Source organism: Serratia proteamaculans (assembly GCF_013337185.1).
In the GTDB taxonomy this organism is placed as follows: Bacteria; Pseudomonadota; Gammaproteobacteria; order Enterobacterales; family Enterobacteriaceae; genus Serratia; species Serratia proteamaculans_D.
Window position 1 is genome coordinate 344,098 of the sequence record NZ_SWDE01000002.1, and the last position, 230,686, is coordinate 574,783.

General features: G+C 55.2%; 200 protein-coding genes, 4 tRNA genes, 2 other RNA genes and 1 pseudogene (2 of these 207 running past the window's edge). 79 read left to right on the top strand and 128 right to left on the bottom strand.

Annotated features, from left to right (window positions below; translation table 11 throughout):
- Together FCL49_RS11880 and FCL49_RS11885 are read left to right on the top strand one after the other, a co-directional pair.
- Nucleotides 1-650, top strand: the 3' portion of a protein-coding gene (locus tag FCL49_RS11880) for a DUF1852 domain-containing protein (RefSeq protein ID WP_174353762.1). The gene continues 328 nt to the left of window position 1, outside the view; 650 of the gene's 978 nt are visible here — the last part of the coding sequence; its start codon lies off the left edge, out of view; the stop codon is at nucleotides 648-650.
- Between the two features lie 26 nt (nucleotides 651-676).
- Nucleotides 677-1,708 (top strand): methionine synthase, encoded by a 1,032-nt coding sequence (locus tag FCL49_RS11885; protein WP_174353763.1) that lies wholly within the window; start codon nucleotides 677-679, stop codon nucleotides 1,706-1,708.
- Between the two features lie 68 nt (nucleotides 1,709-1,776).
- On the opposite strand, the gene FCL49_RS11890 is transcribed toward FCL49_RS11885, so the two are convergent.
- Complete coding sequence (locus FCL49_RS11890) at nucleotides 1,777-2,388, bottom strand: NAD(P)H oxidoreductase (protein ID WP_135317219.1); 612 nt, start codon at nucleotides 2,386-2,388, stop codon at nucleotides 1,777-1,779.
- 101 nt (nucleotides 2,389-2,489) lie between these two features.
- Here FCL49_RS11890 and FCL49_RS11895 point away from each other — a divergent pair, with 101 nt between their 5' ends.
- The 3 genes from FCL49_RS11895 to FCL49_RS11905 all read left to right on the top strand — a co-directional run bounded on the left by FCL49_RS11895 (nucleotide 2,490) and on the right by FCL49_RS11905 (nucleotide 5,836).
- Nucleotides 2,490-3,413: a LysR family transcriptional regulator gene (locus FCL49_RS11895; protein ID WP_174353764.1), complete on the top strand. Its 924-nt coding sequence runs from the start codon at nucleotides 2,490-2,492 to the stop codon at nucleotides 3,411-3,413.
- Nucleotides 3,414-3,718: 305 nt separating this feature from the next.
- On the top strand, nucleotides 3,719-5,014 hold the full coding sequence (locus FCL49_RS11900) for an MFS transporter (RefSeq protein ID WP_174353765.1): 1,296 nt from the start codon (nucleotides 3,719-3,721) through the stop codon (nucleotides 5,012-5,014).
- 15 nt (nucleotides 5,015-5,029) lie between these two features.
- Nucleotides 5,030-5,836, top strand: a complete 807-nt coding sequence (locus FCL49_RS11905; protein WP_174353766.1) for a substrate-binding domain-containing protein — start codon at nucleotides 5,030-5,032, stop codon at nucleotides 5,834-5,836.
- On the opposite strand, the gene FCL49_RS11910 is transcribed toward FCL49_RS11905, so the two are convergent.
- The 3 genes from FCL49_RS11910 to FCL49_RS11920 all read right to left on the bottom strand — a co-directional run bounded on the left by FCL49_RS11910 (nucleotide 5,811) and on the right by FCL49_RS11920 (nucleotide 8,668).
- Entirely contained in the window at nucleotides 5,811-6,710 is a 900-nt protein-coding gene (locus tag FCL49_RS11910) for a LysR family transcriptional regulator (RefSeq protein ID WP_174353767.1), read from the bottom strand. The two genes, FCL49_RS11905 and FCL49_RS11910, sit on opposite strands and share 26 nt — an antisense overlap.
- A gap of 95 nt (nucleotides 6,711-6,805) precedes the next feature.
- Entirely contained in the window at nucleotides 6,806-7,825 is a 1,020-nt protein-coding gene (locus FCL49_RS11915) for an NADP-dependent oxidoreductase (RefSeq protein ID WP_174353768.1), read from the bottom strand.
- 60 nt (nucleotides 7,826-7,885) lie between these two features.
- The gene (locus FCL49_RS11920) at nucleotides 7,886-8,668 is read right to left on the bottom strand and encodes an SDR family NAD(P)-dependent oxidoreductase (RefSeq protein WP_174353769.1); all 783 of its coding nucleotides are present in this window, start codon (nucleotides 8,666-8,668) and stop codon (nucleotides 7,886-7,888) included.
- Between the two features lie 185 nt (nucleotides 8,669-8,853).
- Here FCL49_RS11920 and FCL49_RS11925 point away from each other — a divergent pair, with 185 nt between their 5' ends.
- Nucleotides 8,854-9,414, top strand: a complete 561-nt coding sequence (locus FCL49_RS11925; protein WP_174353770.1) for a TetR/AcrR family transcriptional regulator — start codon at nucleotides 8,854-8,856, stop codon at nucleotides 9,412-9,414.
- Nucleotides 9,415-9,422: 8 nt separating this feature from the next.
- Here FCL49_RS11925 and FCL49_RS11930 read toward each other — a convergent pair whose 3' ends face one another.
- The 6 genes from FCL49_RS11930 to FCL49_RS11955 form a co-directional block, all read right to left on the bottom strand.
- Nucleotides 9,423-10,874, bottom strand: coding sequence for a sodium:solute symporter (locus FCL49_RS11930; RefSeq protein WP_254611069.1), 1,452 nt, complete (start codon nucleotides 10,872-10,874; stop codon nucleotides 9,423-9,425).
- A gap of 28 nt (nucleotides 10,875-10,902) precedes the next feature.
- Entirely contained in the window at nucleotides 10,903-11,829 is a 927-nt protein-coding gene (gene arcC / locus FCL49_RS11935; RefSeq protein WP_174353771.1) for a carbamate kinase, read from the bottom strand.
- Nucleotides 11,830-11,901: 72 nt separating this feature from the next.
- Nucleotides 11,902-12,753 (bottom strand): dimethylarginine dimethylaminohydrolase family protein, encoded by an 852-nt coding sequence (locus FCL49_RS11940; protein WP_174353772.1) that lies wholly within the window; start codon nucleotides 12,751-12,753, stop codon nucleotides 11,902-11,904.
- A gap of 69 nt (nucleotides 12,754-12,822) precedes the next feature.
- On the bottom strand, nucleotides 12,823-14,298 hold the full coding sequence (locus tag FCL49_RS11945) for an APC family permease (RefSeq protein ID WP_174353773.1): 1,476 nt from the start codon (nucleotides 14,296-14,298) through the stop codon (nucleotides 12,823-12,825).
- Nucleotides 14,299-14,405: 107 nt separating this feature from the next.
- On the bottom strand, nucleotides 14,406-15,344 hold the full coding sequence (gene argF, locus FCL49_RS11950) for an ornithine carbamoyltransferase (RefSeq protein WP_135317230.1): 939 nt from the start codon (nucleotides 15,342-15,344) through the stop codon (nucleotides 14,406-14,408).
- 198 nt (nucleotides 15,345-15,542) lie between these two features.
- Nucleotides 15,543-16,448, bottom strand: a complete 906-nt coding sequence (locus tag FCL49_RS11955) for a LysR family transcriptional regulator (protein ID WP_174353774.1) — start codon at nucleotides 16,446-16,448, stop codon at nucleotides 15,543-15,545.
- Nucleotides 16,449-17,069: 621 nt separating this feature from the next.
- Here FCL49_RS11955 and katG point away from each other — a divergent pair.
- The gene (katG, locus tag FCL49_RS11960) at nucleotides 17,070-19,268 is read left to right on the top strand and encodes a catalase/peroxidase HPI (protein WP_174353775.1); all 2,199 of its coding nucleotides are present in this window, start codon (nucleotides 17,070-17,072) and stop codon (nucleotides 19,266-19,268) included.
- Nucleotides 19,269-19,326: 58 nt separating this feature from the next.
- Here katG and FCL49_RS11965 read toward each other — a convergent pair whose 3' ends face one another.
- The 6 genes from FCL49_RS11965 to FCL49_RS11990 all read right to left on the bottom strand — a co-directional run bounded on the left by FCL49_RS11965 (nucleotide 19,327) and on the right by FCL49_RS11990 (nucleotide 26,662).
- A complete protein-coding gene (locus FCL49_RS11965; protein ID WP_174353776.1) occupies nucleotides 19,327-20,949 on the bottom strand; it encodes an MFS transporter in 1,623 nt (540 codons plus the stop codon).
- The gene (locus FCL49_RS11970; RefSeq protein WP_174353777.1) at nucleotides 20,942-21,367 is read right to left on the bottom strand and encodes a DoxX family protein; all 426 of its coding nucleotides are present in this window, start codon (nucleotides 21,365-21,367) and stop codon (nucleotides 20,942-20,944) included. Before FCL49_RS11970 ends, FCL49_RS11965 begins: the two co-directional genes overlap by 8 nt.
- A 54-nt stretch (nucleotides 21,368-21,421) precedes the next feature.
- Nucleotides 21,422-22,243 (bottom strand): alpha/beta fold hydrolase, encoded by an 822-nt coding sequence (locus FCL49_RS11975; protein ID WP_174353778.1) that lies wholly within the window; start codon nucleotides 22,241-22,243, stop codon nucleotides 21,422-21,424.
- 152 nt (nucleotides 22,244-22,395) lie between these two features.
- Nucleotides 22,396-23,817: an MFS transporter gene (locus FCL49_RS11980; RefSeq protein ID WP_254611070.1), complete on the bottom strand. Its 1,422-nt coding sequence runs from the start codon at nucleotides 23,815-23,817 to the stop codon at nucleotides 22,396-22,398.
- 190 nt (nucleotides 23,818-24,007) lie between these two features.
- Nucleotides 24,008-25,198: a sugar transporter gene (locus FCL49_RS11985; protein WP_174353780.1), complete on the bottom strand. Its 1,191-nt coding sequence runs from the start codon at nucleotides 25,196-25,198 to the stop codon at nucleotides 24,008-24,010.
- Between the two features lie 285 nt (nucleotides 25,199-25,483).
- Nucleotides 25,484-26,662, bottom strand: a complete 1,179-nt coding sequence (locus FCL49_RS11990; protein WP_174353781.1) for a Gfo/Idh/MocA family protein — start codon at nucleotides 26,660-26,662, stop codon at nucleotides 25,484-25,486.
- 464 nt (nucleotides 26,663-27,126) lie between these two features.
- On the opposite strand from FCL49_RS11990, the gene FCL49_RS11995 reads away from it, so the two are divergent.
- Both FCL49_RS11995 and FCL49_RS12000 read left to right on the top strand, forming a co-directional pair.
- Nucleotides 27,127-28,158 (top strand): LacI family DNA-binding transcriptional regulator, encoded by a 1,032-nt coding sequence (locus FCL49_RS11995; protein ID WP_174353782.1) that lies wholly within the window; start codon nucleotides 27,127-27,129, stop codon nucleotides 28,156-28,158.
- 47 nt (nucleotides 28,159-28,205) lie between these two features.
- Nucleotides 28,206-28,892 carry an aspartyl/asparaginyl beta-hydroxylase domain-containing protein gene (locus tag FCL49_RS12000; RefSeq protein WP_174353783.1) on the top strand — a complete coding sequence of 229 codons (687 nt, stop codon included), beginning with the start codon at nucleotides 28,206-28,208 and terminating at the stop codon, nucleotides 28,890-28,892.
- Here the strand turns inward: FCL49_RS12000 and FCL49_RS12005 are convergent.
- The 5 genes from FCL49_RS12005 to FCL49_RS12025 all read right to left on the bottom strand — a co-directional run bounded on the left by FCL49_RS12005 (nucleotide 28,889) and on the right by FCL49_RS12025 (nucleotide 33,953).
- The gene (locus FCL49_RS12005) at nucleotides 28,889-29,605 is read right to left on the bottom strand and encodes an ABC transporter ATP-binding protein (RefSeq protein ID WP_135317242.1); all 717 of its coding nucleotides are present in this window, start codon (nucleotides 29,603-29,605) and stop codon (nucleotides 28,889-28,891) included. The genes FCL49_RS12000 and FCL49_RS12005 overlap by 4 nt on opposite strands.
- Nucleotides 29,602-30,477, bottom strand: coding sequence for an ABC transporter ATP-binding protein (locus FCL49_RS12010; RefSeq protein WP_174353784.1), 876 nt, complete (start codon nucleotides 30,475-30,477; stop codon nucleotides 29,602-29,604). The genes FCL49_RS12005 and FCL49_RS12010 overlap by 4 nt, the downstream gene beginning before the upstream one ends.
- The gene (gene livM, locus FCL49_RS12015; protein ID WP_174353785.1) at nucleotides 30,474-31,760 is read right to left on the bottom strand and encodes a high-affinity branched-chain amino acid ABC transporter permease LivM; all 1,287 of its coding nucleotides are present in this window, start codon (nucleotides 31,758-31,760) and stop codon (nucleotides 30,474-30,476) included. Before livM ends, FCL49_RS12010 begins: the two co-directional genes overlap by 4 nt.
- Nucleotides 31,761-31,770: 10 nt before the next feature.
- On the bottom strand, nucleotides 31,771-32,685 hold the full coding sequence (locus FCL49_RS12020) for an ABC transporter permease subunit (protein WP_017893418.1): 915 nt from the start codon (nucleotides 32,683-32,685) through the stop codon (nucleotides 31,771-31,773).
- Between the two features lie 149 nt (nucleotides 32,686-32,834).
- Nucleotides 32,835-33,953: a branched-chain amino acid ABC transporter substrate-binding protein gene (locus FCL49_RS12025; protein WP_135317245.1), complete on the bottom strand. Its 1,119-nt coding sequence runs from the start codon at nucleotides 33,951-33,953 to the stop codon at nucleotides 32,835-32,837.
- 479 nt (nucleotides 33,954-34,432) lie between these two features.
- Between FCL49_RS12025 and FCL49_RS12030 the strand changes: the two genes are divergently transcribed.
- Both FCL49_RS12030 and FCL49_RS12035 read left to right on the top strand, forming a co-directional pair.
- Nucleotides 34,433-34,508, top strand: a tRNA-Asn gene (locus tag FCL49_RS12030).
- Nucleotides 34,509-34,728: 220 nt separating this feature from the next.
- A complete protein-coding gene (locus FCL49_RS12035; protein WP_174353786.1) occupies nucleotides 34,729-35,271 on the top strand; it encodes a DUF3916 domain-containing protein in 543 nt (180 codons plus the stop codon).
- Between the two features lie 150 nt (nucleotides 35,272-35,421).
- Here FCL49_RS12035 and FCL49_RS12040 read toward each other — a convergent pair whose 3' ends face one another.
- From FCL49_RS12040 to FCL49_RS12065, 6 genes are all read right to left on the bottom strand, one after another.
- Nucleotides 35,422-35,991, bottom strand: coding sequence for a hypothetical protein (locus tag FCL49_RS12040; RefSeq protein ID WP_174353787.1), 570 nt, complete (start codon nucleotides 35,989-35,991; stop codon nucleotides 35,422-35,424).
- Nucleotides 35,992-36,139: 148 nt separating this feature from the next.
- Nucleotides 36,140-36,751, bottom strand: a complete 612-nt coding sequence (locus FCL49_RS12045; RefSeq protein WP_174353788.1) for a dTMP kinase — start codon at nucleotides 36,749-36,751, stop codon at nucleotides 36,140-36,142.
- A gap of 78 nt (nucleotides 36,752-36,829) precedes the next feature.
- A complete protein-coding gene (gene fos / locus FCL49_RS12050; protein ID WP_174353789.1) occupies nucleotides 36,830-37,228 on the bottom strand; it encodes a fosfomycin resistance glutathione transferase in 399 nt (132 codons plus the stop codon).
- Nucleotides 37,229-37,272: 44 nt separating this feature from the next.
- Entirely contained in the window at nucleotides 37,273-37,728 is a 456-nt protein-coding gene (locus tag FCL49_RS12055; RefSeq protein WP_174353790.1) for a GNAT family N-acetyltransferase, read from the bottom strand.
- A gap of 18 nt (nucleotides 37,729-37,746) precedes the next feature.
- Complete coding sequence (locus FCL49_RS12060) at nucleotides 37,747-38,253, bottom strand: GrpB family protein (RefSeq protein ID WP_174353791.1); 507 nt, start codon at nucleotides 38,251-38,253, stop codon at nucleotides 37,747-37,749.
- Between the two features lie 166 nt (nucleotides 38,254-38,419).
- Nucleotides 38,420-39,373, bottom strand: coding sequence for a LysR family transcriptional regulator (locus tag FCL49_RS12065; protein WP_174353792.1), 954 nt, complete (start codon nucleotides 39,371-39,373; stop codon nucleotides 38,420-38,422).
- Between the two features lie 139 nt (nucleotides 39,374-39,512).
- On the opposite strand from FCL49_RS12065, the gene FCL49_RS12070 reads away from it, so the two are divergent.
- Nucleotides 39,513-40,682, top strand: coding sequence for a M20 aminoacylase family protein (locus FCL49_RS12070; RefSeq protein ID WP_174353793.1), 1,170 nt, complete (start codon nucleotides 39,513-39,515; stop codon nucleotides 40,680-40,682).
- A 36-nt stretch (nucleotides 40,683-40,718) separates the two neighbouring features.
- Nucleotides 40,719-41,507 (top strand): ABC transporter substrate-binding protein, encoded by a 789-nt coding sequence (locus FCL49_RS12075; protein ID WP_174353794.1) that lies wholly within the window; start codon nucleotides 40,719-40,721, stop codon nucleotides 41,505-41,507.
- Nucleotides 41,508-41,558: 51 nt separating this feature from the next.
- Here FCL49_RS12075 and tmaR read toward each other — a convergent pair whose 3' ends face one another.
- The 3 genes from tmaR to FCL49_RS12090 all read right to left on the bottom strand — a co-directional run bounded on the left by tmaR (nucleotide 41,559) and on the right by FCL49_RS12090 (nucleotide 43,972).
- The gene (gene tmaR, locus FCL49_RS12080; protein ID WP_012145924.1) at nucleotides 41,559-41,876 is read right to left on the bottom strand and encodes a PTS system regulator TmaR; all 318 of its coding nucleotides are present in this window, start codon (nucleotides 41,874-41,876) and stop codon (nucleotides 41,559-41,561) included.
- Between the two features lie 161 nt (nucleotides 41,877-42,037).
- Nucleotides 42,038-43,105, bottom strand: coding sequence for an FUSC family protein (locus FCL49_RS12085; protein WP_135317257.1), 1,068 nt, complete (start codon nucleotides 43,103-43,105; stop codon nucleotides 42,038-42,040).
- Nucleotides 43,106-43,204: 99 nt separating this feature from the next.
- Nucleotides 43,205-43,972, bottom strand: coding sequence for an N-acetylmuramoyl-L-alanine amidase (locus FCL49_RS12090; RefSeq protein WP_174353795.1), 768 nt, complete (start codon nucleotides 43,970-43,972; stop codon nucleotides 43,205-43,207).
- A gap of 204 nt (nucleotides 43,973-44,176) precedes the next feature.
- Here FCL49_RS12090 and FCL49_RS12095 point away from each other — a divergent pair, with 204 nt between their 5' ends.
- Nucleotides 44,177-44,923 carry a S24 family peptidase gene (locus FCL49_RS12095; RefSeq protein ID WP_174353796.1) on the top strand — a complete coding sequence of 249 codons (747 nt, stop codon included), beginning with the start codon at nucleotides 44,177-44,179 and terminating at the stop codon, nucleotides 44,921-44,923.
- 32 nt (nucleotides 44,924-44,955) lie between these two features.
- Here the strand turns inward: FCL49_RS12095 and FCL49_RS12100 are convergent, their stop codons facing one another.
- The gene (locus tag FCL49_RS12100; protein WP_174353797.1) at nucleotides 44,956-46,065 is read right to left on the bottom strand and encodes an SDR family oxidoreductase; all 1,110 of its coding nucleotides are present in this window, start codon (nucleotides 46,063-46,065) and stop codon (nucleotides 44,956-44,958) included.
- 258 nt (nucleotides 46,066-46,323) lie between these two features.
- Between FCL49_RS12100 and FCL49_RS12105 the strand changes: the two genes are divergently transcribed.
- From FCL49_RS12105 to sbcB, 3 genes are all read left to right on the top strand, one after another.
- Complete coding sequence (locus tag FCL49_RS12105) at nucleotides 46,324-46,533, top strand: hypothetical protein (RefSeq protein WP_174353798.1); 210 nt, start codon at nucleotides 46,324-46,326, stop codon at nucleotides 46,531-46,533.
- 76 nt (nucleotides 46,534-46,609) lie between these two features.
- Entirely contained in the window at nucleotides 46,610-46,801 is a 192-nt protein-coding gene (locus FCL49_RS12110; RefSeq protein ID WP_174353799.1) for a DNA polymerase III subunit theta, read from the top strand.
- 99 nt (nucleotides 46,802-46,900) lie between these two features.
- Entirely contained in the window at nucleotides 46,901-48,328 is a 1,428-nt protein-coding gene (sbcB, locus tag FCL49_RS12115) for an exodeoxyribonuclease I (RefSeq protein WP_174353800.1), read from the top strand.
- A gap of 55 nt (nucleotides 48,329-48,383) precedes the next feature.
- On the opposite strand, the gene FCL49_RS12120 is transcribed toward sbcB, so the two are convergent.
- Both FCL49_RS12120 and FCL49_RS12125 read right to left on the bottom strand, forming a co-directional pair.
- Nucleotides 48,384-49,751, bottom strand: a complete 1,368-nt coding sequence (locus FCL49_RS12120) for an APC family permease (protein ID WP_012145931.1) — start codon at nucleotides 49,749-49,751, stop codon at nucleotides 48,384-48,386.
- Nucleotides 49,752-50,284: 533 nt separating this feature from the next.
- A complete protein-coding gene (locus tag FCL49_RS12125) occupies nucleotides 50,285-51,703 on the bottom strand; it encodes a glutamine synthetase family protein (RefSeq protein ID WP_174353801.1) in 1,419 nt (472 codons plus the stop codon).
- 394 nt (nucleotides 51,704-52,097) lie between these two features.
- Between FCL49_RS12125 and puuR the strand changes: the two genes are divergently transcribed.
- The 4 genes from puuR (at nucleotide 52,098) to FCL49_RS12145 (ending at nucleotide 57,614) form a co-directional block, all read left to right on the top strand.
- Entirely contained in the window at nucleotides 52,098-52,655 is a 558-nt protein-coding gene (gene puuR / locus FCL49_RS12130; protein WP_012145933.1) for an HTH-type transcriptional regulator PuuR, read from the top strand.
- Nucleotides 52,656-52,862: 207 nt separating this feature from the next.
- A complete protein-coding gene (locus FCL49_RS12135; protein ID WP_174353802.1) occupies nucleotides 52,863-54,374 on the top strand; it encodes a sugar ABC transporter ATP-binding protein in 1,512 nt (503 codons plus the stop codon).
- Entirely contained in the window at nucleotides 54,371-55,366 is a 996-nt protein-coding gene (locus tag FCL49_RS12140) for an ABC transporter permease (protein WP_174353803.1), read from the top strand. The genes FCL49_RS12135 and FCL49_RS12140 overlap by 4 nt, the downstream gene beginning before the upstream one ends.
- Before the next feature lie 253 nt (nucleotides 55,367-55,619).
- On the top strand, nucleotides 55,620-57,614 hold the full coding sequence (locus FCL49_RS12145; RefSeq protein WP_174353804.1) for a ligand-gated channel protein: 1,995 nt from the start codon (nucleotides 55,620-55,622) through the stop codon (nucleotides 57,612-57,614).
- Nucleotides 57,615-57,704: 90 nt separating this feature from the next.
- Here the strand turns inward: FCL49_RS12145 and FCL49_RS12150 are convergent, their stop codons facing one another.
- A complete protein-coding gene (locus tag FCL49_RS12150) occupies nucleotides 57,705-58,493 on the bottom strand; it encodes an ABC transporter ATP-binding protein (protein ID WP_174353805.1) in 789 nt (262 codons plus the stop codon).
- Nucleotides 58,490-59,572, bottom strand: a complete 1,083-nt coding sequence (locus tag FCL49_RS12155; RefSeq protein ID WP_135317271.1) for a FecCD family ABC transporter permease — start codon at nucleotides 59,570-59,572, stop codon at nucleotides 58,490-58,492. The genes FCL49_RS12150 and FCL49_RS12155 overlap by 4 nt, the downstream gene beginning before the upstream one ends.
- A gap of 358 nt (nucleotides 59,573-59,930) precedes the next feature.
- Here FCL49_RS12155 and FCL49_RS12160 point away from each other — a divergent pair, with 358 nt between their 5' ends.
- Entirely contained in the window at nucleotides 59,931-61,028 is a 1,098-nt protein-coding gene (locus FCL49_RS12160; protein ID WP_174353806.1) for a GGDEF domain-containing protein, read from the top strand.
- A gap of 66 nt (nucleotides 61,029-61,094) precedes the next feature.
- Here the strand turns inward: FCL49_RS12160 and FCL49_RS12165 are convergent, their stop codons facing one another.
- Nucleotides 61,095-62,576: an amino acid permease gene (locus tag FCL49_RS12165; RefSeq protein ID WP_174353807.1), complete on the bottom strand. Its 1,482-nt coding sequence runs from the start codon at nucleotides 62,574-62,576 to the stop codon at nucleotides 61,095-61,097.
- 197 nt (nucleotides 62,577-62,773) lie between these two features.
- On the bottom strand, nucleotides 62,774-63,649 hold the full coding sequence (gene yieE, locus FCL49_RS12170) for a DNA-binding transcriptional regulator YeiE (RefSeq protein ID WP_174353808.1): 876 nt from the start codon (nucleotides 63,647-63,649) through the stop codon (nucleotides 62,774-62,776).
- A 249-nt stretch (nucleotides 63,650-63,898) separates the two neighbouring features.
- Between yieE and FCL49_RS12175 the strand changes: the two genes are divergently transcribed.
- Nucleotides 63,899-64,987 carry a YeiH family putative sulfate export transporter gene (locus tag FCL49_RS12175; RefSeq protein ID WP_174353809.1) on the top strand — a complete coding sequence of 363 codons (1,089 nt, stop codon included), beginning with the start codon at nucleotides 63,899-63,901 and terminating at the stop codon, nucleotides 64,985-64,987.
- Between the two features lie 117 nt (nucleotides 64,988-65,104).
- Complete coding sequence (nfo, locus tag FCL49_RS12180; protein ID WP_174353810.1) at nucleotides 65,105-65,944, top strand: deoxyribonuclease IV; 840 nt, start codon at nucleotides 65,105-65,107, stop codon at nucleotides 65,942-65,944.
- A 79-nt stretch (nucleotides 65,945-66,023) separates the two neighbouring features.
- Here the strand turns inward: nfo and FCL49_RS12185 are convergent, their stop codons facing one another.
- From FCL49_RS12185 to fruB, 5 genes are all read right to left on the bottom strand, one after another.
- Nucleotides 66,024-66,377, bottom strand: a complete 354-nt coding sequence (locus FCL49_RS12185) for a type II toxin-antitoxin system YafQ family toxin (RefSeq protein WP_254611071.1) — start codon at nucleotides 66,375-66,377, stop codon at nucleotides 66,024-66,026.
- Nucleotides 66,304-66,639, bottom strand: a complete 336-nt coding sequence (locus FCL49_RS12190; protein WP_174353811.1) for a type II toxin-antitoxin system RelB/DinJ family antitoxin — start codon at nucleotides 66,637-66,639, stop codon at nucleotides 66,304-66,306. Before FCL49_RS12190 ends, FCL49_RS12185 begins: the two co-directional genes overlap by 74 nt.
- Before the next feature lie 125 nt (nucleotides 66,640-66,764).
- Entirely contained in the window at nucleotides 66,765-68,456 is a 1,692-nt protein-coding gene (fruA, locus tag FCL49_RS12195) for a PTS fructose transporter subunit IIBC (protein ID WP_174353812.1), read from the bottom strand.
- 11 nt (nucleotides 68,457-68,467) lie between these two features.
- Nucleotides 68,468-69,409: a 1-phosphofructokinase gene (gene fruK / locus FCL49_RS12200; RefSeq protein WP_135317278.1), complete on the bottom strand. Its 942-nt coding sequence runs from the start codon at nucleotides 69,407-69,409 to the stop codon at nucleotides 68,468-68,470.
- The gene (gene fruB, locus FCL49_RS12205; protein WP_174353813.1) at nucleotides 69,406-70,539 is read right to left on the bottom strand and encodes a fused PTS fructose transporter subunit IIA/HPr protein; all 1,134 of its coding nucleotides are present in this window, start codon (nucleotides 70,537-70,539) and stop codon (nucleotides 69,406-69,408) included. Before fruB ends, fruK begins: the two co-directional genes overlap by 4 nt.
- Nucleotides 70,540-70,786: 247 nt before the next feature.
- Between fruB and FCL49_RS12210 the strand changes: the two genes are divergently transcribed.
- From FCL49_RS12210 to setB, 4 genes are all read left to right on the top strand, one after another.
- Nucleotides 70,787-71,209, top strand: a complete 423-nt coding sequence (locus FCL49_RS12210; RefSeq protein ID WP_174353814.1) for a nucleotide triphosphate diphosphatase NUDT15 — start codon at nucleotides 70,787-70,789, stop codon at nucleotides 71,207-71,209.
- 258 nt (nucleotides 71,210-71,467) lie between these two features.
- A complete protein-coding gene (locus FCL49_RS12215; protein WP_174353815.1) occupies nucleotides 71,468-72,628 on the top strand; it encodes a NapC/NirT family cytochrome c in 1,161 nt (386 codons plus the stop codon).
- A 12-nt stretch (nucleotides 72,629-72,640) separates the two neighbouring features.
- Nucleotides 72,641-75,121 carry a trimethylamine-N-oxide reductase TorA gene (torA, locus tag FCL49_RS12220; protein ID WP_174353816.1) on the top strand — a complete coding sequence of 827 codons (2,481 nt, stop codon included), beginning with the start codon at nucleotides 72,641-72,643 and terminating at the stop codon, nucleotides 75,119-75,121.
- A gap of 177 nt (nucleotides 75,122-75,298) precedes the next feature.
- Nucleotides 75,299-76,477, top strand: a complete 1,179-nt coding sequence (gene setB / locus FCL49_RS12225; RefSeq protein WP_174353817.1) for a sugar efflux transporter SetB — start codon at nucleotides 75,299-75,301, stop codon at nucleotides 76,475-76,477.
- Here setB and FCL49_RS12230 read toward each other — a convergent pair.
- Nucleotides 76,474-76,728, bottom strand: coding sequence for a YkgJ family cysteine cluster protein (locus tag FCL49_RS12230; RefSeq protein ID WP_012145951.1), 255 nt, complete (start codon nucleotides 76,726-76,728; stop codon nucleotides 76,474-76,476). The genes setB and FCL49_RS12230 overlap by 4 nt on opposite strands.
- Nucleotides 76,729-77,011: 283 nt before the next feature.
- On the opposite strand from FCL49_RS12230, the gene mtr reads away from it, so the two are divergent.
- Together mtr and yeiP are read left to right on the top strand one after the other, a co-directional pair.
- Entirely contained in the window at nucleotides 77,012-78,256 is a 1,245-nt protein-coding gene (gene mtr / locus FCL49_RS12235) for a tryptophan permease (RefSeq protein ID WP_174353818.1), read from the top strand.
- 129 nt (nucleotides 78,257-78,385) lie between these two features.
- Nucleotides 78,386-78,958, top strand: coding sequence for an elongation factor P-like protein YeiP (gene yeiP / locus FCL49_RS12240; RefSeq protein WP_174353819.1), 573 nt, complete (start codon nucleotides 78,386-78,388; stop codon nucleotides 78,956-78,958).
- A gap of 40 nt (nucleotides 78,959-78,998) precedes the next feature.
- Here the strand turns inward: yeiP and uxuA are convergent, their stop codons facing one another.
- The gene (gene uxuA, locus FCL49_RS12245; RefSeq protein ID WP_174353820.1) at nucleotides 78,999-80,189 is read right to left on the bottom strand and encodes a mannonate dehydratase; all 1,191 of its coding nucleotides are present in this window, start codon (nucleotides 80,187-80,189) and stop codon (nucleotides 78,999-79,001) included.
- Between the two features lie 337 nt (nucleotides 80,190-80,526).
- On the opposite strand from uxuA, the gene FCL49_RS12250 reads away from it, so the two are divergent.
- Complete coding sequence (locus FCL49_RS12250; RefSeq protein WP_174353821.1) at nucleotides 80,527-82,008, top strand: mannitol dehydrogenase family protein; 1,482 nt, start codon at nucleotides 80,527-80,529, stop codon at nucleotides 82,006-82,008.
- A gap of 78 nt (nucleotides 82,009-82,086) precedes the next feature.
- On the opposite strand, the gene FCL49_RS12255 is transcribed toward FCL49_RS12250, so the two are convergent.
- On the bottom strand, nucleotides 82,087-82,395 hold the full coding sequence (locus tag FCL49_RS12255) for a type 1 fimbrial protein (RefSeq protein WP_174353822.1): 309 nt from the start codon (nucleotides 82,393-82,395) through the stop codon (nucleotides 82,087-82,089).
- Nucleotides 82,396-82,690: 295 nt separating this feature from the next.
- Here FCL49_RS12255 and FCL49_RS12260 point away from each other — a divergent pair, with 295 nt between their 5' ends.
- The 8 genes from FCL49_RS12260 (at nucleotide 82,691) to yejF (ending at nucleotide 92,960) form a co-directional block, all read left to right on the top strand.
- Complete coding sequence (locus FCL49_RS12260) at nucleotides 82,691-83,665, top strand: CobW family GTP-binding protein (protein ID WP_174353823.1); 975 nt, start codon at nucleotides 82,691-82,693, stop codon at nucleotides 83,663-83,665.
- Nucleotides 83,666-83,716: 51 nt separating this feature from the next.
- Nucleotides 83,717-84,421, top strand: a complete 705-nt coding sequence (locus FCL49_RS12265) for a phosphatase PAP2 family protein (RefSeq protein WP_135317291.1) — start codon at nucleotides 83,717-83,719, stop codon at nucleotides 84,419-84,421.
- 414 nt (nucleotides 84,422-84,835) lie between these two features.
- Nucleotides 84,836-85,411 (top strand): bifunctional murein DD-endopeptidase/murein LD-carboxypeptidase, encoded by a 576-nt coding sequence (mepS, locus tag FCL49_RS12270; protein WP_135317292.1) that lies wholly within the window; start codon nucleotides 84,836-84,838, stop codon nucleotides 85,409-85,411.
- Between the two features lie 343 nt (nucleotides 85,412-85,754).
- Nucleotides 85,755-87,341: a cyclic di-GMP phosphodiesterase gene (locus FCL49_RS12275; RefSeq protein WP_174353824.1), complete on the top strand. Its 1,587-nt coding sequence runs from the start codon at nucleotides 85,755-85,757 to the stop codon at nucleotides 87,339-87,341.
- A gap of 89 nt (nucleotides 87,342-87,430) precedes the next feature.
- Nucleotides 87,431-89,239 carry an extracellular solute-binding protein gene (locus tag FCL49_RS12280; RefSeq protein ID WP_174353825.1) on the top strand — a complete coding sequence of 603 codons (1,809 nt, stop codon included), beginning with the start codon at nucleotides 87,431-87,433 and terminating at the stop codon, nucleotides 89,237-89,239.
- Nucleotides 89,240-89,249: 10 nt separating this feature from the next.
- Entirely contained in the window at nucleotides 89,250-90,344 is a 1,095-nt protein-coding gene (locus FCL49_RS12285; RefSeq protein ID WP_174353826.1) for a microcin C ABC transporter permease YejB, read from the top strand.
- Entirely contained in the window at nucleotides 90,341-91,366 is a 1,026-nt protein-coding gene (locus FCL49_RS12290; protein ID WP_174353827.1) for an ABC transporter permease, read from the top strand. The genes FCL49_RS12285 and FCL49_RS12290 overlap by 4 nt, the downstream gene beginning before the upstream one ends.
- 1 nt (nucleotide 91,367) lies before the next feature.
- The gene (gene yejF / locus FCL49_RS12295; RefSeq protein WP_174353828.1) at nucleotides 91,368-92,960 is read left to right on the top strand and encodes a microcin C ABC transporter ATP-binding protein YejF; all 1,593 of its coding nucleotides are present in this window, start codon (nucleotides 91,368-91,370) and stop codon (nucleotides 92,958-92,960) included.
- A gap of 9 nt (nucleotides 92,961-92,969) precedes the next feature.
- Here yejF and FCL49_RS12300 read toward each other — a convergent pair whose 3' ends face one another.
- The 3 genes from FCL49_RS12300 to rsuA form a co-directional block, all read right to left on the bottom strand.
- Nucleotides 92,970-93,314: a YejG family protein gene (locus FCL49_RS12300; protein ID WP_135317298.1), complete on the bottom strand. Its 345-nt coding sequence runs from the start codon at nucleotides 93,312-93,314 to the stop codon at nucleotides 92,970-92,972.
- Between the two features lie 605 nt (nucleotides 93,315-93,919).
- Nucleotides 93,920-95,128 carry a Bcr/CflA family multidrug efflux MFS transporter gene (locus FCL49_RS12305; protein WP_129939562.1) on the bottom strand — a complete coding sequence of 403 codons (1,209 nt, stop codon included), beginning with the start codon at nucleotides 95,126-95,128 and terminating at the stop codon, nucleotides 93,920-93,922.
- 39 nt (nucleotides 95,129-95,167) lie between these two features.
- Nucleotides 95,168-95,881, bottom strand: coding sequence for a 16S rRNA pseudouridine(516) synthase RsuA (gene rsuA / locus FCL49_RS12310; protein ID WP_174353830.1), 714 nt, complete (start codon nucleotides 95,879-95,881; stop codon nucleotides 95,168-95,170).
- Between the two features lie 309 nt (nucleotides 95,882-96,190).
- On the opposite strand from rsuA, the gene FCL49_RS12315 reads away from it, so the two are divergent.
- Together FCL49_RS12315 and rplY are read left to right on the top strand one after the other, a co-directional pair.
- Nucleotides 96,191-97,948, top strand: a complete 1,758-nt coding sequence (locus FCL49_RS12315) for a DEAD/DEAH box helicase (RefSeq protein WP_174353831.1) — start codon at nucleotides 96,191-96,193, stop codon at nucleotides 97,946-97,948.
- 206 nt (nucleotides 97,949-98,154) lie between these two features.
- Nucleotides 98,155-98,439: a 50S ribosomal protein L25 gene (rplY, locus tag FCL49_RS12320; RefSeq protein WP_085117681.1), complete on the top strand. Its 285-nt coding sequence runs from the start codon at nucleotides 98,155-98,157 to the stop codon at nucleotides 98,437-98,439.
- A gap of 84 nt (nucleotides 98,440-98,523) precedes the next feature.
- Here the strand turns inward: rplY and yejK are convergent, their stop codons facing one another.
- A complete protein-coding gene (gene yejK / locus FCL49_RS12325; RefSeq protein WP_130381454.1) occupies nucleotides 98,524-99,534 on the bottom strand; it encodes a nucleoid-associated protein YejK in 1,011 nt (336 codons plus the stop codon).
- Nucleotides 99,535-99,814: 280 nt separating this feature from the next.
- Between yejK and FCL49_RS12330 the strand changes: the two genes are divergently transcribed.
- The 5 genes from FCL49_RS12330 to FCL49_RS12350 all read left to right on the top strand — a co-directional run bounded on the left by FCL49_RS12330 (nucleotide 99,815) and on the right by FCL49_RS12350 (nucleotide 102,256).
- Entirely contained in the window at nucleotides 99,815-100,042 is a 228-nt protein-coding gene (locus FCL49_RS12330) for a YejL family protein (protein ID WP_017893455.1), read from the top strand.
- 9 nt (nucleotides 100,043-100,051) lie between these two features.
- On the top strand, nucleotides 100,052-101,833 hold the full coding sequence (yejM, locus tag FCL49_RS12335; RefSeq protein WP_174353832.1) for an LPS biosynthesis-modulating metalloenzyme YejM: 1,782 nt from the start codon (nucleotides 100,052-100,054) through the stop codon (nucleotides 101,831-101,833).
- 78 nt (nucleotides 101,834-101,911) lie between these two features.
- Nucleotides 101,912-101,988, top strand: a tRNA-Pro gene (locus FCL49_RS12340).
- A 4-nt stretch (nucleotides 101,989-101,992) separates the two neighbouring features.
- Nucleotides 101,993-102,122, top strand: a non-coding RNA gene (locus FCL49_RS12345) — RtT sRNA.
- Nucleotides 102,123-102,126: 4 nt separating this feature from the next.
- A non-coding RNA gene (locus tag FCL49_RS12350) (RtT sRNA) lies at nucleotides 102,127-102,256 on the top strand.
- 298 nt (nucleotides 102,257-102,554) lie between these two features.
- Here FCL49_RS12350 and FCL49_RS12355 read toward each other — a convergent pair.
- From FCL49_RS12355 to FCL49_RS12375, 5 genes are all read right to left on the bottom strand, one after another.
- Nucleotides 102,555-102,761, bottom strand: a complete 207-nt coding sequence (locus FCL49_RS12355; RefSeq protein ID WP_153859701.1) for a DUF2767 family protein — start codon at nucleotides 102,759-102,761, stop codon at nucleotides 102,555-102,557.
- 154 nt (nucleotides 102,762-102,915) lie between these two features.
- A tRNA-Thr gene (locus tag FCL49_RS12360) sits at nucleotides 102,916-102,991 on the bottom strand.
- A 6-nt stretch (nucleotides 102,992-102,997) separates the two neighbouring features.
- Nucleotides 102,998-103,085: transfer RNA gene (locus FCL49_RS12365), tRNA-Ser, on the bottom strand.
- A 156-nt stretch (nucleotides 103,086-103,241) separates the two neighbouring features.
- On the bottom strand, nucleotides 103,242-103,571 hold the full coding sequence (gene osmE, locus FCL49_RS12370; RefSeq protein WP_017893458.1) for an osmotically-inducible lipoprotein OsmE: 330 nt from the start codon (nucleotides 103,569-103,571) through the stop codon (nucleotides 103,242-103,244).
- A gap of 67 nt (nucleotides 103,572-103,638) precedes the next feature.
- Nucleotides 103,639-105,051, bottom strand: coding sequence for a PepSY-associated TM helix domain-containing protein (locus tag FCL49_RS12375; RefSeq protein ID WP_174353833.1), 1,413 nt, complete (start codon nucleotides 105,049-105,051; stop codon nucleotides 103,639-103,641).
- Nucleotides 105,052-105,220: 169 nt separating this feature from the next.
- Between FCL49_RS12375 and FCL49_RS12380 the strand changes: the two genes are divergently transcribed.
- Nucleotides 105,221-105,661: a DUF2946 domain-containing protein gene (locus FCL49_RS12380; RefSeq protein ID WP_261419206.1), complete on the top strand. Its 441-nt coding sequence runs from the start codon at nucleotides 105,221-105,223 to the stop codon at nucleotides 105,659-105,661.
- Nucleotides 105,662-105,723: 62 nt separating this feature from the next.
- Here FCL49_RS12380 and blaSPR read toward each other — a convergent pair whose 3' ends face one another.
- Nucleotides 105,724-106,614 (bottom strand): SPR family subclass B3 metallo-beta-lactamase, encoded by an 891-nt coding sequence (gene blaSPR, locus FCL49_RS12385; protein ID WP_174353834.1) that lies wholly within the window; start codon nucleotides 106,612-106,614, stop codon nucleotides 105,724-105,726.
- A 79-nt stretch (nucleotides 106,615-106,693) separates the two neighbouring features.
- Between blaSPR and FCL49_RS12390 the strand changes: the two genes are divergently transcribed.
- Nucleotides 106,694-107,596 carry a LysR family transcriptional regulator gene (locus FCL49_RS12390; protein WP_174353835.1) on the top strand — a complete coding sequence of 301 codons (903 nt, stop codon included), beginning with the start codon at nucleotides 106,694-106,696 and terminating at the stop codon, nucleotides 107,594-107,596.
- 6 nt (nucleotides 107,597-107,602) lie between these two features.
- Here the strand turns inward: FCL49_RS12390 and FCL49_RS12395 are convergent, their stop codons facing one another.
- Nucleotides 107,603-108,070 carry a DUF1348 family protein gene (locus FCL49_RS12395; RefSeq protein WP_174353836.1) on the bottom strand — a complete coding sequence of 156 codons (468 nt, stop codon included), beginning with the start codon at nucleotides 108,068-108,070 and terminating at the stop codon, nucleotides 107,603-107,605.
- Between the two features lie 115 nt (nucleotides 108,071-108,185).
- Here FCL49_RS12395 and FCL49_RS12400 point away from each other — a divergent pair, with 115 nt between their 5' ends.
- The gene (locus FCL49_RS12400) at nucleotides 108,186-108,764 is read left to right on the top strand and encodes a TetR/AcrR family transcriptional regulator (protein WP_174353999.1); all 579 of its coding nucleotides are present in this window, start codon (nucleotides 108,186-108,188) and stop codon (nucleotides 108,762-108,764) included.
- Here the strand turns inward: FCL49_RS12400 and FCL49_RS12405 are convergent.
- Nucleotides 108,758-109,174, bottom strand: a complete 417-nt coding sequence (locus tag FCL49_RS12405; protein WP_174353837.1) for a VOC family protein — start codon at nucleotides 109,172-109,174, stop codon at nucleotides 108,758-108,760. The genes FCL49_RS12400 and FCL49_RS12405 overlap by 7 nt on opposite strands.
- Nucleotides 109,175-109,327: 153 nt before the next feature.
- On the bottom strand, nucleotides 109,328-110,440 hold the full coding sequence (locus FCL49_RS12410; RefSeq protein ID WP_174353838.1) for a porin OmpC: 1,113 nt from the start codon (nucleotides 110,438-110,440) through the stop codon (nucleotides 109,328-109,330).
- A gap of 831 nt (nucleotides 110,441-111,271) precedes the next feature.
- On the opposite strand from FCL49_RS12410, the gene FCL49_RS12415 reads away from it, so the two are divergent.
- The 3 genes from FCL49_RS12415 to rcsB are packed head-to-tail and all read left to right on the top strand — an operon-like array spanning nucleotide 111,272 to nucleotide 115,793.
- Nucleotides 111,272-112,426 (top strand): MFS transporter, encoded by a 1,155-nt coding sequence (locus FCL49_RS12415; protein ID WP_174353839.1) that lies wholly within the window; start codon nucleotides 111,272-111,274, stop codon nucleotides 112,424-112,426.
- A 21-nt stretch (nucleotides 112,427-112,447) separates the two neighbouring features.
- The gene (rcsD, locus tag FCL49_RS12420) at nucleotides 112,448-115,150 is read left to right on the top strand and encodes a phosphotransferase RcsD (RefSeq protein WP_174353840.1); all 2,703 of its coding nucleotides are present in this window, start codon (nucleotides 112,448-112,450) and stop codon (nucleotides 115,148-115,150) included.
- Entirely contained in the window at nucleotides 115,143-115,793 is a 651-nt protein-coding gene (rcsB, locus tag FCL49_RS12425; protein ID WP_004947156.1) for a response regulator transcription factor RcsB, read from the top strand. Before rcsD ends, rcsB begins: the two co-directional genes overlap by 8 nt.
- Before the next feature lie 51 nt (nucleotides 115,794-115,844).
- On the opposite strand, the gene rcsC is transcribed toward rcsB, so the two are convergent.
- Nucleotides 115,845-118,718, bottom strand: coding sequence for a two-component system sensor histidine kinase RcsC (gene rcsC / locus FCL49_RS12430; RefSeq protein WP_174353841.1), 2,874 nt, complete (start codon nucleotides 118,716-118,718; stop codon nucleotides 115,845-115,847).
- Between the two features lie 163 nt (nucleotides 118,719-118,881).
- The gene (gyrA, locus tag FCL49_RS12435; RefSeq protein ID WP_115184171.1) at nucleotides 118,882-121,530 is read right to left on the bottom strand and encodes a DNA topoisomerase (ATP-hydrolyzing) subunit A; all 2,649 of its coding nucleotides are present in this window, start codon (nucleotides 121,528-121,530) and stop codon (nucleotides 118,882-118,884) included.
- A gap of 212 nt (nucleotides 121,531-121,742) precedes the next feature.
- On the opposite strand from gyrA, the gene ubiG reads away from it, so the two are divergent.
- From ubiG to yfaE, 4 genes are all read left to right on the top strand, one after another.
- Nucleotides 121,743-122,468, top strand: coding sequence for a bifunctional 2-polyprenyl-6-hydroxyphenol methylase/3-demethylubiquinol 3-O-methyltransferase UbiG (ubiG, locus tag FCL49_RS12440; RefSeq protein WP_174353842.1), 726 nt, complete (start codon nucleotides 121,743-121,745; stop codon nucleotides 122,466-122,468).
- 437 nt (nucleotides 122,469-122,905) lie between these two features.
- Complete coding sequence (nrdA, locus tag FCL49_RS12445; RefSeq protein WP_174353843.1) at nucleotides 122,906-125,194, top strand: class 1a ribonucleoside-diphosphate reductase subunit alpha; 2,289 nt, start codon at nucleotides 122,906-122,908, stop codon at nucleotides 125,192-125,194.
- A 68-nt stretch (nucleotides 125,195-125,262) separates the two neighbouring features.
- Complete coding sequence (gene nrdB, locus FCL49_RS12450; RefSeq protein ID WP_099061579.1) at nucleotides 125,263-126,393, top strand: class Ia ribonucleoside-diphosphate reductase subunit beta; 1,131 nt, start codon at nucleotides 125,263-125,265, stop codon at nucleotides 126,391-126,393.
- Nucleotides 126,394-126,396: 3 nt separating this feature from the next.
- Nucleotides 126,397-126,657 (top strand): class I ribonucleotide reductase maintenance protein YfaE, encoded by a 261-nt coding sequence (yfaE, locus tag FCL49_RS12455; protein WP_174353844.1) that lies wholly within the window; start codon nucleotides 126,397-126,399, stop codon nucleotides 126,655-126,657.
- 69 nt (nucleotides 126,658-126,726) lie between these two features.
- Here yfaE and FCL49_RS24805 read toward each other — a convergent pair whose 3' ends face one another.
- From FCL49_RS24805 to FCL49_RS12470, 3 genes are all read right to left on the bottom strand, one after another.
- The gene (locus FCL49_RS24805) at nucleotides 126,727-127,095 is read right to left on the bottom strand and encodes a Hok/Gef family protein (protein WP_368040113.1); all 369 of its coding nucleotides are present in this window, start codon (nucleotides 127,093-127,095) and stop codon (nucleotides 126,727-126,729) included.
- A 139-nt stretch (nucleotides 127,096-127,234) separates the two neighbouring features.
- Nucleotides 127,235-127,387: a Hok/Gef family protein gene (locus tag FCL49_RS24775; RefSeq protein ID WP_135317318.1), complete on the bottom strand. Its 153-nt coding sequence runs from the start codon at nucleotides 127,385-127,387 to the stop codon at nucleotides 127,235-127,237.
- A gap of 228 nt (nucleotides 127,388-127,615) precedes the next feature.
- Complete coding sequence (locus FCL49_RS12470) at nucleotides 127,616-128,812, bottom strand: nicotinamide mononucleotide deamidase-related protein YfaY (protein WP_174353845.1); 1,197 nt, start codon at nucleotides 128,810-128,812, stop codon at nucleotides 127,616-127,618.
- A gap of 244 nt (nucleotides 128,813-129,056) precedes the next feature.
- Between FCL49_RS12470 and tyrP the strand changes: the two genes are divergently transcribed.
- A complete protein-coding gene (tyrP, locus tag FCL49_RS12475) occupies nucleotides 129,057-130,265 on the top strand; it encodes a tyrosine transporter TyrP (protein ID WP_174353846.1) in 1,209 nt (402 codons plus the stop codon).
- 50 nt (nucleotides 130,266-130,315) lie between these two features.
- On the opposite strand, the gene FCL49_RS12480 is transcribed toward tyrP, so the two are convergent.
- Nucleotides 130,316-130,858, bottom strand: coding sequence for a YfaZ family outer membrane protein (locus FCL49_RS12480; RefSeq protein ID WP_153860944.1), 543 nt, complete (start codon nucleotides 130,856-130,858; stop codon nucleotides 130,316-130,318).
- Nucleotides 130,859-131,185: 327 nt separating this feature from the next.
- Between FCL49_RS12480 and katA the strand changes: the two genes are divergently transcribed.
- A complete protein-coding gene (gene katA, locus FCL49_RS12485; protein ID WP_167796666.1) occupies nucleotides 131,186-132,622 on the top strand; it encodes a catalase KatA in 1,437 nt (478 codons plus the stop codon).
- Between the two features lie 40 nt (nucleotides 132,623-132,662).
- Here the strand turns inward: katA and menE are convergent, their stop codons facing one another.
- From menE to menF, 6 genes are all read right to left on the bottom strand, one after another.
- Complete coding sequence (gene menE / locus FCL49_RS12490) at nucleotides 132,663-134,048, bottom strand: o-succinylbenzoate--CoA ligase (RefSeq protein WP_174353847.1); 1,386 nt, start codon at nucleotides 134,046-134,048, stop codon at nucleotides 132,663-132,665.
- A complete protein-coding gene (gene menC / locus FCL49_RS12495; RefSeq protein WP_174353848.1) occupies nucleotides 134,036-135,019 on the bottom strand; it encodes an o-succinylbenzoate synthase in 984 nt (327 codons plus the stop codon). Before menC ends, menE begins: the two co-directional genes overlap by 13 nt.
- Nucleotides 135,019-135,876, bottom strand: a complete 858-nt coding sequence (menB, locus tag FCL49_RS12500) for a 1,4-dihydroxy-2-naphthoyl-CoA synthase (RefSeq protein WP_174353849.1) — start codon at nucleotides 135,874-135,876, stop codon at nucleotides 135,019-135,021. Before menB ends, menC begins: the two co-directional genes overlap by 1 nt.
- 11 nt (nucleotides 135,877-135,887) lie before the next feature.
- Entirely contained in the window at nucleotides 135,888-136,658 is a 771-nt protein-coding gene (gene menH / locus FCL49_RS12505) for a 2-succinyl-6-hydroxy-2,4-cyclohexadiene-1-carboxylate synthase (protein WP_174353850.1), read from the bottom strand.
- Nucleotides 136,655-138,328, bottom strand: a complete 1,674-nt coding sequence (gene menD / locus FCL49_RS12510; protein WP_174353851.1) for a 2-succinyl-5-enolpyruvyl-6-hydroxy-3-cyclohexene-1-carboxylic-acid synthase — start codon at nucleotides 138,326-138,328, stop codon at nucleotides 136,655-136,657. Before menD ends, menH begins: the two co-directional genes overlap by 4 nt.
- 252 nt (nucleotides 138,329-138,580) lie before the next feature.
- Nucleotides 138,581-139,873 carry an isochorismate synthase MenF gene (gene menF / locus FCL49_RS12515; protein WP_174353852.1) on the bottom strand — a complete coding sequence of 431 codons (1,293 nt, stop codon included), beginning with the start codon at nucleotides 139,871-139,873 and terminating at the stop codon, nucleotides 138,581-138,583.
- Nucleotides 139,874-140,159: 286 nt separating this feature from the next.
- On the opposite strand from menF, the gene FCL49_RS12520 reads away from it, so the two are divergent.
- Nucleotides 140,160-148,802, top strand: coding sequence for a GH36-type glycosyl hydrolase domain-containing protein (locus FCL49_RS12520; RefSeq protein ID WP_174353853.1), 8,643 nt, complete (start codon nucleotides 140,160-140,162; stop codon nucleotides 148,800-148,802).
- A gap of 42 nt (nucleotides 148,803-148,844) precedes the next feature.
- Here the strand turns inward: FCL49_RS12520 and elaB are convergent, their stop codons facing one another.
- The 3 genes from elaB to idnO all read right to left on the bottom strand — a co-directional run bounded on the left by elaB (nucleotide 148,845) and on the right by idnO (nucleotide 151,062).
- Nucleotides 148,845-149,156 carry a stress response protein ElaB gene (elaB, locus tag FCL49_RS12525; RefSeq protein ID WP_012146001.1) on the bottom strand — a complete coding sequence of 104 codons (312 nt, stop codon included), beginning with the start codon at nucleotides 149,154-149,156 and terminating at the stop codon, nucleotides 148,845-148,847.
- Nucleotides 149,157-149,241: 85 nt separating this feature from the next.
- Nucleotides 149,242-150,273, bottom strand: coding sequence for an L-idonate 5-dehydrogenase (gene idnD, locus FCL49_RS12530; protein WP_174354000.1), 1,032 nt, complete (start codon nucleotides 150,271-150,273; stop codon nucleotides 149,242-149,244).
- Nucleotides 150,274-150,297: 24 nt separating this feature from the next.
- Nucleotides 150,298-151,062, bottom strand: a complete 765-nt coding sequence (gene idnO / locus FCL49_RS12535; RefSeq protein ID WP_174353854.1) for a gluconate 5-dehydrogenase — start codon at nucleotides 151,060-151,062, stop codon at nucleotides 150,298-150,300.
- A gap of 268 nt (nucleotides 151,063-151,330) precedes the next feature.
- Here idnO and FCL49_RS12540 point away from each other — a divergent pair, with 268 nt between their 5' ends.
- The gene (locus FCL49_RS12540) at nucleotides 151,331-152,314 is read left to right on the top strand and encodes a LacI family DNA-binding transcriptional regulator (protein ID WP_135317329.1); all 984 of its coding nucleotides are present in this window, start codon (nucleotides 151,331-151,333) and stop codon (nucleotides 152,312-152,314) included.
- 1 nt (nucleotide 152,315) lies between these two features.
- Here the strand turns inward: FCL49_RS12540 and FCL49_RS12545 are convergent, their stop codons facing one another.
- The 5 genes from FCL49_RS12545 to FCL49_RS12565 all read right to left on the bottom strand — a co-directional run bounded on the left by FCL49_RS12545 (nucleotide 152,316) and on the right by FCL49_RS12565 (nucleotide 157,785).
- Entirely contained in the window at nucleotides 152,316-152,810 is a 495-nt protein-coding gene (locus FCL49_RS12545) for a DUF1097 domain-containing protein (RefSeq protein ID WP_135317330.1), read from the bottom strand.
- Nucleotides 152,811-153,070: 260 nt separating this feature from the next.
- Nucleotides 153,071-154,315, bottom strand: coding sequence for an MFS transporter (locus tag FCL49_RS12550; protein ID WP_174353855.1), 1,245 nt, complete (start codon nucleotides 154,313-154,315; stop codon nucleotides 153,071-153,073).
- Nucleotides 154,316-154,463: 148 nt separating this feature from the next.
- A complete protein-coding gene (locus FCL49_RS12555) occupies nucleotides 154,464-155,327 on the bottom strand; it encodes a DMT family transporter (RefSeq protein ID WP_174353856.1) in 864 nt (287 codons plus the stop codon).
- A gap of 112 nt (nucleotides 155,328-155,439) precedes the next feature.
- Nucleotides 155,440-155,865: a cupin domain-containing protein gene (locus FCL49_RS12560; RefSeq protein ID WP_174353857.1), complete on the bottom strand. Its 426-nt coding sequence runs from the start codon at nucleotides 155,863-155,865 to the stop codon at nucleotides 155,440-155,442.
- 90 nt (nucleotides 155,866-155,955) lie between these two features.
- The gene (locus FCL49_RS12565; protein ID WP_174353858.1) at nucleotides 155,956-157,785 is read right to left on the bottom strand and encodes a thiamine pyrophosphate-binding protein; all 1,830 of its coding nucleotides are present in this window, start codon (nucleotides 157,783-157,785) and stop codon (nucleotides 155,956-155,958) included.
- A gap of 336 nt (nucleotides 157,786-158,121) precedes the next feature.
- On the opposite strand from FCL49_RS12565, the gene FCL49_RS12570 reads away from it, so the two are divergent.
- From FCL49_RS12570 to FCL49_RS12580, 3 genes are all read left to right on the top strand, one after another.
- The gene (locus FCL49_RS12570; protein WP_174353859.1) at nucleotides 158,122-158,997 is read left to right on the top strand and encodes a LysR family transcriptional regulator; all 876 of its coding nucleotides are present in this window, start codon (nucleotides 158,122-158,124) and stop codon (nucleotides 158,995-158,997) included.
- A gap of 134 nt (nucleotides 158,998-159,131) precedes the next feature.
- Entirely contained in the window at nucleotides 159,132-159,392 is a 261-nt protein-coding gene (locus tag FCL49_RS12575) for a type II toxin-antitoxin system RelE family toxin (RefSeq protein WP_153860943.1), read from the top strand.
- Between the two features lie 39 nt (nucleotides 159,393-159,431).
- On the top strand, nucleotides 159,432-159,797 hold the full coding sequence (locus tag FCL49_RS12580) for a helix-turn-helix domain-containing protein (RefSeq protein WP_174353860.1): 366 nt from the start codon (nucleotides 159,432-159,434) through the stop codon (nucleotides 159,795-159,797).
- Nucleotides 159,798-159,858: 61 nt separating this feature from the next.
- On the opposite strand, the gene nuoN is transcribed toward FCL49_RS12580, so the two are convergent.
- From nuoN to lrhA, 14 genes are all read right to left on the bottom strand, one after another.
- Nucleotides 159,859-161,316 (bottom strand): NADH-quinone oxidoreductase subunit NuoN, encoded by a 1,458-nt coding sequence (gene nuoN, locus FCL49_RS12585; protein ID WP_044552632.1) that lies wholly within the window; start codon nucleotides 161,314-161,316, stop codon nucleotides 159,859-159,861.
- Between the two features lie 6 nt (nucleotides 161,317-161,322).
- Nucleotides 161,323-162,852, bottom strand: a complete 1,530-nt coding sequence (nuoM, locus tag FCL49_RS12590) for an NADH-quinone oxidoreductase subunit M (protein WP_174353861.1) — start codon at nucleotides 162,850-162,852, stop codon at nucleotides 161,323-161,325.
- 100 nt (nucleotides 162,853-162,952) lie between these two features.
- A complete protein-coding gene (nuoL, locus tag FCL49_RS12595) occupies nucleotides 162,953-164,800 on the bottom strand; it encodes an NADH-quinone oxidoreductase subunit L (RefSeq protein ID WP_135317337.1) in 1,848 nt (615 codons plus the stop codon).
- Nucleotides 164,797-165,099 (bottom strand): NADH-quinone oxidoreductase subunit NuoK, encoded by a 303-nt coding sequence (gene nuoK, locus FCL49_RS12600; RefSeq protein WP_012146014.1) that lies wholly within the window; start codon nucleotides 165,097-165,099, stop codon nucleotides 164,797-164,799. The genes nuoL and nuoK overlap by 4 nt, the downstream gene beginning before the upstream one ends.
- Entirely contained in the window at nucleotides 165,096-165,656 is a 561-nt protein-coding gene (gene nuoJ / locus FCL49_RS12605) for an NADH-quinone oxidoreductase subunit J (RefSeq protein WP_174353862.1), read from the bottom strand. The genes nuoK and nuoJ overlap by 4 nt, the downstream gene beginning before the upstream one ends.
- Nucleotides 165,657-165,669: 13 nt before the next feature.
- Nucleotides 165,670-166,212 carry an NADH-quinone oxidoreductase subunit NuoI gene (nuoI, locus tag FCL49_RS12610; protein ID WP_004947256.1) on the bottom strand — a complete coding sequence of 181 codons (543 nt, stop codon included), beginning with the start codon at nucleotides 166,210-166,212 and terminating at the stop codon, nucleotides 165,670-165,672.
- Nucleotides 166,213-166,226: 14 nt separating this feature from the next.
- The gene (nuoH, locus tag FCL49_RS12615; protein WP_135317339.1) at nucleotides 166,227-167,204 is read right to left on the bottom strand and encodes an NADH-quinone oxidoreductase subunit NuoH; all 978 of its coding nucleotides are present in this window, start codon (nucleotides 167,202-167,204) and stop codon (nucleotides 166,227-166,229) included.
- The gene (nuoG, locus tag FCL49_RS12620; protein ID WP_174353863.1) at nucleotides 167,201-169,939 is read right to left on the bottom strand and encodes an NADH-quinone oxidoreductase subunit NuoG; all 2,739 of its coding nucleotides are present in this window, start codon (nucleotides 169,937-169,939) and stop codon (nucleotides 167,201-167,203) included. The genes nuoH and nuoG overlap by 4 nt, the downstream gene beginning before the upstream one ends.
- Before the next feature lie 79 nt (nucleotides 169,940-170,018).
- Complete coding sequence (gene nuoF / locus FCL49_RS12625; RefSeq protein ID WP_174353864.1) at nucleotides 170,019-171,371, bottom strand: NADH-quinone oxidoreductase subunit NuoF; 1,353 nt, start codon at nucleotides 171,369-171,371, stop codon at nucleotides 170,019-170,021.
- Nucleotides 171,368-171,919, bottom strand: coding sequence for an NADH-quinone oxidoreductase subunit NuoE (gene nuoE / locus FCL49_RS12630; protein WP_012146019.1), 552 nt, complete (start codon nucleotides 171,917-171,919; stop codon nucleotides 171,368-171,370). The genes nuoF and nuoE overlap by 4 nt, the downstream gene beginning before the upstream one ends.
- Nucleotides 171,920-171,921: 2 nt before the next feature.
- Entirely contained in the window at nucleotides 171,922-173,718 is a 1,797-nt protein-coding gene (nuoC, locus tag FCL49_RS12635) for an NADH-quinone oxidoreductase subunit C/D (RefSeq protein WP_012146020.1), read from the bottom strand.
- A gap of 95 nt (nucleotides 173,719-173,813) precedes the next feature.
- On the bottom strand, nucleotides 173,814-174,488 hold the full coding sequence (locus FCL49_RS12640; RefSeq protein ID WP_012146021.1) for a NuoB/complex I 20 kDa subunit family protein: 675 nt from the start codon (nucleotides 174,486-174,488) through the stop codon (nucleotides 173,814-173,816).
- Nucleotides 174,489-174,511: 23 nt separating this feature from the next.
- Nucleotides 174,512-174,952: an NADH-quinone oxidoreductase subunit A gene (locus FCL49_RS12645; RefSeq protein ID WP_012146022.1), complete on the bottom strand. Its 441-nt coding sequence runs from the start codon at nucleotides 174,950-174,952 to the stop codon at nucleotides 174,512-174,514.
- 711 nt (nucleotides 174,953-175,663) lie between these two features.
- On the bottom strand, nucleotides 175,664-176,599 hold the full coding sequence (gene lrhA / locus FCL49_RS12650) for a transcriptional regulator LrhA (RefSeq protein WP_174353865.1): 936 nt from the start codon (nucleotides 176,597-176,599) through the stop codon (nucleotides 175,664-175,666).
- A gap of 864 nt (nucleotides 176,600-177,463) precedes the next feature.
- On the opposite strand from lrhA, the gene FCL49_RS12655 reads away from it, so the two are divergent.
- A complete protein-coding gene (locus FCL49_RS12655; protein ID WP_135317343.1) occupies nucleotides 177,464-178,678 on the top strand; it encodes a pyridoxal phosphate-dependent aminotransferase in 1,215 nt (404 codons plus the stop codon).
- A gap of 124 nt (nucleotides 178,679-178,802) precedes the next feature.
- Nucleotides 178,803-179,402, top strand: a complete 600-nt coding sequence (gene yfbR / locus FCL49_RS12660; RefSeq protein WP_017893493.1) for a 5'-deoxynucleotidase — start codon at nucleotides 178,803-178,805, stop codon at nucleotides 179,400-179,402.
- Nucleotides 179,403-179,432: 30 nt separating this feature from the next.
- Here yfbR and FCL49_RS12665 read toward each other — a convergent pair whose 3' ends face one another.
- The 4 genes from FCL49_RS12665 to yfbV all read right to left on the bottom strand — a co-directional run bounded on the left by FCL49_RS12665 (nucleotide 179,433) and on the right by yfbV (nucleotide 183,134).
- Nucleotides 179,433-181,265 carry an SLC13 family permease gene (locus tag FCL49_RS12665; protein WP_174353866.1) on the bottom strand — a complete coding sequence of 611 codons (1,833 nt, stop codon included), beginning with the start codon at nucleotides 181,263-181,265 and terminating at the stop codon, nucleotides 179,433-179,435.
- Between the two features lie 98 nt (nucleotides 181,266-181,363).
- Nucleotides 181,364-182,020 carry a sugar phosphatase gene (locus FCL49_RS12670; RefSeq protein ID WP_174353867.1) on the bottom strand — a complete coding sequence of 219 codons (657 nt, stop codon included), beginning with the start codon at nucleotides 182,018-182,020 and terminating at the stop codon, nucleotides 181,364-181,366.
- Between the two features lie 16 nt (nucleotides 182,021-182,036).
- Nucleotides 182,037-182,531, bottom strand: coding sequence for a YfbU family protein (locus FCL49_RS12675; RefSeq protein WP_153859661.1), 495 nt, complete (start codon nucleotides 182,529-182,531; stop codon nucleotides 182,037-182,039).
- Between the two features lie 147 nt (nucleotides 182,532-182,678).
- Nucleotides 182,679-183,134, bottom strand: coding sequence for a terminus macrodomain insulation protein YfbV (gene yfbV / locus FCL49_RS12680; RefSeq protein ID WP_017893496.1), 456 nt, complete (start codon nucleotides 183,132-183,134; stop codon nucleotides 182,679-182,681).
- Nucleotides 183,135-183,488: 354 nt separating this feature from the next.
- On the opposite strand from yfbV, the gene ackA reads away from it, so the two are divergent.
- The 3 genes from ackA (at nucleotide 183,489) to FCL49_RS12695 (ending at nucleotide 187,802) form a co-directional block, all read left to right on the top strand.
- Nucleotides 183,489-184,691: an acetate kinase gene (gene ackA, locus FCL49_RS12685; RefSeq protein WP_129936559.1), complete on the top strand. Its 1,203-nt coding sequence runs from the start codon at nucleotides 183,489-183,491 to the stop codon at nucleotides 184,689-184,691.
- Nucleotides 184,692-184,765: 74 nt separating this feature from the next.
- A complete protein-coding gene (gene pta / locus FCL49_RS12690) occupies nucleotides 184,766-186,919 on the top strand; it encodes a phosphate acetyltransferase (RefSeq protein WP_174353868.1) in 2,154 nt (717 codons plus the stop codon).
- Nucleotides 186,920-187,283: 364 nt separating this feature from the next.
- Complete coding sequence (locus FCL49_RS12695) at nucleotides 187,284-187,802, top strand: hypothetical protein (protein WP_174353869.1); 519 nt, start codon at nucleotides 187,284-187,286, stop codon at nucleotides 187,800-187,802.
- A gap of 90 nt (nucleotides 187,803-187,892) precedes the next feature.
- Here FCL49_RS12695 and yfcD read toward each other — a convergent pair whose 3' ends face one another.
- Nucleotides 187,893-188,450: an NUDIX hydrolase YfcD gene (yfcD, locus tag FCL49_RS12700; RefSeq protein ID WP_012146032.1), complete on the bottom strand. Its 558-nt coding sequence runs from the start codon at nucleotides 188,448-188,450 to the stop codon at nucleotides 187,893-187,895.
- A gap of 90 nt (nucleotides 188,451-188,540) precedes the next feature.
- Nucleotides 188,541-189,092, bottom strand: coding sequence for a phosphodiesterase (gene yfcE, locus FCL49_RS12705; protein WP_174353870.1), 552 nt, complete (start codon nucleotides 189,090-189,092; stop codon nucleotides 188,541-188,543).
- Nucleotides 189,093-189,339: 247 nt separating this feature from the next.
- Between yfcE and yfcG the strand changes: the two genes are divergently transcribed.
- From yfcG to FCL49_RS12720, 3 genes are all read left to right on the top strand, one after another.
- Nucleotides 189,340-189,969, top strand: a complete 630-nt coding sequence (gene yfcG, locus FCL49_RS12710) for a GSH-dependent disulfide bond oxidoreductase (RefSeq protein WP_012146034.1) — start codon at nucleotides 189,340-189,342, stop codon at nucleotides 189,967-189,969.
- A gap of 104 nt (nucleotides 189,970-190,073) precedes the next feature.
- The gene (gene folX, locus FCL49_RS12715; protein ID WP_012146035.1) at nucleotides 190,074-190,445 is read left to right on the top strand and encodes a dihydroneopterin triphosphate 2'-epimerase; all 372 of its coding nucleotides are present in this window, start codon (nucleotides 190,074-190,076) and stop codon (nucleotides 190,443-190,445) included.
- 27 nt (nucleotides 190,446-190,472) lie between these two features.
- Nucleotides 190,473-191,387: a TIGR01777 family oxidoreductase gene (locus FCL49_RS12720; protein ID WP_174353871.1), complete on the top strand. Its 915-nt coding sequence runs from the start codon at nucleotides 190,473-190,475 to the stop codon at nucleotides 191,385-191,387.
- 40 nt (nucleotides 191,388-191,427) lie between these two features.
- Here the strand turns inward: FCL49_RS12720 and hisP are convergent, their stop codons facing one another.
- The 15 genes from hisP to FCL49_RS12795 form a co-directional block, all read right to left on the bottom strand.
- Entirely contained in the window at nucleotides 191,428-192,201 is a 774-nt protein-coding gene (gene hisP, locus FCL49_RS12725; protein WP_012146037.1) for a histidine ABC transporter ATP-binding protein HisP, read from the bottom strand.
- Between the two features lie 18 nt (nucleotides 192,202-192,219).
- Nucleotides 192,220-192,924 (bottom strand): ABC transporter permease, encoded by a 705-nt coding sequence (locus tag FCL49_RS12730; RefSeq protein ID WP_012146038.1) that lies wholly within the window; start codon nucleotides 192,922-192,924, stop codon nucleotides 192,220-192,222.
- Nucleotides 192,921-193,607 (bottom strand): histidine ABC transporter permease HisQ, encoded by a 687-nt coding sequence (locus FCL49_RS12735; RefSeq protein WP_174353872.1) that lies wholly within the window; start codon nucleotides 193,605-193,607, stop codon nucleotides 192,921-192,923. The genes FCL49_RS12730 and FCL49_RS12735 overlap by 4 nt, the downstream gene beginning before the upstream one ends.
- 85 nt (nucleotides 193,608-193,692) lie before the next feature.
- Nucleotides 193,693-194,475, bottom strand: a complete 783-nt coding sequence (gene hisJ / locus FCL49_RS12740; RefSeq protein ID WP_135317366.1) for a histidine ABC transporter substrate-binding protein HisJ — start codon at nucleotides 194,473-194,475, stop codon at nucleotides 193,693-193,695.
- A 301-nt stretch (nucleotides 194,476-194,776) separates the two neighbouring features.
- Complete coding sequence (locus tag FCL49_RS12745; RefSeq protein ID WP_017893500.1) at nucleotides 194,777-195,349, bottom strand: UbiX family flavin prenyltransferase; 573 nt, start codon at nucleotides 195,347-195,349, stop codon at nucleotides 194,777-194,779.
- Nucleotides 195,350-195,479: 130 nt separating this feature from the next.
- The gene (purF, locus tag FCL49_RS12750) at nucleotides 195,480-196,997 is read right to left on the bottom strand and encodes an amidophosphoribosyltransferase (RefSeq protein WP_174353873.1); all 1,518 of its coding nucleotides are present in this window, start codon (nucleotides 196,995-196,997) and stop codon (nucleotides 195,480-195,482) included.
- Between the two features lie 21 nt (nucleotides 196,998-197,018).
- Entirely contained in the window at nucleotides 197,019-197,519 is a 501-nt protein-coding gene (cvpA, locus tag FCL49_RS12755; protein ID WP_012146043.1) for a colicin V production protein, read from the bottom strand.
- A 232-nt stretch (nucleotides 197,520-197,751) separates the two neighbouring features.
- On the bottom strand, nucleotides 197,752-198,507 hold the full coding sequence (dedD, locus tag FCL49_RS12760) for a cell division protein DedD (RefSeq protein ID WP_174353874.1): 756 nt from the start codon (nucleotides 198,505-198,507) through the stop codon (nucleotides 197,752-197,754).
- The gene (folC, locus tag FCL49_RS12765; RefSeq protein ID WP_174353875.1) at nucleotides 198,508-199,770 is read right to left on the bottom strand and encodes a bifunctional tetrahydrofolate synthase/dihydrofolate synthase; all 1,263 of its coding nucleotides are present in this window, start codon (nucleotides 199,768-199,770) and stop codon (nucleotides 198,508-198,510) included.
- Between the two features lie 152 nt (nucleotides 199,771-199,922).
- On the bottom strand, nucleotides 199,923-200,831 hold the full coding sequence (accD, locus tag FCL49_RS12770; RefSeq protein ID WP_135317370.1) for an acetyl-CoA carboxylase, carboxyltransferase subunit beta: 909 nt from the start codon (nucleotides 200,829-200,831) through the stop codon (nucleotides 199,923-199,925).
- A 230-nt stretch (nucleotides 200,832-201,061) separates the two neighbouring features.
- Nucleotides 201,062-201,724 carry a DedA family protein gene (locus FCL49_RS12775; RefSeq protein ID WP_135317371.1) on the bottom strand — a complete coding sequence of 221 codons (663 nt, stop codon included), beginning with the start codon at nucleotides 201,722-201,724 and terminating at the stop codon, nucleotides 201,062-201,064.
- Nucleotides 201,725-201,799: 75 nt separating this feature from the next.
- A complete protein-coding gene (gene truA / locus FCL49_RS12780) occupies nucleotides 201,800-202,621 on the bottom strand; it encodes a tRNA pseudouridine(38-40) synthase TruA (RefSeq protein WP_174353876.1) in 822 nt (273 codons plus the stop codon).
- A complete protein-coding gene (locus FCL49_RS12785; RefSeq protein WP_174353877.1) occupies nucleotides 202,621-203,631 on the bottom strand; it encodes an aspartate-semialdehyde dehydrogenase in 1,011 nt (336 codons plus the stop codon). Before FCL49_RS12785 ends, truA begins: the two co-directional genes overlap by 1 nt.
- 90 nt (nucleotides 203,632-203,721) lie before the next feature.
- Complete coding sequence (pdxB, locus tag FCL49_RS12790) at nucleotides 203,722-204,843, bottom strand: 4-phosphoerythronate dehydrogenase PdxB (RefSeq protein WP_174353878.1); 1,122 nt, start codon at nucleotides 204,841-204,843, stop codon at nucleotides 203,722-203,724.
- A 53-nt stretch (nucleotides 204,844-204,896) separates the two neighbouring features.
- The gene (locus FCL49_RS12795) at nucleotides 204,897-205,670 is read right to left on the bottom strand and encodes an AraC family transcriptional regulator (RefSeq protein ID WP_174353879.1); all 774 of its coding nucleotides are present in this window, start codon (nucleotides 205,668-205,670) and stop codon (nucleotides 204,897-204,899) included.
- 117 nt (nucleotides 205,671-205,787) lie between these two features.
- On the opposite strand from FCL49_RS12795, the gene FCL49_RS12800 reads away from it, so the two are divergent.
- Nucleotides 205,788-206,690, top strand: a complete 903-nt coding sequence (locus tag FCL49_RS12800) for a DMT family transporter (protein WP_174353880.1) — start codon at nucleotides 205,788-205,790, stop codon at nucleotides 206,688-206,690.
- On the opposite strand, the gene FCL49_RS12805 is transcribed toward FCL49_RS12800, so the two are convergent.
- The 3 genes from FCL49_RS12805 to FCL49_RS12815 form a co-directional block, all read right to left on the bottom strand.
- Nucleotides 206,687-208,105: a sensor histidine kinase gene (locus tag FCL49_RS12805; RefSeq protein ID WP_174353881.1), complete on the bottom strand. Its 1,419-nt coding sequence runs from the start codon at nucleotides 208,103-208,105 to the stop codon at nucleotides 206,687-206,689. The genes FCL49_RS12800 and FCL49_RS12805 overlap by 4 nt on opposite strands.
- Nucleotides 208,092-208,766 carry a transcriptional regulator TctD gene (gene tctD, locus FCL49_RS12810; RefSeq protein ID WP_017893510.1) on the bottom strand — a complete coding sequence of 225 codons (675 nt, stop codon included), beginning with the start codon at nucleotides 208,764-208,766 and terminating at the stop codon, nucleotides 208,092-208,094. Before tctD ends, FCL49_RS12805 begins: the two co-directional genes overlap by 14 nt.
- 223 nt (nucleotides 208,767-208,989) lie before the next feature.
- Complete coding sequence (locus FCL49_RS12815; protein WP_174353882.1) at nucleotides 208,990-209,307, bottom strand: hypothetical protein; 318 nt, start codon at nucleotides 209,305-209,307, stop codon at nucleotides 208,990-208,992.
- A gap of 299 nt (nucleotides 209,308-209,606) precedes the next feature.
- On the opposite strand from FCL49_RS12815, the gene FCL49_RS12820 reads away from it, so the two are divergent.
- Genes FCL49_RS12820 through FCL49_RS12830 form a run of 3 tightly spaced genes read left to right on the top strand, consistent with a single transcriptional unit; the run spans nucleotide 209,607 to nucleotide 212,560 of the window.
- A complete protein-coding gene (locus FCL49_RS12820) occupies nucleotides 209,607-210,587 on the top strand; it encodes a Bug family tripartite tricarboxylate transporter substrate binding protein (protein WP_174353883.1) in 981 nt (326 codons plus the stop codon).
- 12 nt (nucleotides 210,588-210,599) lie between these two features.
- A complete protein-coding gene (locus FCL49_RS12825; protein ID WP_135317380.1) occupies nucleotides 210,600-211,031 on the top strand; it encodes a tripartite tricarboxylate transporter TctB family protein in 432 nt (143 codons plus the stop codon).
- An 11-nt stretch (nucleotides 211,032-211,042) separates the two neighbouring features.
- Nucleotides 211,043-212,560: a tripartite tricarboxylate transporter permease gene (locus FCL49_RS12830; RefSeq protein WP_135317381.1), complete on the top strand. Its 1,518-nt coding sequence runs from the start codon at nucleotides 211,043-211,045 to the stop codon at nucleotides 212,558-212,560.
- 32 nt (nucleotides 212,561-212,592) lie between these two features.
- On the opposite strand, the gene FCL49_RS12835 is transcribed toward FCL49_RS12830, so the two are convergent.
- The gene (locus tag FCL49_RS12835) at nucleotides 212,593-213,222 is read right to left on the bottom strand and encodes a CatB-related O-acetyltransferase (RefSeq protein ID WP_174353884.1); all 630 of its coding nucleotides are present in this window, start codon (nucleotides 213,220-213,222) and stop codon (nucleotides 212,593-212,595) included.
- Between the two features lie 159 nt (nucleotides 213,223-213,381).
- Nucleotides 213,382-214,377: a DMT family transporter gene (locus FCL49_RS12840; protein WP_174353885.1), complete on the bottom strand. Its 996-nt coding sequence runs from the start codon at nucleotides 214,375-214,377 to the stop codon at nucleotides 213,382-213,384.
- Between the two features lie 171 nt (nucleotides 214,378-214,548).
- On the opposite strand from FCL49_RS12840, the gene FCL49_RS12845 reads away from it, so the two are divergent.
- Entirely contained in the window at nucleotides 214,549-216,006 is a 1,458-nt protein-coding gene (locus tag FCL49_RS12845; protein ID WP_174353886.1) for a PLP-dependent aminotransferase family protein, read from the top strand.
- 8 nt (nucleotides 216,007-216,014) lie between these two features.
- Here FCL49_RS12845 and FCL49_RS12850 read toward each other — a convergent pair whose 3' ends face one another.
- The 4 genes from FCL49_RS12850 to FCL49_RS12865 are packed head-to-tail and all read right to left on the bottom strand — an operon-like array spanning nucleotide 216,015 to nucleotide 219,673.
- Nucleotides 216,015-216,515, bottom strand: coding sequence for a protein disulfide oxidoreductase (locus FCL49_RS12850; protein ID WP_174353887.1), 501 nt, complete (start codon nucleotides 216,513-216,515; stop codon nucleotides 216,015-216,017).
- Nucleotides 216,508-217,224 carry a DsbA family protein gene (locus FCL49_RS12855; protein WP_174353888.1) on the bottom strand — a complete coding sequence of 239 codons (717 nt, stop codon included), beginning with the start codon at nucleotides 217,222-217,224 and terminating at the stop codon, nucleotides 216,508-216,510. The genes FCL49_RS12850 and FCL49_RS12855 overlap by 8 nt, the downstream gene beginning before the upstream one ends.
- Nucleotides 217,221-219,257, bottom strand: a complete 2,037-nt coding sequence (locus FCL49_RS12860; protein ID WP_174353889.1) for a protein-disulfide reductase DsbD family protein — start codon at nucleotides 219,255-219,257, stop codon at nucleotides 217,221-217,223. Before FCL49_RS12860 ends, FCL49_RS12855 begins: the two co-directional genes overlap by 4 nt.
- Nucleotides 219,258-219,307: 50 nt before the next feature.
- Nucleotides 219,308-219,673, bottom strand: a complete 366-nt coding sequence (locus FCL49_RS12865) for a copper resistance protein (protein WP_174353890.1) — start codon at nucleotides 219,671-219,673, stop codon at nucleotides 219,308-219,310.
- A 179-nt stretch (nucleotides 219,674-219,852) separates the two neighbouring features.
- On the opposite strand from FCL49_RS12865, the gene flk reads away from it, so the two are divergent.
- Nucleotides 219,853-220,884 carry a flagella biosynthesis regulator Flk gene (gene flk / locus FCL49_RS12870; RefSeq protein WP_174353891.1) on the top strand — a complete coding sequence of 344 codons (1,032 nt, stop codon included), beginning with the start codon at nucleotides 219,853-219,855 and terminating at the stop codon, nucleotides 220,882-220,884.
- A 4-nt stretch (nucleotides 220,885-220,888) separates the two neighbouring features.
- On the opposite strand, the pseudogene FCL49_RS12875 reads toward flk, so the two are convergent.
- Together FCL49_RS12875 and FCL49_RS12880 are read right to left on the bottom strand one after the other, a co-directional pair.
- Nucleotides 220,889-221,038: pseudogene (locus FCL49_RS12875) on the bottom strand (rhodanese-like domain-containing protein); the annotation flags it as partial.
- A gap of 51 nt (nucleotides 221,039-221,089) precedes the next feature.
- Nucleotides 221,090-221,986: an endonuclease/exonuclease/phosphatase family protein gene (locus FCL49_RS12880; RefSeq protein ID WP_174353892.1), complete on the bottom strand. Its 897-nt coding sequence runs from the start codon at nucleotides 221,984-221,986 to the stop codon at nucleotides 221,090-221,092.
- A gap of 214 nt (nucleotides 221,987-222,200) precedes the next feature.
- Between FCL49_RS12880 and pepT the strand changes: the two genes are divergently transcribed.
- Nucleotides 222,201-223,433, top strand: coding sequence for a peptidase T (gene pepT, locus FCL49_RS12885; RefSeq protein ID WP_174353893.1), 1,233 nt, complete (start codon nucleotides 222,201-222,203; stop codon nucleotides 223,431-223,433).
- A 45-nt stretch (nucleotides 223,434-223,478) separates the two neighbouring features.
- Here the strand turns inward: pepT and FCL49_RS12890 are convergent, their stop codons facing one another.
- Nucleotides 223,479-224,591: an SLC13 family permease gene (locus FCL49_RS12890; RefSeq protein WP_174353894.1), complete on the bottom strand. Its 1,113-nt coding sequence runs from the start codon at nucleotides 224,589-224,591 to the stop codon at nucleotides 223,479-223,481.
- A 157-nt stretch (nucleotides 224,592-224,748) separates the two neighbouring features.
- Here FCL49_RS12890 and apbE point away from each other — a divergent pair, with 157 nt between their 5' ends.
- Nucleotides 224,749-225,780 (top strand): FAD:protein FMN transferase ApbE, encoded by a 1,032-nt coding sequence (apbE, locus tag FCL49_RS12895; protein ID WP_174353895.1) that lies wholly within the window; start codon nucleotides 224,749-224,751, stop codon nucleotides 225,778-225,780.
- Between the two features lie 48 nt (nucleotides 225,781-225,828).
- On the opposite strand, the gene FCL49_RS12900 is transcribed toward apbE, so the two are convergent.
- The 3 genes in view from FCL49_RS12900 to FCL49_RS12910 are tightly spaced (each overlapping or abutting the next) and all read right to left on the bottom strand, a layout consistent with a single transcriptional unit that may run on beyond the window.
- Nucleotides 225,829-228,948: an efflux RND transporter permease subunit gene (locus FCL49_RS12900; protein WP_174353896.1), complete on the bottom strand. Its 3,120-nt coding sequence runs from the start codon at nucleotides 228,946-228,948 to the stop codon at nucleotides 225,829-225,831.
- Nucleotides 228,945-230,396, bottom strand: a complete 1,452-nt coding sequence (locus tag FCL49_RS12905) for an efflux RND transporter periplasmic adaptor subunit (protein WP_174353897.1) — start codon at nucleotides 230,394-230,396, stop codon at nucleotides 228,945-228,947. The genes FCL49_RS12900 and FCL49_RS12905 overlap by 4 nt, the downstream gene beginning before the upstream one ends.
- Nucleotides 230,393-230,686, bottom strand: partial view of a TolC family protein gene (locus tag FCL49_RS12910; protein ID WP_174353898.1) — the 3' end only. The gene runs 966 nt beyond the window's last position; only the last 294 of its 1,260 coding nucleotides appear in the window; the start codon falls outside the window, past its right edge; it ends in the stop codon at nucleotides 230,393-230,395. The genes FCL49_RS12905 and FCL49_RS12910 overlap by 4 nt, the downstream gene beginning before the upstream one ends.

Sequence of the window (230,686 nt, forward strand, 5' to 3'; positions counted from 1 at the left end):
TCGTAGGGAATAACTTCTCTTCTTACGTGCGAGATTATGACTTTAGTGTGTTGCTGTCAGAACACAACAATAACCAACCCGAATTTAGCATTCCAGATGACTTTGGCAACTTGCACGGGAATATTTTTAAATATTTTGTCAATTCAAATGAGTACAAAGATAATTTTAAAAAATTACCGGTTATATGCTTAAGCGTATCCAGTAAAGACACCTATTATCGCACTGGAAATGAGCATCCTGTCTTGGGTATTGAATATCAGCAAAACGATTCCTCTTTGACTGAACAATACTTCAGCAAAATGGGCCTGCAGGTTCGCTATTTTATGCCAAAAAATAGTGTTGCGCCTTTGGCCTTTTATTTTTCTGGTGATTTACTCGGTGATTACACCGATCTTGAACTTATCAGTACCATCAGCACGATGGAGACTTTTCAAAAGATTTACCGCCCTGAGATTTACAATGCAAACTCTGCAGCCGGACAATACTATCAGCCGGCCCTGAATCACCAGGATCATTCATTAACAAAAATTGTTTATGACCGTGAAGAGCGTAGCCAGTTGGCTATTGAGCAGGGGAAATTTACTGAAGAACACTTTATCAAACCCTATAAGACTATTTTTGAGCAATGGTCTGCTCACTGCGCGCTTTGATTAACCAAAATAAAAGGTCATCCATTATGAAAATATTATTACCTACTTCGACTGCCGGCAGCTTACCCAAGCCTTCCTGGCTGGCACAGCCTGAGACACTTTGGTCCCCCTGGAAATTGCAGGATGAGGAACTGATTGAGGGTAAACAAGATGCCCTGCGCTTGTCTCTGGAAGATCAACAACGAGCAGGCATTGATATCGTCAGTGATGGCGAGCAAACGCGCCAACACTTTGTCACTACCTTTATTGAGCACCTGAGCGGCGTTGATTTTGAAAAACGGCAGACGGTTAGAATTCGTAATCGCTATGATGCCAGTGTCCCGACAGTCGTCGGTGCGGTGACTCGTCAAAAGCCGGTGTTTGTGGAAGACGCCCGGTTTTTACGTCAGCTAACCAAGCAGCCGATTAAATGGGCCCTGCCAGGGCCGATGACGATGATAGATACGCTTTACGATAGCCACTATAAAAGCCGCGAAAAACTGGCCTGGGAATTCGCTAAAATTCTCAACCAGGAAGCCCGGGAGTTAGAAGCGGCCGGTGTCGATATTATCCAGTTTGATGAGCCGGCATTTAACGTTTTCTTTGATGAAGTGAATGATTGGGGCATCGCTGCTTTAGAAAGAGCCATCGAAGGGCTTAAATGTGAAACGGCGGTACATATCTGCTATGGATACGGCATCAAAGCCAATACCGATTGGAAAAAGACCTTGGGGTCAGAATGGCGGCAATATGAAGAAGCTTTCCCCAAACTGCAGACATCCAATATCGATATCATCTCACTGGAATGTCATAACTCGCATGTTCCAATGGACTTGCTTGAGCTGATTCGCGGTAAGAAAGTGATGGTAGGTGCCATTGACGTGGCAACCAACACCATAGAGACACCGGAGGAAGTCGCCAATACTTTGCGCAAGGCACTGCGGTTTGTTGATGCCGACAAGCTCTATCCTTCAACCAACTGCGGCATGGCCCCGTTGTCTCGTCGGGTAGCCACGGGCAAGCTCAATGCTTTAAGCGCAGGCGCTGAGATCATCCGCAGAGAGCTCGCCGCTAAATAACCTCGCCAAATTAGAAAAGCAGGCTTCCCCGGAAGTCTGCTTTTTGCATTTTAACCCGGCGTTAGTGCTCAGGCTTCACTGGTTTCTCTCAGAGAACTTATAACCTCACGCGCCTCGGCGAACAGTTTATGGTAGTGGGCCTCGCCGTCGGTAATCCCCTCCTCCACGCCAATCGTGTTATAGAGAAAATCGATCCTTGCATCCTCCACACCCAGATACGCCATGCTGCCATTAATGTAATCGGTCATGTTCTTTTCCCAGCCGTACTTGATGAATCCTGACTGTGAACCGCCCACCAAAGCCAGCCAGCGGATCTTTTTATCCTTCAGGCCACTCCCTTCACCGTAGGCCAGACCATAGTTCCAGACGCGTTCCAGGTAGCCTTTAAGCATTGCCGGAAAGGCATACCACCATACGGGGAACACCAGAACCAATGTGTCCTTATCCTCCAGCTCATTGAAAAGACGATGCACTTCCTCCGAATAGGTTTTCTGCGGATTATCCCAGTCCGGCTCATCTTCCACCCTGAGTAGCGGATCAAAATGGCTGCGATAGAGATCAAGACTGGAAACATTGTAGCCCTGACGCGCCGCCTCGCTCTGCATCTCACCCACCACCTGCGCGGTTAAAGAATCGGGACGCGGATGGGCCCAGACAAAGTAAATATTATTTAATTTCATATAATTATCCTAATTCTCCGTGAAGGAACTATTACTTTACGGCCGCAGGATAGTTGTGTAAAACGTAGTATTTGAGATGGGTTATTGAGGGAAATTCACTAATGCAGCCGAACTTTTCAGACTTTGCTTCGTTTATTGCCGTCGCACGCTACAAAAGTTTTCGGGAAGCGGGTGATGAACTGGGGCTATCCCCCTCCGCCATGAGTCACTCCATCAAGCAGCTGGAGCAGAGATTAAAGGTCCGTTTATTTAATCGCACCACTCGCAGCGTGGCGCTGACTGAAGCGGGGTTAACCCTTTTCGAACGACTGCGCCCGGTATTTGATGAAATCAATACCATACTCGACGAGATGAATTGCTTTCGCGATGCGCCGATGGGTACCCTCAAAATCAATACTTCACGCCTGGCCTCACGTCTCTTTCTGCTGCCGTTAATAGCGGGGTTTAGCCGTAAATATCCGGACATCAAAGTGGAGATCACCACCGATGACAAGCTGGTGGACATTGTCCAACAGGAGTTCGATGCTGGGATCCGCCTGAATAACCGGGTAGAAAAAGACATGATTACCGTCCCTATTGGGCCGAAAATCAAACTGGTGGTGGTCGCCACGCCTGAATACCTTAAGCATCATCCCGCGCCAAAACATCCGTGCGAGCTGATTCATCATCAAAGCGTCGTTTTTCGTTTCCAGAGCGGCCGCCCCTACCTCTGGGAATTTGAAAACCCTTCAGAGAAACTTGAAGTGGCTCCGGTGGGGAATATCATGCTCGACGATATGGATTCCGCGCTCGAGGCGGTTCTGTGCGGCGCCGGGCTGGGCTATCTCTATTACGAACAGGTGAAAGAACATCTGCAAAGCGGCAAGCTGGTCAAGGTGCTGGACGACTGGCTGCCCGAACGCCCATCCCTGCAACTCTATTATCCTAATCGCCAATATATGTCTGGCCCATTACGCGCCTTTATTGACTACATGAAAGAGACGCAGAGATCGGCTGAAAATAGTCATCAGGAGAATCAACTCTGATCGCGGCAGTGAGTTTGCCAACCCATAAACTCCCCCCGGCGTCCCCCTCTCAGCATTTTTCTGTCCTTTCCCCTGTATGAGGCTTGTCACAAAACGCGCATGAAGTTTTAGCGTCCAGCGAACAAGTCAGCGCAGGGGAATCATTGTTAATGACCCGTTACAGCTTATCGCACCCAATTGTTAACGTTGATTCATGCGGCAAACGCATCAGTTGATGAGTTTATTGCGCTTATTTACTTTATTGACCTGATCCAGTCTGCAGCAACAGGCGCAGTAAAAGCGCCAATGACAAACTGGAGATTAAGATGCATTCCTCTAACGCCCCCATGACCCACCGGGCCAGAATCAGCGCGATACTGCGAGTTACCTCCGGCAACTTTCTGGAGCAGTTTGATTTTTTCCTGTTCGGGTTTTATGCCACCTACATTGCCCATACCTTTTTTCCGGCCAGCAGTGAGTTTGCCTCGCTGATGATGACCTTCGCGGTCTTTGGCGCGGGCTTTTTGATGCGCCCTATCGGTGCAATCGTGTTGGGTGCGTATATTGATAAAGTCGGCAGACGTAAAGGGCTGATTGTTACCCTGTCGATCATGGCCGCCGGGACCTTTCTGATTGTTCTTATCCCGTCCTATCAGACGATCGGGATCTGGGCGCCGTTGCTGGTGCTGGGCGGTCGTTTATTGCAAGGCTTCTCAGCCGGTGCTGAACTGGGCGGCGTATCCGTTTACCTGGCCGAAATTGCCACCCCAGGCCGCAAAGGCTTTTACACCAGTTGGCAGTCTGGCAGCCAGCAAGTGGCCATTATGGTGGCCGCGGCGATGGGTTTCGCCCTGAATGCCGTTATGGAAGAAAGCGCCATTCGCGAATGGGGCTGGCGTTTGCCTTTCCTGTTCGGCTGCCTGATTGTCCCTTTCATCTTTTTATTGCGCCGTAAACTGGAAGAAACCCAGGAGTTTAACGCCCGTCGCAACCATCTGGCGATGCGCGAGGTGTTTAAAACCCTCTTGGCAAACTGGCAGGTGGTTATTGCCGGCATGCTGATGGTCGCCATGACCACCACCGCATTTTATTTGATCACCGTCTATGCACCGACGTTCGGTAAAAAAGTGCTGATGCTGAGCGCCTCTGACAGCCTGCTGGTGACCTTGCTGGTAGCGATATCCAACTTCCTCTGGCTGCCGGTAGGGGGCGCCCTGTCAGACCGTTTTGGTCGTAAACCAGTCCTGATCACCATGGCCCTGCTGGCACTGGTCACTGCGTATCCCGCACTTGGCATGCTTGCTGCGGCCCCCAGCTTCTCCATGATGCTCACGGTGCTGTTATGGCTCTCCTTCATCTATGGCCTCTACAACGGTGCCATGATCCCGGCGTTAACCGAGATCATGCCGACGGAGGTGCGGGTTGCCGGTTTCTCACTGGCCTACAGCCTGGCGACCGCGGTCTTTGGCGGATTTACACCGGTCATTTCTACCGCGCTGATTGAGTACACCGGCGATAAGGCATCCCCCGGCTACTGGATGAGTTTTGCTGCGCTATGCGCATTGCTGGCGACGTTCTATCTGTACCGTCGCAGCCCATTATCTTTACAAACAGCAGCCTAAATCAGGGATTACGTCATGCAAAAAATCTACCGTTCATTGCTCGCTACGTTGGTGATTTTCTCTGTCAGTACGGGAGTACACGCTAAAGAAGTGACCGTCATGATTTCAGGGGGCTTTAAAGCCGCACTGGAAAAACTGGCCCCACAGTTTGAAGCAACGAGTGGCGACAAAATCATTTTGGTTTCCGGCCCCTCGATGGGTAATACGCCCCAGGCGATCCCGGCACGCCTGGCTCGCGGCGAAAATGCCGACGTGGTGATCATGGTGGGTGATGCACTGAAAAAGCTGGAAAAGGATAACTGGATACAGCCGGGGTCGCGCGTGGAACTGGCCGACTCGCCGATTGGCATGGTGGTCAAACAAGGTGACCCCAAACCCAATATTAAAAATGATGCAGAGCTGCGCAATACCCTGCTGCAGGCTAAATCCATTGCCTATTCTGACAGTGCCAGCGGCAGATATGTCAGCAGCCAGCTGTTTCAAAAACTGGGTATTGAAGATAAGGTGAAGGAAAAGGCGCATAAGGTTGAACGCATTCCGGTGGCATCCGAGGTGGCGAAAGGGAAATATGCGGTAGGTTTCCAGCAGGTCAGTGAACTGCTCCCCGTCCCGGGCGTAACCTTTATTGGCGAACTGCCTGACAATGTCCAGTACATTACCCGCTTTGCCGGTGCGGTCACCGCCAAAGCCGAACACCGGCAGGAAGGCAAAGCGCTACTGGATTTCCTGTCTTCCCCGCAGGCGCAAAAAACCATTCACGCCACCGGGATGAGAGCCGTGAAGGCTGAACAACCGGCTAGGCAGAGTGATACTGTTCAGTAATCAGTTTTTCCAACTCGGCGGCAAGATAGGATTGCATACGTCCGCTGCGCCGGATCAGGCCGACGGTGCGCTTTACAACCGGGTCAGTCAGCGGCAGGTGAGTCAGCACCGAATGATCTGACCCCGGCATCGACATAGCGGGTACGGCAGCAATGCCGATACCCGCCTCAACCATGCCCAGCAGGGTCGTCACATGGCGGGTTTCGCAGAGGCTGGGACGCTCAGGGATGATGTGTACCAGCATCTGATCGAGCAAATTGCGGTTGCCGGAGGTCTTATCCAGCCCCACATAATCCTGCTGATAAAACTCGCGCCAGGTCAGGCTTTTTTTAGCGGCCAGAGGGTGATCGCGCCTGCAGGCAGCCACGTAAACATCCCCAATCAACGGCAAAAATTCGATATTGGGTTGCAGGTTTCTCGCAAAACAGATGCCGAAGTCGGCCTGGCCGCTGGTAACCGCTTCGATGACATTGCCGGCACTGCTATCGATAAGCTTAACGCGTACGCGTGGATAGCGAGCCTGAAAGCGGCGAATCACGTCGGGCATAAAGTAATAGGCCGCTGAAGGCACCGTGGCAACGGTGACCAGACCCGTTCTGTCCTGACTGACCTTATTGATATCGGCTAATACCAACTCAACGTTCATCAAGAGTTGATCTGAACGCTCGGCAAAGGTCTGTCCATACAGGGTTAGCGTGACGCGCCTGGTGGTTCTGTCGAACAGCTTAATCCCCAGCGCGGATTCCAGCTTCTCTATCCTGCGGCTCAATGCTGACTGCGAAAGGCAAATGGACTCTGCGGCAAGCCGAAAATTACCGTATTCAACCAACGCGCGGAAGGCGTAGAGATCGTTGAGGTCAAAATTTACGGGCATAGTGGCAGGCAATCCTTTCAGCAGCGGCAAGAGCTTAAAGAAAAGATGATAGCCACTTATCAGACAACGGCAACACGGCAGCATAGAAAAAGGAATTAATCCTGCATCTTGATAACCACTTTTCCCTTCGCATGCCCCTGGGCAAGGTAGCCAAGAGCCTCCTTTGTTTGAGCAAAGGGGAATACCTTGTCGATTATGGGTTTGATTTGTTCGGTTTCTACCAGTTTACCTATTTGGCTGAGTTGATCGCCATCTGGCCGAACGAAAAGAAAGGTATAGGTTAAGCCCCGCTTTTTTGAAAGACGCATAATATTGCGGCTCATAAGCCTGAAGATAAAAGTCAGAAAGAAATTTAACCCCCGAGCCCGCGCAAACCTGACATCCAGCGGCCCGGTGAGAGAAACAATATTGCCTCCAGGCTTTAGGATCTGGGTGGATTTCTCAATTGTATCGCCCCTGGTGGTGCCAAGTACCACATCATAGCCAACCAATACCTTTTCAAACTCTTCTTTTTTATAGTCAACGACTTCGTCTGCCCCCAGGCTCCTCACCCAGCCGATATTGCCCGTACTGGTTGTTGTCCCCACGGTGGCGCCCAGTTGCTTCGCCAGTTGGATGGCAAAGGAGCCTATCCCCCCAGAACCCGCCGGGATGAAAACCTTCTGACCAGGCCACAGCCTGACTCGCTCTGTCAGTGCTTGCCAGGACGTGAGGCTTACCATAGGGAGCGAAGCCGCCTGCACAAAATCCAGGTTTGCCGGTTTTATAGCTGCAGCGCTCTCAGGCACCACCGCAAATTCGGCAAGAGACCCCGTTCCCGTATCGAAGATGCTGGCGAAGATTTCATCACCAGGGGAAAAACGAGTCACGCGACTTCCCACGGCAATAACAACCCCAGACAGATCGCTACCCAAGGTTGCAGGTAGCTTAAAATGCAGAACCGGCTTAAATATTCCGGTTGGGATCATATTGTCGATTGGATTTAGGCCCGCAGCGTAAACTTTAACCAAGACTTCATTAGCCTTGAGCGAAGGAAAATCTACGTCATCGAACCCTAATTCAGGAGATTTACCGTAACGCTTAAACGTGAAGGCTTTCATGGTCTTATTATTCATTTGTTTTTCCCCTGCCGTGCAGGAAGCTGAACGTCGGTTCTGAGCCGGACCCTTTATTGTCTAAAGGGTTTTATATCGCTCTGCGGCTTCATCTTGTTTGATGTCCGCTAGCAGAGTCTGACGCGCAGCATCGAGGTTGTCCCAGCGTGCGGCGTTCTGCAAAGGTGGGATGGTAACGAGTTCACGCCGATCAAATCCAACCAGGGCTGCATCAACCAATTCGCCCACTTCCATCATTTGGGGCAAAGTGTTGGTGTCGATACCTGCACGTTGCCAAATATCCGTGTAAGTCCCGGCAGGGAGCACCGCCTGAACATAAATCCCCTTCTGCGACAGCTCAATATTCAGGCCCTGAGACAGGAACAGGACAAAGGCTTTGGTTGCGCCATAAACCGACATTGCAAATTCAGGGGCGAGTCCGACGACGGAACTGATGTTGACGATAGCGCCCTCGCCAGCCAGTACAAACCGAGGCGCCACGGCATTGGCCAGTCGGGTTAAAGCCGTCACATTAAGCGCGATAAGCTGCTCAATTGAATCAGACGTCTGCTCTGCAAAGCTGCCCGACTGCGCGATACCCGCGTTATTGATCAGAATGCCTATCCGCGAATCATCACGCAAATGAGCTTCAACAGCCGCTAAATCATCCGCTTGTGTGAGGTCAGCAGGCAGCACGTCGACGGCAATACCCCTTTCTTGTCTCAACCGCTCGGCAAGGCTATCAAGCTTAGTCTTGTCGCGGGCGACCAGAACCAGGTCATGGCCCCGACGTGCGAACCGTTCAGCGTATACGGCACCAATGCCTGTAGAAGCGCCTGTAATCAGAACTGTTGATTTGGTCATGAAATGCCCTTCTTTATCAATGAGTCAATGAAATTCGCAAACTGCGATGTCTGTAGAACCCTGATAGTGGTGGCTAACGGGATAAACGTAATGATGATGATCGTAATCTAAAAAGTCAATCCGTTTGATTACGATCATCATCAATGTATACTTACGACATCAGTTTTAGGAGAAGAGGCAGAGTAATGAGGGTTTCTAAAGAGCAGGTTCGTGCAAACCGAATACGTATTGTTGAAACAGCTTCAGAGTTGTTTCGTGAGCGGGGTTATGACGGCGTGGGCGTAGCAGAACTGATGTCAGCGGCAGGTTTAACTCATGGCGGGTTCTATAAGCACTTCGGTTCCAAGGCTGATTTGATGTCGGAAGCGATGAGCTGTGGTTTTACGCGATCCGCAGAAAGTACGGCGGATATGAGCCGGGAACAATTTGTTGAAAACTATCTTTCCCGCCAGCATCGCGATGATATGGGCAAGGGTTGTGTGATGTCGGCACTAGGCACCGATACGGCCCGCCAATCTGAATCAATTAAGGCAACGTTTGCGGCTGGCATTGAACGTCAGTTGGCCCTTTTAGCCAATGAAAATGGCGAAGGTGACATAACGCGTGCCGACCTGATCGATACCATTGCCCATCTCGTTGGTGCTCTGGTGCTGTCCCGTGCCTGCCCTGATGACTCCGCGCTGGCAGATGAGATTTTGGACGTTTGTCGCTCCCGTATTCTCAATAAGGAAGCCCATAAGGATTGAGTTTCCGACTAGTTCTGCGGAGTTGGTGTTCGAAAATCAGGCCATAACAGGCTTATTGTCACAAAGGTCACCAGATTCGCCAACAGCCCGTAATAGGTCACGCTGTTGGCCTGCAATCCGTATCTGGTCATAAAATAGATGATGATAATAGCGCTGGATACCATCGCTGATATCGCCCCGGTGGTTGAAGATCTTTGCCAACAAATGGCTCCAATCAGGGGGACCAACAGCACGCCAACCAGAATGTTATAAGCGACAGTCAGCGCAGTAATAACATCGCCAATCAAACTGGCGAGGATCAGTATGCTGATACCAAAGGCCAGGGTTGCACAGCGATCTGTTTTAATTGAACATTTTTCTTTCTTGAAAATAGCGGCATAAATATCATAAACAAACAGGGTTGAGGTGGCCATCATACAGGCGCTGGCTGTAGACATGAGTGCGGCCAGTGAAGCAGCAATGACAATCCCCCGAAGGCCTACAGGAAGCACTGTCTGTACGGCGCTCATGAATACGGTATCCGGGTTGCCAATATCGGGCAAAAATACCCGGCAACTCATGCCGATAATGGCCCCCATCACGCCCCAGACAATACAATAAACCCCGGCGACGAAGCCTCCCCAGCGGGCAACATTGGCACTGCGGGCGGTAAACATGCGTTGCCAGATGTCCTGCCCGATAAACATTCCCAGGCAGTAGATTAAAAAATAAGTAATGATATTCGGTAAGCCAATATGGGTCAGAGAGAAGAAACCCTCAGGTAAAATATGCCGCATATTTTGCCAACCACCGGCGTGAATAACACTGGCAGGCATTAAAATAAAAAGTAACCCCACCGTCATCATAATAAACTGAAAAATATCAGTCATGGTTAATGACCACATCCCCCCGAGAAAAACATAGACTACCACCACCCCGCCGCCGATCCAGATGGCATACAGAAAGGGGATGCCTAACAAAACCTCGATAATGCTGCCTATGGCGATAATGGAGGTGACCGCAACCATCAAGTCATAAACCATCATAATGGCCGCCCCCAGCAAGCGAACGCGGGGACGATAACGGAGTGCCAGTACCTGGGTAACGGTGTGCAGATTGAGCTTCAACAATGGGGTAACCAAAAACAAACTCAGTCCAATGAGCCCCATACCCAGGCTGGTTGCCAGCCATAAGCCAGAGATGCCATATTGATAACCGAGTCCCATGCTGCCCATGGTTGCAGCGCCGCCGAGCACCGTCGTGGCCATAGTGCCGGTGAACATCAACGGAGCGAGACGCCTGCCCGCCACGGCGTAATCATCTCGCGTTTTTGTCCGTTTCCAGCCCAGCCAACCCACGCCTAATACTAATAACAAGTAAAGCCCAATGAGGGAGAGATCAATAACCACAATTGACTCCTTTGCCGTGTCGCTTGGCGGATTGTCTGGGATAGCCACGGTGCCAATTTCTGGTGCGCCCATGTGTCATCAACGCGCTTTAACCCGCTCGTCAGTGAAACGCCACGCCCTCAATATCTTTATTGATCAAGGTTCCCGCCCGACCCTCGACCATATCAACAATGTCCTCCAGCGATCCGATCACTGCCGATCTGCCACTATTGATAGAAAACTCACAGGTAGCCTGGATCTTGGGCCACATTGAACCTGCCGGGAAATCCATTTCAAGCAATGCGTGTGGATTGGCGGCTTTAATTGCCTTGCTGTCCGCCGTGCCAAAATCAGTGAAAACTCTGCTGACGTCGGTCGCGATAATCAGTAAGTCCACATCCAGCTGCTGAGCCATTAGGCTGCAGCAGCGGTCTTTGTCGATAACGGCCTCCAGCCCATGGCTTTGCGAACTGAGGATGGTGACCGGGATACCGCCACCGCCGCCGGCAATAACAATCACATCATTTTTTACCAGCGTGCGTAATGTCTCAATTTCGACGATCGCCAATGGCTGTGGGCTGGGAACAACGCGGCGGTAATATTTACCATCCGGTTTTATTATCCAGCCTTTTTCTCGCATTAATTTGTTGGCCTGTTCTTCGTTATAAACTGGGCCAATAAATTTATTGGGTTGTTTGACTGCAGGATCGTTGATATCGACCTCTACCTGAGTCAGCAAACAGGCAACCTGCCTGCCGGGTATATGATTACGCAGTTCCTGCTCCAGCATGTAACCAATCATCCCCTGGCTTTCCGCACCCAAAACGTCAAAAGGATAGGGTTCAACCTTATCGGCGTAGGACTCAGACTGCAGTGCTAATAACCCCACCTGCGGCCCATTTCCGTGGCTGATAATGATCTGGTGTTTGCCATCCAGCCGGGAAATGGCTTCACAGGCTATAGCGATATTTCGCCGCTGGTTTTCTGCGGTCATGGCTTCGCCACGTTTTAATAGCGCATTGCCGCCTAATGCTATAAGTATTCTCATAGTTATCCTCTCCTGTTCCCTGGCAGATAAGAAAGGGGAAGCTATACCCTCCCCTTTAGATGGCTGACTATTTCATTCCCGTTCTAATGGGAAAGTCATGCAGTGAGGTCCACCCCCGCCTTTGAGAATTTCTTCCAATTCAATTTCAATGGTTTTAATGCCCAAGGCAGCAAGTTGCAGGTTGGTCTCTTTATTATTTTTAAAGGTCAGCACCCGGTCATCACCCAATGCCTGCAAATTGCAATGATGGCGGAATACCCCCTGTTGCGGAACATCAATCAGCGTGAATTTTCTTCTGGTGAGCAGATTTAAAAACTCATCGGGAAGAGCAGCTTTACAGACGACCGCGACTTTCTCGGCAACGATATTAAAGCACATGTCCAGGTGAAGATTTTCACGCTTACAGAAGATAGGGACCATGGTGTAACCCAGTTCCCACATTTGGCGTTCAATGTTCAGGTAGCCGTCATAGTCCGTCCTTGCCACGACGCCCTGAGCAATGGTGTGCTCATCAATCATCCAGAAATCACCGCCCTCAAATGCCCCACTGGTACAGCGTGCAATGCAGGGGATACCGAGCTGTTTCATCTTGGCCTCATAAGCCGCCGTTTCCCCCTCACGGCAAGGTTCGCGAAACCTCCCCATGATGAAACCTTCCGCCACGCAGGCACCGAAATCGCGCGCATAAACCTGATAAGGAAGCTCAGGATCAGGATCCATCAATACCACTTCAACGCCGTTTTCACGATAAGCCTGAACCAGCGCGTCATGCTCACGCCGAAATGCGTTAATATCGGCTGACTCGCCTTTTTCCAGCCAGTCTTCAGTAATGACATTAATAGGCTGGAATGAAAAATGTTTTGGTGGACATAATAAAACCTTCTTCAGTCTATTAGTGGCATTTTTTACATAGCTTCTTTCCATTTTTAACCTCTTAATTATCTTTATTTCATAAGATACAGTCAGGATAATTTCATCGATATGAGTACGGAATTAATCCGAATGACTATTTTGAGTGGTCAGTTTTGTTTTCACTATTTCGGTGGGAATGTTTTTCAGTATCAATTTGGCCTGCTCTTCTCCGGAAACAGATTTATCCCGCAACAAATATAGAACCATGCCAATAGCCAGCAGCACAGCCAATAGCAGATGCTCATAGGGCCATTTAAGCGCCGCCGGGCTGCCAGGAACCAACATGGCTGCAGCCATCAGCAGAGTCACAATGGCCCCAATAGCCAGGGTGAATTTTCCTCCCGGAGTTGGAAGCGGGCGTGGAAGCTCAGGGCGTAATTTCCTCAGTCGCATCACGGAAAACAGCGTTGATCCCCACAAGACGATGTAGGAAAAAGCGGCCACGGTGACCAGGGGGAGAAACACGGCTTTACCCAGCAGACAGGCCGAAGCAGCTATTAATGAAACGAAAAGGATGGCTACCGTTGGCGTATGGTAAACCGGGTGCAAGCGGGAAAAAGCCGCCGGGATTAATCCAACCTGGCTCATATACATCAGTAAACGAGTTGCGCCATAAAAGCAGGCGTTATAAACCCCCACGACTCCGCAACAAGCTGCTGCCGTGAGTAATACCCCCCAAACTGGCGTACCTGTCACTATTTCTGCTGCGTGAGCAAAGGGGATATCCATGGTCATCAGGCTTTGCCAGGGCACGATTGCCGAAGGAACCAGCAGGGTAATCAGGTACATAAAGGTGGCGATGACCAGCGAGATAATCAAAGCAAGAGCGGTTTTTTTACGGCTCAGGCTGGCAGAGGCTTCTTCCGCCCCCTTGGCGATGGTTTCCCAACCGGCTATAGAAAATGGCAGGAGCGCCAGCAGAGCCACCACGCCGGCAAAGGTCGGTTTGCTCTGTAACGGGCTGAGGTTTTCAAGATCGATATAGAATGAACAGGCAATCAGCGAGACGATAACCAGGGTTAACACCGTCACGGTAATAAACGTCTGTAACGTTGATGAAAGTTTTACCCCCCGGTGCTGCATCATGCCGATACCCGCGATAAGCAGCAGCCCGATAACCAATAATGGAGCACTGACCGCAAACCCGCCGACCTCATAGAGGATCGCCGCGCTCTTCATCGAGGGCAGCAGGTAGCCCAGCATGGTGGTAATTGCCAGTGCTTCCCAGGCGCATAAAATGATATTCACCAGCACGCCGAACCATCCGGCGATCATCGCGGCAAAACTGCCGAAGGCAAGATAGGAATACGCCGCCTCCCCACCCGCCAAAGGCACTGCGGATATGGCTTCCAGATAGGCCAGCGCAAGGGGAAGCTCAATGAGCAGGCAGAGTAAAATGGCCAGTGCCGCATTGGAGGGGCCACCGGCCGTGCTTAGCCAGGTGCCGGTGAGCACCAGCCAGGAAGCACCAAAAACGCAGCCAATACCCATCCCCAAAAATCCATTGAAGGTAATGGCTTTTTTTAGATGTGTTTTACTCTCCACAGATTGGCTCATAACAAACTCCTTAGTGAAGTACGGATGGCGACTAAAAGCAGAAGTGATGTCTGGCAGCATGACGCGAGGTGCCGGCGTTTTGGCTCCCTCGCCTTTGAGCCGGAATGCTAGACCGCCGTAGCCACCATAACGGCCTTCACGGTGTGCATACGGTTTTCACCCTGATCCCACACCACGGACTGCGGCCCTTCAATGACTTCATCTGTCATATCTTCGCCACGGTAACCCGGCAGGCAATGCATGAAGACCGCCGTCTTGCGTGCTTTCGCCATTGCCTGGGCGTTGATTTGGTACGGCATAAAGTCTTGAATGCGCTTTTCTTTCTGGGCTTCGTTTTCGCCCATGCTGTGCCAGGTGTTGCCATACACCACATCGGCTCCACGCAGCGCCTCGTCGAAATCCCGGGTCACGATGACTTTGGAGCCGCTTTTCGCCGCGTGCTGCTGTGCACAGGCCAGAATTTCCGGTACGGGTTCGTACCCTTCCGGGGCAGCAACGTAAATATCCATTCCCATCATGCCGCAGCCGATCATCAGGGAATGACAGACGTTATAGACATCGCCGGCATAACAGACTTTGACCCCTTTCCATTCACCAAATTTTTCTTTAATGGTCAGAAGGTCGGCCAGCCCCTGGCAAGGATGCTCCAGCGCCGTTAAAGCGTTAATCACCGGATTTTTCATGTATTGCGCAAACTCCTGAACAATTTCCTGCCCATAAGTTCGGATATATAAACCATCAAAATAGCGATCAATAATGCGTGCGGTATCTTTAATGGGTTCGCCGCGGCTGAGTTGCATTTCATCCGGGCGCAGATAGATAGACTGAGCTCCCAGCGCCGTTGCGGCGGCATGGAAAGAATTACGGGTGCGGGTGGATTTTTTTTCGAAAATCATGCCATAGGTACGCCCACGTAAATATTCATGTGGCTCACGCATGGTCCATTTGCGTTTTAAATCGGCTGCCAGCTCGACCAAATAACGGATCTCTTCCGCTGTATAATCCTGCATGGCAAGATAGTGCTTGCCGCGAAATTTATCTCTCATTTCATTTCCCTCGATGTGTGATAAAAACGCCCATTTACGGGTAGCAGTATTCCAGCCACTGTACCCATCTGAATATTCATTGATGTGCCGATGAGCGTAAGACTTAATTACATGGCTAACAATAGATATAAAATAAAGCTGACTTTACTATTTATGAATGTTTAACCAGAAAGGTGTGGGGCATATAAGAATGAAATATTATCGACCCGGATATCCATGTTCCATACGAATATCAGACACCAAGGCTTCGAGCGCTTCATTATGCGGGCGATTTCGGTTAAGAATAAGGCAGTGAGTCACCTCATAGCTTAATTCATCAGGTTCAAGCAGGTACATTTCCTGTTTATCGACCCACTGCTGAGCATAATGTTGCGGCAGATAACCCATGTGCGTCCCTGCCAGAATCAGTAGGGCGACAGCCTCCATCTGGTGGGCCGTGGCAGTGATTAGTGATGGCGTTACAGGCACCAAATCCGACGGCATCAGATAGCCACGCTTTACCCAGCTGAAGCGCTGTAAGTCCTCGGAAGTCACCTTTGATGACAAATACAGCGGATGGTGCCTTCCGCAATAGATTGAAATTTTTTCACTGAAGAGATCGATATACTCAAGATTCTCTAATCGGTGTCCGATATAAGATATCGCCGCATGTAATTCGCCGCTGATAATTTCCTGTTCAAGTTCCGTCGGTGATTTAATAAAAACCTGCAGACTTACCTCATGATTACGCTGATAAAAACGTCTTATTGCCTCAACTATTTTTGCTTCTGGTAAAGTCAATGTGCTGTCCAACAGGCCAATCAGCAACTCACCACGTAACCGCCCAGAAAGGTTATGAACCTGTAAAACAAAAGCATCCAATTTGGCGAACAGATGTTGTGTATAACACAGCACCTGTTCCCCTTCCGCTGTCAGACTGAATCCTTTTTTCCCTCGTTCACAGAGGCGAAAGCCCAGACGTGTCTCTAAGCTCGACATACAGGTACTGATGGCAGACTGGCTCATATTCAGCTGAGCCTGAGCGGCAGAGAATCCATTACACTGCACTATGGTCAAAAATATCTGCAACAATCGGATATCAACGTTATGAATATTACCAAGCATGATTCCTCCTTATATAATGAGTATAATTAACTCAATATTCAAACTCCTCTTTATTGGGCTACAGAATTGGCTGAAAGCAAAACACCTGGGTTCGATGTTTATTATCAATGCATAGTTTTAGTTAGCGATGGTGGTAGGCACTGACTAATAAATTATTTTCATCCTGTTTAATCGGCAAGTCAAAAGATACATATATCCAAGGCTGATAGTTTAGAGCCACGCAGCAATTATACGGGCAATAACCTATTGATAGAGGTGACTGCTCCCCCTTGGCCGGCAGGTAATAATGCTATTTATAGCTATTCGATAAATCCGCCCAGCCCTATCATCCTAAAACCCCTATCAATAAATAAACATTCAATAGTCACAGACTATTACAACATTCAACCATTCCTATTTTATCTATCTTCATCCACTGACTAAGCTTAGAGCTGAGTGTCAGTGCGAGCCCCATCAGCGGTTGGCGAAAACCTCATCTCTTATTATTGAAAATCAGTTGATTAGAAAAACCCTTAGCGCAACACCCGACGCGGGCAGTTACCCGCGATGTCAAGCTAACGGCTCCCCAGGTACCGGCAGACAGGGCCTGGGGAGCGAACCTACAGAAGCAGAGAGCGCATCATGACAACTGAAAGCAAATGCCCATTTTCGGGCGGCGGTAAACCGAACACGCCACGCCGTGGCCCCTCGAATCAGGACTGGTGGCCCAACCAACTTAGCCTGAAACCGCTGCACCAGCACTCTTCCCTTTCCGACCCGATGGACCCCGACTTCGATTACGCCAAAGCCTTTAACAGTCTGGATCTGGCCGCCGTTAAACAGGATCTGCACGCCCTGATGACCGACTCGCAGGACTGGTGGCCGGCAGACTTCGGCCACTACGGCGGCCTGTTTATCCGTATGGCCTGGCACAGCGCCGGGACTTACCGCATCGGCGATGGCCGTGGCGGCGCAGGTGAAGGTCAGCAGCGTTTTGCCCCGCTCAACAGCTGGCCCGACAACGTCAGCCTCGATAAGGCCCGTCGTCTGCTGTGGCCAATCAAACAAAAATACGGCCGCAAAATTTCCTGGGCAGACCTGATTATCCTGACTGGTAACGTCGCGCTCGAATCCATGGGCTTTAAAACCTTCGGCTATGCAGGCGGTCGCGCCGATACCTGGGAGCCGGATGACGTCTATTGGGGATCGGAAAAAATCTGGCTGGAGCTGAGCGGTGGTCAGAACAGCCGCTATTCGGGCGATCGCGATCTGGAAGATCCACTGGCAGCGGTGCAAATGGGTCTGATTTACGTTAACCCGGAAGGCCCGGACGGTAACCCGGATCCGGTCGCTGCCGCTCGTGACATTCGCGAAACCTTTGCCCGGATGGCGATGAATGATGAAGAAACCGTGGCGCTGATCGCCGGCGGCCATACCTTCGGCAAAACCCACGGCGCAGGCCCGGCCTCACATGTGGGTGACGATCCAGAAAGCGCAGGCCTTGAGCTGCAAGGCCTCGGCTGGCAGAGCAGTTTCGGTACCGGTAAAGGTAAGGACGCCATCACCAGCGGCCTGGAAGTGACCTGGACCACCACGCCGACCCAGTGGAACCACGACTTCTTCAAACACCTGTTCGAATACGAGTGGGAACTGACGCAGAGCCCGGCCGGTGCCCACCAGTGGGTAGCCAAAGACGTTGGCGAGACCATTCCCGATGCGTTCGACCCGGCGAAGAAACAGCGCCCAACCATGTTAACCACTGACCTGTCGCTGCGCTTCGATCCGGCATATGAGCAGATCTCTCGTCGCTTCTATGAACATCCTGAGCAGCTCGCCGATGCTTTTGCCCGTGCCTGGTACAAACTGACCCACCGTGATATGGGGCCACGCGCTCGCTATCTCGGCCCGGAAGTGCCGGCCGAAGAACTGATTTGGCAAGATCCGATCCCGGCTGTCGATCATCAGTTGATTAACGATCAGGATATCGCCGATCTCAAAACCAGCATCCTGGGTTCCGGCCTGCCGCTCTCGGTACTGGTTTCCACCGCCTGGGCTTCAGCCTCCACCTTCCGCGGGTCCGACAAGCGTGGCGGCGCCAACGGTGCGCGCATTCGTCTGGCACCGCAAAAGGACTGGGCAATCAACCAACCGGCGCAACTGGCGCAAACGCTGGCCAAGCTGGAAGGGATACAGCAGGCGTTCAACAATGCCCAGACGGGCAACAAGCGCGTCTCGCTGGCAGATTTAATCGTGCTGGCCGGTGCCGCAGCGGTCGAACAGGCCGCCGCCAACGCCGGGCATCCGGTGAGCGTGCCCTTCACGCCAGGCCGTATGGATGCCACGCAGGAACAGACCGACGTCGACTCTTTCGCAGCGATGGAGCCGGTTGCCGATGGTTTCCGTAACTACCTGAAGCGCCAGTTCAACATTCCGGCCGAAGCCCTGTTGGTCGACAAAGCGCAGTTGCTGACGCTGACGGCACCGGAAATGGCGGTACTGGTGGGCGGGCTGCGGGTGTTAAACGCCAACGTCGGCCAGAGCCAGCACGGCGTGCTGACCCAACGACCGCAGGCGCTGAGCAACGACTTCTTCGTCAATCTGCTTGATATGGGCACCACCTGGAAAGCGGTTGGCGATGATGGCGTGTTCGAAGGGCGCGACAGCCAAACCGGCGCGCTTAAGTGGACGGCGACCCGCGCCGATCTGATCTTCGGTTCACATTCCCAACTGCGCGCGCTGGCGGAAGTCTATGGCAGCTCGGACGCTCAGGCGAGTTTTGTCTACGACTTTGTCGCCGCCTGGAACAAGGTGATGAACCTCGATCGTTTTGACCTGGCCTAGGTTCAAACCGCAGTGAAACCGCCCGCCCAGGGAAACCTGGGCGGGCTTTTTATGTTTACTACCCAGTCGTCTGCCGTTCCACGTGCCGCAGATCAAGCGACAGAAAATGATGCACCAGAGGTTTTTCCGGGCCGATATGGAACTGCAGCGCCTCCTGCTGCAAGTCCGCATCGGCATGTGAAACCCGCTGATGCTGGCGCAGATGCTCGGCCCAGGACTCCACCATAAACCACTCCATCACGCACTGCGGATCGGCGGTATGTTCGGTCAGCCCCCAGGCGTAGGCACCGTCACGACGGCGCACCCGCGAAAGCCGTTGCAGCGTGCGCAGAAATTGCGGGCGATCTTCCAGCCGGACACGGTATTCCACCTGGATCATCACCGGTCCACGATCGTTCTCAACCGGGGTGTTGAGCAAGGGTTCCGGCCAGTGGTTGGAGGGTTGCAGGTCGGCCTCGCCTTCCGGCAGACGAATGCGATGAAACAGCAGCGAAATCACCAGCAAGCCGATACCGCCCGCCAACAGCGTGGCGGCCACGCCAATCTCCTGAGCAATCAGCCCCCACAGCAGGCTACCGGCAGCCATCGCGCCATTAAACACCATCAGGTAAATCGCCAGGCCGCGTCCGCGCACCCAGTTTGGCAAAACTCCCTGTGCTGCGCCGTTCAGTGAGGTCAGCGCGATAATCCAACCGGCCCCCAGCGCCAGCAAAAGCAACACCGCCAGCCACTGCGGCGGAGCCATCGACAGCAAGGCCATCACCACGGCGGTGATCACCGCCGCCAATAACACCAAACCATCGGCATTTAATCGCTGACGCAGTCTTGGCAACAGCACTGCACCGCCGATCGCTCCCGCTCCCACTGCGCCCAACAGGATGCCATAGAAACCGGCGGTACCACCCAGCATCTGGCGCGCGACGAGCGGCAGCAAAGCCCAGACCGAGCTGGAGAACACAAAGAAAACCGCCGCCCGCAGCAGCACCACATGCAGCTCACGGCTGGCGCGGGCATAGCGAATACCGGCACGAAAAGCGCCAAAGAAATGCTCGGAAAGCCCGTTGTCCTCCATCTTCGGCCTGCGCCACCACAGCAAGGCGGAAACCACGAACACATAGCTCAGTACATCGGCACCGTAGGCCGCACCGGCACCGAAGCTGGCCAACAGCAGCCCTCCCGCCGCCGGGCCGATGGCACGGGCGATGTTTATCCCCAGCGAGTTCAGCGCCACCGCATTTCTGAGATCGGCTCGCGGTACCAGCTCGGGCACGATAGATTGCCAGGTCGGCCCCATCAGCGCCCCACCGATGCCGCCGATAAAGGTCAGCGCCAGCAAATACTCGACGGTCAGCGCGCCGCTTTGCGACAGCAGCAGCAAGGTGCCGCTGACGCAGGCCAGTAAGATTTGGACAAAAATAAGAAAGCGGCGGCGGTCAAGAATGTCGGACAACACTCCCGCCGGGATCGCCAGCAGGAACACCGGCAGCGTGGCGGCGGTCTGCATCAGCGCCACCGCCGACGGATTGGAGGACAAATCCGTCACCAGCCAGGAACTGGCGACGTCACGCATAAAGCTGCCCACGTTGCCCAGCACCGTGGCTCCCCACAACACCGCGAATACCGGGATCTTCAGCGGTGCGAAACCGCCGGGTGCTGCCTTGCTCGGTGCCGATTCAGCCATCTTTATGCTCCTTGAGATCGTAAAGCGCCACCAGCAGCAACGCCCCCGCCAGTCCGATATGTTCAAAAAATCCGTTCATGCCGATAAAACGCTCCGGCGGGCTCATTTCCCAAAAACGGTTGGCCATTAGCGTGGCGGCCAGGGTGAATCCGGCCAGCGCCAATGCGCCGAGCCAGCGGTAAAAACCGGTCAGGATCAACGCCGAAGCCCCCAGTTCCAGCACCACCACCAGCCCGGCAAACAACGCCGCAGGCTGCAGGCCAAAATGGGTCATTTCCGCCATGGCACCGTTAAAGTCCAGCGCCTTGACCAAACCGCCCTGGATATAAGCGGCGCAAATCGCCGGTAGCATCAGCCAGCGAAGCAAGGGGGTATCTACAGCATGTCTGACTCGAGAAATAAAAGCGGTAGTGCTCATGGTCGGCTCCGGGTCACAGGCAAAAATCCCCATCCCTGGGAATGGAATGGGGGATCAAGACTGGATAAACGCCAGCAGATCGGCATTAAACCTGTCGGGATCGGTTTGCGCCAGCCCGTGCGAAGCGCCCGGATAGACATTCAATTCAACCTGCCTGATAAGCTTAGCGGCTTTCATAGCCGATGCCGCTATCGGCACAATCTGGTCGTCATCGCCGTGCACCAGCAGCGTCGGTTTGTCGATCGCCAGCAGGTCGGCGGTGTAGTCAACTTCGGAGAACTCACGCACGCAGTCATACAACCCCTTCACCCCGCCCTGCATGCCCATCAGCCAGAAGCTGTCCGTCAATCCGGCATTGGCCTTGGCACCCTTGCGGTTGAAGCCGTAAAAAGGCACCGCCAGATCCTTGAAGAACTGAGAGCGGTTTTCTGCCGTTCCGCTGCGAATGCCGTCGAAAGCCGACATCGGCAAGCCCTCTGGATTGGCCGGACTCTGGAGCATCAGCGGCGGCACCGCGCCCACCAGCACCACCTTCGCCACCCTTGCGCTGCCGTGACGGCCAATATAGTGCGCTACCTCACCGCCACCGGTTGAATGCCCTACCAGGATCAGATCCCGCAGATCCAACGCTTCGATCAACTCCGCCAAATCGTCCGCATAGCGGTCCATGGTGTTGCCGTCCCAGGTTTGGTCGGAGCGACCATGGCTGCGGCGATCGTGCGCGATAACGCGGTAACCGCTTTGGCCGAAGAACAGCATTTGGTTATCCCAGGCGTCGGCGGAAAGCGGCCAACCGTGAGAAAACAGGATGGGTTGTCCGCGGCCCCAATCTTTATAGAAAATGCGCGTGCCATCTTGGGTGGTCAGGATGCTCATAGGGTGTCTCCCGGTGGTGGTAAGGGTAGGTCTTCCGGGTTAACAGTAAGGCAGGAGAGGAAACGGTGATAACGGAATTATTTTCGGATGATCGCGAGTTTTTTTGCTGAAGATCCCGGCGTTGTCTCAATGCACAACGCCGGGTGGCTGGGTCAGATATTTTCCAGGTCAATACCGCGAGTTTTCGGGCCAAACACCCCGATCACCACCATCACAATCAGCATGCTGGCAACGATAAACGCAATCACGCCCACCGAACCACCGTATTGCAGGATCATGCCGATAATCAGGCTGCTGAATACCGTCGATAGCCGGCTGAACGAATAGCAGAATCCGACCGCACGGGCACGGATATAAGTCGGGAACACCTCAGACTGATAGGAGTGGTAACTGTAGGTCAGCCAGGCATTGGACCAGGTGATAAAGAAGCCGCACAGGATCAGCCACAGGGGATTATTCTGCATGGCAAACAGCGAGCCGAAAATCACCGTCACCAGGCAGGAAAGGACAATCTGCCACTTGTTTTCCATTTTGTCGGCATAGCGACTGCACAGCAATGATCCCAGCGGGTAAGCCAGGGTAATAAAGAAGGCGTACAGCAGGCTGTGGGTGATTGAGGCGCCCTTTCCGGCCAGCAAGGCCGGCAGCCAGTTACCGAAGCCGAAGAAGCCAATCGCCTGGAAGAAATTCATCACCACCAGCATCAGGGTGCGGCCCCGGTAACGCGGCGACCAGATATCTTTAAAGCTTCCCTGAGCGGGCGTTTCGCTCGCTGATTCGGCATCACGCAATGGAAATTCCTTCACCTGGGTAACGCCGCAACGGCGTTCCATCGCCAGCATCACCAGCCTGACCTCCGGGTAACGTCGCTGCTGCGCCAGCCAACGCGGAGACTCCGGCAAGCCTTTACGCACCAGCCAAATCACCAGTGAAGCCACGGCACCGGCGATCACCACATAACGCCAGCCACTCAGGCCCAGAATGGTCTGCGGTACCAGCCACCACGACATCAACGCGACCGTTGGCACCGACAGAAATTGAATGAAAAACGAAAAGGCGAAAGCACGGGTACGCAGATGTGCAGGCACCCACTCGGTCAGATAGGTATCAATGGTGACCAGTTCAATCCCCAACCCGACACCGACCAGAAAACGCAGGAAAATCACCCACTCTGCCTGATGCTGAAAAGCCAGACACAGCGAAAACACGCCATACCAGGCCAGCGCAAACATAAAGGTGGTGCGACGGCCAAAGCGGTCGGCATAGGGGCTGAGCAGGCTGGCACCGATAAACAGGCCAAGGAAGGTGGCAGAGGCAAACGCCGCCTGGTCGGAGACGCCGAACACGCCTTGCGCGCCGGTATGGAATATCCCCTCGGCGATTAAACCGGTGCTGATATAGCCGGTCTGGAACAGGTCATAAAGCTCAAAAAAACCGCCCAACGCCAGCAAAGCGATAAACTTCCACAGGCCGGCCGAGGTCGGCAATGCATCAATTCTTGCTGACAAATCCCTTTCATGGATCGGTGACTGGACCACCGCATCGCTTCCTGCAACTAAAGAGTCACTCACCATTAACCTCGCCATAACATAGTTATTATTTTTCTATGCTATAGGCTCGGCGTCGGAGTTAAATATTTAATTAGCAGGCTATGAAAGGTAATTAAGCATAAAAAACTGCAGCAATCTGTTTTGCTGAGAGAAAATTTAGCCTGTGGGCCGGTGCCTGATAGCAAGCCGCGGCTTGCTATCAGGACGAAGGGAGTTAGCGGCTGTGGTGGTGTTGCAGGCGTTCGCTGCGGTAAAAATTCAGCAGGCACCAGCCAAGGGCGATCAACGCCAGCGGGGCAGCGACAAAACCGATGTTGCCCATCCCCAGATACTGACTGACCTGGTTACCCAACAGTGCGCCAGCGCCGATGCCAAAGTTGTACAGCCCGGAATAGATCGACATTGCCACGTCGGTAGCGTCCGGGGCCAGGTTCAAGACCTTGGCCTGCATCGATAAGCCAATCGCCATAATCGCCATGCCCCATACCGCAAACAGCACCGTCAGGTGGTTTTCATCGCCGGAGGCCGGTAACAGCAGCAGCAGGCTCAGCATCAATAAGGCGATGGCGCCGATGAAAAAGCCTGACGGGAAACGTTCGCTGAAACGGCTGAACAACAGGCTACCGATAATCCCGGCGGCACCGAACAGCAACAGCATCAGGGTGGTGAAGTTTTCCGACAGCCCGGCCACGGTCTGAATAAAGGGTTCGATATAGCTGTAGGCGGTAAAATTGGCCGTCACCACAATGATGGTCAGCATATACAGGCTGACCAACGCCGGGCGTTTAAACAGCATTGGCACGCTGGCCAGCGAGCCGGAATGCTCGCTTTTCAGCACCGGCAACAAGCGCCACAGCAGCACCAACGCCAGCGTGGCACAGACGGCAATACCAATAAAGGTCATGCGCCAGCCGAGGATTTGCCCCACAATACGGCCCAGCGGCAGACCGAGCACCATCGCCAGCGCGGTTCCCCCCGCCAGCAGGCTCAACGCCTGCGCCTTTTTGCCCGCCGGTGCGACCCGGATCGCCAATGAGGCGGTGATCGACCAGAATACCGCATGGGCCAGCGCCACACCGGCACGGGAAATTACCAACGTGGTGAAGTTCCATGCCACGGCGGTCAGCACATGGCTGGCGATAAACAGGATAAATACCCCGATCAGCAGTTTGCGTCGTTCAATCCGACTGGTCAGCAGCATACACACCAGCGAACTGGCGGCGACGATCCAGGCATAAATAGTGATGATCAACCCCACCTGCTCGGTCTGCATCGAGAAGCTTTGGGCGATATCACTCAGCAACCCGACCGGAATAAACTCGGTGGTATTGAAGATAAAGGCCGAAACGGCAAGAATGACCACGCGCAACCAGGCGGTTGAGCGAGAGACCTGAATTTGTTCCATGTTAAACGGGATCCGGACGGGTGCGGGAAGTAGCGATATTTTAACCAACTGGCCGGATAAATGCGACATGCATCACACTTTTATTAGCCTGTTTTTTTCGCCAGCCTTTTGCCATCCACGGCCTGCGCAACGGCAGACCCTGGACAGCAGCGGGTACCCTTTACTGACTGATACAGTGCTTTAATGCCTCAACCGAAGTATTGATACCGGCATCGACCGACATGGCAGGTGGCCCAGACTATCGGTACAGAAAGAAAGCTTCATGTTATGTCTCCGCAAAAAGGTTTATTCAAAGGTCACCCAGCGAGCACCCTGATCGGCCGAACGCACGCAGTTCTCAATCCAGCGCACACCGTCGATCCCGGCGTCGATGTCTGGATAAACCAATTGCGCCAGCGCCTGCCGGTCGCCCCGGTTACAGGCATCAATCGCCAGGGCGAATTTCAGGTAGATGTTGGCCCAGGACTCGGTCAGCCCCTCGGTGTGCAGCGCCCCCAGCCGCTCCCAGGCGTTGCAGGTTTCGTCCAGATAAGGCATGCCGCGATACAGCGTCTGATTGGGTTGCCCCTGCACCTGGTAACTCAGCTCGCTGGGGTTGGTGTCGGTCCATTCCAGACTAGCCTTCGAGCCGACGATGCGAATACGCTGGCTGCTCATAGCACCGGCGTTTACTGATGAGGCCCACATGCGCCCCACCGCACCGTTGGCATAGCGCATCATCACCAGCGCGTTGTCTTCCAGCGGCGCACGTGAGCGAATAAAGCTCTGCCGATCGCAAAGCAGTTCGCGGATGTGCATTTGCGGCATCACCAATTGGGACAGGTAAAAGGTGTGGGTGGAAATATCGCCCAGCACAAAGCTCGGGCCGGAGATTTGGGGGTCAATGCGCCATTTCTGCGCATCACTGAGACGATCGACTTCGTCGGTGGCATTAAAACCGTGGGTGTATTGCAGATCTACCATGCGCACTTCACCAATCTGCCCGTTGGCAATCATGGCGCGCATCTGCAGCAGCAACGGGTGGCCGGAGAAACCATATGTCACGCCGACGATACGGTTTTTTTCCGCTGCCAGTGCCTTGATTTCATAGGCTTCCCGGCTGGTAAAAAACAGCGGCTTCTCGCAAATCACGTGCAGCCCGGCCAGCAGTGCCGCACGGGTAATTTCGTAATGGGTGCCGTTTGGCGTGGCCACTGAGACTACTTCTATGCCGTCCTCTCGCCCGGCCTCTTGAGCAAACAGCTCACAATAATCGTCATAGCAGCGCTCGACATCCACCCCCAGATTGACGCCGAATTCGCGGCCACGCTCCGGCACAATATCAAACGCCCCAGCCACCAGCGCAAAGGCGGTGTTATCCCGCAATGCGCCGCAACGGTGTTTATACCCCACCTGCCCCAACCGCCCGCCGCCGACCATCGCCCAGCGCAGAGGCCGTGGCGTTTTTCTTTCACCATTCAACATAGTTGCTCCCGAAGCTCAAAGTTTCTGATCTTTCCGCCGCATTGCACCCGGGTGCAAATTTAAAATGCACCCGGGTGCAAAATTGGGTGGCAACTTGACCGCGAAACAAATGCCACTTGCGATGGACTATTGGAGAGGGTTAAAAATAAGTCAAATACGCCATGATAAATCTGCCGCTCAGGATCACAATTTGCTGATAAAACGATCGACTGGCCTTAATGCCAGTCACCTAAGCAAAGTGATGAATACACTGCTCTGCGGGCGCCCCCTCTCCTGTGGGAGAGGGCCGGGGTGAGGGGCTTTCGCGTCTGCGCATCCCCCCTCACCCTAACCCTCTCCCACAGGAGAGGGAACAATATGCCCTGTATGTTCGGTGGATCCCGCCGCTGACGGCAGCAACTCCCGCATCCGGCAAGGCTGTGCTAATCTGTTGAACCCATACCGTTTTTTCATCACGAGCGAAGATGATGGCGAAGAAACCCGGCGCTCCCCCTGCGCCCACTGCACGCAAGGCGACCGCCAGTGATGTGGCTGCCCGCGCCGGCGTGTCCAAATGGACGGTATCGCGTGCCTTTACCGACGGTGCGTCGATCTCGCCCCATGCGATGTTGCGCGTTCAGACCGCGGCAAGAGAATTGGGTTATCGGCCTAATCTGCTGGCACGCAGCCTGTCGAAAAAAAGCACCCGCATCATCGGGCTGGTGGCGGACGAGCTAAAAAACCCGCATATTTTCACACTGCTGGACGAGGTCACCCGGCAGTTGCAAAGCCGCGGTTATATGGCATTGCTGCTGAATATCACCTCGGAACATGACTATGAATCGGTGCTGACGCTGGCCGATCAAATGCAGGTAGATGGCCTGCTGTTTCTTGGCACCCTGCTCAACGACCGGCTGATCACACTGGCGCAGGATATTCACCATATTCCACTGGTGGTGCTGTATCGCTATAGCGAAAGCCCCTATATCCAGGTGTTGGCCACCAACGGCTTTCAGGCCGGGCGTGAAATTGGCGAACTGTTGCTGACGCAAAATTATCAGCGCATGGGCTATCTGGCCGGGCCAGTGAGCGAATCCACCCAGTTACGCCGCCTTGACGGTTTCCGCGCCGCATTGGCGGAAAAACAACGCGACGTTAGCTTGGTGCTGCAGGCCCCGCATTACCAACGCCAGTGCGGCATGGAAGCCTTCTCTGCCTACCTGGCGACCACCCCGGCGGAACAGCGGGTCGAGGCGATTTTTTGTGAGAACGACATTCTGGCGGTGGGGGTGATCGACGCCATACGCGCCGCGCCGGACCGCGCACCGATTGCCGTGGTGGGGTTTGATGACATTGAACTGGCTGCCTCACCCAGCTATCAGTTGACCACCTATCGCCAGCCGATGCAGTCGCTGATTGCCGATGGCATTCATTGCCTGACGCAGGCTTTCGAGCCAGGTGGCCAACGTTTGTATAACGGTGAATTAATCGTCCGGCAGTCGCATATTAAACAATAATAATATCAACGGACGGCGAGAGCTTGGGTCACGCTAATTGAGGTCATATGTCAGCTATCTATGATTGGTCAGTGTTGGTATTCCGCCGTATTTACGATCGCCGCATCAACAGTGCGCCGGTGCTCGACAGTGCCCAACTGTTCCCTGACGCCCAGCGTTTTATCGCCCAGTGGCCGCAGATCCGTGATGAGGCTCTGACGCTGGCACAAGATCTGCAAAATATTCCGCGATTTCATGAGATCATGAGCGAACAGGCGTCGATCTCCGCCAATGACGCCCGTGACTGGCGGATGTTTATCATGCAGGCCTACGGCCAGCCGATAGCGCGTAACCTTGCACGTTGCCCATTATTGGCCAGCCTGATCGCTTCCTCTCCGGATGTGCTTTCCGCCTCACTGTCTTTCCTCGCTCCCGGTAAACAGGTGCCGGCGCACCGTGGCCCGTTCCGTGGCATTCTGCGCGGTTATCTGGTGCTGTCGATGCCCAAGGGCGCCGATGGTCTGCCCGCCGCCGTGTTGAAAGTCGACGGGCAAGAATACCGGCTCAATGATGGGGAATTTATGCTGTGGGACGATACCTTCGAACACGAGGTGTGGAACGACAGCGACCAGGTGCGCACCGTGTTGCTGCTGGATATCCGCCGCCGCGATTTACCCACCGGGCTGCGGATGTTGTCCAACGGCATTATTGCCCTGGTGCGGCTGAACGTGCGCTGGATCCAGCGCCAGTTCTAGGCCCCGCCCAGATAAGCTTTTCTCACCTCTTGATCGTTTAACAGCTCCGTGCCGCTGCCGGTCAGGCGGATCTGGCCGTTGACCATCACATAGCCGCGATCGGACAATTTGAGCGCGTGGTTGGCATTCTGTTCCACCAGAAACAACGTCATGCCGCCACGGGTCAGCTCCCGTAAAATACTGAAGATCTGTTTGACGATGATCGGCGCCAATCCCAGGCTCGGCTCGTCCAGCAACAGCAGTTTTGGCCTGCTCATCAGCGCCCGGGCAATCGCCAGCATCTGCTGTTCACCGCCGGACATGGTCATCGCCCGCTGGTTGCGGCGTTCCTTCAGGCGCGGGAACAGATCGAACATGCGTAATAAATCCTCCCCGACATAGCGATTGCCAATGGTAATGGTGCCCATCAACAGATTTTCCTCCACGCTCATATCCGGGAAAATACGCCGCCCCTCGGGAGCCTGAGCGATGCCGCTGCTGGCAACGTAATGGGTGGAACGCTGGCTGATATCTTCGCCACGAAACAGGATCTGCCCGCCGCTGATGCGCGGCTGGCCGAAGATGGACATCAGCAACGTCGACTTGCCCGCGCCGTTGGCGCCAATCAGCGCCACCGTCTCCCCTTCATTCACCTGTAGCGAGACCTGCTGCAACGCCTGGATCGGGCCGTAAAACACGTCTACGTTGCGAAACTCCAACATCACATTACTCATCCCGCCAGTTCCTCTTCGTCCGCGCCAAGGTAAGCGGCGATCACCGTATCGTTATGCTGAATTTCTTTCGGCGTGCCTTCGGCAATGACATCGCCGTGATCGAGCACAATCACCCGATCGGAGATCTCCATCACCATGCCCATATCGTGTTCGATCAACAACACCGTGATGCCGTGGTGCTGGCGCAGAAAACGAATAATGCGGCTCAGCGTCGCCGTCTCCACCGGGTTTAGCCCGGCGGCGGGTTCGTCGAGACAGATCATCTCCGGCGTGGTGCACATTGCCCGGGCAATCTCCAGCCGCCGCTGCTGACCGTAGGACATCTCCCCCGCCAGCCGGTTGGCGCAATCCACCAGCTCCACCACTTCCAGCCAGTAAAAGGCGCGATCCAGCGCCTGGCTTTCTGCCCGGCGGTAACCCGGCGTATTGAGCACGCCGGCGATCAGATTGCGGTTGCTCAGCATGTGCTGCGCCACCAGCAGGTTCTCCACCACCGACATTTCGCGGAACAAACGGATGTTCTGGAAGGTGCGCGCCAGCCCGGCACGATTGACCAGGTGGGTGCCGCCAAACATTTTGTAGTAAACGCGCGAGCCCAGACGTTTCGGGTTAACCCAGTCACCGGCGCGGAATTTCTGCCCCAACACCTGGATCACGTCGGTCGGCCGCTTATGGGTGTTGAGCAGGATCGCTCCGCCGGTCGCACGATAAAAACCGGTCAGACAGTTGAATACCGTGGTTTTCCCGGCACCGTTGGGGCCGATCAGCGCGGTGATGGAACCGCGCTCCACCGCCAGATTGACGTCATTGAGCGCCTTGATGCCGCCAAAATGCATCATCAGATGCTCAACCTTCAGGATAGCGTCGCTCATGGCTCTACCCCCTTGCGCGGAGCAAAGCTGGAACGACTGATGCGCACCAGCCCACGGGGCCGCCAGATCATCATCGCCACCATCAACACGCCGAACAGCAGTACCCGGTACTCGGCAAAGCTGCGCAACAGCTCAGGTGCCACCGTGAGTACAAACGCCGCCAGCACCACGCCGATGGTCGACCCCATGCCGCCCAGTACCACGATCGCCAGGATCAGCGCCGACTCAAAGAAGGTGAATGAGGTGGGGTTGACGAAGCCCTGATAAGTGGCGAAAAACACCCCGGCCAGCCCGGCGGTGGAGGCGCCCATCATAAAGGCCGACAGCTTCACCAGAACGTGGTTCAGCCCGAGGGAGCGACAGGCGATTTCATCCTCGCGCAGGGCCTCCCAGGCGCGACCGATCGGCATGCGCGTCAGCCGGTGCTTGATATACAGCACCAGCAGCACCACCAGAAACAGCACCGCATAGATAAAGATAAACTTCAGGTTGGGGTTATAGGCGATACCGAGGAATTCGTGGATCGGCATGCCGCCCTCCTTCGCCCGCCTGCCGAACTCCAGGCCAAAAATCGTCGGCGCAGGCACCGAGACGCCGTTGGGGCCACCGGTCAGCGACATCCAGTTATTGAGCACCAGGCGAATAATTTCCCCGAACCCCAGCGTGACGATCGCCAGATAGTCGCCGTGCATGCGCAGCACCGGGAACCCCAGCAGCGCACCGGCCAGCGCCGCCATCAGCGCCCCCAGCGGCAACATCGCCCAGAACCCCAGCCCAAGATACTGATAACCCAGCGCCAGGCCATAAGCGCCAATGGCATAAAACGCCACGTAACCGAGATCAAGCAGCCCGGCCAGCCCGACAACGATGTTCAGCCCCAGCCCGAGCAACACGTAAATCAGCCCCAGGATCGCCACCGTCAGCAGGTACTTGGTGGCGACAAACGGGAACAGCAGCGCAATCACGGCCATTAACGGAATGACCCAACGCAGGCTGGTTTTGGCCCCTATCGGCCGGACATACACCCCGTCATTACCGCCGTCAAAACGCGTCAACAGCTTGCGCCCCGGCGCGGTTTGCAGAAACAGGCTGAGCAACAGCCGCCCGGCCATTACCGCGGCGATAATCCACGCCAGGCGGCGCGGTTCAAAGTTAAAACTGTATCCGTTGAGAACAATACCGACGATCGGCCCGAAGACGATCAGGGCGATCAGCCCGGCCAGCACCGCATCCAGCAGGCTGCGTTTAACGTTCAGCCCTGGGTGAACCATAGATTGCGACATAGTTTTCCCCTCAAACCTTAGCGACCATTGGCCGACCGAGCAGGCCCTGAGGGCGGAAAATCAGGATCACCACCAGCAAACCGAAGGAGAATACGTCTTTGTAATCCGAGTTCACCATGCCGGCAAACTGCGCCTCCGCCACGCCCAGCAACAGCCCGCCCAGCATCGCGCCGGGTAACGAACCAATGCCCCCCAGCACCGCGGCGGTAAAGGCCTTGATGCCGATGATAAAGCCGACGTAGAAATCAAAGGTGCCGTAGTTCATGGTGATCAACACCCCCGCCAGCCCGGCCATGGCGGCACCAATCACGAACACCAGGGAGATCACCCGGTCGGTGTTGATACCCAGAATGGACGCCATCTTGCGATCCTGCTGGGTGGCGCGGCAGATGCGCCCCAGACGGGTGTGCTGGATGATGTAAGTGAGGATGGCCATGCCCAGCAGTGAGGCGACCAGGATAAACACCTTGGTGTAGGTGATTTGGATCACCCCACCGTCAAAGTTGAGGCGGAACACGCCGTCCAGCAGCGTCGGGATCCCTTGCTGGCGCGGCCCCTGGCTGATTTGCGCGTAGTTTTGCAAGATCAGCGACATGCCGATGGCGGAGATCAGCGGTGCCAGACGAGTAGAGTTGCGCAAGGGTTTGTAGGCGATACGCTCGATCACCCAGCCATACACGCCAGTAACGACGATGGTAAATACCAGCGTGCCGAGGATCAGCAGCGGGAAGGATTGCAGGCCGAAGAACGACAGCAGTGCCAACCCAATGGCGCAAAGGTAGGCGGAAATCATGTATACCTCGCCGTGGGCGAAGTTAATCATGCCGATAATGCCGTAAACCATGGTGTAGCCGATGGCGATCAGGCCGTAAACCGCGCCGAGCGTCAGGCCGTTGATCAACTGTTGCAGAAAGAAAACATCCATAATGAGCAGTCTCGCCTGGTGGGACCGCAAGCTGGTGCAGACGCGGCCCAAGAGAAGTATCGGCGCGGACCCGCCGAACACGCGGATCCGCTTATCAGTCATGTCAATCCAGCCCCTGCGGGCGGGAAAAACCTGAGCCTTCGGGCTGATTAGAGTTGGTGATATTTGCCTTTATCGTCCCATTGATAGACCACGTAATCCGATACCTTCAGGTCGCCTTTCTTGTCCCAGGCCTTTTTACCCATCACGGTATCCACATCATGCGATTTCAGCCATTCGCTGGCCTTGGCGCTGTCTTTGCCGCCGGTAGCGCTGAAGGCGGCGGCGATCGCCTGAATCGAAGCGTAGGAGTAGAGGGTGTAGCCTTCCGGCTCAAAACCGCTGGCGCGGAACTTGGCGATCACCGCTTTACCTTCCGGAATTTGGCGCGGATCGTTACCGAAGGTCATCAGCACGCCGTTGGTGTACTGCGGCCCACCGGCAGCGGTCACCAGCTCTTCGGTCACGATGCAGTCACCGGAGAAGAACTTGGCGGTCACACCCTGCTCACGCATCTGGCGCACCAATGGCCCGGCCTCTGGATGGCAGCCACCGAAATAAACCACGTCGGGTTTGACCGAGGCAATCTTGGTCACCAGCGCGTTGAAGTCTTTTTCACCGCGTGACAGCCCTTCATACAGCACTTCCTTCACGCCGCGCTTGTTCATCTCGGCCCTGGCGGCATCTGCCAGCCCCTGCCCGTAGGTGTCTTTGTCGTGGATCACCGCGATGCGTTTGGCTTTCAGGGTATTGAGCATGTAGTTGGTGGCGATCACCCCTTGCTGGTCATCTCGGCCGCACATGCGGAACATGTTGGCCATGTTGCGTTCGGTGATCTGCGGGTTGGTGGAACCGGGGGTGATGGCGATAATCCCGGCTTCGTCATACACCTCGGAGGCCGGCATGGTGGAGGAGGAGCAGAAATGCCCGACCACCGCCGCGACCTTGTCCTGATCCACTAACCGGTTGGCGACCGCGACCGCCTGTTTGGGTTCACAGGCGTCATCCCCCTGCACCAGTTTGATTTTTTCCCCTTTAATCCCACCGGCGGCGTTGATATCCGCTGCCGCCTGTGAGGCACCACGCCAGTACTGATCGCCATAGGTCGCATTCGGCCCGGAGAACGGCCCGGCGACGCCAATAACGATATCCGCCTGAGCATAAAAAGCAGAACCTAAACAACCGATAAGCAGAGCAGCGAGCGGACTTTTAATCAATTTCGATGACATTGTTGTATTCCTCAGCACTGTTTTAGCGAAACGCCCAGGGGCGTGGAGCAGTCACTTTATGTGTAGACGGGGAAAATAATTTGCGCGAGAGCGCAGTCGCATTACCCGAATTTAGGTAAGCAAAAATCCAGCCATTGTGACGGCCAATACATATTTTCTGTTCATTCATCCTACATATCAGAAGCAAAACGCGGAGGTTTGCTGCCGTCAGGAGGCGCTGCGGGGGGATCAAGTGGCAAACTCGCGGCAAAATTTTTCTGCGACTCGCCAGGTGCCTCTCCCCTTGCGCACCAGAAGTGTGCAATGGCAGGTGCAACCCTGAAGTCGGGTTTTTTGTGGTGATAAACAACAGGGATAAGCAGGATGAGTGCCGAAAAACAACGCAACATGCTCATTCCATCAGCAAACGCGCTTTTCTTGCAGTTTAGTGCTTTGACAAAGCCGCACCACCCCGCTATTATTCGCCCCGTTCACACGATTCCTCTGTAGTTCAGTCGGTAGAACGGCGGACTGTTAATCCGTATGTCACTGGTTCGAGTCCAGTCAGAGGAGCCATATTAGAGAAGCCCGCTCAGGGAAACCTGAGCGGGCTTTTTGCTTTTGGTTTGGTGGTTAGGAGACAAAGGTGGACATGTCAGCGTTCCAATCTGTGACGGTTGCCAAGTGACAACAATGGCATTACTGGTAATATTTAAGCTATCAATGAGGATCAGCGTAGTTCGAAATTTGTGATTTTAGTCAGGACTGTTTGAACAGATAGGGAAGTTTAAAATATATGAGTAGACGTCTAAACAGGGATTACCGTACTAAAATAAGAAACATCCCCCGCCGCTTAAAAGCGCTTAACCGTTGGGCGGAAACCTTCCATGATCCAATCCGCGCAGATTTTCCAGAAGACCAGCGCTACTGGAACTACAAAATTCCTGTAGATGTCAATCTTGTTGAAGGAAAACACAGTGCCCAGAAAACCAAGGCAGCCTGCGCGCAAGCGTTAATTGACGCATGTTCTAATTTAATACTTGCAACAGCCGACTCGAGTTACAGCCCGCGAATTACTTCTGTTATCTGCCTCCCGGATATGTTTACCAGCGAAGTCTGTCTTTACCATTCTGAAGAGTACTTTCAGGGGTTCATATGCGAAAGCACTTCTGAAAATGGAGCTTCATCGGTCATTAAGGGGCGTAGCCTTGCTGAAGAATGGGGATTAACTCTGCCAGAGAATATACAGGAGCTGGGGATCTCGCTTGAATACTATGGCGGTGACGATCCCGATGAATGGTTTACAGGCGAACGTTGGTACTATGGCCAAGTGTTATAGAAGAGTTTTTAATATCCGTTTCGCATAGTGCCGGTCTCACAGTGAAACTGTGTCAGCTATGAGCGAGGCGCGGACGTTGGTTATCATTCATTTTCACAGACACAAAAAAGTGGTGATCTAAGCGATTGTAATACATTCAGATTATTTCATTTACATATAAATAAATTCGTATTTCACGATGTAGGTTCCAATTTTATTAACACGAGCTGATACCCATACTCCTGTCATTCCCTGCTTACGGTGGCTGCGTAGAAATTCTTTATTTGTACAAAGCTGTATCCATCTGGTGGTGTTCTGATCCTTTAACCAGATACCTGCTTCACAATGCCCATGCTTACCCCTCGATGGCCCTGGGAAGACAACCTCATATTCAGATTCATAGCCAATTATTTTATCTGGGAAGAGATAAACATAGACATCGTAACAGTTTAAGCTCAATACAAATCCCACGCAAAAACCGCCAAAGAATGCATTACAAAGATACTTTATTGTTTTGTTAAAAGTGCGAAGATAAAAAGCACGAATAAAAGAGAAGCTTCCAATCAATACACCAAAAGAAATATACGTTATCCATTCAGGCACCGATTTTTGTAAAATGGTATTATGGGAGATACTTGATGCCCACAACATATACCAGAACCATCCGCCCATAATGATGCATACCACGGCTGTAATGGACCATTTTTTATATTTACTTTCAAAATAATAACTTTTATTCATAATTATATTTTTGTATCTATCAAAAGATGATAACAGCCTTACCATGCACGGCTATTTTAACTTATAAATCTGAGCATGCTAGCTGTATCTACGTAATTTTTTAACGTCTGCTCCTGGCACAAAACTGCCCATGGCAAGAACGTGGGCATCATTCAAGCACTCTGTAGATCTCGGAAATCACCTGCATCGTTGCGTCTTCAATCATTCCTTCATTACGGCATAAAACCCAGCCGTGATTGGCAATTTCTCGCTCGAACGCCTTGGTACAAGCGACATGCTCTTCCAGCTTATAAATCACCGTACTACTTAGCCCACGTGGACGGGCTGCGGCCCTCGCCCATGAAATCTCAGGCGCAGTAACCACCCCGACATGCAGGTCTGGCGTTCGCACCTTTCGTTCAATGTTAAGCTGTAAAATATCTGCAAATGGCACCATCCGGCGAAACGCGGCATCCGACGGGTACCAGCGATCCATCAGGATAATGCTGTCCGGTGGCTGTTTAGTCAGCACATGCTGGGAAATCCAGGCACGGCTATCAGCAAAGCGCTCACAAACCTCCAATTCCAAATCCAGGGTGGGATTTCTGGCGAGCTGGTTAACGAGGGCCATTGTTTCTCCCCTGTAGGGATCACTTTTTCTCTCGCAAAGTCGGACCACCTTCTTGTTGTCTGCCCTTAGTACTTTCGTAATGGCCTCCAACAGTGTGGTTTTACCGGCTCCTTTGGGCCCATCCAGAGAAACAAACAGCTGGCGACTCATTGTTGAAATGACGATTGGTATAGGTTTTTTGTATAGCTTGCATCTGGCAAAAGCATCTTTCTTCCTTCGTTTGAATATTCAGAAAAACTCCATTCCTTCGTATGGCTGAGTTCGGCAAGCACGGAGGCGGCTCTCAAGGTCTCCATCATGGATCTCGAGCCTGTGGCCATCGGGGTCTAAAAAGTAGACGGACTTTCCCTCGCTCTTGTTAGCTTTCCATTCTGTAACACCGGACGACCTCAACCGTTCAACGAACACATCGAATTCTTCGGTAGGAATACTGAATGCATAGTGCGTGTAGTCATTGCCAACAGATACTTTATCCACTGAAAGACACAGCCAGAGCTCACCCAGCGAAAGGTAAGCGCCATGAGCCCACTTGGCTTTAGGTGTGAACCCAAGCGTCTCAACATAAAAATTCAGGCTGTTTGCTAGGTTACTCACTGCAAGGGTGATGTGATTTAGTCCGGTCAACATGTAGAACTCTTTAGCAGGGCGCAGAAAGATTTAATTTATATGATTTATATTTCTTTGCACATAAAGACACTTAAGGGGTCTACAGCATAAGGAGGGAAAGCATCACAAATCTCATACCCACATCTGCGATACAGTGCTATGGCAGGTTGCTGGTAAATCCCTGTTTCGAGACGCAAAATGTGGCAGCTGTTTACTGAAGCAATGCTCTCAATTGCGCTAACAATCTGCTCACCTAGCTTTTGGCCCCGAAATTCCGGCCGAATATAAACCCGCTTAATCTCAGCTGAACCAACCTCCTGAAAGAGCAAAGCACCACATCCTGCAGGAATACCGTTCTCATCGCGTGCGATGACACACCGGAGCTGTTCATCACTGACAGTTGAAAGGTTAAGGCAGTGATTACTTTCTGCAGGATAAAGTTTGCTCTGAAATGCATCAAGTTCACCGATTAGGCCCCCTAACTCAAGGTCACCCTTATCAACTTCTGAAATGTGAAACATTAGCTATTTCTTCTATCGTTATGGTTCGATAAGCGCCAGGCGAAGATGATTTTCAATAAAGTCTGCCTTTAAGGCGCTATATCGATAAGTATCATTTTTACTTGCCAACGCCGCAGCATATTTTATCTTGGCGTACTGTCCTGCTGCATTCTTGCTTTTTATCAGATAATCGCGGAACGCCAAATGTTTTACGATTTGCATATCGCCCACGGCAAAAGCGTGCACCTGATGACTGCGTTGATCTCCACCCTTAGTGAAATACCTACGATTTGAGATCCCATTTTCGCCACGCACAGTATATTCGGCACATTCCATTTCAGCGTTTAAGCTGTCGAGTTCATTCAGACCAGTAACCTCCAACAATATATCTATGACTGGTTTTGCTGCTAAACCCGGTACCGACGTGCTTCCAATATGATGAATCCGCGAGATCACCTTGCCAAGTGTTACCTGCAACAGCGAGCTTTCAGCTTCAAATAGGACTGGCCACTGCTCATCATAAGCGACAATAGTCACGTTTCGCATATTCACTCCCCATTATTTCCTCTGCAGACTTACCATAGCATCAATTCAACTCGCAGCCTTTCTCACAGTCAGGCCACACGTCCGCTCTGGCACAACGCTGGCTGTCAGAATACCCCTGAATAACCAAAATGCTCCCAGTTCCAGCAACTCCATACTACCCCTCCCCCTAAATCAACAACCGAACCCGGTCATAAATCAGTCGATCCTCAAGCCGCGCGGAGCGGGCGTGCGAGCGCAGGGTGCGGATCAGGTTATCAATCAGCGCATGGGCGGCGGTGCTGAGGATGCTGTTGCGCCGGGTGACGATATTCAGCCGCGCCAAGTCGCAGCCTTCCTGTAGCGCCAGCGGTTGCAGCCGTCCGGCAAACTGCGGCAAACCTATCAGCGGTAGCGGGCACCAGGTACACATATCTGCCGACTCCACCATGGCCTGCAGCATGCCGAGGGAATGCGCATGAATAATGCGGTTCGGATCGAGTTGAGCGCCGTGTCGGCTGAACAGTTGCTGGATTAAATCGTCATAATTTTCTGGGGTGTAGTTCAGTACCCAGTCCTGCTCCAGCAACTGGTGGAGTGAGGTGCTTTTGGCCAATGGATGGCCGTGCCGCACCATCACCGCCGTTTCATAATCCAGCAACGGCTCGCAATGAAACTCCTGCGGTGCCATCGAAGCCGGAAGCGGTGTGATGGCAAAATCCATCGTGCCCTCTCGCAGTTGGGATTGGGCGTTGGCCATCAGGCTTTCAAACAGCTCCAGTTTTACCCTCGGCATCTTTTTGCGAAAGGCCACCACCGCCGCCGGTAACACCGTCAGCATCAGCCAGGGCGTGATCGCCACCTTCACCTGCTCCTGCGCCAGCCCACGCAGGCCCGCCATTTCATTATTGGCCTGTTCCAGTTGATTCAACACCAGCCGGGCGTGTGCCAACAGCGTTTTCCCGTAAGGCGTAAAACCCAGTCCGGCCGGGGTGCGGATCAGTAAGGGTAATTCCTGTTGCTGTTCCAGCTCTCGCAAGGCCCGCGTGACCGCCGCCTGTGAAAGCCCCAGTTGTCGTGCGGCGGCGCGGATGCTGCCACCGTCGGCACTGGCGACCAAGGCCTGTAACTGATGTAATTTCATCACGCCCCCTGACAATCATAAGTTGTCAGCATAACCGAACGACGGCTCCCCGGGCAAAAGGTTGTTTGTTAGTCTCCGAAGTACCTTGTTCCCGGTTATCGATCGCCTCGGGAATCGAAAATTCACTTTGGATACCGCGATGAACAATTCGCTTGTTTTACCCGAAATCGCCGCCGTTAAGCACGAAATGGTCGCCATTCGCCACCATATTCATGCGCATCCAGAACTGGGATTCAATGAGTTTGCCACCAGCGATCTGGTTGCAAAGCTGCTGACCGAGTGGGGTTATCAGGTCACGCGTCACATAGGACAAACCGGGGTTGTCGCCACCCTGCAACGCGGCGTGGGGAAATCTCTTGGCCTGCGGGCCGATATGGATGCATTGCCGATTGAGGAAACCAGCGGACGGCCTTATGCCAGCACTCACAGCGGCGTGATGCATGCCTGCGGTCATGATGGCCACACCACCATGCTGCTGGCGGCGGCGCGTTATCTGGCGCAGCACTCTGACTTTACCGGCACATTGCAGCTAATATTTCAGCCGGCGGAAGAAGGCGGCGGCGGTGCCAGAGTGATGATGGAAGACGGGTTGTTCGAGCGTTTTCCCTGCGACGCGGTGTTCGCCATGCACAACGTGCCCGGCTTCCCGGTCGGCCAACTGGGCTTTGCCAGCGGCCCTTTCATGTGTTCGGCCGATACGGTCAACATCATCCTGCATGGTCACGGCGGCCATGGCGCGGTGCCGCAGCACACTGTTGATCCGGTGGTGGTCTGCGCCGCCATCGTGATGAGCCTGCAGACCATCGTCTCCAGAAATATCGATCCGCAGGAAACGGCGATTATTACCGTAGGCGCGATCCAGGCCGGTCTTGCAAGCAATGTCATCCCTTCTACCGCTACCATGACGCTGAGCGTGCGCGCGCTGAGTGCCGATGTACGTCAACGACTGGAAAACCGCATTACCGCGTTGGTCGAGGCGCAAGCCGTCAGTTTTGGCGCCCGGGCAGAAATTGATTACCAGCATGGCTATCCGGTGCTGGTAAACCACGCGGCGGAAACCGAACTGGCACGTTCGGTGGCGTTGGACTGGGCGGGCGAACAACAGCTCATCCCGTCGCTGCGGCCGTTTACCGCCAGTGAGGACTTCGCTTTTATGCTGGAAAAATGCCCCGGTAGTTATATCTCGATTGGCAATGGTGAAAGCACCCCCGGCAACTCGCTGCATAACGCCGGTTACGATTTTAACGACGAGTGTCTGCCGATTGGCGCCACTTACTGGGTCAAGCTGGCGGAACGCTTTCTGGCTTAATCCCTTTTTGCACACCACTACGCTGAGGAAAACATAATGAAAACAAAAAGTAGCCTGGTTTTATTGCTGCCACTGGCGTTCAGTTTCGCCGCCTTTGGCGGGGAGTTCAGCGGCAAGGTGATTAAGCTGGGCATAGATCCCACCTTCCCACCGCTGGAATACAAAACGGCGCAAGGAACCCTGACCGGGTTCGGTGTGGATATCGCTCAGGCGCTGTGCAATGAGATGCAGGCAAAGTGCGTTTGGGTCGAAAGCAGTTGGGACGGGATGATCCCGGGGTTGCAGGCAAAAAAGTTTGACGCCATCGCCTCGTCAATGACCATTACGCCGCAGCGCGAAAAGCAGATTTCATTCTCGAACAAGGTGTCTAACGCCCCGGCACGCCTGGTGGCCCGCAAGGGCAGCGACCTGCAGCCCACGGCGGCTTCGCTGAAAGGCAAATCGATTGGCGTGCAGCAAGGCTCCAGCCAGGAAGCTTATGCCAACGCAATGTGGCGCCAGGCCGGCGTCAACGTTATTGCCTATCAGAGCCAACAGGAAGTGAATGAGGATTTGGCCAACGGCCGGTTGGACGCTTCGCTGCTGGCCAGCGTCAGCGCCAGCGAATTTTTCAAAACGCCCGGTGGCAAGGATTTTGCCTTTACCGGCGCGGAACTGAGCGACAGCAAATATTTTGGTATTGGCGATGGCATTGGCGTGCGTAAAGAGGACCGCGCCTTGCTTGATGCCTTCAACGCGGCGCTGAAAGCCATTATCGCCAACGGCACCTATAAGAAGGTGAACGATAAATACTTTGATTTTGATATGTACGGCAAAGGGGAATAACTGAGGGACTGATTAAAAGGGCCAGGCGAGCGCCTGGCCCGATAAAAACGGTTACTTCACTTCGCCCATAGCCTTCAGCTTTTTGGACAGTTCGCGACGCTCTTTAGACAGATCGGCATTTTTGATGATGTAGTCATCAACGCGATCTTCATAGTCGCTGCGCATGTTGGCAATGATGCCCTGAACATCTTCAATGCTCATGCCCGGCTTGATGTACTCACTCAGGTTATCGAGCAGCAGCACGCGCTTTTGGTTGTCGCGGACTTTCTTCTCGTTGTCGATAATTTCGCGTTGCAGCTTATTTTTACGTCGGAACATACGCACAAACTCCAGAACGTCCTGGAAACTCGGCTTATTTGCATTTTCCATCTTCATACCCTTGCTTTAGTAATACACAGATTCATTGGCTTACGGCCACAATGAGACCAAGATACAGGTTTGTGGCGCTCTGACACAACACTCATCGCCCTATCTTACCCACTTTACCGCCGCGACAAAAACCCGAAGCGCCTGCTTCATGATCTGGCCCCCTATTCGCGCTCACCGGCGGTACACACCTTGAGCAAGTCACCCAGTTCTTCCAACTGCTGCGTCAGTTCCATGCTCAACCAGACGTAGCCGTAGATGGGCGCTTCCCCATGCTGGCTGACGCTGGCTTCCTGCATCAGGGTTTTCAGCTCGGCAGCGATTTCACTCAGTTGCCCTGCCGCCACCGCCTGCTGCGCCTGCGGGCCGTTACGCATGGTTTCCGCCAACGCTTCCAATGAGCGTAGCGTCAACAGTTGCGCGCTGCGCAGGGTTTTGGCATTCAGCATAATAAAATGGGTTTCGCGCGAGGCCCAGTAGGCATCGGCCAACAGCTCCAGCGTACAGACCAGATTGCGGCTCAGCGTCTGCACCGCTTCGAATACCGCTTTGGGAATATGAGTTTCTTTGCTGCTGGGCACAATCAGGCCGCGCAATTTGACCACCTGATTGAGCAAGTCTTTCAGCTGCGGCTCCAGCCGTGGCCTTTCGATCATATTCGGGGACAGGTAAGCGCCGTAGATCTTGCCCGCGCTTTGCAGGCAATCGGCCATTTGCATGCGCCACAGAATGTAGGCTCGCTGCGGGTAAATGCTGGTAAATAGCAGCGCCAGTAATGAGCCAAAAATCACGTCGCCACTGCGCCACAGCGCGGTATGCATATCACCGGCACCGGCGCCACAAACCACCGCCAGCGTAATGCCCACCAGCAATGCCATATAAGGCCGTTTGCCCAGCGTCAGGTAGCCACAGAAAAACATCACTACGCCGCACCACGCCAGCATTAACGGTAGCGAGTAGAGTTCAAGATACAGGGCAATCAGACCAGAGGCGGCACCAAATACCGTACCGGCAATACGCTGCAGCGCCCTTTGCAACACGTTGCCCCAGAATGAAATCGGCCCCATCACCACCACCAGCGTAATCAACGGCCAGGTGCCTTCCGGCACTTCAAGCAGGCGAATGAGCAGGAAGGTCAGGATAAACGCCAGCCCGATGCGCACACCATGCACAATGCGGTAATGGCGGTAAGTCAGACGTTCAAACGGCGATATTTTTCTGTCGAGGCGCACAATGCATCCCGTTATCGGTGGCGAGAAAGGATATCAGTTTAGCGGAGGAAGGCAGGCAGAGAAAAGGCGGATAAGGCGTCCCCTATCCGCAGTCAGACGTTAAGCGGCATATTTATCCACCAGCGCACGTAAAATGGCGGCGGTTTCCACGTCCATCACTCCGTCATATTTTCGTTGACGGAAATGCAGCTGAAAGGCCCGCACCAGTTGGCGATAACCTTCGGCATTGGTCGCCGCCGAGGTGTCGTAACCGTATTTGGCGAACAGCGCCAGTAAATCAGGCTGTGCAGGCAGGCCCTGGCACTGATATTCATGCTGGTGACGATGCTTCACCGCTTCGTCATACCAGGCGCCGACGCCGGCCAGATAGAGTTGGTGCCATGGGAACTGCGGGCCAGGGTCACTTTTGCGGCCCGGTGCAATATCGGAATGCGCCACCACGTTGATCGGCGTGATATCCGGATAGCGTTGCAGAATGTTCTGCGCCAGTTGGCTGACCGCGGCAATCTGCTGCGGGTTAAACGGCGGGAAGCTAATGTCTTCGCCATCGCCGCTGGCCAGATTGACGATCTCAATACCAATCGACGTATCGTTGAGATTATTGCGAGTACCCCACTGACTGGCACCGGCATGCCAGGCGCGTTCCACTTCATCGACCAGGTTGAAAATGCGCACGCCGCTGAAACCGGCCGCCTGATAGCTTTGATCTTCAGGATCCGGCACCAGATAATGAGCGCTGACCGACTTGCCGGTCAGTGACTGCACCGAATCGGCAAAGTTTTGCGCCGTGTAATGCAGCACCAGAAAACGCACCCGGTGGCCAAAGCTGGCTACCGAACGGTAGCTGTTGTAATCCATACTGAACATAATAGATTCCTTGTTGGTTAAACTCACGTGCCACAGTCATTGCAGGATCCGTCCCGCTCAAGTGGCCGCAACATACAGCGACCCTACAATGCCTTTGCGGACCTTGTCCACCCGTTCATGTTTAGCTAATTGCTAAAGTTAAAGCAAGAAATATTTAGTGATAGCAATATTTACCTTTTTGCTAAAGAGTGCGATCATCCGACGATGGAAACCAAAGAAATAAGACGCAATAACTTGCGCGAGCTGATGGCCAGCTACGCCCGACAGGGTGTGAACCAGAGCGAGTTTGCGCTGCTGGTAGAGTCTTCTTCGCCGACGCTGAGCCAAATCAGCGGTGAAAAGTCTTCCCGCAATCTGGGTGACAACCTCGCCAGACGGATCGAGGCCAAACTGAACCTGCCCAAGGGCTGGTTTGACGTTTTCCATGAAAAACAGCTGGTGCAGCCATTTGATAACGTAGCGGCAGAGTCGGATTTTCAACCCGCCCGCCTCAAGCCGGTGGTATGGGAAGACACCGAACAGGACAAGGAAGAGTTTGTGGAAATTCCCCTGCTGGATATTAATTTCGCGGCCGGCGACGGCTGTTATGAGATTGTCGATCGCGAAGAGTTTTCGCTGATCTTCCGTCGTTACTATCTGCACAAGATGGGGGTGGCGGTGAATGCCGCACGCATCATCCGCATTTCCGGCTCCAGCATGGAACCGCGCCTGCAAGACGGTGATGTGGTGGGGATTAATACCGATGACATCCGTATTCGCGAAGGCAAAACCTACGCTATTCGTCATGGCAATCTGCTGCGGGTAAAAGTGTTGATCGAACAGCCCGACGGCGGCGTTATTATTCGCTCCCTGAATCGGGAAGAATACCAGGACGAACGCCTGAGTTACCCGCAGCGCAAAGACCAACTGGTGGTGCTGGGCCGCGTTTTCTGGTCGTCTTCGTCCTGGTAATAAGCCGGGCGCCGTGAGTCGGCGCCGTGCTGTTATTTGAAATCTACCACCATCTGCTGCTGGATCGATAAACCGCGGGTCGACTGTACGCAACAGTCGATGTAGTCGGTAAAACGCGGCGGTTTCGGCATGCCCAGCTTAAGAATTTTATCATTACTGAAACGCACGTTAAGCATGGCGAAGGATCCGTACAGGCGCATCGCCTTCAGCATCAGTCGTTCATTACAAGGCCCAAAAATATCCTTCAGTTGCTTACGCATCTTCAGCAGCGCTTCGTAACTGACCTGCGCGTAATGATCGCCAAGCGGTGGTTTTTCCAGCGCGGCAGCAATGGCGCGGTCGATATCCGCAAAGCTGACGCTGCTCTCTTCACCGGCCGAGATATGGTAAACGTCATTATCCAGCGTTTCGCTGTTGAGCAGCATCACCATCGCATCGGCACAGTAGTCGACCGGGATCACGTCGATGTTGTCCTGCAGTGAACACATAAACTTGCGCAGCATCAGCGCCATGCTGAACACCCAAAAAATACTGCTGGAAGGCTGACAACCCAGGCGAGTATGCCCCACCACAATGGAAGGACGGGCAATCACCAGCGGCAGTTGCGGGCAATGTTGGCGCATCAGTTGTTCGATGGTCGATTTGGAGCGGGTGTATTCCACCAAATGCTCGGCGGTTTCTTCAAATTCGCCACTTTCTGCCACCAACGAGCCCGGTTCCGGCGCACAGGACATTGCGGTACCTACGTGCAGGAAACGTTTTAATCCAGACACCTGCGCCATTCTCTCGGCAAAGGCCAGCGTGCCTTCAACGTTCACCTTCCAAATAAGTGGATTGTTGCCAAACGAGGCTACTGCGGCACAATTAATAACGTGCGTTACATTGTTAATTCGTGTGTCTGCCAAAAATTCAGCAGGCTCACTTAAATCGCCCAACAATATATTTTCTATCGTGATCTTTGAAAATAAATCAGCATCAATATTAAACTTTTCCATATTCAGTCGAATACGTTCCAGTCCCTGCTGTGCATTTTCAGCCCGCACTAACAGGAGATAGTTAATTGACTGATTTTCTTTAAGTAACTTCTCGAGCACTGCACCACCGAGAAAGCCGGTAGCACCGGTTAACAGCAGAGTTTTCATAATCCGTATCCACATTGGTATTGAATGTTGCTGATTGTATGTGGAGATAATTAAACGAATACTAAATAAAACTCAGTGCCACCTATTTATCTTTTCTTAATATTATCTTAAGGAATATCTTGAAACATTGTGATGGGGTTTGGTAACAACATTAATAGGATATATCTCAGGATAAACGAGTCCGTTGACATAGCATTGATATTAACTCTGATTTAATTTCCTGGTGAATGTTATTACCTTTTATCATCAGGAGTATTTATGAGCTATAACCAAAAAGTCTGGTTGGGCATCCTGGTCCTGTGCGGCGTTTTCTGGCTGGCGGTGATCGGCGGTATTTTCTCGGCACATCAAGCCTATGAACGTGCGGAGCTGCAGAATCAGCAGGAGTTTACGGCCAGATACTCTCAGCATGTTCAGGGGGCAGCGCCAGCAGCCCACAGCCTGCAGGCACAGTCGCACACCTACTGAGGCTCCCCCCTGAATGGGGTAGGGACAAGCGCGGCGAAGGATCCTATGATGCCCTTTGATTCACAGGGAGAATAATATGGGTCGAAAGCTGGATAGCTTACCGCAAGCAGAACGTGAAAAAATTGAAGTCGATTTACTGGCCCTCAGCGTGATTTATAACGAACGCTATGGCATTACCGTCAATGACGCCAGCAACGCCGAACAACAGGTGCCCGACCATTTACGCCCCTACTTTCATTTACGCCTGAACTACTACCGCGGTGCGTAATACAGCGCATTTCGGTGATTAACACTAACGACCGCTTGGCATCGTTCATCTCGCCGTTACAATAGGGGCATATTCCCTACGCACGCGAGAGATGCGATTTTGAGCAGCAAGGCACCGGCCACATTCTATTTTCACGACTACGAGACCTTCGGCATAAGCCCATCGATGGACCGCCCGGCGCAGTTTGCCGGCGTGCGTACCGATATGGATTTCAATATCATTGAAGAGCCGCTGGTCATCTATTGCACCCCGGCCGATGACTACCTGCCCGATCCCGAAGCGGTGATGATCACCGGTATTACTCCGCAACTGGCACTGGCCAAAGGCGTTAACGAAGCCGAGTTTACGCGGCAAATTCATCAGGCATTCAGCGTGCCCGGCACCTGCATTCTGGGTTACAACAATATCCGCTTTGATGACGAAGTCAGTCGCAATATTTTCTACCGTAACTTCTACGATCCCTACGCCTACAGTTGGCAGAATGGCAACTCACGCTGGGATCTGCTCGACGTTATGCGTGCCTGTTATGCACTGCGCCCGGACGGCATCGTCTGGCCGGAGAACGAAGATGGCTTCCCCAGCTTCCGTCTGGAGCACCTGACCCGCGCCAACGGCGTTGAACATGAGCATGCCCACGACGCCATGTCGGACGTTTACGCCACCATTGCCATGGCCAAACTGGTCAAGCAGGCGCAGCCACGGCTGTTTGATTTCCTGTTGCAGCACCGCAACAAACATAAGCTGAACGCGCTGATCGATATCGCAGAAATGACGCCGTTGGTTCACGTTTCCGGCATGTTCGGTGCAGCACGTGGCAACACCAGTTGGGTATCGCCACTGGCCTGGCACCCGGACAACAAGAACGCGGTGATCATGTGCGATTTGGCCGGTGATATGACGCCATTGCTGACGCTGAGCGCCGACGAGCTGCGTGAACGGTTGTATACCCGCCGTGAGGATCTGGCCCCCGGCCAAGCGCCAGTGCCGATCAAACTGGTCCATATCAATAAATGTCCGGTGCTGGCACCGGCGAAAACCCTGTTGCCGGAAAACGCCGAGCGGCTGGGGATCGATCGTCAGGCCTGCCTGCAAAACCTGCAACTGCTGCGCCAGCATCCGCAAGTGCGCGAAAAAGTGGTCGCCCTGTTCGCCGACGCCGAGCCTTTCAAGGGTTCTGATGATGTCGATGCACGGCTGTACGACGGTTTCTTCAGCGATGCCGACAAGGCAACGATGAAAATTATCCAGCAAACCAAGCCGCAGAACCTGCCGGCGCTGGATTTGACCTTCAGCGATAGCCGCCTGAAAGAGCTGCTGTTCCGCTTCCGCGCCCGCAACTACCCCAATACGCTCGATGACGCCGAGCAACGCCGCTGGTTACAGCATCGTCAGGAAGTATTGAGCGCCGAGCGGGTACAGAGTTATGTACTGCAACTGGAGTCGCTGTATAACCTGCATGAAGGCGATCAAGAAAAGACCGCGCTGTTGAAAGCGCTGTTTGAATACGGCAAAGAGTTGGTCGGCTGACAAAAACAACAAAGGGCGCCGAGGCGCCCTTTTTAATGCACAAAGCTGTTAAAACTTAGGCTACGTCTTCGCTGGCCTGTGGTACCGGCAGGCGGAAGCTGCGCGTGACAAAGGCCAGGTAAATCAGGCCAATTGCTGCCCACACCAGGCCCAGCGTCATTGAGCTGGCTTCCAGATTCAGCCACAGCGCACCCACGGTCAGCGCACCCATAATTGGCAGGATCAGGTAGTTAAAGGTGTCTTTAACGGTACGGTTCAGCTTGTCGCGGATATAGAACTGCGAGATCACCGACAGGTTCACAAAGGTAAACGCCACCAGCGCACCGAAGTTAATCAGCGCCGTTGCGGTAACCAGATCAAACGAAACCGCAGACAACGCAATCACGCCGACCAGCAGCACGTTCAGTGCCGGGGTACGCCATTTCGGATGCACATAACCGAAGAAACGCTCCGGGAATACGCCATCACGACCCATTACATACATCAGACGCGAAACACCGGCGTGCGATGCCATGCCTGAAGCCAGTACGGTCACGCAGGAGAACACCAGGATCACCGACTGGAAGAACTTGCCGGCCACGTACAGCATGATTTCCGGCTGGGACGCATCGGGATCTTTAAAGCGTGAAATGTCCGGGAAGTACAACTGTACAAAATAGGACACCACGATAAAAATGATACCGCCGATCAACGCCGTCAGGAAAATGGCTTTCGGGATCACGTTTTCCGCGTCTTTGGTTTCTTCAGACAGCGAGCTGATGCCATCAAAACCGAGGAACGAGAAGCACAGAATGGTCGCACCGGTAATCATCGGCACCACGTGCGCACCCTCAGACCAGAACGGACGGCTGCTGATCAGCGTACCGGCACCTTCACCATGTGAAATGCCGTTAACGACCAGGAACAGGAACACGATCATGATCGCCACCTGCACCACCACGATAATGGAGTTCAGGTTCGCCACCAGCTTGATGCCGCGCAGGTTGAACAGCGTCATCAGCGCAACCAGTGCCGCCACGAAGATCCACGAAGGTACGCCCGGGAAAATGGCTTCCAGGTAAATCTTGGCCAACAGGATGTTGATCATCGGCATGAACAGGTAGTCCAGCAGTGATGACCAACCCACCATAAAGCCGACGTGCGGGCTGATGGCTTTCTGGGCATAGGTATAGGCAGAACCGGCGGACGGGAATTTCCGTACCAGTTTGCCGTAGCTCAGCGCGGTAAACAGTACCGCCAGCAGAGCAAAGGCGTACGCAGTGGCGACGTGACCATCGGTCAGGCCGGATACGATGCCAAAGGTATCGAAGATGGTCATTGGCTGCAGGTAAGCCAGCCCCATCATCACTACCGGAACTAAAGTCAGGGTTTTACGCAGCTGCGCGCGTTCAGCCGGAGCGGCATTGATGATGTTATCGGACATGACGCAGCCCCCCCTTACCTTCGGTCTTGCGGAGCGTAGACACGCCAAGACTTAAGGTTGCGGGGAAACTTCGCAACTTGCGACTGAATTCAAAAAGAAGGGGATTGGAAGCTGGATAACGAGTCAAGGCGGCCTTGGCTGCTCCATAATCGCTGCGACCGCAGCGGAAACCGGCGGGCACCGGTGCTAAAGTGAAAAATTGCCCCATCTTTCTTATCCTCATGAGTCACGACCATAAAGTTTTATTTGATCGCGCACGAAACTATTTATCTATCCGGATCGGTGTCCGGCCTCGCTTGGTGTATGAAACGCACAGTTTGTAAAACACAAATGCAAAAAAAATAACCGACGCGTTAAAACGTCGGCTATCTGCATTAGGGATATTTTGCACCAGAAACCCTCCTGATGACAAGATCAGGAAGGCCTGTTAAACAAATTCTTTTTGCGATCGTTCGGAAAACCACCCTTACAGGTGAATTAATCCGCTATCGTTCTATCGCCTATCAAGTTAATGGCACACATTTTACGCCGCTTCAGGCATTTTTCAACATCCAGTCGATCTCGGTTTCCGTCACCATTCGCTCAAACTGCATCAGTTCGTCCAGCTTGCAGGAGTGGTAAACATGGGCAAAACGGTCGCCCAGATACTGCGTCAGTTCATGCTGGTGTTCAAACTCGTACAAGGCGTCGCTTTGACGGATCGGGAACGGTAGCCCTTCCTGCTCCAGCCCGTTGCCGGTCACCGGTTCAGGCAACGGCAGTTCGTTGTCCAGGCCGTAAAGAATGCCTGACAGTATCGCCGCCACCACCAGATAAGGGTTGGCATCGGCACCCGCAACGCGGTATTCCACCCGATGATTTTCCGGTTCGCCACACGGGATGCGCAGCGCAACAGTGCGGTTGTTGTGTCCCCAGGAAGCCTGGGTAGGCACATACATGCCCGGCTGGAAACGGCGGAAAGCATTCACATTGGGTGCCAACAGCGCCATGGAGGCCGGCATTAAGGTGATCATCCCGGCCAGCGCGCGATGCAGCAAGGGTGAATCTTCGCCGTCCGCTTGCGCGAACAGGTTGTTGCCGTTGCCGTCCAGCATGCTGATATGCACGTGCATGCCGCTACCGGCGTATTCTTCATAGGGTTTGGCCATAAAGGTGGCGTGCAAATGATGGTTTTCCGCCACCATGCGTACCAGGCGCTTTAACCCCAGCGCATGGTCACAGGCCAGCAATACGTTATCGGTATGCTGCAGATTCACCTCGAACTGGCCGGGTGACGCCTCCGCCACCGCACCGTCCGCCGGTAAGCCTTGCATCTGCGCCAGCGTGTCGATGTCGTTGAGCACTTCGGCAAAATGATTCAGATTATCCAGCGAGTAAACCTGGCTCTGCATGTTGCGCTCCTGGGTACCGGGCGCACAAGGGGGCTGTAAATACCCCTCGGAGTCTCGCTGTCGGTCTATCAGATAGAACTCCAACTCTACCGCTACCACCGGGAACATGCCGCGCTGGCGCAACGCCTGCCACACTCGATTCAGGACATTACGGGGTTCAACGTCAAAGGGAGTGCCATCTTCATCCAGCATGGTCAGTAATACCTGACCGATATTATCCGGGTCCGCCGCTGAGGGAGTCAGTGAACCGGGCACCGGCATGCAGACACGGTCCGGTTCCCCCAGTTCCTGGCCCAGGCCCGCCTCTTCCACTACATTGCCCAAAATATCCATAGCGAATACCGAGGCGGGGAAGTAACAGCCTTTTTCCAATTTTTTCAGTCCGGAGACAGGGATGCGTTTACCGCGGAAGGAACCATTCAGATCAGTGAGAAGGATATCGATATACTGCGTTGAGGGATGGCGTTCCAAATAATGAGCAACCTCAAGTTGGAACGCGCTACTTCGCCTCTCTTCATTATGCTGTGCAAAATTTTCAACTGCTGCGATATTGGTTTGCATACATCTCCCGCCATTATGCTCTGAGAACGCGTTCGCGTTCGCCTGCCGATAGGTTCAACACATGGTCTGATTTCTCTGTAGACTGCGCCAGAACTGGCGCTCAAAATAACATCCATAATATGAAACATAGCCTTAACACAAATGGTTTGCAAATGTTACAATCCTGTTTGATTATTCGCCACCTACTGCTAAATTGATAAAATATTGACCGAAAAGGCGTTACCTGCTTTTTTGTGTGCAGAATTTCTTCCGCCAGCACGGGGGTGGTGATGGGCAATATATTTTCCAAATTGGTCACAACTACCGATATCATGCCGCGTCGAACCCAATCAGACAGGCACCTGACACCGATATTCATTTCTGCCTGTTGTCCCTACCAGAAGGAAGCACCACTATGAGCGAAGTCAGCTTGGCGCCGGGTAAGCGCCTGTCACAGATCCGTCTGCAATTGGGTTTGTCGCAGCGCCGGGTCGCCGAACTGTCCGGGTTAACCCACAGCGCAATCAGCACCATCGAGCAGGACAAGGTCAGTCCGGCCATCAGTACGCTGCAAAAGTTGCTGAAGGTCTATGGGCTGTCGCTGTCTGCATTCTTTGCCGAACCAGAAGCCGCCAATGAACCCAAAGTGGTGATTGAGGCCGAAGACCTGATCGAAATCGGCAGCCAGGGTGTCTCAATGAAGCTGGTACACAACGGCAACCCAACCCGCAATCTGGCGATGATGCTGGAAACCTACCAACCCGGCACCACCACCGGCGAGAAAATCAAGCACCAGGGCGAGGAGATTGGCACCCTGCTGGAAGGCGAGATTATGCTGACCATCAACGGTCAGACACACTGCCTGACCGCCGGCCAGAGTTATGCCATCAACACCGGCATTCCCCACAGTTTCAGTAATACCTCGGCGCGCGTCTGCCGCATCGTCAGTGCTCACACCCCAACGACCTTCTGACAAGCCGGACAAGGGGATGGCGCTGGCAGCTATTCCCTTTCCGCGGCATCCCGTTCAGTTTTGCCATCACCTCTGAATGCGCGCTCTCATCGGCGAAAGACTATTTTCATCCTGGTTATGCCATTTAGTTTGTTGAGAAAAACATAATCTGTGTTACAAAAGGGTTACTTTAGCCATCTAAACACCTAAACGTCTTTTAATCACACTATGCCAACCACTACGCCCTCACGCTTAGAGATGCGCAATATCTCGATCGCTTTTGCCGGCTTCAACGCACTGCAAAACGTCGATTTCACCCTGCTGGGCGGCTCTACCCATGCACTGGTCGGCGCTAACGGCGCAGGCAAATCCACGCTGATGGCGATCCTCTCCGGCGCGCACCATCATTACCGTGGCGAGATTTTTATCGACGGGCAAAAAGTGGATATTCATTCGCCGCTGCAGGCTCGTCAGCACGGGATCCATGTGGTGCAGCAGGAAGTCGATGTGGCGTTGATCCCCACGCTGTCGGTGGCGGAAAATATCATGCTCGACTGGCTGAACGAGCCGGGGCATTTGCTGAACTGGGCGCAATTGTACCGCCAGGCGGCGCAGCTACTGGCCCAGTTGGATCTAACCATTAACCTGCGCCAACGTTTGGCCGAGTGCACGCTGGCAGAAAAACAGCAGGTGCTGCTGGCGCGTGCGTTATCCCACCGCTGCCGTTTCCTGGTGCTCGATGAACCTACCGCCCCGCTCGATCGCGCCGAAAGCGAACGTCTGTTCCGCGTGGTGCGCCGCCTTAAGTCCGAAGGCATCGGCGTGGTGTTTATTTCACACCGTATTCATGAACTGAGCGAAATTTGCGACCGCCTGACGGTGCTGCGCGATGGTCGCCACGTCAGCGAAGACGCCATGCAGGGGCTGAGCGGTGAGCAAATCGTCGAGAAAATGCTCGGTCATCAGTTGAATGATATCTTCCCGCCGCCGCGCCCGCCGCACGGTTCCCGCCCGCTGCTACAAGTGGAGGGCCTGAGCGATCGTCACAAACTGCGCGACGTCAGCCTGCGGCTGTATCAGGGGGAAATCCTCGGCATTGCCGGGCTGGCCGGGGCGGGCAAAACCGAACTGTGCAAGGCGCTGTTCGGCGCCACGCCGGCACGGGTTGAACAAGGCGAACTGCTGGGTCAACCCTGGGCCCCGCGTGCGCCGCACCTCAGCGTTGAACAAGGGCTGGCACTGGTGCCGGAAGAGCGTCGTAAAGAAGGCATTTTTATTGATGAAGCCATCCCGATGAACCTGAGCGTCAGCGCCGACGACAGCTTTTCACGCTGGAGCCTGTTCAGCCGTTGTCAGGAACTGCGCTGGGCGCGGGATATCATGCAGCGCCTGAATATTCGCGCCTCCGGCCCACAGCAGCGGCTGGCCCGGCTTTCTGGCGGCAACCAGCAAAAAGTGGCCATTGGCAAATGGCTGCGCGGTGACGCCAGGGTCCTGATTTTCGATGAGCCGACCAAGGGCGTGGATATCAAGGCCAAACAGGAATTGTTCACCCTGATCGACGGCCTGGCGCGCGACGGCAAAGGCATTATCTATGCTTCCGGCGAGTTTTCGGAGCTGGTCGGTTTGTGCGATCGCATCTGTGTGCTGTGGGATGGCCGGGTGGTAGCGGAACTTGACGCCGCCGATATTGATGAAGAAACCCTATTACTGTATTCCACCGGAGGAACCCCAGCGTGAGTAAAGAATTATCCCTGCAGAATGCGCAACCCTGGCGCCATCAGCTGTTTGAGTTTCTCTACAAATGGGGGATGTTACTCACGGTTGTTGCGCTGATCGCCCTGTTCGGACTGGCATCGGACAACTTTCTCGATCCCAACAACATCATCAATATCTTACGCTCGATAGCCATCGTCACGGTAATAGCCATCGGGGTCTCCATCTCACTGTCGGTCGGCGGCTTTGACCTTTCCGTCGGCTCTACCGCGTCACTGGCCAACGCCCTGGTGGTTTCGCTGTTTGTTTGGTACGGCTTCGGGACGACCGGCGCGATTGTACTGACCTTGCTGATTTGCACGCTGGTCGGTCTGTTCAACGCTTTCCTGATCGTGGTGCTGAAAATCCCCGATATGCTGGCGACCCTGGCCAGCCTGTTTGTGATCCAGGGCGTGGCGATGACCTACAGCTACGGCGGCTCCATCACCCAAAATATGCTGCTGCCGAGCGGCGACATGGCGGAAGGCCTGATCCCGGAGATTTTCTCGTCTCTGGGTCAGGTACCGGTGATCGTGCTGATTATGCTGGCGGTCACCCTTGTCGTGCAGTTGTTCTTGTCGCTGACCAAACATGGCCGCCGCATGTACGCCATCGGCGGTAATCCGGAAGCAGCACGTCTGTCGGGGATTCGCACCGTACGTTACAGGGTTGCGGCCTATGTCATTTCAGCCCTGCTGGCCTCGCTTGGCGGCATACTGCTGGCGTCACGTATTGGTTCCTCGCAGGTGAACGCCGGTGGCGGTTATCTGATGGATGCGGTCGCCGCCGCCTATATTGGTTTTTCACTGGCCGGCTCCGGCAAACCCAATGCGCTCGGCACGCTGGTCGGTGCGGTGATCCTCGGCGTACTGCAAAACGGCCTGGTGATGCTTTCCGTCCCCTACTACGCCATGGACATTATCAAAGGCCTGGTGTTGGCCCTGGCGCTGGCGATCACCTACATCCAGAAACGCTGACTCCCCCGGCGCGCGCCCTGCTGCGCCGGTTTCCCCTTTAATTCATGCGGTTATCCTTCCCTTCTTTTCTTAAGCATACAAATGATACGAATTATCATTTGCGTTTACATTTTTTTTGAAATCCTTACAATGGCCTGACGAAATACTGCCGAAACGACGAACCTCGCAACGACGAGGCTCCGTTTCTACTTATTATTCAAAACGTTAAAACGACATTTTGTCGATTTACATCAGACCAGGAAAGGTTTGCCTCATGGAAAAGCCACGTTATAACCAGCTCACCGCACTGATTATTGCTTCACTCGGCAGCGCCAGTGCGTTCGCCGCACCACAGAATGACGCACAGGACACCATGGTGGTTACCGCCTCGGGTTTCCAGCAAAAAATCCAGGACTCCGCCGCCTCTATCTCGGTGATCCCACGTCAGCAAATTGAAGACAAAGCCTACCGCGATATCACCGATGCATTGAAAGACGTGCCGGGCGTGGTGGTCACCGGCGGGGCCAGCAGCAGCGATATCAGCATCCGCGGCATGTCCTCCAAATACACCCTGATTCTGGTCGATGGCAAACGCGTGGACACCCGTGGCACCCGCCCGAACAGCGATAATTCAGGCATCGAACAGGGCTGGCTGCCACCGCTGGAAGCCATTGAGCGCATTGAAGTGGTGCGTGGGCCAATGTCTTCTCTGTATGGTTCTGACGCCATGGGCGGCGTGATCAACGTGATCACCCGCAAGACTTCCAGGACGGAATGGAAAGGCTCACTGCACGGTGACGCCACCTTCCAGGAGCGCAGCGCTTCCGGCGATATCTTCCAGACCAATGCCTACGCCTCCGGCCCACTGATTGACGGCCTGCTGGGCCTGCGGGTCAACGGCCTGCTGTCGCGCCGTGCCGAAGACAAAATCCTCAACGGCTATAACGAACAGCGCATGCGCAGCGGCACCGCGGTGTTTAGCCTGACACCGGATGATAAAAACGAATTCGACTTTGAAGTGGGTCGCTCATTGCAGGATCGTAACAGCACTCCGGGCGAGTCCATGGCGCTTGAGAACTGCCGCAATAACAAATGTACGCCAAACACCGCCAGTGACAGCCTCTACACTCGCACCAACTATGCCCTGACGCACAACGGTTACTACGACTTCGGCCATACCAACAGCTACATTCAGCGCGAAGAGACCAATAACCCGGGCCGCAACATGAAGATGTATAACACCATCTTCAATACCCAGAACCAGTTCGAGTTAGGCGCCCACATGCTAAACATCGGCGGCCAGTATCGTTATGAAAAACTGAGCGACCAGGGTAATCAGTTAGCGGCGGCTGACGGTTTGAACCAATTGACCCGCTGGAGTTGGGCGCTGTTTGCCGAAGACGAATGGGCGATGACCAATGATTTCAGCCTGACCAGCGGCATTCGTATGGATCAGGACCAAAACTACGGCAACCACTGGACACCACGCATGTACGGCGTCTGGCACCTGACCGAACAATTTACGCTGAAAGGCGGCGTTTCCGCCGGCTACCGTTCGCCGGACCTGCGCCAGTCCTCTGCCAACTGGGGACAAATTACCGGTGGCGGGCGTACTTCCATCATTATCGGTAACCCGGATCTGCAGCCAGAGAAAAGCCTGAGCGAAGAGATCGGCGTGATGTGGGATAACCAGCAAGGCCTGAATGCCGGCGTCACCCTGTTCAACACCGATTTCAAAGACAAGATCACCGAAGTCCGCCGCTGTGACAGCGGTGATGGCGACGCACAATGCATGATCGGCGACACCCCTTATTACTTTATCAGTGACCGCACTAACGTTGATAAAGCCAATATGCGCGGCGTAGAGGCCACCTTTGGCTGGGAAATCACCAAGGACTGGGAGTGGACCACCAACTACACCTATACCTCGTCCGAACAGAAAAGCGGGGATTTCCAGGGCAAACCGTTGAATCAGATGCCAAAACATATGGTTAACAGCGTGCTGGATTGGCAGGCCACTCACGACGTCAGCCTGTGGTCACGCGTGAACTTCCGCAGCAAGACTTCAGATTATTTAAGCCGGACGTCAATGGCTAAGAGCACGCCTTCTTACACCTTTGTCGATGCCGGTGTGAGCTATAAGGCCAATAAAAACCTGCAGGTTACCGGTGGGGTTTACAACATCCTCGACAAAACCGTGGATTACGACCACTACAACACCACGCTCGACGGCCGCCGTTACACCGTCGGCATGACCTATAACTTCTGATGCGATAAAAAAGGCCCCGCCGGGGTGAGGGGCTTTCGCGTTGGTGTCTATCCCCTCACCCTAACCCTCTCCCAAAGGAGAGGGAACCATTCAAACTACCGGCTGGTTCACCAAGCCGTCGATCAATACCTGTGGTGTCCCTTGCGAACAACGCTCAATGCGCCCGCGAACACCATACACCCGCGCCAGACTCTGCGGCGTGATCACCTCTTCCGGCGCACCGTCGGCAATCAATTCACCGTCCTGCAACATCAACACATGATCGCCATGGCGCAGGGCTATATTGATGTCATGCACCACCACCACAGTGATGATATTGCGTTTACGCGTCTCTTTGCGCACCAAATCCATCACGTGGAACTGGTAGTTGAGATCGAGCGCGCTCAGAGGTTCATCCAGCAACAACAGCGAAGGCTGACGGATCAACGATTGCGCCAGGCCAACCAGCTGTTTCTGGCCGCCGGAAAGTTGGTCGAGGTAGCTGAGCGCCAAATGTGCGATACCAAGCTGCTCCAGCAATGCCATCACCTCCGACTCGCTACCGGCGTTGCTGCGCCCTCCCGAGGCGCGTTGCGCCACGATGATCGACTCCAGCACGTGCAAATGTACTCCGGCTGGCAACGATTGCGGCAAATACACCACTTTCTCGGCCCGGCGGGCAAAAGGCATCTGCATCAGATCGATATCATCGAGCCACAGTTGCCCCTGTGCCGGGTTCAGCCCGGCCAGCGAGCGCAGCAGCGTTGACTTGCCGCTGCCGTTCGGCCCCAGCAGCACGGTGATTTCGCCACGTGACAACATTGGCACCGCCAAGTCGCTTATCACCTGACGCTTCGGATAACCGGCCGAGAAATGCTCGATTCGTAATCCCTGACTCATACATTCCCCCGATGACGCAGAATAATACTCAGGAAAAACGGCACGCCCACCAGCGAGGTGACGATGCCGACCGGAATGATGATCCCCGGGATCAGGTTTTTCGAGGCAACCGAGGCCATCGACAGCACCAGTGCGCCAATCAACGCACTGGCCGGCAGATAGAAACGATGATCTTCACCGAAAATCATGCGGGCAATATGTGGCGCTACCAGGCCAATAAAACCAATAGGGCCAACAAATGCCACCGCCAATGCGGAAAGAATACTGATACGCAGCAAGGTGGTCAGGCGCAGGCGGCGCACGTCGATGCCGAAGCTCACCGCCCGATCTTCACCCAGACGCAGCGCGGTCAACTTCCACGAGCTCATCATCGACAACGGCAGCAGCACGGCAAACACGCCGAGCAGGATACCCAGTTTGTCCCAGGAGGCGCGGGCCAGGCTACCCATGGTCCAGAACACCAGCCCCTGCAGCGTGTCTTCGCTGGCAATAAACTGCATCATGGAAACCAGCGCGTTAAAGGTGAACACCAGCGCAATCCCGAACAGCACCACCCCAGAGGTGGCAACCCTGGTCCAGCGTGTAATGCCGTCCAGCATCAGCGCGGCAAACAAGGCGAAAATAAATGCATTGGCGGAAATAAACCACTGGTCAGGAATGCCCGGTACGCCAATCCCCAGCACAATGGCCAGTGCCGCGCCGAAAGCGGCGGCAGAAGAAACGCCGAGGGTAAAGGGACTGGCAAGCGGGTTATTCAGGATGGTCTGCATTTCTGCCCCGGCCAGTCCAAGCGCAAAACCCACCACCACGGCCATCAAGGCGTAAGGCAGACGGATATCCCAGACAATCACTCGCGTACCGGCATCTGCCACCGCAGGGTCAATCAAGGTTTGCCACAGGGTGGACAGCGAAAGTCCGGATGGCCCCAGGGTAAAATCCAGCAGCAGCGAACCCAAAATCGCCAATGCCAACACCCCCATCATCAATAAACGGTGGCGGAGAATATGGTGATAACGCCCCATAACGTTGACGTCGGGTTGCCCCTTGGCGTCAGACAGAGGATCGGTGGATACGCTCATTATTTCGGATACCTGTTACGACGATGACCATAGCGGTGTGCCAGACGGCCGCCTGAAGCTGATTAAGCAGCCGATAACAATAAAGCAAACGATAATACTTATCAATCATACCAATAGCTATTACCTGCCATGTTAATATGTAACGCTTTATTTTATAAGGCTATTAACCACACAGGTCCGACAAGCTTCCGATGGTGTACAGGGTTAATAATTCCGAAAGTTTGGCCGCCCCGCGCCCGACTATGACAAATTGCAACAAAACCACATAGAATCCAAAGCCAGACCGGCAAAAGGCGTGCCAAGCACCCCGAGCCAGATATTCAGGGCCCGTTAGCGGGCCTTTACTAAAGAGGCCGCAATGCGAAGTCGCTCCCCAATGTTAACGCCTAAAAAACCTGCGCTACTGCATTGGCTGGTACAAAGTCCACAGCAAGCTGATGACGCCCAGTTTCAACGCCAAATGCGGCTTACTCTGGTGCCGTCCCCCGCCACTCCCTGGCTGAATGCCGCCGGGGTGGCGCTGCTGCTGCTGGCGTATGGCTGGCTGAGCAACATGGCGATCGCTGCCGCACTACTGGCGTTGCTGGCATTACTGACTGCCGGGCGCGGGTGGCTGGCGCGCGCCACTCGCCCTCACAAGCCAACAGCCATGCTGGTGACGGTACTGCTGTGGTGTTCACTGGTGGGCGCAACTGCTCTGCTGGCGATGCTTTCAGGCCGTATGCTACTGATCCTGTCCGCCGGCCTGTTGATTGCCGCGCTGGCTTTCTGGCTGATGCAGCGGCATGCTGCCGCTCCGCGCTTTGCCCTGCTGGAAGTAATGCTGCTGACGCTGCCCTACCTGCTGGCCGCGCCGTTGTCACGCGTGCAAAATCTGTTTTTACTGGCAGACATCATCCCGCTGTGGCTGCTGCTGGCTTATGGACTGATCGCGTTTTACCATCAACAGGTGGCGCAACAGGTCACTTTAACCGCAGAAAAACAACAAGCGGCTCATCAAGACCATTTAACCGGCTTTCTTAACCGCGCGGGCGGGGAAGCAGTTATGCAGGATATTTGCCGCCCTTCCCCGACGCAGCATCCCCTGTCACACCTGTTTATTATTGAATTTACGCCACTGGCGGCGCTGTACCAGAGCCACGGGGTGCTGATCGGCGATGACGTGTTACGTACCATCGGCGAACGCCTGAAAATGCTGGTGCGCCCGAGCGATTTTGTCTGCCGCTATACTGGTGGTCAGTTTCTGATCCTGGTGCACGGCCTGCCTTACGGTTCCGAAGGCGAATTTTTGGCGCGTATCGTCCCACCGTTGGAGGTGCCTTACGACTTTGGCGCATTCGGTGAAGTGACATTGCGGCTCAATAGCGGAGTACTGGCGTTAACTCAGGATTATAAAACGGTTGAAAGCCTGATGACGGCGGCGCAGCAAGCGCTGGGGATAAAAGGGAAGGACTAATACGACGTTTCAAGCTGCAGCCAAAGGGTCAGCTGCAGCTTGAAATTTAACGGCTATAGACAGGGATTACTTCACGTCCATTTTCGGGAATTCCATTTCGCTGTACTTCACGACACGGGTGCCGCGCGTCAGCTTGTAGCCGAACCAGATAATCAGGAACAGCGGAAGACCGATATAAGTAGCGGTCACGCCGTACCAGTCGATGCGGTCTTGCAGGAACGCCTGATAGTTCTGCCCCAGCGTAATAATCAGACACAGGACAAAGGCAAAGATCGGGCCCAGCGGGAAGAAACCGGAACGGTAAGGTAAATCGTTCAGATCGCGCCCCTGGATCATATAACCGCGACGGAAACGGTAATGACTGATGGCAATCCCCAACCAGGCGATAAAGCCGGTCATCCCCGAGGTGTTCAGCAGCCACAGATAAACCGACTGGTTGCCGAACATCGAGCTCAGGAAGCACAGACCCGCCACCACGGTAGTGGCGTACAGCGCGTTGCGTGGCACCCCACCCTTCGACAGTTTGGCGAAGATACGCGGCGCTTTACCTTCCGATGCCAGAGTAAACAGCATACGGGTAGACGCGTACATCCCTGAGTTACCGGCGGACAGCACCGCTGTCAGGATCACCGCATTCATCACCGCCGCCGCCGACAGCAGACCGGCGTGCTGGAAGACCAGCGTGAACGGGCTGACGCTGATGTCTTTCACATCGTTACGCAGCAGGCTCGGATCGGTATACGGAATGATCAGGCTTATAATCAGGATGGCAAAGATATAGAACAGCAGGATACGCCAGAACACCTGACGCACCGCGCGTGGGATGTTTTTACCCGGGTTTTCCGACTCACCGGCCGCGATGCCGATAAGCTCGGTACCCTGGAACGAGAAGCCGACTATCATCGCCACGCCTATCATCGCCGAGAACCCTCCGGCAAACGGCGCGTCGCCTATGGTCCAGTTCTGCCAGCCTGCGTGCTCCCCTCCTTTGAGGATGCCGAAGATCATCAGCACACCGATACCGATAAAGATAATGACGGTGGTCACTTTGATCAGCGAGAACCAGTATTCCGCTTCACCGAAGCCTTTAACCGAAATGTAGTTCAACAGGAACATCAGGCAGAGGAACAGTGCGCTCCAGATCCAGCCTGGCGTATCCGGGAACCAATAGGTCATCACCAACTGCGAAGCCACCAGGTCAACGGCGATGGTCACCGCCCAGTTGTACCAGTAGTTCCAGCCCAGCGCGAAGCCGAAGCCTTCTTCTACGTATTTGGCACCGTAAGTGGAGAAAGAGCCGGACACCGGCATAAAGGCTGCCAATTCGCCCAGGCTGGTCATCAGGAAGTAAACCATCAGTCCGATCAGCGCGTAAGACAGCAGTGCCCCGCCTGGACCGGCCTGAGAAACCGTAGCGCCAGAGGCGACAAACAGACCGGTGCCGATAGAGCCACCAATAGCAATCATGGTTAAGTGCCGAGCTTTCAGCTCGCGGCGCAATCCGGGTGCTGCTTGCCCCGATGTTGTTTTTATATCCTGCTGAGCCATTCTTACCCTATCTGCTGGTCAAAAAAAATGAGGGCGGATTGTAACAAATACCCGCCGGCGAACTAGTAACATTGCACTGATATAAGATAGCTTCATAATTCAGGGCTAATTATTAGCGACAGGCCAGAATACCTTACTTACTGTCATTAATGTGACAAGGCGCAGCTTTTTATGCTTTGTTTCTTGTTTCGGAGACGTTATTGAGGCTGAAACCCGCAGTAACCGAGAAAACGCTGCAGTGCGTTGGAGATATGTTTTTGCCGGTGATGGATCAGATAAAGGGTACGCATCAACGGTGGCAACGGGATATTCAGCTCTACCAGAACGCCGCTGGCCAACTGTTCGCCAATCACCCGCCGCGACAGGCAACTGATCCCCATACCGTGGCGAACCGCATGTTTGATCGCTTCCGAATTGCCCAGCTCCATCACCAGCTGGAAGTGCGGCAAGTGCGCCAGCAGCAGATGATGTAGCACCTCGCGCGTACCCGAGCCGCCCTCACGCAGGATCCAGGGAGCCGTAGCCAGCATCTCCAGGGTCAGCGGTTGTCCGGCCAACGGGTTGTCCGGTGCGGAAAATACCACCAACTCATCTTCCAGCCACGGCTGGGTGATCAGTTCCGGCATATGGCAGGGGCCTTCAATCAGCCCCAGATCGACCCGGAAGTCCGCCACCGCGCCGATCACGTCCTGGCTGTTGCCGACGTTCAGTTCCAACGGTGAATTGGGAAAGTCATGCCGATAATGAGCGATCATCTCCGGCAGCATATAGTTACCGATGGTGCTGCTGGCGCCAATGCGCAAGGCACCGCCGTCATGGCGGAACAGCTGTTCAATCTCCCCCGCCTGCTCCAGCAGCGCCAGCGCCTTCGGGTACAGCAACCTGCCATGTTCATTAATGACCAGACGCTTGCCCACGCGATCGAACAACTGCACGCCCAATTGCCCTTCCAGATCGGCCAGCGCTGCGCTGACCGCCGATTGTGATAACGCCAGAACTACCGAAGCCTGGGTGGTCGAACCGCTTTTAAGCACTTCGGTAAACACTTCCAATTGACGTAAGGTGATATGCATAGCGTCTCGGTTTTAATCAAAGGTGACATCGAAAAAAGTCACTGAAATTAATGCAAAATCTGCGCTGCTGACCGGCAGCAACGCACAGGGTGAATAATATTAATGGTACCACGTTTGCAGAAATCAGCATGAAAGCCGCCCATGCTGATTAACCACTTATTCAGATAGGTTATAACCATATAATCAATTTCTCTTTTATGCTGCCAGAACGTAGTCTGTACTCAAGAATTTGATTAAAAAGGCTGACTTATGGCGACTAATACCACTCATAACTTTCCATCGCGGCAATTTCCCCTGTTCGGTTTACCTCACTTGGTACCAGGTCTGCTACTGACCGGTGTTATCACCGCGTTGGCGGTGTGGGTCGGTGATATTCCGTGGGTGGCCGGATTGGGGCTGGGAGCGCTGACGCTGGCGATTTTACTCGGTATTGTGGTCGGCAATACGCTGTATCCCTGGTTACAACCGAGCTCTCACAGCGGCGTTCAGTTCGCCAAACAGCGCCTGCTGCGGTTGGGTATCATCCTTTACGGCTTTCGTCTGACGTTTCAGCAGATTGCCGACGTCGGCTTCACCGGCATCATCATCAATGCATTGACGTTAACCACCACTTTCCTGCTCGCCTGCTGGTTGGGCAAAAAAGTGTTTGGCCTCGACACTCATACCACCATGCTGATCGGTGCCGGCAGCAGTATCTGCGGCGCGGCGGCGGTAATGGCTACCGAACCGGTACTGAAAGCCGATGCCAATAAAGTGGCGGTCGCCGTGAGTACCGTGGTGGTGTTCGGCACGCTGGCGATCTTTGCCTATCCGTGGCTGTACCATCTGAACGAACAATTCCAGTGGCTGCCGTTTAACCAGGAAAGCTTCGGTATCTTCACCGGTTCGACTATCCACGAAGTGGCACAGGTCGTCGCCGCCGGACATGCCATCGGGCCAGATGCTGAAAACGCTGCGGTGATCTCCAAAATGATCCGCGTAATGATGCTGGCGCCCTTCCTGGTCGTACTCTCCGGGTTTATCAGCCGCAGCCGTAGCACTGGCGACGGCGGTGAGAAAGCAGAAAAATCTGCCATCACCATTCCCTGGTTTGCCGTGTTGTTTATCGCCGTCGCCGGGCTGAACTCTTTCAACCTGATCCCGGCTACGCTGGTAAAACACCTGATTACAGCCGATACCTGGATGCTGGCGATGGCCATGGCGGCACTGGGGTTGACTACCCACATCAGCGCAGTGCGCCAGGCGGGGGTAAAACCTATTCTGCTGGCCACCCTGCTATTCATCTGGCTGATTGTCGGCGGTACTGCGATTAACCTGTTGGTGCAATACTTCCTCTGATTCGCCCCGCAGCTATCCCACGACCTAAGGCCCGCCATCGCGGGCCTTAGTTTTTTCAGCCATTCAATCCTTCCGCTATCAATGCCATAATGACGCCGATTACACAGGAGAATGAAAATGAAGTTTGTCGGTGCACATGTCAGCGCGTCAGGCGGCGTGGATCAAGCGGTTATCCGCGCGCACGAATTAGAGGCGACCGCATTCGCCCTGTTCACTAAAAATCAGCGTCAATGGAAGGCCGCCCCGCTGCCTGCCGATGTGATTGATAAATTCAAGAGTGCCTGCGCGCAGTACGGTTACGGCCCAGGTCAGATCCTGCCGCACGACAGCTACCTGATTAATCTCGGCCACCCGGTGACCGAGGCATTGGAAAAATCCCGCGAAGCCTTTCTTGATGAAATGCAACGTTGCGAACAGCTGGGGCTGACGCTGCTGAACTTCCACCCTGGCAGCCATCTGATGCAAATTGACGAAGACAAATGCCTGGCACGCATCGCTGAATCCATCAATCTGGTGCTGGATAAAACCAGCGGTGTGACGGCAGTGATCGAAAATACCGCCGGTCAGGGCAGTAATCTGGGATTTAAATTTGAACATTTGGCAGCGATCATCGACGGCGTGGAAGACAAAAGCCGCGTCGGCGTTTGCATCGACACCTGTCACGCCTTTGCCGCCGGTTACGATCTGCGTACCGAGGAAACCTGCGAACAGACCTTTAAGGAACTCGGTGAGGTAGTAGGCTTTAACTATTTGCGCGGTATGCACCTGAACGACGCCAAGAGCGAGTTCGGCAGCCGCGTCGATCGCCACCACAGCCTGGGTGAGGGGAACATCGGTAAAACGGTGTTCAGCTACATCATGAGCGACTCGCGCTTCGACAATATCCCGCTGATCCTGGAAACGGTGAACCCGGATATCTGGGCGGAAGAGATCGCCTGGCTGAAAGCCCAGCAGTAATTGCCAGTGACTTCCTACCCGGTGAGCCTCAGGCTGACTGGGTGGGAGTGACTCAATGGCCACCTGCTAACGAGGGAATTCAATTGAATAATTCAGCATGTGTGCCCAAGGCTACCAGCATGACAAGATTCTTTTCCTCGTAAATTTTGTAGATCAGCAGAAAATCACCTCCCAGGTGCATTTCTCTGTTATCAGACCATTCTCCCGTCAAAGCATGATCAAGGTATTGTGCTGGTATCACTTGCCGCGCGACCAAGAGAGCACTGACGGTTTGAATGATCGACATGTCGTGGCGTCCGGCTTTATCGTAGCGCGTCCAATCCTTGTAAAAACCAGATGTGTAGTCCAGTTTTCGAGGCTTAATCCCCGGTGGACGCACCGCCCTTGCTGCTTTTGCCTTGGTCTTGGCTTTCGATAGTGGTTTTTTTACCAACTTTCAAGCTCTCCATCATGGATTCAACACTGTTAAAGTGCTCCGGCTTCCCTGCCGCTAAAGCATCAGCTTCTTCAATGGCCGCACGAAGGCGTGCGTTAGGCGTATGGGCCTTGATTTCTATCGGCATCGCCTTGGTTGCAACGACTTCACTCAGAAAGATTCTGAAAGCAGCACTGACAGTAAGACCGCAATCTTTCAAAACAGCGGTAGCGGCATCTTTAAGGTCAGTGTCGATGCGTGCACGTACATAAGTTTCCATAATCCCCCCTCGGGCTTGTAGTCACATTGTAGTCACACGAAGCTATTATCACAATCTAAAGATGCAGAAATGAACAAGGGACCCAATGGGTCCCTTGAAATGGTTTTTTATTGCCGGCGTTAGCGTTAAGCCACGCTGGCCGCCGGGACGTCAGCACGTTTCAGCAGCGCATAAGACACGCCCGCCAATAGCGTACCGGCGATAATCGCCACCAGATACAGCAGTACCGGGGTGATAGCGCCAGGGATCAGCAGCACGAACAGCCCGCCGTGCGGCGCCATCAGTTTGGCACCAAACGCCATGGACAGCGCACCGGTCAGCGCGCCACCCGCGATGCAGCATGGCAGCACGCGCATCGGGTCACGGGCGGCAAACGGGATCGCCCCTTCGGAGATAAAGCACAGGCCCAACACCAGCGCCGCTTTCCCGCCTTCCTGTTGTGACTTGTCGAACTTGCGACGCGCCAGCAGCGTTGCCAACCCCATCGCCAGCGGTGGCACCATACCGGCAGCCATAATCGCCGCCATCGGTGCATACACCGAAGAACTCAGCAACGCCACGCCAAAGGCATAGGCCGCCTTGTTGACCGGGCCGCCCATATCGGTACACATCATGGCACCGAGTATCGCGCCCAACAGCACCGCATTCGCGGTACCCAGCGACTGCAGCCAGTGGGTCAAACCTTCCATGATTTTCGCCACCGGCGTACCGACGATGAAGATCATGATCAGACCAACGATCAGGCTGGCAACCAGCGGAATAATCAGGATCGGTTTCAGCGCTTCCATACTCTGCGGCAAACGCAGTTTGGTGCTGATAAATTTGGCGACATAACCGGCCAGGAAACCGGCAATGATACCGCCGAGGAAACCGGCTCCGGTGCTCACGGCCAGCATGCCGCCGATCAGCCCTGGCGTCAGACCAGGACGGTCAGCAATAGAGAACGCGATAAAACCAGCCAGTACCGGCACCATCAATGCAAAGGCTGAACCCCCACCGATCTGCATCAGCGCAGCCGCCAGCGTGCCTTTGACTTCAAACGCCTTGATACCGAATACGAATGACAGTGCAATACACAGGCCGCCCGCCACTACCATCGGCAGCATATAAGACACACCGGTCAACAGGTGACGATAAGGCCCGGCACTCTCTTTTTTCTTGCCGCCTGCGGCCGGAGCACCGCTTTTTTGCGGCTGGTAAATCTCGGCTTCGGCCTGCGCCTTGTCCAGTTCCTGCGCAGTTTTCTTCAGCGCCAATCCGGTAGAGGTGCGATACATCGGCTTGCCGGCAAATTTCTCCAGATCCACTTCGATGTCGGCCGCCACGATCACCAGATCCGCCGCCGCTACTTCTTCAGGCGTAATGGCATTACCGGCACCGACGGACCCGCGAGTTTCAACCTTTACCCACCAGCCGCGTTTTTTGGCTTCGCTCTCAATCGCCTCTGCCGCCATAAAGGTGTGCGCCACACCGGTTGGGCAAGCGGTGATCGCCACAATGCGTTTTTGACCGGCGGCTTTAACCGCCGCGACCGTTGCCGCCGCAGGTGCCTGCCAGGTTTGTGCCTCGGCGATAGCCTGCGTCAGGAAGGCTTCAGGTTCACGCACCGCGTGTTCCACATCGCCCACATAAACCCGCTTGCCGTTCAGCTGGGCGTCAGCAGGCGCAGATTGCCCCGCCACTACCACCAGTTCAGCCTCATCCGGGGACTCTACCAGCGTCAGGCCGGCTTTCGCCGCAGCAGCGCCGAGCATGCGTTTCGCCAGGTGACCACGCGCCTGCCCCAGCGAACTGTCTATCATCAGCAGTGTTTTCATTCTGCCTCCCGCTATTGATTAAAAGGTTTCAGGTCGACGCGCGCCATCATCGCGGCCAACTGTGGACGGTCGGTCACGCCAACGTTGCTCTGGCTGACGGCCAGCGCAGCTACGGCGGTAGCCAAACGCAAAGTATGTTCACTGGATTCGCGCATCAGCAGGCCATAAATCAGGCCGCCGACCATCGAGTCGCCGGCACCGACGGTACTGACCACTTCACAGGCCGGTGGCTTGGCTATCCAGGCGCCGGAAGCATTAACCCACAGCGCCCCTTCGGCACCGAGGGAAATCACCACGTGAGCAATACCCTGATCGCGTAGCGCATGGGCGGCCTCAACCACGTCAGCCAACTGGGGCAATGGACGACCGGCCCAGATTTCCAGCTCGCGACGGTTGGGTTTCACCAACCATGGCGCGGCTTTCAAGCCGGCAACCAGGGCTTCACGGCTGCTGTCGAAAATGATGCACGGACACTGAGCGCGCAGACGGACCATCCAGTCGGTAAAGGCATCGGGATCAACCCCGGCCGGCAGACTGCCGCTCACGGCCACCATATCGAACTGGCCGAGCCAGCTCAGGGAGTCGGTCACGAAACGTTCCCAATCCTGACCGCTCACCTCAAAGCCGGAGAAGTTGAAATCTGTCACTTCACCGTCTTTTTCCGTCAGCTTGACGTTAATGCGGGTGCGGCCCGGTACCACCTGGAAGCGGTTGGCAATGCCCAGATCGCTGAACAGCAGCTGGAAGCCATCCTGATTATCCTTGCCCAGGAAACCGCCCACCGTCACATCAATGCCCAAATCTTTCAGCACCTTGGCGACGTTAATGCCTTTTCCGGCGGCGTGCAGACCGGCGGTTTTGACCAGATTAACTTCACCGCGCTCGATCTCCGGGCAGAAGCCCACCAGATCGTAAGCCGGATTCAGGGTAATTGTTGCTACTCTTCTGCTCATGCTGCGCCCTCGCCCAGTCCTTCGTTAATGGCCTCACCGATCGCCTTCAGCGCCGTTTCAGCATCTTCACCCTTGGCGGTAAAGCGCAGGTGATGTCCTTTCTTCACGCCCAACGCCACGACCTTCATCAGGCTGCGTCCGTTGGCCGGTTTGCCACTGCCATCCAGATTGGTGACGGTAATTTCGCAGTCGAACTTCTTGATTACGTTGACCAGCGCCGTACCCGGGCGGGCATGCAGGCCGTGTTCGTTGCGAATGACGTACTCGGCACTCAGGGTGGTGTTTTCTTCTTCGACTTCACTGGTCAACAAGGCCAGCACGGTAACGGCATCGGCGTTCAGCAAGCGTTCAGCTTTATTTGCCAGCAGCAGGTCACTCAGGTAGTTCAGCACCGCCAGCGGTTGCTGATCAGCCACCGACAACGTCAGCAGCAGGGCGACTTTCTCGCCGTCTTCGTCAAACGCCTGTACTGGACGGCTCAGGGTGGCCGCACTGGTCAGATTGCCTTCGGTACTGTCGCTCAGCCAAATGCCCTGCCCCAGATTCAGTGGCTTGCGGGTAATGACATCGCTGACAAACTGGGCGTTGACCGCGCCGATTTTCTGCAAACGACCGGCATTCAGCGCCTGCAACGTCATCAGGCTGTCGGCGGCCACATCGAGCGCGATCAGAGAAGCGTCAAATTTGAACTCTGCCGTCAGCTTTTCGCCCATCAGCAGGCTGCGCAGCTCTTCTGCCGAGGTGGTTTTCGCCAACTGTTCGGCTACGCTGTCGTCGCTCAGCACGTGGGTCAGCTGGCGTAACAGCGCCAGGTGTTCGTCGGAACGGGCGGCGATACCGATAACCACAAAGGCGGTTTGGCCTTCGCCCCACTCAATGCCCTGCGGGAACTGAAATACCTGCACGCCGGTGTTCAGCACCAGATCGCGGGTGTCGGTGGTGCCATGCGGGATGGCAATGCCGTTACCCAGGTAAGTGGAAGTTTGCAGCTCGCGCTGCAACATGCCGTCCACGTAAGCGGCGCTGACGCAGCCAGCTTCGGTCAGTGCGGCGGCAACCTGTTGGATGGCTTCCTGCTTGCTGCCGGCAGCCGCGCCCAGGTGAATATCTTGCGGTGACAACTGGAACATGATTCTCCTCTCCTGCTGAATTGAATCGTTTCAGCTTCATTGGGAAAAAGGAGCGTTATCGGCACGGAATCATCGCGCCCATAACGCTGAAACGTTTCAAGGAGTGTGTGAGCTGTACCGGCTGAAAGCAAGTTTTCTCAAAATTGATGTGATAGATTTTTGACCTTACGCACACTTTTCCCGAAGGGTTATCCGTTGCGGCACTAAAATGACATACTGTGCTGAAACTTGGCTGACGGAGAACAGCATGACTGTAGTGGCGGGCGTAGGGGTAATCATCGTAAATGCACAAGGGGAAATATTGCTGGGTAAACGCTGCGGTCAGCACGCTCCTTTCTGGTCGATTCCCGGCGGGCATCTGGATGCCGGTGAAACCTTTGAACAGTGCGCTCAGCGTGAAATCGCCGAAGAAACCGGGCTGATGATCGCCCCACCGAGTTTTATCGGTATCAGCAATAATCTGCAAACCTGGCGTGCCGAGGGGAAGCATACGGTATCCATATGCTTGCTGACGCAACATCCCGGCGGTACCCCCGAACTCAAAGAGCCGGAAAAATGTGCAGAATGGCGTTGGTGCTCACCGAATCAGTTGCCGGAACCGCACTTCGAAGCCAGCCGTAACGCCATTCATCTCTGGCAAACCGGCCAGACCTACCAGCCGACGAAATAGCCCTTTTCGTTCAGTATTTTTCCTACCTGTCCGTGATCTAAGTCATGGGCTGATAAAGACACATAAAAAATGCGTTATATAATCCAGAATATAACGCTGTAAAATCCCTCAAATGAGCATTTTCCTGCTAAAAATAACCCTATAGTATTAGATGTCATTGCTAATGTTACCTATACTTCCTCAGGTATGTCGGCACTCGGCCGGCAATTTTTTTGGCAAGGTTTTCCTTGGTATTTCATAATTATAAGCGGGTTCAATATGACCAATAAATTCACTGGCTTGATCAAAAAGCACCGCTGGGGATGGCTGTGGCTTTTGCTGTTGGGGATTATCCTCGGGGCAGCATTATTAGCGGGTACCGCCACCGTATTCCACAAAACCAGCGACACCGCTTTCTGCGTGTCCTGTCATACCATGCAACAACCGCTGGCCGAGTATCAGGGCAGCGTCCATTTCCAGAATACCAAGGGGATCCGCGCTGAATGCGCCGACTGCCACGTCCCACACGAACCGCTTGATTACCTGTGGACCAAGATCCGCGCGGTAAAAGATATTTATGGCGAGATGGTGGGCACTATCGATACGCCAGAAAAATATGAGGCGCATAAGCTGGCGATGGCCCAGTCGGTATGGAAAACGCTGAAAGAAAGCGATTCAGCCACCTGCCGTTCATGCCACAGCTTTGACGCCATGGATATCACCGCTCAACGGCCTGAAGCGCGTATTCAGCATCCGGTGGCTATCAAACAGGGTGAAACCTGTATCGATTGCCATAAAGGGGTGGCGCACATTCTGCCGGACATGAGCGGTGCTGCCCAGGCCGGTGCCGCCGAACTGGCGAAGGCCGCAGCTGAAACCTCACCGACTGCCACCACGCTGTACACCATTGCCACCGAGCCTTTCTTCCTGAAACCGGACGACAGCCACAACGCCGGCAACCTGATGCCATCTACCGAGGTTCAGGTGGTGAAACAGGAAGGCGACAAGGTGCTGGCCAACGTCACCGGCTGGCAGCAGGACGGCGTCAGTGAAGTGTTCTACGCCGCACAGGGCAAGCGTATCCTCAGCGTGCTGCTGGGTGAAGACGCTCGCAAACTGCTGAAAACCGGCACCACCATGACCGATGCCGAAACCGGCCTGGTGTGGCATCAGGTTTCTCTGCAGGTCTGGCTGCCGCGTAAGCAACTGATCGACGATCAGCAAAAAATCTGGCGCTACACCGCGGATATGATGTCGGCCAACTGCACCGGCTGTCACGGCCTGACCGCCCTAGATCGCTTCAACGCCAACCAGTGGATCGGCGTAATTAAAGGCATGGCTCCACGCACCTCGCTGACGCAGGAACAACTGCGCGTTCTGACACAATACGTGCAGAAACACGCCAGTGACATGCAGCCAGCCGCACCAGCCAAGCTTTAAGGGAGAAGCGAAATGAGCAAATATCAACAACAAGCGTTAAAAATGAGCCGCCGCCGCTTCCTGACCGGCGCCACCGCACTGGCCGCTGCCCCATTGCTGGCGGGCCTGTGGCCCAAGTCAGCGTTGGCGCAGGCCATCAGCCAGGCACTGCCGCAATTTGTGGTGCTGCGTCAGGCGCAAAAAGGCATTCTGACCAGCGCACACTGGGGCGCTTTCGAAGCCATAGTGCAGGACGGCAAAATGGTCAGCGTGCAACCGGTTAAAGACGATCCTTACCCGAACGAACTGATCACCATGGCGCCCTATCAGGTGCATGCCGAAAACCGCATCAAATATCCGATGGTGCGTAAAAGCTGGCTGGAAGGCGGCCCCGGCAGCCGTACCGAATTGCGCGGCCGCGACGAATGGGTGCGCGTAAGCTGGGACAAGGCGATTGAACTGGTTTGCGGCGAGATCACCCGTCTGCAAAAAGATCACGGTCCGCAGTCAATCTATGCCGGTTCCTATGGCTGGAAGAGCGTCGGCATGCTGCACAACAGCCGCACGCTGCTGCAACGCCTGATGAACCTGACCGGTGGCTTCCTCGGTTATGCCGGTGACTATTCCACCGGTGCCGCACAGGTGATCATGTCACACGTAGTCGGCTCCATGGAGGTTTACGAACAGCAAACCGCCTGGCCGAACGTGATCGAAAACAGCCAACTGGTGGTGTTGTGGGGCTGTAACCCGATGATCACACTGAAAAACAGTTGGAACGTGCCGGACCACTACGGCCAAACCGGCTTTGAGGCGCTGAAGAAGAAAGGCACCCGCGTGATCAGCATCGACCCGGTGCATAACGACAGCGCAAAATTTATCGATGCGCAGTGGATCGCCCCACGCCCTTATACCGATGGCGCCATGTTGATCGGTATCGCCCACACGCTGTTAACCGAGAAGTTGCATAACCCGGACTTCCTGAAAACCTACACCGCCGGCTTCGACAAGTTCCAGGCTTATCTGCTGGGCGAAACCGATGGCACGCCGAAAACCGCCGAATGGGCCGCCGATGTTTGCGGCGTCGATGCCGACGTATTGCGCCAACTGGCACGCGACATGGCAAAAAATCGCACCATGATCATGGGCGGTTGGGGCATTCAACGTCAGCATCATGGCGAACAGCAGCACTGGCTGTTGGTCACCGTGGCGGCGATGCTCGGCCAAATTGGCCTGCCGGGCGGGGGCTTCGGCTTCAGCTATCACTACTCTTCCGGCGGCAGCCCGACGGCGAAAGGCGGCATCATTTCCGGTATTTCAGCCGGGAACGCACCGAAAAACTCACCGGCACCGATCCCGGTGGCACGCATCGCCGAATGCCTGACCAACCCGGGCAAGACCATTAATTTCAACGGTACACAGGTCACCTACCCCGAGGTGAAAATGGTGTATGTGGCCGGTGGCAACACCTTCCACCAGCATCAGGACACCAACAATCTGGTCAAGGCCTGGCAACGGCCGGACACCATCGTGGTGAACGAACCATACTGGACCGCCACCGCCAAACACGCCGATATCGTGCTGCCGGCCACCACCAGTTATGAACGTAACGATCTGGAAATGGGCGGCGACTACTCGCAACTGTATGTGTTCCCGATGCATCAGTGCGTGGAGCCGCAGCATGAGTCGCGCAGCGATTTCGATATCTTCGCGGCCATGGCGGCCAAGCTGGGTGTGCAGGATGCCTTTACCGAAGGCAAAGATGAGACTCAGTGGCTCAAAGGCATGTACGACGACATGAAAACCCAGGCGCGCGCCGCCCGAGTAGCCCTGCCGCCGTTCGACATGTTCTGGGCATCCAATAACTATGTGCGTTTCCCGGTGCCAGAAGCCAATACCCAATGGGTACGTTTCGCCGACTATCGCGAAAACCCGCTGCTCAATCCGTTGGGGACGCCATCCGGTAAAATTGAGATCTACTCCGACGCCATTGCCAAAATGAAGTATCAGGATTGCCCGGGCATCCCGACCTGGATGCCGCCGCATGAATGGTATCGTGGGCCGGAAGCAGTGAAGTATCCGCTGTCGCTGAACACCGCGCACCCGATCAACCGTCTGCACTCGCAGCTCGACAATACGCCGCTACGTAAAAAGTACGCGGTAGCAGACCGGGAAGCGATTGTGATCCATCCGCAGGACGCCAAGTCACGCGGCATCGCCAGCGGTGACCTGGTGCGCGCCTTTAACGATCGCGGCCAGATCCTGGTCGGTGCGGTGGTCAGTGAAGACGTGCGTCCTGGCGTGGTCCGGATCAGCGAAGGGGCCTGGTTCGATCCGGCCGATCCTTCACAGCCGGGCTCGCTGTGCAAAAACGGCAACGTCAACTGCCTGACCTTCGACGTCGGCTCCTCCAGTCTTGCGCAGGGTAACTGTGGGCAGATGGCTCAGTTGCAGATCGAGAAGTATCAGGGTGAAGTGCTGAAAAACACCGCGCACGACGTGCCGGCCGGCGCGTAACCTTTCATAGCGTAATATCTGGGGCGATGGTGACATCGCCCTTTTTTATGTCCTTATAACGGAAAAAACTTTTACTATTAAACGGGATGAAACCGGTTTCGGTTCATTTCTTTTTTTTACAAATAAATGGGCGTATTATGCGCCGGATCCCTCATTGACGGCTATTTGCTGACCTCTATGTCTACATCAACTGCGGCAACGCGACGCTCGCCCGACCTCACTTCACTGGCCTTTTTAGTGGTGGCGTTCCTCACCGGTATTGCCGGGGCGCTACAGACCCCGACGTTGAGCCTGTTCCTGGCGACGGAAGTGAAGGTGCGCCCTTCGATGGTTGGGCTGTTTTTCACCGGCAGCGCGGTAATTGGCATTTTGGTCAGCCAGTTTCTCGCCCGCCGCTCGGATCAAAAAGGTGACCGTAAGACGCTGATTTTCCTCTGCTGCATGCTGGGTGCGCTAGGCTGCGTGCTGTTCGCCTGGAACCGCAACTATTACCTGTTGCTGGCGGTCGGCGTGATGTTGACCAGTTTCGGCTCTACCGCTAACCCACAGATGTTTGCCCTGGCGCGCGAACACGCCGATCGCACCGGTCGCGAAGCCGTGATGTTCAGTTCGATCCTGCGGGCGCAGGTTTCCCTCGCCTGGGTGATTGGGCCACCGATCGCCTTTGCACTGGCCCTGGGCTTCGGTTTTAAAGTGATGTATCTGGCCGCCGCAGCGGCGTTCATCCTGTGTGGCGTGCTGGTATGGAAAATGCTGCCCTCGATGCGCAAAACGCCGGTAGCCACCAGCACCACGCTGGAGGCCCCGCGACAAAACCGTCGCGATACGCTGCTGCTGTTTATGGCCTGCACCTTTATGTGGACCGCCAACAGCATGTATCTGATCAATATGCCGCTGTATATGGTGCATGAGCTGCAGTTGCCGGAAAGGCTGGCTGGGGTGTTGATGGGCACGGCCGCCGGGCTGGAGATACCAACCATGCTGATTGCCGGCATGGTGGCCAAACGCTTCGGCAAACGCTTCTTAATGCGCTGTGCGGTAGCGGCGGGCCTGCTGTTTTATGTTGGCCTATTGTTTATTACCGGCACCTGGCAACTGATCACCCTGCAACTGCTTAACGCGGCGTTTATCGGCGTACTGGCGGGGATCGGCATGCTCTATTTTCAGGATTTGATGCCTGGGCAGGCTGGCGCCGCAACCACCCTGTTTACCAACACCACTCGCGTGGGCTGGATTTTCGCCGGTTCCATTGCCGGCGTGGTAGCGGAGGTCTGGAATTATCACGCGGTATTTTATTCCGCGCTGGCGATGGTTGTCGGCGCAGTGCTGTGCCTGTGGAAACTGAAAGACGCTTAAGGCGCGGTATCCGCTTCCAGCTTGGCCAAATAGATTAGCGCCTGGTCACGGTGATCGTGGCACATCTCGCGGCTGGCCTGCAGGCTGCCACAAACTTTGGGCCGCAGCGGCGAGTGAAACAGGCCGCAACGCAGTTGCTCGCTGAGATGTATGCAGCGGGTATTGGCGGGCTTGCCGTTGGGCATGCCGGGGATCGGGCTGGATATTGAAGGCGCAATACAACAGGCGCCACAGTCGGCACGGCAGTCCATCAGCGAGTCTCTCGGTGGGCTGGCAGAATTGAAGCGCGACAATATCAGTAGCGCTCATCCACCGCCAGCAGAATCCGGGTTTGCCGCTCAATCTTTACATCGCCCCGTTTTAACCGCAAATGGGTTGCACTCATGCCGGGCAAACACAGGCTTCAAATCGCCCTTACCGCACCGATTAATGCATGAAACAAGCATATTCACGGCTTTACATGCGCCGACCGCACATGTACCATTGAGCTAGTACAAAAGAACTCACGGTCAGTAAGACCATTCAGGAGCAAAAATGTCCGCGGACACCATCCAGAAGCTTTCCCGCCCTTCGGTCCTTGGCGGCGCGATGATCATTGCAGGCACCGCCGTCGGCGCCGGCATGTTCTCCATTCCTATTGTAACTTCTGGCGTGTGGTTCAGCGGCTCTGTCGCGCTGCTGATTTATACCTGGGCCTGCATGCTGATCTCTGGCCTGATGATCCTCGAAGCCGCGTTGCACTACCCGAGCGGTGCCAGCTTCAACACCATCGTCAAGGATCTGCTGGGTAAAAGCTGGAACGCCATTAACGGCATTTCCATCGCCTTTGTGTTGTACATCCTGACTTATGCCTATATTTCCGCCGGTGGCTCAATTATCGCCCACACGCTGGAAGGGATTGTTGGCGTCGGGCAGACCACCGCCGGGCTGGTGTTTGCCATCGTGGTGGCGTTTATCGTCTGGTTGTCCACCCGCGCGGTCGATCGCCTGAGCACCATTCTGATCGGCGGTATGGTGATCACCTTTGTGATGTCGGTGGGCGATATGTTCACTCATGTGCAACCGGCCGTCTTGTTCAACCGCGACGACAGCCAGGCCAGCTATCTGCCTTACGCCCTGGCGGCGCTGCCTTATCTGTTGACCTCGTTCGGCTATCACGGCAATGTGCCGGGACTGGTGAAGTATTATCACAAGGATAGCGGTGCCGTGGTGCGTAGCCTGGTGTATGGCACGCTGCTGGCGCTGGCGATCTATATCCTGTGGCAGTATGTGATCCAGGGCAACATCGCCCGCGACGCCTTCCGGCAGGTGATTGCTGAAGGCGGCAATATCGGCAGCCTGCTGAAACAGATGGGCAACGTCTCCAGCAGCCAGACCGTGGGCCAACTGCTGAGCGCCTTCTCTTATATGGCTCTGGCCAGTTCGTTCCTTGGGGTCTCGCTGGGCCTGTTCGATTATCTGGCGGACTTCTTCAAATTCAGCGATGACACCGCCGGGCGCAGTAAAACCGCGTTGGTGACCTTCGCGCCACCGACCATAGCCGCCCTGCTGTTCCCGAACGGCTTCCTCTACGCCATCGGCTTCGCCGGGCTGGCGGCCACCATTTGGGCGGTGATCGTACCGGCCATGATGGCACGCGCCAGCCGTCGCCGCTTTGCCCAGGCGCAATATCGCGCTCCCGGCGGCCGGGGGATGATCCTGTTTATCATTCTGTTCGGGGTGGTCAACGCCGTCGCACACATACTGGCATTGCTCGGTCTGTTGCCGGTCTTCAAGTAATACCGCAGGGGATGGCGCTCGCCGTCCCCCTTTTCCGCCACTGTTTTTGCTTGATCTGCTTGCCTGAAATCATCGGCGCGAGTAACTTGTCGCAACTTCCCAAAAACTCTTTATTGCAGGTTATTTTATATGGCAAAGGCTAACGAAATTAAGCGTGGCATGGCGATCAGCTACAACGGCAAACTGCTGCTGGTGAGAGACATTGATGTGCAGAGTCCAAGCGCTCGCGGTGCCAGCACCTTATACAAAATGCGTTTCTCTGACGTCCGTACCGGGCTGAAGGTAGAAGAGCGTTTCAAGGGCGACGATATTCTGGACACCATTAGCCTGTCCCGCCGCAAGGTGAACTTCTCTTACATCGACGGCGAAGAATACGTGTTTATGGATGACGAAGATTACACTCCTTACATCTTCAAGAAAGACCAGATCGAAGACGAATTGCTGTTCATTCCTGAAGCCGGCCTGCCGGGCATGCAGGTGCTGACGCTGGACGGCCAGGTACTGGCGCTGGAACTGCCGCAAACCGTGGATATGGAAATTGTCGACACGGCGCCGGGCATCAAAGGTGCCTCTGCCAGTGCCCGCAACAAGCCGGCCACCATGGCGACCGGCCTGACCATTCAGGTGCCGGAATACCTCAGCCCCGGTGACAAAATCCGCATTCATATTGCCGAACGCCGCTATATGAGCCGCGCCGACTAGTTGAAATTCAGGGGCCGATTATGGCCCCTGTGTTTTATCGCTACGGTAATTCAGGGAAGAAACGGCGTTTGAGTGCCAGCTCGACACCGCGCAGTTCCGCCAACCCTTTCAGACGACCAATTGCCGAATAACCCGGATTGGTTTTTTTCTTCAAGTCATCCAGCATCTGATGCCCATGATCGGGACGCATCGGTATCGGCCGGGTATCACCCGCCTGATGACGACGCTGCTCCTCACTGAGGATCGCCTCAATCACCGCCACCATATCGACGTCGCCTTGCAGGTGCGCGCCCTCATGGAAACTTTTCGGGTTATCTTCACGGCAGGTTGCGCGCAGATGGGTGAAATGGATGCGATCGCCAAAGGTTTCAATCATCCGCACCAGATCGTTATCCTCACGCACTCCATAAGAGCCGGTACACATGGTGAAACCGTTATACAGGCTGTCGACCGTCTGCTTGAACCACTGCATATCTTCAAGGGTCGAGACAATGCGTGGCAGGCCCAGGATCGGCCGTGGCGGATCGTCCGGGTGTACCGCCAGCCGCACGCCGACCTCTTCTGCTACCGGCACAATGGCGCGCAGGAACACCGCCATATTCTCACGCAGCTGCGCCTTGTCGATGGCGTCATACTCGGCCAGACGGGCGCGGAACTGATCTAGCGTATACCCCTCTTCAGCCCCCGGCAGCCCGGCGATGATATTACCGGTCAATTTGGCGATATCCGCCTCGCTCATGGCAGCAAAGCGCTCGGCGGCCTGCTGTTGCTCTTCCTGCGTGTAATCCTGCTCTGCCCCCGCGCGTTGCAGAATATGCAAATCAAAAGCCGCAAAGGCAATTTGATCAAAGCGTAACGCTTTTGACCCGTCGGGCAGCAAATACTCCAGATCGGTACGTGTCCAGTCGAGGATCGGCATAAAGTTGTAGCACACGGTGTCGATGCCGCAGGCCGCCAGGTTACGCAACGATTGCTGGTAATGGGCGATGTGCTGTTGGTAGTTACCGCTGTGAGTTTTGATCTCTTCATGTACCGGGATGCTTTCTACCACCGACCACACCAATCCTTTCTCCGCCAACAACGCCTGACGGGCCTTGATCTCTTCGATCGGCCACACCTCGCCATTCGGGATATGGTGCAAGGCGGTGACTACGCCGGTGGCGCCGGCCTGGCGCACATCGTCAAGAGAGACAGGATCGTTCGGCCCATACCAACGCCATGTTTGTTCCATTATTTATCCTTGTAAAAATCGCCCAGTATTGTGGTGGTGATCGAGATTGCACCGTTTTGACAATCTTGTTATACCAAATTTAAATAGATATCGGTTATCTTTCACCTTACTCTTTCGCAACTGACTGTCAAAAGCGAAACCCTGATTGGTTGATCCACTTCACGGTTCTGGCTTATTTTGGGCTGAGCAATGTTATTAGCCCCCTTACAGCCTTACACTGGCGGCAGAGAACTCATGCGAAAAAGGTAAGCGCCGTGCCGTTTCCCCTTCGCAAAACTGGTCTGATAACTTTTCAAAAGTTCCCGGCCAGCACCTTTTACCCAGCTTGGAGCCATGCATGAAGACTATCGCCAACTCACCGCTTCCCGACGCCGTCCAGCAACCGCGCTATGACCGCAGCACATTACAGAGCCGCATGGTGCACATTGGATTCGGGGCCTTTCACCGCGCCCATCAGGCACTGCTGACCGACCGGGTATTGAACCGTCAGGGGGGAGATTGGGGGATTTGTGAAATCAGCCTGTTCGGTGGCGATACTCTGTTCCAGACGCTGCGTCAGCAAAACCATCTTTATAGCGTTCTGGAAAAAGGCGCTGCGGGAAATCAGGCGATAATCATCGGTGCAGTGCATGAAAGCGTGCACCGCAAACTGGAAGGGATCGGTGCCGTACTGGAAAAACTGGCGGAGCCGCAGGTCGCCATTGTCTCAATGACCATCACTGAAAAAGGCTACTGCATCGAACCGGGCAGTGGGAAACTGGATCTGCAACACCAGGGGATCCGCGCCGATCTTGCCAACCCCGCTCAACCCATCACGGTGCCCGGCATTCTGGTCGAAGCCCTGCGCCTGCGCCTGGAACGTGGCCTGCCCGCCTTTACCCTGCTCTCTTGCGATAATATTCCCGAAAACGGCCATGTGCTGCGCAACGCCATCATCGGCCTGGCGCAGGCGCGTGACGGTGCCCTGGCAGAGTGGATCACTCGCCAGGTCAGCTTCCCCAGTACCATGGTCGACCGCATTGTTCCCGCCGCCACCCCGGAAACGCTCGATGAAGTGGCTGCCGCACTGGGCGGCGTACGTGATGAATGCGCCATCGCCTGCGAACCCTTTATCCAATGGGTGGTGGAAGATAATTTTGTCGCGGGCCGTCCGGCCTGGGAACTGGCCGGTGCACAGTTGGTCGATGACGTACTGCCTTTTGAGCAAATGAAGCTGCGCATGCTGAACGGCAGCCATTCCTTCCTGGCCTACCTGGGTTATCTGGGGGGGTATCAGTATATAAACGACTGTATGGCCGACGAGTCTTATCGCCAAGCAGCGCACCACCTGATGCTGGCGGAGCAGGCACCGACGCTCAGCGTCAGCGGCATCGATCTGGCCGCCTATGCCACAGAGTTAATTGAACGCTACAGCAACCCGGCGCTGCAACATCGCACCTGGCAAATCGCCATGGACGGCACGCAAAAATTGCCGCAGCGGATGCTGGATTCGGTGCGTTGGCATCTGCAGCATGGCGGCAGCTATGCCGGTTTGGCGCTGGGCGTGGCGGCCTGGATGCGCTATGTCGGCGGCGTAGATGATGCCGGTCAGCCGATTGATATCCGCGATCCGCTGCTGACAACGCTGCAACAGAGGGTAGCCGCAACGCCGGATGATGAACAACGCGTGAAAGCCCTGTTAGGCTTGAAGGCTGTTTTTGGTGAACAACTGCCGGTTAACGAGGAGTTTGTGACGGCGGTGACCCGCGCCTATTTGTCCCTGCGTGACCGCGGGGCACGACAAACGGTGCAAAGCTGGGTGTCGACTCAGTTGGCTTAATACCCGGTTAACCCAGAGCCTGGCTTGGAAGGCGACGGGGAAAATGGCCATGCCGACTGTCCGGCATGGCCGAACGACTTAACGATAAACTACCGTCATTACTGCAAGTTTTTTCTGTTGATCCACCCACGTCATCTCGGTCGAACCTAAATTAAGTGGCAGTTCTTTGCGTGTAGCATCAAATTTTGACAGGGTTTGCTGGCCTTGATAGTACTGCCCATTGCGGTAACATTGTGTTTTGGCCGTTGAATCGGCGATGTTCACCGTGCAGGGACTTTCCACAATAGAACCAACAAAACGTATAACCCCGCCCGTGGTTCCTGCATAACTTGCTGCCGTCCATGAAAACAACATTCCTGCGATCAAAAATAACCGGAAGACATTCATGGCAACCTCATTTTTTGTTAAGCCATTTTAACCATAGAGGATCTTCTTAAGAATAATCGCAAGGTAAGGGGAATTATTTGGCGTTTAATCGGGCAATTAACAAAGAAAAAACAAGATACTAACAATCAGTATCCATGGCTAATTCATGGTTTTTACTAAGAATTTTCCGACAACTTATCGTGGATTTAGCCGGTTAAATATCGCATCTTAACCTGCCAAATTTGTGAGCTGGCGCAGGTTGAACAGCGCCGCTTAATTATTGATCAACCAATATTATTAACATCAGGAATAATTTATGACTAAAACTAACCTGATCACCGGTTTCCTCGGCAGCGGTAAAACCACCACCATTCGTCACTTATTGGCTAGCAAACCGGAACATGAACGTTGGGCAGTGCTGGTGAATGAGTTTGGTGAAATTGGTATCGATGGCGCATTGCTGGCAGACAGCGGTGCGGTGTTAAAGGAGATCCCTGGCGGTTGCATGTGTTGTGTGAACGGCTTGCCGATGCAGGTCGGGCTGAATATGCTGCTGCAACAGAGTAAACCTGACCGATTGTTGATCGAACCCACCGGCCTGGGTCACCCAAAACAGATCCTGTCCTTGCTGACGCAGGACAGCTATGCCGGTTGGATAGTTCTACAGGCTACCCTGTGCCTGTTGGACGCACGCCAGCTCAGCGAGCCGCGCTATCGGGAAAACGAAAATTTCCGCGATCAACTGGCGGCGGCCGACGTTATTCTGGCCAGCAAATGCGACACCTATCAGCCGCAGGATCTGCTGGCCCTGCAGCAATGGGCAGAGCAGGATCCCCAGCAGCGACCGCTTTATCACATTCAACAGGGCCAGGCGGATATCGCTTTGCTGGACCTGCCTCGCACGAATCGCACAGAATTACCGAATGCTCAGCAGCATCATAGCCATGCCAAAAAGCAGGGCCTGGCGGCATTGCGACTGCCAGAAAATTCACGCTGGCGGCGCGCGCTCAATCAAGGGCAGGGATTTACCAGCTGTGGCTGGATCTTTGACGCCGCCACGGTGTTCGATACCGTTGGCATTATGGAATGGATACGGCTGGCACCGGTTGAACGCGCCAAAGGCGTGGTACGCATTGCTGAAGGCACGCTGTTGATCAACCGCCAGGGGCAAGATCTCAACATCGAAACCCGTCCTGTCGCACCACTGGACAGCCGAATTGAGCTGATTCACAGCGATAACGCAGACTGGAACGCGCTGCAATCCAAGCTGTTTAACATTCGTTTAAGTTGACGTATTTACCGTTAGCACCCTTTTATTATTAGACTTACAACAGGTTATGCCATGACTCGCCGCAATTTACCCTTCATCATCTTCTTCAATTTACTGGGCATTGCGCTGTTTCTGTCCTGGTACCTGCCGGTTAACCACGGCTATTGGTTTACTCTGGACTCATCGATTTTCTTCTTCTTTAATCGTCATCTGGCGACGGATCCCGGTTTTCTGCATCTGGTGGCCATCACCAATAACCGGGCATTTGACGTAATTTCACTGGTCGCCATGGGGCTGCTGTACCTGTGCTTTTATCTGCAACAGGATGCTGCCGGTCGTCGTCGTTTGCTGGTAACCGGCGTTATCATGCTGCTGACCGGCGTGGTGCTGAACCAGCTTGGGCACCTGCTTCCGGTCAAGCACCCCAGCCCGTCGCTAAGTTTTGAGAATGTTAACCGCGTCAGTGAACTGACCGGCATTCCGACCAAAGACGCCTCCAGCGACAGCTTCCCTGGCGATCACGGCATGATGCTGATGATTTTCTCCTGCTTTATGCTGCGCTACTTTAACCGCCGCGCGTTTGCCGTCGCGCTGCTGATTACGGTGGTGTTTTCATTACCGCGGGTGATGATTGGCGCCCACTGGTTTACCGATATCGCCGTAGGTTCGCTGTCGGTGGTGCTGGTGGGGGCAAGTTGGTGCCTGATGACCCCACTCAGCGATGTGCTGATCCTGCGTCTTAACCGTATGCTGCCCGGCAAGCACCGCCCGGCCTAGCCATAACCCACAGTTATGACCGGTAGGAGGCCGTTGGCCTCCTGATAAATGCCTCGCCGCTTGCTGTTTATTTCCGCATTACCGCGTTAACGCTTCTGTCACCTAATTTCACGCAAAACCAACACAACGGACTATCAGCGTTTTTTATATGAAGATTTACATTATGTTACATCACAAATTCATATATAAAAGGGGGGAAAAAGGCTCGCAATCCCCAATCCGTTACGGTAATCTCGGATGCGTTTGTGCCTGGTTTAACTCGACTCAGCATCAAATCCTCTAAAAGTGTGCGTTCCAGCACATTTTCAGCGGTATCTGATTGTCGATAAAGCAGGTGCAGATTAGTCTCGTTCCGTTTGGCATTTTTCAGGTAGCGACTGACGTCGTTAAGGACTTCAAGGGAAAACAATAACAATGGTCAAATCTCAACCGTTTCTGAGATATTTTTTGCGGGTAGTACCTGCAATTGCCGCAGCGGTAATGCTCTCCGCATGTAGCACGACACACACTTCGAACTTGAATAACGCACAAACTGAGATGCGTGCAGTTAATGACAAAGATGGTCTTTTACTGCAAGCCTCTCAGGATGAATTCGAAGCAATGGTCCGTAACGTTGACGTTAAGTCAAAAATTATGGATCAGTATGCAGACTGGAAAGGCGTTCGCTACCGTTTAGGCGGTGAAACCAAGCGCGGCATCGATTGCTCAGCGTTTGTACAGCGCACCTTCCGTGAACAGTTTGGCATGGACTTACCTCGTTCTACCTACGAACAGGAAGACCTCGGCAAGAAAATCTTGCGCACCAAACTGCGTCCTGGCGATCTGGTGCTGTTCCGCGCCGGCTCTACCGGACGCCATGTCGGCATCTATTTAGGTAACGATCAATTCGTTCATGCCTCTACCAGCAGCGGCGTGATGATTTCGAAACTGAGCGATAACTACTGGAATAAACGTTATCGCGAAGCCCGCCGGGTGCTAACCAGCAGCTGATGGTGCAACCTTGATTGTCCTGAAGACCAAACGAGCGATAGAACGCTGCCTCCGGGCAGCGTTTTTTTTGCGCCGTAACCCTCCTCCCCTCTCCCCATTATCAATTCACGGTATTTTCAACATTGCCTCTTTTTATTTCACAAGATTATTGGAGTGAACTATGCCGACGATGAAAAATTCACCTATTATCGTCAAATGGGAAAACAGCGATAATGCCGGATTTAAACTATTATCAGCCATTAGATAAACGATGAATAATGACGACAACACCGTCATTGCGATATATTAGCCAGTCACTCTATAACAAAAACAAATTGATACGCCGTGCTCAGGGGGCAGATTTATGGGCTTGAAAAGGGCATTTGCACGCCACGTCTCGCATAGACGACGCAGCCTGGCGAAAAGCGGCATCGTGGCCCTGGTATTTTTTATCCTGTTTATGGCTATTACGCTTTCTTTGATTAGCCACCAGCGCACGCAATATCAAAGAGTGGTTGAGCAGCGCACCCAACAATTCACTAGCGACACTTTTAATGATCTAACGGAAGTCATGCGACAATTGATGCCGCTGACCGAACGTCCCTGTGCGACCAGCCAACCGGAGATTACCTATCAGGCCGCTTTTCATTCCGGTGTGCGCACCTTTATGCTGGTGAAAAATGGCTTTGCTTATTGCTCATCCGCCACCGGCGATATGATGCTGGCGCTGAAAAACATCTATCCGGAAATCGACCAAAATCAGCGACTGGATCTCAAGTTGCAGCAAGGCACCCCACTGGTACCGGGAAAACCGGCGTTCGCGGTCTGGCTGCGTCAGCCTGGCAAGGAAGATAGCGGGATACTGGCCACGCTGGATATCGGCCTGATGCCTCAACATATGTTCAATGCCAGCCCCGACAAAACCCAGGGTATTGCCATTATCCTTGGCGATCGCGCCCTGACCAGTTTTAGCCAGAATCTGATGCCGGTAAACCAGTTACCGGACGAGCAAGCCGATCGCATCTCCATCGCCGGCACCCCGATGACCATAGTGTTTTATAACCAAAAACTGACGCCCAACGATATCCGCCTGACTCTGCTGGGTAGTCTGGTGCTGTCATTAATGATCGGCGTGCTGTGCTATTACATGCTGCTGCTGCGCCAAAGCCCGGAACGCGCACTGATGCGCGGCATCAAACGCAATGAGTTCTTTATTGAGTATCAGCCGGTATTTCATACCCAATCCGGCTCCATTGGCGGGCTGGAAGCGTTGATCCGCTGGCAACACCCGATCGAAGGACGTATTCCGCCGGATCTGTTTATCCCCTATGCCGAAACCGAAGGCCTGATAGTCCCGCTGACGCGCCACCTGTTCCGCCTGATTGCCGAAGATGCCCCCAGGCTGGCAACGGCCTTGCCACAGGGCGCAAAACTTGGCCTGAATATCTCCCCTTCCCATCTTAGCGCGCCATCCTTCCATCACGACGTGTACGAACTACTGGCGCAGTTACCGGGCAACTACTTCACGCTGGTGTTTGAAATTACCGAGCGCGGGATGGTGGAAGAAGGCAGTGCGCTGGCCGAGTTCGACTGGCTGCATCAGCAAGGCATTGAAATTGCCATCGATGATTTCGGCACCGGCCACAGCGCACTGATCTATCTGGAACGCTTTAGCATGGATTATCTGAAAATCGACCGCGGCTTCGTCAACTCTATCGGCCGGGATACGGTCACCGCCCCGGTACTGGACGCCGTCATTTCACTGGCCAAGAAGCTGAAAATGCAAACCGTGGCAGAAGGCGTGGAAACCGCCGAACAGTTGCACTTCCTGCAGGAACAGGACGTTAACTTTATGCAGGGGTATTATTTCAGCAAGCCGCTGAGTATCGATAACTTTGTGGCCTTCTGCAACGCCCATAGTGTCATGGATTATCAAACGCTAACGACCTGAATCTTTTAACTTCTTTACCCTGCGCAGCGGCAGTAAATGCTATGCTGGCCCAGATTTAATCGACTTAACAGCAGGAGCTTACCGTCAAGATGTCCGTGCGCGTTTTTGCTGCCCTGGTGCTCTCAGCACTGAGTTTTGGCCTGCAGGCCGAAACCCTCAATGAAAGTTACGCTTTCGCCCAACTCGGTGAGCCGAAATACGCCACCGATTTCAGCCATTATGACTACGTCAACCCGGCAGCACCCAAAGGCGGCGACGTTAGACTGGCGGCGATTGGTACCTTTGACAACTTTAACCGCTATGCGCAACGTGGCGTACCCGGCGAGCGTACCGATGCGCTGTACGACAGCCTGTTCACTACCTCAGACGATGAAATCGGCAGCTACTACCCACTGATTGCCGAATCTGCCCGCTTCCCGGCCGATATGCGCTGGGTTGAAGTGGATATTAACGCTCGCGCCCGCTTCCACGATGGCACGCCCATCACCGCCGCCGACGTGGCCTTTACCTTCACCAAGTTTATGACCGAAGGCGTACCGCAGTTTCGCGTGGCGTATAAGGGCATATCGGTCAAGGCCATCTCACGCCTGACGGTGCGCATCGAATTTCCACAGCCGGATAAAGACAAGTTGCTCGGGCTGTTCAGCCTGCCCATTTTGCCGCAGAGCTTCTGGAAAGATCATAAGCTAAGCGAGCCACTGAGCACCCCGCCACTGAGCAGCGGCCCCTATAAAATCGCCAGTTATCGACTGGGCCAATACATTACCTATCAACGGGTACGCGACTACTGGGCCGCCAACCTGCCGGTCAACCGCGGCCGCTTTAACTTCGACAGTATCCGCTACGACTACTATCTGGATGACAAAGTCGCACTGGAGGCCTTCAAGGCCGGTGCCTATGACTTCCGCATCGAGGGGTCGCCAAAAAGCTGGGCGACCCAGTACCAGGGCGGCAATTTCGCCCGTAACTACATCATCAAACAGGATGAAACCAATCAGTCGGCGCAAAACACCCGCTGGATGGCCTTCAATATGCGGCGCCCTCTGTTCGCCGATCCTCGGGTGCGCGAAGCGCTCACGCTGGCTTTCGATTTCGACTGGATGAATAAGGCGCTGTATTACAACGCCTACCAACGAACCAATAGCTATTTCCAAAACACCCCCTACGCGGCCAGCGGCTATCCGGATGCGGCCGAACTGGCGCTGTTGGGCCCGCTGAAGGGCAAGGTGCCGGCGGAGGTCTTCACCAGTATCTACCAACCGCCGTCCTCTGACGGCAGCGGCAACGATCGGCAAAACCTGCTGAAAGCGACTCAGTTGTTGAAACAGGCCGGTTGGGAAGTCAAAAACCAGCAACTGGTGAACAGCAAAACCGGCCAGCCATTCAGCTTCGAACTGATGTTGCTGAGCGGCAGCAACTTCCAGTACGTCTTGCCGTTTCAGCACAACCTGAAACGACTGGGCATTGATATGCAGATCCGTGAAATCGACATATCCCAATTCACCAAGCGCATGCGCGACGGTGATTTCGATATGATGCCGACGGTTTATATGGCAATGCCGTTCCCTGGTTCAAGTCTTGAGACGCTCTGGGACTCCAAATACATTAACTCCAGCTGGAATATTCCCGGCGTCACCGATCCAGCCGTCGATAGCCTGGTCAGGCAGATCGCCGCGCATCAGGGCGACGAAAAAGCCCTGCTGCCACTGGGCCGCGCACTGGATCGGGTACTTACCTGGAACAGGTATATGTTGCCGATGTGGTATTCCAACCACGACCGCTATGCCTACTGGGACAAATTCTCTACGCCGTCGATCCGTCCGGCCTACGTGATTGGTTTCGATAACTGGTGGTTCGACGTTAACAAGGCGGCGCGTTTGCCGGCTCAACAACAATAAGGAGTCTGCGATGGCGGCTTATCTGATTCGCAGACTGTTGCTGATTATCCCGACCCTGTGGGCGATCATCACCATTAACTTTTTTATCGTGCAGATCGCTCCCGGTGGCCCGGTCGACCAGGCGATTGCCACTATCGAAATGGGCCAGAGCAGCGGCTTCGGCGGTGGCGGTTCAGGTGAAGGCCTGGGGCACGCACGTATTGGTGTCGGCAGTGCGACAGATAGCCAATACCGTGGCTCACGCGGGCTGGATCCCGAGGTGATCGCCGAGATCACCAAACGCTATGGCTTCGACAAACCGTTGCATGAGCGCTATTTCACCATGTTATGGAACTACATGCGCCTGGACTTCGGGGACAGTCTGTTCCGCGGCGCATCGGTGATGCAACTGGTGGGTCATAGTCTGCCGGTATCCGTCACGCTGGGGCTGTGGAGCACGCTGATTATCTACCTGGTGTCGATCCCGCTGGGGATCCGTAAAGCCGTTCATAACGGCAGCGCCTTCGATACCTGGAGCAGCACCCTGATTATCATCGGCTATGCCATCCCGGCCTTCCTGTTCGCGATTTTGATGATCGTGCTGTTCGCCGGTGGCAGCTACCTCGACTGGTTCCCGTTGCGCGGTCTGGTTTCCAGCAATTTCGATACCCTGCCGTGGTATGGCAAGATTACCGATTACCTGTGGCATATCACGCTGCCGGTGCTGGCGACGGTGATTGGTGGCTTCGCCACCCTGACCATGCTGACCAAAAACTCATTCCTCGATGAGATCCGCAAACAATATGTGGTCACCGCGCGCGCCAAAGGGCTGGACGAGAACAAGATCCTTTACCGCCACGTGTTCCGCAACGCCATGCTGCTGGTGATCGCCGGCTTCCCGGCGACCTTTGTCAGCATGTTTTTCACCGGCTCATTGCTGATCGAGGTGATGTTCTCGCTCAACGGGCTGGGGTTGCTGGGCTATGACGCCACCCTGCAGCGCGATTACCCGGTGATGTTCGGCACGCTGTATATCTTCACCCTGATTGGCCTGCTGTTGAATATCCTTAGCGATATCACCTATACCCTGGTCGATCCGCGCATTGATTTCGAGGCCCGCCAATGAGTCGCTTAAGCCCGATCAATCAGGCACGCTGGGCACGTTTTTGCCGCAACCGCCGTGGCTATTGGTCGCTGTGGATTTTTCTGGTGCTGTTTATCCTCAGCCTGGGCGCCAACCTGATCGCCAACGACCGGCCGCTACTGGTGCGCTACCAGGGCAGCCTGTACCTGCCGTTTATTATCGACTACAGCGAAACCACCTTCGGCGGCGAGCTTAATACCGCCACCGACTATCAGGATCCGTTCGTCATAAAACAGATCGACAGCCACGGCTGGGCAGTTTGGCCACCGATTCGCTTCAGTTACGACACCATCAACTTCGCCACCGAGGTGCCCTTCCCCTCGGCCCCTTCGCGCCAAAACCTGTTGGGTACCGACGGTAACGGCAGCGACGTACTGGCCCGCGTGCTGTATGGCTTTCGTATTTCGATGCTGTTCGGGCTGGCGCTGACGCTGTTTTCCAGCGTAATTGGCGTCTGTGTCGGTGCCATACAGGGTTACTACGGCGGACGTGTGGACTTGTGGGGGCAGCGCTTTATTGAAGTGTGGTCCGGTATGCCGACGCTGTTTTTGATTATTCTGCTGTCGAGCATCGTACAACCCAATTTCTGGTGGCTGCTCGGCATCACCATTTTGTTTGGCTGGATGAGCCTGGTGGGCGTGGTACGCGCCGAGTTCCTGCGCACCCGTAACTACGACTACATCCGCGCCGCACGCGCCATGGGGGTACAGGATCGGGTCATTATGTACCGGCATATGCTGCCCAATGCCATGGTGGCGACGCTGACCTTCTTGCCGTTTATCCTGTGCGGGTCCATCACTACCCTGACCTCCCTCGACTTCCTGGGCTTTGGCCTGCCGATCGGTTCTCCGTCGCTCGGCGAACTGTTGCTGCAGGGTAAAAACAACCTGCAGGCGCCGTGGCTCGGCATCACCGCGTTCCTGGTGTTGGCGGTGTTGCTGTCTTTACTCATTTTTATTGGCGAAGCGGTACGCGACGCCTTTGACCCCAGCAAGGCGTATTGATATGGCTAGCACTCCTTTGCTTTCAATTCAGGATCTCGGTGTGGCTTTCCGCCAGGGTGAGCAACTCAATCAGGTCGTCAGCGGGCTTTCACTGCAGATAGAAAAGGCTGAAACGCTGGCACTGGTGGGAGAGTCCGGTTCGGGAAAAAGCGTCACTGCGCTGTCGGTGCTGCGCCTGCTGCCTTCACCACCGGTGGTCTATACCGGCGGTGATATCCGGTTCAACGGCAGTTCGTTACTGCATGCGCCTGAGGCTGAACTGCGCAAGGTGCGCGGCAACCAGATATCGATGATCTTTCAGGAGCCGATGGTGTCACTCAATCCCTTGCATACCATTGAGAAACAGCTGGCGGAAGTGCTGGCGCTGCATCGCGGTATGCGGCGTGACGTCGCACGCGGTGAGATTATTCAATGTCTGGATCGCGTAGGTATTCGCAATGCCAAAGGTCGGTTGAAAGACTACCCGCATCAACTCTCCGGCGGCGAGCGCCAGCGGGTGATGATCGCCATGGCGGTGTTAACCCAGCCCAAGCTGCTGATTGCCGATGAGCCCACGACGGCGCTCGATGTCACCATTCAGGCGCAAATTCTGCTGTTGCTGAAAGAATTGAAACAAGAAATGGGCATGGGACTGCTGTTTATCACCCATAACCTGAATATTGTGCGCCGCCTGGCGGATAACGTGGCGGTTATGCGCCAGGGGCAATGCGTTGAGCAAAACAGCCGGAGCAATCTGTTTAGCCGGCCGCAACACCCCTATACCCAACAATTACTGGCGGCAGAGAACGTGGGCGATCCGCTGCCGCTGCCGGCTGACGCCGCCCCGCTGCTGAAGGTGGAAAACCTGCAGGTCAGTTTCCCAATCAGGCGCGGCTTACTGCGCCGCACTGTGGGTCAGCATTATGCGTTGAAAGATTTAAGCTTTGAGCTAAAGGCCGGGGAAAGCGTCGGGCTGGTGGGAGAATCCGGCTCGGGTAAAAGCACCACCGGGTTGGCATTACTGCGTTTGCTTAACGCCAACGGCTCGATGTGGTTTAAAGGCCAGCCGTTGCACCAGTTCAGCATGAAGCAGATGCTGCCGTACCGCAGCCAGATGCAGATTGTGTTCCAGGATCCCTACTCCGCGCTGAATCCCCGGCTCAATGTGCTGCAAATCATCGCCGAGGGGCTGGAGGTACACCAGAAACTGAGCGCTGAGCAGCGAGAGCAGCGGGTGATCGAAGTATTGCAGGAGGTGGGGCTGGATCCCGCCCTGCGCTACCGTTACCCCACCGAGTTTTCCGGCGGTCAGCGCCAACGCATCGCCATCGCACGTGCGCTGATTTTACAACCTCAGTTGCTGATCCTCGATGAACCGACCTCGTCACTGGATAAATCGGTACAGGCACAAATCCTGACGTTGCTGAAATCGTTGCAACAACGCCACCGGCTGGCCTATCTGTTTATCAGCCATGATTTGCAGGTGGTGCGTTCACTGTGTCATCAGGTGATTGTGCTGCGACAAGGGGAAGTGGTTGAACAAGGTGACTGCCAGACGATCTTTAACTCGCCGGCCGCCGCTTATACGCAGCAGTTGTTACAGCTGGCGGATTAGCGACGGGATTCAGAAAGGATATTGAGCGCTCATCGGCTCGGCAATAGCGGCACCCACGTTTTTTAGCCGACACATGGTGGCGCTTTCATCGCAGCGATGCACAAACAGGCAAGGCTCCCCTTCCCACTCTACGATGGCACAGTCGACCTGGATCTCCTGCAAAGACAGATTAAGCTGTTGCATCACCTGCCAGGCGTCAGCCCCTTCATGGCTGAGCAGTTTCAGTCCAATCAGGTTGTTATCTTCGTCTATTCCGCTGAGCGGAATCGGTTCAACCTTGACGCCGGTAAAACCTGATAGCCAACGATAACTTTGCGGCAAACGATGCACTACCGAAAGTTGGATACTTTCCACATGAAATCCCTAGTTTGAAAAATGAAGCACTTTTTACCTGACAGGGTAACTAAGTTATAGCCGTTGACGCCCGACTCTGCCCCTTATGAATGTTATTTAAATGTAAAATACATCACAAGTGGTTAACTCGCCCCCTGCGCTTGCCGATGTCTTGCTGTTTTAGTGACGCCCTATGGGTCATTTCACGGCATTTTGCGACTCAGCTCGCATTTTTGCGTTATATGTAACCCTTTCCCGCCGCGATCTCAACTCTTTTTTCTTGCAATACGGTTACTTATTGCTCGGCATAATTTTACATTGAGGAAACATTTAGCCTCGCGCCACGACAGTGACTACCAAGCTAACTCATTGACTATAAATGGCCTTAAAACAAATTACCCACTGGTATTAGTCCAGGAAAATAACGGATAGGCGGGTTATCTGCCTGAGCAGACAGAGCATTTTTTTAACAAAAAGAATACAGATAGCGCGCAGGGGATTTAATTAGCGCACTTATGTTTAGCAACAAAGTCTTCATTGCCATTGGATTTCAGAGCAGGCTTGGGCCGAAGGGGATATTTCACCCAGGCCCAACATGACGCTGAGCCTGGATCAGGAAGAAAAGACTAAGGGGTATCAGACGAAGATTTTTGTCGTGGCCGACTGGCATACAGATAGAACAACACCGCAACAATGCTACACAGCGCCATCGAGGAGACCATCGGCCAGGCACTCTTGCCGGGCGCCATTGCCAGTATCGCCCCCACCAACGCACCGATGCTGAAGCGCAAGGTGCCGGCCAGTGAAGACGCCGTGCCTGCCATGTGCGGGAAATCGTCCAGGATCACCGCCATGGCGTTTGAGGAGATCATGGCGATGCACCCCAGATAAACCGCCACGCCCAACACCAACGCCCAGAACCCCAGGCCAATAGCGCTCACTGCCAGTAACCACAGCCCCATCGCCAACTGAACAAACAGCCCCAAACGGAACATTTTGATCGCGCCCAACCGCCGTACATTGCGGCTGTTAACCAGCGTGGTCAGGAACAGGAAAACAATATTCAGCGCAAAATAGTAACCAAAGTGCTGCGGTGAAACATGATTCAGTTCGATATACACGAACGGCCCGGCGCTGAGGAACGAGAACATACCGGCGAAGGAGAAAGCGCTGGCCAGCATATAGCTCAGCACGCGCTTATGGCGGAACAAGGAAGCGAAGTTACCCAGCGTGGTTCGCAGATGGAACTTTTGCCGCCGCTCTTTCGGCAGCGTCTCTTTAATAAAGAACGCCACCAGCAAGGAGCCGATCAGCGCCGCTGCGCCCATGGTCCAGAAAATCGCATGCCAACTGAACCACAGCAGCAGCGCGCCACCAATCATCGGCGCCAGCAAGGGGGCAATGGTCATCACCAGGATGACAAACGACATCATGCGCGAGAACTCGTCCTTGGTGAACATATCGCGCATCAGGGCGTTAATCACTACGCTGGCCGCCGCCGCCGACAGCCCATGCAGGAAACGCAGATTGATCAATTGGTCAATCGACTGCGCCATCGCACAGGCACCGCCGGCAATAGCGAAGATCAGCGTCCCCCACAGGATCACCGGCTTACGGCCAATGCTGTCCGACATCGGTCCGTAGAACAACTGCCCCAGGGCAAAGCCGAGCATATAGGCGCTGAGCGTCATCTGCACGCTGCCCGACTCAACGCCGAACTGTTTGGCAATCACCGGCATACTGGGCAGGTACATGTCGATAGCCAGCGGCATCAGCATGGAAAGCAGGCCCAGAATAAAAATCAAACCGAGGTGAGATGACCGGTTCTGTAACACGTTCGACGACTCCTTCATCAGCCGTAGTCTTGTAATGAATTAATCTTGCAGGTGCGGGGCACCGACGCTGGCGATTTCTTCTTCCGTCAGCGGACGATATTCGCCCTCTGCCAGATCCTCATCCATCACGATGGCACCAATACGTTCGCGATGCAGCTCGAGAACCCGGTTGCCGACCGCTGCGAACATGCGTTTCACCTGGTGATAACGCCCTTCGCTGATGGTCAGGCGCACCAGCTTGTCTTCAATTTGTTCCAGTTGCGCAGGCCGGGTCAGATCTTTTTCGTTATGCAACTGCACGCCTTCGGCAAATTGCTGCGCGGTATCGTCCGCCAGCGGATGCTCCAGCGTCACCAGATAGGTTTTCTCACAGTGATGCTTGGGTGAGGTGATACGGTGCGACCATTGGCCGTCGTCGGTCATCAGCACCAGACCGGTGGTATCGATATCCAGGCGACCGGCGGCGTGCAGCTTGTAGGCCACCGGCTCATCGAGGAAATACAGCACCGTCGGATGATCGGGATCGTCCGTAGAGCAAACGTAACCCTGCGGTTTGTTGAGCATAAAATAGCGCGGGCCGTTTTGGCGTTGCAGTGGGTTGCCGTCAAAGGTCACCTCCTGCTCCGGAGTCAGTTTCAGTGCCCCGCTCTTCACCACTTCACCGTCTACGGTGACGCGTTTTGCCCGAAGTTCACGCGCTACCAGCGCACGGCTAACACCTAACTGCTGAGATAAAAACTTGTCCAGTCGCATTGAATCTGCTTTGCCTGTCGTTGTTATGATCGCATTGATCGTATTGCTAAAATATGACACCCACCGTTACACCAGGTGCAACAGGGCAGGTTCGAAGAGGGGGAAACAGCGATTACTGTCACGCAAGTATAGCGATGGAAACGGCCCCCTGACAGAGGTAATTTCCACGCTTCTCGCACCATCGGTGCTCAGAAGGCATAATAATAGAAATTTTTTAGCCATCAGGGGAGTAAAATGTCACGGTTTTTGTGGGAGCAGATGTTACAAAACCTGTTCCCGGCGGCCCTTCTCAACCCACGGCGTTAATTTATGGCCTTTACTCTACGCCCCTACCAACTGGAAGCGGTCGAAGCCACCATCAAACATTTCCGTCAGCACCCGCAACCGGCGCTGATCGTGTTGCCGACCGGGGCCGGTAAAAGCCTGGTGATCGCCGAGCTGGCGAAGCGCGCACGTGGCCGGGTATTGGTGCTGGCCCATGTGAAAGAACTGGTGGCGCAAAACCACGCCAAATACCGCGCCTACGGGCTGGAGGCCGATATCTTTGCCGCCGGGCTGCAGCAAAAAGACAGCGCCGGCAAGGTGGTGTTCGGTAGCGTGCAGTCGGTGGCACGCAATCTGCCCCTGTTTGACAGTGCGTTTTCGCTGTTGATTATCGACGAATGCCATCGCATCAGCGACGATGACGACAGTCAGTACCAGCAGATTATTCAGCATCTGCAAAAAACCAACCCACAGCTGCGGCTGCTGGGCCTGACCGCCACGCCCTACCGACTGGGCAAAGGCTGGATTTATCAGTATCACTATCACGGTTTTACCCGTGGCGATGCCAACAGTCTGTTTCGTGACTGCATTTATGAACTGCCGCTGCGCTACATGATCAAAAACGGCTTTCTGGTGCCGCCGGAAAGGCTGGATATGCCGATTGTGCAGTATGATTTCAGCCGTCTGGAAGCCAGAAGCAACGGCCTGTTCAGCGAAGTCGATCTGAACCGTGAGCTGAAACAGCAAAATCGCATTACGCCGCACATCATCAGCCAGATCGTCGAATATGCCGAAACGCGTAAGGGGGTGATGATTTTCGCCTCCACCGTTGAACATGCGCGTGAGATCCACGGTCTGCTGCCGCCCGGAGAAGCCGCGCTGGTCAGCGCCGAAACGCCCGCCGCCGAGCGTGATGCGCTGATTGAGGCTTTCAAACAACAGCAGTTACGCTACCTGGTTAACGTGGCGGTACTGACCACCGGCTTTGATGCGCCGCATGTCGATCTGATCGCTATTCTGCGCCCAACCGAATCCGTCAGCCTGTATCAGCAAATCGTCGGGCGCGGGCTGCGGCTGGCCCCCGGCAAGGAAGATTGCCTGATCCTCGACTACGCCGGCAACCCGCACGACCTGTTTACCCCGGAGGTCGGGGTCAGCAAGCCACACAGCGACAGTCAGCCGGTACAGGTGTTCTGCCCCGGCTGCGGCTTCGCCAACCTGTTTTGGGGCAAATGCACCGAGAACGGCGATATCATCGAACACTACGGTCGCCGCTGTCAGGGCTGGCTGGAAGATGATGAAGGCCATCGCGAGCAGTGCGACTACCGCTTCCGCTTCAAAATTTGCCCGCATTGCGGCGCAGAGAATGACATTGCCGCCCGCCGCTGCCACCAGTGTCAGGAGGTGTTGGTCGATCCTGACGATATGCTGAAAGCAGCGCTGAAGTTGAAAGACGCTTTGGTATTGCGCTGTGGCGGCATGGAACTGCAAATCGGCCGTGATGAAAAAGGCGAGTGGCTGAAAGCCACCTATTACGACGAAGACGGCACCAGCACCAGTGAGCGTTTCCGGCTACAGACCCCGGCGCAGCGCAAAGCCTTCGAAATGCTGTTCCTGCGCCCCCATCAGCGTGCGCCTGGGGTCCCTTTTGCCTGGCAAACCGCTGCCGACGTGCTGGCCCAGCAAGCGGCCTTGCGCCATCCGGATTTTGTGGTGGCACGCAAACGTGGGCAGTTCTGGCAGATACGGGAAAAAGTGTTCGATTATCAAGGCCGCTTCCGCCGTGCCAACGAGCTGTCTTGATCCTGACAGCCGGCAAATCAGGCAGGTTTCCATTGCCCTGCGGACGGCTTTCCGTTAAACTGCCGCCCGCTTTGCCTGGGTTCGCCCGGTGCTAAAGCAGGTTATATCCTACGAATTTCAAGCTGTGGCTTGGAAGACAACGGGTAAATCGAACTTGCTACTGGGTCGCCTGTAGCAGGGTAAATTTTCTTTTTAGAGAAAAAACAATGTTCACTATCAATGTAGAAGTACGTAAAGACCAGGGTAAGGGTGCGAGCCGCCGCCTGCGTATTGCCAATAAATTCCCAGCTATCGTTTACGGTGGCGAAGAAGCTCCAGTTTCCATCGAACTGGACCATGATTCTGTTAAGAACATGGAAATCAAACCAGAATTCTACAGCGAAGCAGTAACTCTGGTTATCGACGGTAAAGAAACCAAAGTGAAAGTTCAGGCTGTACAGCGTCACCCGTTCAAGCCGAAACTGGCTCACATCGACTTCCGTCGCGTTTAATCGCAACGAAATCGAACCTTTCGGGACGCCGAAGTAGAAAACGCCGCAATTGCGGCGTTTTTTATTGTCTGCGATCCGGTGAAATTACTTATTGCCGCTGTTCAAACGACGTTGTAACTGGTCGCGCAAGTTTGGTGGCGTTCCTCTGATGGTTAGCGTATCGGTAGCCGCATCCCAGAAAATTCGTTCACCCAACAGCATCGCATCAAAATTCATGCTGATGCCACCGCCGCTGCCGGCAAACTTGGTCAACTGACGCAGCGTGCCACGATCGGCCGGGAAGCTGTCTTCCAGTTGATAACCCTGCTCGCTGGAAAACTGCAGAAAATCTTTCTCGCCCACGGGCGCGATCTCTTTCGACAACTCCTGCAGTTCAATTTCTTCGCCGGCCTGCAGCTGTTCGTTGCAATAGCTGTAAACCTGCTGGCGTACCGACTGGCGCTCATTCTTGTCCAGTTGGGCATCGGCGCAGTAATCGTCTACCGCCTGCAGCAAACCCCGGTTTTGTGCCTTGGTGTCCAGCCCTTCGGCCGCCGCCAGGAAATCCATAAAGAAATCGGAGACCTTGCGGCCCACTCGCCCTTTCAGGAAAGTCAGGTAACGGGTCGACTCCGGATTGGTTTCCCACTCGGTCAGATCGATGCGCGCCACGATATCGGCGTGGTTGATATCCAGATAATGGGTGGTGTTGATATCCAGCTCTTCGTTAACGCGCGAACTGTTGCGGCTATTGAGCACCGCAATCAGCAAATACTCCACCGCCAGGTAGCGGTACTGACCAAACAGCACCACGCCGCCTTCGGCAAAGGGATACTTGGCCAGCTCATCGCGCAGGCGACCGGTCGCCGCACGGCTGAAGGCCAGAAAGTCCTTATCTTCCTTACGGCAGGTACGCAAAGCATCCGCCAGCTCACTGCCTTCATTGAACAGGCCGTAAGCCTTACTCTTGGCACTATAGACACGATGCAGCTCTTCCATCATCTCTTCAACCGCGGCATTGGTGGGCAGCAGTGAATCGCGCAGCACCACGTCCAAGGTTTGCTCATCGCGTTTGACCAACTGGTGCAGAGCGATCTGGTCGATATCCAGACTCATGGTAAATCCTCCTGTTCTTTGAGCGCGTATTCAATCACTGAAGGCCCCAGCCTGCAACTTTAAAGCTGTACTTACATCACCAGAGTTCTATAAATTTCCAGCTCCCATACAATAGGTAAATAGCTGGCAGAACCGATGGATTTCAGGCAACGTGCCGGGAGCCGCACGCGCAACCCGCTACGCTGCGGTTTGAAAGACAAAGGGAATCGATAAAAGAGCGGAAAATCACTGTCCTATACGGTAAGATATGGGACTTTGTCAGGCTTTGAGCGCAATTTTTATGCCACAATCATCCCGTTACAGTGACGAACACGTTGAACAGCTGCTCTCCGAGCTGGTTAATGTTCTGGAAAAACACCATACTCCCACCGATCTTTCTTTGATGGTGCTGGGCAACATGGTAACTAATCTGATCAATACCAGTGTGGCTCCCGCGCAGCGGAAAACATTGGCAAAATCGTTTGCAGAAGCTCTGCAAGCTTCTATTCGTGAAGATAAAGCGCATTAATAATTAATTATGGTGACAAACCGTCAGCGTTATCGTGAAAAAGTCTCCCAGATGATTAGCTGGGGGCACTGGTTCGCCTTATTCAATATCCTGCTGGCCCTCGGGCTGGGCAGCCGCTACCTGTTTGTCACCGACTGGCCCTCTTCCTTGTTGGGCCGGGTTTATGCGCTGGTCAGCCTGTTGGGGCATTTCAGCTTTATCGTTTTCGCCGGTTACCTGCTGGTGATTTTCCCGCTCACCTTTGTGGTGATGTCACAGCGGCTGTTGCGATTTATTTCCGCCGCCCTGGCTACCGCCGGGTTAACGTTATTGCTGGTAGACAGTGAAGTGTTCACTCATTTCCACCTTCACCTTAATCCGGTGGTGTGGGAACTGGTGATCAACCCGGATCAAAGCGAGCTGGCACGCGACTGGCAACTGATGTTTATCTGCGTGCCGGTTATCTTCCTGGTGGAGATGCTGTTTGGTACCTGGAGCTGGCAAAAGCTACGCAGTCTGAACCGTCAAAGGTTCGGCAAGCCGCTGGCCGCACTGTTTATCAGTGCCTTTTTCGCCTCGCACCTGATTTATATCTGGGCCGACGCCAACTTCTACCGCCCGATCACCATGCAGCGGGCCAACCTGCCGTTGTCGTACCCGATGACCGCGCGCAAATTCCTTGAGAAACACGGCCTGCTCGATTCGCAGGAATATGAACGCCGCCTGGTGCAGCAAGGGAATCCGGAAGCCGTTGCGGTGGAATATCCGTTGAACGATCTTAGCTACAGCGACAAAGGCAGCGGCTATAACCTGCTGATGATCGTGGTGGATGGTGTTCGCGCGCAGGATATGAAACAGGATATGCCTGCCCTGACCCGTTTCGCGCAGGAAAATGTTCGCTTCAGCGATCACTACAGCTCCGGTAATCATGCGGATACCGGCCTATTTGGCCTGTTCTACGGTATTTCGCCGACCTATCTGGACAGCGTTCTCGCCGCGCGCAAGCCTTCTGCTCTGGTCAGTGCACTCAGCGCCCAGGGTTATCAGTTTGGTTTGTTCTCGTCTGACGGCTTTAACGCCAGCCTGTATCGCCAGGCGCTGTTGACCGACTTCACGCTGCCGGCAGCAAAACAGCAAAATGATGCGGCGACCACACAACAATGGCAACGCTGGCTGGCTGACCAAAACAGTAATGGTCCGTGGTTCTCCTATATCAATTTCCGTGGTGCTGAACCTGCGGCCAATGAGAAAACACCAGCCCCTGCCGATTTTATTCAGCGCTACCGCGCAGGTGCGCAGGATGTGGATGCGCAAATTGCTCAGGTGCTCAGCACGCTGAAAGAACGCGGTGTTCTGGATAAAACCGTAGTGGTGATAACCGCAGAACACGGCGTTGAATATGATGATACCGGCAAAGGCTACTGGGGAGCGGGCACCAGCTTCAACCAGCAACAGTTGCAGGTACCGCTGGTTATCCACTGGCCGGGCACCCCGGCGCAGACCATCAGTAAGCTGACCGGCCATAACGACGTGATGCGTACGCTGATGCAACGTTTGCTGCACGTGAAAACCAATCCTAATGATTATTCACAGGGTGAAGACCTGTTTACCGCCCAGCGCAGGAATAATTGGGTCGCGACCGGCGACAACAGCCTGTTAGTGATCACCACTCCTACGCAAACCGTGGTGTTGGATAGCGGCGGTAACTACCGTGCGTACGATAAGAACGACAAAGAGATCAAAGACGAGAAGCCACAGCTGGCCCTGCTGTTACAGGTATTGACCGATGTGAAACGCTTTATCGCCAATTAACTGCTTAAAATACAATCAGTCAGTTGGGGGAACTCTTGATTTGAGATTGGGAACGGGTAGTATAATTTTCTATAGCGTCGGCATGTAGCGCAGCCTGGTAGCGCACCGTCATGGGGTGTCGGGGGTCGGAGGTTCGAATCCTCTCATGCCGACCAAATTTGAACACCTACTTTTAAAAGGATGAGAGCCTCCGAAGGAGGTTTGAACCGAGCGCAGTGAGATCACGTTGCTTTAGCAACGGCCCGCAGGGCAAGCATCGAAGATGCTGGTAATCCTCTCATGCCGACCAAATTTGAACACCTACTTTTAAAAGGATGAGAGCCTCCGAAGGAGGTTTGAACCGAGCGCAGCGAGATCACGTTGCTTTAGCAACGGCCCGCAGGGCAAGCATCGAAGATGCTGGTAATCCTCTCATGCCGACCAAAACACCCATAAAAACCAACCCTTAACGGTTGGTTTTTTTATGATTTAAACACGGCATTCACCCGTGATTGAGTTTTTTCCCTGGGGGCAAATGTCGGAACTTTGCGGAATAACACCCAAGATTGAGCCCAAAGAGCCTGTACATCCAGATAGGGTTAAAATAACCAAAAGAAACAATGCCCTTTTCATCCAACGCTCCTTATCTTTTCGCTATCTGGTTATAGCTCATTCATGACTCACTGTCTTTCAACAAACTGTCAGTTTTCGTGAAAATGTCGGCGAGCATGGGCTTTCAGCGCTATCGCTCCAGCCATTCGACGGCCAGTATACGTGCCTCATCCAGACTGACATCCCTGCCTTCTCTGGTGATTGCCGTTTTCAACACATCAATGATATCGGCCTTTTCCGTGGTGCGTTCTTCATTAATTAACACCAAAACCGCATCGCCTATCACCGTACATATGCCGATATACAAAGCTTTTGAATCTTCGAAGCCGCTGCCCATAACTACCTCCGGTTGCAATTTATGCAGATTAACATCTTGCGCCTGACAATGCCCTTACAAGACCCGGTCGGCGCGGGCGGAAAACGAAAAACCCCAGCGATCGTTAAGATTGCTGGGGTTCGTAGACGGGATTAAGCGTCTGTACAACTATATATGGTGCCGGCTACCGGAGTCGAACTGGTGACCTACTGATTACAAGTCAGTTGCTCTACCTACTGAGCTAAGCCGGCTAAATTTGGCGGAAGGACAGAGATTCGAACTCTGGGAGCTGTTACACTCGACGGTTTTCAAGACCGTTGCCTTAAACCACTCGGCCATCCTTCCAATGGGCGCAGATATTAGCGCTACCGTTATGAAATGTCTATCGTTTCATGCAAAAAAAAGCAGGAAAAAGTGCGTTTGGTTAAACTTCATGCCACTGGCGGTTAAAAAATGAAAAACCCCGCCAAGGCGGGGTCGGATTGCTCAACATAACAGCCGTTATTTAGGCTGAGAGTCGTAGTCTGAACAGGTCTGATAACCTTTGTTCATCACATGGCCTGTATCGCTGTAGCTGACAAAATAGGTTTGTACCTTTCCGTCACGTGGCGCTACCGCATAGGTGTCACAGGTACCCTGGGCATGAACCAGAGTAGCTGTAGTTGACGGTGGCCCGGCAATTGCCCGTACCTGCTGTTTGGTCATCCCCACTTTTACGTCACTGACTACCGGCTCATCTACGTAACTGGCGGCCCGGTCATAAGCCGTACAACCGGCAAGAAGGGTGAAAGTCGCTGCGGTGCAAATAGCTAAAACCAGCTTATTCGTCATGGTTTGTCCTCTTGGAGTACGTTTGTTGTACTCTAAGTCTAGAAGAGCGAAGGCTTTTCTACAAATTTCACTTTGTCGATAGGTGCGTTTCTCGCCGCCGCAGTGCCAGACAGCAAAGCCAATCGCACAGTAAAAATGCCAACAAGCTGATGCCCATCATCGGCAAACAGGATCCCAGTAGCAATGTGAGGCTGACAATCAATAGCAGTGGCCCTTTGGGTGTTTTACGCAGCAGCATAAAGGGTGACCGCAGCGGTTTGCGCAGCACTCGCGTTGTGCGACCACGCCACCACATCAGGTATCCCATAACGACCATCGATACCAGGCCGGCGGCAAAGACCACCAGCACCAGTTCATTGGCCAGGCCAAACAGCACTCCCATATGCAGATCGATGCCCCAACGGGTCAATTTTGCTGCCAGCGGGTAGTGTTCGAAGCTAACGCGACTGACAATCGCCATGGTCGCAGGGTCGATAGCCACAGCGTCAACCTGTGTCGGCCAACGGCGATCAATTTCCATCACCGCCCAGGCCTGCCCCGCCGTCGCTGGCTGCTTGATTTCAACCTTCGCGGCATCGATACCGGCCTGTCGTGCTTCAGCCAGCACCTTGTCATATATCGCGGCATCCTGAGGAGAATCCGCCATGGCCATCGGCATCATATGCCGTTGATGTTCCGCATGCTCGCCCACGGGCAGTGCGTCCTGTTTACCCAAAGCCGTCGACAGTGAAGGGGTCGCCCAACCCAACTGCTGGCGCAACACGCTGATATTCTCACCGGCCCACTGTGACCAGGTCAGCCCGGTGGCGGAAAAAAACAGCAGACCAATGAACAGCAGCACGCCGCTCTTCTCATGCAGCCAACGCAAACTGCCACGAACTCCTGTCACCTGCTTGCGCTTGCGAGCCCCCCAGAGGATTAACCCGCCAAGCGCCGCAACCCACAGCCAGGACGCAGCCAGTTCACTGTAGTTGCGCCCGATGTCCCCCAGTAACAGGCTGCGGTGGAATTGGTCCAGCCAGGTACGCAACGGTAATACACCGCTGGTACCATAAACCACCATGGCACCGTGCGTTTGCGCCGTTACCGGATCGACAAACACCGCGACACGTTCTGAATCCTGCAGCCCGGAAACGTTAAATAACACCCGGGTATTTTCGCCTTCGGCTGCAGACGGCCGCACCGCTGAAAGTCTGGCTTTTAACGGGGCAACCGCCTGAGCGGCAATGATTTGCTGCTTTAATGGCAGTGCCGGCCCGGTGCTGCCGTTATACAACTGCTGAGCATACAGACGAGATTCAATTTGCGGTGTCAGGGCATAAAATATCCCGCTCAATGCTGCAACAAGTAAAAACGGCCCGACAAACAGTCCAATATAAAAATGAATCCGCATCATCAACGGAATAAACCAGCTGCGGGTAGTGACCTGCTGATTAATATTCTGCGCAGCGGCAGGCAGCACAGAAATGCGCTCAGACATAATAAGTCATCCGTGATCAAAATGAATAACTTCGAAATCTACCCGATTTATATTCATTTAACAAACAGATTTCTTCTCTGTTTAGCTTAATTCTCATTAATGTTACAATAGCGGTACAATCGCCGACATTATCATTCCTTTACTCTCTGACTTTGGAAGACGCCCGCTGGTGAAACTGTCAATTCAACATATGCGCACACTCGCCTGGCTGGGCCTGTTCGCTATGCTGATGATTTTCATCGCACCGCCCATCTCCACACAGCTCGAAATAAATAATATTAATAACAAAGAGATGATGGCGAACATGCCAATGGGCGAGGAGCACGCCGGATCTATGGTGACAATGCACCATGCGGCAGAAAACACCACGCCTGCAGGCCATAACATGGCAGATATGGCGGCAGGCGCCTGTTTTGATTTTTGCGGTTACTGTGGCCTGTTTAACCATACCCCGCCGTTAGTCGAGTTACCGGCAGTGGTAGTGACACTCGATCTTCAACGTGCTCCTACGCTTATTTCTGTCATTTATAAAATCATTTCCTTACCCCCATTTCCTCCTTATCAAACTCGAGCCCCGCCCTTACTTTATTTCTTTGTTAAGCAGTTCTAATTTTTATGCCTTATTTATTTTGGCAGGACTAATTACGTCTGAAGTAAACAACCGGAATGATTTTAATTATCTTGTTTTATTAACTGAGCCTCAAATATTTGTTGTGATTGTTCCACATAGCGCTGTAATCCCTGACGATCGACAAAAGCATCCAGATCGCCTGCTTGTAGCCGTGCCATTTTATTTTCCAGCCCAAAACGTGTTCCCTTGTTGGCGATAAAAATATCCGCCCGCTGCTGCGCCAGGCGGAGGAAGCTGCTGCGCATATCCTCGACCAGATTGGGGTAGTTCTTGTTATCAATCAGGTAGTAATCCGGCGTTGCCAGACTGTCTGCGTACACCAGCCGGTAGCTTTGCCCCCCCTGATGCAGCGTCGTCAGCCATGAAGTGGCTCCCGGCAAATGGCCCGGCGTCATCAGGGCCGTTAACTTTAGCCCGCCCAGAGTAATGCTGTCCCCCTCTCCAACAATAATGTCGGCCTTCACTGGCGGGAAACTCAATGCATCTCCCAAAGCGAAATCCTGCTTACCCCCCAATGCCAGTTGCTTTGCATTGGCGGCACTGGCGACAACCTTTGCCCCACTCCAGGCTTTGATGCGTGCAATCCCCCCCGCCTGATCAAGACGTGCATGACTGTTGAGGATATAGCGCAGATCCTTGATATTGAAACCCAATGCTTCAATGTGTGCTCTTATTGTCGGAGCGCTGGCATCCAACGCGGCATCGATCAGAATCAAGCCTTCCGGCGTACTCAGCAGCACAGATGAAAGGTTACGGGTACCAACGTAATAAACATGCGGGAACATTTGGAATGGTGCGACCGGCTGCGCCCACTGTTCAAACAATGAATACGGCGGCGCGCTGGATAACGGTTGTGCCGGGTTAAGCTGTGCCTGAGCGTTGAAACACAGTCCAAGCGTCATAGCCGCCAGATAACCAATATTTTTCTTCATGATCCAATTCTATGGAGGTAAACGGGGCTGAAGTATACTCAGCGTAATATTGAAAGGTATTCAATTAAAAAGGTCATAAATGAATATTTTGCAAATGGACATGAATCTGCTGAAAGTGCTCTACCTGTTGACCAGTACCGGTTCCAGTCAGAAAACGGCTGACAGGCTGGGTATCAGTACCTCGGCAGTCAGCCATGCGTTGGCTCGCCTGCGTGAAGTACTGGATGAGCCTTTATTTCGCCGTGAAGGGCATCGCCAGGTACCGACTCTGTTTGCCTTGTCGCTTAAAGAAAAACTGACGCCGTTGTTCTCTTCGCTGGACAGTGAGTTGTTTGGCCACGTGCAAGATGCACCGCGCTATTTCACGCTGGTCGCACCGCCGGCACTACATCCCATCCTGGTGCCATTGCTGGCACAAAAAAGCACTCTCGCCAATGCAGATATCCGATGCCTGAACTTTGAGCGCCGTTCCTGGCGCAATGAACTGCTGGAAGGCAGTATTGATATGGTGATCGCGGTCGGCGACCATCAACAACGCACCAGCGCACTGCGCTATGAACTCATTGGCAGTACTCGCCTGGTTGCGGTATTCGGGCCGCCATTGCATCAGGCGTTGCAGCACAAGAATGGGTTGACCTTCCGCGAACTGGCAGACTATGCGCACTATTACTGTCACCCCTGGCCACAGGCGGAAAATGAGCTTGATCGCCAGTTGGAGCGTCAGGGGTTGCAGCGCAGGATCCAGCTCAGCTGCGCTGATTATGCCCAGTTGCCGTCAGCGTTACGGGCAGCTCCTCTGATGGCCGTCGTTCCGCTCCCCTGGTTCAGCGCACAACCGGATAAACAGGGGTTATACACCCTGCCCATCCTGGACAATCTGGCGATTGGCCATCTGTTTTCGCACTATCGACAGGGGGAAATTGAGTGGAAGAAACGGCTGATCTCCACGCTTCATGCACAACTGCGGCCCCATTATCAGTAACGTCCATTAGAAGCCGAATTCACTCAATGTCGCAATATCATCCGGGCGGCGGCCAAGCGGCCAGTGGAATTTCCGGTCCTGTTCGCGGATCGGCATGTCGTTGATACAGGCGTGCCGGTTAATCATCAGACCGTCCGGGTTAAACTCCCAATTCTCGTTGCCAAAGCTACGGTACCAGTTGCCCGAGTCATCACGCCATTCATAGGCAAAACGCACCGCGATACGCGCCCCATCAAATGCCCATAACTCTTTAATCAGCCGGTACTCCAGTTCTTTAGCCCATTTACGCTGCAGGAATGCGCAAACGGCCTCGCGGCCATCAACAAACTCCGCACGGTTACGCCAGTGGGTATCCACGGAATAGACCTGCGAGACTCGCTCAGGATCGCGACTGTTCCAGGCATCTTCCGCCAGACGGACTTTCTCAATCGCCGACTCACGGGTAAACGGTGGGAGTGGGGGTTTAATGCTCATAGCTCACCTCTGCTGGGTTATGATTAAGTAGACAGATTTGTCTACACAATTAAGCTAGCGCATGTAGACAGAGTTGTCTACAATCATTCCAGCCGATATTTCAGGAGATGTTTTGATGACTGTTGCCCCCAGCACTCTGCCGCCACGGCAGCGCATCCTGCTGACAGCCCACGATTTGTTTTACCGCGATGGCATACGCGCAACCGGCATCGATCGCATCATCAGCGAATCAGGCGTAGCCAAGGTCACGTTTTATCGTCATTTCCCCAGTAAAAATGAGCTGATTGAAGCGTTTCTGGCCTACCGTCACGATCGGTGGCTAAGCTGGTTCAGCCGGTCCCTGGAGCAGCATTTCGCAAAGTCAGGGGATGTGATGCTCGCTTTGGTGCCCTGCCTTGAGGAGTGGTTCAGCAGTCCGCATTTTCGCGGCTGTGCTTTTATCAATACGGCGGTGGAGCTGGCGGATATGTTGCCGGAGAGCCTGAACATCGCGTGCCGGCATAAGGAGCAGATGGCCGGAGTCATTGCCAGCCACCTGCCTGCGAGCCCTGAGCGGAAACAGCGGGCGGAGATGCTGTCGATGTTGATCGACGGAGCCATCGTCAAGGTACAAATTGAGCAGCAAGCCCAGAATACGCTGCTGCTGCTGAGTGAAATGCTAAAAACTTTGGCTGCCGCCTGGAAACATCAGTAATTAGCCCAGATCCCCGGCGTCACCAGTTCGAGCAAATGATGGTCGGGATCGCGGAAATAAATACTCTCGCCACCGTGATCCCAACTCATGCGCCCTTCTATCTCTATACCATGTGCCGCCAGCTGTTGTTCCCAATGCGGCAGCTGTTCTTTCGTGACGGCCAGCCCGATATGCAGCGGCCCGCTGCCGTCATGCGGAGGGATATAGCCTTCCGGATACCGTGCCCCTTTGACCGAGTCGCCTTCAATAAACAGCAGCAATACGCTTTGTTGGCCCACGTCATAGGCGCGAAAACGTTCGTTGGCCACCATCGGCGACAGCTTTAATACCTGCTGATAAAAAGCCGCAGCCCGCTCGATATCCTTGACGTACAGTACCGTTTCAATCACCCGATCTATCTTGAGTTCCATATTAACCTCCTGATTTCTCTCTACGGCGCAAGTTTAGGTAAACCTCAGTACACCAGAATGGCAATCCGTGCCGCGAAAATGCCAATTTGTGCCAAACCACAGGCAAAAAAAACGCGGCCCGAAGGCCGCGCGATCGCGTTCACACTCTGTTGCTTAGAACTGGTAAACCAGGCCCACGGCAACCACGTTGTCGGTGTTGATACCGGCAGACTTGGTGAAGTCGTTTTCGTCCAGCAGGTTGATTTTGTAGTCAACGTAGGTAGACATGTTTTTGTTGAAGTAGTAGGTCGCGCCCACATCAACATACTTCATCAGATCCTGATCGCCGTAACCGCGTTCGATATCTTTCCCTTTAGACTGCAGGTAAGCCACGGAAGGACGCAGACCGAAGTCGAACTGGTACTGCGCAACGATTTCCATGTTTTGCGCTTTGTTGGCGTAACCGTAAGTGCTGCTGTTGCTGCTGCCGAAGCGGGTTGCGTTGTAAGACTGAGTATACATCGCTGCCAGGTAAACGTTGTTGGCGTCATATTTCAGACCGCCGCTGTAGGCCTCTGCCTTGTCACCACGGCCCAGAATACCGGCGTTGTTATTGCCGTTCTGATCGTTGGTACGGTCGGAAGAGAAGTACGCCGCTGCAGCGCTGATGCCATAGCCCAGATCGTAAGACGCGGACATGCCGTAGCCGTCACCGTTCTGCGCCAACACGTCACGACCGTTGTTGGATTCGGTAGCGCTGTCGTTTTTGCCCTGGTATTGCAGAGCAAAGTTAAGGCCGTCAACCAGACCAAAGAAGTCTGAGTTACGGTAAGTCAGCACGCCGTTGGTACGCTGGAACATGAAGTTGTCCGCACCGTAGGTATCGCCACCGAACTCTGGCAGTACGTCGGTCCATGCGCCGATGTCGTACAGCACGCCGTAGTTACGGCCGTAATCCAATGAACCGTAATCACCGAATTTCAGGCCTGCAAAACCAACACGGGTGAAGTTTTTGTTGTCATCACTTTCTGCGTGGTTAAGGTTTGCCTGATATTCCCACTCACCGTAGCCGGTCAGTTGGTCACTGATTTGCGTTTCGCCGCGCAGGCCAAAACGCATATAAGACATGTCACCATCAGAGCCTTTATCATCGGAAAAATAGTGAAGACCATCGATTTTACCGAACAAATCCAGTTTATTACCGTCTTTGTTGTAGATTTCCGCCGCGCCTGCTGTGCCTGCAACCAGCAGTGCGGGTACTATCAGGGAGAGTACTCGAAGTTTCATCGTTATTATCCTCATTAATTATGTCGAGCTATGGCCACTGCCCTTTTGAGCATTATTAGCACGACTGTGCATTACCATTCTGGTAACAAGGGTTATATTAATCCAGAAAGAAAATGATACCAAGTATCCGATAGTGTTTCACCATGATTAATAAAGGTTTCAAAATGTAAATTTGCGCGAACTTCCACAAAACATTACAGACAGAGAAAATAAGGCACGCAATGACAAAAAATACATTTATAGATATAAAATCATGCAGTTATACAAATCTTTAAGAAAAAAAAGACAGCCATACAAAAGTCACACTCAATAAGCACATTGTGCCAAAATAATCTCATAACGCTGACGTTATAATAATCCCGCTATCATCATTATTTTCATTATTACCTTCATTATCTGTAAGATAATTTTTGTACACTTCGACCGGCTTATGGCCGGTTTTTTATTGCCTGAAATCCTCACCACAATTCACCATAATGCGCACTTTTTGCCAAAAAATAATCACGTTAAGATATTATACCCACAATTAACTTTCGCACTAATTGCTAATTTATTAACCTATATCAGGCTGCGGATTAATCGTTTTAATTAGGAAAGTCTTTTATTGCTAAAGTGCCTGCGACTTGGGCTGGCATTCTGTTCGATGCAGCAATATTGGTCGCCCCCTCTATTTTGAACGTCTGGGAAAATACCCAGAACCCCTTACTCAAGTCATTACCTTGTGAGCAGAAACGCGGGCGAGCGCAAATCCTTTCGACCCGGATCGCGGATTGTGATAAAAACACTCCATAACTTTCAGCCCGCATTTCCACAATAGATCCTGATGCCCACATGACATCCACCTTGTGTAATGAACAGCAGAAACCCGGCGTCCCGGCACAGGTCGCCACGCGTTTGGCCTTTTTTGTCGCCGGCTTCGGCATGGCCGCCTGGGCTCCCTTGGTCCCCTTCGCCAAAGCGCGTATTGGCATTGACGACGGCTCCTTGGGTCTGCTGTTGCTGTGCATTGGCGCAGGTTCGATGTTGGCGATGCCGCTTACCGGCTTCCTGACCGGCAGGTTGGGCTGTCGTCCGGTGATCCTGCTTGCCGGGCTGGCACTGTGTATTGATTTACCCCTGCTGGTCCTGATGGACACCACCACCGGTATGGCACTGGCGCTATTATTGTTTGGCGCGGCAATCGGCATGATCGATGTGTCGATGAACATACAGGCGGTAGTGGTCGAGCGCGCCAGCGGCAAGGCAATGATGTCCGGCTTTCACGGTTTCTTCAGCGTTGGCGGTATTGCCGGTGCCGGTGGTGTTAGTGTGATGCTGTGGCTGGGACTGTCACCTTTGCTGGCAACATGGGTCGCCGTACTGACCATTGCCGCACTGTTGATGCTGGCCAGTCGCAACTTGCTGCGTGAAAGCGGCGGTGAAGAAGGTGGGCCGATGTTTGTGTTGCCACGCGGTTGGGTGATGTTCATTGGCATCCTGTGCTTCATCATGTTCCTGGCAGAAGGTTCGATGCTCGACTGGAGTGCCCTGTTTCTCACCACTCTGCGAGGCGTCGACCACAGCCAGGCCGGATTAGGCTATGCGCTGTTCTCCATCACCATGACCTTGGGTCGACTGAACGGCGATCGGGTGGTGAATACGCTGGGCAGATATAAGGTGTTGCTGTTGGGCAGCCTGTGCGCGGCCATTGGCCTGAGTTTGGCCATTATCTTCAACAACGCCATGGTTTCACTGATTGGTTTTATGCTGGTGGGCCTCGGCGCCTCCAACGTGGTACCGATCCTGTTCAGTGCCGCCGGCAACCAGCATGATATGCCGGCCAACCTGGCCATCGCCTCAGTGACAACCGTAGGCTACGCCGGCATTCTCGCCGGACCGGCGCTGATTGGCTTTATCGCCCAGTTCTCCAGCCTGACGATGGCTTTTGCCTGCGTTGCAGTATTACTTCTGGCAGTCACCGCCAGCGCCCGGGCGATAACCCGTTGATTCAGGAATGCGCAGTCAACTATGCAAAATAAACAACTGACCATCAGCTCAAGCAATATTACCCGCTGCTTCCTGCTATTTTCCGTGCTGCTGACGATTGCCATCGGCCTGTACGGCTACAACTATACCAACGCCTGGCTGGCGGAAAAGAAATACGCCCTGAACGGCATCGCCAACGGCCTGCAAAAGCGCATCGACAACTACCGCTATATCACCTATCAGATTTACGACAAATTCGGCAATGCGCCTTCATTGAATGTCGATCCCAGCCTGCAGGAAACCCGGTTGCGCCCGGACGTTTACTACCTGGAGAAACCGCATAAAAAAACCGACGCGGTTATTTTTGGCAGTCATGAAGAAGGCACCCTGGCGATGATCGCCAATATTTCAGACTATCTGGATACCCGCTGGGGGGCCAAGACTGAAAATTACGCCATGTATTACCTTAACGGTCAGGATAACAGCCTGAGCCTAATCACCACCCAGCCGCTGAAAGAGCTGGCCTCCCGCTTCAAGGAGAGCTATCTGACGACCTCGGCAGAGGATCGCCGGGCGGAAATGCTGCAACAGGCCAATATGCTCGACGAGCGTGAAAGCTTCTCTGCCTTGCGCAAACAGCGTTTCCAGAACGCCTATTCGTTTTCAATCCGCACCACCTTTAACCAACCGGGGCATTTGGCCACGGTGATCGCCTTCGATCTACCGATTAACGACATCATCCCCATTAATATGGCGCGCTCCAACTTTATGCTGCTGCCTGACGATAACAGCATGGACGACGGTACCTTGCCGTTGGATAGCGCGACCAGCACTGGCATCTCGATGAGCGGTAGTTGGGTAGAGTTCAGCGCCCCCCTGCCTAACGCGCCACTGAAAGTGGTTTATCGTGTCTCTGCTATCAGCCTGGCGATTGACCTGCTGCGCAACAATATCTGGCTGATCGCCATCAATCTGTTGCTATTGGCGCTTTCATTGGTGGGCATTTACTTTATCCGTCGCCAGTATATTCGCCCGAGCGAGAACATGGCGGTTGAGCTGGAAGCCGAACGTGCACTAAATCAGGAAATCATCGCCAGCCTGCCTTCAGGCCTGCTGGTGTACAACTTCGCCAGCAATACGGTCATCGCCAGTAATAAGATTGCCCAGCACCTGCTGCCGCACCTCAGCCTGCAAAAAATCGCCCATATGGCCGAACAGCATCACGGCGTGATTCAGGCGACGGTAAACAACGAAGTGTATGAGATCCGCATCTTCCGCAGCCAACTGTCGCCGGAAACCTATCTGTTCCTGCTCAACGATCAGGACAAGGAAGTGATGGTCAATAAACGTTTGCAGCAGGCACAGCGCGAGTACGACAAGAACGTACAGGCACGCAAACTGATGCTGCATAATCTGGGCATTGAGCTGAATCAACCGGTCCGGCAAATGCACGATCTGGTCGATCGTCTGCGCACGCAAGCGGACGAAGAGCAACAGCAAGCGCTGCAAAAGCAACTGGCGGTTCAATCATCAACGGTGCTGGGGCTGATTGAAAATATCACCCTGCTCACCCGGTTGGAAACCCAGGACTGGCAGCCTTCGCGTCATCCCTTCAGCCCATCGGCCCTGATAGATGAATTGCTGCAGGAAGCCCTGCCGTCCATCAATCAAAAAGGCCTGTCGTTGTTCAACCATTTCCATCTTGACGTTGAACAGCAATATATCGGCGATGCCAACGCACTGCGTAAGGTGATCTCGCTGCTGGTGCATTACGCCATTATCACTACCGCCTGCGGCAAGATTTCGCTGGTGATCGATCATGAGCCCGATCACCCCGATCGCCTGGTATTCCATATCAATGACACCGGTTCAGGCATTTCCAACGAAGAAATCAGCAACCTGAATTACCCGTTCCTCAGCCAAACGCTGGTGGACCGCTTTGATCATGGCTCCGGCCTCACCTTCTTCCTGTGTAATCAACTGTGCAAAAAACTCAACGGCCAGTTGGATATCCGCAGCAAGATAGATATCGGCACCCGCTACACCATCCGCGTCCCTATGGAGATGGAGAAAAAAGAGACGGAAGCGCAGGAAAAACTGCTCGACGGTGTAACCGCCTTGCTGGACATTACTTCTGAGGAAATACGGAGCATTGTCACCCGCCTGCTGCATGCCTATGGCGCAAGTTGCATCGTTGCTGACGAACGTCAGATTAATCGCGACTACGACGTCTTGTTGACCGATAACCCGCAAAGAGCAGACGATTACACCCTGCTGCTGACCAGCGATGAGGCTGGATGGCAACAGCTTGAAAAACGGTATATTCGGGTAAACTATAACCTGAGTGGTGCGATGATCGACGCCGTATTGATGCTGATTGAGCAGCAAATGGCCGCATTGGAACAGCAGGAAAGTGCATTATCACTGACCGCAGATGATATCCAACTCTATGAAAAACAATTGAAATCAAGTGATTACTATGGCCTATTTATTGATACAGTACCCGACGATGTCAAAAAACTGTATACTGAGGCGGGCAGCAGTGATTTCCATGCTCTGTCACAGACAGCACACCGCCTGAAAGGCGTGTTTGCCATGTTAAATCTGCTTCCCGGCAAGCAACTGTGTGAATCGTTAGAACAGCACATCGCAGACGGTGATGCGCTCAAGATCGAGAATAACATCAGTCAGATTGATTTTTTCGTCAGTAGACTGCTGCAGCAAGGTAGCCAACAACATGAATAACCTGAACGTAATTATTGCTGATGACCATCCTATCGTACTGTTTGGCATCCGGAAGTCACTTGAGCAAATTGAATGGGTGAATGTCGTTGGGGAGTTTGAAGACTCAACAGCACTGATCAACAATCTGTCCAAACTGGATGCAAACGTCCTGATCACCGACCTTTCGATGCCGGGTGATAAGTATGGCGACGGCATTACGCTGATCAAATACATCAAACGCCATTATCCGCAGTTGTCGATCATCGTTCTGACCATGAACAACAACCCGGCTATTCTTAGCGCCGTGTTGGATCTGGATATCGAAGGCATCGTGTTGAAACAGGGTGCGCCGACCGACCTGCCGAAAGCGCTGGCCGCATTGCAGAAAGGCAAGAAGTTCACGCCGGAAAGCGTCTCCAAACTGTTGGAGAGGATCAGCGCCAGTGGTTACGGTGACAAACGTCTGTCTCCGAAAGAGAGCGAAGTATTGCGCCTGTTCGCCGAAGGTTTCCTGGTGACCGAGATCGCCAAGAAGCTCAACCGCAGCATCAAAACCATCAGTAGCCAGAAGAAATCGGCGATGATGAAGTTGGGTGTTGAGAACGATATTGCGCTGCTCAACTACCTCTCGTCCGTCAGCATGGCACCGCTGGACAAAGAATAAAATCCCCGGTAGTTAACAGAGGGCGCGGCATTATGCCGCGCCCTTTTGCTTTCAGGCGTCTTCGGACTCAGCGCGCATGCGGCGAACCTGTTGGCTGTAATAGCCTAATGTCTGTTCCAACGTTTCCAGAGTCACCGGCTTCGACAGGCAGTTATCCATCCCGGCCTCAATACAGCGCTGTTTTTCTTCCGCCAGGGCATTCGCAGTCACGCCGATTACCGGCGCGGTAAAGTGCAACTGGCGCAGGCGCTGGGTCAAACGGTAGCCATCCATATTAGGCATGTTGACGTCGGTCAGCACGATATCGACGGTATTGCGATTCAATACGTCGAGCGCGTCAACCCCATCATTGGCCGTCACCACCTGATAGCCCAGTGAGCCAAGCTGGTCGGACAGCAACCGGCGGTTAATCGGGTGGTCATCCACCACCAGCAAATGAATATCCCCGTTGTCTACCTTGTTGGCCTTGGCCGGCAGCGGTAATTGCATCAGAGTATTACCGCTTTCATCACGGGTACCAAACAAGCGGTTGAGCAGCGCCAGGGTTTCACGCGGCGTCGAGGTACTGTGCATCCAATAGCCCGGCCGGGTTTCCTGTGACGGGCCAATATGTTCGATAGAGAACTGGATCTGCGCCAGCAACGGTGTATTAACCATCAGCGGGTGATCGCTTAGCATCACATCCCCTGCTGCGGTATCCTGCCCCTGATGACGCAGTACCGTCGCGCCATAGCCGCCAAGGATCTCCATCAGATAACTTTCCAACCGCTGGTTGCGGATATCCAGCCACAGAGTTTTACCTTGCCAGGTATCACTGGGCTGCGGGATCGGGAATTGAGCGTTAAACAACGGAATGCGAATGGTGAACAGACTGCCTAATCCCGGCTCGGACTCAACGGCAATATCGCCGTCCATCATGTTGATCAGCTTTTCGCAAATCGCCAGCCCCAACCCGGTACCCTGGAAATGGCGTTGCACGCCGCTGCCCACCTGGAAGAACGGATCGAACAGGCGGGTAATTTCTTTCTCCGGAATGCCGACCCCAGTATCACGAACGCTGAACTCCAGATAGCTGCCGCGCGTACACACCTGCAAAATGATGCAGCCGGTATCGGTAAACTTAATCGCGTTGTTCAACAAATTGGACAGTACCTGCTGCAACCGTACCGGATCGCCGGAAATGCGCTCCGGAACATTCTGTTCGATAAAGCAGTACAACCCCAGCCGCTTCTTCACCACCAGCGGCAAATAGTTGCCGGCGATGTGGGTGATCACCTCCAGGCAGGAGAACTCGCGCGGTTCAATCTTCAGTTGTTCGGATTCGATTTTAGAGAAGTCCAAAATGTCGCTGATGATCTTCAGCAACAGTCCGGACGAGTTGTTCATCGCATTGACCAATCGGTCAACACCCTGCGGTAACGCCTTGGTCTGCAATAAATCGAGGTTGCCGATGATGCCATACAGCGGCGTGCGCAACTCATGGCTGACAGTCGCCAGGAACATCGATTTGGATTGGCTGGCCTGCTCTGCCGCCGCGGCCATCTCCTGCAGCGACTCTTCCATTTTCACGCGGGCACTGACGTCCACCAGCACACAAATCGCCACATCTTCGTTACGGTAACGGGAATGAACAAAGCTGATCTGCAGATTATTGTTATTACTGGTCATCACATCGACAAAGTTCGCCTGTTGTTCGCAGATGATGCGCGTAATGCGATCACGGTCTTCGTGGGTCAGCAGGTTGATGTAGTTATGCGCCAGCTCGTTACTCAGAATGTTGGTGCCGTCGCTGATGCGCAGAATACAAATACCCACCGGCGCCGAGGCGACAATCTTGCGGTTGAACTGTTCATGCTCCTCCAGCCGGAAGGCGTTATCTTCTGCCGGCAGGAACATTTTGCGTTCAAACAACCAGGCCAGGCTGAACAACACTATGGCGGACAACATATTCAACAGCACCGCATTGAGGATCAGCATCCTGAAGCGTTCAACCACCGTCTTCACCGGCACAGAATAAACAATACTGAGCGATGACGGCGGCAGAGCTTTTTTCATGATCAGGTCGCGGTAATTATCGACATAGCCAAAGTAAGCCGGCTCGTCCGGATAGCTGTTGGGGGCGTGTACATCTCGCTCATCATCTGCCAGCCGCAGTATCGGTTGGTTATTCTCATCCAACAGGGTTACGCCGGTCGGCAAGCTGCCTGCGGTAACAAAGTCCTCCAGACGGATGGTTTGTTCAATACCCAGCAACGCTTCCAGCTTGTTACCAATATAAATTGGCGTCAGTACATACAGATAACCGACATCCGGCCGCTGCTGGCTTGGGCTGATCCAGTACAGATTATTGTCTTTGTCCTGGTTCTTGGCGTTACGGTATTTGAGGATGCGTTCATGCAGAGTTTTCAGCGCGTCGGCCCGATTGGCTACGCCGCTGCTGCTGCTGCCAAACTCCGCCATGCACAGCGTATCGCCGTCGATGAAAAACACCCGGTTGAGATCGTAGGCCGCGACGAAGTTCTCTTTCCAATACTGAATCAACCCGCTCAAAGAATTGAGCGAGCTGCGGTAGGTGGTATTCAGTGAACAACTGGATTCTGGATACAGCGGTACAAACTCCAGCGGACTGTTCTTGCCGGGAAAGATGCCGCTAAACATGTCCATGCTACTGACTGAGCCGTTAAGGCGGTTTTCCGCCATATATTTGATATCACGCATGATATCGGCCGAATGGCGGATATAACCCTGCGCCTGATCGAAATTCAGATTGTAGTCCTGCCGGATTTCAGACTCTTTCTGGTGCAGGATATTCAGGATATAGAAGGTGGTGAGCAACGCCCCCAACGACCACAACATGATCGCCAGCACCCGGAACAAATAGCGGGATATCTTTAACGTGGTGCGAAAAGAAGCTAAATATTTCAATCGGATACCATACGAATGTCAGTGGCGACCAGCGCGTTCATGTCAGAGCCGGGAGCTCTGGCTTGGGTCCGGCAATTAAACCATAGAACTGAAAAAGGGCCTAGCATCGCTGCCAGGCCCTTGTTACCTCAGTGCGATAGGGGCATGTGCCAGCCCCTATGGCTTAGGCGTTGTCTTCTTCCGCGTCGTCTGGCGCTTCAGAATCATCACCTTCGTCCAGCGGTGCAGCGTCTTCTTCTGCAACTTCCGCACCCGGTTCGAGGCTGTCCAGCTCTTCGTCTTCCACCGGCTCGGCAACACGCTGCAGACCGACGACGTTCTCGTCTTCCGCAGTACGGATCAGCGTAACACCCTGGGTATTACGACCCACCACGCTGACTTCCGATACGCGGGTACGCACCAGCGTGCCGGCATCGGTAATCATCATGATCTGATCGGTGGTATCCACCTGAACCGCACCCACTACCTGACCATTACGCTCGCTCACCTTAATGGAGATAACCCCCTGGGTAGCGCGTGACTTGGTCGGATACTCGGTGACAGCGGTACGTTTACCGTAGCCGTTCTGGGTGACGGTCAGAATGTCGCCTTCACCGCGTGGCACAATCAGGGAAATGACGCTATCGCCTTCGCCCAGATTGATACCGCGTACGCCGGTGGCAGTACGACCCATAGAACGCACCTGCGTTTCCGGGAAGCGCACCACTTTACCGTTGGCAGAGAACAGCATGACTTCATTGCTGCCGTCGGTCAGGTCAACACCAATCAGCTCGTCACCCTCGTTGAGGTTAACGGCGATGATGCCGGCGCTGCGTGGGCGGCTAAAATCGGTCAATGCAGTTTTCTTCACGGTGCCGCTGGCGGTGGCCATAAACACGTGACGCCCTTCTTCATACTCGCGTACCGGCAGAATGGCGGTAATACGCTCATTGGCTTCCAGCGGCAGCAGGTTGACGATTGGACGACCGCGCGCACCACGGCTGGCTTCAGGCAGTTGGTACACCTTCATCCAGTACAGGCGGCCACGGCTGGAGAAGCACAGGATCGTATCGTGGGTGTTGGCCACCAACAGACGATCGATAAAGTCTTCTTCTTTAATACGTGCAGCTGACTTGCCTTTACCACCACGGCGTTGCGCTTCATAGTCGGTCAGAGGCTGATACTTCACATAGCCCTGGTGCGACAGCGTAACGACCACGTCTTCCTGGTTGATCAGGTCTTCGATATTGATATCTGAAGTATTGGCGGTGATCTCGGTGCGGCGGCCATCGTTGTACTGCTCTTTGATTGCCACCAGCTCTTCGCGGATCACTTCCATCAGACGGTCTGGGTTTTCCAGAATAAAGATCAGCGCGGCAATCGCCGTCAGCAGCTCTTTATATTCGTCCAGCAGCTTTTCATGCTCCAGGCCGGTCAGTTTCTGCAGACGCAGATCCAGGATCGCCTGAGCCTGCTGCTCGGTCAGATGGTATTTACCGTCACGGATACCGAACTCCGGCTCCAGCCACTCAGGGCGAGCGGCGTCGTCACCGGCGCGCTCCAGCATCGCAGCCACATTACCCAGATCCCAGGCTTGAGCCACCAATGCGGCTTTCGCTTCCGCAGGGGTTGGCGCACGGCGGATCATTTCGATAATCGGATCGATGTTCGCCAATGCGATGGCCAGCGCTTCCAGGATATGGGCGCGATCGCGGGCTTTACGCAGTTCGAAGATGGTACGGCGGGTCACTACTTCACGACGGTGACGAACAAACGCCTGCAGAATGTCTTTCAGGTTCAGCAGTTTCGGCTGGCCCTGATGCAATGCCACCATGTTGATGCCGAAGGTGACCTGCAGTTGAGTCAACGAATACAGGTTGTTCAGCACTACTTCGCCGACCGCGTCGCGTTTGATTTCAACTACGATGCGCATACCGTCTTTGTCGGACTCATCACGTAGCGCGCTGATGCCTTCCACGCGTTTTTCTTTGACCAGCTCGGCGATCTTCTCGATCAGACGCGCCTTGTTCACTTGATACGGGATCTCGTGAACAATGATGGTTTCGCGACCGGTTTTGGCATCGGCTTCTACTTCAGCGCGTGCGCGTAAGTAGATTTTGCCGCGTCCGGTGCGGTAAGCCTCTTCAATGCCGCGACGGCCGTTGATGATCGCCGCAGTTGGGAAGTCCGGCCCCGGGATGTATTCCATCAGGCCTTCGATGCTGATGTTTTCATCATCGATATAGGCCAGGCAGCCGTTGATAACCTCTGACAGGTTATGCGGCGGAATGTTGGTGGCCATACCCACGGCGATGCCCGACGCGCCGTTTACCAGCAGGTTCGGGATCTTGGTTGGCATGACGGCTGGGATCTGCTCGGTGCCATCGTAGTTAGGCACGAAGTCGACGGTTTCTTTTTCCAGATCCGCCAGCAGTTCGTGAGCAATTTTGGACATGCGCACTTCGGTATAACGCATCGCCGCGGCGGAGTCGCCATCGACAGAACCGAAGTTACCCTGACCGTCCACCAGCATATAGCGCAGTGAAAACGGTTGAGCCATACGCACGATGGTGTCGTAAACCGCGCTGTCACCGTGTGGGTGATATTTACCGATTACGTCCCCAACGACACGGGCCGATTTCTTGTATGGTTTATTCCAGTCGTTACCCAATACACTCATCGCGAACAAAACGCGACGGTGCACCGGCTTCAGTCCATCACGAACATCTGGCAGCGCACGTCCGACAATTACGGACATCGCGTAGTCCAGATACGAGTTTTTCAACTCGTCTTCGATGTTTACCGGTGTGATTTCTCTGGCAAGGTCGCTCATGGAGCTGCTATCCCTCTACTAATGATTCATCTGCCCGCTGCCATAGTGGCAAAGGTGTAAAACTATATCACAAAGCACGCTTTACGGGAAAATAACCGCCGCTGTTTAACTTAAATTGTGCATATATGTGCAGTAAAAATGCATCGGCACAGACGGTGCTGCGCCGGAACATGTATAATCCGCGCAACGAGAACCAGGAGCCAAATACGCCCATGAATGCAGAATCATCCAGCCAAGCGCAAAACGTAGACCATCATGAAATCGCCAAGTTCGAGGCCGTGGCCTCACGCTGGTGGGATTTGGAAGGTGAATTCAAGCCGCTGCACCGTATCAACCCGCTGCGTCTGAACTACATCCTGCAGCGTGCCGGCGGCATTTTTGACAAGACCGTACTCGACGTTGGCTGCGGTGGCGGCATTTTGGCGGAAAGCATGGCGCGCGAAGGCGCACAGGTCACCGGGCTGGACATGGGGGCCGAACCGCTGCAGGTCGCCCGGTTGCACGCACTGGAAACCGGCGTGAATGTGGCTTACATCCAGGAAACGGTAGAAAGCCATGCACAGGCCAACCCGCAACGCTATGACGTAGTGACCTGCATGGAAATGCTGGAGCACGTTCCCGATCCGGCCTCGGTGGTACGCGCCTGCGCTCACCTGGTCAAACCGGGTGGCCACGTGTTTTTCTCCACCATTAACCGCAATACCAAAGCCTGGCTGATGGCGGTGGTCGGTGCGGAATATATTCTGAAGATGGTGCCACAGGGCACCCATGACCATAAGAAGTTCATCCGCCCTTCTGAGCTGATCGGCTGGGTTGACGGCACGCCACTGCGCGAAAAGCATATGATTGGCCTGCATTACAACCCAATCACCGACCATTTCAAGCTTGGCCGTAACGTTGATGTGAACTATATGGTACATACCCAGCACGAAGGCTAAGCCTGCCAAACCGCGCCGGGACTGGCTTGCCAGTTCCGGTACGCCGATAACATTAAGATAAATACCCAATTTTTCCGCTTTCGATCAAAATCGCCGTTGTAAACAGTTTTTAAGAATATTAAATCAGATCAATATGCCGTTTTTTTCTAACGTTTAATAAAGCGGCAAACGATCACGTTTTTCTGATTCTAGGGAAATTCTTATCCCGCTTATTGACAAGCTTGTCACGCCAGTCACAGCGCGCACTGCGAAAGACAAGTCACATTTCACCCCCAAGTTATCCACAAATTAGGCCACTTTTGTTCACTTGCAAACGCCCTGTTTTCTCACTATCTTGTTACCTCACCGACATACAACCCCTATATATAGTGTTTACATACTGAGCAGAGCTACTACACTTCTGCTTAGGGGCACCATACGGACAGGTAAAACACCACATGAACCAAAGTCTGCTTGTAACTAAACGCGATGGCCGTAAAGAGCGCATCAACCTCGACAAAATCCACCGTGTCATCGACTGGGCCGCGGAAGGGTTAAACAACGTATCGGTTTCTCAAGTAGAGTTGCGTTCGCATATTCAGTTTTATGACGGCATCAAAACTGCTGATATTCATGAAACCATTATCAAAGCTGCAGCCGATCTGATCTCGCGCGACGCGCCGGACTACCAGTATCTGGCAGCACGCCTGGCCATCTTCCACCTGCGTAAAAAAGCTTACGACCAATTCGAGCCACCGAAGTTGCTCGCTCACGTAACGCGCATGGTAGAAATGGGCAAGTACGATAAGCATCTGCTGGAAGACTACAGCTCTGAAGAGTTCGAGCAGATGGACTCCTTTATCGATCACTGGCGTGATATGAACTTCTCCTACGCAGCCGTTAAACAGCTGGAAGGGAAGTATCTGGTGCAGAACCGCGTTAGCGGCGAGATCTACGAGAGCGCTCAGTTCCTGTATATCCTGGTTGCCGCGTGCCTGTTCTCCAACTACCCGCGTGATACCCGTCTGGACTACGTTAAACGTTTCTACGACGCGATCTCCACCTTCAAGATTTCTCTGCCTACGCCAATCATGTCCGGCGTGCGCACCCCAACCCGCCAGTTCAGCTCTTGCGTGCTGATCGAGTGCGGCGACAGCCTGGACTCCATCAACGCCACCTCCAGCGCCATTGTGAAATACGTTTCGCAACGCGCCGGCATCGGCATCAACGCCGGCCGCATCCGTGCGCTGGGCAGCCCGATCCGTGGCGGTGAAGCCTTCCATACCGGTTGCATTCCGTTCTACAAACATTTCCAGACCGCGGTGAAGTCCTGTTCGCAGGGCGGCGTGCGCGGCGGCGCGGCCACACTGTTCTACCCAATGTGGCATCTGGAAGTTGAAAGCCTGCTGGTGCTGAAAAACAACCGCGGCGTTGAAGGCAACCGCGTGCGTCACATGGACTACGGCGTACAGTTGAACCGCCTGATGTACCAGCGCCTGATCAAGGGCCAGGACATCACTCTGTTCAGCCCGTCTGACGTCCCGGGCCTGTATGACGCGTTCTTCGCCGATCAGGACGAATTCGAACGTCTGTACACCAAGTACGAACAAGACGACAGCATTCGCCAGAAACGCGTAAAAGCGGTTGAGCTGTTCTCACTGATGATGCAGGAACGCGCCTCTACCGGCCGCATCTACATCCAGAACGTTGACCACTGCAACACCCACAGCCCGTTTGATCCGCAGATCGCACCGGTACGCCAGTCCAACCTGTGCCTGGAAATCGCCCTGCCGACCAAGCCACTCGATGACGTCAACGACGAAAACGGTGAAATCGCCCTGTGTACGCTGTCCGCCTTCAACCTCGGCGCCATCGAAAGCCTGGACGATCTGGAAGAGCTGGCTACCCTGGCGGTACGTGCGCTGGATGCCCTGCTGGATTACCAGGACTACCCAATCAAAGCCGCTCATCGTGGCGCGATGGGCCGCCGCACCCTGGGTATCGGCGTGATCAACTACGCTTATTATCTGGCGAAGAACGGCGTGCGGTACTCCGATGGCAGCGCCAATGCCCTGACCCACAAGACTTTCGAAGCCATCCAGTATTACCTGCTGAAAGCCTCGAACCGTCTGGCTCAGGAACAGGGCGCCTGCCCGTGGTTCAATGAAACCACTTATTCACAGGGCATCCTGCCGATCGACACCTACAAGAAAGATCTGGATGTCATCTGCCAGGAACCACTGCACTACGACTGGGAAACCCTGCGTAAAGAGATCAAGGAAACCGGTCTGCGCAACTCGACCCTGTCGGCGCTGATGCCTTCGGAAACCTCTTCGCAGATTTCCAATGCTACCAACGGCATTGAGCCACCACGCGGCCATATCAGTATCAAGGCGTCGAAAGACGGCATTCTGCGCCAGGTGGTGCCTGAGTATGAGCGTCTGAAAAACGACTACGAACTGCTGTGGGAAATGCCGAACAACGACGGCTACCTGCAACTGGTCGGTCTGATGCAGAAGTTTATCGACCAGTCTATCTCTGCCAACACCAACTATGACCCAACCCGTTTCCCGGGCGGCAAGGTGCCAATGAAGCAGCTGTTGAAAGACCTGCTCACCACCTACAAGTTTGGTGTCAAGACGCTGTACTATCAGAACACCCGCGACGGTGCCGATGATATTCAGGAAGATTTGCTGCCGGCCAAAGGCGGCGATGATGACTGCGAAAGCGGCGCCTGCAAGATCTAAAGTTTGACACAGCGGGCCGGAACTCTTCCGGCCCCTTCATTTAGCCACGTTACGATGGACTCAGGCTTATGGCTTACACCACATTTTCTCAAAATAAAAACAACCAGTTGCTGGAGCCGATGTTCTTCGGTCAGTCGGTTAACGTTGCACGTTTCGATCAGCAAAAACATGAAATTTTCGAAAAGCTGATTGAGAAGCAACTGTCCTTCTTCTGGCGTCCGGAAGAAGTGGACGTTTCCCGCGACCGTATCGACTACCAGGCGCTGCCGGAACATGAAAAACACATTTTCATCAGCAACCTGAAATATCAGACGCTGCTCGATTCGATCCAGGGCCGCAGCCCGAACGTCGCCCTGCTGCCGCTGATCTCGATCCCGGAGCTGGAAACCTGGATAGAAACCTGGTCCTTCTCTGAGACCATCCACTCTCGTTCTTACACCCATATTATCCGTAACATCGTCAACGATCCGGCGGTGGTGTTTGACGACATCGTCACCAACGAAGAGATCCTCAAGCGCGCGAAAGACATCTCCGGCTACTACGACGATCTGATCGAGATGACCGGCTACTATCATCTGCTGGGTGAAGGCACCCATCAGGTCAACGGCAAGACAGTGACCGTTACCCTGCGCGCCCTGAAGAAACAGCTCTATCTGTGCCTGATGAGCGTTAACGCACTGGAAGCCATCCGCTTCTACGTCAGCTTTGCCTGTTCATTTGCCTTCGCGGAACGTGAACTGATGGAAGGCAATGCCAAAATCATCAAGCTGATTGCCCGTGACGAAGCGCTGCACCTGACTGGCACCCAGCATATGCTGAACCTGATGCGTTCCGGCGCAGATGACCCGGAGATGGCGGAAATCGCCGTTGAGTGTCAGCAGCAGTGCTATGACCTCTTTGTGCTGGCAGCCGAGCAGGAAAAAGAGTGGGCGGAATACCTGTTCCGTGACGGCTCGATGATCGGCCTGAACAAAGACATTCTGTGCCAGTATGTGGAATACATCACCAATATCCGCATGCAGGCAGTGGGTCTTGGCCTGCCGTTCGCCACCCGCTCTAACCCGATCCCCTGGATCAACGCCTGGTTAGTATCAGACAACGTTCAGGTGGCGCCGCAGGAAGTAGAAGTCAGCTCCTACCTGGTTGGCCAGATCGACTCGGAAGTGCACGCCGACGACCTGAGCGACTTCGAACTCTAAGCGATGGCATCATCAATCGTCACGCTGCGTGCCACCGGCACGCAGCTATCCTGCCCCAAAAGTGAAGGCTGCCTGCTCGACGTGCTGGAGCTGCATGACGTTGAAGTGGAATACCAGTGCCGTTCCGGCTATTGCGGTGCCTGCCGCCTGAAGCTGGTGAAAGGTGATGTGGTTTACCACCAACAGCCGCTGGCGTTTATTAACGACGGCGAAATCCTGCCTTGTTGCTGCATGCCACTGACCGATATCGAACTGGAACTGTAAAAAGTTGGGTGCCTGAAACCGCGCCTGGATACCAGAAGGCGGGGTTTCCCCCGCCCTATGATTACCGCTTCACATACAGGTTAACGTCATCAGGATAGTGATATCTTTCTGGTAGATTTCTAATCCGCAAAAGCGATCTTTAATCATCCAGATAAATACCAAAACCGTAATACATACAACAGTTAACGCGTATAGCGCATGCTTTTTATACATGGCTTGCCTCCTTGCTGTGAAGGGGCTACCATAACGGTGTCTAGGCGTTAGGGCAGCCCCATTCTGATTGAGAGTCAGTTTGGGGCTTTCATCTATCCGCCTTGCCACACAATGCCCAAGACGAATAGTCTCAAGCACCCGCAGCGATTGTAACAGCCTATCCTCGACGCGATAACCCCTTATAATATTATGATTAATAAGGGATATATCACTACCATCAAGCATTCTCCACTCGATAATCTCGACGAGCAAGATCCTGCCTTGCTGTGGTCTACCGCTGAAAGAATCGAACCGGAACTGTGAAAAGTTGGGTGCCTGAAACCGCGCCTGGAGACCAGAAGGCGGGGTTTCCCCCGCCCTATGATTACCGCTTCACATCACAAGCTAACCTGATCAAAATAGTGATACTTTCCTGATAGATTGCCAGCTCACACAGTGAGCCTCTTATCATCCAGATAAATACCAAAATCGTAATACATACAACAGTTAACGAGTGAAACACATGCTTTAACCGCATGCTTGCCTCCTTGCTGTGAAGGGGCTACCATACCGGTGTCTAGGCGGTATGTGCAGCCCCATTCTGATTGAGAGTCAGTTTGGGGCTTTCATCTATCCGCCTTGCCACACAATGCTCAAGACGAATAGTCTCAAGCACCCGCAGCGATTGTAACAGCCTGTCGTCAACGCGATAACCCCTTATAATATTATGATTAATAAGGGATATATCACTACCATCAAGCATTCTCTACTCGATAATCTCGACGATCTCCAGCCAGCCGTTTTTCCCACACACGGGCCCACCGTTCAGCCAACGCCGTAGCATGTCCAAAGCCAGCATCGCTACCGACTCTTGCCGCAGCCGTAAGCCATGACGCGCAGCTTGATAACGCACCATCTGCCCAATCCCCCCTTTTGGCGTGTGCAGCGCCACGCTCACCTGGTTGCCATTCATGGCACTGACCGCCAGTGCCAGTTGCGCCCCGGTCAGTTCCGCCAGTGAACGCGCACGGGCCAAGGTGGTTTCCAGCGTTTCTACACAGTGCGACGGCAGCAACTCGCCGCCGGCCAGCGGCGCGCCTTCGGTCTGCAACTGCAGATTGATCAATCCGGCGCTGAACTGTTCGCTCAACGCCAGCTTCAACCCCTGCTGGTTCAAGCGTTGCGTCAGTGCTGCCGGCAAGCCGATAGTGCCCTCAAACAGAGTGTTGTCACCCGCCACCTGGCGTACCCGCTCCCAGGCCTGTTCCATCGCCGCACGCTGGCTGACCGGGCCAGTCAGCTTCAGCTCGATGATCGGGCTGGAAGAGCGGTAACCTAGCACCACTTCCGGCGGCAGCGGCATGCCATCGAGTTCGGCGGCCAGATCGCTTTCGGAGGTACCAAAGGTGGTTAAACGCAAACACAGCGGCGGTGACGGCAAGGTAAAGCGCTCGCGCAGGCGCGGTACGATTTGCTGTTCGACCATCACTTTGAATTCAGAAGGGACACCGGGGGTGAAGAACATCGTGCACCGGTTCAGCTTCAACGCAAAGCCGCAGGCGGTACCCACCGGGTTATCGAGCATCTCGGCGTTTGCCGGGATCTGCGCCTGTTTACGGTTTGAAGCCGCCATCGGTCGACCACGTTCGGCAAAATAAGCCTCCATACGCGCCAACCATTGGGCATGTTCCACCAGCTCAACACCACAAGCGCCAGCCGCCGCCTGTGCGCTGAGATCGTCACTGGTCGGCCCCAGACCACCGTTAACGATCAGCACATCGGCGATGTGGCTACGTTCCAGCAATGTTTCGATCAAAGAGGAGAGGCTGTCCCCCACCGTTTCGCGGCCGCTCATCGGCATACCCTGCTGGAACAGATAGTCCGCCAGCCAGGCGGCGTTGGTATCTATAATTTGCCCGTGCAGCACCTCATCACCGGTGCTAAGCATCTCCACCCTTAACATTGATCTCTCCCACATTTTCTGATCATTCCACTATAGAAGCCTGTAAATAAGTTTTCACTACGCATTGCCGGTTAATTTCTGTCGAAGGCACTTTTTTGCGATATCACGCGGACCGCCAACGTGTAAACATAAAATTACATACCCCGTAACGCCTGTTTGACACAAAATAATCCATCCACTATCCTGCCGCACTTAGAATGAGTTACCTATAATTTTCCAAAATCTTTGGCTGGTAGAGAAAAACGTGAAGAATCGCACGCTTGGCAGTGTTTTTATCGTGGCTGGAACCACCATTGGCGCAGGGATGTTGGCGATGCCACTGGCGGCGGCCGGTGTCGGCTTTGGCGTCACGCTGGGTCTGTTGGTCGGCCTGTGGCTGTTGATGTGTTATACCGCGCTGCTGCTGGTTGAGGTTTATCAGCATGAGCAGGCGGATACCGGCCTCGGTACTCTGGCAAAGCGCTATCTTGGCGGCGGCGGCCAATGGCTGACCAGTTTCAGCATGATGTTCCTGATGTATGCCCTGACTGCGGCCTATATCAGCGGTGCCGGTGAATTACTGGCGGCCAGCATCAGCCAATGGACCTCGCAGGATTTCCCTACCACCCTCGGCGTGCTGCTGTTTACTCTGGTGGCGGGCGGTGTCGTCTGTATCGGCACCCATTCGGTCGACTTATTTAACCGCGTCCTGTTCAGCGCCAAAGTGGTTTTCCTGATTGTGATGCTGGGCCTGATGTTGCCAAATATCCATCAAACCAACCTGATGACCCTGCCGCTGGAGCAAGGGCTGGCGCTGTCAGCCATTCCGGTGATATTCACTTCGTTCGGCTTCCACGGCAGCGTACCCAGCATTGTTAACTACATGGGCGGCAATATCCGCAAGCTGCGCTGGGTGTTCATTATCGGCAGCGCCATTCCACTGGTGGCTTATATTTTCTGGCAGTTGGCGACCCTCGGCAGTATCAGCTCCACCACTTTCGTCGGCATTTTAGCGCAGCAAGCCGGTCTGAACGGTCTGTTGCAGGCGGTACGTGACGTCGTGGCGTCCCCCCATGTCGAACTGGCGGTACACCTGTTTGCCGATCTGGCGTTAGCTACCTCGTTCCTGGGGGTTGCGCTCGGGCTGTTTGATTTTCTGGCCGACCTGTTTAAACGCCAGGACAACGTGCGCGGTCGTCTGCAAACCGGTGCCATCACTTTCTTGCCGCCGTTGGCTTTCGCCCTGTTCTATCCGCGTGGCTTTGTGTTGGCTCTGGGTTTTGCCGCCATTGCGCTGGCGGTGCTGGCGCTGTTGCTGCCGTCGTTGCTGGTGTGGAAAACGCGTCAGCAGCATCAGGCAAAATACCGCGTCTGGGGGGGCACACCGGCATTGGCATTGGTGTTTGTTTGCGGGATAACGGTGATTGCCATTCAGTTGGGCATTGCCAGCGGCATTCTGCCGGCGGTAGGGTAATAGAGAGAACCATAAAACAAAGGGGCCGCTTGGCCCCTTTATGCTTTGTATCAGAAGCTCAGACCGACACCAATATACGGGCCATCGGCCAGCGTGTTGTCACGACGTCCGTCCTTCCCTTCCATCTTCATGTAGCGATAACCCACATCCACGCTGAGCGGGCGGAAAACATTCCAACGCAGGCCACCGCTGGCCTCGTTATATGCCTTCACGCCGCTGGTCAGCGAATCCGGGGCAAAATAGCCTTCGCCATGCAGGCTGAAGTAACGGTTGATAGCCCAGTCCAGGCCGCCGCCCAACGCCAATGCGCCGCCGTCACTGCCATCTTTCGGGCTTAGATACAACGCCTTGCCACCCACAGTGGCGGTCAGCGGCCCCAGCGGCACACCGAAACTCAGCCCCAGGCTACCGACGTTGCCGTCATGATCGCTGCGCGCCCAGTTGCCGGTGATACCCAAGCCGGAATTGCCGGTATCCTGGCCGAAACCAAGGTTGGTGTAATGCTGTCCGGCCTCGCCCGACAGGCTGAGTGCACTCGCTGCACCGGTCACAAACAGCATACTTGCTGCGCAGGCGACCAAAGTCTTTTTCATCATCTATCCCTCTTGCTGCTTCATCCATTACGAATGATATGAATTAACCCGTAATAATACCGTCACAAGTCTATACCAAAGCGCAACCGGTCTTTAAGGGATAAATCCTTAATTAATCAAAGAAATGTAAAGTTCTGCAAGCAAAAGCCCCATTCCCTGAGGTAATGGCAACGATAACTCAGACCTATTTGCCGCAGGCGTCCAATAGGTCTACAACTAGTAGTGGCATTGACCCAAGTCAGGGTAACAACGCCCTGCCAGATTATGATGATGAACGCTTAATTCGCCCGAGTCTTCACTCGATTGCAATACGCTAAGGAGCAAGTGATGAGCAAGAAAGGATTAACTACCGCCGCCGGTGCCCCGGTTGTCGATAATAATAACGTGATCACCGCAGGCAAACGTGGCCCGATGCTGCTGCAGGACGTCTGGTTCCTGGAAAAACTGGCCCATTTCGACCGTGAAGTGATCCCCGAGCGTCGTATGCACGCCAAAGGCTCCGGCGCCTACGGCACTTTCACCGTTACCCACGATATTACCCAGTACACCCGCGCAAAAATCTTTTCTGAAATCGGCAAGCAAACCGACATGTTCATCCGCTTCTCCACCGTAGCCGGTGAGCGTGGGGCTGCCGACGCCGAGCGTGACATTCGTGGTTTCGCCATGAAGTTTTATACTGAGGAAGGCAATTGGGATCTGGTGGGCAACGATACGCCGGTATTCTATCTGCGCGATCCGCTGAAATTCCCCGATCTCAACCACGTAGTCAAACGCGATCCGCGCACCAACCTGCGTAACCCAACCTACAAGTGGGACTTCTTCTCGCTGTCACCAGAAAGTCTGCATCAGCTGACCATCGACTTCAGCGACCGGGGTATTCCTAAATCCTATCGCCATATGCACGGCTTCGGCAGCCACACCTTCAGCTTTATCAATGCCAACAACGAACGCTTCTGGGTGAAGTTCCACTTCCGCTGCGAGCAAGGCATTGAAAACCTGATGGATGATGAAGCGGAAGCGATTATCGCCAAAGACCGTGAAAGCTCACAGCGCGATCTGTATGAAGCCATCGAACGGGGTGACTACCCACGCTGGAAACTGCAAATTCAGATCATGCCGGAACACGAAGCCTCTCAGACCCCCTATAACCCGTTCGATCTGACCAAGGTATGGCCGCATGGCGACTATCCGCTGATCGACGTTGGCTTCTTCGAGCTGCACCGTAACCCGGACAACTACTTCTCGGAAGTGGAACAGGTGGCGGTGAACCCAGCCAACGTGGTGCCTGGCATCAGCTTCTCGCCGGACAAAATGCTGCAGGGGCGCCTGTTCTCTTACGGGGATGCGCACCGTTACCGCCTGGGGGTAAACCACCATCAAATCCCGGTTAACAGCCCGAAATGCCCGTTCCACAACTATCACCGTGACGGTGCAATGCGCGTGGATGGTAACAGCGGCAACGGAGCAACCTACGAGCCGAACAGCTTCGGTCTGTTCCAGGAGCAACCGGACTTCAGCGAACCCCCGCTGAGCATTGAAGGTGCCGCTGACCACTGGAATCACCGTGAAGACGATGATTACTACAGCCAGCCACGTGCGTTGTTCAACCTGCTGAGTGCCGAAGAGCACCAACGTATGTTCACCCGCATCGCCGGTGAACTGTCGCAGGTACCGGAGCAAATTCAGCGCCGTCAGGTTGAACTGTTTACCAAAGTGCACCCGAATTACGGTGCCGGCGTAGCCAAGGCGTTAGGTCTGAAATAAACTCCGTTTCTACGCTCAGGCCGCCTGAAGGCGGCCTTTTTTATTGAGCCGAAATCTGCTCCGCCGCCCATTGTTGCAACTGACGGCGCGAGATCTTGATCCCCCCGGCCTTCAACTCATTGGGCATCGCCAACAGCGCTATTGGCCGCTGGAAGTTCACCAGCCGCTCCTGCGACCAGGCCAGCAGTTCCTCCAGCGAGAGAGGCTCCTCACTGTCGATCACCGCCACCGGCCGTTGGCCAAACTCGGCGTCATCGACCGGCACCACCACCACTTGCGAAATCTGCGGATGGGCCGCCAATACGCGCTCAATATCTTCTGGCTGAACGCCTTCTCCACCGCTGAAAAACAGGTTGTCCAACCGGCCGATAATTCGCAGTTCGCCCTGCTCCATGACGCCACGATCGCGGGTATGGAACCAGCCCTGATCATCAACGATCGGCAACAAGCGGCCCTGCAGCCAGTATCCCAGCGCCAGACTCCGTCCGCGGATCCACACCTCTTCATTCACCAGTTTAATTTCCCGGCCAGCCAGAGGCAGCCCAACGCCCGGCAGCGCATCGGCACGCTTGGCGCACACGGTGGAAGCCAGTTCAGTCAGACCATAGCCACACCAGCAGCGGATCCCCGCAGCCTCTGCCTGTTTGGTCAGCTCTACCGGGATCATCGCGCCCCCCAGCAGCACTTTTTTCAGCGTCAGGGTCGCCAGCGGTTGTGCCAGCAAGCGCCAGAGCTGCGTCGGTACCAAGGATGCATGAGTACAGCCCGCCAGAGCATCGGCCAACGGATGCATCTCACGCACCACCAGCGCGGCCCCGGCCAGCAGCCAACGCCAGACAATGCCTTGTCCGGAAACGTGAAACAAGGGTAATGACAGCAACCAGCGATCCTGCGCCTGGAAATCCATCAACTGCAGTACGCCTTCGGCACTGGCCAAATGACCGGCGTAACTGTGCGCGGCCGCTTTTGGTCTGCCGCTGGAGCCGGAAGTCAGGGTCAGGGTCGCCAACCGCTTCGGATCCCAGCGCGGCGGATTCAGCCAGCGGGATTCGGTAGACGGGGGATTTAAACGGATGGTCCTGGCCGGCAAGGTCGGCAGTTGATCCGGGCTGAAGGCAAAATCGATATCCAGCTCGGGCAACAGCGTCGCCAACAGAGAAACGGGTAACGCCGGATTCAGCGGCAGCAGCCGCGCACCGCACTGCAACAGCGCCAGATAGGCCAGCAACAATGGATAACTGTTCTTACCGAACAACGCAACGCCGCAGCCGGGCTCCACACCCTGGTGCTGAAAATCCGCCGCCAGCTTGTCCACCTGACGCCGTAACACCAGCCAACTCACCGGCTGATGGCCGACAATCAGCGCCGCCGCCTGTGGCCGTCGCTGCGCCCAATGTCGCCACGGCCAGTCTTTCAACTGCGCCATAAACACTCCAGCGCTTGCTGACTCAGTAACGGCAGCTTGCTGCCCGGCCAGCTCCGCAGCAATTGAGCCTGCATCAGATCCAGCGTATCGAGTCCAGGCACGGTGGTCGGCGTCAGCCAGTGCGCAATGCGCGCCAACTGCGTCAGCCCCAGGCTGGATTCAATGCTGGAACTGATCACCGCCGTCAACCCCACTGCATGGGCCTGATCCACCAACGAGCGGCAACGGGTCAGGCTACCGACCAGCGTTGGCTTAATCACTATCGCGGCCACGCCCGGTTCCGCCTGCACCACAAAATCCGCCTCACACACGCTTTCGTCCCAGGCGATGGCAATGCCCGTCGCCTGAGCGAAATCCCGCGATTCATCGCGGGTTTTGCAAGGTTCTTCAAGGAAAGCAATGCGCTCACGCAGCGCCGGGTTGACGTATTTGGCAAACCCGTCAGCTTTGGCGCGCGTCCAACTGCGGTTGGCATCCAGCCGCAGCCTGAGATCCGGCAGAGCCTCCAACAGCACGTTGACTATCATGCCGTCACGCACCGCTTCATACAGCCCAACCTTCACCTTGGCGACCTTCTCACCCGGCAAAGCGGTCAATACCTCGAACAGCTCATCAGGGTCACCGGTGCACAGCGGCGCTTTACGGTAATCAGCCTGCTGCGGCAGTTGGTGTTCCAACTCCGCCAATGCGCAGCTGGTACCGAACGCCACTGAAGGCAACGGGCTTTCGGGAGGTAATTCCCCACGTTGCCAGCTCTGCAACCAGCTGAGCACCGCCTGTTCGGCCTGCGCCAGCGTTTCCAGGCTGAACTCCGGCAGCGGCGCGATCTCGCCCCAGCCTTCTTGCTCACCCTGCTGCAGATGGATCAGCAAACCATCGCGAGTTTTTAACCGCTGATTACGCAGCACCACGCCGGCATCCATAGGCAGGCTGTAACGGTAAAGGGTCGCGTTACGGGGGCTGGTGTTCATTACGGGTTACGCTTGAATTTGCTGAAGTCCGGCTGGCGCTTTTCGTTAAACGCGTTGCGCCCTTCCTGACCTTCATCGGTCATGTAAAACAGCATGGTGGCATTACCCGCCAATTCCTGCAGGCCGGCCTGACCATCGCAGTCGGCGTTCAGGGCCGCTTTCAGGCAGCGCAGCGCCATCGGGCTGTTTTGCAGCATTTCGCGGCACCAGCGCACGGTTTCTTTCTCCAGTTCGGCCAAAGGCACCACGGTATTGACCAGGCCCATGTCCAGGGCCGCAGCAGCATCATACTGACGGCACAGGAACCAGATTTCGCGAGCCTTCTTTTGCCCCACGATGCGCGCCATGTAAGAAGCGCCCCAGCCGCCGTCAAACGAGCCGACTTTCGGGCCGGTCTGGCCGAAAATGGCGTTGTCCGCCGCAATGGTCAGGTCACACATCATATGCAGTACGTGGCCGCCGCCGATTGAATAACCGGCCACCATCGCCACGATCGGCTTCGGACAGGTACGGATCTGGCGCTGGAAGTCGAGCACGTTCAGATGATGTACACCGCTGTCGTCCTGATAGCCGCCGTAGTCGCCGCGGACTTTCTGATCGCCGCCGGAGCAGAAGGCTTTGTCACCGGCACCGGTGAGGATAATGGTGCCAATGCCGTCGTCGTAACGGGCATTGGACAGCGCTTCAATCATCTCTTTCACCGTGTGCGGGCGGAAGGCGTTACGTACCTGTGGACGGTTGATGGTGATTTTAGCGATGCCGTCGCTGGACTTGTGATACAGGATATCCTCGAAATCACCGGAGCAATCCTGCCATTCGATGGCGGCATACAGTTGTTCTTCATTTGGATAGAGCATATTCGGTTCCTTTAACCAGGGTTATCGAGAAAATTGCGCAGCTCGGCGGCGAAGTCCTGCGGATTGGCCAGGTGCGAGTTATGCCCGGCCTGCGGCACGATGCGTAATGGCAGCCCGGCGTCGCGCGCCAACTGTTGAAATTTGTGATCGTCAGCGCCGCATAACACCACCAGCGGCACCGCCAGTTGTTGCAGTTGCGGGGCCAGATAAGGCTGTTTGCCCAGCGAAGTGGCTTCCAGCATGTCCGCCACGGCCGCGCCGCTGTTGTCAGAGCGGGCGTCGACCAGTGCATCACGGTGTACCGAGCTGAGATTGGCGAACACCGGTTGTTGATACCAGTCGGCCAGCACCTCGGCGAGGGGTTCCCGGCGAAAACGTTCGGCCCAGGCCACATCATGCGCCAGCCGCTGCTCGCGCAGTGCGGCGTCGGCCAACCCCGGGTTGCCGCCTTCAATAATCACCCCCTGCAGGCCACGGGTTTCGCCGTAGCAGGCGTGATACATGGCAATGCGCCCGCCGAGCGAATAGCCCACCAGCCAATAGCGCTCGATACCGTGCATCTGCAATGTCGCGCTGATCTGCGCACTGATATCGTCGAAGTCGGTACAGCTGACCGCAACCGAATCACCGTGACCGGGCAGGTCAATCGCCAACGACGGCCATTCAGGGCAGCGTGCAGCAATCACTCGCCATTCATTATTGTTGCCCAGCAGGCCGTGTAACCAGATTAGCCACGGCCGATCGGCCTCACCCTGCTGCAATACTTTTGTTGCCAGCATCATTGCTCCGCCATCTGTTGCACCAGATGCTGCAGCGTCTGCGCGCCATCACTCGGCGGCACCTGCAGCTCAATCAACGTGGCGCCACTGTGGCGCCAGCCCTGTTCCACCGCCTGCAACAGCTGCCCCCAATTTTCCGGGCACGCGTAAGCCAGGCTGAACATCGCTGCCGCATGGCTGAACTCCACGTCCTGCGGCATGCAGTAGAACCGTTGCCGGTCTTCTTCCGGCGTTGGCAACAGTGAAAAAATCTGGCCGCCGTTGTTATTAACCACAATCAGCACCGTCGGCGCTGAACATTGGCGTAACAAAGCCAGCGCGTTCAGGTCATACAGTGCCGATAAATCCCCCACCACCGCCAACGTCGGTTTGGCCGTCGCCCGCTGGACGCCTGCGGCAGTGGAAATCAGGCCGTCGATGCCGCTGGCCCCGCGGTTGCTGAATACCGGATAACCGGCCGGCAAGCGGGTCAATGCATCAATCAGCCGCACGATCAGGCTATTGCCGAGGAACAGTTGGCCGTTTTCCGGCAGCAATTCCGGCAATCGGTGCGCTAACTGCGCCTCACCAAAGCGGTTAACCAAATGGCCGGAGACGGCATCCAGCGCGTTATCCGCCAGCGTTGTCAACTCATCGGCCCACGGGGAACGCGGCTGTGCCGGGTGCAGTTCAAGCCACTGCGCCACGCTGGAACGGATCCGGCGCCCGCGGTGGTGCGCCGGATCGAGCCGCCCCGGTAATTCATCGATTAGCCAATACTCTTGCGGCCGGCACTGTTCCTGCCACTGCAGCAGGCGCTTGCCGGTCAGGCTGCTGCCGAACTGCACCACCAATTGCGCATCGGCCAGCAGCTTTTGCGCCTGCGGCTGGGCCAGCCATAAGTCGGCGCAGGGCAGCGGCTGCCCGGTCTGGGACAGCACATCGCCTATCAGCGGCCAGCCAAGCATCTCGGCCCATTGCGCCAACTGCTCGCCCTCTTGCGCACTCATGCGCCCCGCGACCACTACGCCGCGCTTTTGCCGCCAGAAGAACCAGTCAGGTTGCTTAAGCACAGTCTGCAGGCTCTCTTCACGCAGCCAGGGGTGGCTGCCTTGCCACCAGTCGCCGAGCGTCGCCGACCAGTCGGCATATTGTTGCTCATCACCGCCGTACAGCGGTTCGGCAAACGGACAGTTAATATGCAATGCCCCATGCTGCAGGCGCGCCATTGCGCTGTCGACGGTTGATACCAGCCAACTGGCGGGGATATCCGTCGTCGGCCGCGGCAGATCAATACTCAACGTCGGATGACTGGCATACAGGCCGTTTTGGCGGATCGCCTGATTGGCACCGCAGTCGATCAGTTCAGGCGGTCGGTCGGCGGTCAGAAACACCAGCCGTTCACCGGTCAGCCCGGCTTCGATCAGAGAGGGATAAAGGTTGGCGGCGGCGGTGCCGGAAGTGACGATCACCGCCACCGGCTCGCGCGACGCCTTCGCCAGGCCTAGCGCCAAATGGCCCAGCCCGCGTTCATCAAAATGGGTATGGCAGATAAAAGACTTGTTAGCCGCCGCAGCCAGCGTCAGCGGCGTAGAGCGCGATCCCGGAGCGATACAGACATGCCGTACTCCATGGCGAGCCAGCGCTTCCAACAGCAACGCCGCCCACCGGCGATTAAAAACACTTGTCGACATAATTCGCTCACAAGTCGGTTAACAGAATCTGCCTCTGGCGCCCGCCTGGCAGCGGCACGCCGAGAGTGATGTTCTGCATTATATGAGTAGTTATCTTTACGACTTTTGCGCCAGCGCAAAAACGCCGTATATCCCGGTGACTTTATGGTAGACAATTAATTGATTTAGAACAAAAAATAAACATAAAAATCACAAGCAGTTTACACCTGCCGCGTCATTCGCTCAATAAATCCGGAGTATAAGCAGGGAAATTCAGCGTAACGGCTCTGGCAGCAGTAAAGTCAGCAGCCCGGCGGCCTTGTTTTCGATTTCCAGCCACTCTGCCGCAGCGTCAGAACCGGCCACAATGCCGGCACCGGCATACAGGCGTAATTCCTGGTCGTTAATTTGCGCGCAGCGCAGCGCTACGCAAAACTCACTGCGGGAGGAAGACAGATAACCGGCAGACCCGGCATACCAGCCACGGGGGAAAGGCTCATGTTGCAGGATAAACTCGCGCGCCGCCTGACGCGGCAACCCGGCCACCGCTGCGGTAGGCTGCAACCGCTGCAGGCAATCGGCATCGTCGTTGTCGTTGAGCCGGCCTTCAATACGCCGCCGCAAATGCTGCACCTTACGCAAGCGCACCACCTCGGGCGGCAACACATCCACTGCGTCGGCACCGCCTTGCAGGCGTTGGCAGATATCATCCACCACCAGCAGATTCTCATGCTGATTCTTGCCGTCCTGCAGTAACCATTGCGCCAGCGCCTGGGCTTGCTGTCGATCGGGATGATTGGCGACGGTGCCCGCCAGCGCTTCGGTCAGCAGACGACGGTCATTTCGCAGATACAGTCTTTCCGGGCTGGAACCGAGGAATGCGCTGTGCGCATCAAAGCGCAGCATATAGTGATAGCAACGGTGATTGACCCGGCGGCTGGCATCCATCATCGCCGGAGCCGACAGCGGGCCATCCAGTGTCAGTAAGGTATTGCGCGCCAGCACTACTTTTTCCATCTGCCGCCCGCTGATGGCCTTTAATGCCTCACACAGCATCGCTTCCCATCCGGCGCGGTCCGGCTGATGCTGCATCCGGCTCACCTGCACCTTTAATGGCGCGATCGGCTGGGCCGTCGACAGTTGATCCAGCCAGCGGTCGGCCAACGCCGCATCGTCGCGCAGCGAACTTTCGGAAAACAGATTAAGCGTTAATTGTGTTTCACCGTCGCGGGTCAGGATTTCCAGACGCGGTAAAAATAAATACGCCGCGCCATCAAAAGCGTTCAGCCCCCAAACCCGTGCGCCCTGATACGCCCTGATAAAGGTCTGCGCTTGCCGTGGCTGGGTAAACTGCCGCAGTGCGCAGCACACCGCGGCCTCCTCATGCCCATCGCGGTGATGCCAATAAAATTGTGGGAATGCCGGTTGCACCGCCAGCCATTCCAGCAAGTTGGCGGCTAACGATGCCGGAACGGGAAGTGAAATCTGGCGGAAACCACCCTCAGAGGGCAAATGTTGCTCAAGCTGCCGGCGTAAGCGCCTCAGCAATGGCGAAAGTTGTTCCACGACCACCTCAATAACCAAACTTAATGTGAGGAATTATACGGTAAATCAAAACACAGCGGCGGAAAAATAGCGTCGGTAATCAACGCCTCTGGCGACAAATAGTTTATTAAATCTAAACAATTAGTTCAAAAAGCGTCCGATAAAGCATTGTGCGGCTATACTGAAAAGGCATGTTCCTGCCTGCTAAAAACCCACGCCAGATCTACCCGGCGCAAAAAACAGGATATTCACGATCTCCCAGCGGTTACACCGGCTGCCCTTTGGGTCAGATGTAAGGAGCCTTTGTGTGAAAGAAATATTAATCAATTGGTTAAAAAAGAAACGCAAAACAACCAAAGTAAATTCGTTGCCTGTCCGGCGTGCCAAAGGCGAGCCGGAACCGACAGGTGGCACCATCAAGGCCGAACTGTTTTCTGTCGACCAAATGGAGCGTTATGGCCACCGCCTGGCGCGCTCACACAAGCTGGCGACACGCAAAACTCCCTACTATTTGCTGAAGCGGCTGGATGATAACGAACGCGTTCTGGCGGAAAGCTGTCACCAACTCAGCAACGGAAAGAAAGCCAGCATGACCCCGGCCGGCGAATGGCTGCTGGACAACTACTACCTGATCGAAGAACAAATCCGCGTTGTACGCCACCATCTGCCTAAAACCTTCGGCCGTGGTCTGCCCCAACTGGGCGCGCCGCATAACTGCCCGCGCATCTATGACATTGCCGCCGAAGCCATAGCCCACGGAGATGGCCGCTGGGACGCCGAAAGCCTTACCCGCTATATCGCCGCCTATCAAAAAGAAGCCAATTTGACGCTGGGCGAGCTTTGGGCACTGCCCGGCATGCTACGCCTGGCGTTGATTGAAAACCTGCGGCGCGTCAGCATTGAGGTGGCTCAGGCCCAGCAGGAGCGTAACCTGGCCGACAGCTGGGTGACTAAAATGCTGGAGTCAGCGGAGAACGATCCGGCCAACCTGATCGTGGTAATCGCCGATATGGCGCGTTCCAATCCCCCGCGCACCAGCGCTTTTGTCGCCGAGCTGGTTCGTCGCCTGCATGGCCACGGCACCATGCTGGCGCTGCCGCTCACCTGGGTCGAGCAACGTCTGGCAGAGGTCAGCCTGACGTCGGATGAATTGATCCACCGTTTTAACCAGCAGTTGGCCGTCAGCCAATTGTCGGTCAGCAACAGCATTTCCGGCCTGCGTCAGCTCAGCGAAATGGACTGGGCCGAGTTTGTCGAAACCATGAGCCAGGTGGAACAAACCCTGCGTCAGGATCCGGCCGGGGTTTACCCGTTGATGCACTTTACCACCCGCGACAACTACCGCCACGTGATTGAGATGCTGGCGCGACACTGCCCACACAATGAGGTGCAGGTCGCCCAGCAGGTACTGAATATGGCGCGCGTGGCGGCAGAAATTCCGTCCAGCGATCCCCGCTGCAACCACATCGGTTACTACCTGATTGACGATGGCCGCCCGGAGCTGGAGCAGCAGCTTGACGTACGTCTGGGCCGCATTACCCGGCTGCGCCATGCGTTAAGTCAGGCTCCGCTGCTCTCCTGGCTCGGCAGTCTGAGCCTGATCACCACCGCCTGCTGCGCAGAACTGCTGCGCCACGCTTACAGTACCGGCATCAGTTGGGGGCTGGCGCTGTTGTTTTTCCCGATGGCGATTGTCATCAGTCAATTCGTGCTTAACCTGCTCAGCGAGGTTACAACCCGCAGCCGCACGCCGCAGCCGTTGCCCAGGCTCGACTTCTCCTGTGGTATTCCCGCCGAATTCCGGACTCTGGTGGCAATACCGACGTTAATCGACAGCAAAAGCGGCATTGATAAGTTGATCAATGCCCTTGAGGTTTGTTATCTGGGCAACGCGATGAAACATCTGCACTTTGCCCTGCTTACCGACTTTATCGATGCGCCCCATCAGCAGCATGCCGATGACGTTGCCCTGCTCGATTATGCCAGCCAACAGATGATGGCACTGAACGCACGCTACCCCTGCCAGGGCCCAAGCCACTTTTTCCTGTTTCACCGCAACCGCGAATGGAACGAAAAACAGGGCGTGTGGATGGGGCTGGAGCGTAAACGCGGCAAACTGAACGCGCTGAACGACTGGCTGCGTAACCGCGGCAACGCCTTCTGTACCCAGATTGGCGACGGGCTGGAGGTGCTTAAAAACGTCAAGTACGTCATCACCCTGGACAGCGATACCGTCCTGCCGCGTGAAAGCGCCCACCAGTTAATCGCCGCCATGGCGCATCCGCTCAATCAGCCGCAGTATGACGCCCGTAAGCAACGGGTAGTAGAAGGCTACGCCATCCTGCAACCGCGCATGGCCGAAGAGATCCCGAGCTATGGGCAAGGCCGCTATGCCGCACTGTGCAGCAGCACGCCGGGCAATGATCCCTATACCCTGATGGCCTCGGATATCTATCAGGATTTATTTGGCGAAGGCTCGTTTATTGGCAAGGGCATCTACGACGTGGATGTGTTCTCGCACAGCATGAAAGGCACCTGCCCGGCAAACCTGGTGCTGAGCCACGACCTGCTCGAAGGGTGCTACGCCCGCTCTGGCCTGTTGAGTGACGTCCTGTTGTACGAACAGTATCCCAGCAACTATCTGGTGGATGTCGCACGCCGTTCCCGCTGGATCCGTGGGGACTGGCAACTGCTCAACTGGCTGCTGCCACGGGTGAAAACCGCCGACGGCACCCGTACCGCCAACCCACTGAGTACCCTGTCGCGCTGGAAACTGTTCGATAACCTGCGCCGCAGCCTGACGGCATCCAGCCTGTTACTGTTGCTGTTTTGCGGTTTCGTCTGGCTGCCAAATACCCGCTATTGGCTGGCGGTGTTCGCCATTATCCTGCTGCTCCCCACCCTGCTGGCGCTGCTGCAAGATATTGTGCGTAAACCCCCGCGCAGACCTTTCCTGCAGCACCTGCGGTTAGCACTGAGCGGCTCGCTGCACCGCTTGGCTCAGGTTGGGCTACGGCTGGCGACGCTGCCGCATGAAACGCTGTACAGCCTGAAAGCGATTATGGTCACCCTCTGGCGGCTACTGGTCACTAAACGCAATCTGCAAGAGTGGACCAGCTACGATCAATCCAAAGCCCGCCAGCAGGTCACGCTGCAAAACTTCTACCGCGCTATGTGGATTAACCCGGTGACGGGCCTGGCGTTACTGTTTTTCACCGTACTGCATAACCCGATGGCACTGGTTATTACGCTGCCCCTTGCCGCTCTGTGGATCCTGGCTCCCTTGCTGCTGTACTACCTCAGCCACGAACCGCAGCGCAGTCAAACCGCAATTAACGACGAACAGCGGCGTTTCCTGCGCCATACCAGCCGCCAGACCTGGGACTTCTTCAATACCTTCGTCAATCAACAGGAGAACTGGCTGCCGCCGGATAACTATCAGGAGGTTCCGGAACCGGTGGTGGCGCACCGGACGTCACCGACCAATATCGGACTATCGCTATTGGCCAACCTCACTGCCTATGACTTCGGCTATCTGACGCTCAGTGAAGCGCTGCGGCGCATCGAGTTGACGCTCAATACGCTGGATCGCATGGAACATTATCGCGGTCATTTATACAACTGGTACGACACCCGCACGCTGGAGCCGCTGACCCCACGTTATATCTCCAGCGTCGACAGCGGCAACCTGGCCGGTCATCTGCTGACGCTCAGCGCCGGTCTGCCGGCTCTGGCCCACAAACCAGTCATTGACCCGCAACGGATACTGGCCGGGCTGGGCGACAGCCTGCAATTGCTGGAGCAACACTGGGGTGACGCCGCACCGAAGAATCTGCCGAAACTGCGTAACCACTGGGAACAGGCGCACCACTGCCATCCCGTCGCGCTGCTGGCGGAGCTGAATGCCATGCGCAATTACAGCAATGGGCTGCAGGAACCGGCGCTGAATCACGATGAGGAGACCCGGCGCTGGGCCGGTGCGCTGCATCAACAGCTCAACGAGCTTTGTAGCGAATGGACGCAGTGGTTTGGCTGGCTGAGCGATGGGCAGTCAGCGCTGGAGCAGGTACCCAGTCTGCACTGGTTGGCTAATCCACCGGCTTCATTGGCCCTGTCGGCCGATCAACAGGGCAAGCTTGACGCAGCGACGGCACTGGCACAGGAACGACTGGCGCAGTTACACAGCCTGCAGCAACGGCTGGAAAAAATGGCGCAAATGGACTTCCACTTCCTGTATGACGAATCGACCCATTTGCTGACCGTCGGCTTTAACTGCGATCAAAACCGCATGGACGGCAGCAAGTACGATTTGCTGGCCTCGGAAATCCGCCTGACCAACTATGTCGCCATAGCGACCAACCAAATACCGCAACGCAGTTGGTTTGCACTTGGCCGCCTGTTCACTCTGATCGACCATAAAGCGGCACTGATGTCGTGGAGCGGGTCGATGTTTGAATACCTGATGCCGCAGTTGGTGATGCCCGCCTACCCTGACTCGCTGCTGGTACAAATGTGCCGGGCAGCGGTGGAACGACAGATTGCCTGGGGCAAGGAGCGCGGCGTGCCCTGGGGCATCTCCGAATCCGGCTACTTTGGCTTCGATGCCGATCAAAACTATCAATACCACGCCTTTGGCGTGCCAGGACTGGGCCTGAGACGCGGGTTGGGTGACGATATGGTGGTCGCCCCTTACGCTACGGTGATGGCGCTGATTGTCGACCCGGAAGCCGCCTGCAATAACCTGGTCACGCTGGAGCAAAATGGCGCCAAAGGCCGTTACGGTTTCTACGAGGCGCTGGATTACACCACCGCTCGCCTCAGCCGTGGCCAACTGTACGTGATTATCCGTTCTTATATGGCGCACCATCAGGGCATGAGCTTCCTGGCCCTGTCGCACCTGCTGCTGGATGCGCCGATGGTCTCGCGCTTTGCCGACTATCCGGCGTTCCAGTCGGCACGTTTGCTACTGCAGGAACGGGTGCCGGATGCGGTAGAGCTGTACAGCGCCCGCCGCCACTTCGAAACGCACGAAGGCACCATCACCCCGGCCAGCTTCGCCGCACGCGAATTTAACCGGGTGGACACGCCGATCCCGGAAGTGCAGCTACTGTCCAACGTCAATTATCACCTGATGTTGACCCAGGCCGGCGGCAGCTACAGCCGCTGGCAAAACCTGGCGCTGACCCGCTGGCGCGAAGATGCTACCTGCGATAACTGGGGAGCATTCTGCTACCTGCGCGATCCGCAAACTGGCGAGGTATGGAGTAATACCTGGCAACCGATCGGCGGGGCTGCCAAGGGCTACAGCGCCGTGTTCAATGATGCCGGTGCCGAATTCCAGAATCAGCAGGGGTCGCTGTCGGTCAAAACGCAGATCGTGGTCTCACCGGAAGACGATATCGAGCTGCGTCGGGTGACGTTGCTCAATCGCGGTAAACAGCCGCGTACCATCGAAATCACCAGCTATGCCGAAGTGGTGCTGGCACCGGCGGGTAACGATCTGGCTCATCCGGCGTTCAGCAATCTGTTTGTACAAACCGAACTGCTGCCGGAGCAGGACGCCATTTTATGCCACCGCCGCCCGCGTGAACCCAAGGAAAAATGCCCGTGGTTACTGCATATGATGACGGTACAGGGGCGTTCCAGCCAAACGTCGTTTGAAACCGATCGCGCCAGGTTTATCGGCCGTGGCCGCACGCCGGCCAACCCACAGGCGCTATATCAAAACACGCCGCTGAGCAACAGCGCCGGGCCGGTCATTGATCCTATCATCGCTATTCGCCAGCGCGTGGTGCTGGAGCCTAATGTCCCGCTGACGCTGGATATCTTCTACGGCGTCAGTGAAGACCGCGCCAGCGGCCTGGCGATGCTGGAAAAATACCGCGACCGTCATCTGGCGGATCGCGTGTTTGAACTGGCCTGGTCACACAGCCAGGTGGTACTGCGCCAACTGAACGCCAATGAGGAAGACGCCAATCTGTTCAACCGCCTGGCCAGCGCGGTGGTGTTCCCGGCACAGGAAATGCGCGCTGCCAGCAGCGAGATCATCCAAAACCGTCGTGGCCAGTCAGGGCTGTGGGGACACTCGATCTCCGGCGATCTGCCCATTGTGTTGCTGACCGTCACCGACGGCGAAAATATCGAGCTGGTTCAACAGTTGATCCAGGCACACAACTACTGGCGGCTGAAAGGCCTGCAGGTCGATTTGGTGATCCTCAACGAAGACGTCGGCGGCTACCGCCAGGAACTGCAGAACCAGATCATGGGCCTGATCGCCGCCGGCATGGAATCCACCCAAACCGACAAACCCGGCGGTATCTTCGTACGCACCAGCGAGCATATGTCACCGGAAGATCACCGGCTGCTGCTCAGCGTGGCGCGAATTTATCTCGACGATCGGCGCGGCGGACTGACCGAACAGCTCAACCAACGCCTGCAACTGCCGCAGGTTCTGCAGCAACCGCTGTCGCCGGTCACCGCCTCCTCGAAACTGGCAACGGTGGATAATCTGCCACGTAACCTACATTCGCCGCAGTTGCCCGCCATCGACGCCCTGCAGTTCTATAACGGCCTCGGCGGCTTCTCGGAAGATGGCCGTGAATACGTCATTGCGATGAACGAAAGCAAGATCACCCCGGCTCCCTGGTCAAACGTAATAGCCAACCCAATGTTCGGCTCGGTAATTTCGGAAAGCGGACAGGCATACACCTGGTATGAAAACGCCCATGAATACCGACTGACGCCGTGGGATAACGATCCTGTCTGTGACCGCAGCGGGGAAGCCTTTTATTTGCGTGATGAAGAGAACGGTCACTTCTGGTCACCGACACCGCTGCCCGCCCGCGGCCGCGGCCACTACCTGACCCGTCACGGTTTCGGTTATAGCGTGTTCGATCACCGCGAGAACGGCATCGACAGCCAACTCAAGGTGCTGGTGGCCAAAGAGGCACCGGTAAAACTGTTCCTGCTGACGCTGACCAATACCTCCGGACGCACGCGCAAGCTGTCGGCCACCGGCTATGTGGAATTTATCCTCGGCGATCTGCGGCAGAAATCGGCCATGCACATTGTCACCCAGCCGGCTACGCTCGATAGCGGCTGCGGCATCCTGGCCACCAATCACTACGGCAGCAGCGGATCGGAACGAACGGCTTTCTTCGGCGTAACCGGTGTGCACTGTTCTGTCAGTGGCGATCGACGTGAATTCATTGGCCGCAACGGAACCTTAACCAGTCCGGCGGTGCTGAAGCTGCGACGGTTGTCCGGCAAGACCGGCGCAGGCATGGATCCCTGCGGTGCCGTCCAGTCGGCTATCAGCCTGATTGATGGCGATCAGCGCAGCTTTGTCTTCGCTCTGGGCCTTGGCCAAAACGCCGATGAGGCCGAAGCACTGCTGCAAAAATACCTGCGGGAAGACAGCCTGCAGGATGAACTGCAGCAGGTCACGGCACATTGGGACGTTATTCTCAACAAGGTGCAAATCAGCACGCCACAGCCGGCCGTCAACCTGCTGGCCAACGGCTGGTTGCTGTACCAGACCCTCTCGTGCCGCATTCAGGCACGCAGCGGTTACTATCAATCCGGCGGGGCCTTTGGCTTCCGCGATCAATTGCAGGATACGCTGGCGCTGACCCATGCCGCCCCCGAACGCCTGCGCGAACAGATCCTGCTGTGCGCCTCACGCCAGTTTATCGAAGGCGACGTACAACACTGGTGGCACCCGCCGCAGGGCAATGGCGTGCGCACGCGCTGTTCGGATGACTATCTGTGGTTGCCGCTGGCGATTTGCCACTATCTGGACGCCACCGACGATCAAGCCATTCTGGAGGAACAGGTGGGCTATCTGGAAGCGCGTAAGCTGGCACCGGGCGAGGAGTCCTCTTACGAACAACCGGCGCCAAGTGCAATACAGGAGACGCTGTACCAACATGGCGTGCGGGCGTTGAAACACGGGCTGACCTTTGGTGAGCATGGCCTGCCGCTGATGGGAGCCGGTGACTGGAACGACGGCATGAATATGGTCGGCCTGGAGGGCCGCGGTGAGAGCGTGTGGCTGGGGTTCTTCCTGTTCCATATTCTGCAGCGCTACGGCGAATTGGCACAGCGTCGCAACGATACCGGGCTGGCCGCACAGTGCCACCAGCAGGCCGCTACCCTGCGCGAAAACCTGCGCAATCACGCCTGGGATGGCGAGTGGTACCGCCGGGGCTATTTCGACAGTGGGGAACCGCTGGGTTCCCATGAATCGACAGAGTGCCGCATCGATGCCATCGCCCAGAGTTGGTCGGTGCTGTCCGGCGCCGGTGATGAGCCACGCAGCCTGCAGGCGATGCAATCGCTGGATAAACATCTGGTCGACGACCAGGCCGGGCTGATCAAACTGCTGACGCCGCCGTTTGACGGCAATGGCCCGAATCCGGGCTATATCCGTGGCTATCTGCCCGGCGTGCGCGAGAACGGTGGTCAGTATACCCACGGCGCGGTTTGGGCGGTGATGGCCTTTGCCGAGATGGGCAATATTGAACGCGCCTGGGAACTGATGGCGCTGATCAACCCGATCAACCACAGCCTGGACAGCACCGCCGCCGAACGCTACAAGGTCGAGCCTTACGTGGTTACCGCCGATATTTACGCGGTGGCGCCCCATGTTGGTCGTGGCGGCTGGAGTTGGTATACCGGTTCCGCCGGCTGGATGTACCGGCTGATCGTCGAGTCACTGCTGGGGCTGAAACGCCATGGCAAACGGCTGACCGTCAACACCCGTCTGCCGGCGGACTGGCCGCAGGTGACGCTGAACTATCGGGAAGGTAGCAGCGAGTATCAATTGACCGTCCTTCAGGGTCAGGGAGCGGCCCAGGTGACTATCGACGGTGAAATACAGCCGGAGGCGGTGATAACGCTGGTAGACGATGGCAAAACCCATCAGGTGGAGGTGATGCTGGGGCAATAAACATCGGGGCGCGGCGGTGGCCGCGCCCAACTTCCAGGGAGCTTATTTACGTGACAGCAGCAATCCCAGCACCAGGCCGACCGTCGCGCCAATACCGACGCTGTGCCATGGGTTTTCACGCACGTAACCGTCGGTACGGCACACCGCGTCCTTGGCTCGCGCATAGTAGGACTCGGTAGTATCAGCCAGTCGCGACTTGACCTCGCTCAATGCCTCTTCGGCATGTGACTTGATGTCGATATAGGCCTGATCGGCGCGATCGCCGGAGTACCTCAACACTTCTTCCAGCGTGTCGCTCAGCATTCTCAGATCGTCATCGAGCGTGGTTTGATCCCTATCCGTATTTCTCGCCATGTTAAGTTCTCCGTGATTAAAAATGATACGGTCCTTAACTATAGACAAGGATCGCCGCTCTTCGCCATCAGACTATTGGTTAAAATCAGAACACCAGTTGCACTTTGGCCGCCTGACTCTTGTCACCGGCAAAGGCCAACGCCTGCGCCAGTTGCTGGTTATCAAACTCGGCAGAAAGCAGCGGCAGTGGATTGACTGTCCCTTCCGCTAACCAGGCCACCGCCAAATCAAATTCTTCAACAAAACGGAACGAGCCCAGCAAGTTCAACTCTTTGGCGATCAGCAACATCAACGGGAAATCCGGGAAACGGCCCCCCATCCCGACCTGCACGACGGTACCCCTGGCACGGGTAACTTCCAGACAGCGCTGCAACGACGACGGATGACCGGAGACTTCAAAAGCGATATCAAAGTACCCCTTTTCCTGCTGATAGAAACTAAAGTCGTCATTACCGGCATGCAGACAACGGGTTGCCCCCATTTTCTGGGCAATATCCAGGCAACGTGGGCTGAGATCGGCACAGACAATTTCGCCGGCACCCAGCGCCTTCAATGCCGCCACCAGCAGGCAGCCAATTGGACCGACGCCGGAAACAAACACCTTTTTCCCTGTCACTGCGCCGGGCTGCTTCGCCGCATGTATCGCCACCGCCAGCGGTTCGGCAAACACCATCACCTTTTCATCACGATCGGCGTCAAAGGCAATACATTGCGCGCTATCGACCACTTTGTACTGGGTGAAAGCACCATCAACATGCGGGAAGTACATCGCGCTGCCGAAGAAACGCATCTGAGTACACTGATTTTGCTGATCTGCCAGACAATACTTGCACTGGCCACAGGGCTTGCTGGGGTTTAACGCCACTTTCTGCCCCACAGGCAGTCGCGCAGTGTCACTGGCCACCACTTCACCGATCACCTCATGGCCGAGCACCATCGGCTGGCGCACCTGGAAACTGCCGACCTTGCCTTCCTGGTAATAATGCAGGTCGGAACCGCAGATACCGCCACGGGTGATTTTCACCAGTGTACCGACCCCCTGATAATCCACTTCCTGCTCCACCACCGCCACGTCATATTTGCCGTTCACCACGCAGGATTGGGTTTGAATTTTCATCATGATGTTCTCCTGAGCAGGCGGCTATACCGCAGCGGACATGCCGCCATCGACAAACAGCAGTTGACCATTAACGAAATCGGAAGCCTGGGACGACAGGAACACCGCCGCGCCAATCAGCTCTTGCGGATCACCCCAGCGGGCGGCCGGGGTGCGCTTGGTCAGCCAGGCGCTAAACTCCGGATTGTCCGCCAGCGCCTGAGTCATTTCCGTTTTGAAATAGCCCGGCGCGATGCCATTGACCTGAATGTTGTAACGCGCCAGCTCAACGCACATGCCCCGCGTCAGCATTTTTACCGCGCCCTTGGAGGCGGCATACGGGGTAATAGTGTCGCGGCCCAGCTCGCTTTGCATCGAGCCAATATTGATAATTTTGCCACTTTGGCGCTGTACCATATGGCGCGCTACGGTTTGCGACACTATAAATACCGCCTTTTGGTTAACGGCGATAATGTCATCCCAGTCTTTTTCCGGGAACTCGGTAAAGGGGTGACGCCGCTGGATCCCGGCGTTATTGATCAGCACATCAATACCGCCACTTTCCGCCTCAATCCGTTCAATGGCGGCATGGATAGCCTGTGAATCGGTGACGTCAAAAGCCGCAGCATCGGCGTGAAACCCTTCGCGCCGCAGTGTTTCAACAGCGCGCTGGGCGTTATCCTGGGTGGTAGCATTGACCAGAATATGGGCGCCATACTGTGCCAACCCCCGCGCCAGCAGAAAACCAATGCCCCGAGAAGCGCCGGTAATCAGTATTTTTTTGTTATCCAGTGAAAATAAATTGTTCATAACGTTCCCCGGCGATGTCATTAGGATAGGACTGACGCCTATCTCAGCGGATCATCGCCGGTAAAAACGTGATAAAGATCACTTAAAATCGTGTTACTAAAAGCTGTTACCTTTAACGTGAAGCCACGCATTCCAGTGCAATCAATAATTAATTCATTCCATTGAAAAATAGGAACTTTATACTTTATGACGTCGATTGTTATCACCAGATCGATTTGTTAACATGGCAGAATTCGCGATCTCTTCGCCCCCCTGTTAAGGCCCCTAAATGAAGAACCAACGCGTCACGCTGCAGGACATTGCACTGCTCGCCGGTGTGACCAAAATGACCGTCAGCCGCTATCTGCGCACGCCGGACAAGGTGGCGGCCGAAACCGCGGCGAAAATTGCCCAGGTGATGAAAGAAGTTAACTTCACCGACAGCGATGAGGCACGCTCATCCCAAAAGCCGCGTATTGGCGTGCTGATCCCCTCGTTCAACAACCAGATTTTTGCCGATCTGTTGGCCGGTATCGAATCCATCGCGCTGGAGAACGGCTATCAAACTCTGGTGGTTAACTATGACTACAGCCGGCAGCGGGAAGAAGAACACATTATCCAACTGCTGGCCTACCCGATCGCCGGGTTGATCCTCACCGATTCAGAGCACACTCTGCGGGCGGAAAAATATCTGGCGGCGGCCAAAATCCCGGTGGCGCAGGTGATGGATCTTGAAGGGCCCGAGGGGCGGATCGCCGTGGGGTTTGATAACTATCAGGCAGGTTTTGACATGACCGAAGCGCTGCTCGCCAGCGGTAAACGCCAGGTGGTTTACTTTGGTGCCATGTCCGACGCACGCGACACCAAACGTTTCCAGGGCTATTGCCGGGCGATGGAAAATCAGGGGCTGACACCACGGCAAATCACGCCACATCGGGTCTCGTCGGTCTCGGTCGGCTCCGACATGCTGGCGATGGCCCGCCAGCTCTACCCCGATCTGGACGGCATCTTGTGCACCAATGACGATCTGGCGGTGGGCGTGTTGCAGGCGTGTCTGCGGCTCGGCTTGAAGGTGCCACAGGACATTGCCCTGTCAGGTTTTCACGGTCTGGATATTGGCAAGGCCACCACGCCGGGCATCGCCAGCGTGATCACCCCAAGGTTTGATATGGGCAAAGTCGCCACAGAGATTTTACTCAAACGGATTAAAGGGGTGCCGTGCATCGAGCGCGTTGACCTGCACTACCGCATTTCACTCGGCGGCACCATTTAAATCAGCGGTTAACATGCTCGGTAACAGCGCCCGTTTGTTTGGGTTTCTCATTGCGTGCCGCCAGCCAAAGACCGCTGTTTTTCATCGCGTAGCCGAACACCAATCCCACCACCAGGGACAGGGTCACCAGCGGCCAGTCGCCGCCACCGGCGAAGGTGGCACAGGCGCCAATAAAGGTGCCGGGCACAAACCCCAACCACTGCTGTTTCGCCTGAATGCACATCAGGAAAGCCACGGCGCCGGTCAGCAGGTAACCGAGGATGCTCAAGCCTGGGGCCAACTCGCTGCCGTGAATAATCACCATTGCCCAAAATACCCCGCTGCCGCAGGTTAGCGTGCTTATCAACAACCCTTTCAACCCACCCTGCGGGCAAGCAAAATAGGCCGTACAGCCGAGGAAACCAGCCCAGCTAATCAGCCCCAGGCTGACGGCCACCCAGCCCCAAACGCCGGAGAGGATCCCGGTTGTCACAGCAATGGCAAAGATAACGTTCATAAACCGACCCGCAGCAGAGAAAGCGCGCAGTTTACTCGAAAATCGGCATTTTTATGTGATGTATTTCACATAAAATATGTAATGAGAAACGTGAAAATTACATTAATGTGGAATTTGTCACAAAAAAAACCAGCGTGGCAAGCACGCTGGAAATGACACACAACAACACCAGGGAAATCGGCTCGCCACATTGCGCAGCGAGAACATATTTATTTCAAGTTTCAGTCAGCGAGACCTCAGCTTAAAAGAGCAAGAATATTTCAGCGCGGGAAGCCCGCACGGGTCACCATAAAGCTCAAAATCAAGCACACCACGGCACTGACCATAAATAACAGATTGACCGCCAGATGCAGGCTGGCATGGTCGATCACAACCCCCAACAGGATAGGTACCCAGTTGGCGATATAAGCAATAACATAAAACAGCGAAATCAGTCTCGCATGGCTGGCCTTCGGCGAAATCAGATTCACCAACGTGGCGCTACCGACAAAAATTGCCCCGTAGGCGTAGCCTGCAATCACCATACCGGCACTGGCCAGAGCCAACGAGTGAATTTGAATCGCTTCGGCGAACACCACTACCGACAACGCCTGTGCCAGACAGCCAAACATCAGCGAATGGCGCGCATTAACACGACGACTCAGGATTTGGCTGATACCGGCGATCACCAGGTAAACCGCAATCACGTAACCATAAACGCCGCGGCTATGCATGCCCAACAGCTTTTCCGACACGCTCGGGCCAATCGCCAAAATGCTGGCGGCCACCGCCCAACAGATAAACAATGCACCGGCACACAGGTAGAACTTGCCACCGGTCGCACGCAGACCGTCAGCCAATGAACTTTTTTCTGCTGCGTTATCAGCCGCCGTCGCCCCACTTAACGGTGCGACCACAACTTCAACCGGCCATTTCAGCATCACGCCCAGCGCGGCCACTGCCGCCACCGCCATAATGATAATGAACGGCAACGAAGTGGTATGGAACCCGGTTTGCAACGCCACACCGCTGAAAATCGGCCCCAACGCCAGACCGGTGGTAAACGACAGCGTGGCAATCAATGCCGCATTTTTACCGCCGTCTTTCGGCCCAAAACGTACCAGCGCAATATTGGCCGCACCGGTTAATGCCCCGGTGCCGATCCCGGCCAGCAAACGCGCCATAAACATCATCAGAAACGAATCGGCCATCGAGAACAGCAAAGCCCCGGCCAGCACCACCAGCAACGCCGGCACTATCATGCTGCGCAGGTCTTTGACCTTGCCGGCCATGTTGCCCACGCCGAACAGTGAGATCAATACGCCGGCGGCATAGGCGCCATAAATGACCGTCAGGCTGACCGAGCTTAACGCCAACTCATGTTGATAAAGCGGATAAAGCGGCGTCGGCGCACTGCTGTTGAGCAGTGCAGACATTAATGCCAGCGCTAAAAACAGCAGAATGGCAAAATGCGACGTGCCCGAATTCGCTTTAGCCGCTTCATCAACAGCCACACCTTCAGACATTTTTCTCTCCCGAAACAATCTGGATAAACGCTAAGCCCTGAAACCAAACTCATCAGGAAACGCGGTTATCATACCTTTCGGGTATAACTGCCAAAATAGCCAAGAATGCATCATAGTGATTCATTAATGCATTCTGTTGAATGCAAAATTACACAGCCTCAGCCTTGGCGACCTTCGCCGGAGCGCGTTTCACAATAGCCAGCGCGCCGGAAAGAATAATCAGCGCCATGCCGCCCGCGGCAATATAAGACAGTTTCTCGCCAAACAGCAGATAACCGAGCAGCGTGGAGAAAATGATGGTGCTGTAGGACAGAATGCTGACGATTACCGCATTGCCGCTGCCATAGGCACGGGTCATGGTGATTTGCCCCAGGCTGCCGAACACGCCGATAGCGCAGACGCACAGTATCATGGCGCTATCAAGCGTAGTGAACCCCACCACCGTGGTCATCACTGCCCCCACCACCGTACCCACTAGCGAGAAGTAAAACACCACCCGCAGCTCGGGCTCGCCTGTGCGCACCAGCTTGCCGACGTTAAAATAGGCCAGCGCAGTCAGCAGGCCGGAAAGCAGACCAATCAGCGTGGCGACATATTCACCGTTCGGCGTATCGGGCCGCAGCAACACCAGAATGCCAATAAACCCCAGCAGCACCGAGAACAGCAGCTTGCCGGTCAACTGGCCTTTGGAGGTGACAAAGGCGATCGCCGACTGAAAGATGGGGTTGGTGTAGCCCAGCGTGGTGGCGGTGGCAATCGGCAGATGGATCAGCGAGTAAAAGCCACAGTACATCGCCGCATTGCCGATGGCGGCACGCTTCATATGCAGGCCCAGATGCCGGGTGCGAAAACCGAGGTTTTTAACCTGAATTAACGCGGCAACGATCAGCACGTTAATCACAGAGCGGTAAAAAATGATGTCGAAAAAGCCGACCTTGGCCGAAGCCAGTTTGATGCTGGCCCCCATCAGCGCAAAGAACCCGCTGGCGACAACCATCCACAAAGCAACCATGATTTCCTCGGTATACCGCCCCCAATGGGCAATAAAATAAAACGGGGCGAATCTATTCGCCCCCTACAGGTAATGCAATCGGCAACGCTGTAGCTTGAAAGATGCCGGGCTATTATTCGGCAGCTTTCACCGTCAAGGGTTTGTTATCGGCACAGGCGAAGAACACCAGCATTTCGGCCCCCTTATCGCCGGAGACGCCCTGATGCACGATATCAACCGTATCGGTAAAAGAGTCGCCCTGCTTAAAGGTGTGCTTCACGCCGGTTTTCTTTACCGTCAGCGAAACGCTACCGCCGGTCATATACACCGCGCTGATGCACGGATGGGTATGCCAGGCCAGCACCTTGTTCGGTTCCACGGTGACTTTCAGCATGGTGATCTGCGGGGCACCGGCCGGATAGTGCTGGTACGGCGATCCCTCCCACGAGGTCTCGGTTTTCAGCAGGGTTTCTTTAGTAATGCCTTCGCCGTGATCGTCAGCGGCCTGTGCATAGCCCTGAAAAGCCATTATTAATGCCAGAAGTGTCAGTTTATACATCGTTATCGCTCCATGACTACTGTGAGTAAAATAGAATGGCGTGATACAAAGGACAATAATGATGACTCCCGCAATAACAGGGCTCCGCCTTTACAAGCCTTTGATACGCTGCTCGTATTCTACGATGCTCTCGGCATAGTAGCGATTAGGCGCCACATGATTTCCCACCAACACTTCTATCAGGAACGGGCCTTCGTGCTCAGCCGCCGCGACCAGTGCCTCGTCCAGCTCTTCCAGCGTCGCCGCTTTGGCGGAGGAAACCCCCAGACTGTTGGCGAAGGCCTTCCAGTCGTGGTTTGGCAATGCCGTGTAGTCAGCCGATACCCCACGGTTCTGCAAGGTGTCGATATGCATCGCCCCGTGTGCGCAGTTGTTCATCACCACAAAGGTCATTTTGACCTGATAACGGGCGGCGGTCTGGATCTCCATACCGTGCATCAACATGCATCCGTCACCGGTGACCACCACGCAGTCGCGGTGCGGTGCCGCCAGCTTGATGCCAATGCCGGCACAAATCGCCCAGCCCATCGGTGCCAGGGAACTTGAGGTATGGTAATCACCGCGCCCGCTGGCCAGCCAATGGTGCGCCATAAAGATACGGTGCGCACCGGAGTCGACCACCACGTTGGTGTCCGGGCCCATCCGACTGCGAATGCGTTTGATGGCGTCACCGGGGTACATATTGGCTTCACCCAGGGCCAGACGCGCCTGCAAATCGGGCTGCTGTTGCTCCAACGGCAGTTGGCGCACCTGTTCAAGCCAGCCATTGCGCAGGCTCTTGATGGCAACCAGATGCGCGTCATCGTCGCTGACCGCATCCAGCAGGTGCCGCAGCGTATCGGTCAGGCTGGAGAAAATCTGCATGTCCGGCTGATAATGCGAACTGACCTTGTCGAAATCCTCATCGATCACCACCAGCGTTTTGGTGCCATGCAGCCGTGAATTCCAATTCAGGCTGTCGCGCTGGCTAAGATCGCAGCCCAACACCAACAGCACGTCGACTTCATCACCATTGATGGTTTCCACCGCACGGGTGTGACCGGCGAAACCATACAGCCCCAACGCCAGCTCGTGCCCTTCGGGAAAAGCGCCCTTGCCGGACAGCGTAGTGGCCACCGGCAAGCGGTATTTCTCCGCCAGGCGCAGCAGCAATGCGGCATCCAACGGATTATTCATGCGGTTACCCACCAGGCAGGCCACGTTCAGCCCACGCAGCAGATAATCATCCAACACCTGCTCCAGCGCCTGTTGGTCGATCGCCGCTTCACGGCACTGTGGCGTACGCTGTGGGCTGGCTTCATAATTGCCGGCCACCGCTTTCTTTTGCATATCGACCGGCACGCTTAAATAAGCACGGCCTTTACGCTGGGTGTTCAGGCAGGACAAACTGCGCCGCAGCTCGTGCTGCAACGTAAGGTTATTTTTCACTTCTATCGCGGCGGAAAGCAGCGGTTTGACGATAGTCAGCTCATCAATACCGCTATTGCTGCCGTCCTGGAAAGCGCCCTGCGCTTCATGATAAGTGGCGATACCGCCGGCCAGATACAGCACCGGGATTTTATCGGCCTGTGCCGCCGCCATCGCCGGCAGGAAATTCATGGTGCCGGGGCCGGAAATGCCCAGACAAACGCCAAACTTGCGGCTGGCACGGGCGTAGCCGTCGGCCATAAAGCCGCAGGCGGTTTCATGAGCGCCGACGATGCCGCTAATGGCTGAATGTTCAATGGATTTAATCAGTGGGTACACCAGCTTGCCGGGTACCAGGAATATGTGCTGAATGCCGCGTGCTTCAAGACCCTGGATAATCACATCAGCGTTTGTTTGCTCTGCCGCTTTCGTGCCGGGCGTTGCAATAACCCTGACACCGTCCGCAGTTGCCAGTGCTACGGGGGTGTATAACTTCTCTGCGTGAGACTCCATTTTTAATGTCCAGTCGTGGTAGGCCAACCTGATTCAGAGTCGATCCCACCAGGCGGTTAGCCAACAGAGACAGGCTCTCATGCGCATCTGCTTTCGCGTTTAGGGTAACATTGGCACAAAACGTGCGCCAGATCACAGCATAAACGTTGATAAGGATAAAGATTGTCGGGTAAAAATAAAGATGCAAAATTGCTTCACGTTAATGCATTTATTCATATCCTGAAACATAATAAATAATTATGATACCAGCCCTGACTTGTCGCCTGAACCTGTGCCCGTAAGGTTGCGCAAGAATAAACACCGACAAGGCCGATAAGCCTGCACAAAGGAAATGGCATGATGAATTGGGATGACGCACGCTTCTTCCTGGCAGTAGCCCGCTGCGGCACTTTACGAAAGGCCGCCAATGAACTACACGTCGACCAGGCCACCGTCGGACGGCGCATTACCGCTTTTGAAGAAAGCCTGGGGTCCAAGCTGTTTATCCGCACGCCAAAATCATTCTCCCTCAGCCCTTTGGGTGAGGAAATGCTGGCGGACGTGATGAATATGGAAAATGCCGTGCAGGCGATTGGCCGCAAAGCCACCAGCGGAGATGACAGCCTGTGCGGTAACGTGCGCATTGCCACCACCGACACCATGGCCGAGGCCTTTGTCATTCCGGCCTTGAAAGCGCTGCGGGAGCAACACCCGCTAATCACCGTCACTATGCTGACGGCGGTGAATATCTCTGATATTTCTTACCGCGGGGCAGATCTGGCGATCCGTGGCGCACGGCCCGAGTCCGATGAGCTGATTATCAAACGTATGGCAACCATCGAAATGGGGCTGTATGCCACTCAGGACTATCTCGACAAACACGGACTGCCGACCAAGGGTGACCACCTGCGTGGCCATGATCTGCTGATGTTCCCACGTGAGTTGGTGCCCCGCCACTGGAACGACTTTTGTGGCGAAGCGCTGATCGACCCCAACGTAGTTTTGCAGTGCAATTCACAGTTGCTGTTGCGCTCGGCAACGCGTAACGGATTGGGCATCGGCCTGCTGTCCTCCTTCCTGGCGGACAAGGATCCGGATCTGGTACGCATTTTCCCGGAAAACAAAGACTGGGTAGATATCTGGCTGGTGCTACACCCCGATCTGCAGCGTGCCGCACGGGTACGCGCCGTCGTACAGGCGCTGGAAACCTCGTTTCAAAACAATCCCGGTTGATCTCACCGACTCAAGGGGCTGGGATATGCGCCAGGCCCCTTTCCTATAATTTCATTTCTACACATTGCCATAATTAGATAAAAATCTTATTATCTAATTAACGCACAGGACGTGCTCCCATAGCCGAGGGAATGATGGCAAAGGTTAATTGGTCGCGCAGAGCACTTAAGCAATTGATGACGCTACCTCCACAGGATCGCTCAGCCATCAAAGACAAGGTTGGGCTGTTAGGCGCTTTTCCTGCCGTCAGGCTGGATATCAAAAAATTGCATGGAGCTGATAGTCAATTCCGCCTGCGGGTCGGCAGCTATCGCATTATTTTTGAGATGACGGATGATGAACCCGTTGTCTGTCTGATCCAACAAGTGAAACGCAGAACGTCGACAACTTACTGAGCCGCATTGAGCCGAAATTTATAACCCGAGGTATGCCAGATGGCGAAGTTACAGTATATCCATGATGAATCAGGCAGACCCCTGTATGTGGTACTGCCTCTCGATGAATATAAAAAGCTGGTAGGCCGGCAAGATGAATATAAGTCTGTTCCCTATAATATCGATGCGCACGATGATGAAACAGTTCCTCACGAAGTGGTCTCTATCATGTTGGATCAGAACATCAGCCTGATAGCCGCATGGCGAGTTTTCCGCGGCCTCTCGCAGTACGATGTGGCGACAAAACTGGGCACTACCCAATCTGCCGTTTCTCAGTGGGAAGCCATCGACTCTAAACCGCAAAAAAAAACCCGGGAAAAGTTGGCAGAATTATACCAATGTCGCCCAGCGCAGATGACGCTCTAATCTGCCACCCGCACCATAAAAAAAGGTCGCTAAGCGACCTTTTTTACTGCCTTGATGCCAATCAGAACATCGGCTGTGCCATCTGTACCAGCGTAATCAGCGGCTGCGGATAAACACCCAACAGCAGCACCAACGCGGCAGAGATCAACACTACCACACCGCCTGCGGTCAACGCCCAGTTGTTCGGGGTATCGCGCTGCAACGCTTCCGGCGCACTGAGGAACAGGCTGACGGTCACGCGCAGGTAGTAGTACAAACCGATGGCGCTGCCCAGCACCACTGCACCGGTCAACCACCACAGGTGAGCACTGACGCCCATCGCGATAACAAAGAACTTACCGATAAAGCCCAGGGTCATCGGGATACCGGCCAGTGACAGCATCATCACCGTCATTACTGCGGACAGAATTGGCTTATGCCAGAACAGACCACGGTAGGAGAACAGTGAATCGGCGTCCGGGCCACGGTACGGGCTGGACATCAGGCTGACTACGCCAAACGCGCCCAGGCTGCTGAACAGGTAACCGGCCAGGTAAACCCCGGCGGTTTCCAACGACAGCTGATGGGTTTGCACCGCAATCAATGCCACCAGCAGATAACCCAGGTGAGCGATCGACGAGTAACCCAGCAGACGCTTGATGTTGGTTTGGCTGATGGCCATCAGGTTGCCGAACAAAATTGAGCAGACGGCAATGATCGACAGCACCATACGCAGCGCTTCGTTGTCGGCGGCCGGTGCATACAGGAACAAACGCATCACCACGGCGAAGATCGCAATCTTGCTGGCGGTCGCCAGGAAGGTTGAAACCGGCGCAGGCGCACCCTGATACACATCCGGCGTCCACAGTTGGAACGGCACCAGCGACAGTTTGAAGCCCAGACCAACAATCATCATGCCCATACCCGCCAGGATCAGCGGCTGGTGCATCATGTTTTCTTGCAGGCTTTTGCCCAGGCCGGCCAGTGACAGGTCACCGGACTCGGCATACAGCAGCGCCATACCAAACAGCAGGAACGACGACGCGGCAGCGGACAGCAACATGTACTTGATAGCCGCTTCCAGCGGACGCTTCTGGCGGTAGGCATAACCCACCAGACCGAACAGCGGCAGCGAGATCAGTTCAATACCGAGGAACAACGACGCCAGGTGGTTGGCGCTCGCCAGCAGAATGCCACCCAGGGTCGCAATCAGCACCAGCAGGTAGAACTCTTCGCGGTTGTCCGGGTAACCGACCAGCCAAGGATAGGCAAAGGTACAGGTCGCCAGACTAGCCAGTATCACCAGCCCGGTATAGAACATCGAGTAGCCGTCAACCCGCAGCAGCGGGGTGACGTCCATTGGGCCTGCCTGGCCGACAAAGTACAGCGAAAGCAGCGCCAGGTTTAGACCGATCACGGTCAGGGTGGCGTTGATAAAGTGGTCGCGTCGCCACGCAATGCCTAGCATCACAACCACCACCGTCAATCCGACGATCAACAGTGGTAACAATGCGATCAGTTGTTGAGGAGTTATTGTCATGGCGAATTACGGCCTTGTTGTTGAAATTGCTGAAACTGACGAACCAAACCAGTGTTGCACGTTGCTCATCGCCGCATTGGAAGTATCCAGAATCGGCTGTGGGTAAACCCCCAGCAGAACCAGCAACACCACCAGCAGCAGAACGATAAACAGCTCACGCGCGGTCATGCCCGGCAACGGTTGGTCAGACTTGGCTTTGCCGTAATAGGCGCGCTGCATCATGATCAACGAGTAAACCGAAGCAAACACCAGACCGAAGGTAGAAATCACGGTGATCACCGGCACAACCTGATAGCTGCCGAACAGGATCATGAATTCACCGACGAAGTTACCGGTACCCGGCATCCCCAGGGTCGCCACTGCGAAGAACAGCGACAGCGCAGGGATGTATTTGATACGCCCCCACAGGCCGCCCATTTCACGCATGTCACGGGTATGCAGACGTTCGTACAGCTGGCCACAGATGATGAACATACCGGCCGCAGAAAGACCGTGTGCAATCATCTGGATCACCGCGCCCTGGTAAGCCAGTTGGCTGCCGGTGTAGATGGCGATCAGCACGAAGCCCATATGGGAAACCGAGGTGTAAGCAATCAGACGCTTGATGTCGGTCTGCGCAAACGCCATCCAGGCACCGTAGAAGATACCGACCACACCCAGCCACATGGCGATTGGCGCAAACTCGTGCGACGCTTCCGGGAACAGTGGCAGGCTGAAACGCAACATGCCGTAGGCCGCGGTTTTCAGCAAGATCCCCGCCAGGTCAACAGAACCTGCGGTTGGTGCCTGGCTATGCGCATCCGGCAACCAGCCATGCAATGGCACCACCGGCATTTTCACCGCAAAGGCGATGAAGAAGCCCAGCATCAACAGGTATTGCACGTTATGGGACATTGGCGTCTGCAGCAGGTCTTCGTAATCGAAGGTCCACACGCCGGTCGCGTTATAGTGCACGAACACCAGGCCCATAATGGCAATCAACATCACCAGACCGCTGGCCTGGGTATAGATGAAGAACTTGGTAGCCGCAGTGATACGGGTCTTCCCGTCCGACGCCTTGTGACCCCAGAGTGCAATCAGGAAGTACATCGGCACCAACATCATTTCCCAGAAGAAGAAGAACAGGAACATGTCGATGGCGAGGAACACGCCGATTACCCCACCCAGGATCCACAGCAGGTTCAGGTGGAAGAAGCCCTGGTATTTCTGGATTTCACGCCAGGAACAGAGAATAGCCAGCACGCCCAGCAGGCCGGTCAGCACCACCATCAGCAGTGACAGGCCGTCCAGCGCCAGGTGGATGGAAATACCAAAGCGTGGGATCCACGGCAGCAGGAATTCAGACTGCCACTGCGGAATGCCTTTCGGCGTAGTCAATGTGTAGCCACCCTGCATCCACAGATACAGAGAAAGCGCCAATGTCAGCCCCATTGCGATCAACGCAATCCAGCGCGGCACCTTAGTACCGAAGCGCTCAAACTGCCAGCACAGCAGACCGCCAATAAAGGGGATAAGAATTAGCCAAGGTAATAGCATGGCGTTTTGTGTCCCTTATACGAATAATTTCAAACTTTGTACGTAGCGCCTGCCCTGCAGGGCGCTACGCCCGAAAAATGCGTCTGTTTAAATTATTCAATTAAACCAGAATCAACAGAGCCAATACGACCACTGCACCCACACCCATAGACGCTATATACCAACGCACCTGACCGTTCTCGCTCACTGTCAGACCTCGGTTCCCCCAGCGGGAGAAGATGGCCGGCAGGTTCATCATCGAGTTCAGCGGATCACGCTGCAGCAACTTCGCAATACCCAGGTACGGCTTGACGAACACTTTGTCGTACAGCCAGTCGAAGCCCCAGGCATGGAACCACCAGGTCGAGAAGAAACGCCCCGGTGCGCTATTGGCAATGCGGGTCACCAGGCTACGTTTGCCCAGCCACAGCGCCGCCGCCAGCAGGATGCCGACAATAGCCACTACGCCGGAGGTAATCTCCAGTTGCAGCACGCTACCGTGCGCCAGCTCGGTGGTGTCTGGCAGTACGCCCTGCAGTGGCGGAACGATCATCGCGCCAACGAAGGTGGACAGCACCAGCAGAACCAACAGCGGCAGGTGGTGAGTAATGCCTTTACCGGCATGCGCTTTGATTTTCTCTTCGCCATGGAACACGATGAAAATCATACGGAAGGTGTACAGCGAGGTCATGAACGCACCGACCAGACCGGCAATCATCAGGTTGATGTGACCATTAGCCATCGCACCGGCCAGGATCTCATCCTTACTGAAGAAGCCGGCGGTGATCAGCGGCAATGCCGACAGCGCAGCGCCACCCACCAGGAAGCAGACGTAAACCAGCGGGATGCTCTTGCGCAGGCCGCCCATCTTGAAGATGTTCTGCTCGTGATGGCAGGCCAGGATCACCGAACCGGAGGAGAGGAACAGCAGCGCCTTGAAGAACGCATGGGTCATCAGGTGGAAGATAGCCGCATCCCACGCCTGCACGCCCAACGCCAGGAACATGTAACCAATCTGGCTCATGGTGGAGTAGGCAAGCACGCGCTTGATATCGGTCTGCACCAGCGCGGCAAAGCCGGCCAGCACCAGGGTCACTGCCCCGATAATGCCCACCAGATGCAGCACTTCCGGCGCCATCAGGAACAGGCCGTGAGTACGGGCAATCAGGTAAACGCCCGCGGTCACCATGGTTGCAGCGTGGATCAATGCAGAAACCGGGGTTGGACCCGCCATCGCATCTGCCAGCCAGGTCTGCAACGGCAACTGCGCCGATTTACCGACCGCACCACCCAGCAACATCAACGTAGCCCAGGTGATCGCCGTATCGCCAATCGCCAGTTTTTGCGGTGCCAGGATCATCAGTTCGCGGATGTTCAGCGTGCCCAACTCGTTGTAGAGGATGAACAGCGCAAATGCCAGGAACACGTCACCGACGCGAGTCACGATGAAGGCTTTCATCGCCGCCGCACCGTTGGCCGGATCCTTGTAATAGAAGCCGATCAACAGGTAGCTGCACAGGCCCACACCTTCCCAACCCAGATACAGCAGCAACAGGTTGTCTGCCAGTACCAATACCACCATGCTGGCGATAAACAGGTTGGTGTAAGCGAAGAAGCGTGAGTAGCCCTCTTCACCGCGCATGTACCAGGAAGCGAACATGTGGATGAAGAAGCCCACGCCGGTCACCACTGACAGCATGGTCAACGACAGGCCGTCCAGCGTCAGGGTCACACCGATATTGAAATTACCGACGCTCATCCAGTTCCACAGGCTTTGCTCAAACAGCTGCACGCCAGTGGCTTTCTGGGCGAAGAAATCCATACCCACATGAACCGTGACCAAAGCAGCCAGGCCGATAGAGCCTACGCCGACGATTGCCGAGGTGTTCTCAGACCAGCGGCCTCGGGAGAAGGCCAACAGCAGGAACCCGATCAGCGGTAGCAGAATAGTTAAATATAATAGGTTCATCCGCGCATCTCACTGACAGTATCAATATTCAGGGTATGACGACGACGGTAAAGCTGCAGCAGCAATGCCAGACCAATACTGGCCTCGGCGGCTGCCAGGCTGATCGCCAGGATATACATCACCTGCCCGTCCGGTTGGCCCCAATAGCTGCCCGCCACGATAAACGCCAGTGCCGCGGCGTTGATCATCACTTCCAGACTGATCAGCATAAACAGCAGATTGCGACGCACCAGCAACCCGGTCAGACCCAGGACGAACAGAATTGCCGCCAGGATCAGGCCATGTTGAAGAGGGATCATGCTTGCTCCTCCGATTTTCTTCTCGCCATTTCGCTACTGGCCGGGGCGTTGCTCAACACCTCACCCGGTTTGTGCTCACGGCCAATGTGGAAGGCAACAACCAGACCTGCCAACAGCAGCATTGAAGCCAGCTCAACCGCCAGAACGTAAGGACCAAACAGGCTGATCCCCACCGCTTTAGCGTCAACCATCTCACCGCTGATGCCCTGATCGGACACGCTGCGAATAGCGACAATCAGCACCACCAACAGCGCCAGCGACAAGATGCCTGGGCCGATCCACACCGACGGTTTGAGCCAATCGCGCTCTTGTTGCTGCACCGCGTTGCCGAGGTTCAACATCATTACCACGAACACGAACAGCACCATGATGGCACCGGCGTAGACGATGATTTCCAATGCCGCAGCGAAGTAGGCACCGAGTGAGAAAAAGACTGCAGAGATCGCCAGTAACGAGACGATCAGATACAGCAACGCATGCACAGGATTGGTATGCGAGATCACACGAATTGTCGCGATCACCGCAATAAAACCTGCCAGATAAAAGGCAATTTCCATGCTTGCTGGCTCCTTAAGGCAACAGACCTTTGACGTCGATCGGTTTGGCTTCGTTTTCGGCTTCGCCCTTGGCTTTGCCGTCAATCGCCATACCGGCCATCCGGTAGAAGTTATATTCCGGATATTTACCCGGCCCCGAGATCAACAGATCTTCTTTTTCGTACACCAGATCCTGGCGCTTGAACTCACCCATTTCGAAATCCGGCGTCAGCTGAATCGCGGTAGTTGGGCAAGCTTCTTCGCACAGGCCGCAGAAAATGCAGCGCGAGAAGTTGATGCGGAAGAACTCCGGATACCAACGGCCATCTTTCTGTTCTGCTTTTTGCAGCGAGATACAGCCCACCGGGCAGGCAACCGCACACAGGTTACAAGCCACGCAGCGCTCTTCGCCGTCCGGATCGCGCGTCAGCACGATGCGGCCACGGTAGCGCGGCGGCAGGTAAACCGGTTCTTCCGGATACATCTGGGTTTCGCGCTTGGCGAAGGCGTGCAGGCCTATCATCCAAATGCTGCGCACCTGGGTGCCGAAACCAACCAATAACTCTTTCAATGTCATGGTTTATTCACCCCTTATTGAGCGTTGTACAAAATGACTGCGGCAGTCGCCAGCAGATTCAGTAGCGTCAACGGCAGACAGACTTTCCAGCCGAAGGACATCACCTGGTCATAGCGCGGACGTGGCAGAGCAGCACGAATCAGAATGAACATCATCATGAAGAAAGCCGTTTTCAGCGCGAACCAGACGAATGGCGGTAGGAAAGGCCCCTGCCAGCCACCGAAGAACAACGTCACAATCAGGGCAGAAACGGTGACGATACCTATGTATTCACCCACAAAGAACAGCCCGAACTTCATGCCGGAATATTCAATGTGGTAACCGTCAGCCAGTTCCTGCTCGGCTTCCGGTTGGTCAAACGGGTGACGGTGACACACCGCCACGCCGGCAATCGCAAAGGTAATGAAACCAAAGAATTGCGGGATGACGTTCCACATATGCGCCTGAGATTCAACGATCGCCTGCATGTTGAAGGAGTCCGCCTGTGCTACCACACCCATCAGCGACAGGCCGATGAACACTTCGTAGCTCAGGGTTTGCGCAGAAGCACGCATCGCCCCCAACAGCGAGTATTTGTTGTTGCTCGACCAGCCGGCGAACAGCACGGCGTATACCGCCAGGCCGGCCATCATCAGGAAGAACAAAATACCGATGTTGAGGTCGGACACCGCCCAGGTCGGACTGACCGGGACGATGGCAAATGCCAGCAACAGGGAAGTAAAGGCGATCATCGGCGCCAGGGTAAAGATCACCCGGTCGGAGAATTTCGGTACCCAGTCTTCCTTGAAGAACATTTTGATCATGTCGGCGACCAGCTGCAGCGAGCCACCCCAGCCGACACGGTTTGGTCCATAACGGTTCTGGAACAGACCGAGCAAACGGCGTTCGCCGAAGCTCATGAATGCCCCACAGGTGACTACGACCAGCAGGATCACTACCGCTTTAAGAATGGAGATCAGAATGTCGATCACCTCAGGGGTAAACCAGCTCATCGTGTCGCCTCCCGCAGATTTTCAACCGTTGCACCCACCAGTACCGGCGGGATCCCTGGCAAGCCGAGCGGTAAGCCCACCTGGCCCTGGGTCAGGGTTTCACTCAGACGCACCGGCAGACGCAAGGTCTGGCCCGCACAGCTGAACTCCACCAGCGCACCGGCATTGACGCCCAGCGCAGCAGCATCGGTCGGATTGACCATCACATAGGCCTCCGGCATGCGCTGCTGAATCACCCCGGAACGCTGTGACATTTCATCACTGCCGAACAGGTGGTAATACGGCGCGACACGCCAGCCTTGCTGCTGACCAAAGGCGGCAGGCACCTGGGTGAAGTAACCCAGCTTGCCCTCCCCCGCTTCGATCAGACGCACACCCGGATCGCCATGACGCAGCTTGCCGCCCACTTCGGCCTGGAACTTGTTCCATGCTTGCGGTGAGTTCCAGCCTGGTGCCCAGGCGAATGGGATCTGCTGACGGTCGGCCAGCGGGCTGTTGTTCCCTTCCATTGAGAAGGCGAACATGGTGTCTTTATCCTGCGGCTGACGCGGTTCATGCACGCTGATATTGGCGCGCATCGCCGTACGGCCACTGGAGCGAATTGGAGAACGCGCCAGTTTCTGACCGCGGATACGGAAGCTCGCGTCCGGTGCGGCCTCGACGATCCCCTGCAACTGCGGCAACGCGGTGACACAGGCTTCGATCACATGATCAAGCTGCGTCCAATCCACGTGGCGGCTGGTATAGGTGGAATGCAGCGAGTGCATCCAACGCCAGCTTTCCAGCATCACGGTGTGAACGTCTTTCTTCGCATCGTCGTAGTACGCCGGATCGTAAACCTGGAAGAAGCGCTGGGCGCGGCCTTCCTGATTGACCAGAGTCCCGTCGCTTTCCGCGAAGCTGGCCGCCGACAGGATCAGGTTGGCTTTATCCATGATGGCGGTACGCTGATGATCAACCACGATCAGGTTGCTGACCTTGGCCAGCGCAGCGTCCACTTTCGCCGCCGGCGCATGCCGGTAGAGATCGTTTTCCATCACGATGGCCGTGTCGGCTTCGCCGTTTTCCAACAGGGTCAACGCCTGATCGAGCGAACCGCCGCCGATCATCGACAAACCGAGGCTGTTGGCAGCGCTGGCGACGAAGGTGATGCCGACGTCAGAACCGCGATCCTTCAGCGCCTTGGCGATGTTGGCCGCCGCTTCGATGATGGCTTCGCTACCGGCGTTGCTGCCGGTGATAATCAGCGGTTTACGCGCGTCGGTCAGCGCCTGCACGATGATGTCGACTTTCTTGTTCAGGCCGTCAGCCAAATCGTTGACTGCCGGTGCCGCGTTGTCCAGCGCATGGGCGATAGCGAAGCCGAAGCGCGCCTGCTCATCCACCGGTGCGCGGTAGTTCCATGCCGCGATGTCGTCCAGACGGGTGTTATCCACGTTGGTGACAAACAGCGGGTGTTTGGCGTGCTGGCCGATGTTCTGCACCGCAGCAATCTGCCAGTCGGCAACGCGCTGAGCCGCAGCCATGGCGCGAGCCTTGCCCTTCACCGCCTGACGTACCGACAGGGCAATACGTGCGCCGGTCTGGGTCAAGTCTTCACCCAACACCAACACCGCGTCGTAACCTTCGATTTCACGCAGCGCAGGGGTGTGAACGCCGCTGTTTTGCAGCACGTTCAGCATCAGGTCCAGACGGCCCTGTTCGGCCTGCGAGATACCGGTATAGAAGTTTTCGGCACCGACCAAATCACGCAGTGCGAAGTTACTTTCCAGGCTGGCGCGTGGTGAGCCAATGCCGATGGTTTTCTTCGCCTGACGCAGAATGTCCGCCGCGCCCTGCATCGCCTGCTCGGCGTTCAGGGTGATCCAGTCGTCGCCACGCAGTTGCTGTGGCTGACGCGGACGATCTTTCTGGTTTACGTAGCCATAACCGAAGCGGCCGCGGTCACACAGGAAGTAATGGTTCACGCTGCCGTTATAACGGTTTTCGATACGACGCAGTTCGCCATAGCGCTCGCCCGGGCTGGTGTTACAGCCGATGCTGCACTGCTGGCAGATGCTTGGCGCAAACTGCATGTCCCACTTACGGTTATAACGCTCCGAGTGGGTTTTGTCGGTGAACACACCGGTCGGGCACACTTCCACCAGGTTACCGGAGAACTCGCTTTCCAGCGTGCCGCTCTCGGTACGACCGAAGTAGACGTTGTCGTGCGCGCCGTAAACACCGAAGTCGGTGCCGTCCGCATAGTCCTTGTAGTAGCGCACACAGCGGTAACAGGCGATACAGCGGTTCATCTCATGCGAGATAAACGGCCCCAGCTCCTGATTGTTGTGAGTACGCTTACTGAAACGGTATTTACGGAAGCTGTGGCCGGTCATTACTGTCATATCCTGCAGGTGACAGTTACCGCCTTCTTCACATACCGGACAGTCGTGCGGGTGGTTGGTCATCAACCACTCAACCACGCTTTCTCGGAACTGTTTGGCTTCGCCATCGTCGATGGAAATAAAGGTTCCATCGGATGCCGGTGTCATACAAGACATCACCAAACGGCCACGCGTATCTTCCGCGTTTTGGTATTGCTTTACCGCACATTGGCGGCAAGCGCCGACGCTTCCCAGCGCCGGATGCCAGCAAAAGTAAGGAATATCGAGCCCGAGGGAGAGACAAGCCTGCAGCAGGTTGTCGGCCCCATCTACGTCGTATTCTTTGCCGTCTACATGAATCGTAGCCATAGTCAGCATGCTTCCAAGTGGCCTGCCTTGCGGCAGGCGTTAATCAAAAATTCTGGCCGTGTCGTCGGGGCGAGTCGGCTTACCAGCGTTGCTTCAGCAGATTATTGGCCTGAATACCGCCAATCGCATGCGCGTTGCTGAAGTGCTTCACTTTGATGCCCGCTTCGAACTCTTCACGGAAATATTTAATTGCGCTTTGCAGTGGCTCTACGGCACCTGGCGCGTGGGCGCAGAAGGTTTTGCCCGGACCGAGAGAACGGCACAGCTGCTCAAGGGTTTCGATATCCCCCGGCTGCCCTTCGCCATTTTCCAGCGCACGCAGGATCTTCACGCTCCACGGCAGACCGTCACGGCATGGCGTACACCAGCCGCAGGACTCGCGAGAGAAAAACTCTTCCAGGTTGCGCACCAGCGGAACCATGCCAATCTCGTGGTCGACTGCCATCGCCAGCGCGGTACCCAGACGGCTGCCGGCTTTACCGATGCTCTCGAAGTCCATCGGCAGATCGAGGTGATCGGCGGTCAGGAAGTCGGTGCCCGCGCCGCCTGGCTGCCAGGCTTTGAAACGCAGGCCGTCACGCATGCCACCGGCGTAATCTTCCAGAATTTCACGTGCGGTGGTGCCAAACGGCAGCTCCCAAACGCCTGGGTTTTTCACCCGGCCGGAGAAGCCCATCAGTTTGGTACCGGCATCGTTACTCTTGCCGGCGGAGATCCCCTTGTACCAGTCAACGCCGCCTTCAAGGATCGCCGGAACGTTGCACAGGGTTTCTACGTTATTGACGCAGGTCGGCTTGCCCCAAACGCCGGAGGACGCCGGGAATGGTGGCTTGGAACGCGGGTTGGCACGGCGGCCTTCCAGCGAGTTGATCAAGGCGGTTTCTTCGCCACAGATGTAACGACCGGCACCGGTATGAACAATCAGCTCGAAGTCAAAGCCGCTGCCCATGATGTTCTTGCCCAAATAACCGGCTTCGGTAGCTTCGGCGATCGCACGGCGCAAATGCACCGCAGCTTCGATGTACTCACCGCGCAGGAAGATATAGCCGCGATAAGCCTTCAGCGCGAACGCCGAGATCAGCATGCCTTCCACCAACAGGTGCGGCAGTTGCTCCATCAGCAAGCGGTCTTTATAGGTGCCCGGCTCCATTTCATCGGCATTACACAGCAGGTAACGGATGTTCATGGATTCGTCTTTCGGCATCAGGCTCCACTTCAAACCGGTGGAGAAACCTGCACCACCACGACCTTTCAGCCCGGCGTCTTTCACCAGGGTGACGATCTCGTCCGGGGCCATGCCCTTGATGGCCTTTTCGGCACCGGCATAGCCGTTCTTGCTGCGGTATTCATCCAGCCAGACCGGCTGTTTGTCATCGCGCAGCCGCCAGGTCAGCGGGTGCATTTCGGGAGTGCGCACAATGTCTTTAATCATTGATACTGCTCCAGTAGCGTCTCGATATCTTCAGGCTTCAGCTGACTGTGAGTGTCCTCATCAATCATCATGGTTGGCCCTTTATCGCAGTTGCCCAGGCAGCAGGTTGGCAGCAGAGTGAAACGGCCATCAAAGGTGGTTTGACCCGGTTTGATGCTCAGCTTCTTCTCAATGGCGGCCTGAATGCCCTGGTAACCGGTTATGTGACAAACAACGCTGTCACAATAACGGATCACGTGGCGCCCTACTGGCTGACGGAAAATCTGGCTGTAGAACGTGGCCACGCCTTCTACGTCGCTGGCAGGAATGCCCAGCAGTTCCGCGATGGCATGAATCGCCCCATCCGGAACCCAGCCGCGCTGCTTCTGCACAATTTTCAGTGCTTCAATGGAGGCGGCGCGTGGATCCTCGTAATGGTGCTTTTCGTGCTCGATCGCATCACGTTCTTCCGCACTCAGCTCAAATGCATCAACGCCGCTCTGGGGAGCGGCCGCATTGATAGGTTCAAGCGCTTGGTTATTCGCGTGATTGTCTTTTTGATCATGCATAGTTAGCGGTCCACATCTGACATTACAAAATCGATACTACCCAGATAGACGATCAGGTCGGAGACCAGGCTGCCACGGATTACCGCTGGGATTTGCTGCAGGTGCGCAAAGCTTGGCGTACGTACCCGGGTGCGGTAGCTCATGGTGCTGCCGTCGCTGGTCAGGTAGTAGCTGTTGATCCCTTTAGTGGCTTCAATCATCTGGAATGATTCGTTGGCTGGCATCACCGGGCCCCAGGAAACCTGCAGGAAGTGGGTGATCAGCGTTTCAATGTGCTGCAGCGTGCGCTCTTTCGGCGGCGGCGTGGTCAGCGGGTGATCGGCCTTGAACGGGCCTTCCGGCATGTTGTTCAGGCACTGTTCGAGAATGCGCAGGCTCTGACGCAGCTCTTCCACTTTCAGCATCACGCGGGTGTAGCAGTCGCTGTTGCCGTCACCAACCGGAACTTCGAAATCGAAATTCTCATAGCCGGAATACGGACGCCATTTGCGCACATCGAATTCGATACCGGTAGCACGCAGACCCGCGCCAGTGACGCCCCACTCCAACGCTTCTTTAGCATTGTAGGATGCCACGCCGACGGAACGGCCTTTCAGAATGCTGTTCTTCAGTGCGGCCTTGACGTAGGAATCCAGACGTTTTGGCATCCACTCAAGGAACTCGCGCAGCAAGCGATCCCAACCGCGCGGCAGGTCGTGTGCGACACCGCCAATACGGAACCAGGCCGGGTGCATACGGAAGCCGGTGATCGCTTCAACCAAATCGTAGATTTTCTGACGGTCGGTAAAGGCGAAGAACACCGGGGTCATCGCGCCGACGTCCTGAATGAACGTACTGATGTACAGCAGGTGGCTGTTGATACGGAACAGTTCGGACAGCATCACGCGGATAGTATCAACGCGATCCGGCACCTTGATACCGGCCAGTTTCTCAACCGCCAGCACGTAAGGCATTTCGTTCACGCAGCCGCCGAGGTACTCGATACGGTCGGTGTACGGAATGTAGCTGTGCCAGGACTGACGCTCGCCCATCTTCTCGGCGCCACGGTGGTGGTAACCTATATCCGGTACGCAGTCGACAATCTCTTCGCCATCCAACTGCAGAATGATACGGAATGCACCGTGCGCAGACGGGTGGTTCGGGCCGAGGTTAAGGAACATGAAGTCCTCGTTCTCGGTGCCGCGCTTCATGCCCCAGTCTTCAGGTTTGAAGGTCAGCGCTTCCATTTCCAGATCTTCTTTCTGTTTGGTCAACACAAAGGGATCGAACTCGGTGGCGCGCGCCGGGTAGTCTTTGCGCAGCGGGTGGCCTTCCCAGGTTTGCGGCATCATGATGCGCGACAGGTGCGGGTGGCCGTCGAAGGTAATACCGAACATTTCCCAGGTTTCACGCTCATACCAGTTGGCATTCGGGAAAACCTTGGTCGCTGTGGGCACGTGCAGGTCTTTTTCAGACAGCGCCACTTTCAGCATGATGTCGCGGTTGCGTTCGATAGAAATCAGATGATAGAAAACAGAAAAATCCGCGGCCGGTAAACCGTCGCGGTGGGTGCGAAGACGCTCGTCCACGCCATGCAGATCGAACAGCATGACGTAAGGCTTCGGCTGTTTTCTCAAAAACGTCATTACTTCCAGTAACTGGTCAGGTTTGACCCATACCACGGGCATTCCGGTACGGGTGGGCTGAACAGTAAAGGCTTCCGGCCCAAAACGGTTGCGCAGTTCGCCAATCACCGGGTCGTCAAGGTGATCTCTGGTTTGCCAGGCCGGCAATGCGTCGTGCGTCGTTGAATCTGTCATAATTTTTTTCACCACACTGAAGGGTTATTTCGCCGCAAGTTCACTTTTCGCTGTGTTAACCAATAGCGCACTAAGATGGACGTTAAATGAACGTCTTAAATCTCGTCAGGCGTCCGAAGATTGGTCACTGCGATACGCTCGCCGTGTTTACGCTCTCTTTCAGACTGCATGTTGGCACGGTAAACACCCTGATCGCCGACAACCCAGGACAGAGGGCGACGTTCTTTGCCAATAGATTCCTGCAACAGCATCAGTGCCTGCATGTAAGCTTCCGGACGCGGTGGACAGCCAGGAATGTACACGTCGACCGGCAGGAACTTGTCCACGCCCTGTACCACGGAATAAATATCGTACATGCCGCCGGAGTTGGCGCAGGCCCCCATGGAAATCACCCATTTTGGCTCCAGCATCTGTTCGTACAGACGTTGAATAACCGGGGCCATTTTGGTGAAGCAGGTACCGGCCACCACCATCAGGTCAGCCTGACGTGGCGATGCACGCAGAACTTCAGCGCCAAAACGGGCCACGTCGTGAACGGCGGTAAACGAAGTCACCATCTCCACGTAGCAGCACGAAAGACCGAAGTTATACGGCCAAATAGAGTTTTTACGCCCCCAGTTCACCATGTCATGCAATGCATGTTCGAGTTTACCCATGTAAACCGTGCGGTGAACCTGTTGATCCAGGGGATCGGCGACGACCTCCTGTTTTTGCAGGGGGTAACGGTCGTTCTCACCGTTCGGGTCTATGCGGGTGAGCGTATAGTCCATCTTAATGCCTCGTTTTTAACCGACTACTGCGGGTGACTGTTAGTGGCGTTTTTGATTGTGCCTGGCTTGCTCTGGCGCCGGGAGCGCACCGGAGTCCAATCCAATGCGCCAATACGCACCAGATAAACCAGCCCAGCCAATAACACCAAAATGAAAATGGCGGCTTCGATAAAGCCTACCCACCCGCTCTCACGTATGGAGACCGACCAGGCGTACAGGTACAAGGCTTCAACATCGAAAATAACGAAGAACATGGCGACCAGGTAGAACTTGGCGGACAGACGCATGCGCGCCGTACCGACCGAGTCGATGCCTGATTCAAACGGGGTATGTTTGGCGCGCGCACGGGCTCTCCCACCCAGGAAGAACGCACCCATAAGCATTAAACAGCAAAGCCCGATTGCCACGACAAAAAATACGGCGAACGCCCAGTGATGAGCGATAACTTCAGTGGTTGTTGACATACTCTATGCTTACTCATCAAAAGTGGCGTCGATCGCTCTGCTCTTGTTTCTGGCAGTTAGTGCACCACATCGATTTAAGGGAAGGATAAATAAACCACACAAACAAACTGCTATTACAGCAAGTTAGCCAGCGTTTTACTGTGGGCTTTTTACTCCTTTCTATAACCTTTTGTCAACTTTGACAAAAGTATCTACACACTAGTTTACATACTCATCATTTAATTAACATTTGATGCGACCGGCTTAGGCTAAATCGTGTCAGTTAATTGATGTGTAGAAACAGATAGATATAAACCAACATGCTCATTTCAGTTTTACTATACCATTGTCTCAGGAATCTCCTGTTCTTCCACTCACTACCTAGGGGTATTTTTTTGATCCAGGACACGTTTTCAGCATAAACCCTCAAAAAAAGTGTGGCCCTTTAATAATTTTTGTCAATCTCGCCGGTCAAATCGGCCCGCCACAAACTACCAAAATAACCATATTGATTCCAGGCCTTTACCTTTATAATTATTCGTTCAAAAAATGATCGAAAGACTATTTTTTGTCTGATAACCGTTCTCATCAACCATCTTTAAACCAAACAAATAACGATTTCGATTTAAAAGTTAGTCGAAACACTCATAAGTTTAACTTTCATCAGATTCAGGGCAAAAAAAACCTCCGCCGAAGCAGAGGTTTTATTACCCGGTTTAACGCTTTTGGGCGTTATTCCTCATCGTCAACCAAACAGGTGTCATCTTCCAGCGAGGTACTCGGCCCGCTGAAGCTGTAGTTGTCGTTGCCGTTCTGCATGGTGCTGAAAATCGCCATCGCCAGCTCATTGCCGCACTGGGTATCCTGGCACAGGCTATATTGAGTATCTGGCAGTGCCGGTAGCCCTTCCATTGCACCGAGCACCCGCAGGTCCGGGCTCATCATTTCAATCGGCCGAACGGTGATGCCCAATCCGGCCTTGCAGGCGGCACGGACGGCGGACAACGTCGAAGCCACATAAGCAATCCGCCATGGGATCCCGGCTTCATCCAGATGCTTGATCGCCATCGAGCGGAACGGACTGGGTTCGTCCATCACCACCAACGGGATCGGTTCACCGGCCTGGAAATGGTAATCCGCCGCGCAATACCACAGGGTTGGCGAAGTACGCAGCACAATGTGCGGGCGATCTGCGGTAGCCATAGTGGTAATCGCCAGATCGACTTCACCGCTTTCCAGCATGTCGATCATGAACGAGCTGGGTTTCACCCGAACATCAATCGCCAGTTTTGGGTACACCGAAGTGACGCGGTTAAGCAGGAAAGGCAGGATGGTATCGGCGGTATCATCAGAAGCGCCAATAGTCAGAACACCTTTAATATTGTTGTACATCAGAGAAGTACAGGCTTCGTCGTTGAAGCGCAGGATTTTCCTGGCGTAGCCGAGAAGCTGAATACCGTGTTCGGTCAATAATTTGTTGCGCCCATGACGGGCAAACAACTCTTTGCCAACCAGTTGCTCTAACCGCTGCATTTGTTGGCTGACGGCTGATTGAGTACGACAAACGGCGACTGCCGCCGCCGCAAAAGTATTCAAATCAGCAACAGCTACAAAGGTTCTTAGCAGATCGAGGTCGAGATTGAGTATCGGACGATTTGCAGTTGTCATAGTGTTTTCTTCACTTTTTAAATTCTATATTTACAAACTACCCTGGTGTGTTTCTAAGACATCGTTTAAAAGGGACGATGCCAGACATGACAGTACCCCACTCATTAGTGGAGGGCAAAAAAATTACTTTTATTTCGTTACCTCTATCGCCTTTTAAAATGTGATCTATCGGGAATGCTTATACAACGCCTGACGTTATAAGTGGTGTAAGTGTTTCATTTTTACCGAACAAAATATTTTACTCACTCAGATAGCAGGATTACCACACCAATTGTGCTGCACAACCTCCGCAGCCAGACTGGCTTGGGCGTATTCCTATACGTGAAAGAGTAAGAGGTTTCTCTTGTAACAGCCGGTACATTTTTTAATGATTTTAATAAATTCAATCAGTAACATTTATCCCGTGAATAACTAGGGAATAACTACTTAAACGTGGCTTAACAGAGAAACTAAAATAGTGCTAATGTGAATTTTCTTATGACTGAGTTTGGTTCACCGGTGGGCAAACGGCCATCAGACGACTCTGGCATTATCATTTCTTTACATTTTAGCTCCGTTAAATCCCCTCTGTGGCTTAACAGTAAAGCCCCTTTTGTTACCACAGCATTGATCATCTGGACCTTTATACCTCTGCACACAGTTATCAAATCAGATTTAAAAACTTCAAATAAAATAAATTAAAGAATTAAACACCAATAAAATGCTTTAACCTTGTTTATCATCCCTGAAATCTTCCTCTGAGCCCTTCGTTTGCACCAAAGGCGTGCACAACCCTTCAAAAGCGTCAGCGCCAGGAGTACATTGGGCAGGTTGCGGTGTTCCACGGTAGGAACGCCCCCATCCCAGCAAAAGGCTCAACTTTCTATGTCCCCCATTGAGAAATCCAGCAAACTGGACAACGTCTGTTATGACATTCGCGGCCCGGTGCTCAAAGAAGCTAAACGTCTTGAAGAAGAAGGTAACAAAGTCCTCAAACTGAACATCGGTAACCCTGCCCCGTTTGGTTTTGACGCCCCTGACGAAATCCTGGTCGACGTGATCCGCAATCTGCCCACGGCGCAAGGCTATTCCGACTCCAAAGGGCTCTTCTCGGCACGTAAAGCGATCATGCAGCACTACCAGGCGCGCAACATACGTGACGTGACCGTTGAGGATATCTACATCGGTAATGGGGTTTCCGAGCTGATCGTGCAATCCATGCAGGCGCTGCTCAACAGCGGCGACGAAATGCTGGTGCCGGCCCCGGATTACCCGCTGTGGACCGCGGCGGTTTCGCTGTCCGGCGGCAAAGCCGTGCACTACCTGTGTGATGAAGAGGCCGGCTGGTTCCCGGATCTGGATGATATCATCAGCAAGATCACCCCACGCACCCGTGGCATTGTGATCATCAACCCGAACAACCCGACCGGCGCGGTCTATAGCAAAGAGCTGCTGGAGCAGATTGTTGAGATCGCCCGTCAGCACAACCTGATCATCTTCTCCGATGAGATCTACGACAAGATCCTGTATGACGAAGCCGAACACCATTCGATCGCTGCGCTGGCGCCGGATCTGCTGACCGTCACCTTCAACGGGCTGTCCAAAACTTACCGCGTAGCCGGTTTCCGTCAGGGGTGGATGGTACTGAACGGGCCGAAGAAGCACGCCAAGGGCTATATCGAAGGGCTGGAAATGCTGGCGTCGATGCGCCTGTGCGCCAACGTGCCGATGCAGCACGCGATCCAAACGGCGCTGGGTGGTTACCAGAGTATCAACGAATTTATTCAACCCGGCGGCCGTCTGTATGAACAGCGCAACCGCACCTGGGAGTTGTTGAATCAGATCCCGGGCGTTTCCTGCGTGAAGCCTCAGGGTGCGCTGTATATGTTCCCGCGCATCGATGCCAAACGCTTTAATATTCACGATGACCAGAAATTGGTGCTGGATCTGCTGCTGCAGGAAAAAGTGCTGCTGGTGCAGGGCAGCGCCTTCAACTGGCCGTACCCGGACCACGTGCGCATCGTGACGCTGCCGCGGGTGGATGAACTGGAAATGGCGGTGGGCAAACTGGGTCGTTTCCTGGAGGGCTATCGTCAGTAATTTCAGTGGGGGCAGCCTGCTGCCCCCACTCCTCAACCCAACTTTAACCGCACGGCCCGAGTTGCATAACCCGCCATCACTGCTCACAATGGAACCCTCACTTGCCGTTGTAAAAGAGAGCACCATGAGCCAGAGCCACTTTTTTGCCCATCTGTCCCGCTTGAAACTGATTAATCGCTGGCCGCTGATGCGCAATGTCCGCACCGAGAACGTTTCCGAGCACAGCCTGCAAGTGGCATTCGTTGCCCATGCGCTGGCGGTGATCAAAAACCGCAAGTTCAATGGCAACCTGAGCGCCGATCGCGTCGCCCTGCTGGCGATGTACCACGATGCCAGCGAAGTGATTACCGGCGACATGCCGACGCCAATCAAGTACTACAATCCGCAGATCGCCCACGAGTACAAGAAGATCGAAAAGATCGCCCAACAGAAACTGCTGGATATGATCCCGGAAGAATTGCGTAACGATTTCCGCTCGATCCTAGACGAACACTATTACACCGAAGACGAAAAGTTGGTGGTGAAACAGGCCGATGCGCTGTGCGCCTACCTGAAATGTCTGGAAGAGTTGTCCGCCGGCAATAACGAATTCAAACTGGCGAAAGCGCGACTGGAAAAAACCCTGCAACAACGCAGCAGTCCGGAGATGGATTATTTCATGAAGGTGTTTATCCCCAGCTTCAGCCTGTCGCTGGATGAAATCAGCCTGGACTCTTCCCTGTAATTTTCATGGCGCAGCACGCTGCGCCGTTAATCAAAATGCATATAGCCAGGGCACAATAATCACGCTGACCAACATCACCAACAGCGTGAACGGCACGCCGATACGCACGAAATCCCCGAACTTATAATTCCCAGGCCCCAGCACCAGCGTGTTCACCGGCGAAGAAACCGGCGTCATAAACGCAGCCGAAGCGGCAATGGCAATAATCATGGCGAAGGGATACGGCGAAACGCCCATTTCACGCGCAGCGGCAATGGCGATCGGTGCCATCAGTACGGCAGTGGCGGTATTGGAGATAAACAGGCCAATAGTGGCGCACAGCGCAAACAGGCACACCAGCATCACCCGCGGTCCGGCATCACCGGCGACGTCCATTAACCCGCGCACGATCAAATCTACCCCACCGGTTTTTTGCAACGCCTGAGCAAACGGCATCATGCCGACAATCAAGATGATGCTCGGCCAGTGAATCGATTTGTAGGCGCTTTCCATGTCAATGCAGCGGAACTTGCCCATCAGCAGGCAGGCAATCAGCGCGGCGATCGGGTTGGGGATTTCATCGGTCAGCATCATCGCCACCATCAGTGCCAGGCAGAACAAGGCGTGCGGCGCCTGGGTGATGGCCGGTGCCACTTCGTCAACTTCGGCCGGCAGATTGAGCACGATAAAATCATGGGTTTTCGCCTGCAACTGGCGGATCGCCTTCCAGTCACCGATCACCAACAGAATATCGCCCAACGCCAGGGACTCATCCACCAGCTTGCCTGCCAGGGTTTCGCCATTGCGGCGAATACCGACCACGTTCAAATCATAACGGCTACGGAAAGTGGATCCGCGCAGGCTTTGGCCCAACAACGTTGAATCGGGGATCAGCGATACCTCCGCCATGCCGACGTTGCGCGACTGCTCAGAGAAATAATCGCCGCGCAGAACCATCGGCTCCAGCTGCTGCTCGCTGCAGAACTCGCGCAAATCGACCTGGCTGTCCGACATGTCGAGCAGCAGCACGTCCCCTTCGCGCAGTTCGGTGCTGCCGGACGCGCTGACCATCACCCGCCGGAAGCGCTTCCAGCGTTCAATCCCCACCACGTTGGCGCCGTAACGGGCACGCAGGTGCAACTCATCCAGCGAATGACCGACCAGCGGCGAGCCACTGCGCAGTGCCAGTCGACGGGCTCGACCGGTCAGCTTATAGTCGCGGATCAGATCGCGGAAGGTACGGCGCTGCCAGGTTTCACGCGTTTTATCACCGTCTTCATTGCCCAGCCAACGCCGGGCCACCAGCATATAACCCACGCCCAGCACCAGTACCGCTAGGCCGACCGGCGTCACGGCAAAAAAACCAAAACCGCCAATGCCCTCGCGCACCAGTTCACTGTTCACCACCATGTTCGGTGGCGTCGCCACCAGCGTCATCATGCCGCTAATTAAACCGGCAAAACTCAGCGGCATCATCAGCCTGCCGGGGGGGATTTTCATCCGCGCCGCCACGCTGAGCACCACCGGAATAAAGATCGCCACCACGCCGGTCGAACTCATAAAAGCCCCCAGGCCGGCCACGGTGACCATCAGCAACATCAGCATTCTGGTTTCGCTGCTGCCGGCCACCTTCACCAGCCAGTCACCCACCTGGTAAGCCACGCCGGTGCGCACCAACCCTTCACCAATCACGAACAGCGCGGCGATCAGGATCACGTTGGGATCGCTGAAGCCCACCGTGGCCTCCGGCAGGGTCAGCGTGCCGCTCAGCACAAAGGCGATGATCACCAGCAGCGCCACTACGTCCATACGCAGTTTGTTGGTGGTGAACAGCACGATGGCAATCAACAGTAAACTCAGCACCCACAGTAATTCGCTGTTCAAAACGGCCTCATCCGACAGAGATATCCAAGGGCTTAAAAATTAGCATAAAAAAACCCCGCCGATGCGGGGTCTAATCAATTAGGGTGAAGATAGGGCCGTTATGCCACCAGGCTAATCGTCGCGCCCTGCTCCGTTTTACTTACCGCAATCTGTTCAAGCGACGACAGTAACAGATCGACCTGATCCAGCTTGGGGGCATCGGCCGGTGCGTTGACCGCAATCACCTGACAGCCCGCGGCCAGCCCGGAAAGAATACCTGCGGCGGCGTCCTCCACCACCACACAATCCTGTGGTGCCAGCCCCAGACGCTCGGCGCCCAGCAAATACGCGTCCGGCTGCGGCTTGCCATGCTTCACCTGCTCGGCGGTAATGAAAACCTCCGGCTGCGGCAAACCACCGGCGTTACGGCGGGCGCTGGCAACCGGGACTGACCCTGAGGTAACGATCGCCCATGGGATATCGAGGCGATTGAGACAATCGAGCAAGGCAGCAGCCCCCGGTAATGCCGTAACACCATCGGTGTCCTGCGCTTCCACCTGCTCCAACAGCAGAAATTCCTGCTGAATGGCTGCCTCACTTTCACCCGGCATAAAGTGACGCAACGAGGTAATGGCCTGTTTACCGTGAATAAAATCCAGTACGTCCTGCGGATTAATGCCGCGGCGTTTGGCCCAGTTAATCCAGGCGCGCTCTACCGCCGGCAGTGAATCAACCAACGTCCCATCAAGATCGAACAGAAAACCCTTACACTCCACAGGAAACCTCTTTTAATCAGGCATTGATAATTTGCGCTATCTCTACGGCGCTCAGATGATACTGGCGTGGGCATGACAGCCAGATAGCCAGCATCCGCTGGTACTTTTCCCACATTTTGGTTTGGGCATTAAAGCCGTGGCTGCCGGAATCGAAATGAGTATAGCGCCCTTCCGTGGTCACCAGGAAACGCACGTAGCTCAGATGACGCGCTTCAGTCGCGGCATCAAAGCCGAGAAACGCCAGGCGGCGTGCCTCAATTCCCTGTTTTTCTTTCAGGTTGTCCCAGGAAACCTGCAGCGCATGGTGCATTTCCATCACGTTGATAATGGTGCGGCACACGTCTTCGCTCATTTCGCCAAAGTCGCGATCCAGTTCGCGCATTTGCAGACCAAAACCGCGTTCGATAATAGTTTGCAGACGGCGATAACGCTCGGCGTTATCCGGATCCAGCAGGGTCATCATCTTGTATTGGTTCGACAGGATCAGCCGTTGGGCGTGGGTCATTTCCATCATAATTTCCTCGATAAATTACTTATGGCGGAAGCATCGCACAGCGCAATATCGCAGGAAATCACAACTCGCCGGTTCTTTGATTTAGACCGGGGTTATTGGCCGGAACGGGTAACAAGGCCGCAATCAATGCGGCCATTTTTGAGGTTACAGGTCATCCAGGAAGGTTTTATCCAACTGCTTGAAGGCGCGTTTCAGCAGATCCGCCAACGCCTGATAGGTCGGTGTGCCTTCTACCGGCGCGACCGCCTGCCCGGCTTCGGTCAGCTTGTTACGCACTTCGTGGAACCATTGCAGCAGCGTTGGCGGCAACGGGGTGACCGAGCGACGGCCCAACCACCACAACCCCTGCATCGGCATGCTGCAGGCAAACAGTGCGGTGGCGATCGCCGGGCCTAACTGGCCGCCCATGGCTATCTGCCAGGTCAGGGTAAACACCGCCAGCGGCGGCATAAAGCGGACGGCAAAACGGGTGGCACTCGCAACGCGATTCTCCGGAAAGACCGGAGCCAGACGTTTGTCTGACGGCCAGGTTTTCATATAATGCTGCCCGCGCTGGAAGACCTGAAACCAGCTAACGGAACCGGACGGTTTGCTCGTCATCGCGTACCTCAACGTCACAAAGAAAATATGGACACAGCCAACACAATACTAAAAAAGTTGAAGCTTTAAATTTATTTTGTGTTTGCCTCAGGCTATCGGTATCCTAAGCCGGCCTTTTGGCCGGTAGAAGATGACAAGAATTCTGTCAACTTTTAGCCCTATAAAAATCAAGATTATTTAAACCGCAGAGAAATCATCGGTTTTTTCATCGTCATGTGCTTTGTTCAATTCACATGATGTTAATCATAAATGTCAACGGCATTATGCGCTACGCTTGTTGTCTGATTGACGATTAATTCACCACGTGTTTTGGTCTTTCCTTTAACAACACGAACTATTTAAGTAGGTACTTCCATGTCGAGTAAGCTAGTACTGGTCCTGAACTGCGGCAGTTCTTCCCTGAAGTTCGCTATCATCGATGCTGTCAACGGTGAAGAACACCTCTCCGGCCTGGCCGAATGTTTCCACCTGCCTGAGGCTCGCCTCAAATGGAAGATGGACGGCGCCAAACACGAAGCGGCTCTGGGTGCCGGCGCTGCGCACAGCGAAGCACTGAACTACATTGTTAATACTATTCTGGCACAAAAACCTGAGCTTTCTGCCCAGTTGACCGCTATCGGTCACCGCATTGTGCACGGCGGCGAGAAGTTTACCGCTTCTGCCGTGATCAACGACGAAGTTCTGCAGGGTATCAAAGATTCGGTGCCATTTGCACCACTGCATAACCCGGCACACCTGATCGGTATCGCTGAGGCATTGAAATCCTTCCCTAAACTGGCTGATAAAAACGTTGCCGTGTTCGACACCGCATTCCACCAGACCATGCCGGAAGAATCCTACCTGTACGCCCTGCCGTACAGCCTGTACCGCGACCACAGCGTTCGTCGCTATGGCGCACACGGCACCAGCCACTTCTACGTAACTCAGGAAGCAGCCAAGGCACTGAACAAGCCGGTTGAAGAAGTCAACCTGATCACCTGCCATCTGGGCAACGGCGGTTCCGTTACCGCAGTGCGCAACGGCAAATGCGTTGACACCTCCATGGGTCTGACCCCACTGGAAGGTCTGGTCATGGGCACCCGCAGCGGTGACATCGATCCGGCCATCATCTTCCACCTGCACGACTCCCTGGGCATGAGCGTTGATCAAATCAACAAAATGCTGACCAAAGAGTCTGGCCTGCTGGGCCTGACCGAAGTCACCAGCGACTGCCGTTATGTTGAAGACAACTACGAAAGCAAAGCCGACGCCAAGCGTGCGATGGACGTATTCTGCCACCGCCTGGCCAAATACATCGGTGCCTACAGTGCACTGATGGACGGCCGTCTGGACGCGGTTGTCTTCACCGGTGGTATCGGTGAAAACGCCGGTATGGTGCGTGAGCTGACCCTGAACAAACTGGGTCTGCTGGGCTTCGAAGTTGACCACGATCGCAACATGGCGGCTCGCTTCGGTAAATCCGGTGCCATCACCAAAGACGGTAGCCGCCTGGCGCTGGTTATCCCGACCAACGAAGAGTTGGTCATCGCGCAAGACGCATCCCGTCTGACCGCGTAACGCTCTCCGACACCGTCAGCCCAGGCTGACGGTGCTGTTTTAGCCTCATGTTAAATCGTGAAGAGGACTATTCTGTGTCACGTACTATTATGTTGATCCCCACTGGCACCAGCGTCGGCCTGACCAGCGTCAGCCTGGGTGTCATTCGCTCCATGGAGCAAAAAGGCGTTAGCCTGAGCGTATTCAAACCTATCGCACAGCCACGTACTGGCGGCGACTCGCTCGACCAGACCACCACCATCATCCGTAACAGCAACTCCACCATTACCGCAGCCGAACCGCTGCGCATGAGCTACGTTGAGGGCCTGCTCGGCTCCAACCAGCAAGACGTGCTGATGGAAGAAATCGTGGCTCGTTACCACGAGAACACCAAAGACGCAGAAGTGGTGCTGATCGAAGGCCTGGTGCCGACCCGCAAGCATCAGTTCGCCAACGCGCTGAACTATGAAATCGCCAAAACGCTGAATGCAGAAATCGTCTTCGTACTGGCGCTGGGCAACGATTCCCCGGCACAGTTGAAAGAGCGCATCGAGCTGGCGCGCAGCAGCTTCGGCGGCAGCAAAAACAAAAACATCACCGGCGTGATCATCAATAAGCTGAACGCTCCGGTTGACGAACAGGGCCGCACCCGTCCTGATCTGTCCGAGATCTTCGATGATTCCACCAAGGCCAGCGTGACCAACGTTGACCCGGCGCAACTGTTTGCCAACAGCCCGTTGCCAGTGCTGGGCTGCGTGCCGTGGAGCTTCGATCTGATCGCCACCCGCGCTATCGACATGGCCCGTCACCTGAAGGCCTCTGTGGTCAATGAAGGCGACATCATGACCCGCCGCGTGAAGTCCGTGACCTTCTGTGCGCGCAGCATCCCGCACATGCTGGAACACTTCCGTCCAGGCTCACTGCTGGTAACTTCGGCAGACCGTCCTGACGTGCTGGTTTCAGCCTGTCTGGCAGCGATGAATGGCGTAGAGATCGGCGCCATCCTGCTGACCGGTGGCTACGCCATCGACGAACCTATCAGAAAGCTGTGTGAACGTGCCTTCCAGACCGGCCTGCCGGTATTTATGGTCGACACTAACACCTGGCAGACCTCGCTCAGCCTGCAAAGCTTTAACCTCGAAGTGCCGGCGGATGACCACCAGCGCATCGAGAAAGTGCAGAACTACGTGGCCAGCCACATCAACGCCGAGTGGATCGAGTCTCTGACCGCCACCTCCGAGCGTTCACGTCGTCTGTCTCCACCGGCGTTCCGTTACGAACTGACCGAACTGGCACGTAAAGCCGGCAAACGCATCGTACTGCCTGAAGGCGACGAACCACGTACCGTGAAAGCGGCGGCTATCTGTGCCGAACGTGGTATCGCTGAATGCGTGCTGTTGGGTAATCCGGAAGAGATCCAGCGCGTTGCTGCCGCTCAGGGCGTTGAACTGGGCAAAGGCATCGAGATTGTTGATCCGGTCGCCGTCCGCGAACAGTATGTGCCGCGTCTGGTTGAGCTGCGCAAGAGCAAGGGCATGACCGAAGTGGTTGCGCGCGAGCAACTGGAAGACAACGTGGTTCTCGGCACCCTGATGCTGGAGAAAGGCGAAGTTGACGGGCTGGTTTCCGGCGCGGTTCACACCACCGCCAACACCATTCGTCCACCGTTGCAGTTGATCAAAACCGCACCGGGCAGCTCGCTGGTATCTTCCGTGTTCTTCATGCTGCTGCCTGACCAGGTTCTGGTGTACGGCGACTGTGCGATCAACCCGGATCCAACCGCCGAGCAGCTGTCCGAGATCGCCATTCAGTCAGCCGACTCTGCCGCCGCCTTCGGTATCGAACCACGCGTAGCGATGATCTCCTACTCCACCGGTAACTCAGGTGCGGGCAGCGACGTTGAGAAAGTGCGTGAAGCAACCCGTCTGGCGCAGGAAAAACGTCCTGACCTGATCATCGACGGTCCGTTGCAGTATGACGCCGCGATCATGGCTGACGTAGCCAAGTCCAAGGCACCTAACTCGCCGGTTGCAGGCCAGGCTACCGTGTTCATCTTCCCGGATCTGAACACCGGTAACACCACTTACAAAGCGGTACAGCGTTCTGCTGACCTGGTGTCCATCGGGCCAATGCTGCAAGGCATGCGCAAGCCGGTGAACGACCTGTCGCGTGGCGCACTGGTAGACGATATCGTTTACACCGTGGCGCTGACGGCGATCCAGTCTTCCCAGGCTGATGCCAAGGCCTGATCGGTCGAATTGATTAATATCGTTCATAGGTTAAACCAGAACGAATATTGATACAGGCTATAAAGCACCGCACGAACCTCTCGGCGGTGCTTTTCTTTTTAAAATAAAAAATAATATTTTCACTTAGTTATCCTGGTCCACCAGCGCCCAGCAATCCTGCTCCTTGTACGTTAATGCAGATTGGCTAAACGCTTATTCTTGTCATTCCCCTAGCATAACAAGTGAATAATCAAAGAATTAAAATACTGCCCCCTCCTCACTTATGGCTAGGAATAATCCCAATATCAATCCATCCCATTCCAATCCCACCATCTTGTGCTAGATCCTATTAACATTCATAAAATATTCTGAAGGTTAATTCCCTATGGCATCCACAGGGCAATCCGTTGAAAAAATCGCTAAAACTCTCATTAACAATGCCATCAATTACGATTCCTACCTATGGAAGATCGACCGACTCGGCCCAACAACCAACAGAATGCTGGCGCTGGCTTTTTCTCTCACAAGGGGAAAAAGTGATGTGTCAGGGTTAACCAGGTTCGTCGGCCATAGCGCGGGCATCAATCATGACGCCTCCGTATTTGACCGTTACATTGAACAGCTGCAGGCCCGCGAAAAAGAGACCAAGCGTCTGATACTGCCGTGGAGCGGAAAAACGGAAGTGGAAGCGAGGCCGTTCAGCGCCTGTGCCGAGGCGCATGTGTGGCTTGAACTGTATGCCCGAAACTTGCATCCGCGCCATTACTACTGTGTTGCATTCAACGGGGACGGAAGAATTGCGCCCTGTTGCAATAACTGCAAAATGTGGGTGCATAGCGCGTTCTTTGGCGTTGTCACCCCAAATACCGAATACAACAACCGGCACACATATTCACCTCGTTAAGCGTGGAGCGGCATCGGCATCTCATCTGCCGATGCCGGGCATAAAAAAGCCGGTCATTGACCGGCTGATTATTTTTAGCGTAACACCGCGTCAGGCATTTTCATCGCTATCGCGTAGCGGTTTGCCATAGGCTTGTTCGTTATTGCGTGTCAGCCATAGCGACAGCGCTTTTAACGAATCGGGAGTGAATTCGTCACAGCGGGCGGTGATCTCTTCCGGCGTCAGCCAGCTCACCTCAACCACTTCTTCTTCCTGCAGGGCAAACGGGCCGTGCGATACGCAACTGAACAATGCGCCCCACACCCGGCACTGATCTTCTTCGAAGTAGAACAGACCGTGTTCGGCGAAAGGCACGCCGGCAATGCCAAGCTCCTCTTCCGCTTCGCGACGGGCGGAGTCCAGTACGTTCTCCCCGCTCTGCACCACCCCACCCGCAGTGGCGTCCAGCCAGCCAGGATAGAAATCTTTAATATCGGTGCGACGCTGCACCAGAATTTTTCCCATTCCATCATGCACCACAATATAGGTAGCACGATGACGCAGCCGTTGGGCACGCATCTGTTGGCGACTGGATTGAGCAATCACTTCGTTTTGCTCGTTGACGATATCAACCCACTCGGTATCTGCAGCCTGATCCTGTTCCGCCATCCTCTAAAACCTTCTATTTTGGCGCGATGCATCCCGCGCACTGGTTAATCAATGAGTGTTTTTCAAAGATTTTTATTGTGTGTGTATAAATTAGTGCGTTAATGCCACCTCTGCAACAGCCTTGCCGCCGAGCAAAGTGACCACACTTAAAACGCCGTCCTCCAGTATGCCATAGCTGGCAGGAAAGCCCCCTTTCGGAATGCTGACCGAGCCTGGATTAAAGCAGTAAATATCCCCCTGCCGTTCCGCCTGCGGCAAATGGCTGTGTCCATAGACCAGCACATCACCGACAGATAACGGCGGCAGTGCCGAGGGATGATAAAGGTGACCGTGGGTTAAAAACAATCGTCTTTTTTGTAATAGCACCTGCTGCCAAGACGCAGTGATAGGGAAAGACAGTAGCATCTGATCGACTTCACTGTCGCAGTTGCCGCGAACGGCGATGATCTTGTCGCTATAGCGATTCAATTGTTCGGCAACCTGCGCCGGCTGATAGCCCGCCGGCAGTGCATTGCGCGGCCCATGATTCAGCAAATCACCCAGCAGGATCAGCCAATCGGCACCGCTTTGTTCAAAACGCTCCAACAGGCTTTCGGTAGCGGGAAGCGAACCATGTATATCCGAGGCAAATATCAGTTTCATAGCCTTGTCCCTGATAAGCAAATAAGCCCTATTTTAGCGCGCCATTGCTGCACAGCAACCCGCAGATGTGCCTGCAGAAAATTGTGATGCATCTTGTGGCGATAGCATCAGACGAATCTCACATAGCCTGCTATTCTTAGCTGCTATTGTTGGTACCCTATACAAAGATCTCTGATATACCTTTGTGCGCGGCGAAGACCGCAACAACGTGTAATGGCTTACAGATCACCTTACCGCAGGAGGCAACATGATTGACCTGTATTACGCGCCTACTCCCAATGGTCACAAAATTACCCTGTTTCTGGAGGAGGTTGGCTTACCCTACCGTATCCACCGCGTAAATATCAGCGCCGGCGATCAGTTCAAGCCGGATTTTCTGAGCATTTCACCCAACAACAAAATTCCGGCCATCGTCGACCAGCAGCCGGTCGATGGCGGTGCGCCAATCAGCCTGTTCGAATCCGGCGAAATTCTGCTGTATCTGGCGGAGAAAACCGGCAAGCTGCTGAGCAAAGGGCTACGCGAGCGTGCAGCCACGCTACAGTGGCTGTTCTGGCAGGTGGCGGGCTTTGGGCCGATGCTGGGGCAAAACCACCACTTCAACCACTACGCGCCGCAGCCGGTGCCCTACGCCATCGAGCGTTATCACCTGGAAACCAAACGTCTGTATGCGGTGCTGGAAGCCGAGCTGCAAAAGCACCCTTATCTGGGCGGTGACAACTACAGCATTGCCGACATCGCCACCTATCCCTGGGTAGTATCACACCCACGTCAGCGCATCGATCTGGCGGATTATCCGGCGGTACGCAACTGGTTCGAACGCATCAGCAACCGCCCGGCAACCGAGCGTGCCTACAAGCTGGCTGAGCAGGGTTAATTTTCCGGCTCCCCGGCCTCCGGGGAGTTTCCCCCGGCTCGTTATCATTTCCCTACTTTCCGTGTATTCTGAGCACCAATAATCAGACCTGTGGAGATTCTCTGATGTCATTCAGTCAACCCGACGCCATTATTCGTATAAAAAATCTGCGGTTGCGTACATTCATCGGTATCAAGGAAGAAGAAATCAACAACCGTCAGGACATCCTGATTAACGTGGTGATCCACTACCCGGCGGATAAGGCGCGCGACAGCGAAAACATCGACGACGCGCTCAACTACCGCACCATCACCAAGGCCATCATTCGTCACGTGGAAGATAACCGCTTCGCCCTGCTGGAAAAATTAACTCAGGATGTGCTCGATATCGTGAAACAACACGCCTGGGTAACCTATGCTGAAGTGGAGATAGATAAACTATTGGCCCTGCGCTACGCCGATTCGGTTTCGATGACCATGAGCTATCGCCGGGCCTGAAAACCACCGTTTCAGGGAGAATCGACCATGCGGATCCTGATCACCGGCGCCACAGGATTGATAGGGAGCAGCCTGACACAACGGCTGCTGGGCCTTTCTCATCAAATTACGGTGCTGAGCCGCAACGTGCCGCGCGCACGGGAGCGCTTTGGCGAGCAGGTCAGCTATTGGTCAACGCTGCAGGACCAGTCCTCACTGGACGGTTTTGACGCCGTCATCAACCTGGCCGGTGAGCCTATCGCCGACAAGCGCTGGAGCAAAGCGCAGAAAGAACGCCTGTGCCACAGCCGCTGGTATCTGACCGAGCAGTTGGCCAAGCTGATTAACGCCGGCAGCACACCGCCCGGCGTACTGATTTCCGGTTCGGCGATTGGCTACTATGGCGATCAGGGCCAGGCGGTGGTCACCGAAGACGAAGCCCCACACGACGAATTCACCCATCAGCTGTGTCAACGCTGGGAGTCTCTGGCGCTGCAAGCGCAAAGCCAGGCCACCCGTGTCTGTCTGCTCCGTACCGGCGTGGTGCTGGCGGCCAAAGGCGGCGCGTTGGCGAAAATGTTACCGCCGTTCCGCCTTGGGCTGGGCGGCCCCATAGGCGACGGCCGCCAATATCTGCCGTGGATCCACCTGGAAGACATGGTTGATGGCATCGTCTATTTACTGGATCACCAAACTCTGCAAGGGCCATTTAATATGGTGGCCCCCTACCCGGTTCACAACGAACAGTTCGCCGCTCAACTCGCCAACGTGCTCGACCGACCTGCGTTTTTACGCGTGCCGGCCTTTGTCCTGCGTTTATTGATGGGTGAAGCGGCGGTATTGGTGCTGGGTGGACAACGGGCAGTACCGAAAAGGCTGGAAGAAGCCGGTTTTAGCTTTCGCTTTTTGGAGTTGGAACAGGCATTGGATGATGTGATTAATCAGCGGGATCAGGCCCGCTGAAGAGCCTTTTGGGGCCAGAAAGATCTGGCCCCAAAATCCGCTATTTTAACGCGCCGGAAAGGAACTGCTGCAGACGAGGGCTTTTCGGATTGCCGAACAGCTCAGCCGGTGGCCCCTGCTCTTCGATCAGCCCTTTGTGCAGGAAAATCACGTGGCTGGAAACGTGGCGTGCAAACTCCATTTCGTGCGTCACCACCACCATGGTTTTACCTTCCTCCGCCAGCTTCTGCATGATGCGCAGTACTTCGCCCACCAGTTCAGGATCCAGTGCCGAAGTCGGTTCATCGAAGAGTAAAACCTCTGGCTCCATCGCCAACGCCCGTGCGATAGACACACGCTGTTGCTGGCCACCGGACAGGTGCACCGGGTATTTGCCACGGGCACGCTCGTCGATCCCCACCTTGTCCAGGTAACGGATCGCGCGCTCACGCGCTTCGGTCTTGCTCAGCCCCAATACCTGCACCGGTGCCTCCATCACGTTCTCCAGCACCGTCATGTGGCTCCACAGGTTAAAATGCTGGAACACCATGGTCAGGCGAGTGCGCAGCAGCTGCAGCTGTTTCTTATCGAAGACCTTCAGCTGGCCGTCCTTGTCACGCACCATGCGGATATCTTCATTGTTCAGACTGATGGCGCCCTCACTTGGCTTCTCCAGGAAGTTAATGCAGCGCAAAAAGGTACTTTTACCGGAGCCGGAAGACCCGATGATGCTAATCACATCCCCTGCGTTGGCCGCCAGCGAGACGCCTTTCAGCACTTCGTGTTCGCCATAGCGTTTATGCAGTTCGGTGACGGCTAATTTATTCTCAGACATAGTAGGTTCCCGTCATTATCAGTGATTAACGTGTGCCATCCAGCGCTTTTCCGCCTTGCGGAACAGGCTGATTAACCCGTAAGAGATGATCAGATACAGCACCGCGGCAATGCCAAAGGCATAGAACGGCTGGTAGGTCGCCGCATTGATATCTCGCGCTATCTTCAGCAGGTCCGGCACGGTGGCGGTAAACGCCAGCGCGGTCGAGTGCAGCATCAGGATCACTTCATTACTGTAGGCCGGCAGAGCGGTACGCAGCGCTGAAGGCAAAATGATACAGCGGTACATTTTGAAGCGTGAGAAACCGTAAGCATTGGCCGCTTCGATTTCACCGTGCGACACCGAGCGGATCGCCCCGGCGAAGATCTCGGTGGTGTAGGCACAGGTGTTCAGCGTTAGCGCCAAAATGGTGCAATTGAGCCCGCTGCGGAAGAAGGCGTTGAGGAAGTCCGTCCCACGCACGATTTCCAGGCTGTACATACCGGAGTAAAACACCAGCAACTGCACGTACAGTGGTGTACCACGGAATATATAGGTGTAGAGCCAGACCGGGAAACGCACCCAGGTGATGGAGGAAACGCGTGCCACCGCCATCGGGATCGCCAGCAAACCGCCCATCACCACCGAGGAAATCAGCAGCCACAGGGTGACGGCAACCCCGGTGAAACGGTAGCCGTCGCTCCACAGCAGCGATTGCCAGTACTGTTGTAAAATTTCGATCATAGCTCAGCCCTCCGGACGCCCAGGGAATAACGCCGTTCAAGCCACAGCAGCACACCATTGGAAACGGTAGTGAAAACCAGATAAACCACACCGGCCACGATCGCAAAGAAGAATGGCTGATAAGTGCCTTTACCGGCCAATTGAGTGGCTTTCACCACGTCATTGAGGCCCAGAATAGACACCAGCGCCGTGGCCTTCAGGATCACCTGCCAGTTGTTGCCAATGCCCGGCAGGGCAAAACGCATCATCGCCGGGAACAGAATGCGGCGGAAAATTTGTGAACCGGTGAAGCCGTAGGCGGTTGCCGCTTCGATCTGCCCTTTCGACACCGCCATATAGGCACCGCGAAAGGTTTCAGTGAAATAGGCGCCGTAAATAAATCCGAGGGTGATAATCCCCGCACTGAGCGGATCAATATCGATTTGCGAGAAGCCAAGCAGTTCGGTGAGGTGGTTGAGCGCAATTTGCAGGCCGTAGAAAATCAGCAGCATCAGCACCAGATCGGGTACGCCACGGATCAGCGTGGTATAAGCGCCAAACACGGTAGAAAGCAGGCGATTTTGGGAGAGCTTGCCGCCGGCACCGATCAAACCGATAACCAGCGCCAGCAGTACGGAACTGAGGGCCAGCTCCAGCGTCACCAGAGCCCCCTCTAATATCAATTGGGAATAGCCTTGCAGCATTTACTTCACCCTGTCGTCATTGGATCCCGAACCATCGGGGCCGGCAGGCCAGCCCCGAAGTCACAGCATGGAACGGTATGCGGCATTAACCGCCGTAGACGTCAAAGTCGAAGTATTTCTTCGCGTACTTGTCGTAAGTGCCGTCTTTGCGCATTTCGGCAAAGGCTTTATCCAGCGCCGCCTTCAGCTCGGTTTCGTTCTTGCGCAAGCCCATGCCGGTCCCCACGCCGAAGAATTTGTCATCCTTCACCGATTCACCGGCAAAAGCATAATCCTTGCCTGGAGGCTGTTTCAGGAAGCCATCGCTGCCGGCCACTTCGTCCTGGAAGGCGGCATCGATACGGCCGGATGCCAGGTCGGCGTACACCAGATCCTGGTTCTGATAAGGCACCACGGTGATGCCCTTAGGCTGCCACATGGCGTTGGCATAGGCTTCCTGGGTGGTGCCCTGCAGCACACCGACGCTCTTGCCTTTCAGCGCATCGATGGTAGGCAGCAGCTTGGAACCTTTCGGCGCGATCAGGCGGGCATTGGCGGCATACAGCTTGTCGGTGAAGGCAATTTCCTGCTGGCGTTTTTCGGTGATCGACAGAGAAGAGATGATGGCGTCAATTTTCTTCGCCTTCAGGGACGGGATCAGCGCATCAAAATCGCTTTCCACAAAGGTACATTTGGTATTGATGCGTTTGCACAGCTCTTTGGCCAGATCGATATCAAAACCGACCAACTCGCCCTTGGCATTTTTGGATTCAAAGGGTGCATAGGTCGGATCGGTGCCGATCTTCAGCGTTGATGGTACTGCGGCAAATGCGCTGCTTGCCGCGCTTAAAGCCAAGACTAAAGGAAGAACCTTAACCAGCTTTTTCATAAATCACCCTCAAATTGATTTTTTGATGCCACTGCGGGCATTACTTTTCCACCAAATCAATTTGCAGTAATCGTGCCACATTTATTGCTGTAGGCGGAGGGAACGGCTCCGGCCTTCACAAAACTGTTTCCTGGGACGATAACCGCAAAATTAAATCGGCCAGTGTTGGCCGCGTCACGGGCAATGGATAAATACCAGAGCCTTGAAACAGTGAGCGTGATGAAGTGGGATCATTATGGTGCATGCGCCGCCCTAATTCAGTGCGGTGTTGCACAAATGTGCTAAATTGGGGAGAAATTTGTTAATTGGCGCCTTGCCAGCGGGCAAATAAATCTTGCGGTAATTCAATGTCAAACTGATCGACCACCCGGTTTACCGTTTGATCGATGATGTCTTCTACGCTGGCAGGCCGATGATAAAAAGCCGGCACTGGTGGCATAATCACCGCGCCCATTTCCGCCGCCTGGGTCATCAGACGCAAATGGCCGATATGTAGCGGGGTTTCACGTACGCACAGCACCAGTCGGCGGCGTTCTTTTAACACCACGTCGGCGGCACGCGTCAGCAGACCGTCACTGTAGCTATTGGCAATACCGGATAAGGTTTTGATTGAACAAGGCAAAATCACCATGCCGGCCGTTTTGAACGAGCCGGAAGAAATACTGGCACCAATATCGCGCGAGTCATGCACCACATCGGCCAGCGCCTGCACTTCACGCAGGCTGAGGTCGGTTTCCAGCGAGAGCGTCTGTCGTGCCGCATTACTCATCACCAAATGGGTTTCCACCTCTGCGACGTCGCGCAATACCTGCAACAGGCGCACGCCATAGATTGCGCCGCTGGCGCCGGAAATACCGATGATGAGTCGTTTCATAAAGCTGGCCTCTGCCAAGGAAAAAATAGGATCAGGCAGACTTTGCCGCAATGGGGCTGCATAAGCAAGTCAGGAGGGATAATGCACCGCAGCGAATGCCGCGGTGCACTGTTTTGATCAAAGGTGAAACTTAACCTTCGTTGTGCATTTCCAGATTTTCCGCTTCGGTCTGACCACGTATTTCTTTGGCGTCGTCATTGCGCAGCGATTCCAGATACTCGAGGTAGCTCTGGTCGACGTCTTTGGTGACGTAGATGCCGTTGAATACCGAGCATTCGAACTGGGTGATGTCCGGGTTCTCTTCACGTACCGCTTCAATCAGATCGTCCAGGTCCTGGAAGATCAAACCGTCGGCACCGATGATCTGGCGGATTTCATCCACTTCACGGCCGTGGGCAATCAGTTCGTTGGCGCTCGGCATGTCGATGCCGTAGACGTTAGGGAAGCGAATTTCCGGCGCAGCGGAAGCCAGATAAACTCGTTTCGCCCCGGCGTCACGCGCCATCTCAACGATCTGTTCAGAAGTGGTGCCGCGCACGATGGAATCATCCACCAGCAGCACATTCTTGTCGCGGAACTCGGCACGGTTGGCGTTCAGCTTGCGGCGTACCGACTTACGGCGCGCCTGCTGGCCCGGCATAATAAAGGTGCGGCCAACATAGCGGTTCTTAACAAAACCCTGACGGTACGGCTTATCCAGAATACGCGCGATTTCCAACGCGATATCACAGGAGGTTTCCGGGATTGGGATCACCACGTCGATGTCCAAATCTTCCCACTCGCGGGCAATCTTCTCACCCAACTTCTGCCCCATACGCACGCGTGCGCTGTAGACCGAAATCTTGTCCATAAAGGAGTCCGGACGGGCGAAATAGACATATTCGAACAGGCACGGGTTGGTTTTCGGGTTCTCTGCACACTGGCGAGTGAACAGCTGGCCCTTCTCGGTGATATACACCGCTTCGCCCGGCGCCACATCGCGCAGGAATTCGAAGCCCAGCGTATCGAGTGCGACGCTCTCGGAAGCCACCATATACTCGTTACGGCCATCTTCCAGCGTGCGTTTGCCGATCACCAGCGGGCGAATACCGTGAGGGTCACGGAATGCCAGCAGACCGTGGCCGATGATCATCGCCACGCAGGCGTAAGCGCCGCGCAGTTGCTGATGCATGGCGGCAACGGCGGTGAAAATGTTGTCGGATTCCAGCGGATAATGTTGGAAACGGTCCAGCTCACTGGCCAGTACGTTCAGCAGGATCTCGGAATCGGAGGTGGTGTTGATATGGCGGCGGCCGCTTTCAAACAGCTTTTGGCGCAGCTCATGGGCGTTGGTCAGGTTGCCGTTGTGTGCCAGCGTCAGGCCGAACGGCGAGTTTACATAGAAGGGTTGAGCCTCTGAGGCACTGGAGCTGCCAGCCGTTGGGTAGCGCACATGGCCAATACCCATGTTGCCCTGCAAGCGCTGCATATGGCGTGCCTCAAACACATCCTTCACCAGACCGTTTGCCTTACGCAGACGGAACCCATTGTGGGCATCTATGGTGACGATGCCTGCGGCATCCTGGCCACGGTGCTGAAGCACCATCAACGCATCATAAATCGACTGGTTTACCGGCATAAAACCGGCGATACCGACAATACCGCACATGTTGTCTTTTCCTCATCAGCGCTACCGCCCCGGTAAATGGGTCGGCAAGAAACTCGACGTGCTCTGCAGGTAGTCAAAGAACCACCTGATGATGTAACTGAACTGGGGGATCAGCTGCGACTGTTTCCAGTCGGTACTTTGTGAGAAACCGGTAAAGGTATCCAGGAAAAACAGTATCGCCGAAACGATCAACACGCCGCGCAGTGCGCCGAAACAGACGCCCAGCACCCGGTCGGTGCCTGATAACCCGGTTTTCTCTACCAGTGAGCTAATCACATAGTTAACAATAGCGCCTACGATCAGGGTCGCGATAAACAAGATGGCAATCGCGATGCCGTTTCGCACCAGTTCATCTTCAAAACGAGTGAAGTAGACTGCAAGGTAAGAGTAGAAATGGCTGGCAACAAAAAACGCACATCCCCATGTCACAAGTGACAATGCTTCGCGAACAAACCCTCGGATCAGGCTCACCAGAGCCGAAAATCCAATCACCGCTATAATGACGTAATCAATCCAGACCATGAACTATTCCAATGATGAATCGCCCCTGCATCCATTTCGCGGCGAATTCTAACAGAAAACGTAAACGTTTGCGTAGGGGTTTTCCTGCCCCGCTACAAATAAAAAACGGCGATAACAAAATTCTCAATCGCCGCGCCTACATAGGCCATTTCAGCTACGAAAGGCACATTATTTTTAATGATTATATCGGCATGACTCGATTATGGGGCACAGCATGCTGCACCCCATAAACTTAACGTACGCCGTACGGCTTCACCTGACCGCTCAAACCACTGATCGAGTTCAACGCGGACAGAGAAGACTGCAGCTTCTGTTTTGAGGCATCCGGGCCGACGTAGATCCGGGTGATCTGGCCCTGTACCGGCGTTGACGGCACGGTAAAGGCACGGTAACCGGACAGCCTGAGCGATGCCACGACCTCGTTCACCTTGGCAGCGTTCTTCAGCGCACCGAGCTGCACTACATAAGCCTGCCCTGCCGGCGCTTTCTCTTCCGCCGGTTTCTGCACGGGTGCAGGCTCAGGCTTGGGTACTGGCGTTGGCTCAGGTTTCACCACCGGCTTCACCTCTACCGTTTTCGGTTGCGGTACCGGTTTTGGCTTCACTTCTACCGGTTTGGTTTCTACCGGTTTCGGTTTTGGCTGTGGTGTCGGCTGCGGCGTCGGTTGTGGACGGCTTTCGACCGGCGGCGTAACCAACGTAGGTTGCTGCGCCGGCTGGCGAACAGCCTGCTGCGCTGCGGCCTCATTGGCCGCCTGCTGCTCAACCAGTGCGCCCGCCCCTTCCGGCGGCTGTGCCGGTAGCGGTTGGCTTACCGGCGGCACCACGTCGTTTTCTTCCACATCACCAGCTTTCGGCACCAATGGAATGGCGGCGAACTCGTCCTCATAATGTTTCTTTTTACCGTCCAGCAGCCCTGGCAGGATAATCACCCCCAGCGCGACCAAAATCACGGTACCGACCAATCGGTTTTGAAATTTACTTGCCACTCACACTCCCCGCTCGTCTAACGCCGCCATAACCTGTGCAACGGTGTGGAACGATCCACAGACGATCACAATATCCTGAATATCTGCGTCCTGCATAGCCTGACGCCAGGCAGTTTCGACATCGGCAAACTGCCGCGGTTCCGTCAAATATTGCGCCAAAAGTTCGACGCTGGCCCCGCGCGGCCCGTCCAGCGGCGCGCAATACCACTCATCGACCTGCTCACTCAGACAGGCCAGGGTACCGGCGATGTCTTTATCCGATAGCATCCCCACCACCGCACGCACCTTGCCGCCGTTGCGCGGTAAGGTCGCGAGGCGCCCGGCCAGGTAACCTGCCGCGTGGGGGTTATGCGCCACGTCGAGGATCAGCATCGGGTCGCGTCGCACAATCTGGAAACGCCCAGGCAATGTCGCCTGCTGCAAGCCGGTGAAAATCGCCCGCTCATCAATTTCCAACGCAGAAAAATGCAGCGCAGCCAGTGCCGTCGCCGCATTGGCTAACGGCACGTTGGGCATCGGCAAATCGGTCAGCAAAGTGCCCCCGCCCTGCCACTGCCAGCGTTCGCCCTGTTCGCTGAAAGTCCAGGCATCGCCACGGCGATACAATTGGGCACCCAGGGTTTCTGCTACCTGTCCAATGGTGGCCGGCATATCCGGTTCCCCCACCACCGCCGGCTTGCCGCTACGGAAGATCCCGGCTTTTTCACGGCCAATGCTTTCGCGATCGTTGCCCAGCCAGTCGGTATGATCCAGCGCAATGCTGGTCACTACCGCCACGCTCGGATCGACGATATTGGTCGCATCCAGGCGGCCACCGAGTCCGACTTCCAGGATCACCACGTCAAGCTTAGCCTGTTTGAACAGTTGCAGCGCCGACAGGGTGCCAAATTCGAAGTAAGTCAGTGAAGTTTCACCCCGGCCCGCTTCAATAGCAGCAAACGAGCGGCAGTGTTCGGCCTCGCTAAGTTCATCGCCCTGAATACGTACCCGCTCGGTATAACGCACCAGGTGCGGCGAGCTGTAGACGCCAACGCGCAAACCGGCCGCCATCAGGATGGTTTCCAGGGTGCGACAGGTGGTGCCTTTACCATTGGTACCGGCTACGGTAAATACCGTCGGTGCAGGAGTGAGTAAATCAAGATGCGCCGCAACGCGCTGTACGCGTTCCAGGCCGAGTTCGATCGCCTGGCTATGCAGACGTTCCAGATAGAAAAGCCACGAGCTCAATGGCGACGTGGCTTGGGGAATTTGGTGGTTTTGCATGAGTCCCGTCACTGAACTTGGGTTCATTAATCCATCAGGGCACCACCCTCACCGCGGTAAAGGCGATGCTCTCCGTTTTCAGCCGTCATTTAGCCACAAAATGGCGGCTGAACCCCGCACCGATTGGTACCGGCGCGGGGAACTTATTGATCTCAGGCGTCGGCCTGATTTTCCTGCTCGGACAACGGCGCGGCTTCATCGAAATGCGGCTGCGGCTGGTTGGTCAGCTTGGAAAGGATACTCGCCAGAGTCTGACGCATTTCCGGACGGCGTACGATCATGTCGATCGCGCCTTTTTCAATCAGGAACTCACTGCGCTGGAAGCCCGGCGGCAGTTTTTCACGCACCGTCTGCTCGATAACGCGTGGGCCGGCAAAGCCGATCAGCGCTTTCGGCTCGGCGATATTGATATCACCCAGCATCGCCAGACTGGCGGAAACGCCACCCATGGTCGGGTCGGTCAGTACCGAAATGTACGGCAGACCACGCTCCTGCAGTTTCGCCAGTGCGGCACTGGTTTTCGCCATCTGCATCAGCGACATCAGCGCTTCCTGCATACGGGCACCGCCACTGGCTGAGAAACACACCAGCGGACAGTTGTCTTCCAGCGCCTGCTCAACCGCACGCACAAAGCGCGCGCCGACCACGGACGACATGGAACCGCCGATAAAGGCGAATTCGAACGAAGCAGCGACAATTGGCATGCCGTACAGCGTGCCTTTCATTACTACCAGCGCGTCTTTTTCACCGGTCGCTTTCTGTGCGGCAACCAGGCGGTCTTTATACTTTTTGGAATCCTTGAACTTCAGAACGTCTTTCGGTTCCAGTTCGCTGCCCAGCTCCACTTCACTGCCTTCATCGAGCAGGGTATGCAGACGCATACGCGCAGTCATGCGCATGTGGTGGTCGCATTTCGGGCACACTTCCAGATTACGCTCCAGCTCGGCGCGGTAGAGAACCTGACCGCAGCTGTCGCATTTGGTCCATACCCCTTCAGGAATACTCGCCTTACGGGTTTGGGTGATATTGCTCTTGTTAAGAATTCGTTCAATCCAGCTCATCGATGACCTTTCTGTTTGAACCTGGCAGACGCCAGTCCGCTGTTCATGCTTTAACAATCCCCCCGAGAACACCAATGAAAAAATGCCTGAGCAAAACGCGTCATGCGCGCGAGCAAGGCACAGGTTTCAAGGTTGTTAACAGGAACAGACCATAAATGTCGCTCATTAAACCATATCGGCCCGACTCTGTGGACAAAAAACTGGTCGAACCGACAGGTTAAGCGATGTTTTTACTGTTTTTGCTGGCGGGCAGCCGCACGCTTATGGCGCCAAATTTCAATGACACCCGGCAGAATTGAAACAATGATGATACCCACGATCAACAGTTTCAGGTTTTCCTGCACGATCGGCAGATCGCCGAAGAGGTAGCCAGCATAAGTGAAGAGCAGCACCCAAACCAGTGCACCAATCACGTTGTAGGCGGCAAAATGGCGATAGGACATATGCCCCATACCGGCGACGAACGGCGCAAAAGTACGCACAATCGGCACAAATCGCGCCAGAATAATCGTTTTCCCACCGTGTTTTTCATAAAACTGGTGGGTTTTATCCAGGTAGCTGCGGCGGAAAATTTTCGAATTCGGGTTACTGAACAGCTTATCCCCGAACAACCGGCCAATGGTGTAGTTCACCGCATCACCCAGTATCGCCGCGCCGATCATCAACGCGACCATGGTATGTACATTCAGATCGTTGGTCGGCAATGCCGCCAGCGCACCGGCAACAAACAACAGAGAATCGCCCGGCAGGAAAGGTGTCACCACAAGTCCGGTTTCGCAAAACAGGATCAGGAACAAAATGGCGTACACCCACATACCGTATTGCGCTACCAGCTCGGCCAGATGCACGTCAATATGCAGAATAAAATCAATTACAAACTTGATGATGTCCATAGGTTCTCTCTTTTACCGGATGTCTCACCCACCCGGCAGGTACACAAGGGAACAACGCGTCAGGCGCGCCGGCGTTTAATCGTCGGGTAAAAACAGTGGCCCCATTGGCGGCCGGGGTATGGCAAAGTGCTCCGGATAATCGACGCTAACCAGGTATAACCCGTCGGCCCGCGCCGTCGCTGCAGCCAGATTACGATCCTTCAGTGCCAGTAATTCGGCCATCCAGTTCTCATCCTGATTGCCGCAGCCAATTTCCATCAGGCTACCGACAATATTGCGAACCATATGATGTACAAAGGCATTCGCCTTGATATCTACCACAATATACTCACCGTAGCGCGTAACTTTAACGTGTTTTACGTTACGCCACGGCGTGCGCGACTGGCATTGCACGGCGCGGAACGAAGTAAAGTCGTTCTCGCCCAGCAGCGCCTGCGCCGCCCTTTCCATTCGTTCGGCATCCAGCGGGTGATAAAAATGGGTCATCCCCTGCTGCAATACCGCCGGGCGGTAGCGGTGGTTATAAATAATGTAGCGGTAACGGCGCGCAGTCGCGCTGAAACGGGCATGAAAATCTTCACTCACGCCAGTCACCCAACGCACGGCAATATCCGGCGGCAGATGGGTATTGACGCCCATCGTCCAGGCCGCGTCCTTGCGTTGCGCGGTGGTTTCAAAATGCACCACCTGACCGGTGGCATGCACCCCGGCGTCGGTACGCCCGGCACACAACACGTTGATCGGCGCATCCGCTACCTTGCTCAACGCCTGTTCCAGACAGGCCTGCACGCTGGCAACTTCCTGTTGACGCTGCCAGCCGTAATACTGGCTGCCGTCATATTCAATCCCCAGCGCGATTTTCAACGTCGGCTGGGTGGGCAAGACAACTTCAGACATCAGTACATCTGCTCCTGCACCAGACGCTCTGCGGTTTCGATCGCCATCAGCGCGCCGCCGAAACGCACGTTGTCGGCCACCGACCAGAACTGCAGGATTTCCGGAATACCATAGTCATTACGCAAACAGCCGACGCTCAGCGCATCGCTGCCAGAGGCTTCGGTCACCTGGGTCGGGTAGTCGTCTTCTTCGCTCAGTTGAATATCATCCACCTGTTCCAGCTCGCTGCGCGCTTCTTCTGCAGACATCGGGCGCAAGGCTTCCAGGTGAACCACCTGCGCATGGCCGTAGAATACCGGCGACTGCACACAGCTCACGGAAATCGGCAGCCCTTCGTCCTGCAGCACTTTACGCACCTGATCGACAATCAAACGCTCTTCACGCACGCTGCCCTGTTCGTCGGCCAGCAACGGCAACAGGTTGAACGCCAACTGCTTGGCGAAAACGCCCGCTTCAGCCGGAATGCCGTTCAGCAGGCGCGCACTTTGGCCGGCCAGATCGTCGACCGCCACTTTGCCGCGTGCCGATACCGACATCAGGGTGGTGACGTGCAGGCGGGAAAGCCCGGCCTGTTCGGTCAGCGGTTTGATTGCGGTCAACAGTTGGCTGACCATGCTGTCGGCCACGGCAACGATATTGCGGTTACGGTAATCCGCCAGTACCTGCGGGTTCACCCCAGGAACCACCAGCGGCACGTCCGGCTCCAGCGCAAACAGGCCGCTGGTGTCGATCACCAGGCAACCCATGTTGCCGGCTTCTTCCGCGTAACGAGCCGAGGCTTCGGTACCGGCGACGAAGAAAGCCAACTGCGCCTGTGACCAGTCAAATTCTTCCGCGTTTTGCACCAGTACCGATTTGCCGTTGAAGCGCACCGTAGCACCGGCGCTGCGTTCACCGGCCAATGGATAGAGTTCGCCCACCGGGAACTGGCGTTCCTGTAATAATTCCAGCAACGCTTCACCTACCGCGCCAGTGGCGCCAAGCAGAGCGATATTCCAGCCGTCAGACATTGGGTTTCTCCAGAGTATTTATTCAAATGCAGATGGGCGGCTACTGCACCGCCCTGATAACAAAATTAGTCGCTGTGGCTTAAGAAAGCCTTATGCCGTCAGGAAACCCAGCTTGTGCAGCAGCTCCGCACTGGCGCTGTCATCGCACTGGACGCGTAATGAAGACCATTCGCGGCGTTCCTGGTAATGCTTGCGCAGACGATCAAACTCGCCCGGTTGCCCGGCCACTTTGCGCAGCGGCGCATCATCGCGGCGCACATCATACACCAAGTGCATCAATCGTTTTAATTTGCCTTCGTCCAGCGGCCCATTGAGTTGGATCTGGCTGAATTCGGGCACCGGCAACAGCGAGGCCAGCTCGATCTGTTGCGGTTGGCCCAAGTGGCGGCTGAAGGCCTCAAACACCTGAGTGGTGCCACGTGCCTTGCCTTCCAGCGTGTAACCGGCAATATGCGCGGTGCCAATATCCACCCGCGCCAGCAACGGCAGCGAAAGCTCCGGTTCCGGCTCCCACACGTCCAGCACGGTACTCAGTTTTTTGCCTTTCTCCAGTACCTGCAACAGCGCAGCATTGTCCACCACCGCACCGCGACAGGCGTTGATCAGAATGCGATTGTCCGGCAACGCCGCCAGCAGTTCCGCGTCCACCAGATGCAGTGAGTTATAAGGGCCGGATTTATTCAATGGCGTATGGAAAGTGAGCACGTCGGCTTCCGCCACCAGCTTTTCCAACGGCCAAAACTCACCGGCATCACCGCGTTCAGCGCGCGGCGGATCGCATAACAAGGTACGGACGCCCAGGGCTTTCAGGCGGGCATCCAGGCGTGAACCTACGTTGCCGACGCCGATAATACCGACGGTTTTATCCCGCAGTTGGAAACCATCGCGTTCGGCCAGCAGCATCAGCGCGGAGAACACATATTCCACCACCGCAATGGCGTTGCAGCCCGGTGCAGCAGAAAAACCGATGCCCTGCTGTTGCAGCCAGACATCGTCTACGTGGTCGGTACCGGCGGTCGCGGTGCCGACAAAACCAATGCGGGTACCGGCCAGCAAGGCCTCATTCACTTTAGTCACCGAACGCACCATCAACGCATCGGCATCGGCCAGCGCATCACTCGGGATCGGGCGGCCAGGCACCGCCTGCACATTCCCCAAACGACTGAACAACTCAGTCGCGTACGGCATATTTTCATCAACCAGGATTTTCACTTATTGCTCCGACGGTTTACGGCTATTTCGCTGGGAAATAGTGTGCCACTGAATCATGCCCGGCGAAAGCGCTCGGGGGTGGTACCGGCGATTTGCTGGAACATGACAATAAACGCCGAGGCCGAGCTGTACCCCACCTCCAGCGACACTTCCTGCACGGTTTTGCCCTGTTCCAGCAAGGATACGGCATGCAGGAAACGCAAACGCTGGCGCCATTCGCTAAATGACATGCCCAGATCCTGCTGGCAACGGCGCGACAGAGTACGTTCGGTGGTATAGACCCGGGCAGCCCAGGCGGCGAGCGACGTATTGTCCGAAGGACAGTGTTCCAGCGCCTCCAGCACCGGTGCCAGGAATTTGTCTTCGGATGACGGCAGGTAGGTTTGTTGAACCGGCGACAGATGCAACTGATCGATCAGCGCCCGACACAGGCGCAAGTCCTGTTTGCTCTGCGGGATATATTGTTTGCGTGCATAAAAATCTTCGGCAATGGCGCGGAAAATGGGCGTCACGCTGACCAGACAAGGGTCGACCGGCATCCCGGCGCACAGCGGCAAAGCAATATCGACCATGCGGCACTGCGCCAGGCGTTGGTTATAACAGGAGTGTTCAATTTCCGCCGGCGCCCACAGCACAAACTCCGGCGGCGCCAGAAAACGTTGACCACCGATGCGCAGCACCATAACACCGGCCTTGACCCACATCAGTTGCCCCCAACTGTGCCGGTGCGGCTGGAACTCGGTGCGGGCATTGAATTCCTCGCAGCGGAACTGCACCGGGCGTGGCGCCGGGATCAGTGCTTCAGGGTAATGACGGATTTCTGGCATGGTTTCGCCCCGTGACTTGTCTTGTTTAGGGAAAATATTGTCTGGATATCGCTATATATAATAAACCGGACACGAGTAAACTAGCCAGCATGTCCGTCGTTAATGAGAATAATTATCATGAATATGCTATTCCCTCTGCTGGCGGTGTTGATTTGGTCAATCAACGCCGTGGTCAGCAAGCTCTCCGCCACCGCCATCGATCCGGCCGCCATCTCCTTCTATCGCTGGTTACTGGCGCTGATCACGCTGACGCCTTTCGTGCTGCCCGGCGTGATCCGTCACTGGGCGGCGATTCGCGCCAACTGGTGGAAATTAATGGTTCTCGGCATGCTGGGGATGGTGTTGTATCAGAGTCTGGCTTATTACGCGGCGCACAGCGTCAGCGCGCTGTTTATGGGGATTATTGTTTCCCTGATCCCGTTACTGACTATTCTGATCAGCATAGTGCTGTTGCGAGTGGCACCGACGGTGGGCATCGCGATCGGCAGCCTGTTGTCGCTGGCCGGTTTGATTTGGCTGGTGAGCGCCGGTAATCCGGCCGAGTTGCTGCAACATGGCATCGGTAAAGGCGAGTTGATGATGTTTGCCGCCACCGCCGCCTATGCGCTGTACGGCGTGCTGACCAAGCGCTGGGCGATTGCGTTGCCAAACTGGCAATCATTGTATGTGCAGATCCTGTTCGGCGTGGTGTTGCTGCTGCCTAACTTCCTGATGGCGCAGGACGTTGCGCTGACCAGCCAAAATATTCCGCTGGTGCTGTTCGCCGGTATCCCGGCCTCGATCGTCGCGCCATATCTGTGGATCCACGGCGTGATGCGCCTGGGCGCCAATACCGCGTCGATCTTTATGAATCTGGCTCCGGTATTTACCGCCATCATCGCGGTGCTGTTCCTGCATGAGCATCTGCACAGCTACCATCTGATCGGCGGCGGCATCACTCTGTTGGGTGTGATCCTGTCGCAACGCCTGCGTACACCGCTGGGCCGTAAGGCCAAGCAAACCGCAGAGTGTGAAAGCTAAGGCAGCAGTTGAAAACGCACCCGCACCAGCAGGCCCCCCAGGGTGGCCGAGGTCAACAGCTCCGGGCGGGTGCCGTGATAACGGGTGATGTCGCTGACCAGCGCCAGCCCCAAACCGGCACCGGGCTGATTGCCCACGTTATCCAGCCGATGAAACGGCTGCAGCGCCTGTGCCGTATCCTGTTCGGCAATCCCCGGGCCGCTGTCTTCAATTTCCAGCACGCACTCTCCAGCCAACTTATCGATGGTTAGTCGTGCCGTGACCGTGCCCTGATTCGGGGTGTATTTCAGCGCATTATCCAGCAGGTTGGCGCACAGTTCGGTCAGCAGTAACGCCTCCCCGCCGACCCAACAGACGGATTCCCCCTCATACCCCAGATCGATGCGTTTGCTGCGTGCTTGCGGCAGCCGTGAAAAACAGGCATCGCGCAGCACCTGCGCCAGATTCACCGGCTGCAACTGGTGGTCGGCCTGGTGTTCATGGGCTTTGAGTCTGGAAAGGTAAAGCAGCCGATCGGTCAGTGCCACGGTGTTATCCAGCGTAGCGCTCATCGCCAACAGACTTTCCCGCCACTGATCCGGATTATCGCTGGCCAAGGCTACCCCCACCTGAGTTTTCAGTACGGTTAACGGCGTGCGAAGTTGGTGCGAGGCGTCGGCGCTGAAACGTTCCTGACGCGCCACCATCAGCCGCAGCCGTTCAATATAACGGTTGAATGCCAGCAACAGCGGCTGCATTTCCGACCAGGGCAACACCATCGGCAGCGGCGTCAGTTCGCCCGGGTCGCGCCGTAACATAATGCCGGAAAGCTTACGCATCGGTTTCAGCACTCGCTTGAGTAGCGCGAAGGCCAGGATCATGGTCAAAACCACCACCGTTCCCTGGCTAAGCAAGGCGGAAAGCATCATTTGCCGTGCCAGATAACGGCGCGATTCCAGCGTTTCCGCGACCAGAATGGTCGCCATGCCCATCACGCCGGACTCGTTGATCGGCTGAAACAGCGCGGCCACGCGAATAGGTCGGCCGCGATATTGGGCATCATAAAAGTGCACCAGCGCCGGATACAGACTGGACCGCAGGATATGAGGCGGCATCGGTGGCAGGTCGTTATAGCCTGAAATACTGTCGCCCTGCGGGGAGATCACTTCGTAATAAAGCTGATCGTTCATGTTGCGCTCGAAGCTGTCGAGCACGATATAGGGCACGTCCGCCTCCAGCCGGCCATTGCGCACCACCAGGCGTTCCGCCACGGTACGTGCCGACGCCAGCAGCGTGCGATCGTAGGCCAACGTGGCAGCATTCATCGCGCTGAAATAGTGGGTATATATCGAGATGCTGCCCAGCACCAACAGGGGTAAGCCAAAGAACAACAACAGTTGATAAAACAGTGAGCGTGGCGCGTTAAACCACCTCATTGCAAAGCTCCAGGCTGTAGCCCAGACCACGCAGGGTGATGATCGCCACATTGCTGCCCTGCAGCTTTTTCCGCAGCCGATGAACGTACAGCTCGATGCTTTCCGGGTTGGCTTCATCGGACAGGGTAAATACCTGTTCAAACAGCTGCTGTTTGGCAACCGGGCGGCCACGCCGGTGGATCAAGGCGGTCAGTACCGCCAACTCTCGGGGCGTCAGCTGCAGCGGTTTGTCATCGAGTTGGAAATAACCTTCATCGTGATAGGTCAGCGCACCATACTGCAACGCCTGCTGGGTGACGCCGACGCTGCGGCGCAGCAATGCCCGAATGCGCGCTTCCAATTCATCGAGTTCGAACGGCTTAGTCAGGTAGTCGTCGGCCCCCAGATTCAGCCCTTTGACGCGATCGGCAACGTCGGTTCTGGCCGTCAGCAACAGCACCGGCAAATCCTGCCCGCGCTTACGCAGCCGGGCCAGCAGTTCCAGGCCATTAAGCCGCGGCAGCGCTACATCCAGCACCACCAGTGCATAGGTCTCGTTTAACAACAGGTGGTCGGCTGCCAACCCGTCCGGCGCAACGTCAACGGCAAAACCGACGCCGGTCAGCGCCTTTTGCAGCCAGTGGGATAGCTCGGGATGGTCTTCAACCAATAACAGACGCATGTTTCCATTCCATTGATTTATCTATACCTGCAGACCGAATACTGCGTGATGGTACCCAGATCCGGCCCGTTGTTAATTAACATCTTGATAACCGAAGGATGGCACGGAAGACAGGGGGATAGAAGCGTTATACCGGGCCAGTTTTGGGAGCTGGGGCACAATTGTGACACTGAATAAACTCTGGCCCGTCGGCGCAGTCGTCTATTCAGTGGGCAGGCTATTATTATTCTCTGTCGGCCAGGGCAATATCCAACACCGGCTGCAATTTGGCTGGCGTGAACGGAGGAGAAACCAATACCGAGCGATTATTGGCGGCAAAAACAATATCAATACCGGTAATACAGGCCGTCATAGGGCAAACGTACCTATCACCTTTTCCTGTAGCGAAATGCAGTTCAAAAACGCCGATGTCCGCACGCAGGCGTTTCAGCCGGCACTCACCTTCCTCCCCGGAAAGGTCTGCATATGCCGACGGCAACATTTTGATAGCTTTGACTTTATCGCTGTCCCTGCCACCCAATAACTTCCCTAATGAAAACATAACCCTGCACCTGTAATAATTTTAATTTTGGCTATTTTATCTCAAGCCACAGACGACAAAACTGATATTACGCAGGCTTTAAGCAAGGTTTATGGGCTGTTATTACCTCGCCGCATGTGTTAGCGCAGCGGTCAATTTGGCCAGCTATCATGGTGCTAGTGGCACTAACAGGAGATGCATATCACATCCCGGAAACTTTTCCGCCGGTTGAAAGGTAAATGAAAGGTTGTTGATTTAACAATTCAGCAACCCGTATCGGCGGGGATCCGCACCGACTGAAAAATACCTTGGGGAAAGCAATGAAAAAAATAATCACCCGCACTCTGACCGCTACCGCCCTGCTACTGGCAGCCAATCAGGCCTTTGCCGTGGAAGCACCGAAACGCACCGAATGTATCGCCCCTGCCAAGCCCGGCGGTGGGTTTGACCTGACCTGCAAGCTGATTCAGGTCTCGCTGCAGGAAACCAAAGCCATCGATAAACCGATGCGTGTGACCTACATGCCCGGCGGCGTTGGCGCCGTTGCCTACAACGCCATCGTAGCCCAACGTCCGGCAGAGTTCGGCACGGTAGTCGCCTTCTCCGGCGGCTCGTTGCTGAACCTTTCTCAAGGGAAATTCGGCCGCTACAACGTGGACGACGTGAAATGGCTGGCCGCCGTCGGTACCGACTACGGCATGATTGCCGTCCGCGCCGACTCGCCATACAAAACCCTGAAAGACCTGATGGATGCCTTCCAAAAAGATCCGAACAGCGTGGTGTTCGGTGCCGGCGCCTCTATCGGCAGCCAGGACTGGATGAAAACCGCCCTGCTGGCCCGTGAAGTCGGGGTCGACCCTCACAAGATGCGTTACGTGGCATTCGAAGGCGGCGGCGAGCCGGTTACCGCGCTGCTCGGCAACCACATTCAGGCCGTTTCCGGCGATCTGAGCGAAATGGTGCCTTACCTGCAGGGCGACAAAATCCGCGTGCTGGCGGTGTACTCGGATCAACGCCTGCCGGGCCAGTTAGCCAATGTACCGACCGCCAAAGAACAAGGCTTCAATCTGGTATGGCCAATTATCCGCGGCTTCTACGTTGGCCCGAAGGTCAGCGAAGAGGAGTACCAGTGGTGGCTCGACACCTTCAAGAAAATGATGGCGACCGACGAGTTCAAAAAGCAGCGCGATCTGCGTGGTCTGTTTGAATTTAACCTGAGCGGCAAGGAACTGGATGCCTACGTGAAAAACCAGGTCAATCAGTACCGCGAACAGGCCAAAGTTTTCGGCCTGGCCAAGTAACCGGGGGCAACCATGAGCGATCGCATTTTCGCCGGTTTCTGGCTGCTGCTGTGTATCGGCGGCCTGTTTATCGGCTGGGGTATTCAGAGCGAATACAGCTACGAACCGCTGGGGCCTCGCCCCTTCCCGTTGGCGATTCTCAGCCTGATGGCACTGTGTGCGGCGTTACTGCTGCTCAACAAGCCTCAGGTGGTTGAATGGCCGCATAACAAGGTAATGCAGCGCCTGCTGGTGCTGGTGATTACGCTGGTGCTGTACGCCTGGGGCTTCGAGTGGCTGGGTTTTCCGCTGGCAACGACATTACTGACCTTCAGCATTGGCCTGCTGTTCCATGCCAGCCTGAAAGCGGCATTGGTGTCCGGCGTGGTGATGGGCGTGGCGCTGTATTACGCCTTTGATCGCTTACTTGATGTGACATTGCCACTCGGCGTTTGGCTGAGCTAACGGGGGCGAAGATGGAAACCTGGATGTATTTGTCTCAAGGGTTTGAGGTGGCGTTAGTGCCACAAAACCTGATTATCGCCCTGATCGGCTGCTTCGTTGGCACCATTGTCGGCCTGCTGCCGGGGTTGGGGCCGATCAACGGCGTGGCTATTTTGCTGCCACTGGCGTTCGCTCTCAAACTGCCGGCCGAATCCGCGCTGATCCTGCTGGCAACGGTGTATATCGGTTGCGAGTACGGCGGTCGTATCTCCTCGATACTGCTCAACGTACCGGGTGATGCGGCGGCGATCATGACGGCGCTGGACGGCTATCCGATGGCGCAGCAGGGTCGTGCCGGTGTGGCGCTGTCAATTTCAGCGGTCAGTTCGTTCACCGGTTCGATCATCGCCATCGGCGGCATTATCCTGTTCGCCCCACTGCTGGCTCGCTGGTCACTGGCATTCGGCCCGGCGGAATATTTTGCCCTGATGGTGTTCGCCATCGCCTGCCTGGGCAGCATGATGAGCCAGAACCCACTGAAGTCGCTGCTGGCGGCGCTGATTGGCCTGGGGCTGGCAACGGTCGGGGTCGATGCCAACACCGGCGTGTACCGCTTCACCTTCGACAGTGTGCATCTCTCCGACGGCGTACAGTTTATCGTGGTGGTGATCGGCCTGTTCTCGGTCAGTGAAATCCTGTTGATGCTGGAAAGCACCAGCGGCGGACAAAAACTGGTGCGCAAAACCGGCCGCCTGCTGTTCAACCGTAAGGAAGCCGCTCAGTGCGTTGGCCCAACGCTGCGTTCCTCGGTGGTGGGTTTCTTCGTCGGCATTCTGCCGGGCGCGGGTGCCACCATCGCCAGTGCGCTGACCTATATGACCGAAAAGAAAATCAGCGGCAACAGCGACACTTTCGGTAAAGGCGATATCCGTGGCGTAGCGGCCCCTGAGGCGGCCAATAACGCCTCGGCCTGCGGCTCGTTCATTCCGATGCTGACGCTGGGCGTGCCGGGTTCCGGTACCACGGCGGTGATGATGGGCGCACTGACGCTGTACAACATCACACCCGGCCCGGCGATGTTCACCGAGCAGCCGGACATTGTCTGGGGGCTGATCGCCGCACTGCTGATTGCCAACGTGATTTTGCTGATCATGAACCTGCCGCTGGTGGGTCTGTTCACCCGCATGCTGACCATTCCGCTGTGGTTCCTGGTACCGGCGATTGCCGCGGTGTCTGCGGTTGGTGTGTATGCGGTGCACAGCACTACCTTTGACCTGCTGTTGATGGTCGGACTGGGGGTGTTTGGCTATATCCTGAGGAAAATGCACTTCCCGATGTCGCCGCTGATTTTGGGCTTCGTGTTGGGAGAAATGCTGGAGCAGAACCTGCGCCGCGCGCTGTCGATCAGCAACGGAGAGTTTGGCATTCTGTGGAGCAGCAGCATCGCGCAAACCTTGCTGGTGCTGGCGGTGGCCGTTCTGGTACTGCCGCTGGTGCTGCGCATTGTACGCAAACGTCGCCAAACGGCAGAAGCAGCCAAGGCCGAGTAAGTCCAAGGGCGGGTTATTCCCGCCCTTTTCATTTAACGCCTAATTTCAGCCACCGCCCGCTCAAGGGCCGCAATATCATCATCGGCCAGCAAAGGCTGCACGCGGGTAAAATCCTCCGCCGACAAATCATAAATACGCAAAGCCAGTAACCGGGCGATGGTCTGCGGGCTAAACCGCCGCTTGATTGGCCGCGCCGGATTGCCGCCGACGATAGTGTAAGGTTCAACATCCGCCGTCACAATGCTGCCTGCAGCCACTATCGCCCCTTCCCCAACGGTCACGCCCGGCAGCAGCATCGCCCGCATTCCTATCCAGCAACCATCCCCGAGACGGGTATCGCCTTTCGGCTGATAAGCCGCCTCGATGCTTGCCATAAACGGATACAGACACAGCCAGTCGATTCGATGAGTATGATTGCCCCCCATCAGGATCACCGCCTCGGCACCGATACAGACGTAATCACCGATCAGCAATTGGTCTATCGCTCCCAGCGCAGGCCATTGTTGGCTGACCGCATCGCCGTGCAAATAGCGCACCACCGAGCGTTCAAAGCCGTGATCCCAACAGTCGCTGTAATAGCTATGGGTTCCTTTAACGATAATATTGGGATGGGTCACCGTTTGGTGCAGCAACTCTGTTTTTGACCAGTGTTTTTCAGTCATGGCAGTTTCTCTTTTATCTATTGCAAGAGCCACAGCCTAAAGTCTGTGGCAGTGTTTTTTGGTCGCAAAACACTGCCGAATTAAGCGATTAACGCCCGTTTTAATCTTGGGTTATGGGTCATTGTTGCCTCCAAATTTTGGCGCCATAAGGGTAACAAATCACGCCTCAGCCGTCTTGTTCTTCAACATCAGCACCCCGCCCAGCACCAGCGCACTGCCCAGCAGCTGCAACTGGTTCATGTTTTCCCCCAGCAGGAAATAGGCGATAACTGCCGTAAACACCAGCTCCAGCGACAAAATCAGGTTCGCCACCGCCAGCGGCAAGGTTTTCAGGCTGATGTTGTACAGACCAAAGCCCAACAGCGTCGGGCCGGCGGCCAGCGTCAGCAGCAACAGCCAACCGCGCCACTCGATGCCCTGAACGCCCTCGGAAAGGAACCACAAAGAACCGGTCATGCCATGGAAAGCCGCCAGCGGGTAAAGCGTCAACGCAGCGTTAAACAGCCACTGGTAAACGGCCGAAAAGCCGAACACGTACAAAATGGTATTCCACACCGGATAATGGCGTTCAGTCGCCACTCGCCCGCCCAGCGTGTAGAGGGTATAGCCGATGCCGGACAGCATACCGACCAACAGCCCCAGCAGGTTAAAATGGCTGTTGCCCATGCTGTCGCCGTTGCTGACCAGAAAACAGCCGCCCAGGCTGACCACAATCACCACTAATTGACGCAGGTTCAGGCGTTCGCTGTAGATCATCCAGCCGAGGAAAACGGTAAACCCCACCGAGCAGTAAGTCAGAATGGTGGCTACCGACGCACCGTTCAACGCCACCGACAGCGTCCACAGGCTGTTGAATACCGCCAGCAGCAGGCCATAACAGGCATAAAACGGGATCTGGGAGCGCCGTAAACGAGCCCACTCAGGCTTGAACAGCAACAATGCCGGCAATAGCACCAATGCCACCAGCGCCGCTCGCCAAAAAGCCAGCACAAAGGTCGGCAGGTGATAATACTCCGTTAGCACACGGATAATAATGGCGGTAAAAGCCAGCAACATGGCGCTGATAATGGCAATCACATAGCCCTGACTGCTGCCCTGTAAAATACGCGCGCCGGGAAAAACCGGCCTGGCTGAAACACCCGATGGTAATGACATGACACCCTCAAAAAAACGGCGGGAATAGACTCAGGCAGCGATTCTAACGCCGCGCAATTTTGCCGCCAGAGCCACTTTCCCCCGATGTTATACAGGCCACTTTTATCCGCTTGAAGGCTTACTGCTATGGGGTATAGTAAAAACCACCAGCGTTAACCGAGCCAATTTTGCATGCATATTCCGTTAGACCGTCAGCAGGATGTTCCGCTGTATCTGCAAATTGAGGAGGCGTTGCGACGGGCTATCCTGAGCGGCGTCTTTGTTGATGGCGATAAACTGCCCTCCACCCGCCAGCTTGCCGGCGAATTGGCCGTCAGCCGGTTGACGGTGGACAACGCCTATGCCGAACTGGCAGCCAAAGGCTTTTTACGCCAGCGGCGCGGCAGCGGTGCCTATGTCCAGCATCCGCTGGCACAACCCGCACAGCCAAAACCGGCAACCGATGTCCCTTTCCCGGCGGAGCGTTTTACCACCCTGACCTCACGACTGGATGGTTACCCCGATATCCCGCTGCCGGACAGCATCATCAACTTTGCTGCCGGTGTTGGCAGCCCGAAAGTTTTCCCGCAGGAAGAGTTCCGCAAGATATTGCTGTCGGTGCTCAGCCGCCATGCGGAAGAGGCCTTCAGCTATGGTGAATACTGCGGTTACTACCCGCTGCGCGATACGCTGGGAAGGATCCTCACCGCACAGGGCATTCCAACCCATGCCGAGCAGTTGCTGATCACCAACGGTTCACAGCACGCTATCAGCCTGATTGTGCAAAGCCTGCTGGAGCCGGGCGATACGGTGATCGTCGAACAGCCGACCTACGCCGAAGCTCTGGGGCTGCTGCGCCTGCACCGCATCAATATCGTCACCATTCCCAGCGATCGGCACGGCATGCTGGTTGAACAACTGCCCGCCTTGCTGGAAAAACACCGGCCGAAGCTGATTTACACCATTCCTAATTTCCATAACCCCACCGGGCGCTGCATGAGTGAAGCCCGGCGGCGTCGCCTGTTGGCACTGGCTCAGCATGCCGGGGTGGTGATCCTCGAGGACGATTTTGTCGGTGATTTGCGCTACAACGGCAAGCAGTTACCCTCGCTGCGGGCGCTGGCGCAGCCGGGGGCGGTGATTTATGTCAGCACATTTTCCAAAATGCTGTTGCCCAGCATGCGTATTGGCTATCTGGTGGCGGACAGCGAACACTATCAACGCATCGCCCGACTGAAACACGTCGACAGTTTTACCAGCTCCAACCTGATCCAGCGCGCACTGGACGCCTTCGTCACCATAGGTCGCTACGACAAGCAGCTGCGGCGTGCAGGACGGATCTATCGCCAACACCGGGATGTGATGGTTGCCGCCTTACAGCAACAACTGCCGCCCGGTTGCCGGTTTGAAACGCCGGAGGGCGGGCTGTTTATCTGGCTGACGCTTCCTGCCGCCGTCAGCACCGAAGCATTGATGCCGATGGCCTGGCGAGAAGGCGTGACTTTTGCTCGTGGGGAGTGTTTTTATGCCGAGGAACAGCGTGGCGCGCATGGCCTGCGATTGAATTTCGCCGCCAACACACCGCCGCTGATTGAAGAAGGTATCGCCCGGCTGTGCCGGGCGATTAGTCAGGTGATAGCGGCCGAATAAACCGGCGATTACAGCCCGGCCCACCACAGCCGCAGCTTCATACCCCAATAGCTGGTCCAGCCGGTGGTGCTCTGCACCACCTGGCCTTTGGAGATGATCACCAGCGTCGGGGTCACGCCGATTTGCCACTGCGCCGACAGTTCGCCACGCGGGTCGTTAACCACCGGCAAGGTCACCCTTTTAGCGGCCAGCCACTTCGCCACCTGAGCATCGTCACCGGAGCGCAGCGCTACGCTCAACACGTTGCTCCCCTCGCCCACCAGTCTGGCGACATAGGGGGTGGTGAAGCGGCAAACTCCGCACCAACTGGCCCAGAAATAAACCAGCAACGGTTTGTCCTGACTGAGCTGCGCCAGTGATACCTGCTCACCGTTCAGCGTCGTCAGGAGCTGCGAATCGAAGGCTGGCGGGACCTGCGGTGCACGCAGCCAGTCCATGCCGAAAGCGGCGACCAGGACGATCAGCAGCAGGATCAGCAGTTCCCGCGCCCAACGCCGTAGCCTAGCCATTTTTAACCTTCGCCAACTGCTGTTTCACCATCGTTTCCAGCTCCTCGTAAGACACCGCCCCCGGCAACATCTGATCGCCGATCAGCGTCGCCGGCGTCCCCTGTACGCCCAATTTTTCTGCCAACTCCATGTTGGTGCGCAACGTGGTCATGCTCAGCTCACTCGGTGCCACCTCTTTCACCCCGGTTTTCTGCTGTGCCGCGCTAATGCTGGCGGTATCATGGAAACCTTTTTTCGCCATCAGCCGCTGGTGCAACGCCCAAAACTGGTCCGGATGCTGCTGCCAGGCAGTCAATGCCACCCGCGCCGAACTTACCGAGCTTTCGCCTTTGAACGGCAACAGTTTCACCACCAACGCCACATCCGGGTTCTCTTTAACGATTTTTTCCAGCATCGGATCAAAACGCTTGCAGTACGGACAGTTGTAATCGGTAAAGGTCACCAGCGTCAGTTTGGCGTTGGCCGCCCCCAGACGTGGGCTGGCAGGGTCTTCATATAAAGCTTTGGCGTTTTGCTTGATCGCCTGGCTAATTTGCTGGCTGGAGGTTTGCTGCTGCCAGGCATCCACCGCCTGCGCCAGAATATCCGGGTTCGACACCAGCGTTTCGCGGATCAGCTCTTTAATGCGCACTTCCTGCTCCGGGGTAAATGGGGCAGCGGCCCAGACAGGAGTGGCGATCAGCATCAGTAAAATCATTAATTTTTTCATTGTGAATTTCCTTTGGCGGCGGACAGGGTTTGCAATACGGCATCGCGGGTTAACAACGGGGACAACACCACGCCGTCGCGGCTGCCGGGGCCATAGATTTGGTTAAAAGGCACGGCGACGCTGCCGCGTTGTTGCAAGAAAGCACTAATTTCGGCCGATGGACGGCTCCAGTCTCCCCGCAGGGCGACAACGTCCTCAGCGCTCAGCGCTTTTTGCACATCATCGCGCAGCAGTACGTTGAATTTGTTGGCTTTACAGGTCACACACCAGTCAGCGGTGACGTCGACAAACACCCGTTTGTTCTGGGCCAGTGCCTGGGTGATCGCCTCCTCGCTCAGCGGTTGCCAGGCCACATTGTCATGCAGTGGCTGACGCCACAGCCCGGCGGTCAGGGAACCGGCCAATAGCACCACTCCAACCAGCACCAGGGTACCGGCTGCCAGCTTGGCCGCCAGGCGAACCCCATGTTGCCAACCGACCGCCAGCAACAGGGCCAGCAGTGCGATAACGCCCACCACTAGCGTCACTATTCCACCGATATGGTTAGTCATCAGGCTTAGCAGCCACAACGAAGAAGCCAGCATCAGCAGGCCCATCACCAGCCGCAGGCTGTTCATCCAACGCCCCGGACGAGGTAAACGCAGTGCCAGCGCCGGCCAGGCGGCAATCAACAGCCAGGGCAGACTCATCCCGATGCCCAGAGCGACAAACATGCCCCATAGCACCGGCAACGGAGCAGCCAGAGCAAAGGCCACCGCGGTGCCCAGGAAAGGTGCGGAACATGGCGTCGCCAGCAGGGTAGCGAAAGCGCCCTGCCAGAAATGCCCACTCAGGCCACGTCCGTTATGGGTCGCCAGTTTGGTGTTCAGCGAAGAGGAAAGCTGCAGATGGAACAGGCCGAACAGGTTGGCGCTGAATAACAGCGTCACCAACACCATAAAGCCGATAAACCACGGGTTTTGGAACTGGATACCCCAGCCCAGCGCCTGATTGCTCAGCCGCAGCAGCGTCATCAGCAAGGCCAGCGCCATAAACGACGCTACAATGCCGAACGACGAGGCCAGAAATTGCAGCCGAATGCTGTGTCGGTCGCGCTGTTCGACCTGCAAAATCGAACCCAGTTTGATGCCCAATACCGGCAGCACGCAGGGCATCAGGTTGAGGATCAAGCCACCGGCCAGCGCCATCAGCACCGCCTGCCACAGCGAGAAACTCGCCGCAACCGGTGAAGCCAGTGGCCCTTCTATAGGTAACGTCACCTGCTGCGCCACGCCGCCGTCACCGATCACCAACGTCAGGGTTTTGCCACGCAGATCCGGTGCGCTATCACCCCAGCCATCACTAACTGGCACCCGCGCGAACATCCGCGTACCGTCACTACTGACCTTTGGCTTGCCGAGGTCAGCATCCTCCAGCGTATCGAAGAACAACTCAGGCTGCTGCCAACCGGCGGCTCGCTCGGCGCTGATCTGCAGTTCCCCGTTCTGATAACCGGCTTTAATACTCTCCACCAGCCCATCGGCAATAGGTACCTGCCCCATGGCCTGGGCAAAGTCATGGGTAAACTGCGCGTCGGACGGCGCATCCAAATCCAGACTGAACGGATAGTCGGTCAAAATGCAGACGTTACTGCAGGTAGACAGCGTCAACGTGCCCGCCAACTGGCGTGGCACAGTGCCTTTCATCACCAGCGGCAGTTCAACCCGGTCGTGATAACCCTGGGTGGAAATACCGGCAACGTCAAAACGCTGCGGCGTTGGCCAGTACCAGGTTGCCGGCGGTGGATTACCCTGCCAGGCGATGGTCGGCGCAATGCCGCCTTCTCCCGGCGAACGCCAGTAGGTTTTCCAGCCTTTTTGCAGCTCTATGGCCAGCAGCAAACGGGTTTCCCCGCTGTGCGAGGTGTCGGCGCGCAGCCGCACCTTGGCGTGATCGTTAGTCGGACTTTGTAACCAACCGCTGTCCGCCGCCTGCAAAACAGGTAGCCACAGCAGTAACAGGCAGGCTAATGCCGACCTGATGATATTCAACATGTTTTTTCTCCATAAATGAATCAATCAACCAAAACAGACGGGTGATGAACTCATTCACGGAACACGCATAATCGCAGATGTACCCTGAGGGTGGTGGGGGAAATAACTCTGGGAGGGGGAATTCGCAGACGCGCGGCCACCGTGGGGGCCAACAACACCAGTAACATGCCAAGGCCGAACAGCAGGGTTTCGAACATCACCGGTGGCGAGGCCAACAAGGATTTGGCACTCAGTTCGCAGGGCGTGGGTTGCAGTTCGGCGGCGTCATCGGTGGCAGAGGTGAGCGTGCTGGCGACAGACAGGCCCATCACTTGCTGCAACGCATGCAGGCTCGCCATGCGCTGAGTCATGCAGGTCAATACGACCAGGCAAGCCAGGCATAAGAACCATTTCGCAATCCGCTGCTGTTTAACCATGCCACCCTCAATTCCAAGTCTGCGCTTATCTTAGCGGCGCAGACGCTTTTAGCAATGTTTTGCCTGTAAAGAAATGTCTGAGGACGGTATTGGTCGCGGCCGTTTACAGGTATCATAAGCACAATCCTGCGCTTTTCGCCGGGTACGACGATTATTCTACACAGCGAAGGACAGGTGATATGCAACCTTTGAGTGGACCGGGCACCCCGATCGCCAGCGATCGTTCCCCTAGCCCGGACAAAACCACAGCCACTGACGGTAGCCCGCTCTCCCCGGCACAACGCACCACGCTGGAGAAACTGGTCGTCAAGATCATGGCGCTCAGCCCGGCCAAGTCCGCAGAGATTTGGGTCACGCTGCGTCATGACCTGCAAACGGACAACAACAACAGTGAGCTTCTGGCACGCCATTTCCAACCGGCCGAGCAACTGTTGCAAAACCGTCTGGCGCAGGTGCAGCAGAGCCATGCCAACCGCCAATTGTTGCAGCAACTCACCGATCTGCTGCCGCAGGGCAATAACCGCCAGGCCGTCAGCGACTTTATTCGCCAGCAGTTTGGCCATACGGTGCTGAGTCAATTGAGCCACCCACAGTTGCAGCAGGTACTGAACCTGTTGCAGACCGGCAGCCTGACCATTCCGCTCCCGCAACAAACCACCACCAGCGATCGTCCGCTGCTGCCTGCCGAACACCAGAGCCTGCAACTGCAGGTGACCAAGCTGAGTGCCGCCACCGGCGAATCACCGGTCAAAATTTGGCAGACGCTGTTTGATCTCAGCGGGGTAAAAACCAACGATCCGCTGCCAGCTCGCCATTTCCAACTGCTGAACCAGTTTTTACAGGTGAAGGTAGCGCTGAGTCCACAAACCGCACCGACGCTGAACAACCTGTTGGCCGCACTTAAACATCCTGCGGATCCGCAGGAGCAGCAACAGTTGAATGACTACTGTCAGTCACGTTTTCACTGCAATGCCGGCGCACCGCTGACCCATCCGCAGATGAGCGACCTGATCAACCAGCTGTTTGCGCGCCGTCTGGAAAAGACCGGTCCGGCACAGCCGCTGTCCGGCAGCCACGCCGAACCGCAACCGTTGCTCAACCCACTAATTGCCGCCCTGCCCCAACCACTGCAAAAAGCGCTGAGCAAACCGGCCGTGGCCTTTATCCTGTTTATTCTGGTGCTGGCCCTGGTATTGGCGCTGGTGTTTTAACCCCTCAGGCACAGCCGCAGTCTTCTCCGACAGCACTTCCCAACAGCGAACCCGGCTGTTCACCGGTGGCCAATGGATGGCCATCGCGTAGCCAGAAGTCCAACCCGCCAATCAGCTCTTTCACCCGGAACCCCTGTTGCGCCAGCCACGCCGCGGCTGGCACAGATTTCCCCCGTTTAAACTGACAACGCCGTTTGCGATTAAATTACTGCTCGGTCAGCCGCAGTTCGGCAACCACCGGCAGGTGATCGCTGACCGCCGGCCAGTGAATGCCGTTCCAGTCGCCGCTGGCGTTCGGCACCGTCAGGCTGTCCAAATGCCAGCGCTGGGCATTGCCGCTAAAGATGTAGTCGACCTTGATTTCGGCATTTTCTGCCGGCCAACTGCGGCCATCTTGCGCGGCAGGCATGATGTCGTTCCAGTAGCGGCTAAGTTCGGTCCAGGTAACGCTGCCCGGAACGTCGTTCATGTCGCCAAACAACAGCTTGATACCGCGCATTTCGATGGTGCGGTCATTCAACTCGCGCACCTGCTCCAAACGCATGGCCGGATCTTCTTTAGTATCCAAATGAGTGTTGATCAGCGTAATCGGCGCCGGAAATTCGGGCACGTCGGTCTGGGCGCTGAAGGCAATGCGTTGTTCACGCTGACCGGAAGGCAGCGGGTAAATCTTGCTGTCATGCAGCGGATATTTTGACAGAAACGCCAGGCCATATTCACCGCCGTCAAAATCAATCGCGCGGCCAAAAACCACGTGCATACCGGTCAGCTTGGCCAGTTCTGCAGCCTGATCCAGCTTGCCGCTGCGGCCGGTCAGCTTGTCCACTTCCTGCAGCGCCACCACGTCGACGTTCATCGCCTTGATCGCCTTGGCGATGGCGGTCATATCACTGACTTTACCGGCGGCAATATTGAAGCTGGCGACGCGGATCTTCGGTGCCAGCTCCAGGCTATAGGTTTTGTTCTTCAGGCCGCCAAGCGCGCTGGCCACTTCGCGGCTATTGGCGTTGCTATTGGCATGACCACCGTCGGTGGAAGACCAGGCAGTCTGAGATATTCCCAGGGATAACAAAGAAATAAGCAAAGCGTGACGTGAGCGCATGAATTCTCCTTTAGCGTTCAGATTTTTGTTGGGGCATCCGCACCCCAGAGCTAACAACGATTTTGCCGCAGTTACCCGCGACTATTTCCTAGTTGCGCCGCTATTTTTTTATTCTGCGCGGCGTCTCGCATTCCGACGGCTAAAGCATTGCACCATTGGACAACCGGCTGATTTACCATTAAAACCGATAGACCGCTTACCGAGAGGAACCCGCATGACCAGCGCCATAGCCGAACAGCTCACCGAACGTTTCTTCCGCTATCTGGCGGTAACCAGCCAGAGCGATGCCGCCGCCACAACCCTGCCCAGCACGCCAGGCCAGCATGAGATGGCCAAACTGCTGGCAGCCGAACTGCGCGAATTGGGGATGGCTGATGTGCAAATTGATGAGCACGCCACTGTTACCGCACGTAAACCCGGCAACCAGCCCGGCGCGCCGCGTATCGGTTTTATTACCCATATCGATACCGTTGACGTCGGCCTGGCGGCAGATATTCACCCGCAGCGCCTGCGCTTTAGCGGCCAGGATCTGTGCCTGAACGCAGAGCATGACATCTGGCTGCGCACCGCCGAGCACCCGGAGATCCTGGCCTACCCGAATGAAGAGATTATTTTCAGCGACGGGACCAGCGTACTCGGCGCCGATAACAAGGCGGCTGTGACGGTAGTGATGACCCTGCTGGCTAACCTGAGTGCCACCGACCGTCACGGCGATATCCTGGTGGCCTTTGTGCCGGATGAAGAAATTGGCCTGCGCGGTGCCAAGGCACTGGATCTGGCACGCTTTGACGTAGACTTCGCCTATACCATCGACTGCTGTGAACTGGGCGAAGTGGTGTATGAAAACTTCAACGCCGCGGCAGCGGAAATCCGCATTGAGGGGGTGACTGCGCACCCGATGTCAGCCAAGAATGTGTTGATCAACCCGATTCGTATCGCCAACGACATCATCAATCAGTTCGACAGCCGGGACACGCCGGAGCATACCGAGGGGCGTGAAGGCTACTTCTGGTTCAACGACCTGACGGCCAATGCCAACCTCGCCACGCTGAAAGTGTCAGTCCGTGATTTTGATTTGGCGAGTTTCAATGCGCGTAAAGAACGTATTCAGGAAGTGGTTCGGCAAGTGGCGGCAAACTACCCGCGAGCTAAAGTCAGCTGCAGCGTCACGGATATCTACAGCAATATCAGCAACTCTATCGGCGAAGACCAACGCGCCATCGAACTGATTTTCGGCGCACTCGCCGCCCACGGTATTCCGCCAAAGGTAATCCCGATGCGCGGGGGTACCGACGGTGCGGCGTTATCGAGCCGCGGGCTGGTGACTCCCAACTACTTCACCGGTGCGCACAATTTCCATTCGCGCTTTGAATTTCTGCCGGTCAGCGCCTTTGTGAAGTCCTATCAGGTCACCCGCAGCATCTGTTTGCTGGCCGCACGCGGCTAACGGCTGCTCCAAAGGAGAGCGGTATTTCAAGTAGAAATATCGCTCTTAAGCCAGCAACCAGCCAAGCAAACCACTCCATGCCAGCAATGGCAGCGAGTAGTAATGGAATTTCAGCCAGATTTTTCGCTCGCCCGCCATCCGCAGTGCAATCAGGTTAGCCAATGAACCGAGCGCCAAGCCAAAACCTCCGGCGTTGACCGCATAGGCCAGCAGTTGGCTGGAAGGCACGTAGTTAAGCAGTAAAATGGTCGCCGGTACGTTGCTGATCACCTGCGACAGGCAGATCCCCAGGGCATAAATACCGCCCTCGCCCAGCCTGGCAATGTCCGCGAACCAGGGCTGAACCGCCTCGAGGCGGGTGAATAACCCGACGTCGATAAACATGGCGATAAAGACAAAAATCAGGCTCCAGTCAATCTGCAACAACACCCGGCGTGCCAACAGTAAAAACCCGGCGAACACCGCCAACAGGCCATACAGTGGCAGGTCGATATCCAGACACAGCAGAAAAATCACGTACAGTGCCACGCAGCTCAGCAACAGGCGTCGCTGGTAAGGGTAGCCTTCGGTATGTGGGGCTTTAACGATCTCCCGCGCCGGGAAACTGAACCAGGTTAACAGCAGCAGGCTGGCCAGCATCGCTGCGCCAAAGGGTGCCATCTGGGCAATAAAAGCCAGAAACGACAGTGAGGATTTGCTCCACAGCAAAATGTTTTGCGGGTTACCAATCGGCGTCAGCAGCGAGCCGGCATTGACCGCCAACGCCTGGAAGATAATTAACCGACTAATTGGCAGCGAGGAGAGTTTTTTTAGCGTGATAGTCAGCGGAATAACGATAAACAGCGCCACGTCGTTGGTCAGGAATGACGACAACAGTGCAGCAGAAAACACCAAAAACAGCGCCAGCCGCCGTTCACTGTGAAGCATATTGACTATCTTGCGGCCAATAAAGTCAAAATAACCGCTGACCTCAACCCCCTTGGTCAACAGCATCAGTCCCAGCAGGGTAATAATGGTGCGCCAGTCGATAAAACCGCTAAGCATAGGCAGTTGTTGCGGATTAATAGCCAGCATCAGCACGCCGGCCAACAGCAGAATATGTAAAAAACGATCTTTCAGGAACGGCTGGAACAGCCGCACAACGACGTTTGAACTCATGTTGAGCGCTTCAAAAAAAACCACCGGGGATCAGGAGCCAGAAGTTAGCCCAAGCGCGACCGCAACGCCAGTAAAATGCTCTTTTACCTTTATCTGCTTTTCATTCGCCGCACTTTGCTTTATTTGTAGCGCCTTTCCCCGTTTTGAAGGATTTTTTATGGCTAACGTTTTCGCCAAAGGGCTGTTATTGAGCATGGCGCTCAGCTTGCTGACCGCCTGTAATGACCAGAATACCCGTCCGCAGATGGACATCGACGGCAAAACCATGGGCACCTTCTACAGCGTCAAGGTCAGCGGTGATGTAGCCATCAATAAACAACAGTTGCAGCAGCAGATCGACGCCGTGCTGGAACGGGCCAACGACGATATCTCCACCTATCGCAATGATTCGGTGCTGTCGCGCTTTAATCAGAACCGCAGTACAGATCCACAGCCGATCCCGCGCGGCATGGCGGACATTATCCTGATGGCCCAACGCATCGGTCGCGATACTCAGGGTGCGATGAATATTACCGTCGGGCCGCTGGTCAATTTGTGGGGCTTCGGCCCGGATAAGCGAGTGGTCAAGGTGCCGAGCCAGCAGCAAATAGAGGCGGCGCAAAAGAACGTCGGCCTGCAGCACCTCAAACTGATCGGTGACGACCACGGCGAATGGCTGCAAAAAGACCTGCCGGAGATGTATGTCGATCTATCAACGCTGGGTGAAGGCTATGGCGTTGACCAGTTGGTTCAGTTGATGGCGCGCAACGGCATCACCAACTATCTGGTCTCGGTTGGCGGTGCGGTTTCTTCCCGCGGCGTTAACGGCCAGGGCAAAGCCTGGCGGGTGGCGATCCAAAAGCCTACCGACCGTGAAAATGCGGTACAGGCTTTGGTGGATTTACAAGGTTATGGCATCAGCACCGCCGGTAGCTACCGCAACTATTTCGAACAGGATGGCCAGCGCTACTCGCACGTGATCGATCCCACCACCGGCAGGCCGATAACCCACCGTCTGGTGTCCGCCACGGTGATCGCCCCGACTGCGCTGGAAGCCGACGGTTGGGATACCGGACTGATGGTGCTGGGGACGGAAAAAGCCCTGAAACTGGCAGAGGATAAAGGGCTGGCGGTGTATTTGATCAGCAAAACCGACGAGGGATTCAGCGCCGTGATGACGCCGCAGTTTAAAGCGTTTCTGGTGAAGTAATTATTGGTTCAGTATTCGGGGCGCAGTTCAATACCGCGCCCCGCTCCATCATCCTTTACGGTGCAACAATAAATATACTACCGGAACCACCAGCATCGACAGCAACGGTGCACTGACCATGCCGCCAATCATCGGTGCCGCAATGCGCCGCATCACCTCAGAACCAGCCCCATCACCCCACATAATAGGTAATAACCCGGCCATAATGGTCGCGACGGTCATCACTTTCGGCCGCACGCGCAGTCCCGCGCCCTCGCTGATGGCCGCCATCAGCTGTTGTTGGGTTAGCGGTTTCCCCGGCTGACGGTGTTTTTCCAGCGCATGGTTCAAATACAGCACCATGATCACACCGAACTCCGCCGCCACGCCCGACAGGGCAATAAAACCGACGGCCCCGGCCACCGAAAGGTTGTAGTTCAGCAGGTACAGCAGCCACACACCGCCGATCAGCGCGAAGGGCAGCGTCGCCATGATCAACAGCGCATCGCGCACGCTGCTGAAGGTGACAAACAGCAGCACAAAAATGATCGCCAGCGTTACCGGCAACACGATTTTCAACTGCGCGCTGGCGCGTTCCAGATACTCAAACTGTCCGGACCAGCTTAAAGAGACACCGGCCGGTAACTTGACCTGCTGCGCGACTGCCTGCTGCATTTCTTCCACCGCCGATTTAAGATCGCGTCCGCGCAGATCGACATAAATCCAATTGGAGAGCCGTGCGTTTTCACTTTTCAACATTGGCGGCCCTTCGGTCACCCGAATATCCGCCAACATCGACAACGGCACCTGACTCCCATTGGCCGTGAGTACCGGTAATGTCTGCAGTTGTTGCACCGAATCACGAATTTCACGCGGGTAACGCACATTGATCGGATAGCGCGCCCGCCCCTCAATGGTTTCGCCAATGTTTTCACCGCCCACCAGCGTCGCTACCATCGATTGCAGCTCCTTCACCGAGACGCCATAACGCGCAGCCCGCTGACGGTCGATATCAATATCCACATAGCGCCCCCCGGTGATGCGCTCTGCCAATGCCGAGGTGACACCCGGCACCCGTTTCACCACCTGCTCAATCTGCCCGGAAATCCGTTCGATATCGGCCATGTTATTGCCGTTGACCTTGATGCCGACCGGGCTTTTTATGCCGGTGGCCAACATATCCAGCCGATTGCGGATCGGGGGAACCCAAACGTTGGCGATGCCCGGTACCTTGACCACGCTATCGAGCTCCGCCACCAGCTTGTCCATGGTCATACCTGGCCGCCATTGGTCACGCGGCTTGAAGCGAATGGTGGTTTCCAGCATGGTCAGCGGTGCCGGGTCGGTGGCGGTTTCCGCCCGCCCCGCCTTGCCGAATACCGTCGCCACCTCCGGCACGGTTTTGATCAACCGGTCGGTCAATTGCAGCAGTCTGCCGGCCTCACGCGCCGACATGCCCGGCAATGACGATGGCATATACAACAGATCACCTTCGTCGAGCTGCGGCATAAATTCGCTGCCCAACCGGCTTAGCGGATACAGGGTCAACAACAGCAGCAGTAACGAAACCCCGAGCGTGGTTTTCGGGCGCGCCAACACCGCCGCCAGCACCGGCTGATACAGACGGATCAGCCAGCGATTGATCGGGTTGGCATGCTCATCGGGAATGCGGCCCCGGATGAAGTACCCCATCAATACCGGCACCAACGTAATACCCAGCCCGGCAGCCACCGCCATGGCGTAGGTTTTGGTATAGGCCAGTGGGGAGAACATCCGCCCTTCCTGCGCCTGCAGGGTGAACACAGGAATGAAGGACAACGTGATAATCAGCAAACTGCAAAACAGCGCCGGCCCCACTTCCACCGCCGCCTGCTCCGAAATGCGCCAGTAATCCGTTGACGTCGGCTGTTGCCCTGGATGACGCTGTCGCCACTGTTCCAGCACCTTATGCATGTTCTCGATCATCACGATCGCCGCATCCACCATCGCGCCTATCGCAATGGCGATCCCACCCAGCGACATGATATTGGCGTTCACCCCCTGATAATGCATCACCACAAAGGCACCGAGAATACCCAGCGGCAGCGTAATCATCGCCACCAGCGCCGAACGGAAATGGAACAGGAACAGAGTGCAGACCAGTGCCACCACGATAAACTCTTCCAGCAGCTTGTGGGACAGGGTTTCGATGGCGTGTTCAATCAGTTGAGAGCGGTCGTAAACCGTAACGATTTCGACTCCCGGCGGCAGCGTCCGCTGAACCTCCTGCAGTTTCACCTTCAGCGCATTGATGGTTTCCAGCGCATTCTTGCCGTAACGCATCACCACTATGCCGCCCGCCACTTCCCCCTCACCGTTAAGCTCTGCCACACCCCGGCGGATCTCCGGTCCTTCACGCAGCGTCGCCACCTGTGACAGCAGGATCGGCACGCCATCGCGCACAGTGATCACCACGTTGGCAAAATCACTCAGTTTTTTCAGGTAACCCGAGGTGCGCACCATGTACTCCGCCTCGCCCATTTCCAGCAGCGCCCCGCCGCCTTCCTGGTTGGCGTCCTGAATGGCAGTCACCACCTGTTGATGAGTGATATTCAGCGCACGCAGGCTTTGCGAGTCCAACACCACCTGATACTGACGCACCATACCGCCGACGCTGGCCACTTCCGCCACGTTGGGGACGGTTTTAAGCTCAAACTTCAACGTCCAGTCTTGTAGCGCGCGCAGGTCGGCCAGGCTGTGCTTGCCGGTTTTATCCACCAGGGCATATTCGTAAACCCAACCCACGCCGGTGGCATCCGGCCCCAACGCCACCTTCACCTGCTCAGGCAATGAGGATTGCACCTGACTCAGCGACTCCAGCACCCGTGAACGCGCCCAGTAAAGATCGGTGCCATCCTCAAACAACACGTAGACGTAGGCATCGCCAAACATGGAAAAACCACGCACCGTTTTGGCGCCCGGCACCGTCAACAAGGTGGTGGTCAGCGGATAGGTGACCTGATCTTCAATCACCTGCGGTGCCTTGCCGGGGTAAGTGGCACGGACGATGACCTGTACGTCGGACAAGTCCGGCAGCGCATCCAGTGGGGCTTTCTGCAGGGCCCAAACACCCCAGCCGGCCAACAATACCGAGGCCAATAACACCAGCAGCCGGTTGCGCAGCGACCAGCGGATCACGTATGCAATCATAAGTGGCCTCCGTGCCCGGCATTGATCGGCAGAACCTGGCTGATATGTGAACCGCTATCGTCGACGTTAAAGTGAATTTTCACCCGGTCGCCAGACTTGATGCCTGCCGGTAATCCCCCCGGTGGCAGAGCAAAATCCATGGTCATCGCCGGCCACTGCAATTCAGGCACCGGTCCGTGGGACAACGTCATGGTGTCGCCATTGAGTGCCTCAATCACCCCTTCGGCCTGGTACTGTTTAACTTCGGTTTGTGCCGCCATCTGCGGCAAGGCACTGCGCATACTGGCCTCGGAGTCGATCAGGAACTGACCGGAGGTCACGACCTGTTGCCCGGCGCTCAGGCCGCGTTTGATCTCCACCCAGCCGTCCTGTTCACGTCCGGCCACCACCTCCACCGGCGTGAAATGGCCGTTACCCTCGGCAACCAATACCCGGTTACGATCGCCGTTATCTATCAGTGCCTCCTGCGGGATGGCCAGTACCGGTTTGCCGACGGCGTTCTGCGAGAGCGTCAGTTGCAGGTACATGCCTGGCCGCAGCTTTTGCTGAGGATTTTTTAACAGAATGCGCGCCTTGAAGGTGCGGGTCAGCGGATCGACGTTGGCCAGCAGCTCGCTCACCTCACCTTCAAACCTTTCCCCCGGCCAGCTGGCAGAGGCGGCCTGCACCTTGTCGCCCACCTTGAGTAACCCGGCTTGCGCCTGCGGATAGTCGGCCACAATCCACACCGGATCCAGGCTGGCCAGCTCAAACAACCCCTGCGCCGCGGTCACCTGAGCGCCTTCAAGCACGCTTAGCTTGTTCACATAACCGCTCTCCGGCGCCACTATCTTGATTCGTGGCTCGGGTTTGCCCGTGCGCTCTACCTGCCGTATCACCGCCTCGGGCATAAATAACAACTGCAACCGCTGGCGGGCGGCGGCGGTCAATGCGCGGTCACCCAGTTGACGTATCGCCAAATACTCCTGCTGTGCCGCGCTCCACTCCGGGATCCACAACTGTGCCAGCGCCTGGCCTTTTTTCACCTGCTGTTGGCTGGCACGGACATAGAGTTTTTCCACCAGCCCATTGGCGCGGGCGGCAATAATCTGCACCCCACGTTCATCGGTGGCTACGCTGCCGAAAGCGTCAAGCTGCTGATCCAACGGACGCAACTGGGCGGTCTCGATACGTACCCCCAGATTCTGCTGCTGGCGTGCGCTGATGGTCACACCGCCCTGCGTTTCGGCTTCATCGGCATAGCGCGGCACCAGTTGCATATCCATAAAGGGCGATTTCCCCGGCTTATCGAAACGCTGGGCAGGCATCATCGGATCGTACCAATACAGAACCTGTCGTTCAGTTTTGTCTGCCTGCGGCTCGGCTTCGCCCGACGCGCCAAACCAGTATCCGGCCAGCCCACCGCCGATTAACGCCGCTAACAGCGCCAGCTTAAATGGCATTTTCATTGCATCGCCTCCTGAGGGGTGAGATAGCGGATGGCGGCCCAAATCTGTGCCAGGCCACGGGCGGCTTTACCGGCGCTGAGGCGGCTGTCGAGTAGCGCCCGCCGTGCCTCCAGCAGCGCAGACAGGTCGCTTTTGCCACTGCGGTATTGCGCCAACAGCAAAGTCACCCGCTGTTGCTGCAGGGGGATCGCCTGTTGCTGCTGACGCTGCCATTGCGCCTGCGCCGCCTGATACTGTGCCAACAGCGTGTCGAGCTGCGCCTGATGATCGCGGATCAGCAACGTCAGTCG

Excerpts from the sequence above, each read along its gene's own strand:
- FCL49_RS11885 (WP_174353763.1), top strand. The coding sequence starts at position 677 with ATGAAAATATTATTACCTACTTCGACTGCCGGCAGCTTACCCAAGCCT.
- FCL49_RS11890 (WP_135317219.1), bottom strand. The coding sequence starts at position 2,388 with ATGAAATTAAATAATATTTACTTTGTCTGGGCCCATCCGCGTCCCGAT.
- FCL49_RS11895 (WP_174353764.1), top strand. The coding sequence starts at position 2,490 with ATGCAGCCGAACTTTTCAGACTTTGCTTCGTTTATTGCCGTCGCACGC.
- FCL49_RS11900 (WP_174353765.1), top strand. The coding sequence starts at position 3,719 with ATGCATTCCTCTAACGCCCCCATGACCCACCGGGCCAGAATCAGCGCG.
- FCL49_RS11905 (WP_174353766.1), top strand. The coding sequence starts at position 5,030 with ATGCAAAAAATCTACCGTTCATTGCTCGCTACGTTGGTGATTTTCTCT.
- FCL49_RS11910 (WP_174353767.1), bottom strand. The coding sequence starts at position 6,710 with ATGCCCGTAAATTTTGACCTCAACGATCTCTACGCCTTCCGCGCGTTG.
- FCL49_RS11915 (WP_174353768.1), bottom strand. The coding sequence starts at position 7,825 with ATGAATAATAAGACCATGAAAGCCTTCACGTTTAAGCGTTACGGTAAA.
- FCL49_RS11920 (WP_174353769.1), bottom strand. The coding sequence starts at position 8,668 with ATGACCAAATCAACAGTTCTGATTACAGGCGCTTCTACAGGCATTGGT.
- FCL49_RS11925 (WP_174353770.1), top strand. The coding sequence starts at position 8,854 with ATGAGGGTTTCTAAAGAGCAGGTTCGTGCAAACCGAATACGTATTGTT.
- FCL49_RS11930 (WP_254611069.1), bottom strand. The coding sequence starts at position 10,874 with ATGGGCGCACCAGAAATTGGCACCGTGGCTATCCCAGACAATCCGCCA.
- arcC (WP_174353771.1), bottom strand. The coding sequence starts at position 11,829 with ATGAGAATACTTATAGCATTAGGCGGCAATGCGCTATTAAAACGTGGC.
- FCL49_RS11940 (WP_174353772.1), bottom strand. The coding sequence starts at position 12,753 with ATGGAAAGAAGCTATGTAAAAAATGCCACTAATAGACTGAAGAAGGTT.
- FCL49_RS11945 (WP_174353773.1), bottom strand. The coding sequence starts at position 14,298 with ATGAGCCAATCTGTGGAGAGTAAAACACATCTAAAAAAAGCCATTACC.
- argF (WP_135317230.1), bottom strand. The coding sequence starts at position 15,344 with ATGAGAGATAAATTTCGCGGCAAGCACTATCTTGCCATGCAGGATTAT.
- FCL49_RS11955 (WP_174353774.1), bottom strand. The coding sequence starts at position 16,448 with ATGCTTGGTAATATTCATAACGTTGATATCCGATTGTTGCAGATATTT.
- katG (WP_174353775.1), top strand. The coding sequence starts at position 17,070 with ATGACAACTGAAAGCAAATGCCCATTTTCGGGCGGCGGTAAACCGAAC.
- FCL49_RS11965 (WP_174353776.1), bottom strand. The coding sequence starts at position 20,949 with ATGGCTGAATCGGCACCGAGCAAGGCAGCACCCGGCGGTTTCGCACCG.
- FCL49_RS11970 (WP_174353777.1), bottom strand. The coding sequence starts at position 21,367 with ATGAGCACTACCGCTTTTATTTCTCGAGTCAGACATGCTGTAGATACC.
- FCL49_RS11975 (WP_174353778.1), bottom strand. The coding sequence starts at position 22,243 with ATGAGCATCCTGACCACCCAAGATGGCACGCGCATTTTCTATAAAGAT.
- FCL49_RS11980 (WP_254611070.1), bottom strand. The coding sequence starts at position 23,817 with ATGGTGAGTGACTCTTTAGTTGCAGGAAGCGATGCGGTGGTCCAGTCA.
- FCL49_RS11985 (WP_174353780.1), bottom strand. The coding sequence starts at position 25,198 with ATGGAACAAATTCAGGTCTCTCGCTCAACCGCCTGGTTGCGCGTGGTC.
- FCL49_RS11990 (WP_174353781.1), bottom strand. The coding sequence starts at position 26,662 with ATGTTGAATGGTGAAAGAAAAACGCCACGGCCTCTGCGCTGGGCGATG.
- FCL49_RS11995 (WP_174353782.1), top strand. The coding sequence starts at position 27,127 with ATGATGGCGAAGAAACCCGGCGCTCCCCCTGCGCCCACTGCACGCAAG.
- FCL49_RS12000 (WP_174353783.1), top strand. The coding sequence starts at position 28,206 with ATGTCAGCTATCTATGATTGGTCAGTGTTGGTATTCCGCCGTATTTAC.
- FCL49_RS12005 (WP_135317242.1), bottom strand. The coding sequence starts at position 29,605 with ATGAGTAATGTGATGTTGGAGTTTCGCAACGTAGACGTGTTTTACGGC.
- FCL49_RS12010 (WP_174353784.1), bottom strand. The coding sequence starts at position 30,477 with ATGAGCGACGCTATCCTGAAGGTTGAGCATCTGATGATGCATTTTGGC.
- livM (WP_174353785.1), bottom strand. The coding sequence starts at position 31,760 with ATGTCGCAATCTATGGTTCACCCAGGGCTGAACGTTAAACGCAGCCTG.
- FCL49_RS12020 (WP_017893418.1), bottom strand. The coding sequence starts at position 32,685 with ATGGATGTTTTCTTTCTGCAACAGTTGATCAACGGCCTGACGCTCGGC.
- FCL49_RS12025 (WP_135317245.1), bottom strand. The coding sequence starts at position 33,953 with ATGTCATCGAAATTGATTAAAAGTCCGCTCGCTGCTCTGCTTATCGGT.
- FCL49_RS12035 (WP_174353786.1), top strand. The coding sequence starts at position 34,729 with ATGAGTAGACGTCTAAACAGGGATTACCGTACTAAAATAAGAAACATC.
- FCL49_RS12040 (WP_174353787.1), bottom strand. The coding sequence starts at position 35,991 with ATGAATAAAAGTTATTATTTTGAAAGTAAATATAAAAAATGGTCCATT.
- FCL49_RS12045 (WP_174353788.1), bottom strand. The coding sequence starts at position 36,751 with ATGAGTCGCCAGCTGTTTGTTTCTCTGGATGGGCCCAAAGGAGCCGGT.
- fos (WP_174353789.1), bottom strand. The coding sequence starts at position 37,228 with ATGTTGACCGGACTAAATCACATCACCCTTGCAGTGAGTAACCTAGCA.
- FCL49_RS12055 (WP_174353790.1), bottom strand. The coding sequence starts at position 37,728 with ATGTTTCACATTTCAGAAGTTGATAAGGGTGACCTTGAGTTAGGGGGC.
- FCL49_RS12060 (WP_174353791.1), bottom strand. The coding sequence starts at position 38,253 with ATGCGAAACGTGACTATTGTCGCTTATGATGAGCAGTGGCCAGTCCTA.
- FCL49_RS12065 (WP_174353792.1), bottom strand. The coding sequence starts at position 39,373 with ATGAAATTACATCAGTTACAGGCCTTGGTCGCCAGTGCCGACGGTGGC.
- FCL49_RS12070 (WP_174353793.1), top strand. The coding sequence starts at position 39,513 with ATGAACAATTCGCTTGTTTTACCCGAAATCGCCGCCGTTAAGCACGAA.
- FCL49_RS12075 (WP_174353794.1), top strand. The coding sequence starts at position 40,719 with ATGAAAACAAAAAGTAGCCTGGTTTTATTGCTGCCACTGGCGTTCAGT.
- tmaR (WP_012145924.1), bottom strand. The coding sequence starts at position 41,876 with ATGGAAAATGCAAATAAGCCGAGTTTCCAGGACGTTCTGGAGTTTGTG.
- FCL49_RS12090 (WP_174353795.1), bottom strand. The coding sequence starts at position 43,972 with ATGTTCAGTATGGATTACAACAGCTACCGTTCGGTAGCCAGCTTTGGC.
- FCL49_RS12095 (WP_174353796.1), top strand. The coding sequence starts at position 44,177 with ATGGAAACCAAAGAAATAAGACGCAATAACTTGCGCGAGCTGATGGCC.
- FCL49_RS12100 (WP_174353797.1), bottom strand. The coding sequence starts at position 46,065 with ATGAAAACTCTGCTGTTAACCGGTGCTACCGGCTTTCTCGGTGGTGCA.
- FCL49_RS12105 (WP_174353798.1), top strand. The coding sequence starts at position 46,324 with ATGAGCTATAACCAAAAAGTCTGGTTGGGCATCCTGGTCCTGTGCGGC.
- FCL49_RS12110 (WP_174353799.1), top strand. The coding sequence starts at position 46,610 with ATGGGTCGAAAGCTGGATAGCTTACCGCAAGCAGAACGTGAAAAAATT.
- FCL49_RS12120 (WP_012145931.1), bottom strand. The coding sequence starts at position 49,751 with ATGTCCGATAACATCATCAATGCCGCTCCGGCTGAACGCGCGCAGCTG.
- FCL49_RS12125 (WP_174353801.1), bottom strand. The coding sequence starts at position 51,703 with ATGCAAACCAATATCGCAGCAGTTGAAAATTTTGCACAGCATAATGAA.
- puuR (WP_012145933.1), top strand. The coding sequence starts at position 52,098 with ATGAGCGAAGTCAGCTTGGCGCCGGGTAAGCGCCTGTCACAGATCCGT.
- FCL49_RS12135 (WP_174353802.1), top strand. The coding sequence starts at position 52,863 with ATGCCAACCACTACGCCCTCACGCTTAGAGATGCGCAATATCTCGATC.
- FCL49_RS12145 (WP_174353804.1), top strand. The coding sequence starts at position 55,620 with ATGGAAAAGCCACGTTATAACCAGCTCACCGCACTGATTATTGCTTCA.
- FCL49_RS12150 (WP_174353805.1), bottom strand. The coding sequence starts at position 58,493 with ATGAGTCAGGGATTACGAATCGAGCATTTCTCGGCCGGTTATCCGAAG.
- FCL49_RS12155 (WP_135317271.1), bottom strand. The coding sequence starts at position 59,572 with ATGAGCGTATCCACCGATCCTCTGTCTGACGCCAAGGGGCAACCCGAC.
- FCL49_RS12160 (WP_174353806.1), top strand. The coding sequence starts at position 59,931 with ATGCGAAGTCGCTCCCCAATGTTAACGCCTAAAAAACCTGCGCTACTG.
- FCL49_RS12165 (WP_174353807.1), bottom strand. The coding sequence starts at position 62,576 with ATGGCTCAGCAGGATATAAAAACAACATCGGGGCAAGCAGCACCCGGA.
- yieE (WP_174353808.1), bottom strand. The coding sequence starts at position 63,649 with ATGCATATCACCTTACGTCAATTGGAAGTGTTTACCGAAGTGCTTAAA.
- FCL49_RS12175 (WP_174353809.1), top strand. The coding sequence starts at position 63,899 with ATGGCGACTAATACCACTCATAACTTTCCATCGCGGCAATTTCCCCTG.
- nfo (WP_174353810.1), top strand. The coding sequence starts at position 65,105 with ATGAAGTTTGTCGGTGCACATGTCAGCGCGTCAGGCGGCGTGGATCAA.
- FCL49_RS12190 (WP_174353811.1), bottom strand. The coding sequence starts at position 66,639 with ATGGAAACTTATGTACGTGCACGCATCGACACTGACCTTAAAGATGCC.
- fruA (WP_174353812.1), bottom strand. The coding sequence starts at position 68,456 with ATGAAAACACTGCTGATGATAGACAGTTCGCTGGGGCAGGCGCGTGGT.
- fruK (WP_135317278.1), bottom strand. The coding sequence starts at position 69,409 with ATGAGCAGAAGAGTAGCAACAATTACCCTGAATCCGGCTTACGATCTG.
- fruB (WP_174353813.1), bottom strand. The coding sequence starts at position 70,539 with ATGTTCCAGTTGTCACCGCAAGATATTCACCTGGGCGCGGCTGCCGGC.
- FCL49_RS12210 (WP_174353814.1), top strand. The coding sequence starts at position 70,787 with ATGACTGTAGTGGCGGGCGTAGGGGTAATCATCGTAAATGCACAAGGG.
- FCL49_RS12215 (WP_174353815.1), top strand. The coding sequence starts at position 71,468 with ATGACCAATAAATTCACTGGCTTGATCAAAAAGCACCGCTGGGGATGG.
- torA (WP_174353816.1), top strand. The coding sequence starts at position 72,641 with ATGAGCAAATATCAACAACAAGCGTTAAAAATGAGCCGCCGCCGCTTC.
- setB (WP_174353817.1), top strand. The coding sequence starts at position 75,299 with ATGTCTACATCAACTGCGGCAACGCGACGCTCGCCCGACCTCACTTCA.
- FCL49_RS12230 (WP_012145951.1), bottom strand. The coding sequence starts at position 76,728 with ATGGACTGCCGTGCCGACTGTGGCGCCTGTTGTATTGCGCCTTCAATA.
- mtr (WP_174353818.1), top strand. The coding sequence starts at position 77,012 with ATGTCCGCGGACACCATCCAGAAGCTTTCCCGCCCTTCGGTCCTTGGC.
- yeiP (WP_174353819.1), top strand. The coding sequence starts at position 78,386 with ATGGCAAAGGCTAACGAAATTAAGCGTGGCATGGCGATCAGCTACAAC.
- uxuA (WP_174353820.1), bottom strand. The coding sequence starts at position 80,189 with ATGGAACAAACATGGCGTTGGTATGGGCCGAACGATCCTGTCTCTCTT.
- FCL49_RS12250 (WP_174353821.1), top strand. The coding sequence starts at position 80,527 with ATGAAGACTATCGCCAACTCACCGCTTCCCGACGCCGTCCAGCAACCG.
- FCL49_RS12255 (WP_174353822.1), bottom strand. The coding sequence starts at position 82,395 with ATGAATGTCTTCCGGTTATTTTTGATCGCAGGAATGTTGTTTTCATGG.
- FCL49_RS12260 (WP_174353823.1), top strand. The coding sequence starts at position 82,691 with ATGACTAAAACTAACCTGATCACCGGTTTCCTCGGCAGCGGTAAAACC.
- FCL49_RS12265 (WP_135317291.1), top strand. The coding sequence starts at position 83,717 with ATGACTCGCCGCAATTTACCCTTCATCATCTTCTTCAATTTACTGGGC.
- mepS (WP_135317292.1), top strand. The coding sequence starts at position 84,836 with ATGGTCAAATCTCAACCGTTTCTGAGATATTTTTTGCGGGTAGTACCT.
- FCL49_RS12275 (WP_174353824.1), top strand. The coding sequence starts at position 85,755 with ATGGGCTTGAAAAGGGCATTTGCACGCCACGTCTCGCATAGACGACGC.
- FCL49_RS12280 (WP_174353825.1), top strand. The coding sequence starts at position 87,431 with ATGTCCGTGCGCGTTTTTGCTGCCCTGGTGCTCTCAGCACTGAGTTTT.
- FCL49_RS12285 (WP_174353826.1), top strand. The coding sequence starts at position 89,250 with ATGGCGGCTTATCTGATTCGCAGACTGTTGCTGATTATCCCGACCCTG.
- FCL49_RS12290 (WP_174353827.1), top strand. The coding sequence starts at position 90,341 with ATGAGTCGCTTAAGCCCGATCAATCAGGCACGCTGGGCACGTTTTTGC.
- yejF (WP_174353828.1), top strand. The coding sequence starts at position 91,368 with ATGGCTAGCACTCCTTTGCTTTCAATTCAGGATCTCGGTGTGGCTTTC.
- rsuA (WP_174353830.1), bottom strand. The coding sequence starts at position 95,881 with ATGCGACTGGACAAGTTTTTATCTCAGCAGTTAGGTGTTAGCCGTGCG.
- FCL49_RS12315 (WP_174353831.1), top strand. The coding sequence starts at position 96,191 with ATGGCCTTTACTCTACGCCCCTACCAACTGGAAGCGGTCGAAGCCACC.
- rplY (WP_085117681.1), top strand. The coding sequence starts at position 98,155 with ATGTTCACTATCAATGTAGAAGTACGTAAAGACCAGGGTAAGGGTGCG.
- yejK (WP_130381454.1), bottom strand. The coding sequence starts at position 99,534 with ATGAGTCTGGATATCGACCAGATCGCTCTGCACCAGTTGGTCAAACGC.
- FCL49_RS12330 (WP_017893455.1), top strand. The coding sequence starts at position 99,815 with ATGCCACAATCATCCCGTTACAGTGACGAACACGTTGAACAGCTGCTC.
- yejM (WP_174353832.1), top strand. The coding sequence starts at position 100,052 with ATGGTGACAAACCGTCAGCGTTATCGTGAAAAAGTCTCCCAGATGATT.
- FCL49_RS12355 (WP_153859701.1), bottom strand. The coding sequence starts at position 102,761 with ATGGGCAGCGGCTTCGAAGATTCAAAAGCTTTGTATATCGGCATATGT.
- osmE (WP_017893458.1), bottom strand. The coding sequence starts at position 103,571 with ATGACGAATAAGCTGGTTTTAGCTATTTGCACCGCAGCGACTTTCACC.
- FCL49_RS12375 (WP_174353833.1), bottom strand. The coding sequence starts at position 105,051 with ATGTCTGAGCGCATTTCTGTGCTGCCTGCCGCTGCGCAGAATATTAAT.
- blaSPR (WP_174353834.1), bottom strand. The coding sequence starts at position 106,614 with ATGAAGAAAAATATTGGTTATCTGGCGGCTATGACGCTTGGACTGTGT.
- FCL49_RS12390 (WP_174353835.1), top strand. The coding sequence starts at position 106,694 with ATGAATATTTTGCAAATGGACATGAATCTGCTGAAAGTGCTCTACCTG.
- FCL49_RS12395 (WP_174353836.1), bottom strand. The coding sequence starts at position 108,070 with ATGAGCATTAAACCCCCACTCCCACCGTTTACCCGTGAGTCGGCGATT.
- FCL49_RS12400 (WP_174353999.1), top strand. The coding sequence starts at position 108,186 with ATGACTGTTGCCCCCAGCACTCTGCCGCCACGGCAGCGCATCCTGCTG.
- FCL49_RS12405 (WP_174353837.1), bottom strand. The coding sequence starts at position 109,174 with ATGGAACTCAAGATAGATCGGGTGATTGAAACGGTACTGTACGTCAAG.
- FCL49_RS12410 (WP_174353838.1), bottom strand. The coding sequence starts at position 110,440 with ATGAAACTTCGAGTACTCTCCCTGATAGTACCCGCACTGCTGGTTGCA.
- FCL49_RS12415 (WP_174353839.1), top strand. The coding sequence starts at position 111,272 with ATGACATCCACCTTGTGTAATGAACAGCAGAAACCCGGCGTCCCGGCA.
- rcsD (WP_174353840.1), top strand. The coding sequence starts at position 112,448 with ATGCAAAATAAACAACTGACCATCAGCTCAAGCAATATTACCCGCTGC.
- rcsB (WP_004947156.1), top strand. The coding sequence starts at position 115,143 with ATGAATAACCTGAACGTAATTATTGCTGATGACCATCCTATCGTACTG.
- gyrA (WP_115184171.1), bottom strand. The coding sequence starts at position 121,530 with ATGAGCGACCTTGCCAGAGAAATCACACCGGTAAACATCGAAGACGAG.
- ubiG (WP_174353842.1), top strand. The coding sequence starts at position 121,743 with ATGAATGCAGAATCATCCAGCCAAGCGCAAAACGTAGACCATCATGAA.
- nrdA (WP_174353843.1), top strand. The coding sequence starts at position 122,906 with ATGAACCAAAGTCTGCTTGTAACTAAACGCGATGGCCGTAAAGAGCGC.
- nrdB (WP_099061579.1), top strand. The coding sequence starts at position 125,263 with ATGGCTTACACCACATTTTCTCAAAATAAAAACAACCAGTTGCTGGAG.
- yfaE (WP_174353844.1), top strand. The coding sequence starts at position 126,397 with ATGGCATCATCAATCGTCACGCTGCGTGCCACCGGCACGCAGCTATCC.
- FCL49_RS24805 (WP_368040113.1), bottom strand. The coding sequence starts at position 127,095 with ATGCTTGATGGTAGTGATATATCCCTTATTAATCATAATATTATAAGG.
- FCL49_RS24775 (WP_135317318.1), bottom strand. The coding sequence starts at position 127,387 with ATGCGGTTAAAGCATGTGTTTCACTCGTTAACTGTTGTATGTATTACG.
- FCL49_RS12470 (WP_174353845.1), bottom strand. The coding sequence starts at position 128,812 with ATGTTAAGGGTGGAGATGCTTAGCACCGGTGATGAGGTGCTGCACGGG.
- FCL49_RS12480 (WP_153860944.1), bottom strand. The coding sequence starts at position 130,858 with ATGAAAAAGACTTTGGTCGCCTGCGCAGCAAGTATGCTGTTTGTGACC.
- katA (WP_167796666.1), top strand. The coding sequence starts at position 131,186 with ATGAGCAAGAAAGGATTAACTACCGCCGCCGGTGCCCCGGTTGTCGAT.
- menE (WP_174353847.1), bottom strand. The coding sequence starts at position 134,048 with ATGGCGCAGTTGAAAGACTGGCCGTGGCGACATTGGGCGCAGCGACGG.
- menC (WP_174353848.1), bottom strand. The coding sequence starts at position 135,019 with ATGAACACCAGCCCCCGTAACGCGACCCTTTACCGTTACAGCCTGCCT.
- menB (WP_174353849.1), bottom strand. The coding sequence starts at position 135,876 with ATGCTCTATCCAAATGAAGAACAACTGTATGCCGCCATCGAATGGCAG.
- menH (WP_174353850.1), bottom strand. The coding sequence starts at position 136,658 with ATGATGCTGGCAACAAAAGTATTGCAGCAGGGTGAGGCCGATCGGCCG.
- menD (WP_174353851.1), bottom strand. The coding sequence starts at position 138,328 with ATGTCGACAAGTGTTTTTAATCGCCGGTGGGCGGCGTTGCTGTTGGAA.
- elaB (WP_012146001.1), bottom strand. The coding sequence starts at position 149,156 with ATGGCGAGAAATACGGATAGGGATCAAACCACGCTCGATGACGATCTG.
- idnD (WP_174354000.1), bottom strand. The coding sequence starts at position 150,273 with ATGAAAATTCAAACCCAATCCTGCGTGGTGAACGGCAAATATGACGTG.
- idnO (WP_174353854.1), bottom strand. The coding sequence starts at position 151,062 with ATGAACAATTTATTTTCACTGGATAACAAAAAAATACTGATTACCGGC.
- FCL49_RS12540 (WP_135317329.1), top strand. The coding sequence starts at position 151,331 with ATGAAGAACCAACGCGTCACGCTGCAGGACATTGCACTGCTCGCCGGT.
- FCL49_RS12545 (WP_135317330.1), bottom strand. The coding sequence starts at position 152,810 with ATGAACGTTATCTTTGCCATTGCTGTGACAACCGGGATCCTCTCCGGC.
- FCL49_RS12550 (WP_174353855.1), bottom strand. The coding sequence starts at position 154,315 with ATGTCTGAAGGTGTGGCTGTTGATGAAGCGGCTAAAGCGAATTCGGGC.
- FCL49_RS12555 (WP_174353856.1), bottom strand. The coding sequence starts at position 155,327 with ATGGTTGCTTTGTGGATGGTTGTCGCCAGCGGGTTCTTTGCGCTGATG.
- FCL49_RS12560 (WP_174353857.1), bottom strand. The coding sequence starts at position 155,865 with ATGTATAAACTGACACTTCTGGCATTAATAATGGCTTTTCAGGGCTAT.
- FCL49_RS12565 (WP_174353858.1), bottom strand. The coding sequence starts at position 157,785 with ATGGAGTCTCACGCAGAGAAGTTATACACCCCCGTAGCACTGGCAACT.
- FCL49_RS12570 (WP_174353859.1), top strand. The coding sequence starts at position 158,122 with ATGATGAATTGGGATGACGCACGCTTCTTCCTGGCAGTAGCCCGCTGC.
- FCL49_RS12575 (WP_153860943.1), top strand. The coding sequence starts at position 159,132 with ATGGCAAAGGTTAATTGGTCGCGCAGAGCACTTAAGCAATTGATGACG.
- FCL49_RS12580 (WP_174353860.1), top strand. The coding sequence starts at position 159,432 with ATGGCGAAGTTACAGTATATCCATGATGAATCAGGCAGACCCCTGTAT.
- nuoN (WP_044552632.1), bottom strand. The coding sequence starts at position 161,316 with ATGACAATAACTCCTCAACAACTGATCGCATTGTTACCACTGTTGATC.
- nuoM (WP_174353861.1), bottom strand. The coding sequence starts at position 162,852 with ATGCTATTACCTTGGCTAATTCTTATCCCCTTTATTGGCGGTCTGCTG.
- nuoL (WP_135317337.1), bottom strand. The coding sequence starts at position 164,800 with ATGAACCTATTATATTTAACTATTCTGCTACCGCTGATCGGGTTCCTG.
- nuoK (WP_012146014.1), bottom strand. The coding sequence starts at position 165,099 with ATGATCCCTCTTCAACATGGCCTGATCCTGGCGGCAATTCTGTTCGTC.
- nuoJ (WP_174353862.1), bottom strand. The coding sequence starts at position 165,656 with ATGGAAATTGCCTTTTATCTGGCAGGTTTTATTGCGGTGATCGCGACA.
- nuoI (WP_004947256.1), bottom strand. The coding sequence starts at position 166,212 with ATGACATTGAAAGAGTTATTGGTTGGTTTCGGCACCCAGGTGCGCAGC.
- nuoH (WP_135317339.1), bottom strand. The coding sequence starts at position 167,204 with ATGAGCTGGTTTACCCCTGAGGTGATCGACATTCTGATCTCCATTCTT.
- nuoG (WP_174353863.1), bottom strand. The coding sequence starts at position 169,939 with ATGGCTACGATTCATGTAGACGGCAAAGAATACGACGTAGATGGGGCC.
- nuoF (WP_174353864.1), bottom strand. The coding sequence starts at position 171,371 with ATGATTAAAGACATTGTGCGCACTCCCGAAATGCACCCGCTGACCTGG.
- nuoE (WP_012146019.1), bottom strand. The coding sequence starts at position 171,919 with ATGCATGATCAAAAAGACAATCACGCGAATAACCAAGCGCTTGAACCT.
- nuoC (WP_012146020.1), bottom strand. The coding sequence starts at position 173,718 with ATGACAGATTCAACGACGCACGACGCATTGCCGGCCTGGCAAACCAGA.
- FCL49_RS12640 (WP_012146021.1), bottom strand. The coding sequence starts at position 174,488 with ATGGACTATACGCTCACCCGCATAGACCCGAACGGTGAGAACGACCGT.
- FCL49_RS12645 (WP_012146022.1), bottom strand. The coding sequence starts at position 174,952 with ATGTCAACAACCACTGAAGTTATCGCTCATCACTGGGCGTTCGCCGTA.
- lrhA (WP_174353865.1), bottom strand. The coding sequence starts at position 176,599 with ATGACAACTGCAAATCGTCCGATACTCAATCTCGACCTCGATCTGCTA.
- FCL49_RS12655 (WP_135317343.1), top strand. The coding sequence starts at position 177,464 with ATGTCCCCCATTGAGAAATCCAGCAAACTGGACAACGTCTGTTATGAC.
- yfbR (WP_017893493.1), top strand. The coding sequence starts at position 178,803 with ATGAGCCAGAGCCACTTTTTTGCCCATCTGTCCCGCTTGAAACTGATT.
- FCL49_RS12675 (WP_153859661.1), bottom strand. The coding sequence starts at position 182,531 with ATGGAAATGACCCACGCCCAACGGCTGATCCTGTCGAACCAATACAAG.
- yfbV (WP_017893496.1), bottom strand. The coding sequence starts at position 183,134 with ATGACGAGCAAACCGTCCGGTTCCGTTAGCTGGTTTCAGGTCTTCCAG.
- ackA (WP_129936559.1), top strand. The coding sequence starts at position 183,489 with ATGTCGAGTAAGCTAGTACTGGTCCTGAACTGCGGCAGTTCTTCCCTG.
- FCL49_RS12695 (WP_174353869.1), top strand. The coding sequence starts at position 187,284 with ATGGCATCCACAGGGCAATCCGTTGAAAAAATCGCTAAAACTCTCATT.
- yfcD (WP_012146032.1), bottom strand. The coding sequence starts at position 188,450 with ATGGCGGAACAGGATCAGGCTGCAGATACCGAGTGGGTTGATATCGTC.
- yfcE (WP_174353870.1), bottom strand. The coding sequence starts at position 189,092 with ATGAAACTGATATTTGCCTCGGATATACATGGTTCGCTTCCCGCTACC.
- yfcG (WP_012146034.1), top strand. The coding sequence starts at position 189,340 with ATGATTGACCTGTATTACGCGCCTACTCCCAATGGTCACAAAATTACC.
- folX (WP_012146035.1), top strand. The coding sequence starts at position 190,074 with ATGTCATTCAGTCAACCCGACGCCATTATTCGTATAAAAAATCTGCGG.
- FCL49_RS12720 (WP_174353871.1), top strand. The coding sequence starts at position 190,473 with ATGCGGATCCTGATCACCGGCGCCACAGGATTGATAGGGAGCAGCCTG.
- hisP (WP_012146037.1), bottom strand. The coding sequence starts at position 192,201 with ATGTCTGAGAATAAATTAGCCGTCACCGAACTGCATAAACGCTATGGC.
- FCL49_RS12730 (WP_012146038.1), bottom strand. The coding sequence starts at position 192,924 with ATGATCGAAATTTTACAACAGTACTGGCAATCGCTGCTGTGGAGCGAC.
- FCL49_RS12735 (WP_174353872.1), bottom strand. The coding sequence starts at position 193,607 with ATGCTGCAAGGCTATTCCCAATTGATATTAGAGGGGGCTCTGGTGACG.
- hisJ (WP_135317366.1), bottom strand. The coding sequence starts at position 194,475 with ATGAAAAAGCTGGTTAAGGTTCTTCCTTTAGTCTTGGCTTTAAGCGCG.
- FCL49_RS12745 (WP_017893500.1), bottom strand. The coding sequence starts at position 195,349 with ATGAAACGACTCATCATCGGTATTTCCGGCGCCAGCGGCGCAATCTAT.
- purF (WP_174353873.1), bottom strand. The coding sequence starts at position 196,997 with ATGTGCGGTATTGTCGGTATCGCCGGTTTTATGCCGGTAAACCAGTCG.
- cvpA (WP_012146043.1), bottom strand. The coding sequence starts at position 197,519 with ATGGTCTGGATTGATTACGTCATTATAGCGGTGATTGGATTTTCGGCT.
- folC (WP_174353875.1), bottom strand. The coding sequence starts at position 199,770 with ATGCAAAACCACCAAATTCCCCAAGCCACGTCGCCATTGAGCTCGTGG.
- accD (WP_135317370.1), bottom strand. The coding sequence starts at position 200,831 with ATGAGCTGGATTGAACGAATTCTTAACAAGAGCAATATCACCCAAACC.
- FCL49_RS12775 (WP_135317371.1), bottom strand. The coding sequence starts at position 201,724 with ATGGACATCATCAAGTTTGTAATTGATTTTATTCTGCATATTGACGTG.
- truA (WP_174353876.1), bottom strand. The coding sequence starts at position 202,621 with ATGTCTGAAGTTGTCTTGCCCACCCAGCCGACGTTGAAAATCGCGCTG.
- FCL49_RS12785 (WP_174353877.1), bottom strand. The coding sequence starts at position 203,631 with ATGTCTGACGGCTGGAATATCGCTCTGCTTGGCGCCACTGGCGCGGTA.
- FCL49_RS12795 (WP_174353879.1), bottom strand. The coding sequence starts at position 205,670 with ATGCCAGAAATCCGTCATTACCCTGAAGCACTGATCCCGGCGCCACGC.
- FCL49_RS12800 (WP_174353880.1), top strand. The coding sequence starts at position 205,788 with ATGAATATGCTATTCCCTCTGCTGGCGGTGTTGATTTGGTCAATCAAC.
- FCL49_RS12805 (WP_174353881.1), bottom strand. The coding sequence starts at position 208,105 with ATGAGGTGGTTTAACGCGCCACGCTCACTGTTTTATCAACTGTTGTTG.
- tctD (WP_017893510.1), bottom strand. The coding sequence starts at position 208,766 with ATGCGTCTGTTATTGGTTGAAGACCATCCCGAGCTATCCCACTGGCTG.
- FCL49_RS12815 (WP_174353882.1), bottom strand. The coding sequence starts at position 209,307 with ATGTTTTCATTAGGGAAGTTATTGGGTGGCAGGGACAGCGATAAAGTC.
- FCL49_RS12820 (WP_174353883.1), top strand. The coding sequence starts at position 209,607 with ATGAAAAAAATAATCACCCGCACTCTGACCGCTACCGCCCTGCTACTG.
- FCL49_RS12825 (WP_135317380.1), top strand. The coding sequence starts at position 210,600 with ATGAGCGATCGCATTTTCGCCGGTTTCTGGCTGCTGCTGTGTATCGGC.
- FCL49_RS12830 (WP_135317381.1), top strand. The coding sequence starts at position 211,043 with ATGGAAACCTGGATGTATTTGTCTCAAGGGTTTGAGGTGGCGTTAGTG.
- FCL49_RS12835 (WP_174353884.1), bottom strand. The coding sequence starts at position 213,222 with ATGACTGAAAAACACTGGTCAAAAACAGAGTTGCTGCACCAAACGGTG.
- FCL49_RS12840 (WP_174353885.1), bottom strand. The coding sequence starts at position 214,377 with ATGTCATTACCATCGGGTGTTTCAGCCAGGCCGGTTTTTCCCGGCGCG.
- FCL49_RS12845 (WP_174353886.1), top strand. The coding sequence starts at position 214,549 with ATGCATATTCCGTTAGACCGTCAGCAGGATGTTCCGCTGTATCTGCAA.
- FCL49_RS12850 (WP_174353887.1), bottom strand. The coding sequence starts at position 216,515 with ATGGCTAGGCTACGGCGTTGGGCGCGGGAACTGCTGATCCTGCTGCTG.
- FCL49_RS12855 (WP_174353888.1), bottom strand. The coding sequence starts at position 217,224 with ATGAAAAAATTAATGATTTTACTGATGCTGATCGCCACTCCTGTCTGG.
- FCL49_RS12860 (WP_174353889.1), bottom strand. The coding sequence starts at position 219,257 with ATGTTGAATATCATCAGGTCGGCATTAGCCTGCCTGTTACTGCTGTGG.
- FCL49_RS12865 (WP_174353890.1), bottom strand. The coding sequence starts at position 219,673 with ATGGTTAAACAGCAGCGGATTGCGAAATGGTTCTTATGCCTGGCTTGC.
- flk (WP_174353891.1), top strand. The coding sequence starts at position 219,853 with ATGCAACCTTTGAGTGGACCGGGCACCCCGATCGCCAGCGATCGTTCC.
- FCL49_RS12880 (WP_174353892.1), bottom strand. The coding sequence starts at position 221,986 with ATGCGCTCACGTCACGCTTTGCTTATTTCTTTGTTATCCCTGGGAATA.
- pepT (WP_174353893.1), top strand. The coding sequence starts at position 222,201 with ATGACCAGCGCCATAGCCGAACAGCTCACCGAACGTTTCTTCCGCTAT.
- FCL49_RS12890 (WP_174353894.1), bottom strand. The coding sequence starts at position 224,591 with ATGAGTTCAAACGTCGTTGTGCGGCTGTTCCAGCCGTTCCTGAAAGAT.
- apbE (WP_174353895.1), top strand. The coding sequence starts at position 224,749 with ATGGCTAACGTTTTCGCCAAAGGGCTGTTATTGAGCATGGCGCTCAGC.
- FCL49_RS12900 (WP_174353896.1), bottom strand. The coding sequence starts at position 228,948 with ATGATTGCATACGTGATCCGCTGGTCGCTGCGCAACCGGCTGCTGGTG.
- FCL49_RS12905 (WP_174353897.1), bottom strand. The coding sequence starts at position 230,396 with ATGAAAATGCCATTTAAGCTGGCGCTGTTAGCGGCGTTAATCGGCGGT.